General features: G+C 37.9%; 154 protein-coding genes and 1 tRNA gene (1 of these 155 running past the window's edge). 84 read left to right on the top strand and 71 right to left on the bottom strand.

Annotation, left to right across the window (positions count from 1 at the left end; all coding sequences use genetic code 11):
• From ASG01_RS08260 to ASG01_RS08295, 8 genes are all read right to left on the bottom strand, one after another.
• Nucleotides 1-419, bottom strand: the start of a protein-coding gene (locus tag ASG01_RS08260) for a 2Fe-2S iron-sulfur cluster-binding protein (RefSeq protein ID WP_055862596.1). The gene continues 667 nt to the left of window position 1, outside the view; 419 of the gene's 1,086 nt are visible here — the first part of the coding sequence; it begins with the start codon at nt 417-419; its stop codon lies off the left edge, out of view.
• Nucleotides 416-1,735: a phenylacetate--CoA ligase family protein gene (locus ASG01_RS08265; RefSeq protein ID WP_055862598.1), complete on the bottom strand. Its 1,320-nt coding sequence runs from the start codon at nt 1,733-1,735 to the stop codon at nt 416-418. Before ASG01_RS08265 ends, ASG01_RS08260 begins: the two co-directional genes overlap by 4 nt.
• Nucleotides 1,736-1,850: 115 nt before the next feature.
• A complete protein-coding gene (locus tag ASG01_RS08270; protein WP_055862600.1) occupies nt 1,851-2,426 on the bottom strand; it encodes a TetR/AcrR family transcriptional regulator in 576 nt (191 codons plus the stop codon).
• A gap of 72 nt (nt 2,427-2,498) precedes the next feature.
• Complete coding sequence (locus ASG01_RS08275) at nt 2,499-3,650, bottom strand: hypothetical protein (protein ID WP_055862602.1); 1,152 nt, start codon at nt 3,648-3,650, stop codon at nt 2,499-2,501.
• Nucleotides 3,651-4,469, bottom strand: a complete 819-nt coding sequence (locus ASG01_RS08280) for a hypothetical protein (RefSeq protein WP_131725345.1) — start codon at nt 4,467-4,469, stop codon at nt 3,651-3,653.
• 297 nt (nt 4,470-4,766) lie between these two features.
• The gene (locus ASG01_RS08285; RefSeq protein ID WP_055862606.1) at nt 4,767-5,555 is read right to left on the bottom strand and encodes a hypothetical protein; all 789 of its coding nucleotides are present in this window, start codon (nt 5,553-5,555) and stop codon (nt 4,767-4,769) included.
• Between the two features lie 11 nt (nt 5,556-5,566).
• The gene (locus ASG01_RS08290) at nt 5,567-6,355 is read right to left on the bottom strand and encodes a hypothetical protein (RefSeq protein ID WP_131725346.1); all 789 of its coding nucleotides are present in this window, start codon (nt 6,353-6,355) and stop codon (nt 5,567-5,569) included.
• A gap of 12 nt (nt 6,356-6,367) precedes the next feature.
• Nucleotides 6,368-7,084 (bottom strand): hypothetical protein, encoded by a 717-nt coding sequence (locus tag ASG01_RS08295; protein ID WP_131725347.1) that lies wholly within the window; start codon nt 7,082-7,084, stop codon nt 6,368-6,370.
• A gap of 415 nt (nt 7,085-7,499) precedes the next feature.
• Here ASG01_RS08295 and clpB point away from each other — a divergent pair, with 415 nt between their 5' ends.
• Nucleotides 7,500-10,091 carry an ATP-dependent chaperone ClpB gene (gene clpB / locus ASG01_RS08300; RefSeq protein ID WP_055862612.1) on the top strand — a complete coding sequence of 864 codons (2,592 nt, stop codon included), beginning with the start codon at nt 7,500-7,502 and terminating at the stop codon, nt 10,089-10,091.
• A gap of 72 nt (nt 10,092-10,163) precedes the next feature.
• Here clpB and ASG01_RS08305 read toward each other — a convergent pair whose 3' ends face one another.
• A complete protein-coding gene (locus tag ASG01_RS08305) occupies nt 10,164-10,868 on the bottom strand; it encodes an FKBP-type peptidyl-prolyl cis-trans isomerase (RefSeq protein WP_131725348.1) in 705 nt (234 codons plus the stop codon).
• 439 nt (nt 10,869-11,307) lie between these two features.
• Between ASG01_RS08305 and ASG01_RS08310 the strand changes: the two genes are divergently transcribed.
• The gene (locus tag ASG01_RS08310) at nt 11,308-12,303 is read left to right on the top strand and encodes a zinc metalloprotease (protein WP_055862617.1); all 996 of its coding nucleotides are present in this window, start codon (nt 11,308-11,310) and stop codon (nt 12,301-12,303) included.
• Between the two features lie 71 nt (nt 12,304-12,374).
• Here ASG01_RS08310 and ASG01_RS08315 read toward each other — a convergent pair whose 3' ends face one another.
• Both ASG01_RS08315 and ASG01_RS08320 read right to left on the bottom strand, forming a co-directional pair.
• Entirely contained in the window at nt 12,375-12,578 is a 204-nt protein-coding gene (locus ASG01_RS08315) for a hypothetical protein (protein WP_055862619.1), read from the bottom strand.
• A gap of 2 nt (nt 12,579-12,580) precedes the next feature.
• Nucleotides 12,581-13,996: a S8 family peptidase gene (locus ASG01_RS08320; RefSeq protein ID WP_082498327.1), complete on the bottom strand. Its 1,416-nt coding sequence runs from the start codon at nt 13,994-13,996 to the stop codon at nt 12,581-12,583.
• A 268-nt stretch (nt 13,997-14,264) separates the two neighbouring features.
• On the opposite strand from ASG01_RS08320, the gene ASG01_RS08325 reads away from it, so the two are divergent.
• The 4 genes from ASG01_RS08325 (at nt 14,265) to ASG01_RS08340 (ending at nt 16,957) form a co-directional block, all read left to right on the top strand.
• Nucleotides 14,265-14,906, top strand: a complete 642-nt coding sequence (locus tag ASG01_RS08325) for a hypothetical protein (RefSeq protein ID WP_055862620.1) — start codon at nt 14,265-14,267, stop codon at nt 14,904-14,906.
• Between the two features lie 190 nt (nt 14,907-15,096).
• Complete coding sequence (locus tag ASG01_RS08330) at nt 15,097-15,558, top strand: hypothetical protein (RefSeq protein ID WP_238584528.1); 462 nt, start codon at nt 15,097-15,099, stop codon at nt 15,556-15,558.
• Entirely contained in the window at nt 15,537-16,319 is a 783-nt protein-coding gene (locus ASG01_RS08335) for a sensor histidine kinase (protein WP_055862622.1), read from the top strand. Before ASG01_RS08330 ends, ASG01_RS08335 begins: the two co-directional genes overlap by 22 nt.
• A complete protein-coding gene (locus tag ASG01_RS08340; protein WP_055862624.1) occupies nt 16,316-16,957 on the top strand; it encodes a response regulator transcription factor in 642 nt (213 codons plus the stop codon). Before ASG01_RS08335 ends, ASG01_RS08340 begins: the two co-directional genes overlap by 4 nt.
• A 39-nt stretch (nt 16,958-16,996) precedes the next feature.
• On the opposite strand, the gene ASG01_RS08345 is transcribed toward ASG01_RS08340, so the two are convergent.
• Complete coding sequence (locus ASG01_RS08345; RefSeq protein ID WP_055862626.1) at nt 16,997-18,862, bottom strand: M1 family metallopeptidase; 1,866 nt, start codon at nt 18,860-18,862, stop codon at nt 16,997-16,999.
• A gap of 89 nt (nt 18,863-18,951) precedes the next feature.
• Nucleotides 18,952-19,218, bottom strand: a complete 267-nt coding sequence (locus ASG01_RS08350; protein WP_131725349.1) for a hypothetical protein — start codon at nt 19,216-19,218, stop codon at nt 18,952-18,954.
• A gap of 527 nt (nt 19,219-19,745) precedes the next feature.
• On the opposite strand from ASG01_RS08350, the gene ASG01_RS08355 reads away from it, so the two are divergent.
• Genes ASG01_RS08355 through pyk form a run of 5 tightly spaced genes read left to right on the top strand, consistent with a single transcriptional unit; the run spans nt 19,746 to nt 23,928 of the window.
• Nucleotides 19,746-19,985 (top strand): acyl carrier protein, encoded by a 240-nt coding sequence (locus tag ASG01_RS08355; protein WP_002976354.1) that lies wholly within the window; start codon nt 19,746-19,748, stop codon nt 19,983-19,985.
• Between the two features lie 34 nt (nt 19,986-20,019).
• Nucleotides 20,020-21,264 (top strand): beta-ketoacyl-ACP synthase II, encoded by a 1,245-nt coding sequence (gene fabF, locus ASG01_RS08360; protein WP_055862631.1) that lies wholly within the window; start codon nt 20,020-20,022, stop codon nt 21,262-21,264.
• A gap of 10 nt (nt 21,265-21,274) precedes the next feature.
• Nucleotides 21,275-22,039 (top strand): ribonuclease III, encoded by a 765-nt coding sequence (gene rnc, locus ASG01_RS08365; protein ID WP_055862633.1) that lies wholly within the window; start codon nt 21,275-21,277, stop codon nt 22,037-22,039.
• On the top strand, nt 22,017-22,490 hold the full coding sequence (locus ASG01_RS08370) for an IPExxxVDY family protein (RefSeq protein WP_055862634.1): 474 nt from the start codon (nt 22,017-22,019) through the stop codon (nt 22,488-22,490). Before rnc ends, ASG01_RS08370 begins: the two co-directional genes overlap by 23 nt.
• A complete protein-coding gene (gene pyk / locus ASG01_RS08375; RefSeq protein WP_055862636.1) occupies nt 22,483-23,928 on the top strand; it encodes a pyruvate kinase in 1,446 nt (481 codons plus the stop codon). Before ASG01_RS08370 ends, pyk begins: the two co-directional genes overlap by 8 nt.
• 39 nt (nt 23,929-23,967) lie before the next feature.
• On the opposite strand, the gene ASG01_RS08380 is transcribed toward pyk, so the two are convergent.
• The 3 genes from ASG01_RS08380 to hutI form a co-directional block, all read right to left on the bottom strand.
• Nucleotides 23,968-25,260 (bottom strand): aldehyde dehydrogenase family protein, encoded by a 1,293-nt coding sequence (locus tag ASG01_RS08380; RefSeq protein WP_055862638.1) that lies wholly within the window; start codon nt 25,258-25,260, stop codon nt 23,968-23,970.
• A gap of 67 nt (nt 25,261-25,327) precedes the next feature.
• The gene (gene hutG / locus ASG01_RS08385) at nt 25,328-26,248 is read right to left on the bottom strand and encodes a formimidoylglutamase (RefSeq protein WP_055862640.1); all 921 of its coding nucleotides are present in this window, start codon (nt 26,246-26,248) and stop codon (nt 25,328-25,330) included.
• 3 nt (nt 26,249-26,251) lie between these two features.
• Complete coding sequence (gene hutI, locus ASG01_RS08390; protein WP_055862642.1) at nt 26,252-27,475, bottom strand: imidazolonepropionase; 1,224 nt, start codon at nt 27,473-27,475, stop codon at nt 26,252-26,254.
• Between the two features lie 72 nt (nt 27,476-27,547).
• On the opposite strand from hutI, the gene ruvB reads away from it, so the two are divergent.
• Genes ruvB through coaE form a run of 3 tightly spaced genes read left to right on the top strand, consistent with a single transcriptional unit; the run spans nt 27,548 to nt 30,087 of the window.
• Entirely contained in the window at nt 27,548-28,570 is a 1,023-nt protein-coding gene (ruvB, locus tag ASG01_RS08395) for a Holliday junction branch migration DNA helicase RuvB (protein WP_055862644.1), read from the top strand.
• A gap of 19 nt (nt 28,571-28,589) precedes the next feature.
• Nucleotides 28,590-29,456, top strand: a complete 867-nt coding sequence (locus ASG01_RS08400) for an MBL fold metallo-hydrolase (protein WP_055862646.1) — start codon at nt 28,590-28,592, stop codon at nt 29,454-29,456.
• A 1-nt stretch (nt 29,457) separates the two neighbouring features.
• Nucleotides 29,458-30,087: a dephospho-CoA kinase gene (coaE, locus tag ASG01_RS08405; RefSeq protein ID WP_055862902.1), complete on the top strand. Its 630-nt coding sequence runs from the start codon at nt 29,458-29,460 to the stop codon at nt 30,085-30,087.
• Between the two features lie 94 nt (nt 30,088-30,181).
• Here coaE and ASG01_RS08410 read toward each other — a convergent pair whose 3' ends face one another.
• Both ASG01_RS08410 and ASG01_RS08415 read right to left on the bottom strand, forming a co-directional pair.
• Nucleotides 30,182-34,609, bottom strand: a complete 4,428-nt coding sequence (locus ASG01_RS08410; RefSeq protein WP_055862647.1) for a GEVED domain-containing protein — start codon at nt 34,607-34,609, stop codon at nt 30,182-30,184.
• Between the two features lie 305 nt (nt 34,610-34,914).
• The gene (locus ASG01_RS08415) at nt 34,915-37,848 is read right to left on the bottom strand and encodes a reprolysin-like metallopeptidase (protein ID WP_055862650.1); all 2,934 of its coding nucleotides are present in this window, start codon (nt 37,846-37,848) and stop codon (nt 34,915-34,917) included.
• Between the two features lie 255 nt (nt 37,849-38,103).
• Here ASG01_RS08415 and ASG01_RS08420 point away from each other — a divergent pair, with 255 nt between their 5' ends.
• Entirely contained in the window at nt 38,104-38,559 is a 456-nt protein-coding gene (locus ASG01_RS08420; protein ID WP_131725350.1) for a hypothetical protein, read from the top strand.
• Nucleotides 38,560-38,561: 2 nt separating this feature from the next.
• Here ASG01_RS08420 and ASG01_RS08425 read toward each other — a convergent pair whose 3' ends face one another.
• The 11 genes from ASG01_RS08425 to lpxB all read right to left on the bottom strand — a co-directional run bounded on the left by ASG01_RS08425 (nt 38,562) and on the right by lpxB (nt 52,561).
• Complete coding sequence (locus ASG01_RS08425) at nt 38,562-39,227, bottom strand: DUF6048 family protein (RefSeq protein WP_055862654.1); 666 nt, start codon at nt 39,225-39,227, stop codon at nt 38,562-38,564.
• A complete protein-coding gene (locus ASG01_RS08430; protein WP_055862655.1) occupies nt 39,193-39,675 on the bottom strand; it encodes a DUF6452 family protein in 483 nt (160 codons plus the stop codon). The genes ASG01_RS08425 and ASG01_RS08430 overlap by 35 nt, the downstream gene beginning before the upstream one ends.
• Before the next feature lies 1 nt (nt 39,676).
• Nucleotides 39,677-42,145, bottom strand: coding sequence for a zinc-dependent metalloprotease (locus ASG01_RS08435; protein WP_055862657.1), 2,469 nt, complete (start codon nt 42,143-42,145; stop codon nt 39,677-39,679).
• 33 nt (nt 42,146-42,178) lie between these two features.
• On the bottom strand, nt 42,179-43,585 hold the full coding sequence (gene rlmD, locus ASG01_RS08440) for a 23S rRNA (uracil(1939)-C(5))-methyltransferase RlmD (protein WP_055862659.1): 1,407 nt from the start codon (nt 43,583-43,585) through the stop codon (nt 42,179-42,181).
• Between the two features lie 123 nt (nt 43,586-43,708).
• A complete protein-coding gene (locus tag ASG01_RS08445; RefSeq protein ID WP_238584529.1) occupies nt 43,709-45,229 on the bottom strand; it encodes a TlpA family protein disulfide reductase in 1,521 nt (506 codons plus the stop codon).
• A 180-nt stretch (nt 45,230-45,409) separates the two neighbouring features.
• Nucleotides 45,410-46,177: a succinate dehydrogenase/fumarate reductase iron-sulfur subunit gene (locus ASG01_RS08450; protein ID WP_055862661.1), complete on the bottom strand. Its 768-nt coding sequence runs from the start codon at nt 46,175-46,177 to the stop codon at nt 45,410-45,412.
• 24 nt (nt 46,178-46,201) lie between these two features.
• A complete protein-coding gene (locus ASG01_RS08455) occupies nt 46,202-46,777 on the bottom strand; it encodes a hypothetical protein (RefSeq protein ID WP_055862663.1) in 576 nt (191 codons plus the stop codon).
• A gap of 5 nt (nt 46,778-46,782) precedes the next feature.
• Nucleotides 46,783-48,795 carry a fumarate reductase/succinate dehydrogenase flavoprotein subunit gene (locus tag ASG01_RS08460; RefSeq protein ID WP_055862665.1) on the bottom strand — a complete coding sequence of 671 codons (2,013 nt, stop codon included), beginning with the start codon at nt 48,793-48,795 and terminating at the stop codon, nt 46,783-46,785.
• Between the two features lie 11 nt (nt 48,796-48,806).
• Complete coding sequence (locus ASG01_RS08465) at nt 48,807-49,472, bottom strand: succinate dehydrogenase cytochrome b subunit (protein WP_055862668.1); 666 nt, start codon at nt 49,470-49,472, stop codon at nt 48,807-48,809.
• A gap of 128 nt (nt 49,473-49,600) precedes the next feature.
• Nucleotides 49,601-51,286, bottom strand: coding sequence for a ComEC/Rec2 family competence protein (locus ASG01_RS08470; RefSeq protein ID WP_238584530.1), 1,686 nt, complete (start codon nt 51,284-51,286; stop codon nt 49,601-49,603).
• Between the two features lie 168 nt (nt 51,287-51,454).
• On the bottom strand, nt 51,455-52,561 hold the full coding sequence (gene lpxB / locus ASG01_RS08475) for a lipid-A-disaccharide synthase (protein WP_055862672.1): 1,107 nt from the start codon (nt 52,559-52,561) through the stop codon (nt 51,455-51,457).
• A gap of 78 nt (nt 52,562-52,639) precedes the next feature.
• Between lpxB and ASG01_RS08480 the strand changes: the two genes are divergently transcribed.
• Together ASG01_RS08480 and ASG01_RS08485 are read left to right on the top strand one after the other, a co-directional pair.
• Complete coding sequence (locus ASG01_RS08480; protein ID WP_055862674.1) at nt 52,640-53,149, top strand: DUF2480 family protein; 510 nt, start codon at nt 52,640-52,642, stop codon at nt 53,147-53,149.
• Between the two features lie 69 nt (nt 53,150-53,218).
• Nucleotides 53,219-53,869, top strand: a complete 651-nt coding sequence (locus tag ASG01_RS08485) for a DUF937 domain-containing protein (RefSeq protein WP_055862676.1) — start codon at nt 53,219-53,221, stop codon at nt 53,867-53,869.
• Between the two features lie 53 nt (nt 53,870-53,922).
• Here ASG01_RS08485 and ASG01_RS15720 read toward each other — a convergent pair whose 3' ends face one another.
• A complete protein-coding gene (locus ASG01_RS15720) occupies nt 53,923-54,039 on the bottom strand; it encodes a 30S ribosomal protein THX (RefSeq protein WP_082498328.1) in 117 nt (38 codons plus the stop codon).
• 176 nt (nt 54,040-54,215) lie between these two features.
• On the opposite strand from ASG01_RS15720, the gene ASG01_RS08490 reads away from it, so the two are divergent.
• The 10 genes from ASG01_RS08490 (at nt 54,216) to ligD (ending at nt 64,186) form a co-directional block, all read left to right on the top strand.
• A complete protein-coding gene (locus tag ASG01_RS08490) occupies nt 54,216-54,815 on the top strand; it encodes a DUF2975 domain-containing protein (protein WP_055862678.1) in 600 nt (199 codons plus the stop codon).
• 3 nt (nt 54,816-54,818) lie between these two features.
• Complete coding sequence (locus ASG01_RS08495; RefSeq protein ID WP_055862680.1) at nt 54,819-55,025, top strand: helix-turn-helix domain-containing protein; 207 nt, start codon at nt 54,819-54,821, stop codon at nt 55,023-55,025.
• 83 nt (nt 55,026-55,108) lie between these two features.
• A complete protein-coding gene (locus ASG01_RS08500; RefSeq protein WP_055862682.1) occupies nt 55,109-57,301 on the top strand; it encodes a S41 family peptidase in 2,193 nt (730 codons plus the stop codon).
• A gap of 54 nt (nt 57,302-57,355) precedes the next feature.
• On the top strand, nt 57,356-57,787 hold the full coding sequence (locus ASG01_RS08505; protein WP_055862684.1) for an ankyrin repeat domain-containing protein: 432 nt from the start codon (nt 57,356-57,358) through the stop codon (nt 57,785-57,787).
• Nucleotides 57,788-57,926: 139 nt separating this feature from the next.
• On the top strand, nt 57,927-59,681 hold the full coding sequence (aspS, locus tag ASG01_RS08510; protein WP_055862686.1) for an aspartate--tRNA ligase: 1,755 nt from the start codon (nt 57,927-57,929) through the stop codon (nt 59,679-59,681).
• A 123-nt stretch (nt 59,682-59,804) separates the two neighbouring features.
• Nucleotides 59,805-60,239: a hypothetical protein gene (locus ASG01_RS08515; RefSeq protein ID WP_131725351.1), complete on the top strand. Its 435-nt coding sequence runs from the start codon at nt 59,805-59,807 to the stop codon at nt 60,237-60,239.
• Nucleotides 60,240-60,249: 10 nt separating this feature from the next.
• Nucleotides 60,250-60,795, top strand: coding sequence for a hypothetical protein (locus ASG01_RS08520; protein WP_055862690.1), 546 nt, complete (start codon nt 60,250-60,252; stop codon nt 60,793-60,795).
• A 57-nt stretch (nt 60,796-60,852) separates the two neighbouring features.
• Entirely contained in the window at nt 60,853-61,638 is a 786-nt protein-coding gene (locus ASG01_RS08525; RefSeq protein WP_055862692.1) for a Ku protein, read from the top strand.
• A gap of 2 nt (nt 61,639-61,640) precedes the next feature.
• The gene (locus tag ASG01_RS08530) at nt 61,641-62,240 is read left to right on the top strand and encodes a DNA polymerase ligase N-terminal domain-containing protein (protein ID WP_055862694.1); all 600 of its coding nucleotides are present in this window, start codon (nt 61,641-61,643) and stop codon (nt 62,238-62,240) included.
• A gap of 44 nt (nt 62,241-62,284) precedes the next feature.
• On the top strand, nt 62,285-64,186 hold the full coding sequence (gene ligD / locus ASG01_RS08535) for a DNA ligase D (protein ID WP_238584531.1): 1,902 nt from the start codon (nt 62,285-62,287) through the stop codon (nt 64,184-64,186).
• Here the strand turns inward: ligD and ASG01_RS08540 are convergent.
• From ASG01_RS08540 to ASG01_RS08555, 4 genes are all read right to left on the bottom strand, one after another.
• On the bottom strand, nt 64,183-64,908 hold the full coding sequence (locus ASG01_RS08540; protein ID WP_055862696.1) for an SDR family NAD(P)-dependent oxidoreductase: 726 nt from the start codon (nt 64,906-64,908) through the stop codon (nt 64,183-64,185). The two genes, ligD and ASG01_RS08540, sit on opposite strands and share 4 nt — an antisense overlap.
• 133 nt (nt 64,909-65,041) lie before the next feature.
• Nucleotides 65,042-65,407 carry a preprotein translocase subunit YajC gene (yajC, locus tag ASG01_RS08545; protein WP_055862698.1) on the bottom strand — a complete coding sequence of 122 codons (366 nt, stop codon included), beginning with the start codon at nt 65,405-65,407 and terminating at the stop codon, nt 65,042-65,044.
• A 13-nt stretch (nt 65,408-65,420) separates the two neighbouring features.
• The gene (locus ASG01_RS08550; protein ID WP_055862700.1) at nt 65,421-65,969 is read right to left on the bottom strand and encodes a DUF1573 domain-containing protein; all 549 of its coding nucleotides are present in this window, start codon (nt 65,967-65,969) and stop codon (nt 65,421-65,423) included.
• Between the two features lie 10 nt (nt 65,970-65,979).
• Nucleotides 65,980-66,885, bottom strand: coding sequence for a transcription antitermination protein NusB (locus ASG01_RS08555; protein ID WP_055862702.1), 906 nt, complete (start codon nt 66,883-66,885; stop codon nt 65,980-65,982).
• A gap of 88 nt (nt 66,886-66,973) precedes the next feature.
• Here ASG01_RS08555 and ASG01_RS08560 point away from each other — a divergent pair, with 88 nt between their 5' ends.
• Entirely contained in the window at nt 66,974-68,635 is a 1,662-nt protein-coding gene (locus ASG01_RS08560) for an ABC transporter ATP-binding protein (protein WP_055862704.1), read from the top strand.
• A gap of 99 nt (nt 68,636-68,734) precedes the next feature.
• Nucleotides 68,735-69,070 (top strand): DUF3276 family protein, encoded by a 336-nt coding sequence (locus tag ASG01_RS08565; RefSeq protein WP_055862706.1) that lies wholly within the window; start codon nt 68,735-68,737, stop codon nt 69,068-69,070.
• Nucleotides 69,071-69,163: 93 nt separating this feature from the next.
• On the opposite strand, the gene ASG01_RS08570 is transcribed toward ASG01_RS08565, so the two are convergent.
• From ASG01_RS08570 to ASG01_RS08620, 11 genes are all read right to left on the bottom strand, one after another.
• A tRNA-His gene (locus ASG01_RS08570) sits at nt 69,164-69,239 on the bottom strand.
• A 35-nt stretch (nt 69,240-69,274) separates the two neighbouring features.
• A complete protein-coding gene (gene bshB1 / locus ASG01_RS08575; RefSeq protein WP_055862707.1) occupies nt 69,275-69,994 on the bottom strand; it encodes a bacillithiol biosynthesis deacetylase BshB1 in 720 nt (239 codons plus the stop codon).
• A gap of 68 nt (nt 69,995-70,062) precedes the next feature.
• Nucleotides 70,063-71,706: a tetratricopeptide repeat protein gene (locus ASG01_RS08580; RefSeq protein WP_055862709.1), complete on the bottom strand. Its 1,644-nt coding sequence runs from the start codon at nt 71,704-71,706 to the stop codon at nt 70,063-70,065.
• 98 nt (nt 71,707-71,804) lie between these two features.
• The gene (locus ASG01_RS08585) at nt 71,805-72,677 is read right to left on the bottom strand and encodes a PstS family phosphate ABC transporter substrate-binding protein (RefSeq protein WP_055862711.1); all 873 of its coding nucleotides are present in this window, start codon (nt 72,675-72,677) and stop codon (nt 71,805-71,807) included.
• Nucleotides 72,670-72,864: a C4-dicarboxylate ABC transporter gene (locus ASG01_RS08590; protein WP_317038770.1), complete on the bottom strand. Its 195-nt coding sequence runs from the start codon at nt 72,862-72,864 to the stop codon at nt 72,670-72,672. The genes ASG01_RS08585 and ASG01_RS08590 overlap by 8 nt, the downstream gene beginning before the upstream one ends.
• Before the next feature lie 69 nt (nt 72,865-72,933).
• Nucleotides 72,934-73,776, bottom strand: a complete 843-nt coding sequence (locus tag ASG01_RS08595; RefSeq protein ID WP_055862714.1) for an energy transducer TonB — start codon at nt 73,774-73,776, stop codon at nt 72,934-72,936.
• A 24-nt stretch (nt 73,777-73,800) separates the two neighbouring features.
• Complete coding sequence (locus ASG01_RS08600; protein WP_055862716.1) at nt 73,801-74,370, bottom strand: ExbD/TolR family protein; 570 nt, start codon at nt 74,368-74,370, stop codon at nt 73,801-73,803.
• A gap of 18 nt (nt 74,371-74,388) precedes the next feature.
• On the bottom strand, nt 74,389-74,991 hold the full coding sequence (locus ASG01_RS08605; protein ID WP_055862718.1) for an ExbD/TolR family protein: 603 nt from the start codon (nt 74,989-74,991) through the stop codon (nt 74,389-74,391).
• A gap of 65 nt (nt 74,992-75,056) precedes the next feature.
• Nucleotides 75,057-75,938 (bottom strand): MotA/TolQ/ExbB proton channel family protein, encoded by an 882-nt coding sequence (locus ASG01_RS08610; RefSeq protein WP_055862720.1) that lies wholly within the window; start codon nt 75,936-75,938, stop codon nt 75,057-75,059.
• A 237-nt stretch (nt 75,939-76,175) separates the two neighbouring features.
• Nucleotides 76,176-78,989, bottom strand: coding sequence for a leucine--tRNA ligase (gene leuS, locus ASG01_RS08615; RefSeq protein WP_055862721.1), 2,814 nt, complete (start codon nt 78,987-78,989; stop codon nt 76,176-76,178).
• A 166-nt stretch (nt 78,990-79,155) separates the two neighbouring features.
• On the bottom strand, nt 79,156-79,626 hold the full coding sequence (locus ASG01_RS08620) for a lipocalin family protein (protein ID WP_055862723.1): 471 nt from the start codon (nt 79,624-79,626) through the stop codon (nt 79,156-79,158).
• Nucleotides 79,627-79,772: 146 nt separating this feature from the next.
• On the opposite strand from ASG01_RS08620, the gene ASG01_RS08625 reads away from it, so the two are divergent.
• Nucleotides 79,773-80,525, top strand: a complete 753-nt coding sequence (locus ASG01_RS08625) for a glycosyltransferase family 2 protein (protein ID WP_055862726.1) — start codon at nt 79,773-79,775, stop codon at nt 80,523-80,525.
• Nucleotides 80,525-81,151, top strand: a complete 627-nt coding sequence (locus ASG01_RS08630; RefSeq protein ID WP_055862727.1) for a hypothetical protein — start codon at nt 80,525-80,527, stop codon at nt 81,149-81,151. The genes ASG01_RS08625 and ASG01_RS08630 overlap by 1 nt, the downstream gene beginning before the upstream one ends.
• On the opposite strand, the gene ASG01_RS08635 is transcribed toward ASG01_RS08630, so the two are convergent.
• From ASG01_RS08635 to ASG01_RS08660, 6 genes are all read right to left on the bottom strand, one after another.
• Nucleotides 81,143-81,682 (bottom strand): hypothetical protein, encoded by a 540-nt coding sequence (locus ASG01_RS08635; RefSeq protein ID WP_055862729.1) that lies wholly within the window; start codon nt 81,680-81,682, stop codon nt 81,143-81,145. The two genes, ASG01_RS08630 and ASG01_RS08635, sit on opposite strands and share 9 nt — an antisense overlap.
• Nucleotides 81,672-82,916 (bottom strand): 3-deoxy-D-manno-octulosonic acid transferase, encoded by a 1,245-nt coding sequence (locus ASG01_RS08640; RefSeq protein WP_055862731.1) that lies wholly within the window; start codon nt 82,914-82,916, stop codon nt 81,672-81,674. Before ASG01_RS08640 ends, ASG01_RS08635 begins: the two co-directional genes overlap by 11 nt.
• Before the next feature lie 3 nt (nt 82,917-82,919).
• Nucleotides 82,920-83,381, bottom strand: coding sequence for a DUF1648 domain-containing protein (locus ASG01_RS08645; RefSeq protein WP_055862733.1), 462 nt, complete (start codon nt 83,379-83,381; stop codon nt 82,920-82,922).
• Nucleotides 83,378-84,097, bottom strand: coding sequence for a C40 family peptidase (locus ASG01_RS08650; protein ID WP_055862736.1), 720 nt, complete (start codon nt 84,095-84,097; stop codon nt 83,378-83,380). Before ASG01_RS08650 ends, ASG01_RS08645 begins: the two co-directional genes overlap by 4 nt.
• Nucleotides 84,098-84,175: 78 nt before the next feature.
• On the bottom strand, nt 84,176-84,823 hold the full coding sequence (locus tag ASG01_RS08655; RefSeq protein WP_055862738.1) for an O-methyltransferase: 648 nt from the start codon (nt 84,821-84,823) through the stop codon (nt 84,176-84,178).
• 141 nt (nt 84,824-84,964) lie between these two features.
• A complete protein-coding gene (locus ASG01_RS08660; RefSeq protein WP_055862740.1) occupies nt 84,965-85,798 on the bottom strand; it encodes an OmpA family protein in 834 nt (277 codons plus the stop codon).
• A 165-nt stretch (nt 85,799-85,963) separates the two neighbouring features.
• Between ASG01_RS08660 and tilS the strand changes: the two genes are divergently transcribed.
• The 6 genes from tilS (at nt 85,964) to ASG01_RS08690 (ending at nt 92,221) form a co-directional block, all read left to right on the top strand.
• Nucleotides 85,964-87,280, top strand: coding sequence for a tRNA lysidine(34) synthetase TilS (gene tilS / locus ASG01_RS08665; RefSeq protein ID WP_055862741.1), 1,317 nt, complete (start codon nt 85,964-85,966; stop codon nt 87,278-87,280).
• On the top strand, nt 87,258-89,333 hold the full coding sequence (locus ASG01_RS08670) for a protein-disulfide reductase DsbD family protein (RefSeq protein ID WP_055862910.1): 2,076 nt from the start codon (nt 87,258-87,260) through the stop codon (nt 89,331-89,333). The genes tilS and ASG01_RS08670 overlap by 23 nt, the downstream gene beginning before the upstream one ends.
• A 189-nt stretch (nt 89,334-89,522) precedes the next feature.
• On the top strand, nt 89,523-90,050 hold the full coding sequence (locus ASG01_RS08675) for an ExbD/TolR family protein (RefSeq protein ID WP_055862911.1): 528 nt from the start codon (nt 89,523-89,525) through the stop codon (nt 90,048-90,050).
• A gap of 64 nt (nt 90,051-90,114) precedes the next feature.
• Nucleotides 90,115-90,624: a hypothetical protein gene (locus ASG01_RS08680; RefSeq protein WP_055862744.1), complete on the top strand. Its 510-nt coding sequence runs from the start codon at nt 90,115-90,117 to the stop codon at nt 90,622-90,624.
• Between the two features lie 10 nt (nt 90,625-90,634).
• The gene (locus ASG01_RS08685) at nt 90,635-91,417 is read left to right on the top strand and encodes an alpha/beta fold hydrolase (protein WP_055862913.1); all 783 of its coding nucleotides are present in this window, start codon (nt 90,635-90,637) and stop codon (nt 91,415-91,417) included.
• Entirely contained in the window at nt 91,418-92,221 is an 804-nt protein-coding gene (locus tag ASG01_RS08690) for a patatin-like phospholipase family protein (RefSeq protein ID WP_055862745.1), read from the top strand.
• Here ASG01_RS08690 and ASG01_RS08695 read toward each other — a convergent pair.
• Entirely contained in the window at nt 92,218-93,222 is a 1,005-nt protein-coding gene (locus ASG01_RS08695) for a DHH family phosphoesterase (protein ID WP_055862915.1), read from the bottom strand. The two genes, ASG01_RS08690 and ASG01_RS08695, sit on opposite strands and share 4 nt — an antisense overlap.
• Before the next feature lie 249 nt (nt 93,223-93,471).
• Between ASG01_RS08695 and rpmH the strand changes: the two genes are divergently transcribed.
• A complete protein-coding gene (gene rpmH, locus ASG01_RS15725) occupies nt 93,472-93,630 on the top strand; it encodes a 50S ribosomal protein L34 (protein ID WP_082498329.1) in 159 nt (52 codons plus the stop codon).
• Nucleotides 93,631-93,774: 144 nt separating this feature from the next.
• The gene (locus ASG01_RS08700; RefSeq protein ID WP_055862747.1) at nt 93,775-94,485 is read left to right on the top strand and encodes a cell division ATP-binding protein FtsE; all 711 of its coding nucleotides are present in this window, start codon (nt 93,775-93,777) and stop codon (nt 94,483-94,485) included.
• 1 nt (nt 94,486) lies between these two features.
• Here the strand turns inward: ASG01_RS08700 and ASG01_RS08705 are convergent, their stop codons facing one another.
• Genes ASG01_RS08705 through ASG01_RS08715 form a run of 3 tightly spaced genes read right to left on the bottom strand, consistent with a single transcriptional unit; the run spans nt 94,487 to nt 97,222 of the window.
• Nucleotides 94,487-95,182: a tRNA1(Val) (adenine(37)-N6)-methyltransferase gene (locus ASG01_RS08705; protein WP_055862749.1), complete on the bottom strand. Its 696-nt coding sequence runs from the start codon at nt 95,180-95,182 to the stop codon at nt 94,487-94,489.
• A complete protein-coding gene (locus ASG01_RS08710; RefSeq protein WP_055862752.1) occupies nt 95,182-96,636 on the bottom strand; it encodes a sensor histidine kinase in 1,455 nt (484 codons plus the stop codon). Before ASG01_RS08710 ends, ASG01_RS08705 begins: the two co-directional genes overlap by 1 nt.
• The gene (locus tag ASG01_RS08715; RefSeq protein WP_055862755.1) at nt 96,623-97,222 is read right to left on the bottom strand and encodes a riboflavin synthase; all 600 of its coding nucleotides are present in this window, start codon (nt 97,220-97,222) and stop codon (nt 96,623-96,625) included. Before ASG01_RS08715 ends, ASG01_RS08710 begins: the two co-directional genes overlap by 14 nt.
• 50 nt (nt 97,223-97,272) lie before the next feature.
• Here ASG01_RS08715 and pdxA point away from each other — a divergent pair, with 50 nt between their 5' ends.
• The 10 genes from pdxA (at nt 97,273) to ASG01_RS08770 (ending at nt 105,675) form a co-directional block, all read left to right on the top strand.
• Nucleotides 97,273-98,364 (top strand): 4-hydroxythreonine-4-phosphate dehydrogenase PdxA, encoded by a 1,092-nt coding sequence (pdxA, locus tag ASG01_RS08720; protein WP_055862757.1) that lies wholly within the window; start codon nt 97,273-97,275, stop codon nt 98,362-98,364.
• A 71-nt stretch (nt 98,365-98,435) separates the two neighbouring features.
• A complete protein-coding gene (locus ASG01_RS08725) occupies nt 98,436-98,957 on the top strand; it encodes a YceD family protein (RefSeq protein WP_055862759.1) in 522 nt (173 codons plus the stop codon).
• A gap of 66 nt (nt 98,958-99,023) precedes the next feature.
• The gene (gene rpmF / locus ASG01_RS08730) at nt 99,024-99,230 is read left to right on the top strand and encodes a 50S ribosomal protein L32 (protein WP_055862760.1); all 207 of its coding nucleotides are present in this window, start codon (nt 99,024-99,026) and stop codon (nt 99,228-99,230) included.
• A gap of 124 nt (nt 99,231-99,354) precedes the next feature.
• Complete coding sequence (gene accB / locus ASG01_RS08735) at nt 99,355-99,840, top strand: acetyl-CoA carboxylase biotin carboxyl carrier protein (protein ID WP_055862762.1); 486 nt, start codon at nt 99,355-99,357, stop codon at nt 99,838-99,840.
• A gap of 99 nt (nt 99,841-99,939) precedes the next feature.
• Nucleotides 99,940-101,295: an acetyl-CoA carboxylase biotin carboxylase subunit gene (gene accC / locus ASG01_RS08740; protein WP_055862764.1), complete on the top strand. Its 1,356-nt coding sequence runs from the start codon at nt 99,940-99,942 to the stop codon at nt 101,293-101,295.
• 444 nt (nt 101,296-101,739) lie between these two features.
• Nucleotides 101,740-101,982, top strand: coding sequence for a hypothetical protein (locus ASG01_RS08750; protein ID WP_055862769.1), 243 nt, complete (start codon nt 101,740-101,742; stop codon nt 101,980-101,982).
• 133 nt (nt 101,983-102,115) lie between these two features.
• Complete coding sequence (locus ASG01_RS08755; RefSeq protein WP_055862771.1) at nt 102,116-102,469, top strand: hypothetical protein; 354 nt, start codon at nt 102,116-102,118, stop codon at nt 102,467-102,469.
• Between the two features lie 336 nt (nt 102,470-102,805).
• A complete protein-coding gene (rocD, locus tag ASG01_RS08760) occupies nt 102,806-104,056 on the top strand; it encodes an ornithine--oxo-acid transaminase (RefSeq protein WP_055862773.1) in 1,251 nt (416 codons plus the stop codon).
• 114 nt (nt 104,057-104,170) lie between these two features.
• Nucleotides 104,171-104,932 carry a glycosyltransferase family 2 protein gene (locus tag ASG01_RS08765; RefSeq protein WP_055862777.1) on the top strand — a complete coding sequence of 254 codons (762 nt, stop codon included), beginning with the start codon at nt 104,171-104,173 and terminating at the stop codon, nt 104,930-104,932.
• A 59-nt stretch (nt 104,933-104,991) separates the two neighbouring features.
• Nucleotides 104,992-105,675 (top strand): polysaccharide deacetylase family protein, encoded by a 684-nt coding sequence (locus ASG01_RS08770; RefSeq protein ID WP_157844184.1) that lies wholly within the window; start codon nt 104,992-104,994, stop codon nt 105,673-105,675.
• Here the strand turns inward: ASG01_RS08770 and ASG01_RS08775 are convergent.
• Nucleotides 105,672-106,751, bottom strand: a complete 1,080-nt coding sequence (locus ASG01_RS08775) for a glycosyltransferase family 4 protein (protein ID WP_055862781.1) — start codon at nt 106,749-106,751, stop codon at nt 105,672-105,674. The genes ASG01_RS08770 and ASG01_RS08775 overlap by 4 nt on opposite strands.
• A 60-nt stretch (nt 106,752-106,811) precedes the next feature.
• Between ASG01_RS08775 and ASG01_RS08780 the strand changes: the two genes are divergently transcribed.
• From ASG01_RS08780 to ASG01_RS08825, 10 genes are all read left to right on the top strand, one after another.
• Nucleotides 106,812-107,780: a hypothetical protein gene (locus tag ASG01_RS08780; protein WP_055862918.1), complete on the top strand. Its 969-nt coding sequence runs from the start codon at nt 106,812-106,814 to the stop codon at nt 107,778-107,780.
• A 4-nt stretch (nt 107,781-107,784) separates the two neighbouring features.
• Nucleotides 107,785-108,966, top strand: a complete 1,182-nt coding sequence (locus tag ASG01_RS08785) for a glycosyltransferase family 4 protein (RefSeq protein WP_055862784.1) — start codon at nt 107,785-107,787, stop codon at nt 108,964-108,966.
• Nucleotides 108,963-109,382 carry a sugar 3,4-ketoisomerase gene (locus tag ASG01_RS08790; RefSeq protein WP_055862786.1) on the top strand — a complete coding sequence of 140 codons (420 nt, stop codon included), beginning with the start codon at nt 108,963-108,965 and terminating at the stop codon, nt 109,380-109,382. The genes ASG01_RS08785 and ASG01_RS08790 overlap by 4 nt, the downstream gene beginning before the upstream one ends.
• A complete protein-coding gene (locus ASG01_RS08795) occupies nt 109,360-110,574 on the top strand; it encodes a glycosyltransferase family 61 protein (RefSeq protein WP_055862788.1) in 1,215 nt (404 codons plus the stop codon). Before ASG01_RS08790 ends, ASG01_RS08795 begins: the two co-directional genes overlap by 23 nt.
• Nucleotides 110,571-111,023 carry an N-acetyltransferase gene (locus tag ASG01_RS08800; RefSeq protein WP_055862791.1) on the top strand — a complete coding sequence of 151 codons (453 nt, stop codon included), beginning with the start codon at nt 110,571-110,573 and terminating at the stop codon, nt 111,021-111,023. The genes ASG01_RS08795 and ASG01_RS08800 overlap by 4 nt, the downstream gene beginning before the upstream one ends.
• Nucleotides 110,990-112,594 (top strand): hypothetical protein, encoded by a 1,605-nt coding sequence (locus ASG01_RS08805; RefSeq protein WP_131725352.1) that lies wholly within the window; start codon nt 110,990-110,992, stop codon nt 112,592-112,594. Before ASG01_RS08800 ends, ASG01_RS08805 begins: the two co-directional genes overlap by 34 nt.
• 6 nt (nt 112,595-112,600) lie before the next feature.
• On the top strand, nt 112,601-113,707 hold the full coding sequence (locus ASG01_RS08810; protein WP_055862795.1) for a DegT/DnrJ/EryC1/StrS family aminotransferase: 1,107 nt from the start codon (nt 112,601-112,603) through the stop codon (nt 113,705-113,707).
• Between the two features lies 1 nt (nt 113,708).
• Nucleotides 113,709-114,614: a glycosyltransferase family 2 protein gene (locus ASG01_RS08815; protein WP_055862798.1), complete on the top strand. Its 906-nt coding sequence runs from the start codon at nt 113,709-113,711 to the stop codon at nt 114,612-114,614.
• Nucleotides 114,615-114,681: 67 nt separating this feature from the next.
• A complete protein-coding gene (gene gltX / locus ASG01_RS08820) occupies nt 114,682-116,199 on the top strand; it encodes a glutamate--tRNA ligase (RefSeq protein ID WP_055862800.1) in 1,518 nt (505 codons plus the stop codon).
• A gap of 48 nt (nt 116,200-116,247) precedes the next feature.
• Nucleotides 116,248-117,204 (top strand): acetyl-CoA carboxylase carboxyltransferase subunit alpha, encoded by a 957-nt coding sequence (locus ASG01_RS08825; protein WP_055862802.1) that lies wholly within the window; start codon nt 116,248-116,250, stop codon nt 117,202-117,204.
• A gap of 38 nt (nt 117,205-117,242) precedes the next feature.
• Here the strand turns inward: ASG01_RS08825 and ASG01_RS08830 are convergent, their stop codons facing one another.
• A complete protein-coding gene (locus tag ASG01_RS08830) occupies nt 117,243-117,935 on the bottom strand; it encodes a DUF6759 domain-containing protein (RefSeq protein ID WP_055862805.1) in 693 nt (230 codons plus the stop codon).
• 149 nt (nt 117,936-118,084) lie between these two features.
• On the opposite strand from ASG01_RS08830, the gene tsf reads away from it, so the two are divergent.
• From tsf to ASG01_RS08880, 10 genes are all read left to right on the top strand, one after another.
• On the top strand, nt 118,085-118,912 hold the full coding sequence (tsf, locus tag ASG01_RS08835; protein WP_055862807.1) for a translation elongation factor Ts: 828 nt from the start codon (nt 118,085-118,087) through the stop codon (nt 118,910-118,912).
• 169 nt (nt 118,913-119,081) lie between these two features.
• Nucleotides 119,082-123,224, top strand: a complete 4,143-nt coding sequence (locus tag ASG01_RS08840) for a T9SS type B sorting domain-containing protein (protein ID WP_055862809.1) — start codon at nt 119,082-119,084, stop codon at nt 123,222-123,224.
• 77 nt (nt 123,225-123,301) lie between these two features.
• Nucleotides 123,302-126,463 carry a gliding motility-associated C-terminal domain-containing protein gene (locus ASG01_RS08845; protein ID WP_055862811.1) on the top strand — a complete coding sequence of 1,054 codons (3,162 nt, stop codon included), beginning with the start codon at nt 123,302-123,304 and terminating at the stop codon, nt 126,461-126,463.
• A gap of 88 nt (nt 126,464-126,551) precedes the next feature.
• Nucleotides 126,552-129,383 carry a gliding motility-associated C-terminal domain-containing protein gene (locus tag ASG01_RS08850; RefSeq protein WP_055862814.1) on the top strand — a complete coding sequence of 944 codons (2,832 nt, stop codon included), beginning with the start codon at nt 126,552-126,554 and terminating at the stop codon, nt 129,381-129,383.
• Between the two features lie 111 nt (nt 129,384-129,494).
• The gene (locus tag ASG01_RS08855) at nt 129,495-132,911 is read left to right on the top strand and encodes a T9SS type B sorting domain-containing protein (protein WP_055862816.1); all 3,417 of its coding nucleotides are present in this window, start codon (nt 129,495-129,497) and stop codon (nt 132,909-132,911) included.
• 129 nt (nt 132,912-133,040) lie between these two features.
• Complete coding sequence (locus ASG01_RS08860; protein WP_055862817.1) at nt 133,041-133,829, top strand: hypothetical protein; 789 nt, start codon at nt 133,041-133,043, stop codon at nt 133,827-133,829.
• 162 nt (nt 133,830-133,991) lie between these two features.
• Nucleotides 133,992-134,765 (top strand): DUF6759 domain-containing protein, encoded by a 774-nt coding sequence (locus ASG01_RS08865; protein ID WP_055862819.1) that lies wholly within the window; start codon nt 133,992-133,994, stop codon nt 134,763-134,765.
• Between the two features lie 20 nt (nt 134,766-134,785).
• The gene (gene trmB / locus ASG01_RS08870) at nt 134,786-135,463 is read left to right on the top strand and encodes a tRNA (guanosine(46)-N7)-methyltransferase TrmB (protein WP_055862821.1); all 678 of its coding nucleotides are present in this window, start codon (nt 134,786-134,788) and stop codon (nt 135,461-135,463) included.
• 123 nt (nt 135,464-135,586) lie between these two features.
• Nucleotides 135,587-137,221 (top strand): DUF1800 family protein, encoded by a 1,635-nt coding sequence (locus ASG01_RS08875; protein WP_055862823.1) that lies wholly within the window; start codon nt 135,587-135,589, stop codon nt 137,219-137,221.
• Nucleotides 137,222-137,224: 3 nt separating this feature from the next.
• Nucleotides 137,225-138,838, top strand: coding sequence for a T9SS type A sorting domain-containing protein (locus ASG01_RS08880; protein ID WP_055862825.1), 1,614 nt, complete (start codon nt 137,225-137,227; stop codon nt 138,836-138,838).
• 69 nt (nt 138,839-138,907) lie between these two features.
• On the opposite strand, the gene rpsB is transcribed toward ASG01_RS08880, so the two are convergent.
• The 4 genes from rpsB to ASG01_RS08900 all read right to left on the bottom strand — a co-directional run bounded on the left by rpsB (nt 138,908) and on the right by ASG01_RS08900 (nt 141,222).
• Nucleotides 138,908-139,681 (bottom strand): 30S ribosomal protein S2, encoded by a 774-nt coding sequence (gene rpsB / locus ASG01_RS08885; protein WP_055862827.1) that lies wholly within the window; start codon nt 139,679-139,681, stop codon nt 138,908-138,910.
• Between the two features lie 208 nt (nt 139,682-139,889).
• The gene (gene rpsI / locus ASG01_RS08890) at nt 139,890-140,276 is read right to left on the bottom strand and encodes a 30S ribosomal protein S9 (RefSeq protein ID WP_055862828.1); all 387 of its coding nucleotides are present in this window, start codon (nt 140,274-140,276) and stop codon (nt 139,890-139,892) included.
• 6 nt (nt 140,277-140,282) lie between these two features.
• Nucleotides 140,283-140,738, bottom strand: coding sequence for a 50S ribosomal protein L13 (gene rplM / locus ASG01_RS08895; protein WP_055862830.1), 456 nt, complete (start codon nt 140,736-140,738; stop codon nt 140,283-140,285).
• A gap of 151 nt (nt 140,739-140,889) precedes the next feature.
• Nucleotides 140,890-141,222, bottom strand: coding sequence for a hypothetical protein (locus ASG01_RS08900; protein ID WP_055862832.1), 333 nt, complete (start codon nt 141,220-141,222; stop codon nt 140,890-140,892).
• 189 nt (nt 141,223-141,411) lie between these two features.
• On the opposite strand from ASG01_RS08900, the gene ASG01_RS08905 reads away from it, so the two are divergent.
• Both ASG01_RS08905 and ASG01_RS08910 read left to right on the top strand, forming a co-directional pair.
• Nucleotides 141,412-144,759: a methylmalonyl-CoA mutase family protein gene (locus ASG01_RS08905; RefSeq protein ID WP_055862835.1), complete on the top strand. Its 3,348-nt coding sequence runs from the start codon at nt 141,412-141,414 to the stop codon at nt 144,757-144,759.
• Between the two features lie 118 nt (nt 144,760-144,877).
• Entirely contained in the window at nt 144,878-145,918 is a 1,041-nt protein-coding gene (locus ASG01_RS08910) for a hypothetical protein (protein WP_055862837.1), read from the top strand.
• A gap of 94 nt (nt 145,919-146,012) precedes the next feature.
• On the opposite strand, the gene ASG01_RS08915 is transcribed toward ASG01_RS08910, so the two are convergent.
• Both ASG01_RS08915 and ASG01_RS16205 read right to left on the bottom strand, forming a co-directional pair.
• Nucleotides 146,013-147,944, bottom strand: a complete 1,932-nt coding sequence (locus tag ASG01_RS08915; RefSeq protein WP_055862839.1) for a S8 family peptidase — start codon at nt 147,942-147,944, stop codon at nt 146,013-146,015.
• 195 nt (nt 147,945-148,139) lie between these two features.
• Nucleotides 148,140-149,333 (bottom strand): LuxR C-terminal-related transcriptional regulator, encoded by a 1,194-nt coding sequence (locus tag ASG01_RS16205; protein WP_157844185.1) that lies wholly within the window; start codon nt 149,331-149,333, stop codon nt 148,140-148,142.
• Nucleotides 149,334-149,440: 107 nt separating this feature from the next.
• Between ASG01_RS16205 and ASG01_RS08925 the strand changes: the two genes are divergently transcribed.
• From ASG01_RS08925 to ASG01_RS08935, 3 genes are all read left to right on the top strand, one after another.
• Nucleotides 149,441-150,145: a diphthine--ammonia ligase gene (locus ASG01_RS08925; RefSeq protein WP_055862843.1), complete on the top strand. Its 705-nt coding sequence runs from the start codon at nt 149,441-149,443 to the stop codon at nt 150,143-150,145.
• Nucleotides 150,146-150,188: 43 nt separating this feature from the next.
• Entirely contained in the window at nt 150,189-150,743 is a 555-nt protein-coding gene (gene ruvC / locus ASG01_RS08930) for a crossover junction endodeoxyribonuclease RuvC (RefSeq protein WP_082498334.1), read from the top strand.
• Nucleotides 150,744-150,905: 162 nt separating this feature from the next.
• The gene (locus ASG01_RS08935; RefSeq protein ID WP_082498335.1) at nt 150,906-151,907 is read left to right on the top strand and encodes a DUF4407 domain-containing protein; all 1,002 of its coding nucleotides are present in this window, start codon (nt 150,906-150,908) and stop codon (nt 151,905-151,907) included.
• 278 nt (nt 151,908-152,185) lie between these two features.
• Here ASG01_RS08935 and guaB read toward each other — a convergent pair whose 3' ends face one another.
• The 8 genes from guaB to ASG01_RS08975 form a co-directional block, all read right to left on the bottom strand.
• Nucleotides 152,186-153,646: an IMP dehydrogenase gene (guaB, locus tag ASG01_RS08940; protein WP_055862848.1), complete on the bottom strand. Its 1,461-nt coding sequence runs from the start codon at nt 153,644-153,646 to the stop codon at nt 152,186-152,188.
• Between the two features lie 283 nt (nt 153,647-153,929).
• On the bottom strand, nt 153,930-154,430 hold the full coding sequence (locus ASG01_RS08945) for a DUF4252 domain-containing protein (RefSeq protein WP_055862849.1): 501 nt from the start codon (nt 154,428-154,430) through the stop codon (nt 153,930-153,932).
• A gap of 13 nt (nt 154,431-154,443) precedes the next feature.
• The gene (locus tag ASG01_RS08950; RefSeq protein WP_055862851.1) at nt 154,444-155,703 is read right to left on the bottom strand and encodes a DUF4252 domain-containing protein; all 1,260 of its coding nucleotides are present in this window, start codon (nt 155,701-155,703) and stop codon (nt 154,444-154,446) included.
• Between the two features lie 57 nt (nt 155,704-155,760).
• Entirely contained in the window at nt 155,761-156,402 is a 642-nt protein-coding gene (locus ASG01_RS08955) for a hypothetical protein (protein WP_055862853.1), read from the bottom strand.
• Nucleotides 156,371-156,886: an RNA polymerase sigma factor gene (locus ASG01_RS08960; protein WP_055862855.1), complete on the bottom strand. Its 516-nt coding sequence runs from the start codon at nt 156,884-156,886 to the stop codon at nt 156,371-156,373. The genes ASG01_RS08955 and ASG01_RS08960 overlap by 32 nt, the downstream gene beginning before the upstream one ends.
• A 96-nt stretch (nt 156,887-156,982) precedes the next feature.
• A complete protein-coding gene (locus ASG01_RS08965) occupies nt 156,983-158,143 on the bottom strand; it encodes a GlmU family protein (RefSeq protein WP_055862857.1) in 1,161 nt (386 codons plus the stop codon).
• A 45-nt stretch (nt 158,144-158,188) separates the two neighbouring features.
• Nucleotides 158,189-158,602: a hypothetical protein gene (locus ASG01_RS08970; protein WP_055862861.1), complete on the bottom strand. Its 414-nt coding sequence runs from the start codon at nt 158,600-158,602 to the stop codon at nt 158,189-158,191.
• A gap of 91 nt (nt 158,603-158,693) precedes the next feature.
• The gene (locus ASG01_RS08975) at nt 158,694-158,945 is read right to left on the bottom strand and encodes a type B 50S ribosomal protein L31 (RefSeq protein WP_055862920.1); all 252 of its coding nucleotides are present in this window, start codon (nt 158,943-158,945) and stop codon (nt 158,694-158,696) included.
• 177 nt (nt 158,946-159,122) lie between these two features.
• Here ASG01_RS08975 and ASG01_RS08980 point away from each other — a divergent pair, with 177 nt between their 5' ends.
• The 10 genes from ASG01_RS08980 to ASG01_RS09025 all read left to right on the top strand — a co-directional run bounded on the left by ASG01_RS08980 (nt 159,123) and on the right by ASG01_RS09025 (nt 170,306).
• Entirely contained in the window at nt 159,123-160,532 is a 1,410-nt protein-coding gene (locus ASG01_RS08980) for a hypothetical protein (protein ID WP_055862922.1), read from the top strand.
• A gap of 61 nt (nt 160,533-160,593) precedes the next feature.
• Nucleotides 160,594-160,920 (top strand): nucleotide pyrophosphohydrolase, encoded by a 327-nt coding sequence (locus ASG01_RS08985; RefSeq protein WP_055862863.1) that lies wholly within the window; start codon nt 160,594-160,596, stop codon nt 160,918-160,920.
• 13 nt (nt 160,921-160,933) lie between these two features.
• Nucleotides 160,934-162,154: a 3-phosphoshikimate 1-carboxyvinyltransferase gene (locus tag ASG01_RS08990; RefSeq protein WP_055862865.1), complete on the top strand. Its 1,221-nt coding sequence runs from the start codon at nt 160,934-160,936 to the stop codon at nt 162,152-162,154.
• Nucleotides 162,155-162,310: 156 nt separating this feature from the next.
• Nucleotides 162,311-163,105: an SDR family oxidoreductase gene (locus tag ASG01_RS08995; RefSeq protein WP_410492815.1), complete on the top strand. Its 795-nt coding sequence runs from the start codon at nt 162,311-162,313 to the stop codon at nt 163,103-163,105.
• Between the two features lie 18 nt (nt 163,106-163,123).
• Complete coding sequence (locus ASG01_RS09000) at nt 163,124-164,728, top strand: hypothetical protein (protein WP_055862870.1); 1,605 nt, start codon at nt 163,124-163,126, stop codon at nt 164,726-164,728.
• 336 nt (nt 164,729-165,064) lie between these two features.
• Entirely contained in the window at nt 165,065-165,652 is a 588-nt protein-coding gene (locus ASG01_RS09005) for a hypothetical protein (protein ID WP_055862872.1), read from the top strand.
• Between the two features lie 64 nt (nt 165,653-165,716).
• Nucleotides 165,717-166,511 (top strand): WxL protein host-binding domain-containing protein, encoded by a 795-nt coding sequence (locus tag ASG01_RS09010; protein WP_055862874.1) that lies wholly within the window; start codon nt 165,717-165,719, stop codon nt 166,509-166,511.
• Complete coding sequence (locus tag ASG01_RS09015) at nt 166,512-169,226, top strand: hypothetical protein (protein ID WP_055862875.1); 2,715 nt, start codon at nt 166,512-166,514, stop codon at nt 169,224-169,226. It begins immediately after the preceding gene.
• 6 nt (nt 169,227-169,232) lie between these two features.
• The gene (locus ASG01_RS09020) at nt 169,233-169,769 is read left to right on the top strand and encodes a hypothetical protein (RefSeq protein WP_055862877.1); all 537 of its coding nucleotides are present in this window, start codon (nt 169,233-169,235) and stop codon (nt 169,767-169,769) included.
• 9 nt (nt 169,770-169,778) lie between these two features.
• A complete protein-coding gene (locus ASG01_RS09025) occupies nt 169,779-170,306 on the top strand; it encodes a hypothetical protein (RefSeq protein ID WP_055862880.1) in 528 nt (175 codons plus the stop codon).
• Nucleotides 170,307-170,569 lie beyond the last annotated feature (263 nt).

Consider the following 170,569-nt stretch of genomic DNA (forward strand, 5'->3'; position numbering starts at 1 on the left):
TCCTGATAAAGACTTTCTTTAAGATTAGAAAGTATAGGGCTTATTCCGCTTCCTGCAGCCAATCCAACATAGGTCTTTGTGTTGGTCGGATGATAAGAAGTATTGAAACCACCCATTGGGGGCATCACTTCCAAAACCTCATCCATGTGAAGATGCTCATTAAAATATCCGGACACTTTTCCACCTTCCAAAAGCTTTACCAAAACTTCCAGCGTGTTGCTTTTTTCGCTCGGCGCATTGCAGATAGAATAGGAACGGCGCTCTTCGTTACCGTTAACCATCAGTTTAAAATTCAGATACTGCCCCTGTTTGAATCTGAATTTATCTTTCAGCTCCTCAGGAATTTCCAATGCAACGTTTACCGCATCATTGGTATCTTTCTGAACTTTTACAGTTTTTAATTTATAAAATGAATTCATTTTGTCTTTAGTATTCTGTTAATTTTTCCACCTTCACATTTTGGAAGACTGTCCTGAGCATGAATTTTCACTTTCGTAGTAATTCCTACCCGTTTTTTTATTTCGTTTTCGATGCTTTTTCCAAAATTTCCTGCGAAAATAAGATATTCATCTGAATTTATATTTAAATTTTCCGCGGCCACCAATTCATCATTAATTTCCACATCAATATCGAGTGCCACACACATCTGTTCTTTCTCAACCGGCGTTAAATAATAATTGGGAACCACGCCTTCTATATGAGAAAAAGCCTCTTCAATCTGACTTGGATAAACATTTACGCCTCTCACAATCAGCATATCATCTGCTCTGCCAAGAATTGGTTTCATTTTAACCATGGTTCTTTTGGCATTTTCGTCGTAGTAGAGACTTGTAATATCATTTGTCCAGTAACGGAGAAGCGGCATTGCTTTTTTAGTCAGCGTTGTAATCACCAAAACGCCTTCTTCTCCGAAAGCGACGGGTTGTTTTGTAACCGGATGTAAAATTTCAGGATAAAAATGGTCTTCCCAAATGTAAGATCCGCCTTTTTCCTCAAAATCCTCCATCGAAACTCCTGGTCCGATAATTTCACTTAATCCATAAATATTGGTTGCATGAACCCCCAATTTTTCTTCAATATGATGTCTTATCAATTCCGTCCATGGTTCTGAACCTAAAACGGCATATTTTAAACTGATTTCGTCTGCCGAGATTCCTCTTTTTGCAAATTCATCAGCGATCGTTAATGCATAAGACGGTGAACAGCAGATCACTTCAGGTTTAAAATCTATAATTAAATCAACCTGTCTTGTCGTCATTCCTCCCGAAATCGGAAGAACGCTCATTCCTAATTTTTCTGCTCCGTAATGAAGACCGAGTCCGCCTGTGAAAATTCCGTATCCATAGGCATTGTGTAACTGCATTCCCGGTTTTGCACCTGCTGCATTCAACGATCTTGCAACCACTTCACTGAATAAGTCAATATCTTCTTTTGTATATCCTACCACCGTTGGTTTTCCGGTTGTACCGCTTGAACAGTGAATTCTTTGTAATTCATTTTTCGGAACCGTAAATAATCCGAACGGATAATTGTCTCTTAAATCCTGTTTGTAAGTGATGGGGAGTTTGGAAATATCTTCGATCGACATAATATCGCCTTTAGAAATATTTAAATCCTCAAACTTTCTTCTGTAGAAATCTGATTTTTCCAAAAGATAATCAATCAGTACCTGCAATCTTTCTGACTGAAGCTTTCTCAACTGACTAATTTCTAAAAATTCAACATCAAATCTCATCACTAACTAACATTTGTTAGGTAAAATTAAAAAGAAAAAAAAACCTGTGCAAATAATTGGGAAATTTTATATAATTGTGTAGATATGAGTTGCCTGAAATAAAGCTTTCTATAAATTAATTCCGGTTTCCAAGTAAGCCAAAAAGAATTTTATCGCGAATCTCATCCCTGATTTCAATTCCGGATGTATCGTTTCTTTTAAACCAAAAATAAGAATTGTTGAGTGTATGCAAGATAAAGCGCGTTGTAAATGCAGAAGAGCGAAGTTCCCAGCGTTCAGCGGTATAAATTTCAGTAATCAGCTGCTCGACTTCCTGTTGATAATTTTTCCTAAGCTCAATAAACTCAGGCAAACGCACCTCCAGATGTTTCCATTCATTGGAATAAATGTGCGTCACATCGCGGTTTTTTAACACAACCGAAAGATGACTTTCGATAAATAAATCAAGCTTTTCACGCGGCGGAAGACTGATGCTCTTTATACGCTGAAGTTCGGAGAAAAATTCATTTGCAATTCCGAAACAAATCCATTCTAAAATTTCTTCCTTTGAGCGAATGTGAGCGTAAAGGGAAGCCGCTTTTATATTAAGCCGCGTGGCAAGATCGCGCACAGAGCTACCGAGATACCCTTTTTCTTTAAAGAGTTCAACGGCAACATCCAAAATATTCTGCTGTTTTTCTTTGAGCTTCATAGCGCGGTTTCCAAAAATAGAAGTCAGCTTTTCGCTGAGATCTGCAAATATATTGAATTTTAAATCACCAGATTATTCATCTTCTTTTTGAGATTTCGTGAATGCCTTTTTAATTAAATTAAAGCTTATGATATAGAACATCACCGTTGTAACTAACTGTGGTGCAATATACAACTCATTAAATTTTAATAAAACTAAATTTTTCAGCATTTCAAAAATGTAGAGCGGAAAATTAAGAAGATCTTTCCAGTAATAAATTAGTTGTATCGCTACAAAATACACCAGAACCAACGTGTTGAAAATGCCGTACAGCAAAACGAAATAATCCTTTGAAGTATTTGTTTTGATTTTCTGAAGTGGACTGCGAAGCCACGATTTCACCTCATCATTTGAACGCGACTGCAGATTAGGAACTGAAGAAATATCTGATAAAAGCCAATAACCATCTGATCTGATGAACGGAATCAGCTGGACGAAAGTGTACAGCGCGAGCATGTAGGCCATGTACAAAACCATTTGATTTTTGGTAAAATAATATGCTATAAGCGCAGCAAGCATACACCAAAGCTGCATGTAAACTCCGGCAAGATTGGCAATGACGCGCTCATCACGCCTGGCATGCCAGATCGAAGATATATTAGAATAAAAAATCGGAAAGATAAAATATACACCAAAACCGATTTCGCCGTTTTTCTTCACAAAACGTCTGCAAGCGGCAATGTGACCAAGCTCGTGGAGAAAAATTGTCGGTGCGTATAAAAGTGTGATCCAAAGAACAGGAAATTTTTCTGCGGACGGAACTTCGATTAGAATAATCAAAAGCAGACCAGCAAGGGCTAGAATACTGAATGCAATCCAGAAAAAAGTTTTCTGAAATAAAAACAATAAAGGCTCAACAATTTTTCCTGCGAGAGATGCAGAAATTAGTGGTTTTTGAAATTTTATGAAGCTTTTCTGTTTTTCCGTACTTACAACATCACCTTCAAAAACAGGAATTTTAGAAAAAATACTTTTCGCGAAACCTTCAAATTCTTCGGGAGAAATATTTTCTGAAAAAGCGCTGTTAAATTTTCTGGCAGCCGTGGTGTAAGAATCAGATTCGAATAAAATATCCAAAACATCTTTGCTCTGACCGCTGATGATAAAATGAAGATCTGAAATCTCCAGCACAAACTTGTCCTTTTGATAAGGCGAAATAAAAAAATCTCTGCGAATGAGCGACACTTATTTTGACGTTAGTTTACTGATCAGCTGTTGGTTACTTTCCATCATATCAACCGCGTTATCAAGCCACAAGGTAAGATTTTTTAATTGAAACTTCTCTGCTGAATTTTTAGCGGAAAGAAATTTTTCTTTAGCGTAATATGTGAGTTTTTCGCCAATTCCCGAAACATAAAGAACACGCTCGCGAAACTTTTCCAGATTGCTGTTTTCATCGAGATCATTTTCTGTCATGAAATTCTGCACTTCAGAATGTACAAAAGTCCATTGCCCGGAACGTTCGTCAGCATCAAAATCCTCCAGATCGTCATTCATTTGCATGGCTTTGAAAATATTTGCGAACAAATCTTCCAGCATATGCGTTTCGATCTTAGATTCAAAAAGATACTTCATCCCGCGAATCGGAATATAGGCCAACGCATGTTTCGCATCTGCATAATCCTCAAAATCAACATTCGAAATTCTTTCCCGCGTTTTGTTAAACTGCTTTTCTTTAAGCAATATCTGATAATATCTGAAGTTTGTCTGATCGAGATCTTCCCAGAAGGGATGCTCTTTCGGGAAAATATCAAGAAGCAGTTTTATTGATTCCTGATGATTTTTCGTCAGATTATAAAGTACATTATGTTCTTTGCTGTAGAGATTTTCGAACTGATAATCGCCATCAATAAGTTTATCAATTTCAAATATAAAAAAGCAGAATTTCTGCACGGCCTCAGAAAATTTAGAGAAAAGCGCTTTATCATTAATAATAAAACTGTCTTTCAAAAACTCTACCTGGCTGCTGAAAAAAAGAGTTGAAATATTTTTGGAATTGCTCATCAGATTGTATTTAAATTTAATAGGAAAAAATACCTGAGCCAAAAGACTCAGGTAGATTATTCAAAGAATTTGGAAAACTAGTTTCCTCCTCCACCTTGTCCTGGATTACTCGGTGGAGTTGTTGGTCCACATGGTGGTTTTGGATTACATGGATTTGGCATGCAGTAAAAAGTAAACTCTTTACGTTCTTCCAATTTCTCTACTGAGAAGTTTGCCAATTTTTCATTCAATTTGTTCATAATAAAAAAATTTAAAGGGTAAATAAATATGTAAAAAACTATTAAAGTCTGTTTAAGATTAAAGTGGTCGTACAAAAACGTTCAGCTTGTCACCGTTTCCATTACCAAAAGTCACACGAAAATCATCACCGTTTCCACTGATTCCTCCGCCAAGTAATACAATGGTATAAGTGCCGGCTGGCAAAACAGTTTCTGTAGTTGCGCTCAGTTTGAAATTATTCAGAGAACCAAGCGTAGCACCATTAGTAAAAGATGTTGCATCGCTTATATAAGATGTGTTTAATGGAAGACCGCTGGCCGCTGGTGCTGATGTAAACTGTAAAACTGCTCCAATGGATTTTGCTCTACCGTTATTAATAATATTTCCTGCAGTTGTAGAAGCATCAGCAGAAATTGTTGAGCTTATGTACACCATTGACCTTCTATCCAATGTAAAAGTACTTGTCAGTAATGGCGCAGATAGCTGATAATTTAAGTTTCCAGTAATTGTAAAATTTACAGGAGTTGTAATCGCATCAGAGCCTGGGGCTGTGTAGCTGTAAGAAGTTTCTCCTTTTACCACCAATGCTTCACCGTTTGCATTTACATAATACGGATTTAATGTACTCGCAGCTGTGAAAACCGCCGGATTATTGGTAATATTTAAACCGTCAATACGTACTGTAGGTGCAATTAATGCAATTCCTGAAGAACCCACGTTTGCCGTGATGATATTTTTGGTTCCGCTTACATGAAGTTTCTGTTGAGGATTATTGGTGTTAATGCCCACATTGCCAGACTGCGCGGAATAAACGCTGCTTACAAAAAGCGCGGTAGCAACAGGTAAAAAATGTATAAAGTTTTTCATTATTTGTATTTTTATTGTGCGGGATATGCTACGATGCTCATGGTATCACTTCCTAATCCGTTCGCCACTCTAATAGGAGTTGCAGATGTCTGTGTATCGATATATGCACTTACTTCCACAGTATAAGAACCAGCTGGTAAATACAGACTGTCTTCAGAATTAGAATAATAAGGTCCTACAGTTGAGGCGTTATTTACGACATTAGTGTATCCCTGAAGCGATTCACCAAAATAGGCGTTAGCTGCAGTGGAAATTCCAGCAGGCGCTGTTGTAAATCTAAACTTGGTTCCCCAAATTCTGCTTGAATTATCAACAATAGGCAATAAAGTAACAGGAGTTGTAAATTCAAAACTTGTTACAGCACCGAATTTTACAATACTTGGATGCGCAAGAACGAAAGAGAAAGATCGCAATGGATAATTATTAGATCCGACAATCGTTTGTATAGAAATGACAGGAGCCGCATTTGCAATATAATCTGTCTCAGCATTTCCTGGCGAAATAGCATCGATCATTACCAGAGGAATAACAGGTAGAGATGCCAGTACTAAATCACCTGTTGAAGTTGCAGATACTGGGCGTAGTCTTTCGGTAATTGACTGGTTTGTATTATTTAAACCTTCAATCCGGACAGTAGGCGTAACTACATTCACTCCTGTCCCCGGAATATTTGTCGATGTGGAAGCTCCAGAAACATGGAGCGCTTTTTGGGCAGCAGCATTGTTTAAGCCAATCCCCACCTGAGCATCAATCTGTGAAGAGAGCAAAAAAGCTCCGGCAAAAAAATATATTTTTTTCATCATCATTTGTAATTAGTTGTATGAGATTGGCGTAATACTTACACGCATCTGCTGATTGGTTTGATTGATATTGTTTACGCTAATAGGCAATGCTGCACTTCCAGAAAAACCGTATAGAGAAACCGTATAAGAACCTGCAGGCAAGACTAAATCTTTTCTTGGCTCCAGATAGAAAATACCGTCAAGCTGATTGCTTCCAGAAGTTGTACTTACAGAAATAATCTTATCGCCGAATCTGGTATTTGTAGCAACACCCGCCGGTGCAGAAGTGAATTTATAATAACCTCCAAATGATCTTGCCTGTCCGTTATCTAAAACTCCGTTGTTGATATTGGTATTAATTGTAAAACCTTCTCTGGACTCAAAATGTACGAGCGATCTATAAGCAAGAGTAAAAGTAAGACTTGTTACAATTCCTTCATTTCCTCCTGTAATCGCGGTAGCGGGTAGTTGTATATTTAATAAGGTATTCTGTTGAGCATTATTAAGAATCACCAAGTCGCCGTTAGCATTTGCGAAAACCCTTTTTTGAGAATTCGCATTTTCATGCGCAGTATTTTGTGTACTGTTCAATCCGTCTACCCTCATAATATTTTGGCTCACGCCAGATGAAGTACCAGATACATGCAATGTCTGTTGTGGGGAGTTATTATTAATCCCTACTTGTGAATGCGCAATACCACAAGCAGTTAGCCCGAAGATAATAGAGTATATATTTTTTTTCATCATGTGTATAGCTATCATTATTATGGGCAAAGCTAAATCTTTCATTTAAACCAAACAAGAAAAAAAAGTGAAAATTTTTAATCATTTTCTTAAATTTTTATTAAAATACATAAAAACACTTATCAGCAACTGAATTTTTTAAAGTAAATCACTTTTAAAAGACTAACTCATTGCTTTAATAAATTCTTTTCGGTAAAAATGTCACTTCCCTTTTACCTAATTTTTAATACATCGGGAAAATTTGTCACATTTTGCTGCGATTTCGTTAATAGAACATTTCTTGCAATTCACCAAAATGACCATCTGAAATGATCTTAATTAAAACATTTTTGACAGATGGAAATTAAATAGAAAAGATCAGCAGAAATTTGGTCTGAAATCTGATACCACAATTTAAAACCGAGAAAAAAAATACATTATGAATCTGAATCAATATACCGTAAAATCACAGGAAGCCATCCAGGCTGCACAGCAAGTGGCAATGGAATTTGGCAATCAGCAGATAGAACCTCAACATCTTCTGGAAGGAATTTTTCAGACGGATGAAAATATTTCACCTTTCTTACTGAAAAAAGCCGAAGCAGATGCTACCTTGGTAAGAGAGCGTAACAGAGAAAATTTAGAAAGACTCCCAAAAGTACAGGGCGGAAATATTTACCTTTCACAATCAGCAAATAAAGTTTTGCTGGATGCGCCGAACATCGCTAAAAAAATGGGCGATGAATTTGTAACCATCGAACATCTTTGGCTTTCACTTTTAGAAACAAATTCTGAGGTTTCAAAAACTTTGAAAGATATGGGTGTAACCAAAAGTCTTTTGGAAGGCGGAATTAAAGAATTAAGAAAAGGCAGCAACGCAACATCTGCAAGCTCAGAAGAAACGTATCAGTCCTTAAAAAAATATGCTAAAAACTTCAACGAACTCGCTGCAGAAGGAAAACTCGACCCGGTAATCGGTCGTGATGAAGAAATCAGAAGGGTTTTACAAATTCTGTCGAGAAGAACGAAAAATAATCCGATTCTGATTGGTGAACCTGGTGTTGGTAAAACCGCCATCGCAGAAGGAATTGCCCACAGAATTATTTCCGGAGATATTCCTGAAAATCTGCAGGATAAAACTTTGTATTCTTTGGATATGGGTGCTTTGATTGCCGGTGCAAAATACAAAGGCGAGTTTGAAGAGCGTCTGAAATCTGTCGTGAATGAAGTTATTAAGTCAGATGGGCAAATCATTCTTTTCATCGACGAAATCCACACTTTAGTAGGAGCCGGCGGTGGTGAAGGCGCAATGGATGCAGCGAATATTCTGAAACCCGCTTTGGCAAGAGGAGAATTAAGAGCCATCGGCGCAACCACTTTGAATGAATATCAAAAATATTTCGAAAAAGATAAAGCTTTAGAAAGACGTTTCCAGAAAGTGATGGTGGAAGAACCGGATACAGAATCGGCGATTTCTATTCTTCGTGGAATAAAGGATAAATACGAAGCACATCACAAAGTAAGAATCAAAGACGAAGCAATTATTGCTGCGGTAGAAATGTCTCAACGATATATTTCAGACCGATTCTTGCCGGACAAAGCGATTGATTTAATTGACGAAGCTTCGGCTAAACTGAGAATGGAAATCAATTCAAAACCTGAAGAGCTGGATGTTCTTGACAGAAAACTCATGCAGATGGAAATTGAATTGGCAGCCATTTCAAGAGAAGGAAGCCAAACCAAAATCGACCATTTAAAGGAAGACATTTCAAAAATTTCTGAAGAAAGAAATGAAATCAATGCCAAATGGCTTAAAGAAAAACAAAAATCTGAAGATTTAACGTCCATTAAAAAAGATATTGAATCTCTGAAACTTGAAGCTGAAAGAGCATCAAGAGCCGGAGATTATGCGAAAGTTGCTGAAATACAGTATGGGAAAATAAAAGAGAAAGAAGATGCTCTGCAGAAACTCGAACTGGAGATGCAAAACCATCAGAATGAATTGATTAAAGAAGAAGTAACCGCAGATAACATCTCCGAGGTAATCGGAAAATGGACGGGAATTCCTGTTACAAAATTGCTTCAATCCGAAAGAGAAAAATTATTACATCTTGAAACTGAACTTCATCACAGAGTTGTCGGTCAGGAAGAAGCTATTGAAGCGGTTGCAGACGCCATCAGAAGAAACAGAGCGGGTTTAAGCGACGAGAAAAAACCGATTGGTAGTTTCTTATTTTTAGGAACAACCGGAGTTGGTAAAACAGAGCTGGCAAAGGCTTTAGCTGAGTTTTTATTCGATGATGAAAACAATATGACGAGAATCGATATGAGTGAATATCAGGAAAGACATTCGGTTTCTCGTTTGGTTGGTGCGCCTCCGGGATATGTGGGTTATGATGAAGGCGGACAGTTGACGGAAGCGGTGAGAAGGAGACCTTATTCAGTAGTGCTTCTGGACGAAATTGAAAAAGCGCATCCTGATGTTTTCAATACATTATTGCAGGTTTTGGATGATGGTCGTTTGACGGATAACAAAGGCCGTGTTGTGAATTTCAAAAATTCAATTATCATTATGACTTCGAATCTCGGTTCGCACATTATTCAGGAGAATTTTGAAAATATTACCGAGGAAAATCAGGATGAGATTGTGGACAAAACTAAAATTCAGGTTTTTGATTTATTAAAACAAACCCTTCGTCCGGAATTTCTCAACAGGATTGATGAAACGGTGTTGTTCCAGCCTTTAAGAAAAAAAGAAATCGGAAAAATCGTTCAGTATCAGCTGAGAGGTTTCAATGATCTGTTGCTGAAAAGAAACATCATTATGACCGCAACACAGGACGCTCTGAATTATTTGACCAACAAAGGCTATGATCCTGTTTTCGGAGCAAGACCTTTGAAAAGAGTCATTCAGCAGGAAGTTTTAAATAAATTATCAAAAGAAATTCTCGCGGGAACCGTGAACGACGGCGACAGAATCACGTTGGATTATTTTGAGGAAACAGGTTTGGTTTTCAGACCGGCAGAATAAATTTCAGATTATATAAAAACAAATTTCCGCAGACAAACGCTGCGGAAATTTTTATTTTAAAACTGAAAATTTTTACTTAATTCCAACCAATTCCACATCAAAGATGATCGCAGAACCGCCAGGAATTGCTCCGCCAGCTCCTTGGTCGCCATACGCCAAATCTGAAGGAATGTAAAATCTGTATTTCGCACCTTTGCTCATCAGCTGAATACCTTCTGTCCAACCTTTGATTACACTGCTTAAGTTAATATCCATGGGAGCTCCGCCGTTTTTATCGGTAGAATCAAAAACAGTTCCGTCCATTAATTTTCCGGTATATTTTACCTGCACAACGTCGGTTGCTTTAGGCTTAGTTTTACCGTCACCTTCCTGCAAAACCTCGTACTGAAGACCAGACGCAGTGGCTTTGATTTTTGGATTGCTTTTGTTTTTTGCTAAAAACTCAAGGCTTTTTTTCTTGTTTGCCGTTGCCTGTACACCTGCTTCAGCCTGCTTTTTCTCGCCCTGCTTCTGCATAAAACCCTGCATGAAGGTATTCATTTCTTCTTCAGGCATCAGTTTTTTTGTTCCAGCCATTTCTTCTTTGATTGCCTGAGACAAAAGATCAGCATCCACTTTGAAACCCTCTTTTTTCATATTCTGAGCAATGTTCAAACCTATATAATAAGATGCTTTTTGGTCATCTGTATATTTACTAAGGTCTTGTTTGTCATTTTTCTGAGCACAAGAAATGCTGAATGTTGCTATGCAAAATAATGCAATAGTCTGTTTTTTCATTAATAAAAAATATTTGCTGTTAAAATTCAATTATTCCTGCAAATCTATCATTTCTTAAAGAAATTTTAAGCTTAATAATCATTCGGAGCATTTTTTTGTGATGAAATTTTTAAAATTTAACAATATGCTTCATCTGTATTGACTATAAAATTTTCTTTTGAGCGCTGTCTATATTCAATTTTCAGTGTTTTAGTAATCAAAAATATTTATGATAAGTCACAAATGATAATTTAACTTTCTATAAAGGCAACCGCATTTTAACATCATACAGAAGTGATAATTTAAAAAAATAAATATAATACTCAAATTGTGAATTATATCTAATTTAAAACAATTTATATTATTGAATGAATAATACTTTTGGTGAAAATTCTAAAAATCTATTGTTCATTTAAAATATTAGTTCTAATTTCATTTTATAATAAATAAATATATGTCTATGAAAAAAGTTTTTTACGGTGCACTTGCAATAAGTTTCGTAATTGCGTGCAATAGTGATAATGTAAATAATCAACAGGAAGAATCGTATACAACAACCGGTGCAACTGGCGGCTCGGCACTTCATCGAGGTTGTGCATCAGAGGAAATCCGAAAGGAAGCTTTGCAGAAAAGCCCGGAACTCAGACAGAAGCTAAATGAGATTGAAGCAAAAACAGCGCAGTTTGAAGAAAATTTGAAACTGGGAAGAGTACTTTCAGACGGAAGTGTAGAAATTCCTGTGATCGTAAATGTGCTTTACAGAACTTCAGCAGAAAATGTTTCAGATTCGAGAATCGCGGAGCAGATTGCTGTTTTGAACGCCGATTTTACCGGAACCAACAGCGATGCTTCAAAAATTCCGACGGCCTTTCAAAGCTTAAAAGCGGGTGATACAAAAGTACGATTCAGACTGGTAAACACGGTTAGAAAATCAACCACGAAAACCAGCTGGACAACCAATGACGCGATGAAGAAAACCTCTACTGGCGGAATTAATGCGACTACACCAAGCAATTATCTCAATATCTGGCTTGTTGGCGGAATGGGCGGCGTTTTAGGTTATGCGACTTTCCCGGAATCTTCTGGACAGTGGAATGACGGCGTAGTTATCGCTTCACCTTATTTTGGAAAAAGCGGCGCTTCATCGCCTTTCAATCTTGGAAGAACCGCAACACACGAGGTTGGACATTATTTAAATCTAAGACATATTTGGGGTGATGCAAACTGCGGAAACGATTTGGTAGCCGACACCCCGACGCAAACCGGTGCAAATTACGGTCAGCCATCTTATCCTTTATATAATACCTGCAGCGGAACGCAGCGTTCTGTAATGTTTATGAATTACATGGATTATGTAGATGATGCAGCGATGTACATGTTTTCTACAGGGCAAAAAACAAGAATGCAGGCTGTGGTGGCTTCTTCAGGAGCAAGATCAGGCTTGAGAGTTTATTAAATTCAATTTTAAAATTAAAAAAGGCAGTTCAATTTCTTGAGCTGCCTTTTCTTTTTAAATAATTCTTTTTTTCAGATACTCACATTATTTTCCTCTTCCACATTTTCTACTCCAATAATACTTTTGATCTGGTGCCGCGAGAGATTTCCCTGTTCTGCAATGATTACATTAATCATATCTAAAACTTCCAAAACCTGCACATCTTGCTTTCTAAGTTCTTTGGCGACGCTTTCCAGCGAACCTTGCGAAACTGAGATTAACCATTTCTTTTTCATATTTACCGTTCTATAGGCCCAATCGGATCAATCGGGAAATTAGGTTTCACCGGAATATTTGGATCAATCAAAATCGGTTTTGGAAAAGGAAAAGGTACCAGCGATCTTCTTTTGGTTGGCGCCTGTACCAAACCTGCCCCGACGTCTCTTCTTGGTAAAGGTAAAGTTTTCGCCGTAGAAAGAAGTTTGTTCCAGAGATTCATTCCGCGCAAACCGCTTGCCTGAGCCCAAAGCGCAGCAATACCCGCAACGTGTGGCGTTGCCATACTTGTCCCGTTCCAAGAAGCATATTTGGTCGGAAGTTTTGTTGAAGAATAAACACCAACTCCGGGACCGGCAATATCTACCGCGCCGTACGCAAGATATTGTCCACCATTTGAGAACGAAGCAACATTCATATTAACATCCACCGCACCAACTGCCATAATTGACGGACAGTTTGCCGGATGAGAAACCGGTTTGATAACGCCGGGCCGAGTAGAGTCATTTCCTGCTGCAGCAATGATCAAAGTTCCCAAAGAAAGCGCTCTTGCCGCAGCCGTTTCAAAAACAGCAGAAAAACCCGAATTATTGGTTGGCGCACCAAGCGACATACTTACTACGGCACAGCCATTGGCAATCGCCCAATTGATTCCTGCAAGAATTCCACCGTCTGCACCCGACCCTGAATTGGCCAAAACTTTTCCGATATAAATGTGCGAAGCATACGCAATACCGTAGCGTTCCGAAGCATTTGGCGAACTTAAAGGTCCGCAAGCCGTTCCTGTACAGTGCGTTCCATGCCCATGACCGTCCTGAGTTGCCTGACCGGAAATAAAACTCTGCTGAATAATCGGTCTTCCTGCAAAATCAGGATGATTAAAATCAAAACCGGTATCCAGAATCGCTACTTTTATTCCGGCGCCGTTGTAAGGATTTTGCGTAAGAATAGTCGTTGGCGTCACATTGGTAGCTTTCAAGCCCCAAGTCGATCCTACAGATTCTACATCAGCTTCCATCGGCATATAATCCTGTTCGTCAGAATTTTTTCCCACCAGCATTTCGGTAAACTGATTAACCGCATCGCGATAACCTTCCACGTATCGCTGCGAAGTATCATCAAGCATAGAAATCGCATGTACAACGCGTTCTCTTTCCACAATGATCTGATTTTCTGAAAGTGTACTAATTGAATTTGAAAGTTTCGGATTTTCGTTAACGATGGCAATTCCGAGTTTGTCTAAAATAATTCCATCGGTTGCCTCCAAATCCTTCATTGTAAAGTATTCATTTTCAAAATCGAGCGAGCTTTTTAGATTTAAACCGCTCAGTTCGTTTACAGAACTGATAGAATTTGCACTTTGAGAACCTTCCGGAAGCAGTACAAGAAATTTACCTGTGTACTCTGTTTTCTCTTCTTTTTTTACATTTTTTGACATGATATTGAATTTTATTTATTTGATGCCTACTCTTTCAGGATTTTCGGCGAACTCCTTTTTAAATTTTATTGATGTTTAAACACAGGTCAAAATTGCGAAGACACAGAAAGAGAAAAGTCAGTGGTTTAACGAAAAATGAAGAAAGAATAAACGGAAATTACAACCGTAGAATCACGGTAAATACTTCAGGGAAAGCCCTGCTGATTTTCTGATGAAATTTTTCAAATTTTACAGAATAATATCTAATTTTAAATAAAAATCTATAACCATGAGAACTGAAAATCTATCTATTGAACAAATTTTTATTTATGCCTGCGTTTTCGTCGCCGGCGGAATTGTTTTTCTGCTGATTAAAAAACTGACAGAAAATTCCGGCAACTCGCCCTCTCAGCCGGAAAAGCCAAATACGATGCCCGCCAATCTCATCCAAAATATGGTCAATAATTACCGCAACAATCAGCTCGCGGCGATTCAAAATAATCTGAGAATTGAAGATGCGCAGTCGGTAAGTTTTGATATCCGGACGATCAAAAATTTCATTTCAAGCATCGAAAAAGAGAGCAGCAGCAGAAATTCGGCGATCAGCGAGAAAGATTTGGGCATCCGTTTTTATTACGCAGCATATCCGGAAGATCTCAGTGCACCAGATTTTTCACTTTTAAATAAAGATTACGCTCGAAAACATACGATTATTATGATTCCGACATTGAACAGACTCGATGAAAACGGAAATTATTTGGATTTTGATTTTAATCCGCTGGACGAAACTTCTTATAAAGGAAGTGAGAGAAGAGAAACAGTTGGCGAAACGAGAATGATGGCGATGAGCTCAAGATCTGGTGGTGATGTTTTGGCGCAGAATCACGGCGGACTGATTCCACCAAATTCTATCGCTCCTCTGGAATATTAAAATGGAAAATCTGCAGTTTATTCTTGAATATACTATTTACTTTTCAGAAGGAATTGCTGCTTGTGTCGCTATCTATTATTTCAAATTTTTAAAAGAAAACCGCTGGAAATTTTTTGCATATTATCTAGTCAGCATATTTATATTAGACCTGTTCGGACGATTCGGAAATTTATTTTTCGATTTCCCAAAAATGTATTACTACAATTATCTGGTGATTCCGTTTCAGTTTATTTTCCTTTTTTGGCTTTATACACGAAGTTTCAAGCGGAAATCAGGAATGTTTTGGCTCTTTGCTTTTCTGTATCTGATTTCTTTTCTGCCGAGCGAACTGTACTTCAGCAAAAGCACTATTATCAATTCGTTTAATTATACATTTGGCTGTTTTTTGCTTTTAATGCTGGTGATTTCAGAATATGCGAAACAACTGTATTCCGATGATATTTTGAATTTCAGACAAAACAGAATGTTTTACATCAATCTCGGCGTCACTTTATTTTATATCGGCACGCTGCCTTTTTATACATTTTATAAAATTTTATATTATGGCTACAGCGATCTGTGGCAGGTTTACTGCACATACGCGCAGACTTCAGATATTCTGATGTACGCTTTATTTTCAGCATCTTTTATATGGGGAAAACAGAATTATTAGTCACGCTGATTGTCTTCAATCTGTTTTTCGTGATGTTTGTCATCGCGATCGTTTTATATATCAATAAATACCGCGCCCGCAAAAAGGAATATATGAACGAACTGCAGATTAAAAATGAAATTCACGAAAAGGAACTTCTCACGATGCAGATCGAAATTCAAAAAGATACGATGCAGCAAATCGGGCGCGAACTGCACGATAATATCGGGCAGAAACTCACTTTGGTAAGTCTTTACGCGCAGCAGTTTCTATACGAAAATAAAACTGAAGGAAATGAACAGATAGATCAGATTTCACAGATTACGAATGAGTCGCTTCAGGATCTTCGGAATCTCTCCCTAACGCTGACGGACGACAATATTCAGCAGAAAAATGTCGTGAGCCTGATTGAAAATGAAGTGCAGAAAATAAAATCGCTGAAGAAATGCGAAATCTTTTTTGAAAATAATTTTATAAAAGATGATCTGAGCTTTTCAGATAAAAATGTTTTGTTGAGAATTGTGCAGGAATTTATTCAGAACAGCATTAAACACAGCAATTGCAAGGCAATTCACATCAATCTGGAATCATCCGAAAATTTACTTTGGAAACTGAGCATTAAAGACGACGGAAAAGGTTTTTCAGAAGATTTAATAAAATCAAACGGAATCGGGCTTTCAAATATGAGAAAACGCGCAGAGATCATTAAGGCAGATTTCAGCTTAAATTCAAAAGAAAATGAAGGCACAGAAATAATCATTCAGTCAAATAAAAAACCATGAAAACAACTGTCGTGATCGTCGATGATCACATTTTGATTGCCAAAGCGCTGGAAAATATCATCAATAATTTTGCAGATTTTGAAGTGCTTTACGTATGCGAAAACGGCAAAAGACTTCAGAAGAGCATTATTAAAAATGATCAGAAACCAGAAATCATTCTTCTCGACATCAGCATGCCGGAAATGGATGGTTTTGAAACGGCGCTTTGGCTTCAGCAAGATTTTCCGGATATCAAAACGATGGCGCTTAGCATGCAGGGCGACGACAACAGCGTGATAAAAATGGTGAAAAACGGCGCCAAGGGATATTTATTAAAAAATACACATCCAGCAGATCTTGAAAAAGCGTTGAAAAGAATGCAGGAAGATGGTTTTTACTATCCGGAATGGGCATCGAAGATTATTTTTTCGAATTTTAAAAACAAAGAAGAAAATCCGGAGATCAAATTTTCTGAGCGTGAAAAAGAGTTTTTAAAATTTGTGGTGAGCGAAATGAGCTACAAAGAAATCGCCGACAAAATGTGCTGCAGTCCGCGTACTGTCGAAAGTTACAGAGATCAGCTTTGCGAAAAACTTGACCTGAAAAGCCGGGTCGGTCTTGCAGTTTTTGCCTTGAAAAACGGTTTCGCAGAATCATAAAAAAAACCTTTTCAGATGATGAAAAGGTTTTTAATACTTTTAAAATGATTTCTGATTGTCTGCCGGTGTATAATCCATAAAGATACCGCCATCGAGATTGATGGATTTAAGTTTTTTCTTAGCCGGAATTTTCAGATTGGTGATTTTCTGATCTTTTTCCCAAACTGCCGGTGTGAAATGACCTCTCTCAGTTGTACCGTCTGAGTACGTCAAAACCACATCAAACGGGACTGCAAATCCCCCAATGTTCTCAACCGTTAAGACCAATTGCTTATTTTGCTCACTTACAGTTGCAATCTTCAAATCGATGTAATTGTTTGTGTAAAACCAATTATTAAAGAACCAGTTGAGATTTTTCCCAGAGCCAGTATTCATTGAGTAAAAATAATCCCACGGAATCGGATGTTTGCCATTCCAGTTATCCATATAATGATGCAGCGCTTTTTTAAACAGTGGATCGCCGAGATAATCTTTCAGAGCGAGATACGAAAGTGATGATTTCACATAGGAATTATTGCCGTAGCCCGCGCCGCTCACCTGAGTACTCATCGTGATAATTGGCTGATCCTGTTCAGCTGACGGATCTAAAATCCATTTTTTTACCCTGAAGTTTTTATAAAAATTTTCTGCGGCTTCTTTACCGTTTTCGTCGATGCCGATGAGATATTCTAAAGTCGTTGCCCAGCCTTCATCCATAAAAGCGTACCGTGTCTCGTTGATTCCCATATAAAAAGGAAAATATGTATGCGCGATCTCGTGATCGGCCGTCAACCTTGCATCCTGAAGATCATCCGGAATACTGGTATCGTTGATCATCATTGGATATTCCATATCGGCAAAACCCTGAATTGCCGTCATTGCAGGAAAAGGATATTCTACACCTGGCCAGTTTTCTGAAAACCATTTCAGATTATAGCGCATCCATTCGGTATATTTTTCAAAATCTTTCGCGCCGGCTTTGTATGCAGACTGCACACTCGCTCTTTTGGTTTTCAACTGTACACTTGAAGCGTCCCAAACATAATGGTTGCTTAAAGCAAAACAGAAATCGGTGATATGATCTGCCTTAAATCTCCAGATATTCCAAGCTTTATTTTTGGTGACTTTGCCAGATTTCATTTCACTTTCATCGGCTATGTGAATGATCTTATCGCTATTTAAAGAAGTCTTATACCGTTCTAAATATTTCGTTTCTAAAACTTCTTCCGGATTTTGAAAAGTTCCTGTAGACCAGACAACGAAATCTTTAGGTGCGGAAATAGCAAATGAATAATCATTAAAATCATTATAAAACTCCTGCCGGTCGGTATGCGGAATCATATCCCAACCATTATAATCGTCGTACACAGAAATTCTCGGAAAGGAATATGCAACGTAAAAAGTTTCAGGATCAATCTGCCCTTCGCGCCCGCTTTCTACCGACAGCGGATATTCCCACTCGATTTTTACTTCAGACTGCGTTTTAGATTTTAAAGCAGAATTCAGTTTCACACGCTCCACAGTTCCCCAGTTTTCACTGTTGACATTGTACTTTTCGCCGTTTACGGCAAAAGATTTAATTTTTAAACCTGATGAAAGAAAATTTTGTGAGACAGAACCTGAACGTGGTGATTGTGGCTTGTGTAGATTATTTACAAAACGAATCGCCAGAAAATTCAAATCATCAGGACTGTTATTCGAGTAAACAATGGTTTCTTTTCCCGAAACTATTTTCGTCTGGTCATCGACTTTTACATCTACTGTGTAAATGCCTTTGTTTTGCCAGTAATTTTTTCCTGGTGCACCAGAACGGTCACGAGTGCCTTTATCATAAGCTTTCTTAATATTTCGCGGCATGTAAAGATCCTGCGAAAAAGCCTGTTGTGAAAGAATAATGACAGCAAGCGTCAGAAATATTTTTTTCATATTTTAAACTTAAAATTTTAGGTATAGACAAAAATAAAAAAACTTCCCTTGTAAAGAGAAGTTCTAACCCGCAGCAACAATTAAAGTTTCTATAAAACTTTGCTGAAACTAAATACCTCGGCATATCGACTTTCTGAGATTTTTGTCATGAAATGTCCATACTCAGGAAATTTCACCCCTTCTTCGCTTGCAAAAAACAAAAGATTTTCAACAGCATCATATTTAATGATAATCCTGTCGAAACTTCCGTTATCTGCTTCACATAAAAACCGTAAAATCTCATTGATAGAAAAGCCATGAATTTTAATTTCGTCTTGATTTTTTCCCAGCGGCAAGTTGATTTTAATTTTTTCCATCCTTGTGTTTGTATTTCTATATTCTGTTTTTTTATTTTCTAGTTTTACCAAAAAGCAAGCCATCATAAATGATTTTTCACCTTTTGCGGTTAAAAAATTTCTCATAAACCATCAACAGTAAGTGAATTAGACCAGAAAATAAAATATGTGGTATTTATTATTAAAAATAATATATCACATCCCAATTTGTGACTTATTCACTTACAAAAGTCAAATGTAAGTATTTTAATTACTTACCCACAAATAAAAATCACTGCCAAAAGTGTTAAATTTTTTCAAATAAAAAACGGGCGATGAGGTATATTATTATCCTTATATAATAGATTAAGCAGAAATTAATATCTCATAATTTATGATAAGGTCGAAACATAATTCAACTACTCGATTTTAGATAAACAATTGATAACGATATTGATAGAATTTCAAAGCCATAAACAAGATTTTCAAGCGTACAAAAAAGCGCAAAAGAATGTGGAAGTGTTGAGATTTTTATATATTTGCAGCATCTAACAATAAAAAAAAATACTATGTCAGACATTGCATCAAGAGTAAAAGCTATCATCGCTGATAAGCTTGACGTTGAAGAAACAGAAGTAACTCCTGAGGCTAGCTTCACAAATGATTTGGGAGCTGACTCACTAGATACTGTTGAATTAATTATGGAATTTGAAAAAGAATTTAACATTCAAATCCCTGATGATCAAGCAGAAAAGATCACTACTGTAGGTCACGCTATCGCGTATATTGAAGAAGTGGTGAACAAATAATATTCTTCAACGAAAAGAAAATTAAAGTAAGTTTATGGAATTGAAAAGAGTAGTTGTAACCGGATTTGGCGCATTGACACCAATCGGTAATAATGTAGGAGAATACTGGGAAAGCCTTTTGCAAGGCAAGAGCGGAGCCGCTCCGATTACTCTTTTCGATGCCACAAACTTTAAAACAAAATTTGCCTGTGAAGTAAAGAATTTTGATCCTCTTCAGCATTTTGACAAAAAAGATGCTAAGAAAATGGACCGAAATACACAGCTTGGCCTCGTTGCCGCAAGGGAAGCTGTGACGCACTCGCGAATTATTGAAGACAATGTAGACAAAAACAGAGTCGGAGTTATCTGGGGATCAGGAATCGGTGGTTTAGAAACTTTTGAAACTGAGGTTTTAGGGTGGGCAAACACAGAAATTCCTAGGTTTAATCCTTTCTTCATTCCGAAAATGATCGCGGATATTACACCGGGACACATTTCAATTGAGTACGGTTTCCACGGTCCGAATTATACAACTGTTTCAGCTTGCGCATCTTCTGCCAATGCGTTGATTGATTCTAAAATGATCATTCAGCTTGGTAAGGCGGATGTTATCGTATGCGGAGGTTCTGAAGCAGCAGTTACAGCAAGCGGTGTTGGTGGTTTTAATGCCATGATGGCACTTTCAACAAGAAACGAAGATCCTACGACAGCTTCAAGGCCATTTGACAAAGACCGAGATGGTTTTGTTTTGGGTGAAGGTGCAGGATGTATAATTCTTGAAGAATATGAGCATGCTGTAAAACGTGGTGCAACTATTTACGCTGAACTTTTGGGTGGCGGTATGAGTGCAGATGCTCATCACATGACAGCTCCACATCCTGAAGGGCTCGGCGCTTATCTTGTAATGAAAAACTGTCTGGAAGATGCCGGTCTTACAGCAAACGATGTAGACCACATTAATATGCACGGTACTTCTACTCCACTTGGCGATATTGCCGAGTCTAGTGCCATCTCAAGGCTTTTGGGCGAGCACGCTTACAATATTCAGATCAATTCTACCAAATCTATGACCGGTCACCTTTTAGGTGCTGCGGGAGTGATTGAAGCTATTGCAGCCCTTCACGCAATTATTCACGGAATTGTACCTCCAACGATCAATCATTTTACAGATGATGAAAGAATCGACAGCAGACTGAATTTTACCTTTAACCACGCAGCGAAAAAAGAAGTAAATGTAGCGATGAGCAATACATTTGGCTTCGGCGGTCACAATGCCTGCGTACTTTTTAAGAAAATCTAATTGACAATGAATGGAGTTACAGAAATATTTTTCTAAATTCCTTCTCAAGCAAAGAAAAAAAACTCTCACGGAAAGAGATTATTTTTTGAGCATCGAACTCCAGAAAATTCTGGGAATCGAAATTCAAAATATAAGCTTTTACCGGGAAGCTTTTGCTGTTAAAAACTCTTCAAAAAACCACGATTCAAATTATGAGCGGCTGGAGTTTTTGGGAGATTCGGTTTTAGGCACCATCATATCCTGCCATCTTTTTCACACCTATCCGAAGGCGAATGAAGGATATCTTACGCAGATGAAGTCTAAAATCGTCAACAGAAAAAATTTGAATAAACTCGGTGACCAGCTGAAACTGACTGAACTTTTATCTAAAAGCAACGTGATTACCTCTCTTGGAGAAAACATCTCAGGAAATCTTTTTGAAGCGTTAATCGGTGCTATATATCTAGATTTTCAATACGAAACCTGCAAGAGAATCGTTTTGGAAAAACTGCTCACACCTTCAGAAATCAATAAGCTCGAGCACAAAATTGTAAGTTATAAAAGTTTACTACTGGAATGGAGCCAGAAAAAAAAGCTTAACATAAAATATGATACCTGTGAAGAAATTCAGGTAAATAAATCGGTAGTTTTCCGCTGTCATGTCTGGCTGGAAAACGAAAAAATCGCCAATGCGACAGAAACTTCGAAAAAGAAAGCTGAAGAAAAATCTGCGCAACGAGCTTTTTACATCCTAAACAAGAAAGAAAATATACTTGGGAGTCCAAAATCTTTATGACGATGACGAAACCGACACAGAATTTATCAACGTGTCGCTGATCCGTCTGGCAAAAAACATTGCAGATCATGAATTTTTTTTCCATGTAAATCATATAAATCAGCTGAAATTTTCACGAATCAAAGACGTCATATATCACGGTATATATTACGATTATCACTTCATGAGATTTCAGGCTTATCATCAGTTTTCGGAAACCTGCTTCACCTTTGTTTCTAATAAATCGTCAGAAAGTGTACAGAAAAAGGTTAAGAGAGAGCTTTTTACGGGTGAAGAAAATATTAAGTTTTTATTAAATAATAAGACGGATGTCGAATATATTCTTCATAGTTCCGAACATTTTCCTGATTTTTCCGTAATTTTGCTCCCTGAAAATCTTGTCTTTCCACAGCAGGATTATGTATTAAGTTCTGAGGAAGAACTTTATCAAATATTACAGTATTATGAATAAATTTTTAAAAAAGACAAAAATAATTGCTACACTCGGCCCAGCTTCATCTTCTAAAGAAGTAATGCTTGGATTGATGAAAGCCGGAGTGGATGTTTTCAGAATAAATTTCTCGCACGCAGATTACGATCTTGTACGTGCCAATATCAAAAATATCCGTGATCTGAATAGAGAATACGGTTACTCGGTGAGCATTTTGGGAGATCTTCAGGGACCAAAACTTCGTGTTGGGGTTATTAAAGAAGGTTCTTATCTTAATCCTGGTGATGTTTTAACCTTTACCAATGAAAAAATTGAAGGTGATTCTACGATTGCCTATATGACATATCAACAGTTTCCGCAGGATGTAAATGTTGGCGAGAGAATTTTGATTGATGACGGTAAACTGGTTCTGGAAGTTCTGGAAACCAACAAAATCGACACTGTGAAGGCGAAAACCATTCAGGGTGGACCGCTTAGTTCGAAAAAAGGCGTAAACCTTCCGAATACAAACGTTTCTCTGCCGGCACTTACCGAAAAAGATATTCAGGATGCCAATTTTATGATGGATATGGAAGTCGACTGGATTGCGCTTTCCTTCGTACGTCATGCTCAGGATATTATTGATTTGAAAGAATTAATTGCCCTGCATCCAAACGGAAAATTCAAGACACCGATTATTGCTAAAATAGAGAAGCCAGAAGGAGTAAAAAATATTGAAGAAATTTTATTGGAATGTGATGCCATCATGGTTGCACGTGGAGATCTTGGTGTAGAAGTTCCTATGGAAGAAGTTCCGGCAATTCAAAAAAATCTGGTTGAGAAGGCAAGATTTTATTCCAAACCTGTCATTATCGCTACCCAGATGATGGAAACGATGATTAACAGTCTTACACCAACCAGAGCGGAAGTAAATGACGTGGCAAATTCTGTGCTTGATGGCGCCGATGCGGTAATGCTTTCCGGAGAAACTTCTGTAGGAAGATATCCGGTGCAGGTTGTAGAGAATATGACGAAGATTGTTCAGAATATTGAAAAGACCAGTTTTTATCAGCATAAAAATGCGCCGATTGAAAAAGATTTCAACTGCATCGACGAACGTTTTATCACAAACCGTGTATGTTTGGCAGCGGTAAGGATTGCAAAAAGTACAAATGTTGCGGCGATAGTGACGCTTACACATTCAGGTTACACCGCATTCCAGCTTTCTGCGCACAGACCAAACTCGCACATTATTGTTTACAGTGGAAATAAAAGAGTAATTGCGATGCTGAATTTACTTTGGGGCGTTCGTGCGTATTATTACGATATGAACAAACCAACGGACGAGACAATTATTCAGGTGAATATGTTGACGCATAACCACGGGTACATCGAAAGCGGTGATTTTGTCATTAACATCAATGCTACACCTTCATACGAAGGCGGAAAAACAAATACGCTGAGACTGACAACAATTTAAAATAAAGAAGCCTGAAATTACTATTTCAGGCTTCTTTATTTAATTTCCAATGATGGTTTTTGCGGTGACAAATTCACGTAAAGCTAACAAAGAAAGCTCTGTTCCGTAACCTGAGGATTTGGTTCCACCAAACGGAAACCTCGGATCTGAACTCGTCATCCGGTTCACATTTACCGTTCCTGATTCCAATCCTTCGGTGAAAAACTGCTGGCGCTTCTTATCTTTTGTCCAAACTGCATTAGAAAGACCAAAAGGAATATCATTTGCCAGTTTTAGAATTTCTTCATCATTTTCGCCAAACAAAACCATTCCGAGCGGGCCAAATAATTCTTCCTGCAAAATAGGATTTCCTTCTTTTACCGAAATCAAACCAGGTATAAATTCATTATCTGAAATTTTTTCTAAAGGAATAATAACTTCAGCGCCATTTTCAAGCGCTTTTTCGTACTGTTTTAATAGATCATCTGCAAGATCTGCGCGCGCCATGCCGGCAATCTTAGTTTCTTTATTCATCGGATCTGAAGGAACAAACTTTTTATATTCCTTAATAAATTTTGGTAAAAACTTATCTCTGATACTGTTTTGAATGATAAACCTTTTTGCAGCAACACAGGTTTGTCCGCAATTTTGTAGTCTTGCCAAAGCCCCGGTTTTCGCTGCATCATCTAAATCTGCATCGTCTAAAATGATAAATGCATCACTTCCGCCCAGCTCGAGCAAAGATTTTTTAATCTTACTTCCAGCGATAGAAGCGACTTCGGCACCAGCTTTTTCACTTCCTGTAAGACTTACCGCTTTCACCGCGTCGTGTTCAAGAATCGCTTTTACCGCCTTATGATCAACTTCCAGATTCTGGAAAATTCCTTCAGGAAAACCCGCTTCAATAAATACTTTCTCAATCGCATTTCCGCTTTCAAAACAGATTGAAGCATGTTTTAAAACCATTGTGTTTCCGGCGAGAATTGTTGGCGTTGCAAAACGTAAAACCTGCCAGAAGGGGAAGTTCCAAGGCATAACTCCCAGAACTACGCCTTTTGGTACGTAATGGATTTCAGAAATAGTAAATTCAGATTCTATTTTTTCTGGCTTCAAAACATTTTCTGCATCAGCGTAATATTCCATCATCAAAGCACATTTTTCCACCTCAGAAATGGATTGTGAAATCGGTTTATTCATTTCTTTCGTAATGATTTTCCCAAATTCTTCTGCTCTGTCTTTTAAGATGGAAGCTGCTTTTCTGATTAATTTCTGTCTATCGTCAAAGTCTGTATTTTTCCAATGTCTAAATGCAGCGTCAGCTTGCTGCAACTTATTTTTAATTTCTTCGTTCATAATATTTATTAAAAAAAATAAGGAACAAATAATGTTCCTTAAAATTGTTTGTTGTATGTAAAATATTTTAAATCATAAACCATTCGTTTACTAGGCTTGCAGCAAGTCTAGCCGTGCGATCCTGTATATCAAACTCAGGATTAACTTCAGCGACATCTAAAGCGACAAGATTTTCACTCTTCAAAATATGCCGGTAAAAATGCATAAAAGAAGCATCGGCAAAAATACCGTTGTGTGAAGGCGCAGAAACTCCCGGCGCTATCGAGGCATTAAAAACATCCATACAGACCGTCACATACAAAACTTCTACCGAATCTGCAAATTCTGTAATTCGCTGATAAATGGAAGGTAGATTTTCAAAGAAAATTTCATCAGCAAGAATGTATTTCATGTTAAGCTGATGCGCAGTATCAAACAGTTTTAAAGTGTTAGAATTTCTCTGAATTCCTATATGAAGACTTGAAGTATTATCTTCCTGCGAAATCTGCCAAAATCCTGTACCGGAAGAGGCACCGATATTTTCATCAGGTTTACGGTTATCAAAATGCGCATCAATATTTATAATTCCAATTTTTTTATCAGGAAAAGCTTTTCGAATTCCCGAATAATGAGCAAACATTACTTCATGACCGCCGCCAAGTACAACAGATCTTCCGTTTTTCTGTAAAACATCAGAAACCTTTTGAGCCAGTTTTTCCTGACTTTCTTCTAAAGAATTATTTTCGCTATTAATGTTTCCCGCATCAAACAGAGTAAAATCGGGTAAAACAACAGGAAAATTAGACATGTTTTTTCGGATAACATCGGGAGCGGATCTTGCGCCTTCACGACCTTTATTTCGCTTTACACCTTCATCCACTGCAAAGCCATGTAAAACGAAATCTTTCGTTGCAATATTATTAAAATCATTTATTGACTGAATGCGTTGAAAAATCCTATGATATAAAAGATCATCGCCGTCGTTTCTGCCTTGCCAGATATTCTCCATTTTTTAAATTTTATTTCCGTCAACATACACCTTAGCTGCCGACAAACTTCCCTGATGATATAGTATATTCTGAAAATTATCAGTTTTAAAACTCACAAAATCAGCTTTAGCACCTTTTTCAATTCTTCCTCGATCATCAATACCTAGCGCATGAGCCGCTCTGAAAGTGATTGCTGCCAAAACTTCTGCGGTAGTCAGTTTTTCAAAAGTTGCCAGAATGGAAGCCTGTGTGATCAGATTTCCCATAGGCGCCGATCCCGGATTCCAATCACTTGCTATAGCCAAAATTGCGCCAGCATCCAGAAGTTTTCTTGCAGGCGTAAATTTTTCGCCAAGTCCTAAACTTGCTCCGGGAAGTGCAACGGCAACAGTACCTGATTCTGCAAGAAATTTAATATCATCCTCAATGGTTGCCTCCAAATGATCTGCCGACTTGGCTCCAACTTCCACAGCAATTCTCGAACTGCCTGCTGTAAACTGATCTGCGTGAACTGTAATTTCAAAACCGAGTTCTTTCGTTTTTAATAAAAATGCTTTGCTCTCTTGCGGCTGAAAAGCAGATTTTTCGATAAAAATGTCTATCCTTTTGGCTAAGTTTTCGTTCTTTACTTTAGGAAGAATTTCATCAACGATAAAATTAAGATAATCTTCACTACTTCCCTCAAAATCGCGCGGTTTCAAATGTGCCGAAAGACATGTGGGAACCAAAGTAGCCGGTGTAGTTTTCTGCGCTTCTTTTATTACACGGAGCATTTTAATTTCGTTCTCTACATCCAAACCGTAACCGCTTTTGATCTCGATGGTTGTGATGCCTAAATATGTGAGCTTTTTTATTCTTTCATGTAAAGTTTCAAGCAAATATTCAAAAGAGGCTTCACGTGTATGAATTACTGAACTCCAGATTCCGCCGCCGCTTTCAGCTATTTCGAGATAGGTTTTTCCTGCATTGCGCATCGCAAAATCATTGGCGCGGTTTCCGCCAAAGCAAATGTGTGTATGACAATCTGTAAACGCAGGCAAAAGCACGTGATCTTCTTCAACCTTTTCGAAATCAGCGTCGGGAAATTTATTTTTTAAAAAAGAAAAATTTCCTGTTTCTGAAATTTTTCCGTTATCAACCAAAACGCCTCCATCAACAATGATTTCGAGTTGCTCATCATTCAGTTTTCCGCGCAAAGGAAGATTGGCGAGCGTAATAATTTGCTTAAAAGGACCGATCAATTTCATACAGGCTAAAATACAAATACAATTTCAGACTTTGTCTAAAATTCCTATCTTTGAGGTAAACCAAAACAATTAATGCCCGATTTTTTACATCCTGATAAAGAAAATTTTTCTGACGATGAGCTGAACCAGGAAGAAAAAATCCGTCCGCAGAGTTTCAGAGATTTTGCAGGTCAGCAGAAAACATTAGACAATCTGGAGGTATTTGTAGCTGCTGCAAAAAACCGTGGTGGCGCTTTGGATCATGTCCTGCTGCACGGTCCGCCGGGTTTGGGGAAAACTACTTTGTCACATATCATTGCAAATGAGTTGGGTGTGAGCTGCAAAATAACTTCGGGACCGGTTTTGGATAAACCCGGAAGTCTTGCCGGTTTGCTCACCAATCTGGAAGAAAATGACGTTCTATTTATTGATGAAATTCACCGTTTATCGCCGATTGTAGAAGAATATCTTTATTCTGCAATGGAAGATTATAAGATTGACATTATGCTTGAAACCGGGCCCAATGCTCGAAGCGTCCAAATCAATTTAAATCCTTTCACACTTATCGGCGCAACGACCCGAAGCGGAATGCTGACTAAACCTATGTTGGCAAGATTCGGAATTCAAAGCCGTTTAGAATATTATTCAATTGAGTTGCTTTCTACAATTATCATAAGAAGTGCACGCGTTTTAGGTGTGAAAATTTACGAAGATGCTGCGATAGAGATTGCTCGCAGAAGTCGTGGAACACCCAGAATCGCCAATGCGCTCTTACGCCGCGTGCGAGATTTTGCTGAAATTAAAGGAAATGGCGAAATTGAAATTGAGATTACGAAATATGCACTTAATTCTTTAAACGTCGATGAATTTGGTCTTGATGAAATGGATAATAAAATCATGCGTACGATGATTGAGAATTTCCGTGGAAAGCCTGTGGGAATATCTGCTCTGGCAACATCCATCGCCGAAAATCCTGAAACTTTAGAGGAAGTGTACGAACCTTTTCTTATTCAGGAGGGTTTTATTATCAGAACGCCTCGCGGACGTGAAGTTACCGAAAAAGCGTACCGACATCTGAATATTGCCAGACCGAAAAATTTGGGAGAATTATTTTAAACTAAAATTATACATTACGATGAAACTATATCCGATACAGTGCGGGAAATTTAAACTAGACGGCGGCGCTATGTTTGGTGTCGTCCCAAAAACTCTTTGGGAAAAAACCAATCCGGCAGACGAAAAAAATCTCATCGAACTGGGAACACGCTCACTTTTGGTAGAAGACGGTAAAAAACTGATTCTGATCGACTGCGGGCTTGGAGACAAGCAGGACGAGAAATTCTTTGGTCACTACTCGCTTTTCGGCGATGACAATCTTGAAAAAAACTTAAAAAAATATGGCTTCGTAAAAGAAGATATTACCGATGTATTTTTTACGCACCTTCATTTTGATCACTGCGGTGGCGCAATCGAATGCAATGACGGAAAATATGGATACCGACCGGCTTTTAAAAATGCAAATTTCTGGACGAACGAAAATCACTGGGAATGGGCAACGATGCCAAACGCGAGAGAGAAAGCAAGTTTTTTAAAGGAAAATATTCTGCCGATTCAAGAAAGCGGACAACTTAACTTTTTACCATTACCGTCAACCGGAAATTACGGTTTCGTGCCGGATTTGAAAATGGATGTGATTTTTGTGGACGGGCATACCGAAAAGCAAATGCTTCCTGTAATTCAATACCAGGAAAAGACGATTGTTTTTGCAGCCGATTTAATTCCTACAACCGGACATATTCCACAGGTTTATGTGATGGGTTATGACACAAGACCTTTACTTACCGTGGAAGAAAAAGCTAAATTTTTGAAACAATGCATCGATAATGAATATCTTTTGTTTTTCGAGCACGATGCGCATCATGAATTAGCAAGTCTGAAAATGACTGAAAAAGGAGTTCGTCTGGATCAGACTTTTAGTTTTAATGAAGTTTTTGGATATTAAAATGGAAGAACTGCAAAGCGAAGTCGCAAACAGCGATCCCGATTCGAAACCGAAAATCATCGGTCTTACTGGCGGAATTGGTTCAGGGAAAACTACGGTCGCTCATTTCATTGAGGAATGTGGATTTCCGGTTTATTATTCTGATCAGCGAGCGAAAGATATCGTAAACGAAAATGGTTTTCTAAAGCAGAAAATAAAAGTGCTTTTGAGCGATGAAGCGTATGATGAGAACGGGATGTACAACAGAAAATATGTAGGCCAACTTGTTTTTAATAATGAAGCTCTTTTAGCTGAACTCAATTCGATCATTCATCCTGCTGTGCGCGAAGATTTTGAAGCTTGGGTTCGTGATCAAAAGAAATATTTGATTTTTAAAGAAACCGCTCTGCTTTTTGAACTGAATCTGCATCTTGACTGCTATAAATCTCTATTGGTGACGGCCGAAGACAACATCCGAATCAAACGCGTGATGGACCGAGATAATAAGACCTATCGAGAGGTGGAAACTGTAATGCACAATCAAATGCCAGAACGTGAAAAGATCAAGCTTGCAGACTGTATAATTTACAACAATACGAACCTTGATGATCTGAAAGAACAAACTGAAAAGATCATTTTTGATATAGAATAAAAAATAACCGCTGAATTTCTCAGCGGTTATTTTTTGCTTTAAAAACAAATAAGCTCTCATTTCTGAGAGCTTATTTTATCTTGGTGGCAAAGAATTATTCTTTTATGAATTTCTTCTGAGCCGTACCTTTCACATCTTCAATATCAATAACGTACATACCGTTTACCAAACCGCTTACGTCTACTTTGTTGTTCAAGATCAAACCAGATTTTAATAATTGGCCAGATGAACTGTAGATTTTGTAGTTGGCTTTAACACTGATATTTCTTACATTAAGAACTGATTTTACAGGATTTGGATAAATCATAATATCAGTTTGATTCAATGAATTTATTTCAGGAAGTTTAGAGATTCTTACACTGTAATCTTCAACCTCGCCATTGGCAAAATTTGTACAGTTAACAGGCACTCCGCCTTTCTGCAATACCACTCTCATCACAACATATTTGATACTTGACATGCTAATGTATGCATCAGTAGGTACGGTGAATGTTGCAGTAGATGTAGCATTTGAGTTTGGCCCTTCTGCTAAAATTCTTTCGTTGATATCAAAATATCCGTTTCTGTTAAAGTCGATCCAAACTGCGATACCAGAGGCAGCACTTTGAGTACGGTCAATTGTAATCTTATTATTTGATGAACCTTGAACGAGCTCAATCACTTTCAAAGGATTACCAGTATAATTAGTATAGTTTGAAGCAGCTGACGGATTATCCATTACTGGTTTTCCATTTGGTGCAACATTTACTTTGCTGATAAAATCTGCAGCTGAAGCCGCACCAGACATCGCACAATATGTAACTGTAGGTGTCGTGAAGAAGTACAGTGGAGTAAAGGTTCCAGGTGTACCGCTACAGATATTTGCTACACGCATCTCATAATTGGTAAGTTCCAAGAGATTAGTCAGCGTGTAATTATTGATAGGTGTTACAACATCTGTCCAGCTCGGAATTCCTACTTTTCTGTATTGCAATAAATAAGTTGCGCCAGGGAATGCATCCCAAGTAACCTCAGCAGTAGTCGGATTAAGCTGAGTAATCGTCAACCCAGGAGGAGCAATCTGACAAAGTCTTACCGTCGTAAATACCACAGGATTCGACCAAGGATTTGGCGTAATTTCGCCGATACATTGGTTGGCTACCTGTACTTCATAATTCACAAACGAATTTAAACCTGTTATTGTATATGAATTTAAAGGTGGCTGCGGCAATATAGGGGCTGTAACTGTTATCCATCCTGTTGGACCAGAACCAACAACTCTGTATCTTAAAATATAATTTGCATTAGCAGCAATCGGATTCCATGTCACTACAGCAGAATTAGAAGTGACTGCCGAAATTGTTACATTCGGAGGTGTAGGATCACATCTTGTAGTGAATGTTGTAATTGCATTGAACGTACCTGGCGTACCGGCACAGACTGCCGCAATCTGAACCTGATAAGTAGTTGCGGGCGTAAGACCTGATAATGTTAATGGTGGATTTCCTCCAATTGAAGAAGCATTAATACTAACCCAGGTTGTGCTGCCTAGAGGTCTGTACTGTACAATATAATTGAAATTATTTGTTGCAGGAACCCAGTTTACAATCGCTGAATTTTGTGTAATAGCTGTAAAGGTCGCTGGACCTGGAGGCGTAACCGAACATGGTCTTAATTTCACATAATAATCTTCAACCTCACCGATTGCGGGATTCGTACACATTACCGGAGCATTATTACGATTTAAGATGACTCTCATAGTCGTATTAAGTGGTCCTGTATAAACTCCTGTAGTCGGAACAGTAAATGTCGCGGTAACTGGAGTAATTGTACTGGCAGCAGAATTTAATATTCTTTCTGATGTTGCAAAAACACCGTCTCTGTTGTAATCAATATATACATCAACAGCATCACTGAAGTTAGAGCCAGACCAACTTTTGCTTACAGAAATTTGATTTCCAGCAGAACCTACTTCAAGATTGATAACTGGTGTGGTGTACAGAATGTAATTTGTCTGTACACTCGTGTTATTCACAATTGGGAAACCTGTCGGAGTTACCTTTACATTTGATATAAAGTCTGTTGAGGCGCCACCTACCATCGGACAATACGTCAAAGGTGGTGTAGTAAAGTTTATTGAACCGCTAAAATTACCAACAGTACCGTTACAGATCGTTAAAACCTGAGCTTCGTAGTTTGAAGATTCTGTAAGACCAGTAATGGTGTAGAAACTCTGTCCTGCAGTAACAGGTGCATAACCTAGAGGTTGCTGCTGCCAAAGTGTCTGTCCGATTTGTCTCCAACGAACTCTATACGTAGCACCTGATGCCGGTAGCCAAGATACATACGCTGTTGTAGCAGTAAGATTGGTTACCGTAATATTGCTCGGTGGCGCAGTAGTACAAGGCAGAAGATCAATTAATCTTACCGAATAGTCTTCAACTTCACCCCAAGTGAAAGTTCCGCACGCGTTTGGTGTACCACCTTCCTGCATGATTACTCTCATTCTTACATAAAGGTTTCCTGCATAAGCTCCTTGAGCAACAGTTGGTACTGTGAAAGTATTATTCACATTTACCGTCGTATTTGACGGTGAATCCAACACTAATTCTGAAGTTTCAAAGATACCATTTCGATTGTAGTCAATCCAGGCTCTCGTACCGGCAGCATAAGCAAAATTTGGCCATACTTTCGTTGCAGCTATTGTGTTTCCGGCATTTCCTCTTATCAAAGTGATAAGACGTGTTGGATCTGTGGTGTAGTCTGAGTAAAATGGCGGTGGCGTTGTAGAATTACTCACCATAGGTGCGTAACCGTTTGGTGTCACCGTCACATTAGAAAGATATTCATAAACCGTCGTACTTGTAGGATTCGCAGCACAGTATGCTAGCGATGGGGTAGTAAAGTTTACACTCGCAGACCATGCGCTGGTTATACTTCCACATATTGTTGCTACCTGTACTTCATATGTTGTAGATTCTAATAATGCTAAAATTTGATATACGTTTGCTGGTGGACCTGTAACTGTGACAGTTGTCCATGCTCCTGTACCCGTTCTGTATCTGATAATATAAGTAGCTCCAGAAGCTGGTGCCCAAGTGGCAGTGGCAGACACCGAAGTAATATTAGAAATTGATAAACCAGAAGGTGGTGTTGCTGTACATGCAGGCTGATCTTGTAGTTTGACAGCATAATCCTCAACTTCACCATAAGTGAAACCTCCACAAGGTACTGGACTTCCATATTCCTGTGCGATCACTCGCATTCTGAGAGTGTTTGTTCCTGCATATGCACCAGCTGGCACAGAGAAAGTCGCTGTTGCTGTTGCATTAATATTCGAAGGATCATCAAGAACCATTTCTGAAGTTTCAAAAACTCCGTTTCTGTTAAAGTCAATCCAAACTCTTACGCCTGTATCATATGAAAATCCACTTGGCCAGGTTTTATTAACTGTAACACTGTTTCCGGCTGAGTTACGATAAAATGTCACCAATCGTGTAGGATCAGTTGTATAATCAGAATAGAATGGCGGTGGCGTAGTAGAATTACTAACCATCTGCGGGAAGCCCGGAGAAACCACAGTCACTTTTGAAACATATACATCCACAAAAGTACTTGTCGGACTTGCCGTACAGTAAGATATCGCTGTAGTAGTGAATGGAAGAGCTGTGGAATAAGCCCCTTGTGTTCCTCCACAAACTGTGGCAATTTCTACTTCATATTGTGTCAATTCTGTTAATCCTGGTATCGTGTAAGAATTTGAAAGTGGTGCTGTTAAATTCACGGTTGTCCAAGCACCTCCAGGAATTGCACGGTATCTTAAAACGTATGTAGCACCTGTAGTTGGAGTCCAGCTTACAACAGCTGTTGTACTGGTTACAGCACCCAAAGTTATCCCTGCAGGTGGCGCAGTGGAACACGGCTGTAAACTCGCACTGGTAAACTGTACTCGCGGAATATCTGCATATCTTGAACCTGCCGTAGGTGGAGAGGCGGGATCAGGATTAGTAGAATCATTATAATATAAAATACCTCGGTTTGCACCGGCATTATACGTTCCCCAAGATTGAGCTGGAAAATTTGAGTATCCCGGAGAATTCTCATCTACTGAGATTACAACATTACTTGTCCCATCCCAAATAAATGGCGTAGACAACGGAATAGTCACCCATGTACCGCTTGTCATTGTAGGTAAAGTACCTGAATAAACCTGCTGTAAACCTGATAGCGGAACCCAGTTGGTGTTTGACGTAAAAGTACCTTGCGTAGTGTTTCCCATATAGACCTTCCATTCATTAAAGGAAGTCTGTGGGGTTGCAGCAGCATTTACATAAAACTTGATCGCTGTGATAAAGTTTGCCGTACCTACCGCAGTGGTCATCTCTGCAGAGGTATAAATCTGTTGAGAATAATTGTAACCGTAATAACTGTAAATAGGGAGATAATCAGACGTCCCAGTCCCGGTTCCAATCTGACCTGTCTGCCCTGAAAATCTTGGCACAAAAGCCAGGATAAAGGCGAAAACTAGTAAAATTTTCTTCATATTAAAAATCTTTAAAAAATAAATTTTATTGTATCAACTATTTCAAGGTTTGAAATATTGTTTTGTAGAAATGCAATGTAAAGATGCCAAAGCTTTATTTGCCGGCTTTTCTCTCATATTGCTAAATAAAATAGTAGAGTGTTTTCTCATAAGCACATAGATATAATGTTAATTGTACAAATCTAAACAATTTTCATTATTAATCTATCAGGCAATTTATTTTTTTTATAAATATCTGATAACAGTTAAAAAAAATCCTCAAGCTTTTGCCTGAGGATTAATGTATAGATTAGAATATCTAATTTTTACTTTTTGATGAATTTAGACTTGAATACATCCTGTCCTTTTTCGTCAATAGTAATTACATATGCACCTTTAATTAGGTTTGTAATATTAATTTTCCCATCAGTTACGTTTCCACGTCCTACCAACTGACCAGCTGCACTATAAATTTTATAGTTTGCTTTGTCTGAAACTTTGGTAATGTTTAGAACTTCAGTAGCTGGGTTAGGATACATCTGAATGCCGTTTGAGTTGTTTGAAGTCTCTACTGTTGCTAATGGATTAGCAGAAATTACAACATTATAGTCCTCAAATTCTCCTAAATTATTGCCATAATTTCCACATCCATTTACTATAGTTGCACCAGCAGAAGTAGTATATAACATTCCTACTCTTAACCTTAATCCAAGACCTTGAACCGCGTTAGCAGGCACTGTAAATGTCACCGTCAGTGGATTCGGTGTATTAGCTGCTACTTGTGATGTCAAAATTCTTTCAGAATCTTCAAATACTCCATTTCTGTTAAAGTCTATCCATGCAGAAGTCGCAGCAGGATATGGACCTACTCCGCTTAATAAATATGATCTTGTAATAGATAATGTATACGTTGCACCAGTTGTTAAGTTAATTTGTAGTGCCGGGTTTGCTACATAACTTGTGTAAACGCTTGCACCAGATGTATTATTAACATTAGCCAAAGTCACATTAGAAATATGATCATCTGTTGCGTTGCCCGAATTTACTGCGCAATAAGTTGCTATTGGAGAGGTGGTAAAGTTTACCGATGTAGAATATGTGCCTTGAGTACCACTGCAAACACTTGATACCTGTACTTCGTAGGCCGTATTATCTAAAAGATTAGATAATGTAATACTTGTGGAGGCTGTAGTAAGAGTCACCCATGTTGTTTCAGAAACTTTTTTATATCGAATTACATAGGTAGCATTTAATACAGGTGCCCAACTAATTAGTGCTGAACTCGTAGTAACGCTAGTTGCTGTAATAGATGCAGGTGCATTTCCGTTACATGGTGCAAACTGTAGAATTTGTACTGCTTTAACAGCATAAAAAACATTTCCTATTGATGAGATTCTCACTTTGATAGTCTGCCCGTTCATAGAGGTTGGGAAAGTAAAACTTTCAGTTCCGTCATTAGCTGTTGTTGCACTTAACACCGTCCATGTAGCGCCATCGTTTGTTGTATAGTCAATTTTAACATTCGCTACATTGTATGGTGCTGCGGCAGTATTAGCCACATCCCATTCAATAGGCGTTGAGGTACCAACATTTGCAAAAGATGTATTAATTTTGAACGGCCCATCATTACCAACATTAATCGTTTGTTCAGCAAATGAAGTCTGCTGTTGTAAAGGATTTGCATTATTATCTCTTACTGTGACAGAAAACTTACTTGCTCTTGCCACTTTCGAAACGGATTCCCAGCCATTATTACTGTTATCTAAAACGCCCGCCATTACAGATGACAATTTTGGAAAATATCGTGTAGGACTCGTAACAGGTACCAAAGATCTAAATGATGCACCTGTAGTCGTTGATCCAATATTGGTTTTATTAATGACAACAGTGGCATTATCTGTCTGTTCCCACATATAGGTGATAGGATCATTTTCCGGATCCGCTGCTGAAGCCGTTAATACAAATGCAGTTCCTTTAGGTATAGAATACGTCGGCAAAGCTGTAATTACCGGAGGATTATTGGTGATAGTAGTCTCTACATCACATGTCTTTGCAGTAAGATTATTTTGAATCTGAACGATACTTACTTTATGGAAATAAGGATCAGAATTTGGCTGAACATCCGTGTTAGCACCAGTAATTCCTGCATATCCCATAATAGTAGAACCAGAACCAGGTTCCACATTCGTACCAGAATTCTCTAATGCATGGGCGAAAGTGTGGTTACCTCCTAATTGGTGACCCATCTCATGAGCAACAAAATCAATATCAAAAGTATCGCCAATTGGACTTGTACTTTGTGTAAATGCTGATCCCTTACCTAAAGACGTATTGTTTGCAGGTGCTATACAAACACAACCAATACATCCGGCATTACCATTATTTCCTGCAGCATTCAAAACATGCCCAATATCATAATTTGCATCTCCAACGAGAGATGTAAGAGTTTGCTGCAGCTGAAGATTTAGATTAGTTGTATACGGATCATTCGCAGCGTCTGTATAAATAAGCGCAGGGTAATTTTGAATATTCAAGTGTAAAGCAAGATCTTTCTCGAAAACACCATTTACTCTAGTCATCGTATTATTCATAGCCGTCAAAGCAGACGCCACAGTACCACCATGAAAAGTCACATATTCTCCGGTAGCAGATAATGCCAATCGCATAGTTCTGTATTTTTTATCAGAACTTTTTGAAAAATCTCCCGGCTGATGATTAAATGCATCACCACTCTTCTGCATTTCTTTCATTTGCTTAACTGCAACAGGACTTTCTGAAGTATCGCACACAAAAGCTTTTCCATCCTTGCTGGTCTTAAAATGCACTCCGTATACAGTTTTAGCAGCATCTTGAGGATCAATAAACTCGTAAACTCCATTCCTGATAACCATTGAACTGAAATCTTTTGGCGAAATTGAAAATCTTAAGTAACTCGTTGGATCATCTAATCCTACACCTACATAAGAACCAAGTTGATACTGATCTGCAAGTTCTTTTACCATAACCGGAAAACTGTACACTGCAAATTTTTGCATGACACCTTTGATATTCGGTATAGACACAATTACGGGTTTTGCGCTTGGCCCACTTTCCTGTGCATTCTTCAACTGAGATCTAAGCAGATTCAAATCTAATTTAAAATTTTGATGCACCGCATTCGGCTCAATCTGTTTACTTCTTCCAAGAGTAGTTGGCGTCCACTGCGCGATTGCAGAACCACCAATTACACTACAGAATAAAGCAGTAAGTAATTTTTTCATATAAATTAAAATTATTTTTTCATCCCAAATATAGAAATAATTAGCTGCATAATGTTTAAAAACTAATATTTATTTGTGAATTTAAAACCATAATATTGCTTTTATCATCAAATGAAAAATGTTTACCACTTTTTTTGGAGCATTTTTTAATTAAGTTTTTTAGCTATAACAGAAAATTTTGCAATTGGCTCACTATTCAATATCAGTGTTATATATTTCTGCACAGTTTTAGCTTTCACAACTGAAAAATTACAAATGAAGGATATAATTTTGTCAACAGCAGTTTTATTAATGCTGTGTACATCGTGCATAAGCAATAGTAAGAATGCGTTTGCATCAAATGAAATCTCTAAAAATCAAATGACCTCAAAAGTAAAATCTGTAGAAGTGTCTGAGAAAACACGTGGTTTACAGAAAATTTATACCTTTAAAGATAGCGGTCTGCAGAAAAAGATTAATACGGATGTTACTCAAAATAATCTGACTGCAACAACCTGGAATATGCTGAATGAGGAAATTTCAAAGATTAATCTTGAAAAAATCTCCACTTATGAATCTCCTACCACTCAGCGATATTCAGACGGAGCATTAGCAAGTCAGATAAAAATTACAGTTGATAATAAAGAATATATTTCTGCAGAGTTTGATTCAGGCAAACCGCCAAAAGAATTAGCTCCGCTTTATAATTCGCTGATGAATGCTGCTAGATAAGTTTAAAACTTATACGCCAGATTCCAAGAAAAGCCCATGTTGAATTTTGCAGAGCTATTGCCAAAACCGGGAACGATCATTGGCACCACTTCTTCCTGCTTCGTCGTGTACACCAAATAGCTTGGCTGAATATTTACATCGATGTAAAAATTACTTGTAAAAAGCTGTACACGTCCTCCAAGGTTACCTTCCAGCCAGAAAGAGGATTGCGAAGATGACGGCAAAGCGACCGTTGTGCTGCTTCCGCCAAAACCACGCACAGGAATAGCGAAATATTCCTGACGGTAAAATGATCCACCAACTTTTGCGCCGCCGTAAAATCCGTTGAATTCATTTTCAGGATCTTTTACGAGCATATAAAAAGCACCGATTTTTGCAAACGGTCCGCTGACAGTCGCGTCGTAACCATTTTTATTGTAAATATTTTTCTCAAAACCAGCTTCAGCAATTGCATGAATGTTGCCTTTAATTTTAGACGAGATAAATCCCTGAAAAAGCTTTCGGTCTGTAAAAAATCCTAAACTTCCATTCAAAACATCAAAACCTACCGTGAAGTTGGGCTCATATTTCCATTTTACTTTCGCGGTGTCGGCCTCCGGTTTTTCCTGAGCCATAACCATTAAAGAAAGTAAACTAAAAAAGAAGAAATAGATTTGTTTTGTCTTCATTTTCGATAAAATTTTGGCCAATTTCAGTATTTTTTATAATGTTTGAAATAAGAACTTCTGAACTTAAATTCTGATACGATTTCTTAAAACCGCAACCCGGCGATACGTATTTTGACGTCGTAGAATATTTTACGCGGATTTTAGATTCGGTTTGCGTAAGTCGCGTTTTAACATAAAGATCGGTATACGGCGCATCATCCACACGCAGCGGAATCAGGATAGAATCAACATTCACACTTTTTCCGAAACTCACCTTTCCGTTGCCAAGATCAGCTGAAACGTACAGTGTATCGACGGTTCGCAGCGTATTATTCAGAGCGTTTATTGTCTTGAAACGGATTTTAATTCTCGGCGTACCTTCACCGCTTTCACAGATATCATCGTCGCCACCGCAAGAAATAATGCTGAATGCGAAAACCGCGAGAAGTATATAGGATAATATTTTCATATTATTTTGGGTCTAAAGCTTTTTGAATTCTAAATATAAGGTCTTCATAATGATATTTTGTCGCGGTATCTGATGAAGTTCTCGCCTGAAGATCTCTTTTGATTGTATTAAGATTTCCTCTTACAAATGCCGAAATATCAGATTTGTCAGACGTACGGCTTTCCACAAGTTTGATCAGATTATCGATATAGTTTCTCTGAAGATTTCTAGTGTACGTATCTATATTTTCTTTCTTTAAAATAACAGTATTCAGATCTGTAAAATACTCTACAATCGGATACGCATTTTTATCTACAGCCTCCATCTGATACATACTTTCCAAAACCATCGGGCTCAGAATTCTCGCAAAAACACTATTCTGAATTTCCTCCACTGTTTTCACAGGCGTTTTCCCCGTTTTCTCGTAAATTTCTTTTTCCAAAAGCCACTGCGGCGTTGTAAAAATATTTTCATCTAAAAACTGAAGTGCTTCTTTCTGATCTTTTTTCGAAACCGGCTCGTAAACCACTCCGTTCTGCTCCACAGTTTTTGGCGTTTCCATCTGTCCGCCGATGTATTTTGAAACGTGACCAAGATATCTTTTAAACTGACCCGTCACCTGATCGTACATCATGCCCAGATTCTCGTAATCTTCGTTTGGCGTCGCCGTCCATTTATCCAGATTATTTACGATTCTCTGAAGATTTTTTACCCCATACTTTCCGGCGATCATTGGGTTGTCTCCAACCTGCTCGCTCTGAGATCTGGGATCTAAAGGATTTGATTCGGTTCCAAACCAAAGTCTTTCATTTTTAAGATTTTTAATCGCCCATTTATTTAAAAATTCTTTCTCTGCTTCCGGATTTTTAAACTGATTAAATCTTCTGTAACCCCACTCTATCGCCCAGTCGTCGTAGTCGCCGATTCTTGGCATAATCCCCGATTCACCGATATTATCTTCCGGCTGTGCCACATAATTAAATCGCGCATAATCCATAATCGAAGGTGTATGCCCGTTTTTCTCAAGCCATTTTTTATCGCGAAGTTTTTCTACAGGAACTGTCGAACTCGATCCGAAATTATGTCTTAAACCTAATGTGTGACCAACCTCGTGCGAAGAAACAAACCGGATCAGCTCACCCATCAGTTTATCGTCAAACTCCATCGTTCTGGCGCGAGGATCGTTTGGCGCAGCCTGCACAAAATACCAGTTTCTCAAAAGCATCATCACATTGTGATACCAGTTGATGTGGCTTTCCATGATTTCTCCGGTGCGCGGATCTGAGATGGACGGCCCGGAAGCATTGGGAACATCGGAAGGTTTATAGACAATCGCTGAAAATCTGGCGTCATCCAGACTCCATTCAGGGTCAGTTTTCGCGTTAGGAATTTTTGCGATAATGGCATTTTTAAATCCGGCTTTCTCGAAAGCTTTCTGCCAGTCATTTACGCCCTGCATCAGATAAGGAACCCATTTTTTCGGTGTTGCTGGATCGATGTAGAAAACAATCGGCTTTGCGGGTTCTACCAGTTCGCCGCGATTGTATTTTTCAACATCCTGAGGTTTTGGCTCCAATCGCCATCTTTTAATTAAAGAAACGCGTTTTACACCCTGCGGATCAAGATCAAAATCGGTGTAACCGACAGTAAAATAACCCACACGCGGATCGTAATTTCTCGCCTGCATTTTATTATCCGGAAGCAAAACAAACGAAGAATTAATTTCTACCGTGTAATTTCCGCTGATTTTCGGAGGATCTTTAGCCTCAGCAGGAGAAAGTTTTCCTGCAGTTCTCGCAAATGTTTTTGTGGTGTTGATTTCTATGTTGGTTGGGAATGATTTTACAAAATTCACGAAAGACATCTCTTTCTGAAAAGCGCCCACTTTGTATGCATCGCGCGCCCAAACGGAGAAAGACGTAAGATCGGTATCTGCATTCAAAACGTCGGTGACGTCAATTACAGACGTTTTATTATTTAATCCGTATGCTTTTACATCAAAAGATTTAATGATTGACTGTACGTTATTTCTCGTCACCGAGCTGTACATATCCGAAGTTGAGTCTTTTGCATAATCTACATAAGAAATTGAGCGGAGAAAAATTTTGTCTTTCGTTCCTTTTTCGAAAGCGACAACCTGCTGACCAATCTGATCGCCGGCGTAGCCCGAAGTTCCGGAACGCATTCCCGCTGCAGCTTTTGTAAGCCGTGTCACAAGCAGAAATTCTTTTTTCATCATCGCATCCGGAATCTCAAAATAGTATTTGTCATCCACTTTATGTACAGTAAAAACGCCCAAATCTGAAACCGCTTTCGCTGTGATAATCTCTTTATAAGGTTTCACACCGGTTTTTTTCGGTTCTTCTTTTTTTACTTTAGCGCTATCGGTTTTTGCTGCGACAGGCTCTTTTGTCTGTGCAGAGATGGTATTAAAACAAATAAAAAGCAGCGCAATCATCATTGCAGACTGTATTTGAGATATTCTGATCATGAGAAGAAATTCTAATTATATCAAATTTAAACTTTATTTCTTTATCAAAAGAGCTATATTTTCTACGTGATGTGTCTGCGGAAACATATCCACAGGTAGTATTTTCACGACTTTATAATCGTCTTTCATCAAAGCAATATCGCGCGCCTGCGTGGCCGAATTACAGCTGACATACACGATTCGCTCGGGCGCAAGTTTCAAAATCTGTTCAACAACTTTCTGGTGCATTCCGTCGCGTGGCGGGTCGGTAATTAATACGTCAGCTTTTGGATGATTTTCCAGAAACTCATCGTTGAAAACATTTTTCATGTCGCCGCAATAAAACGTCGTATTCGTCAGTCCGTTCAGTTGCGCATGCTCGATGGCTGCATCGATGGCTTCCTGCACAGATTCGATTCCGATTACCTGTTTTGCATTTCGCGCAACATACTGTGCAATCGTTCCTGTACCTGTATATAAATCGTAAACGACTTCATCACCTTTTAAATCAGCAAATTCAAGCGTTTTTCTGTAAAGTTCCAGCGCCTGTTTATAATTGGTCTGAAAAAAAGATTTCGGTCCGATTTTAAACTGCAGACCGTCCATTTCTTCCATTAAAAAACCTTCACCGTGATAAATATTAACGTTGAGATCGTAAATAGAATCATTCTGTTTGGGATTGATCGCGTACACCAACGTTTTGATCTGCGGAAAATTCTTCAATAAAAACTGGAAAAGCTTTTCGCGGTTTTCTTTCTCTTCACGGTACAGCTGGAATAAAACCATCCACTCACCTTTCGAGTTCTGACGCATCATCAGCGTTCTTAGAAAACCTTTCTGATCTTTCACATCAAAAAAATCGAGACCGTTTTCGACCGCGTAATTTCTTACGGCAAGACGCATCGCATTCGAAGGATCTTCCTGCAGCCAACATTCTTTCAGATCTAAAATTTTGCTCCACATCCCGGGAATATGAAAACCGAGCGCATCGCGACTTCCGAAATTTTCTTCTGAACTGATCTCATACTGAGTCAGCCAGCGAGCATTAGAAAAAGAAAATTCCATTTTGTTACGATAGAAATACTGCTCTTCCGCACCAAGAATTTTTACCGTTTCAAAATCTTCAACGCCACCAATTCTTTTAATATTATTATACACTTCTTCCTGCTTGATTTCGAGCTGTTTCTCATAGCTCATATTCTGCCATTTGCAGCCGCCACAGGTTCCGAAATGAATACATTTTGGCTCAACGCGATACAGAGATTTCGTTAAAATTTCAACCGCTTCCGCTTCAAAATATTTTGATTTTGATTTCTTCACACGTGCGTTTACCACATCACCAGGAATTGCGCCCGAAACTAAAACCGTCTTTCCTTCCTCAGTTTTTCCTATTGCTACACCTTTTGCACCTGCGGCAAAAAGCGAAATATTCTCAAGCGTTACACTTTTCTTCTTTTTCATTAAAACAAAAATTGATCGTAAAAATTGGCAGCTAAGTACGACTAAAACTGCATTTTGCAAAAGTACAATAAAAAAAACCTTATCCGCAGACAAGGTTTTTATATATAAAAGCTTTTTTAAAACTTATTTAGCCGAAGGTGCAGGAGCAGCTTCTGGCGTCATCATCTGCTGTTGCATTTGTTGCTGCATCTGAGGATTTACCTGAGGCGCGGCAAGGCCTGTTTGTTTGTCTAAAACCGTGATCAATTCTGGATCACCAAGATTTACATATCCTCTGCTGGCGATTTTTCCGTTTTTATCAACGATGATAAAGTTTGGAAGTTTGAAACCGTAGATTCCGTATTTTTTAGCAATATCTGAGTTTAAACCTTTTTCACCATATACATTCACTCCGGGAATTCCTTTCATCATTGCATTGCTGGTTTTTTTAAACTGGTCGTTGGTATCGTCTAAATTTACATAAACGAAATTCATTTTAGACTTGTAGAAGTTCACAACCTCTTTCAAAACAGGAACTGTTCCTTCACTAATATAAGGATTCCAAGACGCGTAGAATACGAGCATATAAGGTTTTCCTTTGTTTTCAGAAAGCTTGTAAGCAGAACCGTCGGCTTTCACCAAAGAAGCTTCCGGAGCATCGTCACCGATTTTGAAACCATTGATGGCGAACTGCATTTTCTTAAGATCTTCCTGTACCGTTTTGTCTTTAATATCTTCTTCGATGATTTTTTTCACCTTGTCTACATTCTTTGCAGGAGTTTGCGGGAGAATATCAGCCTGAGCAATGACGAATGCCAAAAGATAATCTTTCGTATCCTGAGACATCTCTTTTTTGGTTTTCAGATACTGATTGAAAATTTCAGAAGTGGTAATATCTGTTTTTCCTTTAGCAGCAGTCGTCGCATATTTCTGGAAATCCGGAGTAAGTTTTGTCAACAGATACTGTCTGTAAAACGGACTCATTTTTACCATTTTATCTTTGTCTTCCTGCAGCTTGTTTTCAAAATCCGTAAATGCTTTACTTACTTTAAAAGAAGGATTTCCTGAAGTCTGCATTTTGTTGATCTCATAGTTGGCCATCAAATTCAGGATTGCGGTTTTAGCATCCATCTTTTTCCATTCAACCACATCATTTCCAGGGTTAAATTTCTTCTGATTTTCGTCGATGTTCTTATTTAGATCAGCTTCGATTTTCTGCATTGCTTTCACAAAATTATTTTCGTCGCCTGCCACTAAACTCTGTACATCCAAAGTCTGACCATAAGACATCAAAAATTTCTGGCAGGCCTGAAAAAATTCGTTGTCTTTTTTAGCATCACCGTTTACCACAAACTCATTCGGGAACGTTGCAGCATTACCTGAGATATTGATTTCCTGTCCACCTTTTAAAAAGATAAGACTTTGTTTTCCGGCGTAATTGATAACATACATTCCGTTTTTCGGAGCTTCAAAGCTTCCTTCGAAATTTCCGTTTTTATCTATACCAATGTTGGTAAGCGGCAAAGTAGCTACACCAGAAGCTTCTACAAACTCGATTCTCTCAAGTGGAGACGCTCCTACTATTTTTCCTTTTACCTCAACTTTTTTTGAACAAGACATCACAAAAATCGCGATGACGAATAACAAAAGATATTTTTTAATCATTGGTATTTTACAGTTTTTTTTGAATGATTGAATCTCCGATTTCATTTTAAATTTAATAATTACGCAAAAATAAGTTTTTTGATAAACTTTCAGCAATCCTGCTTTGATTTTTATAAAAGTTTTAACTAAAAAATCGCCCCTGAAGCCAGAGACGATTTGAAAATTTATCATAAAAAAGAATTATCCGCGGTCTGCATAAGCCGTGATGTATTCTCTGTTCATTCTTGCGATGTTTTCAAGAGAAATTCCTTTCGGGCATTCTACTTCACATGCTCCGGTGTTTGAACAGTTTCCGAAACCTTCTTCGTCCATTGCTTTCACCATATTCAAAACTCTGCGTTTTGCTTCTACTCTACCTTGGGGTAAAAGTGCGTACTGAGAAACTTTAGCACCAACGAATAACATTGCAGAACCGTTCTTACATGAAGCTACGCAGGCACCACAAGCGATACAGGCTGCTGCATCCATTGCTTTGTCTGCATCTTCTTTAGGAACTGGAATTGCGTTGGCATCCAAAGTATTTCCTGATGTGTTTACTGAAATAAATCCTCCTGCAGCCATTACACGGTCAAATGCACCACGGTCTACAATTAAATCTTTAATTACAGGGAACGCAGCACTTCTCCAAGGTTCGATAACAATAGTTTCACCGTCTTTGAACATTCTCATGTGCAGCTGACAAGTGGTAATTCCTGTATCCGGACCGTGCGCTCTACCGTTGATGTATAATGAACACATCCCACAGATTCCTTCACGACAGTCGTGGTCGAAAGCGATTGGTTCTTTCCCTTCGTTGATCAGATTTTCGTTCAGCATATCCAGCATTTCAAGAAATGAAGAATCTGTAGAAACGTCTGCTATTTTATAGGTCTCAAACTGACCTTTAGTTTTATTATTTTTTTGTCTCCAAATTTTCAGCGTAAGATGTAAGCCTTTTTTTGCACTCATAATTTTTTATTTATAGGTTGGAGATTATTTACTCGGTTTGTCTGCATTCTCAAATTTCATATCTGAAGATAAGACTGCAATTTTTTTTGACTTGTTGTTTTTAAGCTCCTGATATTTCTGCATTGCACCAGCAATATTTTGAGATTTATCGTCTGCAGATGGCACATACAGCATTTTATCGTCGTTCTTCACAACTTTATAGAAAATTTGCTTATCGCGATATTCTGTAGGCTTCATAGGTTTCAAATTTACACCTGCTACAAAAGCTCCCATTTGCCCTTCCGCGTTGATTACATATACAGAATTTGGTTCAAGATTGGCTTCAATATAATCTCTGTTTTCTGAAGTTGCCCAGAAAAGATGCTCACCCGGTTCGCATTCATATACAAGATATTTTCCGGTCGGTATTGCTCCTAGAAATTTATCTTTATCATAAATCCTGAAGTTCACCATTAATCCGGCACCCGTTTTCATTACGTAAACTAAAGATTTTCCTTCAGACGGTTTGTCGATGGCCTGCGTCGTTACTTTCTGTGCGTATACTGAAGTCATTGTAACTGAAAAAATCAGCAATAACAGTACTTTTTTTAAACTCTCCATATCTGTTATTTATAGCTTCTTGCTTTTACTTCGATATTCTCATAGATCAAATCTTCTTTGTGCAGTACTTCCTGCTTAATATCATTCCCCTGATATTCCCAGGCTCCAACATATTTGAAGTTTTCATCATCTCTTTCTGCCTCACCTTCCGGCGTCGCGTGATCTTCTCTGAAGTGACCTCCACAAGATTCGTTTCTGTGTAATGCATCGATGGCCATCAACTGACCCAATTCGATGAAATCGGCAACACGAAATGCTTTCTCAAGCTCAGTATTCATTCCGACAGCATCTCCGGGAACTTTTACGTTTTTCCAGAAGTCGTTTTTCACCTGTTCGATCTCACTGATCGCTTCTCTTAAACCTTCCGGCGTTCTTCCCATTCCTACTTTGTTCCACATAATGTGACCCAACTGCTTATGGAAATGATCTACCGAATGAGTTCCTTTATTATTTAAGAAGAAATCTACTTTTTCTTTTATTTCTTTTTCAGCTTCATCAAAAGCCGGCGCCGTCACAGGAATCGCACCTGTTCTGATGTCTGCCGAAAGATAATCTGCGATCGTGTATGGCAAAACAAAATATCCGTCTGCCAAGCCCTGCATCAAAGCAGAAGCTCCAAGTCTGTTGGCTCCGTGATCTGAGAAATTTGCTTCTCCCACAACAAAACATCCAGGAATTGTTGACTGCAGATTGTAATCTACCCAAACACCACCCATTGTATAGTGTACCGCAGGATAAATTTTCATCGGAGTTTTGTAAGGATCGTCTGCCGTAATTTTTTCGTACATCACGAACAGGTTACCGTATTTCTCCTCTACCCAACTTTTACCTAAATCGTACAGTTGCTGTTCGGTAGGATTCTGAATATGCTTTTCGATAGCCGATTCTTTACCTTTTTTCATAATTTCTGTAGAGAAATCAAGGTAAACACCTTCCTGAGTATCATTATTTTCGATTCCGAAACCTGCATCACAACGCTCTTTAGCAGCTCTGGAAGCAACGTCTCTAGGCACAAGATTTCCAAAAGCCGGATATCTTCTTTCCAAATAATAATCTCTATCTTCTTCTTTAATACTTTCCGCACGAAGTTTTCCTTCACGAATAGCTACCGCATCTTCAATCTTTTTCGGAACCCAGATTCTTCCTGAGTTTCTTAATGATTCTGACATCAAAGTCAGTTTAGACTGCTGCGTTCCGTGAACAGGAATACAGGTAGGGTGAATCTGTACATAACAAGGATTTGCGAAATACGCTCCTCTCTTATGAATCTTCCACGCCGCAGAAACATTTGATCCCATTGCATTTGTAGAAAGGAAATATACGTTTCCATAACCGCCGGAAGCAATAACCACTGCGTGTGCAGAATGTCTTTCGATTTCTCCGGTAACTAAATTTCTTGCGATAATTCCTCGTGCTTTTCCGTCTACAATCACCAAATCCAACATCTCGTGACGGTTATACATTTTCACACGTCCTTTACCGATTTGTCTGCTTAACGCGGAGTAAGCTCCCAGTAAAAGCTGCTGACCGGTTTGCCCTTTCGCATAGAAAGTTCTTTTTACCTGTACACCACCGAAAGATCTGTTATCAAGCTGCCCGCCGTATTCTCTACCAAACGGAACTCCCTGAGCCACACACTGGTCGATAATATTTGCTGAAACTTCAGCCAATCTGTAAACATTGGCTTCTCTTGCGCGGTAATCTCCACCTTTAATTGTATCATAGAACAATCTGTATGTAGAGTCACCATCACCCTGATAATTTTTAGCAGCATTAATACCACCCTGAGCCGCAATTGAATGCGCTCTACGTGGAGAATCCTGATAACAGAAAGCTTTTACATTGTAACCTTGCTCTGCCAAAGTTGCTGCTGCCGAACCACCGGCCAAACCTGTTCCCACAACAATGATATCAATTTTATCACGGTTGTTTGGCGCAACGAGGTTCATATGGTCTTTATGATTTTTCCATTTGTCTTTTAACGGACCTCCAGGAATTTTTGAATCTAATTTACTCATAGTATTTTATGCTATAATTGAGTTACATAATGATAAACTGCGACGAAGATAAACCCAAGCGGAATCAAAACTGAATACCAGTTTCCGAATGCTCTGATGACAGGAGTATACTTTGGATGTCTCGCCCCAACTGACTGAAATGAAGACTGAAAACCATGCGCCAGGTGAAGACCAAGCAATACAAAAGCAACGACATAAAGCACCACTCTCCAAAGATCTTTAAACTTGTGCTGAAGTTCTGCATAATATCTTGTCTCATCAGCAACCTGCGGATTCAGGTATTTGTAGCTGATTTCAGGGAACCAAAAATCGTAAAAATGCAGTGCAAAAAACGCCAGAATTACCGCACCGGAGATGATCATATTTCTAGACATCCATGTAGAGTTTGCCGAGCCATTGTTCATGTTATACCCGATCGGCCTTGCGCTTCTGTTTCTGATCTCAAGAATGAAACCCATCACAAAATGGAAAACCACTGCAAACATCAAAATCGGCTGCATCACAAACTGTATCAGAGGATTATATCCCATGAAATGCGATGCTGTATTGAAAGCATGTGCACCAAAAACCGAAGTCATATTGGTGGACAAATGCGTTACCAAAAAGATCAGCAAAAACATCGCAGACAATGCCATTGCATATTTTCTACCTATCGTAGAACTTGTTAAACCCGCCATATACGTTCAAATTTGAATTTGTACAAAATTATGAATTGTAAACTGTAGATAAAAATGAGAAATCTCACTATTTTTCAGTTTGTAATACTTCTAAATAAGATTTCGTTGCGAATATTTAAAAGCGAAAATCATCGCAAATCATACGTTTTTCCGTTAAAAACTACCTTGTCAGATTTGCCGGAAGTTTCTTTTATCTGAAAACTTTTTATCCTTCGAGAAGCGACATAAGGATTGATTATATACTGATTTATTTTATCTGAATTTTCAGTTTCCGGAATAAAAAAACATGCTGTATTTCCTATCTTTAAAGATACGATTTTTTCTTTTTTAAACTGATGAACCAGCATTTCATTTTTTAAACTTTCATTTAAATTAAAACCTGTTTTCACCATCACAAAAAGCAAAACTGCACACACAAAATTCGAAATATTTTTAACTGAAAATTTTATCAGAACAAATCTCAGAAAGTAAACAGCAGCGAACGCTGCCGCAACCTCAGTAAGATTCATAGCAACGTTTTCGAAAAACACTTTCTCAAAACCGGCAAACCAGTGAATAATTTTTAAAAGAAATAAAATCAAATAATCATAGATGATAAAAATAAAATTAATATCGATTCCCACCGCGATAAAACCCGTCAGTACGAAAGAAAATACAATCACAATTTCAGAAAGCGGAACGATGAATAAATTGGCAGGAATCGAAATAAACGAAAACTGATGAAAATAATATAAAACCAGCGGAACCGTCGCCAACTGCGCAGCGAGCGAAATCGAAACAGTATTGTAAAATACCTTTTTTATCCGGTTATCCTGTCGTGGAAGCAGTTTTAAAATAGGCTGATTGAGCCAGAAAATCCCTAAAACAGCCAAAAAACTCAGCTGAAAACCCACATCAAAAAGCTGCTGTGTGTCCGCAAATAAAATGATCAGTGCCGAAAGTGATAGTGCATGCAAAAAATCAGGTTTTCGCTGCAAAAGAACATAAGAAAAATAGACCGTAAGCATCATGCTGGATCGTACTACCGAACTCCCAAAACCGATAAATGCCGTGAAAAACCAGATGAAAAGAAGACTGGAAATGATTGCGTATTTTCTGAATCTCAATGGAGAAAAACGAGTCATCAGATAATAAAAGATACCGAAAACTATGACTATATGCGTCCCCGAAATGGCGAGGAAATGCACCAAACCCGATCTGTTGAAGTCGCGTACCGTCTCAGAATCCATTTCGGTGCGGTCGGCTAGAATAATGCCTTTCAGAAACTCACGGCTTTGTGCGGACATCGGCGTACTGTTTATTTTCTGTAAAACATCGAGCCGGTTCTGCCTTATTTTTTCTTCAAAAGTCAAATCTTTTCGCTCGGCAATTTCAATGTTTTCAGAAATATAACATTGTACGGCAATATTTTTCCGCTGGAGATATTTTGAATAATCAAACTGAAAATCGTGCTGTGGTTTTTGTGGGGAAGTAACGAAAGCTTTTGCTTTGTAAAAATGCCGGAAATCGAGTTCTTCATTTTCCTTGGGAATAAAAACAACGGCATTTAAAGTTTGATTTCCTGAAATAATTTCGGCTTCGTATTTTTTATTTTTCTCGCTGGAATTGAGCTTTTTAGTGATTTTAAATACAATTTCATGATTGCTGTTTTCTGTAGAATTTTTAATCTGATTGAAATTAAAATAATGCATTACAGTGCCCAAACCGAAGAAAAGCAAACCGAGAAAATACGGCCGCAAAGTCTGAAAGATGAAATGTCTAAGTAAAAGTGTAACTGAGGAAAAGAAGATAAAGATCACAGAAAAAATAATCATCTGTAAACCTTTCAGGAAAAAATAATCCTGAAAAAAAATGCCGAGAATAAAACATATGGCAAGAATGAGAAGCGGCTGGCGGTTCAATTTATTTCATCATTTGTGTTTCAAATGTAAAAAATTTTCCGTTTGCCTGAACTTTATTTTTTTTAGACGAAAATATCTGACTTACAAACCGCTCACGATAATATCTGCGGCTTTTTCGCTAGCGCCGCTTCCACCAAGCTTCTCTCTAAGCGCTGCAAAGTCATCCAGCATAACTTCTCTTTTTTCGCCGGAAATAATTTTCTGCAGTTCGGAAACCAGATTTTCAGTCGTCAGTTCTTCCTGAATTAATTCCTTCACCACTTCGCGATCCATAATGAGATTGACAAGCGAAATATATTTGATGTGCTTCACCAGTCTTTTGGCAATCGCGTACGAAATTTTGCTGCCGCGATAGCAAACCACTTCCGGAATTTTCAACAGAGCGGTTTCCAATGTTGCGGTGCCAGACGTGACAAGTGCGGCTTTCGAACAACGCAATAAATCATAGGTTTTATTGGAAACAAAATGCACGTTTTTATCAGTAAATTTCTGATAGAATTCTTTTTCTAAACTTGGGGCGCCGGCGATCACAAATTGATATTCCGGAAAATGTGACCGAACAGAAAGCATAATTTCCAGCATTTTTTCAACTTCCTGCTTTCGTGATCCGGGCAAAAGGGCAATAATCTCTTTATCACTAAGCTGATGTTCTTTTTTAAAATTTTCAGGAGAAATATCTTTTAAACCGGATATCGCATCCAGCAAAGGATGGCCAACAAAATGAGCGTCAACCCGATGTTTTTTGTAAAAATCCTGCTCAAATGGCAAAATGACAAGCATTTCATCGACATATTTTCTGATCGTCTCAACGCGACCTTCTTTCCACGCCCAAAGCTGCGGCGAAATATAATACACAACTTTTATCCCAAGTTCTCTCGCAAATTTCGCAATGCGCAGATTGAATCCCGGATAATCAATGAGAATCAAAACATCCGGTCTGTTTTTCGTGATATCTTCTTTGCAGAATTTAATGTTTCGGAGAATTGTTTTTAGATTTAAAGCCACTTCCAGAAAACCCATAAAAGCAAGATCGCGGTAATGTTTTACCGGTTTGCCACCGACTTTTTCCATCAGATCACCGCCCCAAAAACGAAATTCTGCATCGGGATCTTTCGCCAAAATAGATTTCATCAGATTGCTGCCGTGGAGATCGCCGGAAGCCTCGCCGGCAATGAGATAATATTTCATTTCGATAACAATGATAGAGACAAATAAGCCCCGAGAACGGATCTTAATTTGTAAGTTTGTGTAAAGATAATGATAAAAATGTCAGAAGAATTTGAAATAAAAAATAAAGTCGCAGACAGCGGTCTTGTCAATTTTGATCTTGCAGATCTCTGGCCAAAAGGCGCACGAATCGGGATTGATCTTAAAGATTTTCTATTCATGGAAATGGTTTTAAAGGAAAAAGATTTCCGTGAGAAAGTGGCCGCCATTGATGTCGAAATTTACAGAAATACGTTTGTTTATATCTATAATTCGGCAGATGCGATTGTTCCGCTCTGGGCCTATTTTCTGCTGACGGCAAAACTAAGCGGAAGTGCGAGAAAAGTAGTTTACGGAAATCAAAATGATTTGGAAATGATCCTGATGCACGATACGGTTTCTGCTTATAATTTTGAACAGTTGCGCGGGAAAAGAGTTTTGGTAAAAGGCTGCACCGACAAAAATATTCCAGAAAATGCGTACGTAGAGCTTGTAGAAAAACTGCAGCCCGTCGTAAAATCGCTGATGTTTGGAGAAGCCTGCTCTAATGTTCCTATTTTAAAAAATTAAATAAGAATTTTCGTTTATCGAGTTTGGCAGTTTATTTTCTTTAAAACTTTTAAATCAAAACAAAAAAATATGAATTTATCAGACTTACTTACCGGAAACACGGGAAACGACGTTGCTCAAAAGGCCGAACAGAAATTCGGAATCAGCAAAAATCAAGTTATCGCGCTGATGGCAGTCGCAGCGCCGCTCATTATTTCATATCTGAAAAATAAATCTCAGGATGCAAATGAAGCTGAAGCTTTGAATAAAACGCTCGACAAACATCATAACGGAAATATTCTGGATGACACATCTGAGCTTGAAAACCGGCAGGAAGAAGGAAATTCTATTCTATCGCACATTTTCGGGAATCAGAAAAATACGGTAGAAAATAAACTGGCAGATACCACAGGGATTTCAATGGATAAAATCGGGCCTATTTTGGCAATGTTGGCGCCTGTAATCATGGGTTTCATCGGCAAACAGAAACAGCAGAATAATGTTCAGGCTGGTGGTATGGGCGATTTGCTTGGCGGAATTTTAGGAAATTTTGGTGGAGCTTCCGGTGGATCAAATCCTTTAAGTGATATTTTAGGAGGCGTTTTAGGCGGAAACAAAGGCGAATCGGGAAATTCTATAGGAGATATTCTCGGAAATATTCTAGGTGGCGACAGCAAAGATCCGAACAAAAAAGAAGGTGGCGGAATTGGCGACGTTCTTGGAGGAATTTTCGGCAAATAATTTGTTCGGCATATCAATAAAAAAATCCCGCAGAATTTCTCTGCGGGATTTTTTTAGCTCTTCTCCTTTTCAGAAGACTGCGTTTCTTTGGAAGCTTTTCTCAGCCTTCTCTTGCCGTAGCTTCCGTTGTTGATTTTTCCTCTTTTTGATTTTTTATCTCCTTTTCCCATAATAAATTATTTTGTTGAGTGTAATTTACGCAAAATAATTTAAAGCTACCGTTCTAAGCTGTAAATGATGAGTAAAGAAAAACTATTTTTATAATTAAATATCGTAATATGATAATTAATTATATATTTGCAATAAATCAAAGTAAAATTTATAAAACACTTTTATACCAGTTATCATGAAAATTATCGGACGAAATTCGGCTTCTACCTACATCAGTTACGCTTTGCTTACTCTAAGTATCATTTTTTCTATCATCTACATTTACGAAATATTCGGTTTGTCTGTCCTGTATTACAACTTCAGAACCGGAAGTCACATTCTGAACAGTTTTTTTCTTCTGAATGAAGATGTGGGCTGGTCACACAATAAATGGACAAACACGATGGATGGTCTCCTTAAATTTAAAATTTACCTACCGTTTACCTCTCAAAATCTGCTCACAGGAGTATTTGAACCAAATTTTATTTATACGAAAATCGTTTCCGGTCTGTATATCACTCTGTTTGCCTTTTTCAGTTCGAAGATTTTTAAGGAAATTTCATCACAAAAAGTTTTTAACAGAAATGCTATTGTCTGGCTTAAGAGATTCGCTTGGCTTAATATCTTTTTTACATTAATTTTAAACTCAATCGCTGGGTTTATTAGTGCCGGTCATATTTTCGCTACAACATTCAATGGATTTTCATATCTGTTTTTCGGAATTTTAATTTTGTTCGTCACTGAGTTTTTCAAAAAAGGCTATGAACTTCAGTCTGAAAATGATTTAACCATATAAACTATGCCGATTATCATCAACGTAGACGTCATGCTGGCGAAAAGGAAAATGCAGTCGCAGGAACTTGCCGAGAAAATCGGGATCACGCAGGCCAACCTTTCAATCCTGAAAACCGGAAAAGCAAAAGCCGTAAAACTTTCTACGCTGGAAGCCATTTGCGAAGTTTTGGATTGTCAGCCCGGTGACCTTCTGGAATTTAAAAAAGACTGAAAATGATCGAATTATTACTTTTCATTTTGAAATTTGTCGCAGGAATTTTAGCTTAAAAAATTAATTTTTAATAAAAAAAAACAATGAAAAAACTATTTTTCATTTTAACCGTAATGATCTTTTCTAATATCTTTTCACAAAAAAAGACCGAAAATCTAAATTTTGAAAAGACCGAAAATAATCTTCCGAAAGGCTGGGAAATTATCGGTGAAGGCAAGGCGCAGGTTTCTATTGATTCTGTTATAAAAAAAGAAGGTTCTGCAGCTTTGAAAATCGAATCCGGCGACAGTAATGGTTTTAAAGGGATTTCACTCGCACTTCCGGAAAACTATGAAGGGAAAGAAATCAAACTTTCCGGCTACATAAAGACTGAGAATGTTACCGACGGTTTTGCCAGTTTGTGGATGAGAATCGATCCTAAAATCGCGTTTGATAACATGCAAAATACAGATTTGAAAGGCACAACCGACTGGAAAAAATATGAAATCACCTTAAAAATGTCGCCGGAAGAAACGACTAAAATTGTTTTTGGAGCTTTGCTTGCCGGCTCGGGAACAATTTGGGTTGACGATATGAAAATTACGGTTGACGGAAAAGATATTGAAAACGCAAAAATTTTTGAAAAGAAACTGGTGAAAGCCGATCTGGATAAAGAATTTGACGGCGGTTCTAAAATCAGCAACATTGATCTGGATAAAAACAATACAGAAAACCTTAAAAATCTGGGGTTAATCTGGGGATATCTGAAATATTATCATCCAAATATCGCTAAAGGAAATTACAACTGGGATTATGAACTTTTCAGAATTCTGCCAAAAATTAATAAAAAAACCAAAGCTGAAAATGACAGAATTTTTATCAGCTGGATTAAAAGTCTGGGAAATTATCCGATTTCTAAAAATAAAGATGCAGATGAAAAAAACATTAAAATAAAACCGGATTTAGAGTGGATTTCCAATTCGGGGTTTTCTGATGAACTGCGCGGTTTACTGCTCAATTTAAAAAACGCAGAACGGCCGAAAACCAATTATTATGTTGGTTTTTTTGAAGGCGTAAATAATCCTGATTTTAAAAATGAAAAAACGTACGAAAACATGCCGTATCCAGACGAAGGTTTTCGTTTGCTTTCGCTGTATCGCTACTGGAATATTATTCAGTATTATTTTCCGTACAAAAATCTGATTGAAGAAGACTGGAAAAAGGTGCTTCCGGAGTTTATTCCTAAATTTTTAAAAGCAGAAAACACGTCTGAATACACTTTGGCGACATTGGAAATCATCGCAAGAATTCATGATACTCATGCAAATGTTTGGGGAAATAATAAATACGTCAATCAGTTTTTTGGCGAACGTTATCCACCGGTGAAAATTACTTTTGCCGAAAGTAAAGCAGTTGTGAAAGAGTATTTTAAAGAAGATCTAGGCAAAGAAAGCGGACTGCAGAAAGGCGATATTATTCTGGAAGTAAACGGTTTGACAGTTGACGAGATTATTAAAAAGCAGCTAAAGTATACGGCCGCATCGAATTATCCTACGCAATTGAGAGAAGTCGCCCGAAATCTTTTGTGCAGCAATGATGAAAACATTAAAGTCAAATTTCTGAGAGACGGAACTGTGAAAAATACCACTGTAAAAACATATAAGTATTCTGAAATTGATGATGGGGAAGAAGAGAAAAAAAGAGAATTTTTCAGAATGCTTGATAAAAACATTGCCTATTTCTACATGGGAAGTGTTGATTCAAAAGAACTTCCTGCGGTTTTTGATAAGATGATAAACACTAAAGGTCTTGTGATCGATTTCAGAAGTTATCCCTCAGATTTTGTGGTGTACAAATTGGGAAAACTGTTGAAACCTGACGCTTCAGATTTTGTCAAATTCACATTTACCGCTAACAGTCAGCCTGGATTATTTATTTACACCCCGATCATTAAAGTCGAAGGTTCCGGAAAAGATGCGTACAAAGGAAAGATCGCGATTTTAATAAATGAAACTACGCAAAGCAGCGCTGAATTTCACACAATGGCTTTCCGCACCGCGCCAAATGCAAAAGTTTTTGGTTCTACTACCGCTGGAGCAGATGGAAATGTTTCACGCATCACGCTTCCCGGCAATATTTCGACAATGATAAGTGGTATCGGCGTTTACTATCCTGACGGTAAAGAAACACAGAGAATCGGTATTATTCCGGATGTTGAGGTGAAACCTACCATCGAAGGCATTAAGAATGAAAGAGATGAAGTTTTGGAAAAAGCAGTGAATTGGATAAATAATTAAGTTTATATTTATAAAAATCATTAGATTTGTAATGATATATCTAAAATAAATTTCATGAAAAAAATATTTACCACTACACTTATCGGTGTTGTTGCTTTCGCAGGAACACTTTCTGCACAGCAGGTTTCAAAGGAGCAGAGAATCGCTATACAGTCAGATAATGTAGAAACTTTTAAAAAAGCGTTTCCGAAATCTGATTATGATAAATGCCTCAGCGTAAAAGAATCTTCTACGACGATGCTTTCTTACAGCTTAAAATTTCAGAAAAATAAAATCGCTAACTTTTTGATTGCCAACAATGCTGACGTCAATAAAGCCTGTGACGGAACGACGCCTCTTATGAACGCTGCGATGTACGGCAACACAGATATGCTTAAAGCCCTGATAAGCAAAGGTGCCGATAAAAACAAAAAAAATAGCGAAGGCAAAACTGCGAAACAGCTGGCAACAGAAATGAAGCAGACCTCCTCAGCCGCAGCTCTGTAATTCTTTTCAAAAATATTTTAAAGCTTCCACATCGGAAGCTTTTTTCATGCCCATGCTTTTCTTAAAAATCTTATCTTTGCACACGAAAAATCTGGCACGTAGAGGTTTGATTTCATTTTAATTTAAACATAAAAAACCAATGTTTCGATCGCACACCAACGGAGAATTATCTCTGAAAAACCTGAATGAACAAGTAACACTTTCCGGCTGGGTACAAACCATCCGCGACAAAGGTTTTATGATTTGGATAGATTTGCGCGACCGTTACGGAATCACACAATTGTTATTGGACGAGGACAGAACTTCCAAAGAACTTCTGGAAACTGCTAAGAAACTCGGCCGTGAATTTGTCATCAAAGTTGAAGGAACCGTTATCGAACGTACTTCCAAAAATCCAAAGATTGCAACGGGCGACGTAGAAATCTTAGTTGAAAACCTTATTATTTTAAATGAGTCTCAGCTTCCACCATTCACCATAGAAGACGAAACTGACGGTGGCGAAGAACTGAGAATGAAATACAGATACCTCGACATCAGAAGAAATCCGGTAAAAGACAAATTGGTTTTCCGTCACAAAATGGCACAGAAAGTTAGAAATTATCTTTCCGAAGAAGGTTTCATCGAAGTTGAAACTCCTGTCTTAATCAAATCGACTCCGGAAGGCGCGAGAGATTTTGTTGTACCGAGCAGAATGAATCCAGGACAGTTTTACGCACTTCCACAATCGCCACAAACTTTCAAACAGTTGTTGATGGTTGGTGGAATGGATAAATATTTTCAAATCGTGAAATGTTTCCGTGACGAAGATTTGCGTGCCGACAGACAGCCGGAATTCACTCAAATCGATTGCGAAATGGCATTCGTAGAGCAGGAAGATATTATGAATGTTTTTGAAGGAATGACAAAAGTTCTCTTGAAAGACATCACCGGAAACGAATTCGGAGATTTTCCAAGAATGACTTTCGCGGATGCGATGCAGAAATACGGAAACGACAAACCGGACATCCGTTTCGGAATGGAATTCCACGAATTAAATGATTTAACAAAAGGAAAAGATTTCAAAATATTCGACGATGCAGAATTGGTAGTCGGAATCAATGTAGAAGGCATTGCAGAGTATACCAGAAAACAAATCGACGAATTGGTAAATTGGGTAAAACGCCCTCAAATCGGCGCCACAGGATTGGTTTGGATCAAATTCCAAAATGATGGCGTTGTAACTTCGTCTGTCAATAAATTCTATTCGGAAGAAGATTTAAAGAAAATTACAGAAGAATTCGGCGCAAAAGCAGGAGATTTAATTTTCGTAATGTCTGGAAATGCTGACAAAGTGAGAACACAACTTTCTGCCTTGAGAATGGAATTAGGAAACCGTCTTGGTTTAAGAAAAGGAAACGAATTTGCACCTCTTTGGGTTGTCGATTTCCCGTTGTTGGAATTTGACGAAGAAAGCGGTCGATACCACGCAATGCACCACCCTTTCACCTCTCCAAAAACCGAAGATTTTCATTTATTAGAAACTGACCCGGGAAAAGCGAGAGCCAACGCCTACGATTTGGTTTTGAACGGAAACGAAATCGGTGGTGGTTCTATCAGAATTTTTGACAGAGATTTGCAGTCGAAAATGTTTGATCTTTTAGGTTTCTCAAAAGAAGAAGCAGAAGCGCAATTCGGATTTTTGATGAATGCCTTCAAATACGGCGCCCCGCCTCACGGTGGTTTGGCTTTCGGATTTGACAGATTGGTAGCAATTCTTGACGGAAATGAAGTGATCAGAGATTACATCGCTTTTCCTAAGAACAATTCCGGGCGGGATGTAATGATCGATGCGCCTGCCGCAATTGCCGACGAACAGCTCGATGAACTCGAACTGAAATTAAATTTAAAAGCATAAATTAGAAGCGGAGATTTTTTCTCCGCTTTTTTTATGAAAATATTTATTTCAACACTTACGACTTTTGGAGCTATTTTTATATTCATAGCTATTGTATTTTTGATAATGTCATTGATAAAGAAGATGACGTATTATCCTTCAAACAGGCAAGATGAAATTTCTGATAAAATTTCTGATTGTATGTATAAGTCAGGGTTTTTCTTTTTTTGTGGTTTTGTTTGTTTTGCTCTGGCAAAAGAAATTATAAAAAAAGACTTCAAAACATCCATAAATGAAAATAAAATTATTTCTGCCCAAGTCAATGATGTTTTTTTAAGCAATGAAGATATGGAAGGTGTTTTCACTAAATTTCAGTCAACTGAAGGACGGTATATGTGCGAAAGTTATATGGGGTTTCTTGATCTTGAAAATGGTGAAACCCTACCAATTAAAATAATTAAACATTGTTATGAAAAAAACAGATTTATAATTGTTTCTAAAAAGTATAGTATTGATGCTACAATTGGTGATGTTGTCACCGATAAATTTAATTTTGCAATAACTGATTCTATAAAATAAAACTTCCTGAATGACCAACGAAATACTCATATTCAATACTCCCAACTCAGGAGAAATTTTACAAAAGATTAATCACTATGAATTCGAACGACAATGGAAAAATAATCTCAAAAAAAACAATAAAAATCTTTATTGGGGAGTAACATTTATTGCATTTGGAATTATTACTGTGCTTTTGAAAAATTATACTTTTTCAGGTTTCTTTTTCGGATTTTCTTTAGCCTCGGTTTCATCATATTTCAACTATCTGTCTCAATACAAAAAAATTAAAAAAACTTTTTACGATAAATTAGATCAAGAAATTTCCGATCTCAAGACAAATTCCAATGATGTAATCTGGGAATTTACTCCGACACATTTTGGTTTCAAAAATTATAAATCAGAATATAAATTTATCTGGGAGGAAATCACTTACTGTATTTTAGATGACCAATATCTTTATATCACAGCTTCTTCTTTTATGAATTTCATTTTAGACAAAGTCAATATTGATGAAGAAAATCTCAAAAAAACGATATATTATTTAGAAAGTAAGTCGCTATTAAAAGAAATCTAATCTTAAAACATAATTTCCCACGGCACAATCATTGTATTTTCTCTAAAAAATAAAACAATGAAAGCAATTTGGAACGGTGCCATTGGTTTTGGATTAGTGAATATTCCTGTAAAGATTTATTCTGCTACAGAAACCAGCAAACTGGATCTTGATATGCTGGATAAATCTGATTTTTCGAATATTAAATTTAAAAGAGTCAACGAAAAAACAGGCAAGGAAGTAAAGTGGGCAAACATTGTAAAAGGTTTTTTGATTGATGACAAATACGTTGTTCTTGAAGATGAAGATTACGAAGCCGCAAGTCCGGAAAAGACTAAAATTCTTTCCATTGAACATTTTGTGAAAGAAGTCGAAGTTGATTCTGTATATTTCGAAACTCCCTATTTTCTTGAGCCACAAAAGAACGGTGAAAATGCATACCGGCTTTTAATAAAAGCCTTGCAGCAAACTAAGATGGTGGGCATTGGTACATTTGTTCTCCGCGACACCGAAGCGATCGGCATGATTCGTCCTTATAATGACGATGTTCTGGTGTTAAACCGGTTGAGGTTTGATCAGGAAATAAGAGACTACAAACAGCTGAAAATACCTGCCAAAAAATCACCGAAACCTGCAGAACTGAAGATGGCAAAAAACCTGATTGAGCAGCTGTCAGAATCTTTTGATCCTACATTTTATAAAAACACTTATTCAGAAGAGCTTCTTAAAATAATTAAGAAAAAGGCAAAAGGAAAATCTGTTAAAGTGAAGAAATCTGAACCTGCAAAACAGGGAAAAGTAATTGACCTTATGGCGCAGCTAAAAGCAAGTTTACAAAGTCCTAAATCTAAAAATGCTTCCTGATCATGGCTCTTAAAGATTACAATGACAAAAGAAAGTTCGATGAAACTACCGAACCCAAAGGAAAAACTAAAAAAAGTGATGATAAGCTCGTTTTTGTAATTCAGAGGCATGCTGCATCGCGGCTGCATTACGATTTCCGCCTGGAAATGGAAGGTGTTCTAAAAAGCTGGGCAGTTCCCAAAGGCCCATCACTTAATCCGGATGACAAACGTCTGGCGATGATGGTGGAAGATCATCCATACGATTATAAAGATTTTGAAGGAAATATACCCGAAGGAAATTATGGTGCCGGACAGGTGGAAATCTGGGACAGTGGAACCTATGAACCATTAGACGAGACAAGTAAGCTTTCTGATGAAAAAGAATTATTGAAAGAACTGAAAGATGGTTCTCTGAAATTTATTCTTCACGGCAAAAAACTGAAAGGAGAATTTGCTTTGGTAAAAATGAAAAATGCCGATAACAATGCATGGCTCCTCATCAAACATAAGGACAAGTTTGCAGAAGATGAATATGATGCAGAAGAAAACGTATCACCGAAATCATTAGTTTCAAAATTTATCCAGGAAAAAAAAAGCCCAAAAAACAGCAAAAAGAAGTAATTGCTTCTGAAACAAAACCGAAATTTCAGCGTTTCAATTCTTTGGTGGATGAGAAAAAATTAGAGAAATTCATTAAACCAATGCTGGCAAAATCTTCTGACGATGCGTTTGACGATGAAGAATGGATTTTTGAAATTAAATGGGACGGTTATCGTGCAGTTGCCGATCTCAGTAAAAAGCAACCACTTTTTTATTCCCGGAACGGAATTTCTTTTTTATCTAAATTTGATAAGATTGCTCAGGATTTCATTCAGCAAAAACACCGCATGATTCTCGATGGCGAAATCGTAGCTTTCGACGAAAACGGAAAACCAAGCTTCCAACTTTTACAGCAAATTGGCGACAATCCGGATTTGGCATTAACCTATCAGGTTTTTGATCTTCTGTGGCTCAATGGCCATTCTACAGAAGAACTTCCTTTAATTCAGCGTAAAGAACTTTTAAAGGACGCTTTAGTTGAAACAGATCTCATTAAATTCTGTGATCATGTTCCCGAAAAAGGAATTGAGTTTTTTAATCAGATGAAAAATATGCAGCTTGAAGGAATGATTGCTAAAAAGGCTGACAGCATTTACACCGAAAACAGCCGAAGTACCGACTGGCTGAAAATAAAATTCACCAATACAGAAGAAGCAGTAATCTGCGGTTACACCGAACCAAAAGGCTCTCGAATAGCTTTTGGAGCACTGATTTTAGGCAAATTTTTTAAAGGAAATCTTATTTATGCAGGTCATACAGGAACCGGATTTAATGCGCTTTCACTGAAAGAAATTTTAGAAAGACTTCAGAAAATTGAAATTGATAAATCACCCTTTGAGAATACACCTAAAACGAATATGCCTGTAACCTGGGTAAAACCTGAGATTGTCTGCGAGGTTAAATTTTCTGAAATTACCAAAGATGGCATGTTTAGACATCCGGTTTTTGTGGCGATACGTGAAGATAAAAGTATTGAAGATTTAAGCACTATTTTACCTGAAAAGCAACATTATATGGAACCAAAGAAAACTAAAACTAAAAAAGCAGTTTCTGAAAATGAAAAAGAGTTGACGCTGAATAAACATAAAATAAAGCTGACGAATCAGGATAAAATATATTTTCCGAAAGATGAAATCAGCAAAGGTGAAGTGATAGAATATTATCAGTCTGTCGCTGAGTTTATTCTCCCGCACCTTAAAAACCGGCCGCTTTCGTTAAACCGTTTTCCGAATGGGATTGAAGAATCTGGATTTTATCAAAAAGATGCCGGCGACTCGATTCCAGACTGGATAAAAACGACGCAGGTTTATTCTGAATCAACCGATAAAAACATCGATTATGCAATCTGTAATGATAAAGCAACACTTGCTTACCTGAATAATTTGGGATGCATCGATTTTAATCCATGGAATGCTTCTGTACCCAATCTGGATAAGCCGGATTTTTTGGTGTTGGATCTTGATCCTTCAAAGAAAAACAGTTTTGATGATGTTATTGAAACGGCTCTTGTAGTAAACGAAGTTTTACAGTCAGTGGAAATTGAAGGTTACTGCAAGACTTCAGGCAGTACAGGAATTCACATTTATCTTCCTGTAAAAGCAAAATATACGTTTGATCAGGTGAAAGATTTTGCCCATATTCTGATGAAACAGGTTCATGATAAACTTCCGGAAATCACTACTTTGGAGCGCAGCTTACAGAAGAGAGACGAAAAAAAAATTTACCTTGATTATCTTCAAAACCGACAGGGACAAACTTTAGCCAGCGTTTACAGCCTAAGGCCGAAAGAAGGTGCGGCCGTCTCAATGCCGATTGAGTGGGATGAACTGAAAAAAGGTTTGAAACCAACGGATTTCAATATTGAAAATGCTTTGGAAAGAATTAAGGCAAAAGGTGATTTGTTTAAACCGGTTTTAGGAAAGAGTTTTGATATGATGAAGGCGCTTGAACTTTTGCAGAGTGTTTAAGGCAACTTTGCCACCACACTCTCTGGCAAAATTTTTAAAATTAAATAAATCAGTTTCCACTTGAAATTTGGAACAATGGTGAAAGAATTTCCGGCGTTGACGATATGTTCTGCAACATATTCCGGTTTCATAAGCAAACTTTTATTTAAATCTAAACCTGCATTAATCTTCGTGTTAATATAGCCGCTGACCAAAACATTCACTGTGATGTTTCGCAAAGCGAGTTCCTGTCTTAAACCAGCCAGATAAGTGGTAAATGCAGCTTTTGTGCTTCCGTATACAAAATTACTTTTTCGGCCACGAACTCCTGAGAGTGACGAAAGACCAATAATTCTTTCGAGTTTTTTATTATTTTGATCTGAAGCAATAATGTTTAAAACAGAAACTGCGCCCATATAATTGACTAACATCATTTGCTTGGCCGATTCAAAGTTTTGCATCGCCTTTTTATTTTCCACTAAAAAGCCTGCTGCATAGATGACTATGTGAGCTTTTGCCGGTAAATTGTCATAAAACTTTTGATGCGAATCAAAATCTGCAGCATCAAAAAAAACAATATAAACTTTTGAAATGAGATTATTTTCCCCGACAAACTTTTCCAGTTCATCAGTATTTCGGGAGGCGGCAATTATGTTAAATCCTTTAGTTTTATATTGTAGAATCGCCTGTTTCGCTACATCCGAGTTAGCACCAAGAATAAGAACTGTTTTATTTAAAACCATTGCACAAAGATATTTTAAATCTTAAATGTGTCTGAATATCTTCCAATAAATCGTTTTAAATTTTCTTCAGAAAAATTCCGGCGCGGTGAGCAAAGCTCACCGCGCCGGAATTAATATCAATAATCTTAAAAAATTATTTCTTATCTAAATCGATAGCCGATTCTTTTTTATCAGCAGTTGCAGCAGCTATGGCTTTATCACCAAATCTTGCGGCCGTAAATTCTCTTGATATTGCCGCTTTTTCAAACTTAAGTTTACCGGAAAGCGTTTCAATTACAATACCGTCTTCCTGAATCTGAGCAATTCTGCCGTGCAGACCAGAAGTCAGCACTACTCTGCTTCCCACTTTCAGTTCTTCCTGAAACTTTTTTTCCTGCTTCTGTTTCTTCATTTGAGGTCTGATCATCAGGAAATAAAACCCGACAAACATCACACCCATCATTATCAGCATCATTGGCGAAGAACCGCCTGGCGCTGCCTGTAAAAAAATAGTCATCATAAATCAGGAAATATTAAGGTTGTACGTTCGCTACGAAGGTCAGTTTGATCGGCGCTTTTTCTACGTTTGCGAAAACATCAGCATATTTAGAAACTGCTCCGTCGAAGTTTGAAGAATCGAAGCTAAGTGTGATTTTCCCTTTCTTCCCCGGCATGATCGGCTCTTTTGTAAATTCAGGCGCAGTACATCCGCATCCTGGCTTTACTTCAGAGATAATCAAAGGATTTTTTCCGGTATTGGTAATTTCGTAAACGTGGCTTGCTTTGCTTCCTTTTTTGATGTTTCCAAAATCGTAACTGCTCTGTGCCAAAGCAATAGTCGTTAATGGCTGACCGCTTTTTGCTGCAGAAGTAGCAGTTGTTTCAGCTCCAACCGTTTGAGTTGCAGTTGTTGTTTCAGTCGTTGTGGTTGTAGTCGTTGAGTCCGGTATTGCTGCAGGCGCCGCGGTTGAATCTGCCACTACAGTTTCATTCGTTGTTTCTTCGGTTTTTGTTTCTTTTTTGCAAGAAGTCAGTCCGAAAGCTATTACGCTTAAAGCGATGATTGATAAGGTTTTTTTCATTTTAATATATTTAAATTCTGTTTAAATCTTTACAGTATTTATCTAAAATTCCGTTGATAAAAATGTTTGACCGGTCTGTGGCAAAAACTTTTGAAATCTCGATATATTCGTTGATAATTACTCTAGAAGGCGTTAGTTTAAAAGCCTGAAGTTCCGAAAGCGCAGTCATCAGGATTACTTTATCCATTACAGCAACCCGCTCAAGATCCCAGTTTTCCAGTCTTTCAGAGAGAATTTTTTCAGTCGGTTCCCAGTTATTCAGCGTATCTCTTAGAAGTTTCCCAGCAAAATCTTTATCTTCTTCATCCTTCAGCATTTTGATGAGCGTGCGGCTGTCTTCATTTTCTTTAATGAAACCAATCGTTTTCTGCACCATCGAGTTTGCGATATGAATATCATCCGACCAGGTAAGTTCTCTGTCGCCAACGTAGTCATGAAAATCTTCATTTTCGGCAACATATCGTAGAAAAAGTTTACCTATGAATTTCTGATCTTCTTCAAAAGAAAAACCTTCTTCTTTCATAAAATCCTGGTAACGCTTTCCTGCCGTCATTCTCTGGAATGTTCTCACCAAAAAATCATCATGCAGATCCCATTTCAGTTCTTTGTGCTGACCCGTAAAGTATAATCTCTCCGGATTTTCCTCCAGTTTAATTAAAACCTGATTATTAATAAATTTCTGATTTGGATTGAGGTCGGAATCCGTTCTTAAATATTTTGTCTTCCCGATTTCCATTTGGTTTTCGGCAAGATTTTTCAGAGCTACCAGAAAATTGAGTTCACAGATGTAGAGATTGTAAATTTTCTCGATACTGCTGAACATATTTTTCTCTAAAACATCGATTTTTATAGGGTTTTGGTAGTATGCATACACGCTCTCTACCACTTTCTCACGGATTTGTCTTCTGCCTAACATTCAAAGAACTTTTAATGGCTGCAAAGATACTAATTAAAATGAGATGTGGTCTCAGTCTGGCTCTATTTTCGTAAATTTGCCAAAGTTTATGAAAGCTTTAAAAACCCTGAACCCTTACTTCTGGAAGCACAAAATACTGTTATTTTGGGGGTTCTTATTTATCATCGCCAGCAACTTTTTCAATACCTACAAAGTACAGTTTGTAGGAAAGTCAGTAGACGAACTCACCCACGGCGGAAAACTTGGTTTCAATCAACAGGTTTTGATTTATGTGGCCATCATTGTTGGCTGCTCGCTGCTTACCGGTTTTTTCACGTTCATGATGCGCCAGACGATCATTGTTGCTTCGCGCCGCATCGAATACGAATTAAAAAATAAAATTTACCGCCATTATCAGGAACTTTCGCTTACCGATTATAAAAAAACGACTACAGGAGACCTGATGAATCGTCTTAGTGAAGATGTTGTTGCCGTGAGAATGTATCTCGGTCCGGGCGTAATGTATGTGGTGAATCTCATCGTTTTGGTGACGATTACCAGCATTTATATGTTGACAACAGATGTTTCGATGACCTTGTGGACCTTGCTTCCGCTTCCGATTTTATCTTTTGTGATCTATAAAGTGAGTTCGATTATCAACAGAAAGTCGAAGATTATGCAGAAAAGTCAGTCGGCGATTTCCACATTTGTACAGGACAGCTTTTCCGGAATTCGCGTGGTGAAGTTTTTTGCCCGCGAAAATTATATTAAGAAAAATTACAGCGACAAGGTCACAGAATATCAGAACAAAGCACTCGATTTAGCTAAAACCGAAGCGTACTTTTTCACAATAATTCTTTTTGTAGTCGGTTTGCTTAATGTGGCGATCATCGTTGTTGGCGGACAAAAATATATCGATGGAACGCTCAGCATCGGGAAAATCGCCGATTTCTTTATGTACATCAACACGCTAATTTTCCCTTTTTCTATGGTCGGTTGGGTGACATCTATTAATCAGCGGGCGGAAGCTTCAATGCAGAGAATTAATGAATTTTTAGATAAAAAATCTGAAGTTCAGAATGCCAGCACCGATCAGTTTTTTATTAAAGGTAAAATTGAGTTTAAAAACGTTTCATACGTTTATCCAAATACCGGAATAAAAGCACTCGACAATTTAAGCTTCAGCGTAGAAGCCGGCGAATCAATTGCCATTATGGGAAAAACCGGCAGCGGAAAATCTACCATCGCGCTTCTTCTTTGCCGTCTGATCGATCCTTCCGAAGGCGAAATTTTGGTTGACGAAAAAAATCTGAAAGAACACAATCTCGAAAATTACCGAAAGTTTATCGGTTACATCCCGCAGGAAAGTTATCTATTTTCAGACAGTATCGAAAACAATATCGGTTTTGCGGTAGATAACCCAAGCCATGAAAAAGTGGTTGAATATGCGAAAATTGCAGACGTTCACAAAAATATTATTCATTTTAAAAATGAGTATAAAACAATGGTAGGCGAACGTGGAGTGATGCTTTCCGGGGGACAGAAACAGAGAATCTGTATCGCAAGAGCATTAATAAAAGATCCTAAAATAATCATTTTTGATGACTCTCTCTCTGCATTAGACACAGAGACCGAACAGAATATCCTGGAAAATATCGAGAAGAAGATTGCGGGCGCAACGTCCATTATCATTACGCACCGGGAGTCGAGCGCCCAGAGAGCCGACAAAATCATTAATCTCAGCGAAACTGACAAAACGATAACAGCTTAACAAAAAATGACCGAATTGTTAAATAAATCATAAAAAAAATTTCCCCTTTGGAAGAAAACTTATATATTTGTGTACACAGATTAAAAAAAACATCTAATAATGAGTGATTACAAAGAACGACATGAAAATGAGATTTTCACGAAGGTATTAAAAGCAGGCAGAAGAACTTACTTCTTTGATGTGCGTGAGACGAAGGCTGGAGACTATTATCTTACAATCACAGAAAGCAAGAAGAATTTTGGAGAGAATGGCGAAGCGTCTTTTGAAAAACACAAAATTTATCTTTACAAAGAAGATTTTAAAAGCTTCCAGGAAATGTTTAATGAATCTACAGACTTCATTTTAAATGAAAAAGGTGAAGATGTAATCTCCGAAAAACACGACAAGGACTTCAAAACGAAATCATACACGATTGAATCTGACGAAGAAATGTAATAATTTTACGCTTTAAAATATAAAAATCCGGAAAACTATTCCGGATTTTTTGCGTAAAAAAACACATTCTCAAAATGAAAATGTGTTCTGCTAGGGTGAATGAGGGGTCTCGAACCCCCGACCTTCGGAACCACAATCCGACGCTCTAACCAACTGAGCTACAATCACCGTTTCGTGGGTGCAAATATAGATAAATTTCTTTATTTACAAAACAATTCCGTCGAAATTTTTCATCGCAATTAATTTTTCACTTGTAAAACCTTCCGCATAATTCACTCCAGAAAGCCTGCCAAGATCCTGAGCGCGATAGGTAAGGCTTTCAAAAAAATCTTTTGTTGCAATTGGTGTCACAGGTTCTTTGGAGTTTGGATCGTAAAACTGAGTTTTATATGCCATACATGCTTCCAGCTTTTGATCAAGAAAATCTGAGATGTCAATGACAAATTCAGGTACAACATTTTTCCACTGGATATAATGAAAAATCTGCTTCGGTCTCCAGACTTCCTGTGTTTGCCCATTCAATGTTGTTTCAATCTTCTTTAAACCCGATAAAAAGCACGCATCAGAGGCTAATTTTGCAGCCTTCGCATGATCCGGATGTCTGTCATCAATTGCATTTGCCAAAACAATTTCCGGTCGGTATTTACGGATCATCTGTACAATTCTCATCTGATATTCTTCAGTATTATTAATGAAGCCATCTTTCATCTGCAGATTTTCTCTCGCACTTAAACCTAAAAGCTTCGCAGCATCCTCTGCTTCCTGCTTTCTTGTCTGGTCTGTACCGCGCGTACCAAGTTCGCCTCTCGTAAGATCAATTACTGCGCATTTTTTGCCTTCCGAAACCATTTTTATAATCGTTCCTCCACATCCCAATTCTACATCATCCGGATGCGCTCCGATCGCCAATATATCTACTTTCATAATTTTAATTAAAACAAAAAAACTTCCCAAACATTAAGAATGGGAAGTTAAGGTTTATTTAAGAAATATTATTTACTTAATTCTGTATTCAGATTAATCGCATCCTGATAAGAAGGATCTAACTGCAATGATTTTGCAACGTAATCTTTCGCTTTTGCCTTATCGGTATCTTTTACCATAAACGCTACTGCGAAATATGCATAAGCCATCGTTTGCTTGTTTGCAGCCATATCCGCAGGTTTTACCGTGCTTAGGAATTTCTCATACGACAATCTCGCTGCTTCATTGTTTCCTGACTGTTGGTAAGAATACCCTTCGCTATAGTACGCTGGTGCCCAATCTGGCAAAAGAGTACTCATTTTCTGCCATGTCATAATAGCACCATTCCAGTTTTTTGCATCCTGATAAGCCGTTGCAAGTTTAAACAAAGCATCAGTATCCTGAGGATTAGCTGCAACCTGCTTTTTGAAACCTTCAATTGTCGGATTCGTTGGTCCTGCATCAACAGCAGCCTGAGAATTTCCACCGCCACCTGCGATTTTAGCCAACTCCATGTCCCACTTCAAAGTTTCATCTTTTGCACCTTTTGCAATGGCAATTTTCTGCTGTGCTTCATTCATCAGAGCGGTCTTCTTTGCAGCATCGGTTTCAGTTTTAGCCAAACCTGCAGCAATAAGACCCATTAAACCCTGATCTGCAGGCTGAATTCTTGATTTTTCTGCCTGAGAAGCAAAAGTGTCAATATTTTGTTTTGCCATGGCATACTCACCATCTGCATAATTTACATATGCTCTCAGTTTATATTTAATCGGATCGTTAATTTTATCGAAAATCTTATCTAAAATCACTTTAGAATTAGCATAATCTTCATTTGTAAAATAAAGTTTTGCAATCTCCAATTGAGTATATGGATCTTCATCAGCATATTTTGTATAGTTAATCAAATCCTGAGTTGCTTTGGCATTTTGCTGATATCTGATATCATACGCGGCCATTGCTTTGTAAGCCGGAGCATAAGTAGGATCAGTGGCTATCGCTTTATCAATACTGGTTTTAGCCTGTTGCCATTGCTGTGCTGCCATCCATAAGGTTCCTATTCTGGTGTAGACAGACGCTTTGTTTTTTGCTAACGGAAGTGCTTTGTCATAGGCACTCATTGCATCTCCAGGCATTCTTTTCAATCTATAAGCGTCACCTAAAGTGTAGTAATAATAAGCAGGAACTTCTTTTCTCTGCGCTCTTTCGATTGCTTTATTCAGATATTCGATTGCTAAATCCGGCGCGTTATTTTTTTCATAAATAGTTAATGCTTCAGCAGCTCTGAAAAGCACTTCTGCATCTTTCTCTTTAGAATCTTTTACAATTTTCTGTATTTCAGCAACTGCTGATTTATCACCTTTTCCCAATCTTACGGACGCAAGACCCAATTTATTCAGGTTGCTTTTACTATCTGCTGCGAGACCTTTATTAAAATTATCAGTTGCAGAAGTAAAATCCGGATCTGACTGTTTTAGGAATGTGTTTCCTAAGTAAAAATAATTTTCTGCCTTTGGCTCCTTCGCAATCATTGATGCAAAATTTGTTTTAGCCTGAGCATACTTGTCACTGTCTATACTGTTGATGCCATCTTGCAGCGTCTGAGCTACCGCAAAGTTGGTAAAAAACACAGCGGCTGCACCTATGGCGAACTTCTTTACATTCAAAATCATCATATTTTATATTATTTTTTTTAAAATTAGATTCAAATTTACACAAATTTGGTACCAATAGTATGATGTGCGATTTACAGAAAGGTTAAATTTAATACTATTTAACGCATCTGCACCTCTCTTCTGTAGATGTTATAAGGCTGAAGTCCTTCTTTTTCAACGATCATCTGGCCGAGCTGCGTGCACGAATATCGGATAAAACCGTTGGCAATGTTAAAATTTCCCTCATTCGTTAAGAAATACAAAACGCGGGTGAAAGGATATTTCATTTCCCGTAAGCCATCAAGATTCGGAGAATATGCTGTCCCTTTCGTTTCGATCGGTAAAATTTTAATCATGCTGCGAAGTTTTTCTGCGTTTTTATCAAAAGGCCGGCTGATGGAATTTAATCCAATGACTCCGATTTTCCCCGGATATTTATTCAGTTCTTCAATGACATTTTCATTGCCTGGAATGATGGAAAATTTTAAATCTTTTGGCTCCTTTTTAAAACGTTGAGCAACAAAATTAAGATTACTGGAATTGGTTCCGTCAAAAACAAAATTCTTAGCATCAGACTGAAGACCTTCTTCAATTTCTTTTAAGCTAATCATGTCCTTCGGATAATCTTTTGGAACAACAAAGATTACTGCATCTGCAGCAAATTTTGCAGGATTATATTTAAGCTCTACCTGTTTTTCGTATTCTTTAATCTCTTCTGCTGAAAGCTCACGCGACATTACCACAAGACGTGCCCTGTCATTTAGCAGATCAAGGAAACCCAAATCCTCTTTTTTTGTCTCCACTTTGATTTTTGTATCGGGATAAGTAATCATATATCCCTCTGCCAAAGCTTCTGTGACACTTTTAAATGATTCATCGGTAAGAACCGTCATTTCACCACGGTGATACGATGGCGACAGGTCTTCCTTTTTTTTACAGCCAGATAATATTAAGATACAAACTGCGCCAAATACTGTGAATAATCTATTCATCACCTTTATTATTAATTTTTGATACTGCACGATAAATTCTGAAGACACCATACAGCATCACCAAAATTCCTAAAGGATAAGCAACAGTCGGTTCCAGAATGGTGAAAAAAAATTTGTAAACAATAATGACAATTCCGAGAACGATATAGAAAAGCCCGGTAACGAGAGATAACCAATTAAACATCATATAACAAAAATATAAAAAAAAGAGAAGCAAGTGCTTCTCTTTGTATAGATAGTAAATCTTTAAAAATTATTAACCTTCAAAATTCATTGTCAGTGGTAATCTGAAACGATATCGTACGGACTGTCCGTTGATTTTTGCAGGTGCCCACTTGTTTTTAATAGACTTAATGGTTCTGATAGCTTCAGAATTAAAATCTGAATTTTTACCATTTGCTTTCACATCAGTAATAGAACCGTCACGCTCGACAACGAAAGTAATTTCAGTTTTTACAGTACCTTCATCACCATTCATAGCAGAACCGTCGAAGTTTGACTGAACTTTATTTCTAAAAGCATTAATACCACCAGGATATTCTGCAACCTGCTCTACCTCACTATAAACTTGTGTATCACTCACTTGTGGCTTAACCTCAGCAGTGGAAGTTTTTGTACCTGTACTTGGTGGTGGTGGTGGTGGTGTGTAAGCCGGAGCTCTAATACCTTCCTGATTGACTAAACCTGTAGTTGTTTCAATCTGCTTCGAGATTGGTGGCGGTGGTGTTTCCACTTTTGGTGCTTTTACCGGCTCTGGAACTACGTTTTGAATAATTTCAATCTTTTCCTCCTCCTTTGGTGGCGGTGGTGGTGGCGGTTCTTCTTCTTTCGGCTCCTCAATAATAGGATCATCTTCCAAGATATCAACCAAATCAGCTTTAACCTCCGTTGGTGGCGGTTCATTCATACGCTGAATTGTAAGATATATAAAAGGTGATAAGGCCGCTAATAGGAAAAGAGATGTACCGATAATAAAAGACCTTGTCAGTAATCTTGGATACTGAGATCTGATATCATATGCACCATAGCTTTTATTTCTATTTTCAAATACAATCTCATCTAAAGTTAGATTCTGATTATATACATTTTCATCTGCCATTATATCGCAAATTTTATTATTAAATTACTTTGTTGCAGGAGCTCCACCAGCGGGATTTCCTACTTTTTTATCGTAAATGGTTTTCTCAAACGACTTGACATCGGTTACACCGTATCGTTCACTTTTGGTAATTGCCATTTCATCTAAAACATCCACAAAGTTCTTATATACTGCATCATCCGTAGGCTTGATAATCACTGTAAACAGATCCTTTTTCTTTGCTCTGGCTTTTGCTTGCTCTATTATCTTTCTAAGACCTTCACGGTCAAAGGAAGTTTCATTCAAATTTTGGTCATTAAGCGAAGAAGGATCTTGCTGATGCCAAAATATTTTATTGTCTTTACCCAATAATAATGTAATTGAGTTGGTAAGATCAATTTCTGTCGGTGGTGGTTTTGGAGCATTAGGATCCGGTTTTGCCGGAAGCCCAAGATCCATCACATTTGGTTTACTGAAAGTCGTGGTAAACATAAAGAATGTGATCAATAGAAAACCCAAATCCACCATAGGAGTCATATCGACTCTGGTACTTTGTTTTTTGGAGCGTACTTTGCCGCCTTTGGCGCCTTTCTCCTGTACTTGTACTTCTGCCATTTCTAAATGATATATTCTTTAGTTTTTGCCTTCTTGTGACGTTATCAACCAAAAGTTCAGAAACTTAATGTCTCTCAAACCCTCAAACAGACTTTTCATCTTAGGATATTCAGTTTTCACATCGCCCTTAATCGCCAATTTATAATTAGGATTAACGCTTAAGCTTTCCTGTACCCAATCTACTAACTGTCTGTTTACACTATCCATAGGAATCCCGGTAGGACTCTTATAACTCTTTTGCTCATCTTCAGGCAGAGACAAATAGCTTTTCAGCTGATTCATCGGAACACCGATCGCCTGAACTCTCTGAAATGCTGCTTTCTGATTGTTATCGAATGAAACTTTATATTTTTCACCCATTTTTTCCAAAAGCTGTACTCTTTCTCCTGCATTATCTACCGGCTGGAAATAAAATTTACCGTCCGGCGTTGTGTTGATGGTCATCAAACTAGCATCAGGAAGAAGTTTTTCTGAGATTGAAGATGGCGGTTTAATCTGCTCCACATCAGGTTTTTTAAACTGAGTGGTCAAGATAAAGAATGTAAGAAGTAAGAATGCAACGTCGCACATCGCCGTCATATCCGTTACTACTCCATGTCTTTTTGGTTTGACTCTCGCCATTATTTTAAATGTATTTTAAATTAAACTTTACGTAAAAGTCTGAAGAATCTGTTCTAAGAAAAATCTTAGTTAAATTCTGCAAAAGACTGCTGGATGCTCATTGCGATCTCGTCGATCTTGTAAGTCAATCCGTCGATTTTTGAAGTAAAGAAGTTGTAAAGCATGATCGCGATCGCAGAAGTACCAATACCTAACGCTGTATTAATCAAAGCTTCAGAGATACCTGTAGATAGAGCTGCCGCATCCGGAGTTCCACCACCTGATCCTAAGGCAAAGAACGCCTTGATCATCCCGATTACCGTACCCAAAAGTGCAATAAGCGTTGCTACTGTACCAAGTGTTGAAAGAATCATCATGTTTTTCTCCAACATTGGCATTTCAAGAGTTGTTGCTTCTTCAATTGCCTTGTTTAAAGCAACCATTTTCTGCTCTTTGTTTAATGTAGTATCGTGAGATAATGCTTTGTAAGTCGTAAGACCTTCTTTCACTACATTTCCTACAGAACCTTCCTGTCTGTCGCACTCTTCAAGAGCTTCGTCTACTCTGTTTTGGTTTAATAAACTTCTTACTTTCAATACGAAGTTATCAAGATTACCTTTACCTGACGCTTTTTTCAGAACGAAATATCTTTCGAAAGAAAAAACGATTACCGTAATCATGAAAGTAATAAGAATCGGTACAATAACTCCTCCCTTGTAAATAATCCCGATAAATGAATCATCGCTTGGATGAATGTCTTTCCCATCTACATCAGAAAAAGCTACAGATAAAGCACCACCTTTTTTCGCGATCTCTTCTGAATCTTTAAAATTCCCCGGATTTCCCAGAACAAATAAATAAATACAAATCCCTATAACTAATAGAATAGGAATAATAACAGCCGGGTTTAAACCTCCTGTTTTTTTAGCAATTACTTGCTCATCATTTTTTGAAACATTCATTTCCATATTTAACTAAATTATATTGTTTTAAATTTTAAAGTTGTAAAATAAAGCCATTTTAAATTAAAATGCAAGTGTATGAATTAAGATTTAACCTTTTTTTCGTAATCCAAAATCACGCCTTTTTGCCGTATTTAAAATATTTATTTTTATTTAAAGATAATCTCCTGTTTTGGTAAAATTAAACAAATATTTAATAAAAATTACTTAATTATTTTTCTAATTTGCCAATGTTAATATTTCTTAAATTACCATATTCACGATCTTGTGATGCACGATTATGATTTTTTTAGGAGCTTTTCCTTCCAAAACAGCAATCGTCTTTTCATCAGAAAGCACAGCTGCTTCAATTTCCTCTTTGCTTAATGACGCAGAAAGAGACAATTTGAATTTCATCTTCCCATTGAAACTTACCGGATACAGAATCTCGTCTTCCACAAGATATTCTTCATTCAAAACCGGAAATTTTTCAAACTCGATGGTTTGTGTATTTCCCAGCAGACTCCAGAGCTCTTCGCAGATATGGGGCGCATAAGGAGAAATGATAACGGCAAGCGGCTCAAGAATATTGCGCTTATTGCATTTTAATTTCTGCAATTCGTTTACAGCGATCATAAATGATGATACCGAAGTGTTGAAAGAGAAGTTTTCGATATCGTAAACTACTTTCTTTATTAATGTATGTAATACTTTGTATTCTGCTTTTGTTGGCTCTTCATCTGAAACTTCAAAATTATCACCATTGAAATAAAGGTTCCAGAATTTTTTCAGAAAACCATAAACACCGCTTAGACCTTGCGTATTCCAGGGCTTGGACTGTTCTAATGGACCCAGGAACATTTCGTACAATCTTAAACCGTCTGCTCCGTATTCATTACAGATATCGTCAGGATTTACAACATTGTAAGTTCTTTTAGACATTTTATCGACTTCCCTTTCGGTAATCAACTTTCCATCTTCAAGAATAAATTCAGCATCATTAAATTCTGGTCGCCAAACTCTAAGTTTTTCAACATCAATTTCATCTGTTGTTCCAATCAACATTGAAATATCAACAGGAATTCTTTGAGTTTGATATTCGCTTGCTAATTTTTTAGAAACTATTTTATTGGTTCCATCAATTCTATGAATCAACGCACTCATCCCCAAAATCATTCCCTGATTAATCAATTTTTGGAAAGGCTCGTCCTGATTAATATATCCTCTGTCTTTTAAAAACATATTCCAGAAACGGGAATATAATAAGTGACCGGTTGCGTGCTCGCTGCCTCCGATGTATAAATCTACCTGTCCCCAATAATCTGAAAGTTCTTTATTTGCAAAAACCTCATCATTATTAGGATCCATGTATCTCAGGAAATACCATGAGCTTCCTGCCCAACCAGGCATTGTAGATAATTCTAATGGAAATACCGTTTTATCATCAATTAAATCTGTTGCAACCACTTTTTGGTTCGCCTCATCCCAGGCAAACGTTTTTGCATTTCCTAATGGCGGATCTCCGTCTTCAGTCGGTAAATATTTTTCCACTTTTGGAAGTTCCAAAGGCAATGCAGAAGTTGGCAATGTGTAAGGCATTCCTTCCTTATAAAAAATTGGAACCGGCTCGCCCCAGTAACGCTGTCTTGAGAAAATCGCATCACGCTGTCTGTAGTTCGTCGTTCCGTGACCAATTCCTTTATTTTCTATCTCAGCAATTATTTTTGATTTGGCATCACTGTAATTTAAACCATTTAAGAAATCAGAGTTTACACATACCGAATCTTTAGAATCAAAAGATTTTACCTGAATATCTTCTTCAGTTTCTACAACTTTTATAATTTCTAAATTAAATTTCTTTGCAAATCTGTGATCACGCTCATCGTGTGCAGGAACAGCCATTACAGCTCCAGTTCCGTAACCCATCAATACGTAATCTGAAATATAAACCGGCATTTTTTTTCCGCTAAACGGATTCACTGCATAAGTTCCTGTGAAAGCACCGCTCACGTTTTTCACGTCAGCCATTCTATCCCGTTCGGTTTTCTTGGAAGTCTCTTCTATATAAGTTTCTATCTCAGCTTTATGTTCGGCTGTAGTAATATTTTCTACCAAAGGATTTTCAGGGGCCAACACCATAAAGGTTGCGCCGAAGATCGTGTCGGGACGGGTTGTGAATACTTCGATAGTTTCTACATGATTTTCCACCTGAAATTTCACCTGTGCTCCCTGCGATTTCCCGATCCAGTATTCCTGAGCATCTTTCAACGGTTGAGGCCAGTCAAGAGTTTTCAATCCTTGTAACAATCTTTCAGAGTAAGCAGAAATTCTCATGCTCCACTGCATCATTTTCTTTTGAAAAACAGGATAACCTCCTCTTTCAGATTTCCCGTCTTTAACCTCATCGTTGGCTAAAACGGTTCCTAAAGCCGGACACCAGTTTACTGTAGTTTCTGCCCTGTAAGCTAACCGGTAATTTAAAAGAATATCTTCTTTATCAATTTCAGAAGCTTCTTTCCATTCTTCTGCGGTGAAATTCAATTCTTCGTTTTGATTGGCATTTAAGGCTTCGGTTCCATTTTCTTCAAAATGTTTGATCAAAGTTTCAACAGATTCTGCCTTATCTGTATCTTTATTATACCATGAATGAAATAGCTGAATAAAAATCCACTGCGTCCATTTATAATAAGAAGCATCGGAAGTTCTCACTTCTCTGCTCCAGTCGAATGAGAAACCAATTTTCCTTAACTGTTCTTCATATCTTGTAATATTTTGCTCTGTCGTAATGGCCGGATGAGTTCCGGTCTGGATAGCATACTGCTCCGCAGGAAGTCCAAAACTGTCGTAACCCACAGGATGCAATACATTAAAACCCTGATGTCTTTTGTATCTTGCATAAATATCTGATGCAATATATCCCAGCGGATGACCTACATGAAGCCCTGCTCCCGATGGATACGGAAACATATCAAGTACATAAAATTTAGGTTTTTCGGTTGTATCGGAAGTTTTGTAGATTTTATTGTCTTCCCAATATTTTTGCCACTTTTTTTCTATCTGCTGGTGATCGTAAAACACGTTTTTAAAGATATTTGATGTTAGATGTAGATATCAGATTGTGTAAATCTTTATCCTAATTTTCACAAAAATAATGATTTTGGTGCAACTGCTGTTTAAAGGTTTCATGAAAACATAAAATCCCGCCTTCAGAAGACGGGATTTTACTTTTTTAAAGAAAATAAATTTACTGTACGCGCTTCAAAGTATACGTTGTAGACTTCGCAACAGTTGGGTTTGTATTGTCATCGATTCTCAGATTCATGGTTGTCTGATCAAGATAAACCACTTTCCCAATATCTGAAACAATCGTTCCCGCATATTTTATTTCGATAGAAGTGTCTTCTTTATTATAATTGTAGGTAAGATTACGGTCTGATGTAGTGCTGCATGCAAGCGGATTTCCCACTTCACCTTTATCTGTACGTTTTCCGGTTTTATTTTCGTTAAACAACCATCTGCCATCCTGCTGGCAGGTTGTGTAGGTTATATCATCGGTCACGCCGCCACCGCCTGTAGGCACAGACGTACGCACCTCACGGATTGGTTTCCAGGTTCCTACCATTGAATATTCCGGTTGCTCATTATCGTCACTGTTATTACATCCCGATATCGCCATTAATGATAATCCCGCAAATATTAAAGCTAATTTCTTCATAGATCAAATTTTTCAAGGCTTAAAATTATGATTTTTTTTAAAAAGTAAAACATTTAATTTGAAATTTGAAATCATAATTTCATTTTCGGTGCGATTTGCATTCTGAAAATCGCATTTCAAAACATTATATTTGTGAAAAATTGCACATGCCCGAAGTTTCGATCATTACGCCCTGCTACAATTCTTCGCGTTTTTTGGCTGAAACCATACGCTCAGTGGAAAGCCAGACTTTCACCGACTGGGAATGGCTTGTGACCGACGACTGCAGCAAAGACAATTCGGTAGAAATTTTTCAAAGCCTCAACAATCCAAAAATAAAGATTTTTAAAACCGAAAAAAACGGCGGCGCAGGTTATGCGCGCAACATTTCTCTGAAACACGCTTCCGGCAGATTTATTACCTTTCTTGATGCTGATGACTTTTGGGAAGCCACTTTCCTGGAAGAAATGATTTCTTTTATGAAGAAAGAAAACGCAGAAATAGCCTATTCAAACTATGCGCGCTGTGATGAAAATTTGCTTTCGAAAATTGAAGATTTTAAAGCAGATACCGTTGTGACATTTAAAAATCTGCTGAAAACCTGCAGGCTTTCACTGCTTTCTTCGATGTACGATTCCAGCCGTGTTGGCAAAGAATATTTCCCTGAAGGCAGCAAACGCGAAGATCATGTGATGTGGCTTAATCTGCTGAAAAAAATTCCTTTGGCAAAACCTTTGCCTAAAACTTTAGCCAAATACCGTATGCACAGCGCCAGTATTTCGCGGAAAAAACAGTACATCGTGAAAGATCAGTATCTGGTATATAAAGATTACATGAAATTTTCTACCGCAAAATCGCTGTACTATACCGCAAACTGGGCACTGAACGGGTTTTTGAAATATTCTAAATTTTTTAATTAATGGAATACTCCAAAGAATTTAAAGCCGCACTCAGCAATTTTTCTCCGGTCGAGAAAGACCGTCTTATTTTCCGTCTGTTGAAAAAAGATAAGCTGCTATCGCGGAAACTGTATTTCGAGCTCATCGACCCGGAAACAGCTGACGAAAAGCGCGACGAGATAGAGAAAATCATTACCGAAAAAGCAGAATTTGCCTCGCGGCACATCATCAGCCACAAATATTTTCTTCTGCTCATCCGTAAAATAAGCGCGCTGATTACTGAGCATGTAAAAATTACTACCGACAAATTTGGTGATATTTACCTGCAGCTTTTTCTGGTCGATCAGATTTTAAATTATAACGAAAAACTTCAGAAACAGAGTTTTGACAATCTCAACCGGCTTTATTTATATCTCATAAATAAAATTTTGAAGGCTTTAATTTTAATAAAAAAAATTGACGAAGATTACTGGATGGAACTGAGCGAAGTACTTCAAAATCTGCAAACAAAAATCCCGGAAAATAAATATCTGAGCAAACTTTGTGTCGCCCACGGTTTCGAGTTTGAATGGCTCAGCATCGATACGCTTCCCGATCATCTGGATCTGATGGTGAAAGATCTGAAAAATCAGGGATTTTTAAAATAAATCTAGTTCTTTAAGATTCATATTAGATTTGAAATCTTTTGAAAATTTAAATTTTTTTGATTTTAAATACTTTAAAAATTCAAGATCCCCCTGGAAGTTGAAAACCTCTTCAATCTCACCTCTATTATTATAAGAAAATGCCCAAGTGTAAGGATTATAATTAAAAAACAACTTTGGCGTTTCAAATTTTTTCGATGGCATTTCAATAAAAATATTTTTAACGATTTCGCAGGATTCATTATTGTAAACCACCATCCGAAAACCTTTCACATCATAGTTGACATCGCATAAATCTTTACTGTCAAGAAGGTACGATGCGGTAAAAAATATATTTAGGATATTTGTGCCGTAAACTGAATCACCTTTAGTTACACCAAAAAATAAAATATCTTCTTTTTTATCATGAGTTTTGAAATTTGAAGTTCTGTATTCTACAAAACTTTCTACAAATTTTTTAACTACTTTTTTGTCTTGTGAAAAATAGATGCTGATGATCGAAATAAAAATCAAAAGGAATAATCTACTTCTCATATCGTAAAATTTTCTCTACAATTAATTCACTGGAGTTTGGCTGAGAAGTCACAAAATCCTCAGCATTTTCAGACATTTCCTGCAACAATTCTTCGTGATCAAATAACGAACAGATAAAATTGGCGGCATATTCTTCGTCTTCAAAAGATTTTCCGCCACGCGCCTCGATGAGCGCATCTGCTTCAGGATTTTTGCGGTACTGATTTCCAAAAAAAACAGGTGCGCCAAAAGTTGCCGCTTCCAGAATATTATGCAGACCCGAAGCGTGAAAACCGCCACCAACAATCGCTATATCCGCGTAAGAGTATAGTCTTGAAAGCAAACCAATGCTGTCGATAATCAGAATTTGCGAAGTTGAAATTTTAGAACTATCAAGACTTTTCAATTCGCTGTAAAGAAGTGCTTCCGGAAAAATATGTTTCAAATTCTCCACTCTTTTCAGATCGTGCGGCGCAATTATAATCTTGACGTTCTTATTTTTTTTAGCTAAAATTTCTGCGATATTTTCTTCGGCGTGCCAAGAACTTCCAAAGACGGCAACTTTTTTTCCGGCTGCAAAATCGTTTATAAATTCGATGTCGTGATTTTGATTTCGTAAAAATTTCACACGGTCAAATCTCGTGTCACCGGTTACCGAACCGTTTCGCAGACCCACACTTTTAGCCAAACGGAATGACCGCTCGGTCTGATGAAAAAACCAGTCGATATTCTCTCTGAGCATTTTCACAGGCCATTTCCCCAACGAAGTAAAATAGTTTTGATTCTCATAAAACAGCGCAGAGATCACAAAAACCTTCGCGTTGCTCTGTTTTAAAGCTGACAGAAGATTATACCAGAAATCATATTTTACCGTGAAAAATATTTTGACATTTATGCCAGATAAAAACTGTTCAACATCATTTTTTGTATCAAAAGGAAGATAGCAAACCGCGTCGGCGATATGTTTTTTCTTGATCACATTTTCGTAACCTGAAGGCGAAAAAAGGGTAATCAGAATTTTGTGTGAAGGAAATTTCTCTTTCAATTTTTCTATAACCGGTAAACCCTGTTCGTACTCACCAAGACTTGAAGCGTGCATCCAGATAATTTCATCCGAAGGTTTGAACGAAGATTTAACAGTAGATTCAGATTCTTTTCTTCCGAGAATTCCGCGCTTTGCTTTATCATTAAATAAAGCCAAAATTTTCATTCCAAAAATGAAAAGCCCGATGAATATGTTATAAAGAAACTGCATGAATTATTTTAAAACTGCAGCAACAATGATTACGGCAGCAACACTGAGAAAAACTACCGCCAATATCGAGAAAAGTGAAAACCTCGCTTTCGCAGAAGGGTTTGACACAAAGCGAAGCAAAAATTCCTGGCTGTTTATGAAGATTAAGGTAAGGATAAAAGCAAGCCATTTCACAAAAACTTTGGCGATCATTTCCTGTCTTTCGGCGTTTCCTTCATTTATTTTAACCGGGAAATTAAATGATTCCGGGAATTGCGAAACCCAAAGTACAAATGCAAAAAAAACCGTGCAGAAAACAGGCCCGAAAAACATCATTCTTTTGTTTCCGTGACGGTCGGCATTGCCGTCGAGATCAAAATGCACAGGAATAATTGTCGGAAGCGTTTTGTAATTCTTCAGAGTAATGGTCCACAGAAAAGTCAGTGCAAGAATGCAGAAGGCGTTTAGAATATATTCCAAAATCATTTGATGATGCTTTTTATGAGGCGCAGTTTGTGCGTGTGTTTGTTCATTTCTTTATTAAAAATTCCGGTAGAATCTAGGCTGTCGATGCGCACTTTGCCGGAAGCATGAATGATTTTCTGATTTTCGAGCATGATACCCACATGAATAATTTTGCCTTCAGAATTTTCAAAAAAAGCAAGATCTCCGGGACGGCTTTCTTCCACGAAGCTCAGCGTCTCGCCCACTTCCGCCTGCTGATACGTATCGCGGGGAATTTTAATACCGTGAACTTTATATACCAACTGACTGAAACCGCTGCAGTCTACCGCGAAAAAACTTCGTCCGCCCCAGAGATATGGCACATTCAGAAATTCTTTTGCCGTTAGCGCAATACTGTTTCGTACATCATGGCTTCTTCTCGAGGCAACTGCTGGATAATCGACTTCGCTGCCTATTGAAAGCAAAGTGCGACCGTCTTTCATCATCACCGAAGAAAAATTTTCTGTAATTACCGTGGTTTTTCTCTTTTCCAAAAAATCGTCGGTTACAGGTTTGATCTGCTTGGTATCCATCCAGCCTTCATAGCCGTCGTAGTGCATTTTTATCTTCGTCCAGTTTTTATTAACCTCTACGATGTCGGCACTTTCACCAAAAAGAATTTCGGTGACAATTTCTGCTCGGTCTGAGTTTTCGGCACGCACCGGCGCCACGGTTACGGTACAGATTCCTTTATTCATCTTGTATTATTAAAGATTCAAGAATTAAAATTAAAAATTTCTGAGACGAAATTGTTTAATGTTTTTTAAAAGATACAGCTATTTTCTGCGCAAAAAATTCACGCCGTCGCGCAAAGGTAAAATAAGATTTTCAAAATCGTTATCGCGGGCGATCTGTTCGTTTAAATCTTTAATCATCTGCGTAGATTTCAGCTTCGGATTTTCTTCCAAAACTTTCCCGTACCAAAGCACGTTATCAAACAAAATCACACTTCCGCTTTTGGTTTTATCTTTTAAAAGCCGGAAATATTCTGTGTAACTTTCTTTATCGGCATCAATAAAAATCAGATCAAAAACCTCATCCGTTTCCGCTAAAAAATCTTTCGCATTCTGAATTTTAAAATCAATTTTTGAAGAAAACTCGCTTTCTGAAAAATATTTCCGGGGAAGATAAGCCAGATCTTCGTTTATATCAAGCGTCGTTATTTTTCCGTTGTCGGTTAAACCTTCCGCCATACAGAGCGTGGCATAACCTGTAAAAGTTCCGATTTCAAGAATTTTTTCAGGCTTCAGCATTTTAGAAACAATTGAAAGCAGTCTACCCTGCTGATAACCCGAAATCATGTGTGGCTGCGTTGTTTTCTGATATGTTTCGCGGCGAAGTTTTCTAAGAATTTCGGGCTCTTCTGAAGCATGATTTTCCAAATAGCGGTCCATCTCCGGATGAAGCTCTTCAAAATAGCTCATGGATTATTAATTTGCTCAAAAATACTTATTTTAAAATAATTTTCTGTGCCCAGATTCAGTGTTAAAGGCTAAAATCATCGCATTCAAAACAAAAAAACCCGGAAAAATCTTCCGGGTTCTGAATCAATCTTAAAAAACTGATTATTTTTTCATCTGAATATCCATCAACTTCATAAACTCGTCAAGTTTCGGCATGATAATGATTTCTGTTCTTCTGTTTTCAGCTCTTCCGGAAACACTCATATTGGTCGCTTTCGGATTGTACTCGCTGCGTCCCCCAGCTGTTATTCTCGCAGGATCTACACCAAACTGCGTCTGCAAAACTTTCGCAACTGAAGTTCCTCGCAATGCAGAAAGATCCCAGTTGTCTCTCGGTACGTTTGGAGAATTCAAAGCTGCATTATCTGTGTTACCTTCGATCAATACAGAATATTTGTCGTAATCGTTGATCACTTTGGCTACTTTACCCAAAACTTCCTGGGCGGCAGGCAAAACATTGTAATCTCCTGTTTTGTACAGCATTTTATCTGAAAGCGAGATCATTACCACGCCTTTCAAAACTTTCACCTGAACATCCTGATCGGTTACATTATCCAGAGATCTTTTCAGTTTGTTTGAAAGTGCCAGATTCAGACTGTCATTTTTCGCGTTCGAAGAGATAAGCTGCTTGATGTATGAGTTTGAAGAATTGATCTCTCCCACGAGTTTATCAATGTTTGCAGAACTCTTTCCTGAGTTTGACAAACAGGCATCAAGAGACGATTTCAGGGCCTCATGCTGACTTTTCAATAAGTTATTCTCGCCGGTCAGTGCCGAGTTTTGAGATTTCAAATCCTGTATTTCGCGTTGTCTTTCGCCGATGTTTTCAATACACTGCTTGTAATTGCTGCTCAGCGAGTCGTATTGCTTTTTGCTTACACAAGATGTCATCCCCAACACCATGGCAGAAACTGCTACAATTTTAATAATTTTCATATGTAAATATTTATTGTTTTTTATTTGTCAAATGTTATCGCCACATCTTCATTATTTGCACGTTTTAAAATAGCGATTTCATAAACGATCTTTTTTAAACGACCCAAATTTAGGAAAATCTATTTTAATGAGAAGCCATATCTTTGTTTCTAAATTCTAAAACCGATGCTCCTACTGCCGGATTTTACCGATAATTTATCTGAAATCTGCCCAGACTTCAAAACCCGGAAACACCTTCTGGCATTGAGCGGCGGCGTAGATTCTATGGTTTTGGCGCATCTCTTTTTGCATCTGGGTTTGTCTTTTCAGGCAGCGCACATTAATTATAAACTTCGTAGCAGCGATTCAGATGCAGATCAGAAAATTGTAGAAAATTTTTGCTTTAAAAATAAAATTCCGCTGCAAATTTATGAAGTTTCGGAGAAGGATTTGATACCGCAACATTCGGTGCAACTTTGGGCGCGCGAGCTCCGTTATAATTTTTTCCGGGAAATCTGCGAAAAAGAAAATCTCGATTTTACAGTCACGGCGCATCATCTCAATGATCAGCTGGAAACTTTCATCATTAATCTGTCAAAAGCATCCGGCATAAAAGGTTTAAGCGGAATTCCGAGAAATGAAAATCAGATCTTGCGGCCACTTCTGCATTTCTCAAAACAGGAAATTTACGATTTCGCAGGAGAAAATAAGATTGCCTTCCGCGAAGATCTTTCGAATAAAAAAAATGATTATCTGCGCAATAAAATCCGCAACGAAATCACGCCAAAACTTTTAGAAACCAACGGGAATTTCCTGAAAAACTTTGATCAGTCATTAGAATTTTTACATCAGGCTAAAAGTTTTATTGCAGAAAAAATACACGAAACTGAAACGAGAATTTCATTCAAAAAAGATGGAAATTCAATTTTCGATAAAAGGCTTTTTTCGGCCGAGAGCGATTTTGTACAGTTTGAAATTTTAAAAAAATACGGTTTTATTAAAACTTCAGAAATCGATAAAATATTTTCTTCTGCGACCGGAAGTTTTTTTTATTCTGAAAATTATCAGATTCTCGTCAACCGGAACGAACTTATTTTAAGCAGAAAAAATCCCGTTGAAAACAATGCAGAAATTATTCTCTCAGAAGAATTTTCAAATGAAAACGAAAGCGGAGAAATCAGTTTAAATAATATTGAAATGTCTTTTGACAAAAGTTTTCGGTGGAAATTTGATTCAGATAAAATAAAACATCCAATAAAACTTCGCCGGAAAGCTGAAGGCGACATTTTTTACCCGACAGGTTTTGACGGAAAAAAGAAAGTTTCGAAGTATTTTAAGGACGAAAAATTGTCTATTTTAGCAAAGCAAAAAATCTGGCTGCTGTCCGATGCTGAAGACCGTATTTTAGGTATTTTACCGTACCGGCAAGACCGAAGATTTGCAGAAAATGAGAACACAAAACGCATTCTCACTCTATTTTATGAAAAGGATTACGACATTTAAAAGCAGTTTTTTACTGATTCTTCTTTTTTTATTCACAGGATTTAATGCTCAGATAAAAGATCCCGCTAAGTTTAAACTTGAGGTAAACGATCTTGGAAACAATCAATACGAAGCCGTTCTTACCGGCAAAATCGACGACGGCTGGCACGTTTATTCAAGCGTTTTACCGCCCGATACAGCAATCCCTACTGAGTTTAAAGTCAGCGGAAAAAACATCGAACTTTCCGGAAAATTTCAGGAATTAGGAAAAAAAGAAACCGAGTTTTCGGAAGCTTTTGGCGATAAACTGAGTTATTATTCGAAATCGATTGTTTTTAAGCAGAAATTTAAACTTAAAGAAAATGTAACAGCGCAGGTTGACGTCAACGCGGAAATCACGTATCAGATTTGCGATGATCATACGTGTCTCGCACCAAATACAATCGAATTTACAAAGAAAATTACTCCAAAAGGCGTTGCCGAAACTGCAGTTGTTAAAGAAGATTCTTTGGTAAAAAATGAAATTTCAACTGTTGAGACAACAGCGGCTTCAGGAGAAATTACAAAAACTTCGGCTGCTGTAAAACTTGATCCGAAGCAGCTTAAAATTGCGTCAATCGATATTGCAAAACCGCTTACCGATTGCGGAACAAGCGTAAAACCAGAAACCAAGTACTGGAAAGTTCTGATTCTCGGTTTTATCGGCGGATTGATTGCACTGCTCACGCCGTGCGTATTTCCAATGATTCCGCTTACGGTCTCCTTTTTTACGAAAGGAAATAAAAACCCCTCAAAAGGAAAAAGAGACGCGTTTGTTTACGGTTTTTTTATCTTTTTGATTTTCGTATCGCTGAGTATTCCTTTTCATTTGATCGACGGAATTGCAGGAAATATTTTTAACGAAATCTCAACCAACGTATGGCTGAATATCGTTTTCTTTATTGTTTTCGTGTACTTTGCCGGAAGTTTCTTTGGATATTATGACATCAGTTTGCCAAGTTCGATTGCCAACAAATCTTCGAAAGCAGAAGAAGTCGGTGGCATGGTCGGAATTTTCTTCATGGCATTAACGCTGGTCATCGTTTCCTTCTCTTGTACAGGTCCGATTTTGGGTGGAATTTTAGGAAGTATTCTGAGCGACAGTTCGGTGAATATTCCAATGGTTCTCACATTTGCACTCGCTGGTTTTGGTATTGCGTGGGCGATTGTTTTCGGACTTCTTGCACTGTTTCCACAAGCTTTGCAAAGTTTACCAAAATCTGGCGGATGGATGAATACTGTGAAAGTTTTCCTCGGATTTGTAGAACTGGCATTAGCTTTAAAATTCTTATCCAAAGCCGATCTTGTTTCCAAAACATTCCTTATTAAAAGAGAACTTTTTATTGTCATCTGGATCATCATTGCGATCGGATTGGTCATTTATTTACTTGGATTAATACGCTTTCCGCACGATGATAAAAAGCCGAAAATCGGTATTGCGAGAAAAATAATCGGTGTTCTTGGGATTGGATTTGTCATTTATCTTATACAGGGTTTGATGCATTCGGAAAGACCAAAACTCCAGCTTCTGAGCGGGATTTTACCTCCATTAAATGTCAGTTATTTTCACGATGAAAAAGACGGAATATTGGGGATGAAACCTGAGCATGATTTCTTTAACGCGATACAGCTTGCTCAGAAAGAAAACAAACCTGTGCTCATCGATTTCACCGGTTACGGTTGCGAAAACTGCCGGAAAATGGAAGAATTTGTCTGGAGCGAACCCGATATTTTGCCGCTACTGCAAAACGATGTTGTACTCGCATCGCTTTATGTAGACGACAAAGAAGAGCTTCCTGAAGGTCAGAAAACAAAAATCGAACTGGCAGAAGGTCAGATCAAAAAAGTGAATACGATCGGCGACCGCTGGAGTCTTTTTCAGTCAGCGAATTTTAATAATAATTCGCAGCCACATTACGCTTTGCTGATGCCGGACGGAAGATTAATCAACACGCCGGTTTCAGGTTATATGGCAAAAGAAGACTTTAAAAAATTTCTCGAATGTGGACTCAATTATTTTAAAAGCAATAAATAATTAGACGATTATAATTTTTCTAAAACTCATCTTTCGGGATGAGTTTTTTGCATTTAAATATAGATCTGTTATACAAACCATCTATTAAAATAAGTTAAATGCTGATTATTTAAAAATAAGGAATGTTTTTTGCTGCCGATTTTATATGTAAAACACAAAATTCATTACAATAACTTAAATCCAGAAATCATGGCAGAAATCATCTCAAACGAAAAAAGCAAAGGCAAAGGCAAAGGTACTTTAAGCAGAAAAACTGTTCGGATCGATATGACGCCGATGGTAGATCTCGGTTTTCTACTGATCACATTTTTTATGTTCACCACCAATTTTACCAAACCTAATGTGATGGATCTTGGTTTGCCCGCAAAAAGTGAAGTTCCTCCGAACGCAGTAATAAAAGATAAAAATCAGATCACGTTTATTTTAGGCAAAGACAATACGGTTTTTCACCATCAGAGTAATGCAAATGATCTCACTGCAGAAAATCTGAAACAGACCGATTTCAGCGGTTTGAACATCGCCAAAACAATTGCAGCTGCACACAAAAACGCACCAAACCCTGATATTTTCACCGTGATTATTAAGCCGACAGATGATGCAACTTATAAGAATTTTGTAGACATGCTAGACGATATTTCATTATCTAAAAAAGAGCGCTACGGCGTCGCAGATCTCAAACCATGGGAAAAGAAGATTTATGAAAACATGAGTAAATAAACCTTGAGAGCATTTTTAAAATGCTCTTTTTTTTATCTATATTTGAGCAAAACTATAGCCTTTAATGAAAAATATTTTTGCCCTTTGCTTTGCTTTTGCACTTGTCATTTCATGTAATAAAAAGGAAACTTCCGCAGTTGAAAATAAAACCGACAGCACAAAAATTGTAGATTCAATCAACGCTGCGCGCACAAAGATTAATGACAGCATAAAATCTGAAAACCGCTTTAAAAGCCTCAGCGGAAATCACCGTTTTTCGTTCCAGTCACAAAATTCAAAAGCGATTTCAGGAATGGTAAAATTTGAGAAAATCGGTGGTGAGCGCGACAATTACAACATTGAAGGAAGCATTAACAGCGGCAGTAATTCTGTTAAAATAAAAGGTTTTGCGCAGGCAGTTTCAGACCGACATATTAATTTTACCGGGGAAATCATACAGAAAATTTCCGGGGACAAGCCGTACACGAGGAAAGGTACCAAAACTTTTCTTTCTAAAGACGGTGGCAAAACGTACCGACTTCAGGATATGGTAAACGGTGCAGGTTTTGTAGATTATATTGACATACATTTTTAAAAAAATCATCATGCTCTATTACGAGAAAAAAGGCAGCGGGCCAGAAACTTTGGTTTTGCTGCACGGTTTTATGGAAAACAGCAGCATTTGGGATGACATGGAATCTCATCTTTCTGATGATTTTAAACTGATAAAAATTGATCTTCCAGGCCACGGAAAATCAGAGAAGATTGCTGATGTACAAACCATGGAAATAATGGCGGAAAAAGTTTTGGAAGTTTTGGAAAAGGAAAACATCGGTCATTTTCATCTTTTGGGTCACTCAATGGGCGGTTATGTATCGCTCGCTTTTGCCGAAAGATGGCCTGAAAAACTAAAAAGTCTGACTTTATTTTTCTCCACTTTTTTAGCGGACGACGAAGAGAAAAAAGAACAGCGCAGGAAAAGTTACCGCATCATTAAGGATTCTTTCGCGCACTATGCAAGAGCAGGCGTTCCGAATTTATTTAATCAAAACGAACGTGATATTCTGGAAGGAAAAATAGAAAAAGCGATGAAAATTGCCTTATCTACCGATAATTTGGGAGCTTTGGCGAGTGTAAAAGGCATGGTTGAACGAAGTGATAGAAAAGATGTCATGGAAAAGCTGGAATCGAAAATTTTGATCTTGGCAGGCAAACACGATAATGCTGTGAAAACCGATCAGATGATGAGCAATCTTCCCGACCGAACCAACATCAAGTCTTACATTCTAGACTGCGGACACAACGGTCACTGGGAAAAACCAAGCATTTGCGCAGAAATCATCAATACCGAACTTCTTCATCACCTTCCAAAAAAGTTTGTGCTATAAATGGGATTTTTTTCGACGAAAAAAAAGAAACCAATTATCGGTCTTACCCTATCCGGCGGCGGGATGCGCGGTGTGGCTCATATTGCTGTCTTAAAAGCGTTGGAAGAATACGGTCTGAAACCTGATATTATTTCAGGTACCAGCGCAGGTTCGATCGTTGCAGCTTTTTATGCCTTCGGTGTCAGCCCAGATAAGATGATGGAAATTGTAAGGAAAACCACTTTCTTTTCGCGTACTCTTCTTAAATTTTCCGGAAACGGGATTTTCAGTTCAAAGTTTGTAATGAAACTGCTTACCGATTATTTCCCGGAAGATGATTTTAAAATTTTGAAAATCCCGGTTTATGTCGCGGCTACCGAAATGACTCATGGAATCGTTGATTTTTTTTCAGAAGGTGAACTTTTTGCGCCGCTGCTCGCTTCAGCAAGTGTTCCGTTTATTTTTCCGCCGGTGAGAATTGACGACCGCGTTTATGTTGACGGAGGGGTCTTAGATAATCTTCCTATCGAACCAATTATCGATAAATGTGATTTCCTGATCGGTTCTCACGTCAATTCTATAAGCTATGATCCGCTGGAAAACATGACTCTAATGAAAGAATTTGACCGTATACTCCACCTTGCGATTGCAAAATCTGTTTATTCTAAAGCGAAATCTTGCGACATTTTTCTTGATCCGCCGAAAATGACGAAATTCAGTCTCTTCAATAAAAAATTTCTTGATAAAATGTTTGCTGAGGTGTACGATTATACCTGTAGAGAACTGGAAGAAAAAGGGTACAGAAAAACTTCAGATTCAGTTTAAAAATCTTCTCCGGAAACAATTTCTTTAAATCTTGTCACCGTATCATCAAGTGACAGATCAGATCTTCCGCCGGCTGCGTTAATATGACCTCCACCACCAAAATATTTTCTGGAAAACTGGTTGACATCAACATCATCTTTACTTCGGAACGAAATTTTAACAAAATCATCATAAAGATCTTCCATAAAAAACGCCGACATTCTCACGCCCATCAGACTCATTCCGTAGTTTACAAAACCTTCGGTATCGCCTTTCTGGAAGCCAAATTCCTGCAGTTCCTTCCTTGTCAGCGTAAGCACAGCAACTTTACAATCCTTTACCACTTCAATACGGCCTAAAACCAGAGATAGCAAATGTAATCTTGACACGGTATTTGTATCTAAAGTATTCGCTGTGATCATCGCGGGATCTGCACCTTTTTCAATCAAATTAGCAACAATTCTATGTGTCGTTGCGCTGGTCGAACGGAAACGGAAACCTCCGGTATCCGTCATAATTCCCGTATAGAGACATTCTGCAACATCCTGATTCACGAGATTTTCTTCTTCCATCGCTTCGATGAAATGATAAACCATCTGGCAAGTCGCCGGGATGACCGTATCTGAATACACATAATCGAAATCTTCAGGCTGCTGGTGATGATCAATCAGGATTTTTTTACCGCGCGCTCTCGTGAGCCAGTCGCCGACAAGACCGATACGCGCAGGAGAATTGAAATCTAAACAGAAAATAACATCTGCTTCCCAGATCATATCTGAAGCAAGTTTTCTCTTATATTCTGCGATAACTGTTTTTTTTGCCTCAGGCATCCATTTCAGAAACTTCGGAAAGTCATTTGGCGTGATAACCGTGGCATCAATTCCTTTGGTTTTCAGATAATGTTTTAAGCCGAGTGTAGAGCCAATCGCGTCGCCGTCTGGGTTGTAGTGCGTGAGAATCACGATTTTATTTTCCGGAACGAGGAGCTGATTGATTTCTAAAATTTCGGCTGGTGTAAACATTTTCATTAATTTTGAAAGCCAAAGATAGAATTTTTCCAGGGAAAGAAACCGCACGTAGGGTTTAAAACTTACACGAAATATTCAGCTTTAAGCAAAGCAATTTTTAAGCTTAAGCAATAAGTCAGGCTGAAAAATCAAACATTGCATTTTTTGAAAGTTTTATTAATGATAATTTTTGCACATAATAAAATATTACATATATTTGCAACCTGAAAATTAATAGATAATTACGACTAAAATATATTAGTAATGAGTAAAAGAACGTTCCAACCATCAGAAAGAAAGAGAAGAAACAAACACGGTTTCAGAGAAAGAATGTCTACGCCAAACGGAAGAAGAGTTTTGGCAGCCAGAAGAGCGAAAGGTAGAAAAAGCCTTACCATCAGCTCTGCTCGTGCTAAGAGATAATTAATCGTACACGATATACATAGAATGCCTGAAGTTTTTCGGGCATTTTTTGTTGTTAAAGTTTATTAAATTCTTAGAATTTCCCGCGAATTTTTCTATTTTTAAACCTGAAAAAGAATTTTCATTCTTTCATAATCTTACACTATGCCACACACTCATATTACGGGAGACAGTATCATCAATCTGCAGAATGCAAAGATTGCCCAGAAAAACTTTACCGTACTTTCTGATGTTAATTTAAACATTAAAAAAGGCCGTTTCTGTTATCTTATTGGGAAAACTGGCTCTGGGAAAAGTTCTCTTCTGAAGACCATTTACGGTCATATTCCGTTGGTTGGCGGCAAAGGCGAGGTGGTGGGTTTTGATCTTGCAAAACTCCGTTCTTCTGAAGTGCCGAGTTTGAGAAGAAAACTGGGAATCGTTTTTCAGGATTTTCAATTGCTTTCTGACCGTACAGTTGAGAAAAACCTAAGATTTGTACTGGAAGCGACCGGCTGGAGCGACCGGCAGAAAATTGACGAACGCATCAACGAAGTTTTGAGCAGCGTAAATATGAAAAGCAAAAAGCATAAAATGCCGCACGAACTTTCCGGAGGTGAGCAGCAACGTGTGGCGATCGCACGCGCGCTACTCAATCATCCTGATTTAATTCTTGCGGATGAGCCAACAGGAAATCTCGACCCTGAAACTTCAAACGAAATTATGACTTTGCTGAAGCAGGTTGCAATGGACAATCATGCTGCGGTAGTAATGGCGACGCATGATTATCATATGATTCAGAATTTTCCCGGTGAAGCGATCCGATGTGAAGACGGCAAAGTTTCGGTGCTGAATACGGCAGAACTTTTCGAATAAATTATCCTTTAAATACATGAAACTCTCTGGTGAGTTCGAGATATTGGTCTGAGTATTTTCTTGGACTTTTTTCTATCACAAAATCAGTTTCAGAATATTCTTTTCGCTCAGGAGAAAATTCCAGGATCAGCCGTTTTAATAAGCCGTTTTTGATCCCGTAAATGTTCACTTTTGCATTTAAAAATAATCTGTTTTCCAAAGACATTCTTGTAAAATACTCTCCGGCTTCAGCAGGAATTATTACAGAGAATACTCCCTTTTTATTTAAAAGCAACGATGATTTTTTAATCAAATCATTAAAGCTAAGCTCAATTTTCTGACGCGCCAGTTTATCCTTTGTGGAATCTGACGCTTCAAAATATGGCGGATTTGAAACAATCAAATCAAATTTTTCATCAGATTCAAAAGTTTTAAAATCACTAAGCAAAGCGTTTAATCTCTCCGAAAACTGTGAATTTTGAAAATTTCTTGCAGCCAATGTTTTCGCTTTCTGATTGATATCCAAACCCAAAAATTCTGCTTCTGAGTTTCTCTGCGCCAACATCATTGAAATCAAACCCGTTCCTGTCCCAACTTCGAGAACATTCATAGCATTTTCAACATTTGCCATTGCACCAAGCAATACACCGTCTGTCCCTACGCGGAAAACTTCGGGCGACTGCTCTATTTCAAAATGTTTAAATTTAAACGGTTTCACTACGTATTGACAGGAAAAGTAATGGTAAATGTTGAGCCTTTGCCGATCTCAGACTGCAGAGAAATCTGTCCGCGGTAATCTTCTACCATCTTCCGTACCATCGAAAGGCCAAGTCCCATCCCACTGTTTTTCGAGGTAAAATTAGGTTCAAAAATACGCTCAAACATTTCAGGGGAAATACCGATTCCGTTATCCTGAACAGAGATAATTACTCTTCGCTGATGCTGTTCAATATCAATATTGATCATTAGATCTCGGTCATCACATTTTGCCTGCTTGGCATTAGTTACGAGATTTGTGATGATTCGCGAAAGATAAATTTTATCCATATTCAGCTGAATATCATTTCGGTTGGTATGAACAAGAATTTGATCATCATTGAAAACGCGGAGAATATCCGCAACTTCGCTATTGATATTTAAAAGCTCATTATGTTTCTCCGGAAGTTTGGCAAACTCGGAAAAAGCAGACGCCACGGTTGCAATCACATCTATCTGATCAACCATGGTTTTACTCATTTTTTTTACTTTGTCATGTATTTGAGGATCTTGCGAATCAAATTTCCTTTCAAAATTCTGAATTGTGAGCTTCATCGGCGTAAGCGGATTTTTCACTTCGTGAGCCACCTGTTTCGCCATTTCTCGCCATGCCTCTTCCGAAGCTTTAAATCTCAGACGTTCTTTTTGATCCTGAATCTGCAGAATCATTCGGTTGTAAGCTCTCGCTAATGCATTGAGCTCATCATTTTTATAATATTTAATGGGGCGCATCTCGTTCTCAAAAAGCGTGATACGTGTAATCATGTCAGAAAATTTCGTGATATTTTTCGCCAGATTGTTTGATGTTACCCAACTCAGCCAAATACTAAACAGAATCAGAAAAATGTCTACAATAAGAATATAGATTGCATATTCGTGCAGAACATCCATATATTCAGATTCGTTGTGGTAAAGTGGTATATAAATAATGCCAACTGGCTCGAGCATATTATTCTTAAGCAAAAGATAAGATGAAGTATATACTGCATCTTTTTTTTCGTCGTATCCACGCACATCAAAACGCGCTTTCTTGCTCAGGATTTTATTTACTATAGAAAGCGGAATTTTTTGTTGGGAAATAAATTGAGAATCTTTGTTGGAAAATAAATAATTGCCTTTTAAATCATAAATGATAATATCATGATGATTAATATCTGCAATTTCAAAAATTTTATTTGATAAGGCTTCCTTTAAATCTTTAGTCGAAATACTTTTCCTGCTCAGAGCATAATCAAAGTAAGCCATCACCGCATTGGTTTTTTCCTGCATGTCGATGCGGCTTTGCTTGAGAGAATTGTTCCGGAGAACGAAATACGGAACGAGAGAAGATGCCGCAACACTTAAAAGGCACATAAATAAAAACCCGAAAAATACCCGGTTTCTTAAACTGTAGCCTTTATATTTATTGAATGACATTTTCCTTCCCGATTAGTTTTGAAATATACTTTCCAATGATATCAAATTCTAAATTCACTTGATCGCCAATGTTCAGACTTTTCATGTTGGTAAACTCCCATGTATAAGGAATTATCGCCACAGAAAACTCAAAATCTCCGCTTTTCGCTACTGTTAAGCTAATGCCATTCAGCGTAATCGAACCCTGCGGTACGGTGATAAAATTTCCGTATGTATTGTATTTTACAGTAACAAAATAGCTGCCATCTTTGTTCTCAATATCAGTTATTTCTCCGGTTGTATCTACATGACCTTGTACGATATGACCGTCCAGCCTGCCATTCATGATCATACAGCGCTCGAGATTTACCACGCTTCCCACCTTCCATTCGCCTAAACTTGTTTTATCTAAAGTCTCCTGAATTGCGGTAACGACGTAGCGGTCACCTTCAGTTTTCACCACCGTAAGACAGCAACCATTGTGCGCGAGACTCTGATCGATTTTTAATTCTTTGGTGAAAGGACAGCTTAAAGTAAAATTAATATTGCTCCCGTCACGCTCGATATTTTCGATAACTCCCACTGCCTCAATAATTCCTGTGAACATATTATTTTTTGCTAAATTTGTAGATTATAATCTTCAAAGATAATCAAAAAATGAGCCCAAAAGACCATAAAGTACGAGTAGGAATTTCAATAGGTGACTTCAACGGCATCGGCCCGGAGATCATCATGAAATCTTTGAAAGACAAAACGGTAACCGACCTTTTTACCCCAATTATTTTTGGCTCAGGAAAACTTTTTACCTATCAGAAAAATATTTTTAAGCTGAATATCAATTTTAATTATATCACTGAAGCATCACAGGCGCAAAGCGGTAAATTAAACATGGTAAATCTGGCCAAAGACAATGTGACTGTTGACCTCGGAACACCAAGCGAAGAATCGACGAAAATGGCGATAGAATCTCTTGAAGCTGCGACCGAAGCTTTAATGAAAGGAGAAATTGACGTTCTGGTAACCGCACCAATCAACAAAGACGAAATGGTGAAAATGGGTTTCAGACACGCCGGTCACACAGGTTATTTTGAGGAAAAGTTTAATAAAAAAGGATTAATGTTTTTGGTAACTGACGATTTGAAAGTTGCGGTTTCCACACATCATATTCCATTGGTGCAGGTTGCTGAAAATATTTCTAAAGACAAGATCAAAAAGCAGATCAGAATGCTTTGCCAATCGATGGCACAGGATTTTGCGGTGAGTAAACCGAAGATTGCCGTTTTAGGATTAAATCCGCATTCTGGCGACGGTGGCGTTATCGGAAATGAAGAAATTGAGATTATTTCTCCTGCGATAAAAGAACTTTCGGACCAGGGATTTTTGACTTTTGGTCCTTTTCCGGCAGACAGCTACTTTCAGCCTAATAAATACAAAAACTTTGATGCGGTTTTGGCAATGTATCATGATCAGGGATTGGCCCCGTTTAAAACTTTAGCATACGAAGAAGGTGTAAATTACACAGCAGGTTTACCATTCATCAGAACATCGCCGGACCACGGAACGGCTTACGATATTGCCGGTAAAAATATTGCCGATGAGCAGAGTTTTTCGGAAGCAATACACATGGCTATTAAAATTTTCAGAAACCGTGCAGAATATAAAGATTTGATGGATCACCGTTTGCAGCCGAAAAGAATGATGAATGACAACGGTGTAGATGAAGATTTGCCAAGTATCGGCGATGCATAATCTGCAGGTTTAATTTATTTTAAAATTATTTGTAATATTAAAAAAAATGCATATTTTTGCACACTCATTTTATGGACAAGTTAAAAAACTATGATGTGATTTTTTCCGGACTGAAAAACGGAATGCACACGTTCAATTTTGAGATAGACCAAGCGTTCTTTAAGTTATTTGATACCGAACAGGAATTTACAAATCCTAAAATCAGTGTACATATCTCGATGGATAAGCACACGACTTTTTTGGAGCTTGTGATAAAAATCGATGGCACAGTAGATTTGGTCTGCGACATTACGGCTGAAGATTTTGAATATTCTGTAGAAAATCAGATTGATATTCTTGTGAAATTCGGGGAAGAATATGATGACAGCGAGGAAGATGTGATCACAATTCCAGCGAAAGACCACGCTTTCAATGCAGCACAGCTGATCTATGAATGCGTAAGTCTGGCAATCCCGATGAAGAAAGTCTCACCAAACGTGAGCGATGAAGATTTGGAAATTCTGGAGAAATTCAGCCCGAAAGAACCGGAAGTTGAAGACCACGAAAGCGACCCGAGATGGGAAGCTTTAAAGAAATTAAAAGATAAAAATTAAGACATTAATAATATGATGAGATGGTGAAAATCTCATCGCTCATCAAATTAAAAAAGTTATTACAAAATGGCACATCCAAAGAGAAGACAGTCGTCTACAAGAAGAGATAAGAGAAGAACTCATTACAAGGCAGTAGTTCCTCAGTTGGCAAAAGATGCAACATCAGGAGAGATGCACCTTTACCACAGAGCACACTGGCATGAGGGAAAACTTTATTACAGAGGAAAAATCGTAATGGAGAAAAATGTAGAAACAGCTGAAGAAGAAAATTAATCTTCTCACAGGAAAAAACATTCGTTTTTAGACTAAAACCACTCATTTTTTATAAAATCGAGTGGTTTTTTGTTGCATTTTATGTTTTTTTGGTATCTTTGGCGACAAATAAAATTTAATATTTATGGACATTAAAGATATACAGAATCTTATTAAGTTTGTATCGAAAGCTGAAGTATCTGAGGTAAAATACAAAACCAAAGACTTCGAAATTACTATAAAAACTCCACTTGGCGGGAACGAAGTAAGCTACGTTACTCAGCCTCAAATGTACGCTCAGGCACCACAGCAGTCTGCTCCTGCACAAAATATGGCTGCAGGTTCTTCTGCTCCGGTTCAGTCTTCTGAAGAAACTTCAGATGACAGCAAATATGTTACGATCAAATCTCCGATGATCGGTACTTTCTACAGAAAACCTTCACCGGATAAAGAGGTTTTTGTAAATGTTGGCGACGATGTTTCTGTAGGTAAAGTAGTTTGCGTAATTGAAGCGATGAAACTTTTCAACCAGATTGATTCTGAAGTTAGCGGAAAAATCGTTAAGATTTTGGTAGATGATGCTACTCCTGTAGAATATGATCAGCCATTATTTTTGGTAGATCCATCTTAATAGAAATTAGATGTTAGACATTAGATGTTAGACTACAATTCTACATTTAAATAACATTTATCTAATTTTAAAATTATCTAATTTCCAAATATTATTAAGATGTTCAAAAAAATATTAATAGCCAACCGAGGCGAGATTGCCATGCGTATTTTGCGTACTTGTAAAGAAATGGGAATCAAAACGGTAGCCGTTTATTCAACCGCCGATAAAGACAGTCTTCATGTGCGTTTTGCTGATGAAGCAGTGTGTATCGGGCCGGCAATGAGTAAAGATTCTTATCTTAAAATTTCAAATATTATCGCGGCTGCAGAGATTACCAATGCTGATGCGATACATCCTGGCTACGGATTTTTATCCGAAAACGCAAACTTCTCCAGAATCTGCCAGAAAAACAACATCAAGTTTATCGGTGCCTCACCTGAGCAAATCGAGAGAATGGGAGACAAAGCCAACGCCAAAGCAACCATGAAAGCGGCTAATGTACCTTGCGTACCGGGTTCTGAAGGTTTAATTGAATCTTACGAGCACGCCGTAAAAACAGCTGAAGAAACAGGATATCCGGTGATGATTAAAGCCACTGCCGGCGGCGGTGGAAAAGGAATGAGAGCCGTTTGGAAAGCCGAAGATCTTAAAGAACACTGGGAATCTGCTATTCAGGAAGCTGTTGCAGCCTTCGGAAACGGAGGAATGTACATGGAAAAACTGATTGAAGAGCCAAGACATATCGAAATTCAGGTTGCAGGTGACCAATTTGGTAAAGCCTGTCACCTTTCTGAAAGAGACTGTTCTGTACAGAGAAGAAACCAAAAACTAACTGAAGAAACTCCATCCCCATTCATGACAGACGAACTTCGTGAGAAAATGGGTGAAGCGGCTGTAAAAGCTGCCGAGTTTATTGGCTATGAAGGGGTTGGAACAATTGAATTCTTGGTAGATAAGCACAGAAATTTTTATTTCATGGAAATGAATACGAGAATTCAGGTGGAGCATCCGATTACAGAACAAGTTATTGATTATGATTTGATCAGAGAACAGATTCTTTTGGCTGCAGGAACTCCTATTTCAGGAATCAACCATTATCCGAAATTGCATTCGATCGAGTGCAGAATCAATGCTGAAGATCCTTATGCTGATTTCAGACCGTCACCAGGGAAAATCACTGGATTAAATATTCCCGGCGGACATGGAATCAGAGTAGATACGCACGTTTATTCGGGATATACCATTCCTTCCAACTACGATTCAATGATTGCAAAACTGATCACTACGGCACAAACCCGTGAAGAAGCGATTGCAAAAATGAAACGTGCTTTGGAAGAATTTTATGTAGAAGGTGTAAAAACCACGATTCCTTTCCACAGACAGTTGATGGAAGATGAAGCTTATCTTTCCGGAAACTACACCACAAAATTTATGGAAGATTTTGTGATGGACAGAAAATACGATAATCATTAAGATTGTTTGATATAAATTTAAACCGTCTCAGCATTGAGGCGGTTTTTTGTATCATAAGTACTACTCCGAATTCTCTTGAGGTATTGATTCATCCCATACTTGTATCTGAAGTATTACTGAAAAAAGTTTACGATTGTCCGCAATCTGTTATAATTAAAAATGCTTTGTGTGTTTTTGTTAAGTTAACGCCTTTGTATAGCTTGAAAACGGGCAATATTTAAAAATTCCTTGTTTGACCTTGCGTTAAATTAAGAACTATGATAAATAACGGATATGCATTAAAAAGTTTGTTCAAATTGTTAATTTTGAGTCGTTGTTCTCCTCTTTTTGTACTTTGGAAAAACAGGATTGTTTTTTTGAAGAAGGCCACACGAACGGATTCGTGCGGTAGCGGTGAAAAAATGGAAGTCTATTTTAAAGAATTTGAAATTAAATAATTAAGTTATGAAAAGTAAAGAGTATTATCAACAGATTAAAAAAAATGGTGAAAATGTATTTGAAGTTTATTTAAAGCATAAAAAAACTTTATCTCCTTTAGAGTCAATGAAAGAAATGAGAAAAGACTTTCCGCAAATTACTTTTGAAGAAGCAAAAGAAATAATGATAATTTGTGACACAAACTTTAATTCCATAGAAGAATATCAAGGAAGTATTTTAGACGATATAAAAAGAATTATAGAAAACTAATTCTTAAAAGATGATAAAGATTAGTTATTGATGTTTTCTAATATAGTTTGACTAAAAGAATAGATGTAGAATATAACCAAGTAATCAAGATTCAGATAGAACTTATATAAATTTTCAAATTAGAGATTAAAAAATGGATAAAGTAAAATTTATTAGTAAGGGATTAAATAATGAAGATATTAAAGCTGTGAAATCTACAGAGGATAAATATATATTATTAAGTCTTTTCGTTGGACAATTTCGTTTTCTGGACAATATACAAGAAGTAATAGATGATTTAGAAAATGTGAAAAATGGTATAAAAACATGGGAAGAGATAATTGCACCATTAGGAAACAATTGGGATATTGGTTATGGTAATGGAAGTTTAGATGTAGAAAATGATATTGCTTATTTTTTAGCTAACGATGAAACTAACCAAAGCTTCAAAATGCCTTTGCAGGAACTGATTGACTTAATGAAAGATTGGAAAATATTTATGAGCTAAAAAATAATACGAATCCTCCCGCTGCCGCACGAATCCCTTCGTGTGGCTTTTTCTTTTAAAAAACCAATTTTCTAAAATTGTATTATTTTTTATCTTTATAAAAACATAAAATGATGAGTAGAAATTACAAATTCCATAATCTCTGACGTAATATTTTACAAGTTTTAAATTATCTGAAAAAAGATATAAAAACCAAAACTCAATTATACTTCACCAAATATCTTCCGAATTATTTATCAATTCTTTACAACAGTTCTGAATCTTCATTTTAAACAGAAATTAATTATTTATGCAAGTTATTTATAATACTTAAATTTGTGCAAAAGCAAAAAGAATATGTCAACAGCAGAACAAACAAAAAATTCACAATACTTCATTGAGCTCGAAGAAAAACATGGCGCCCACAATTATCATCCGCTTCCTGTGGTTTTGGATAAGGGTGAAGGTGTTTTTGTCTGGGATGTAGAAGGCAAGAAATATTATGATTTCCTTTCAGCTTATTCTGCTGTAAATCAAGGGCATTCACACCCTAAAATTGTAGAAGCTTTGGTTAATCAGGCTAAAAAATTAGCATTGACTTCAAGAGCTTTTTACAATTCAAGTTTAGGAGAATACGAGAAAAAAATCACTAGCCTTTTCGGTTTTGATAAAGTTCTACCGATGAATTCCGGTGCTGAAGCGGTGGAAACTGCTGTGAAATTGGCCAGAAAATGGAGCTATGAAGTAAAAGGAATTTCAGAAAATGCCGCAAAAATTATCGTTTGCGAAAATAACTTCCACGGAAGAACGACAACAATTGTTTCTTTCTCAAATGATCCTGATGCCAATAAGAATTATGGTCCATTCACACCGGGATTTGTGAAAATACCGTACAACGACCTTTCAGCTTTAGAAGAAGTTTTAAAAAATGATGCACAGAATATCGCTGCATTTCTTGTGGAACCGATTCAGGGGGAAGCAGGTGTTTACGTTCCGGATGATCAGTATTTAAAGAAATCAGCAGAACTCTGCAAAAAATATAATGTTCTTTTTATAGCCGACGAAGTACAGACGGGAATCGCCCGTACAGGAAGATTAATCGCATGTCATCATGAAAATGTACAGCCGGATATTTTGATTTTAGGAAAAGCGCTTTCCGGAGGAATGTATCCTGTTTCTGCCGTTTTGGCGAATGATGAGATCATGAATGTGATCAAACCAGGCCAGCACGGCTCTACTTTTGGTGGAAATCCGATCGCCTGCAGCGTCGCCATTGCTGCTCTAAATGTGGTTGAAGACGAACAATTATCTGAAAGAGCTGAAGAATTAGGTAAACTTTTCCGAAGTGAAATTGATAAAGTAATCGAAAAAAGCGATCTGATCACAAAGGTTCGCGGTAAGGGTTTACTGAATGCGATTTTAATCAATGACACACCCGAAAGTTCTACCGCCTGGAATCTCTGTCTCCAGTTAAAAGAAAACGGATTGCTGGCGAAACCAACGCATGGAAACATCATCAGGCTCGCGCCACCATTGGTAATTACCGAAGAGCAACTGCTCGATTGTGTGAGAATCATCGAAAAAACAGTTTTAGAATATCAAAAATAAATAACTAAGACGCTTTTATAGAGCGTCTTTTTTTTGACCTAAAAATCTACTAATCTCACCCGATTTTTTGAGGCGGAAAATTATACTTATTTTTGTTTCTGTAAGAATAAATTCATGAAACTTTCTGTGGCCATTATTACCTTCAACGAGGAGCGCATTATCGGAAAAACGCTTTCTGCCATTCACAGTCTGGCCGACGAAATCGTGATTGTCGACAGTAATTCGACCGACAGAACGGAAGAAATTTGCCGTAGCTTTTCAAAAGTAAAATTTATTTCACAGAAATTTCCGGGTTTCGGTCAGCAGAAAAATTCTGCATTAAATCATTGTCAGGGAGAATGGATTTTATTTCTGGATTCCGACGAAATTCCGGATGAAACGGCTAAAAATGATATTCAAAAAATCATATATTCAGAAAAGCCATATTTTAATGTATACGATATTGAGTTTAAAAATATTTTTTTAGGGCAAGCGCTGAAATACGGCGGTTGGGGAAATGTAAAACGTGAAAGATTTTTCAAAAATGGTTTCGGAAAATATTCAGAAGACATCGTTCATGAAGCTTTTATCACAGATTCGCCGGTCGGAAAACTTGCCGGATTTATCAATCATTACACGTACAAAGATATTTTTCACCATATCGAAAAGTCAAACAAATACACGTCGATGATGGCTGAAAAAATGTATCAAAAGGGTAAAAAATCCGGCGCTTTGCAGGTTGTTTTCAAACCTTTCTATCAGTTTCTGAAATCCTATTTTGCCATGCGCGGCTTTCTCGATGGCTTTGCAGGATTTTACATGGCGATCACTTCATCTTTTTACACGTTTTTGAAATATCAGAAACTGCACGAAATATATCTTTCGAAAAGAAAATGACCGGCCGTATTTTCAAATATTTATTAAACCTTGCGGACAAAAAAAGTGTGCGCATCCTTATGTATCATATGATTTTGCCGGAAAGTGAGAGCTTTAAAAATGATCTGATCGTAACAAAAGAAAATCTTGAAAAGCAGTTTCAGTACATTCACGAAAAAAACTTTAAGTGTCTCTTCTTTAAAGATTTAAGTGACTCAGAAAAGATTGATAACAAAATCATTCTGACATTTGATGACGGTTATCTGAATAATAAAATTCATCTTTTACCGCTTCTCGAAAAGTATGGTTTGAAAGCTACGGTTTTTATTCCGACACAACTTATTGAAGAAAATCAGAAGAAAGCTGACCGGAATCTTATGACCTTTGAAGAAATCAGAAATTTGCCTTCAAATCTTATAGAAATCGCGCTTCACAGCCATCAGCACAAAAATTATTCTGAAATGACTTTATTGGAAGCGGATCGTGATATTAAAGTAAATATTGAATCGTTAAGACGCGAAAATATCGCTTTTACTAAAGTTTTGGCGTATCCTTACGGTAAATTTCCCAAAGAAAAATCAATGAAAAAAGAGTTTTTTGAAATGCTTAAATCTCACGGGATTTTTGCCGCACTTCGCATTGGAAATAATGTCGAAAGTTATCCTTTTAAAAATGCTTTCGAAGTAAAACGGATTGACATTAAATACGGTGACACAATTCAAAAGTTCAAATGGAAACTTCTTTTTGGCAAAACAAAACTTTAAGAAAGCAGGTCGCGGTAAAGTTTTTCGTATGATTCTGCCATTTTCTGATAGCTGAAATGTGATGCACGTTCCTTTAGTTTTTCCCGATAATCGTCTTTGTTTTCATTGAAAATCTGGATTCCATTTTGATAAACTTCGTTCATTTTTTTACCTGAAAAATCACCAAAATAAAATGCGACATCATTACCAATTTCGGGAAGGCTTGTCATTTTGCTGAGAAAAACGGGCTTTCCAAAAAACATAGCTTCAACCGGAGGAATTCCGAAACCCTCTGCCAGCGAGGGATGTGCATAGGATTCGCAATTTTGAAGGAGAAAAAACTTCTCTTCATCCGAAATATTTTCCAGAATGTGCACACGCTTTTCCAGACCTTTATCTTTAATTTCTTTTAGAATATTTTCTTTGTATTCTGATTTTGCGGAAGATGTCATCAAGACCAAATCGCGGTCGTTTTCAGCAATTAAATCAAGCAAAACATGCTGATTTTTCTTTGGAAAAAGCACGCCGATATTCAGAATAAATGGTTTTTTGAGAAAGCTGTAATTTTTATCTGATTTAAAATTCTGCGCTTCCGGAAAAACCAGACCATTGTAGATAACTTCGATTTTTACATTTTCTTTAAGTTTGAAAAGCGATTTGTTTTTTAGAAAATCCTGCTTTACAAACTCAGAAATACACACAATCGCATCTGCATCTGCCAGATTTTTCTGCACAAGATTCTTACTTTTTTCCACTTTCCTGTCGCTGCTGTTATCATGCAAAAAATTGAGGTCGTGAAGCGTTACGACCTTTTTCTGCACCGGTTTTGCCTTCTGAAAATAATCTGAAAGCTGGTGAGTAACGTGAATGAGCGAATACGTGGTGGTAGAAATAGGGAATTTTTTTTGCCAGAATTTCCAGTGAATGGTTTGGCATTCTGTAAGCTGCTCGGGCAAAAACTTTTTTGGGCCGTAGAATGTGTAAAAGAGACTGCTTTTGCGTTCATTTAAACCTTTAATAAGTGAATGGCATACGTTGGCAAGTCCGGATTTTGGATATTTTAATCGTTCGGCATCGATAAGAATTCTTTTAATCATAAGAAAATGGTCTCTCCTTTCAAAATTAAAAAATTAATTTTAAAATCATATTTTTGTGTGATGAAAATTTGTGTAATCAGCTTCGATTTTTGGCACTACGACGAATATATTGTCGAAAAACTCAAGGAAAAAGGAGTTGATGCTTATCATATCAACATTGGCGCTTTTACACACAAAAATTTTGCTGAACGGCTGAAAAATACCGCTAGCAAAGTTCTTACAGGAAGAAATCTTAAACATGAAAAACGCCAGAATTTCATTTTAGAATCGCTTGAAAAAATAGGAATACAAGATCAGATTTTAGTGATTAATCCGGAAGCGATTGAGAAGCGCGTACACGATAAAATACGGCAGTTTGCCCGGCGAAACATCGCGTATCTGTACGACAGCATGGCGAGAAATCCGGCGGAACATATTCTGCATTATTTTGATGACGTTTTTTCTTTTGATGATGATGACGTGAAAAAATTCGGCTTTCAGAAAATTACAAATTACAATTATCTTCCGTATCAGCCGTCGGAAAAAATTCCGGAAAGAGATCTTTTTTACATCACGTCTTACGATAAAACGCGAATTGCGAGACTGCAACAATTGATACATAAGACGCGCAAAATCAATGCGAAATTTCGTGTGATTGTTGCAGGAAAAAAAAGCTGGAAAAACCAATTGGCTCAGATTTTCAAAAAGGAGAATGCAGATATTCTGACTTTCAGAAGAAAAAATATTTCCCAGAAAAACCTTCCCGATTTATATAAAAATACGAAAGCGATTCTCGATCTGCAGCGCGAAAATCAAACCGGGCTCAGTTTCAGGATTTTTGAAGCAATGGCCTTGGAAAAGAAATTTGTGACCGATAATGAGAAAATCGAATCCTATGATTTTTACAATCCGCAAAACATTCTGATTCTCAATAAAGACTTCAGCAATGTAGAAAAGTCTTTTTTCGGAACGGAATATCAAAAACTTCCGCAGGATATTTATGAAAAATACACGCTCGATCACTGGATAAAAACGGTTTTTAAACTTTGATTTTATGGTGCAGAATATTTTGATTGTTACCAAAGAATATCATTGCAGTCTCAACGAAAACGTTGGAGGCACCGGAATTTTTTATAAAAATCTTTGCGAAGAACTGGCGAAGCGTGGCTTCAAACCGTATGTTTTTTTAATAAGCCGAAAAAATTTTGAACTGACAGAAAATGGAGTTAGTATTTACTCGGTTAAAGACATTTTCAAATCGAAATTTTTGATGGAAACAATGCGCTCACTCACCGGTAAAATTTCTTTAATAAAAGACTTTTCTTTTAAAATCTATCTTTTAGAAAAGAAAATTATTCAGAAAAAAATCAGACGCTGGATGACTGAAAACGCGTTGCATTTCGATGTCGCCGAAACGCACGACTGGGATGGCTTAGCTTTAGCGATTCCACAAAATATTAAATCGGTGATCAGATGTCACGGATCATGGACGGTCTTGAAAAAATACTTCGGCTATGGTAAAGTAAAGGAGGGCCGGATTTTCTGTGAAAAAATAGCGATCGAAAACTGTAAAAACATCATCACAATTTCTAAATTTAACGAGAAAATTAACCGCGAATTATTTGATCTTGGGAAAACAAAGCTCATTTATAACGGAATCGATGAAACTGTATTTAATCCTGATTTGAAAACTGAGAAAATTTCAAAATCTGTTTTTTATTTGGGTAATGTTTCGCGCGAAAAAGGCGCCGATACGCTGCTTGAAAACTTTATAAAAATTAAAGACAAATTTAATGATGCGACACTTCATTTTATCGGCAACAGTAATGATTTTCCGGCAAAAGTGTCAGAAATAAATACTAATCCCAAGTTTCGCAGCTCGGTTATTTTTCATGGGAAGAAATCACGGAGTGAAATCGCAAGTCTTTTAAGTCAGGCCGAAGTGATCTGTTTTCCTTCTAAAGGCGAAAATTTTAGTTTATCTTTGCTTGAATCGATGGCAATGCGGAAGCCAATTGTATGTTCAGACATTCCTTCATTTACGGAGATTATTAAGGATTATGAAAACGGACTGATTGCTTTCGGAAATGATTTTGCTGAAAAAGTTTCAGTGATTTTTAACGATATTGAACTTGCAGAAAAAATTTCAAACAGTGCCAGAAAAACGGTGGAAGATCATTTTACACTTCATAGAATGATTGACGAAACTGTGAACTTTTACAATACAATAAAATGAGAGATTACGATAAACCTTTTTTGATTGAATTTCCCAAAATTGGAGGTCCGGCGTTAGGATATATTTCAGTTGCCGAAAAAGAAAATCTGCCTTTTGAGCCAAAGCGCATTTACTGGACGTATTTTACGCCTGAAGAAGTAGAACGTGGTGGCCATTCTCATTATGATTTGCAGCAAATTCTTTTGGCTGTTGCCGGAAAAATCGAGGTAACTACCGAACTTTTATCTGGTGAAAAAGAAACATTCATTTTAGACAAACCCAATCTTGGGCTATATATTCCTAAAATGTGCTGGCGAAATATGCGCTATACGCACAATGCCGTTCAAATCTGTATCGCAAGCATAGAATATGACGAAAAAGATTATATCAGAGAGTATTCTGAATTTTTAGATCATGGACGCAAGAGAACAAATTGAAAACCTTGAGCGCCAGCTCGTTGCCCTAAGAAAGAAATATTATCTCAAATCTTTTATCCGGAAAGCTAAAAGGCTCGTGACCGATTTTTTGCCTTTGCAGAATGCAGACCAAAGTATTATTGTAACCGAAAAAACGATTTTACCGGCTGCAGAAACAGACAATTATCTACCAAAAAAGCAGGGAGAAAATCAAGTGAAAATTTCAACGCCAATTAATGCTGTCAAAATATATGAGCTCGAAAATGTTTACTGTATCTCAAATTCTACTTTCTTTTTAACTCTAAAAAAAGATAAAATTTTTTACGAAAAGTGGCATGATGACAAGCGCATTCACTATGTATATCATACCACAAATCTTCTTCAGAATGCCGTTACGTTAGCCAAAGTTCAAAATCGGAAAAGTATACGACTAAAGGAAGAAGCCATTTTTCTTGGCGGAATTTTCACCTTTAATTACTATCATTTTGTTTTTGAAATCCTTTCCAAGACCGAATTTTTCAACGAAATTCCGGAATATCATGAGAAGATGGTGATTGTGGATGAAGTGGTTTCGCAAAATGAAAACATGAAAACACTTTTAAGCTTTTTTGTAAAAGAAAATAACATCCGTTTTGTTGATCATCAGACGTATTTTAATTTTGAAAAGCTTTGGCATATCACGAGTCCGAATTATACGATACCTAACATTGTTACAGGAGAGAAGTACGAAGCTGGATTTTCTAAGTTCACGCCTTCGTCGGTACAATATTTAAGAAAAATATGTCTTGAAAATCTTGATTTAACGAAAGTGAAAACGGAAAAGGTTGAAAAAGTTTTCATTGCCAGAAAATCGCAGTTCAGAAAATATAATGAAGCTGAAATTATTAAAGTCGCGAAGGATTTTGGCTTTCAGGAAGTTTTTTTTGAAGATCTTAATATTCACGAGCAGATTTTCATGGTTCAGAATGCAAAATACATCACCGGGCCAAGTGGCGCAGCATGGACAAATCTGCTTTTCGCAGACAGCAATGCAAAAGGTTTAACTTGGCTGAGCAGCGTTTGGGGTGACTTTTCGGTCTACTCGACGATGGCAAAGATCATAGGTTTTGATCTGAATTATTATATTTATCCTCAAGTGACAGAAGATTTTCATGAAGATTATATTCTGAATCCGAAAATTTTCGCACAACATTTAAAGACACTTTTAGCATGATAAAGATACATCCGACAGCCGAAGTTCAGACTGAAAATATTGGTGAAAATACAATGATTTGGCAGCACTGCGTGATTTTGAAAGGTGCCGAAATCGGTGCTAACTGCAACATTAACTTTAATGTTTTTATCGAAAATAAAGTCAGGATCGGAAATGATGTAACCATTAAACCTGGCGTACAGATTTGGGACGGAATCATGATTGAAGACGGCGTTTTTATTGGTCCAAACGTCACTTTCACAAATGACAGAAATCCTGTTTCAAAGAACACAGATTTTATTCTGGAAGAAACTTTGGTGAAAAAAGGCGCATCAATTGGTGCGAATGCGACAATACTTCCGGGAATAACAATTGGTAAAAATGCAGTAATAGGTGCAGGAAGCGTGGTGACGAAAAATGTTCCCGAAGGTGAAACATGGTTTGGAAATCCGGCGAAAAGACACCGATGAAAATCTGGGGTTTTTATAGCGTTTTTTATCTGATTTTTGCAGTATTTTGCCTGCTTACCATTTTTGTAGGCTTCGATTATTACGACAGCGGTTTCATTCTGGCGCTTTCTTCAAAACTTAATGACGGACAAATAATCTATCGTGATTTTGATTATGTACGGCCTTTTGGCACACCGGTTTTCTGGGCAATTCTGCTGAAACCTTTCTTTTTCGTTAAAGATTATTTATACCTCATTTGCAGAATGCTTGTTCTCATGCAGTTTGCGGTAATATCATATCAGGTTTCCCGAGTTATTTTCAATAATGACCGCTGGGATAAAAGAATGCTTATCAGTATTCCATTTCTGATGATTTCAAACATCAACATTTTTCCAGCGATGCCTTGGCACACGATCGATGGATTATTTTTTCTTAGTCTGTCGCTGTTTTATCTTCACAAAAAAAATATTCTTCTAGCAATTCTGTTTTCAATAATTGCAGCAACAACAAAACAGTCATTTTTCCTGATTCCTTTTCTGTTAACTGTTATTTCAGTTTTTTTCCATAGAAGATTTAATTTTAAATTAAATCTTAAATTCTTCCTGATTTTAGCTTCGTGCATCATAATCCTTCTAATATTTAAAATTCCGGACGCGCTTTATTTTTACCGATCTGTATCATTAGATTCAAATAAAAAAATTATTTACGACGTTGGTTTTGAGATTTACCTAGATTCTTTTAAATATATTTTTCCTTTTTTAGGCAGCGCAATTATCGCCATATTAATTTGGATAAAAATAAAAAACTCATCTTCGTTCGTTCCCAATTTCATTGGAATTTTTCTCGGCTTTTGCTTTCTAATTCCATTCTATCACTATGTTACAGATTACTATTCAGCAACACCGAAATATACAGACTATACGATTTTATCATCGGCAAACGCTCTTTTACCGATTACCGTTTTTTTACTTATTTATTCCATTTTTAAAGACCGAAAAAAAACTCTGAATACGACTCTGACAGAAGTTTGCGCTGCAACGATCATCTGGAGTTCGGCAATTTCATGGGGTGCAGGAAATATTTTCCTGGCTTTCCCATTTGTTTTTTTGACATTAAAATCTGACAGTTTTTTTTCAAATAAAATAATGATGATTCTTTTGCCGCTCTCCATTTTGAACCTCCGCATAATCAATCCTTATCTTGAAAAAAATATATTTGAAGAAAGGTACATTAAGCTCGAAAATCTTCCTGTGTATTCCGGAATTTACACATCAAAATCAAACGCAGAATATCTTGCTCAAAGCAAGGTGATTTTTGAAAAATATAAAAATATACTATTTCTTCCTGGATTTCCGGCCGCGTCTGTGATGTTTGAAAAAACCAAAAACCGCATGCCTTGGGAAATGAATGTGGAATACCCGAATTACAAAAAAGATTTATCTTTGCTGCACTGCAAAAATCTCTATTTTGTAGTGGATAAAAAGTCTTTTTCGTATGACAAAAACAGCTTTTACGGAAGCAGTTTTACTGACGAAGTGAAGAAGAAGAAAACAAAAATAGATTCTACCGGCCTGTTTTACATTTATAAATAAAAAACAATGGAAATAAAATTTTTAGACCTAAAAAAAATTAACCTGCAGCATCAGTCGGAAATTGAAGCGCAACTTGTAGAAACTTTCCGTAGCGGCTGGTATCTTTTGGGTGAAAAAGTAAAAAGTTTTGAGCAGAATCTGGCAAATTATCTCGGTGCGAAACACGTAATCGGCGTTGCCAACGGTTTGGATGCGCTTCGCCTGATTTTCCGTTCGTACATCGAAATGGGAATTATGGCAGAAGGTGACGAAATCATCGTGCCTGCCAATACGTATATCGCTTCTGTTCTTGCAATTACAGACAATAATCTGGTACCGGTTTTCGTAGAACCTGATATTGAAACATACAATCTTTCCACTGCTGAAGTTGAAAAGAATATCACCGAGAAAACAAAAGGTATTATGGTTGTGCATCTGTACGGCCGTGTTTGCTTTGACGAAAATCTTCAAAATATTGCTGAAAAACATAATTTAAAAGTCATTGAAGATAACGCGCAGGCAATCGGCGCAGCATTTTCGGGTAAAAAAACCGGAAATCTTGGCGATGCTTCAGGATTTAGTTTTTATCCCGGTAAAAATCTTGGTGCTTTGGGCGACGGCGGCGCAGTTTCTACAAATAATGATGAACTGGCAGAAACGCTTCGGGCCATTGCAAATTACGGTTCCAGTAAAAAATATGTGAATGAATATAAAGGTTTGAATTCACGTTTAGATGAAATTCAGGCTGCGGTTTTGGATGTTAAATTAAGATCGATTGACAGAGAAAATGATGTTCGCAGAAATATCGCCAGAAAATACTGCGATCAGATAAAAAATACTTCCATCGTACTTCCTGAGTTTCCGAAAAATGAAATAGAACACGTCTGGCATTTGTTTACGGTCCGCTGCGAAAACCGTGAGCGTCTGCAGACTTATTTACATGAAAAAGGAATTCAGACGCTGATTCACTACCCTATTCCGCCGCACAAACAGGAATGTTATAAAGAATATGCAGATTTGTCGCTTCCGGTTACAGAAAAAATTCATGACGGAATTCTCAGTCTGCCGATCAGTCAGGTAATGGAAGGTGGCGAAGTAGATTATGTAATCGAAATGATAAACCAATTTTCGTAAGATGACCAAATCGCCCTTTGTAAGCATTATTATCATCACAATGAATCACGAAAAATTCATTGCAGAAGCTTGTGAATCGGCGGCTCAGCAGGATTATGATCATTTTGAAATAATTGTGTTAGACAACAATTCTTCAGACAAAACTTTTGAAATTGCGACTGCAACACTTTCTAAGTTTCCTGTAAAGCATAAACTCATCAAAAATTCTGAAAGTTTTGGTGTTGCAAAAAATCTGAATATTTTGGTTTCGCATACGTCAGGAGAATACATTTCGATACTTTCCGGTGACGATTGGTACACGAAAAATCATCTGAGGGAGAAAGTGAGTTTTTTTCAGGCTAATACTTTCGATTTTATTTTAACAGATGGTTTTAAATACTATCAGGAAACCGGTGAAATAACAGATGCGTACAGCGAAAAAGGCAAAAAAAATCTTCTTGCCAACATCGGAAATTTCTTTCATTACAACGTTTCTGGCAACAAAACAGTGAATGTGGGAACATTTGTTTCAAAAAAAATTCTGACGGATCATCCTTTTGATGAAGAAATCCAGACGGAAGACTGGGATATGAATCTGCGTTTATCCTCGCTCGGTTACCGCTTTGGTTTTTTAGATAAGAAACTCTTTTATTACCGGATATTACCAACGAGTCTGTCGCGAAACTGGGCGGTAATGAAAAATTCTTATGAAAAAGTAACCTCAAAATATCTCAATTATATCAGGAAAGATAAAGATCTAAATGAAAAATATCTGCTGAATTTACTTCACTTTAAGTATGAAATAAAACTCAGTAAAACTGATCATTCTCTAGAAAGAAAAAGGCTGAAAAAAGAATGGAAAAGAGAGAAATATCGGATCAAATATAAAAATCCGCTATTATTTTTTAAACTCCTGTTTTTAAAATAACTGATCATTCACATTCAACATCTGCAAAACTTTAATTTAAGTAAATTTGCACCATAAATTTTGATACATGAAGAAAGTGAGAGTTCGTTTTGCGCCAAGTCCGACAGGGCCTTTGCATTTGGGCGGCGTGAGAACCGCGTTGTATGATTATCTTTTTGCGAAGAAAAACGGCGGCGATTTTGTCCTTAGAATTGAAGATACCGACACCGCAAGATATGTGGAAGGTGCTGAAGAATATATCGAAGAAGCGCTTGCCTGGTGCGGAATTATCCCTGACGAAAGCCCAGCGAAAGGTGGAAAATACGCTCCTTACCGACAGTCTGAACGAAGAGATATTTATGATAAATACACTGAGCAGATTTTAAAAACCGACTATGCATACATCGCTTTTGATACGGCTGAAGAGCTTGATGCGATCCGTGCTGAATATGAAGCGAAAGGTGAAGTTTTTTCTTATGACAACCGCACACGAAATCAGCTCAAAAACAGCCTTACACTTCCTGAAGAAGAAACGCAGCGACTGATCGCTGAGAAAACGCCGTATGTAGTCCGTTTCAAAATGCCTGTAGACCGAATTTTAAATCTTGTGGACATCATCCGCGGGAATTCTTCGGTAAATACAAATACACTGGATGATAAAGTTTTGGTGAAAAACGACGGAATGCCGACGTATCATTTTGCCAATATTATCGATGATCACGAGATGGAAATTTCGCACGTGATTCGTGGCGAAGAATGGTTACCATCTCTTGGTTTGCACACTTTATTATATGAAGCAATGGGCTGGGAAGCTCCGGAATTTGCGCATCTTTCTTTGATTCTTAAGCCTGAAGGCAAAGGAAAACTGAGCAAAAGAGACGGAGATAAATTCGGATTTCCTGTTTTCCCTCTAAATTTTACTGATCCCGTAACTGGAATTACTTCTAAAGGTTATCGTGAAAGCGGTTATCTGCCGGAAGCTTTTATCAATATGGTGGCGCTTTTGGGCTGGTCGCCTGCAGATGATAAAGAAATTTTGTCTGTCGAGGAGATGGCTCAAGAATTTGATCTGAATAAAGTACATAAAGCAGGTGCAAGATTCAGCAAAGAAAAAGCAGAATGGTTTAATCATCAGTATATTCAGAAAAAGACGGATGAAGAGCTTTTGCAAATTTTAAAAAAATCTGATTTAAACATAAATCTTGTAGACGAAAAACTTCTGAAAATCATTCATCTAATGAAAGAACGTCTGACATTTGTCAGCGATCTTACACTTGATAACGAAAAAGGGAAATTTTTCTTTGAAGCACCAACGTCTTACGACGAGAAAGCTTCCAAAAAAGCTTTTAATGATCAAACTTCAGAAATATTAACCGAACTTTCACTTAAATTAAATGAGATGGAAACTTTCACGGCAGAAAATATCAAACAAACCATGCAAGATTTTGCAGAATCTAAAAGTTTGGGTATGGGAAAAGTGATGATGCCGCTTCGCCTCGTACTTGTCGGCGAACTGAAAGGTCCGGATGTGCCGGATATTGTAGAACTTATTGGAAGAGAGGAAACTACCGCGCGCATTGAGAACGCAATCAATTATTTTAAATAGAATCATATAATTTTTCATAAATTTGAAAGATTAAATTTACTTCATAGAATGGAATATTTAAGTTTCGAATTGCCTATAAAAGACCTGATGGATCAATACCAGACTTGCTCTTTGGTAGGCGAAGAAAGTGGTGTCGACGTGAAGTTGGCGTGCAGCCAGATCGAGGATAAAATCCTTGAAAAGAAAAAAGAAATCTACGGAAATCTTACGCCTTGGCAGCGTGTGCAGCTTTCCCGCCATCCAGACCGTCCTTACACGATCGATTACATCAGCAGGATGGTAGATAAAGGTAGTTTTCTTGAACTGCATGGCGACAGAAATTTTGCAGACGATCCCGCGATGATTGGCGGTCTTGCAACGCTCGACGGACAAAAAATCATGATCATCGGAACACAAAAAGGCCGTACAACGAAGGAAAGGCAGCACAGAAGATTCGGGATGCCCAATCCTGAAGGCTACAGAAAAGCTTTAAGACTGATGAAGCTGGCTGAGAAATTTAAAATTCCGGTAATAACCTTGGTTGATACGCCGGGAGCATATCCTGGTCTTGAAGCTGAAGAGCGCGGACAAGGCGAAGCGATTGCCAGAAATATTTTTGAAATGGTGCAGCTGAAAACGCCTATTTTCACGTACATTATTGGCGAAGGTGCCAGCGGTGGTGCTTTGGGAATCGGTGTTGGAAACAAAGTGTACATGCTGGAAAACACCTGGTACACGGTAATTGCACCGGAAAGCTGTTCTTCAATTCTCTGGAGAAACTGGGATCATAAAGAAGATGCAGCCAACGCATTGAATCTGACGCCGAAAGATGCTTTAAGAGAAAAATTCATCGACGGAATTATCTCAGAACCGCTTGGTGGCGCACATTACGATCCGGAAACAACTTATCAGAATCTCAAAACTTCAATTTTGCAGAACATCAAAGCCTTCTCAAAATTCTCAGGCGAAGAGCTTGAAAGACAAAGACAGGATAAATTTATTGCCATGGGGCAATTTAAAGGATAAAAAAAGTGGTTAAGATTTTTCTTAACCACTTTTCATTTTTAGTCGGCTACGTTCAACTCGATTTCGATATCCTTCGTAATTTTCTTTAGCGAAGAATATTTTGCATCGCAAACGGCGGTCGTTACTACATATTCGCCCTTATCAATTAAAACAAAGTTTTGCCCGCGCGCCGGAACATCAAGGTTGTAATATTTTTTTCCGCTGATTTTTACGATCAGATTACATTTCGACTTATTGCGGATATTCACATACGCTTCACTTTTGCTTGAATCGTTACTGAAAAGATGTGTGAGCATACTTGCCGTGCGTTTTCCTTCTTCACTCGCTCCCGATTTTTTACTTCCTGTACTTGCAAAATTGGTGTTTTTATCGGTTTTCACATTTTTGGCTAAAGTTGCGAGATCTTTTCCGCTGTTAAGTTCGTTATTAGAAACAATTTTCGCGATTTTATCTTTACTGATGGGTTTGATGGTTGGTTTGGCTTCCGGCGAATTGTCTGCCATTATAATATCCATCAATTTTCTTTTGAAACGGTCAGATTTTGCATGGCCCGGATTTTGTTTGAGGAAACCCGCAATAATTCTCGGTTCTGAGGATTTCTCTGCATCTTCTTCAGTGTAAATAATCACTGTCTCCTTTTCTGCTACTGTTTTTGCTTTGACAGCTTTCTTCTTTTGGGAAAAACCTAAACAAAATATACTTAAAAATAGGAGGAAAAATATTTTTCTCATGTACTGTTTTTCTTTTTAGAATTTAATTTAAATAAATACTATAACGTGAAAAGTCATTTTTTAGTTTATGATTAAAATTATTATCTTTGCGCATCTTAAAACAAACAGTGTAAGATAAACTTAATTTTAATATAAAAATAATAAATATTATGTCTTATTCACCAGCTGCTGCAGATGTGGCAAAACTAAGAAACCAAACAGGTGCAGGTATGATGGACTGCAAAAAAGCACTAACTGAAGCTGAAGGAGACTTCGATAAAGCAGTAGATATCCTTAGAAAGAAAGGACAGAAAGTTGCTGCTAACAGAGCAGACAGAGAATCTACCGAAGGTGCTGTAATCGCAAGAGTAAACGAAGACAACACCATGGGTGTGGTAATTTCTCTAAACTGCGAAACTGACTTTGTAGGTAAAAACGAAGCTTTCGTAGAACTTGCTTTCGAATTGGCTGAGCAGGCAATCGTATATTCAAACAAAGAAGAATTTTTGGCATCTGACTTCCACGGGATGACTGTTGCTGAGAAATTAATCGAGCAGACAGGTGTAATCGGAGAAAAAATCGAGATCGGTGCTTTCGAAAGACTGGAAGGGCCTTTCGTAGGTGCTTACATTCATGCTGGTAACAAAATCGCTGCTCTTACTGCACTTTCTGCAAAAGTAGAAGGAGCTGACGAAGCTGCTAAATCTGTTTCTATGCAGGCTGCTGCAATGAATCCGATTGCTCTTGATGAGACTAAAGTTTCTCAGGAAACAATCGATAAAGAGCTGGAAATCGAACGACACAAACTTACTGAAGAAGGTAAGCCTGCAAATATTATCGAGAACATCTTGAAAGGTAAAATGCAGAGATTCTACAAAGACAACACTTTGGTACACCAGGATTTCATCAAAGACAGCTCTATGTCTGTTGCTGATTATGTAAAATCTATCAACGGTGATCTTAAAGTTACAGGTTTTGTAAGAGTAAGCCTTTCTTAGGAATAACAATCTAAATAACAAAAAATCCCGACATATTCTTCTGTCGGGATTTTTTTGTTATACATCACATATTAAAATTATGAAATATTTAAAGGAAAGCTCTATATATTGAAAATGTTGTGAATTTTTATTGAAAATTAATTTAAATTTGAAATCTTATTTCGCACAAATGAAGAAACTCTTATTTTTTATACTTTTTCTTTCGACTTTAAGTCTAAAGGCTCAGCTTGATACGGAACATTGGTTTGCACCTGTTGCTGCAAAGACCAATACCGGTGCGACGCAGAGCTTTCTGTATCTTTCTACAAACGAGACAACACCTTTTGCGGTACAGGTTTTTAATAATAACATCGTTTTTGCAACGGTACAGCTGAGCAAGGGAAATCCGCAGCAAGTTGCAGTGCCATCAAATATGATGCTTGCGGTGGGACAGACCAACCTTTTTACACCAAATTCTATGGGACTGTATGTAAAAGGCTTGAAAAAGTTTTTTGCCAATTACCGTGTTTCCATGACTTCTCATGCTGAAATTATCACCTCGAAAGGCGCCGCCGGACTTGGAAAAAATTTCTACGCTGCAATGGCACCATTAACGGGAACAGGAGCAGCAATCAACTCAACTATCGGCGTAATTGCTACAGAAGACAATACATCTGTAGTCATTTCAAATTATAATCCCGGAGTTATTTTCTCAAATAATACTTCACCTGCAAATTTTACAGTAACGCTGAATAAAGGACAATCTTATATCATAGACGCTGTAAGCAGTACAAATCCTGCGAATACAAGTGGACTTATAGGAACTAAAATTGAGGCTAATAAGGCTATTTCAGTTACAAACGGTAATTTCAACGGAATCTATACCAATCAAAACTTTCAAAATAATGATATTCTTTTGGATCAGTCGGTGCCGCTGGAGAGATTAGGAAAAGATTTTGTGGTGGTGAAAGGCAACGGAACGGTGTTTTCTGAGATGGAAACTGCCATGATTTTGGCCACAGAAGATAATACGACATTTTCTATCAATGGTGTAAATGCGGGAATTACTTTAAATACAGGACAGTACTATCTGGTGCCGAGCTCAGATTATATCCTTCATGGTATTGATCATTACAATCTAAGTATTGCTACTAATAAAAAAGTATACGTTTACCAATTTCTTGCAGGAACTTCTGTAGGTAATGAATATGCTACTGGAGGAATGAATTTTATACCGCCGCTTAGCTGTTTTATGCCTAATAAGATTGATGAAATTGGATTTATTAATACAATAGGAACAGGAATTTATGATACCAAACTAAATATTATAACCCAAAGTGGCGCCGCTGTTACGGTTAACAACAATCCTCTTCCCAATACATCAGGTCCGTATCCTGTTACCGGAAATCCGAACTGGGTAAGTTACAGTGTGCAAAACGTTACAGGAAATATTACGGTAAATTCTACAAAATCTGTTACGGCAGGTATTGCTGCGGGAAGTGGTGCTGTTGGTTTTGGCGGATATTTCTCCGGATTTTCTTCAGTACCAGTAATTACCAAAACGGGCGACTGTTATTTTGGACTGCTTCTTCAGGTTGATAATTCGTACGATTCTTACCAATGGTTTTTGAATAGTGTGGCGATTCCCGGAGCGACTTCTTTTTCTATAAACCCTGAATTGTATGGGCCTGGAGTTTACACGTGTCTGATTACAAAAAATAACTGCGAATCTAAACTTACCGATCCTTACACCTACACATCTTGTCCGCCAATCGTTAATACAACGTATAATCTCGGACTTTGCAACACAAAAGTCGTTACTCCAGCGTTTACGAATTCTACCCAAACAATCGTAAATTCCAATACCAGTATCATTGTTCCACCACAGTTCGGAACAGCGGTTATAAACCCATCTACAGGACAAATTACGTACACTCCAAATGCGACTTTGACGGCCGATACAACAGACACTTTTGTTTATTACATCCAAGGCAACGGAAATCCTTTTGACTATGAATATTTCCGTGTAACGATTAATATCGATGTGATTATCGTTACTAATGCAACTCTTACCGTTTGTGCTAATGCGAATGGCAACGGTATATTTAATCTTCCAAACGCTTCAGTAACCACAGAGTCAGGTGCGACGGTAACTTATTTTACTGATGCTGGTCTAACCAATCAGATCACAGTGCCGACAAATTTTTCTTCTGGTACCGCGATAGTTTATGCCAAAGTAACTTCACAGTACGGTTGTTCGAAAACCGCTCAGATTGCTCTCACCGTAAATCCGGCACCGAATATTAATACTGCAAATTTTAATGGAAATATATGCGATGATAATTTAGATGGGACTATTAATGTAGATTTCAGTACCGTCACTCCTCAGATTGTTACCAATTCTGTAAACTTTATTGTTAAGTATTATCTTACGGCCGCTGATGCCGCGTCAGGAACTGCAACACCTTTGCCACAGAACTGGTCTTATACTGCTAATACCACCGTTTATGTTCGTGTTGAAAGTACAAATGGATGTCCTCCAGCTTTAGGGCAGATCAATTTTACTGTGGGGCCGAAAATTCCGTTGCTTACATTAGATTACAATACGCTCGTATGTGATACCAATTGGGATGGAACAGAATCTGTAAATTTAAATATCTACAAAAATAATTTCACGGCAGATCCGTCAGTTACGCTCACATTTTACACTACATTGGCAAATGCTCAGAACGCAGTTGGAGCAATCAATGCGACACAGACAATCACACCTTCGCAAATTTTCTATGTGAGATTTCAAAGTGCAAACGGCTGTCCTTCTGTAGCAAAACTGACATTAAATTTAGATCAGCTTTCATCCTCGAACGCTACACTGACAAGCTGCTCCAATGCGAACGGATCAGCAACTTTTAATCTAACAAGTGTTATTGTAACAACTACGGCAGGAGCAACAGTCGCTTATTTCTCGGATGCGGCACTCACGTTACCGATTTCTGCACCAAACACCTATTCTTCATCGGGAGGAAATGTTTACGCTCAGGTGACTTCAGCTTTTGGATGTACAAAGACGGCGCAGATTACTTTAGTCGTTAATCCTCTTCCAAATATCAATACAACAAATTTTAACGGAGCGATTTGTGATGATAATTTTGACGGAATTATTAATGTGAATTTTAATAATGTAACATCTCAGATTGTTACTAATTCTGCAAATTTTACAGTAAAATATTATCTTACCGCCGCAGCCGCAGCCGCGGGAGGAACGAATAATCTTCCAAGTAACTGGACGTATACTACAAATACTACCGTTTTTGTACGCGTAGAAAGCGCAAACGGCTGTCCACCTGCATTTGGGCAAATCAACTTTACCGTGGGAACAAAAATCCCGCTACTAATATCTGAATTAAATACCGACGTCTGCGATCTTGATTTAAATGGAAGTGAAGCGGTAAATCTTAATAATTATAAAAACCAGTTTACACTAGATACTTCAGTCACTTTGACTTTTTACACCACACTTGCAAATGCCCAAAATGCAACCGGTGCTGTCGCCGCAAACCAGGTCATCAATAATACCGGAACATTTTTCATCCGTTTTGAAAGTCCGACTTCTTGTCCGAATACCGGAAAAATTACCGTTACATTAAAACGCGGAAAAAAATCTGATGTATTGAAAGACCAGCGGGTTTGTGATGGACAAAAAGCAATTTTAGATGCCGGCTCAGGATTTTCAGCCTACCTGTGGAATACTGGCGCAACAACGCCAAGCATCACTGCAGAACCTGGAAATTATTACGTGGATTTGACATTTAACGGTTGCGTTTACAGACAAAATGTTACGGTAACTGTTTCGCCGACTCCTGTAATTAGCAGCATACAGATTTCAGGGTCTAATGCTACTATAAATGTTTCAGGAGGTACGCCGCCTTATCAGTATTCATTAAACGGAATCGATTATCAGACCTCAAATATATTTACCGGACTTATCCGCGGACCAAAAACTGTATATGTAATCAGTGCGGATGGCTGCGCACCGGTAAAAAAAGATTTCCTGATGATCAATCTACTCAATGCCATTACGCCAAATGGCGACGGCTACAATGACAAACTTGATTACACCGATTTAAATATTAAAAATAATGTTTCAATAGAAATTGTCGACCGCTATGGCGCGATGATTTATAAGTCATCAGAAAAAAATTACGTTTGGGACGGAAAACTGGGAGGAAGAAACCTTTCTACGGGGACCTATTGGTACCTAATCAAGTGGATTGAGCCTGACACGAAATTGCCTGTTTCCTATTCTGGGTGGCTTTTAATAAAGAATAGAGAATAAAATTGTTTTATTGTTATGATTTATTAACAGTTATTGAATTTTTATTTTATTTTTGTAGAAACCGTAATTCTCATATTATGAAAAAATTTCTACTCAGTTTTGTCATGCTCCTGCTGACTGCAACATCAATGTTTGCGCAAAGAGACCGTGAACACTGGATTGCGCCTTTTTTTGACAGCTCTTCAACCGTCTACAATAAAGCACTGTATTTTTCAACGGACTCAACAACACCATTTGAGGTAAAAATTTACAGCAACAATATACAGATAGGAGCAGTAACTATTGCTTTAAACAACCCTCAAGTGTTTTTTCTACCGCAGAATACAACTACTGATCCCGATGTAGATCCTGTTGAGATGAGCAACAACAACCAAGCATATACAGCAATTAATAAAGGCATTTATACATCCGGTCCAAAAGAATATTTTCTTACGCTACGCATCTACAACGGTTCTCATGGTGAAATTCTGACATCCAAAGGTAAAGCAGGATTGGGAACTACTTTTTATGCAGCTCCTGCACCAACCACAACTACCACGGGAGGTTACAATTTTACTGCAGCAGTATTGGCTACTGAAGATAATACAAGTGTAACGGTTACAGGGTTTAATGCAGGGGTAGTTTTCATCAATCAGCCTGCTACTACGAATACGATAACTTTTACCTTAAACAAAGGACAATCATATATACTTGCCGGAACCTCAACATCAAGTGGAAATTCAACAGGATTTATCGGAGCGAAGATCGTTTCCACAAAACCCATTACGCTGACAAACGGAAATTCCAACGGATTTTATGCCACTTCCGGCGGTGTTGACGGCTCAGATTTAATTCTGGATCAGTCTGTACCTGCAGACCGTTTAGGTAAAGAGTTTGCGATGATCAGAACTTTAGGTGCCCTCAATACTGGTTACAACATGGAAGGTGGAATGATTGTGGCAACCGAAAACAATACAGAGATTTTTCTGAATAACGGAGGAAGTCCGGTAGCGACAATTAATGAAGGAGAATTTTACAGAATTCTTGATGCTGATTATGTGCAGCAAGGTACATCTACACACTACAATATTTTCGTAAGAGCAAGCAAAAATGTGTATCTCTACCAATTTGTTTCCGGTAATTCAAATGCCAGAAACAACGGTGGTTACAATTACATTCCACCTTTGAACTGTTTTCTTCCCAAGAAGATTGAGCAGATTGGTAAAGTGAATGAAATGCCAATCAGCGTTCCTGCACCTCCAAATCCTAATAATCCTCCAGTTTCAGGCCAGCCTACAAGCACATTCCTTTTAAAACTGAATATAATTACCGAGGCCGGAGCAACGGTTCTTGTAAATAATGTTGCGCCGACGGCAGCTGAAGGACCATATCCACTTTCAGGTAACTCTCAATGGGTAACTTATGCTATAAGCGGTGTTCAGGGCAACCTGACGATTACCTCAACAAAAGCGGTGACCGCTGGTGTAAATGGCGGATACAGCACTGCGGGATACGGCGGTTATTTTGCCGGATTCTCATCAGTTCCTTTAATTTCAAAAGTTACTGGCGTATGTATTCCTGGGATAATTTTAGAAGTTCCGGATAATTTTGATACTTATCAATGGTATTTAAATGGAGTTGCAATACCGGGCGCCACATCCAATACATACACACCTACAGTTGCCGGGAATTATACCGTAAATGTGACAGTTGGCACCTGCCCGGGAGTAACAACGCCTGTTTTTAAAGTATTTAAATGCTTGCAGGAAACCAATACAACATTAGTTATCTGCGGAATAAAAACAATTACTCCTGCATTCACCAGCTCCACTCAAACCATTGTGCCTGGCACAGTTCAGATTTTGACGCCGCCATCATCAGGTACAGCTGTGGTAAACCCTACTACCGGAGTCATAACCTATACGCCACAGGCTGGCTTTCTCGGCACCGTTACCATGGTTTATCAGTTCTGCGGTAATGCAACAGAATTTATAGACTGTGAAAAAGTGACACTTACACTACAGGTTGTGCCTTTTATCGTGACAGACCGTACAATTTTCGCGTGCCAGTATGATGGTAAAGCATATTTTGATCTTACCAGCGCCAATGTTACTGATACCACAGTGCCTTTTGTAAGAAAATATTATCCTACACTCGCAGATTTGAACGCAGGCACAAATGAAATTACCAATCCAACCGTATATTTTTCGGGAGAGGGTTTTATCTATGTGAAAGTAACAACATCGGAAGGTTGTGAGGCAACTGCTAAGATCACTTTGAAATTCTATCCTTCACCAATTGTAAATGATGCGACAATCAGCCAGTGTTTCCTTGAAATAAATGAAACGCAGGCAAAATTTGATCTGAATACAGCGGTTGTTACTTCACAGTCCCCAATTACGAAAAGGTTTTATCCAACATTTACAGATGCGAACAACGGTACCAACGAAATTTTAGCCAATCTTGCTGCGAACTATTTCTCTACGGATGCAACTGTCTACGTAAGAGTTTACAGTGCACAGGGCTGCTACAGCATCGCAAAAATTACTTTAAAAGTAATTCCGCCAAAAAGATCGGCACAGCTTGTTGACAAATTTATATGTATCGATGACCGTACAACATTGGATGCAGGGCCAGGTTACCAATCTTATACATGGAGTACCGGTGCTACGACGCAGTCTATTCAAGGTGTGCCTGTCGGAGAATATTGGGTTCTTTTAAAGGACAACGGATGTTCTGTAAAACAGTTTGTGAAAGTGAAAAAAATTCAGGATCCTGTTATCACTTCTGTTGAAATTTCAAATAATACCGCAACTGTAATTGCAACAGGCGGCACAGCACCATATCAATATTCGATTGATGGACTGAATAACTGGCAAACTTCAAATGTATTTACCAATTTAACAAGAGGTCAGCATACATTCTTTGTAAAAGATTCTTACAACTGTGCTCCTGTTTCTACAGAAATCACGGTTCCGAATCTCATCAATGCCATTACGCCAAACGGTGACAATAAAAATGATTACATCGATTACCGTGAATTGGCTTACAAAGAAAATCTCACGTTTACGATCTATGACAGATATGGAAACAAAATTTTCATGGGCGATAAGTTTAATAACTTCAGATGGGACGGTAAGCATTTCGACAAGAAAATTCTCACAGGAACCTATTGGTATCATATCTCCTGGAATGAGCCGAATGCACAGAAAACTCCGGTAAAATACACGGGCTGGATTCTGGTAAAAAACAGAGAATAACATTAATTTAAGAAAAAAGCCACAGTCTAAAAGCTGTGGTTTTTTTACCTTAATTCATTTTATTTAGAAAAACATAAACAGATTATATATGAAGAAAATTCTACTTATTTTCATTTTACTGCTTTCAGGTTTAAACCTGACAAAAGCACAGCGGGATACCGAGCACTGGATTGCTCCTTATTTCGCGTCAACATCGTACACGCAGGCGCTGTATCTTTCAACAGATTCTCTCACGCCATTTACGGTAACTATTTTTAGTAACAATGTTTCGCTGGGAACTGTTTCAATCAGTAAAGGAAGTCCGCAGATATTTACTGTACAGCCGGGTTTCATTTCTACAGCAAATACAGCCGAGGCGTTCGCTGTTATTAATAAAGGTCTTTACCTGAACGCTCCGAAACCTTTCTACTGTACGATGAGAATGGTGAGCAGTACGACGCACGCCGAGATTGTTACCAGTAAAGGAAAAGCCGGTATCGGAACCGAGTTTTTTGTAGCGGCAACGCCGTCTCCATTCAGCACCAGCGGAAATAATTTTTCGGCTGGCGTTTTGGCAACAGAAAACAATACCACCGTTACTGCAACATGGAGCGCTACGGCACCTATTACTTTTGTAGGAGCCACTCCAACGACTAACACGCATACATTTGTTTTAAATAAAGGTCAGTCTTTCATTTTTGCAGGTTTGGGAACCAATGCTGCGAATATGGATAAATTTATAGGTGCCAAAATCGTTTCTGACAAACCCATTACGCTTACCAATGGCAATGTAAACGGAAATTTCGGAACAGGATCTTCAAGCGGATCAGATGCCGTTCTCGATCAGTCGGTGCCTGTTAACCGTCTTGGAAATACTTTTGCCATGGTGCGCACACGCTCTACTGCAGCAGATCTTGAAGGTGGGATTATCATCGCAACCGAAGATAACACGCAGGTTTTCCTTAACGGTAATGCGGCACCAGCTGCAACTTTAAATCAAGGGCAATGGTACAGAATTTCGGGAGCGAGCTACATTACGCAAGGTCCGAATCATGCGAATATGTTTATTTCTACCAGTAAAAACGTATACTTATATCAGTTTGTGGCAATCACAAACAGTAATGCAACGTGTGGTTTTAATTACATTCCGCCTCTCAACTGTTTCTTACCAAGAAAAATTGATGAAATTGCAAAAATTAATGAAATGCCTACCGGTGCCGGAGGCGCGAGTGCCACGCCGAGTGGAACCATCGTCAAATTAAATATTTTAACGGAAGCTGGTGCCGTCGTAACAGTAAATGGTGTTGCTCCTACTGCTGCGCAAGGACCTTTTACGGTAACAGGAAATACAAATTGGGTAACTTACGGCATCGAAGGTTTATCAGGAAATGTTACAGTACTTTCCAATAAAGCAGTAACTGCAGGAATTAACGGTGGATACAGCACGTCAGGCTACGGCGGATATTTTGCAGGATTCTCGTCAATTCCTCTAATTGCCAAGCAAACCGGCGACTGTATTCCGGGGCTTGTTTTGGAAGTGGATGATGGCTACGACACCTACCAGTGGTTTAGAAACGGAAATCCTATCGTGGGAGCAACAACGTATTCTTATACGCCGACACAATCAGGAAATTATACGGTAAGAATTACCGTCGGTTCTTGTCCGCCAGCGATAACTCCGGTTTACAAAGTTTTCACGTGTTTACAGCAAACTACTGCAACAAGAATTCTCTGTGAAGGTTACATTAATATTGCTCCGCAATTCACTTCATCTACGCAGACTGTGGTGCCGGGAACGGTACAGATCGTTACGCCGCCTGCAAACGGCACAGCAATCGTAAACCCGACAACTGGCGTTATCGGATACACACCAAATTTTGGTTTTGTAGGAACTGATACTATCAAATATAAATTCTGCGGAAATGATCCTGAATTTGTCGACTGCGAACAGATTACACTTACGCTTACCGTTTCCGAAAGTCCGGCAGTAAATAATGCAACTTTAAGAACTTGCTATTTGGAAGCCAATATTTCAACAGGATTATTTAATCTGACAAACGCTTCGGTAACTCTTGTCACAGGAACTACTAAAAAATATTATCCTTCGCCTACAGATGCAAACAATCAAACCAACGAGATTTTAAATCCCACCAATTACATCGCGCCAAATGGCGTTGTCTATGTAAGGGTTTCAAATGCTAACGGCTGTTACAGAGTTGCAGAAATAACTTTAGTGGTCATTCCGCCGACAAAATCCGACGTTTTAAAAGATAAAATCATCTGTATCGAAGACACGACGTCGCTTGATGCCGGACCGGGATTTAATTCTTATCTGTGGAGCACCGGTGCAACAACGCAGGTTATCACTAATGTGATGGTCGGTAATTATTATGTTGACCTCAAAACCGGCGACTGTATCACCAGACAGAAAGTAACCGTTTACCCTTCAGAACAACCTGTGATTGCCAATATTGATATTAGTACAAATACGGCTACGGTGACTGTTGTTGGTGGCACAGCGCCATATCAGTATTCGCTTGATAACTCAAAATGGCAGGCATCAAATGTTTTTCCGGATCTTCCGCGCGGAGAAGTTACCATTTATGTAAAAGATTCTTATGACTGCGAACCGATCATGGTAACTGTAACTATACCAAATCTGATAAACGTAATCACGCCAAACGGCGACGGCGTTAATGATATTTTAGACTACTCTGCTTTGGCCAAAAAGAAAAATCTTTCGGTTCAGATTTACGACCGTTACGGCGTTCAGATATATCAGGGAACTAAAGAAAACGGGTATAAGTGGAACGGAACCATCAACGGTGGCAAAAAAGTAAATACCGGAAATTACTGGTACAGCGTGAGCTGGACAGAAAACACCAAAAAAGCTTCTGAAGTGAAATTCTCCGGTTGGATTCTGGTGAAAAACCGAGAATAATTATTATTTAAAATAATTTGCAATACCACGGCTGCACGGTCGTGGTTTTTTATTGAGTTTTAAACAAAACCTCAATTATTATTATTAAATTTGTTGGAAAATCGAGGTCAGATGAAGAAAATTCTATCCTTTTTTCTTGTTTTTTATGTATTCTCTATTTCTTTTGCTCAATTGGATAGAGAGCATTGGTTTGCGCCTATGATTGATCGGGTAAACAACCCGAATCCTTACCAGAAACTCTATCTTTCGACCAACCGTACTACGCCTTTTCCAGTGACGATTTACAATAATAATGTGGTGATCGGCACGGTAACAATCAGTAAGAACAATCCGCAAAAATTTGACATTCTCAGAGATTTCATCATAACAACCAGCCAAACCGATCTTTTCACACCCACTACGAAAGGTTTATATCTGAAGGCAGAGTTTCCTTTTTACGCCAATCTTAGATTTTCAGTTCTGAATCATGCTGAAATTATTACTTCAAAAGGCATCGCTTCCACCGGACTTACTTTTCATGCAGCGAGTGCGCCGATTACTGTCGTAAACGGAATTTTAAATTTTATGACCAGCGTTTTAGCGACGGAAGACAATACAACGGTGACTGTTTCGGGCTATAAACCGACCGTTCAGTTTTCGAACGGAACCAACGGAACGACGACAACTACATTTTCATTTACTTTAAATAAAGGACAATCTTACATCATCGACGGCATTGGCGACCTTACCGGAAACGCTGACGGTTTTATTGGTGCTAAAATTCAGTCGAATAAACCTATTAACGTTACCAACGGTAATTTTAACGGGCAATATGCCGGAAATATTCCTACGAGTTCGGATATTCTGATGGATCAGTCGATTCCGGTTGAACAGCTCGGAACCGAGTTTGCGCTCGTCAAAGGAAACGGAACGATTGGAAGCAATATGGAAGGCGCTCTGATTGTTTCCACAGAAATCAACACACAGGTTTATGTTAATAATGAACTGACGCCTTACGCGGTTTTAAATGTTGGCGAATACGTTGTAATTCCGGACACGAAATATCAACTTCAGGGGACTACTGGACATTATAATCTTTATTTAAGAACAACAAAAAAAGCTTACGTATATCAGCTGCTTGCCGGCGATTCTGTTTCCGGATCTCAGGTGGCGACCGGTGGATTTAATTTTATACCGGCGCTCAACTGCTATTTACCGAAACAGATTAACGAGCTCGGTTTAATCAATGAAAATTTTGTACACTCAAATGCCAATCCGAACGGTATTTTAAATATTCCAACCAAACTAAATCTCATCACAGAACGTGGCGCCGTCGTAACGGTAAATGGTGTCACTCCGCCAGCAACGACCGGACCTTTTGACATGACAGGAACGACAAGTTGGGTCACGTACGGAATTCCAAATACGGTTGGTACGATTACGATTTTGTCAAATAAAGCAATCACCGCAGGAATTACTGCGGGAAGTGACGCCGTGGGTTATGGTGGTTTTTTTGCCGGATTTCCCACGCAACCTGTTATTTTAAAAACAGGCGACTGCGTTCCCGGAATTGTGCTGACCGTAGATCCAATTATTTATGAAAGTTACCAGTGGTACGTCAACGGAAATTTAATTCCGGGAGCGACATCTAGTTCGTATACACCGACTCAATCCGGATTTTTTACGTGTGCAGTAACTCAGGGAAGTTGTGCGCCGCTCATCACAGTTCCGTTTAAAGTTTTAAACTGCACGAAATTAACTGCTGAGGTTTTCAACATCTGTACATCAAAAATATTTACTCCGACATTTACGACAAGCACGCAAACGCCAGTGCCTTCAACTGTCGCGATCACAACGCCACCGACTTTGGGAACTGCAGTCATTAATACAGCAACCGGCGTCATTACGTACACCGTGACAAATCCTAATGTTGCCGGAACAGATACTTTTACGTATACCTTCTGTGGAAATAATGCCACGTTCCCAGATTGTGAAACGGTGACGGTAACGCTCAACATTCAGCCTGTAACTGTAAATAACGCGACACTCACCGTATGTAATATCAATGGCACCGGAACTTTTAATCTTTCTAATGCAGTTGTCACAAGCAGTTCTCCGATAACTTTTGCGTATTACACAAGTTTACTGGCAGCGCAGAATGAAGACGCGGCAGGTCAGATTAATAATTTTACAAGCTATACCGCACCAAACGGAACCGTCGTTTACGCGGTTGTAAAAAATGCAACCGGCTGTAAAAATATTGCGCATATTACTTTGAATCTTTTTCCTTTAGCGGTTGTAAATGCAGCAAACATCGGAAATGTATGCGATGAAAACTTTGACGGTATTTACACCTTAAATCTTACGACGCTTACGCAGTCAATTCTAAACAATCCAGCTTACTTTACCAACGTGCGGTATTACGCAGATCTCGCCAATGCCAATCTCGGAAACAACAATACGCTTCCAAACAACTATACTTATACAGTCAGTACAACGATCTATATTCGCGTAGAATCACCCGATGGCTGCGCGCCAGTTATTCAGCCGATAAATCTTACAGTCGGAACAAAAATTCAGTTGCTGACCAACGCGGTGACCACGACTTTTTGCGATGATGATTTTGACGGAATAAAAGACGTGAACATCGGGCAGTTTATTTCGCAGTTTACGACAGATTCTCAGGTAACTTATGCAGTTTACGGCACGCTGTCAAATGCGCAGAATGAGGTAAATCCTTTAAGCAGTCCGGTTAATTTTACAGGAACGCAAACGGTTTTTATTAGATTCAAAAAGCCTGGATTTTGTTCAGCAATCGGAACGCTGACGATCACCGTTAAAATTCCAAAAAAATCTGATATTCTATTCGATAAGAAAATCTGTCCAAAAACAAAAACAACATTAGATGCAGGCCCAGGATTCGACACATACGTCTGGAGCACCGGCGCTACTACTCCATCGATTATCAATGTTGGCGCAGGAAATTACTGGGTAGATCTTACGGTGAACGGATGTACGTACCGCCAGTTTGTAAATGTTTCTGAATCTGTTTTACCGGTCATCACGCAGATTGACATCAACGGAAATACCGTAACAATTACTGCGACCGGAGGAACGCCACCTTATGAATATTCGATCGACGGTATCAACTGGCAGACTTCAAATGTCTTCAATGATGTTTCGCGAGGAACTTATACTGCTTACGTTCGTGATTCTTTGAAATGCGATGTGGTGAAAGAGCCTTTTGTAATTATCAACCTCATCAATACGATTACACCAAATGGCGACGGAACCAATGACGTGATTGATTATTCTGCGCTGATGACAAAGAGTAATCTTGAATTCAGAATTTTTGACCGATACGGCGCTGAGGTTTTCCGCGGGACGCCAACCAATAAATTTACTTGGGACGGAAATATGAAAGGCCGTCCGGTTTCTACCGCGACCTACTGGTATTTTATCAGCTGGACGGAAAGAAATACAATAACAGTAAAATACAGCAGCTGGCTTTTGGTGAAGCACCGAAACAACAGTCTTTGGGATCGGTAAACAATGTTTTTTTTTGTTTAAATAACATTCATTAACAAAATCAGATTAAAGTTTAATAAAATTTTAACCCTATAAATTCAGCCGAAATCTAATACTGACACGATTCTTGCGTACTTTTGCGGTATCAATATGAAGTACTTATACACGCTGATTTTATCACTTTTTCTGTCGCAGCTGAATGCACAGAAAATCTCCGGAGAAGTTTTTTTGCGTGATAATTCTGTGCTTTACCTAAACGCGGTTTATGTAACCAACGTAAACACATTACGTACAGTTCTTACCAATTACAACGGCGATTTTTCCATAGATGCCAGTCCTGGCGATGTCATCAGATTTACCTCGATCGTTACAGAAAGGCGGGATGTAAAAATAACTCCCGAGATGTTTTCCACTAAAAATGTGGTTGAACTGAAAATTGCCTATCACGATATTCAGGAAGTTGTTATCAGCCGATTCCGGCCGACTGGAAATCTCCGCTATGATTTGAATTCGTTACGGAAAGAAGATAAAGTTTACGCTTTAAAAAAGATTATCGGACTTCCGGAACCCAAAGGAGACGGCAAATCACCGGATCTTCCGCTGGCAGGTTTCCGTGATGGCGGTTTAACGTTCAGCATTGAGAGTATATTTGATGTTCTGAGCGGCGAACGGAAAAAGAAACAGCGATTCTTAGCTTACGAGCGAATGAATAACTCGGTAACCCAAGTGAAAAATTATTTGGGTAAAGATTATTTTACAAGATTAAAAATTCCTGAAAACCTGATTGACAATTTCCTTCAGTTTGTGTATTCATCAGAGAATATTGAAAGCTATGTGCAGGGCGGAAATCTTGATGCAGTGAAAATTCCTATCGAGAAATATCTTCCGGTATATCAGCGCAGACTGCGCAATTCGAATCTTCAGGATGTGCTGAAATAAGAGATCTTAAATAGTAGAGTTAATTTTTATTTGCAACTCACTTTCAGATATTTATTTTTATCATTACTTTTGCGCCATAAAACAAAAACGCAAATAAAAACAAAAATTTCCGTTACTCTTTGTAAGGAAATATCTAAAAAAAGTCTAATCAAACAAGTTGATATGAAAAAATTATTTCTTCTTCTGGCGACCGTGTTGTGTACGGTGATAAGCGCTCAGAAGAAAAACAAGGATTATGCCGATATTTTAAAAAGTAAAAATATTTACGAAATCAACGCTTTCCTGCGTGACGCTCATCCTGATGATCCGAGGCGTTCGATCATGAAGCCAAAGGTGATGGATATGATGCGCGAATATATTCAGTATGCAAAACCAGGCGACCCGAAAGTGCGACAGATGCAGGATTGGCTTGCGCTTCTTAAAAGGCGTTCTTCTACAAAAATCACTTTTGAAGAGATGAACGAGAACATCAAGAAAAAGCAGATTGCCAAATATCAAAAACAACTTCAGGTGGGCCAGGCAGCGATTGTCTACAAACCAAGTTCGCCGCAAAACGTATATGCCGTAACGCCGACCGCTACAAATGTAACGCCGATTCCCGATACTGAAGCGTCTGAATTTAACTCATTGATGTCTGAAAATCCGTCTGAGCACAAAAATAAAACAGTGAAAATTCTGAACTCCCTTTTTGATAATGATCCAAACTCGAAAGAATGTATCATTATGATCGAAAACAAGTCTGACTGTAATATTATTGTAAGAATTGAAGGTATCGGAAATACGAAATACAGACTTCCGGTTCCGGCGCACGGCGACAACTCGATCGTAGTTGCCAAAGGCGATTACCTGATGACAAGTTTGGTTTGCGGAGCACAGTTTGCATCTCAGAAATCGATTCAGAAGCCTTTGATGGTTGCTTTAGGAAGTTCAAAATAATAAAATTTGGTGAGGATTTAATGGGCAAAAATAAACTGGCAAGATTTGCCGAAAATAAAACTTTACCAAACGTATTGCAGCCCACGCGTGAGGAAGCGATCAACGGTTTTCCGCTCAAAGGAAACTGGCATAAAGATTTTTTTAAAAATGATCTGCCTATTGTTCTTGAGTTGGGCTGTGGCAAAGGCGAATACTCAGTTGGATTGGCCAAAACTTTTACGGACAAAAACTTTATTGGTGTTGATATAAAAGGCGCGAGATTTTGGTTCGGTGCTAAAGAAGCGGTCGAAAACGACATGAATAATGTTGCATTTTTGCGATCACAGATTGAGCTTATCGACCATTTTTTTGGTGAAAATGAAGTGGATGAAATCTGGATTACTTTCCCAGATCCTCAGATTAAATACCGGAGAACGAAGCACAGATTAACACATCCAGATTTTCTGGAACGTTATAAAAAGTTCTTAAAGCCCGGCGGAATAATTCATCTTAAAACAGACTCAGAGTTTTTGCACGGCTACACTTTGGGATATCTTCAGGGTGCCGGTTATGAAATTGTAAGCGCTCATCACGATATCTATGGCGCACCCGAATATGATCCAGGAACGCCTCATTTGCGTGACATCCGGACCTATTACGAAGAATTGTTTTCGAAAAAAGGAAAGACGATTACGTATATCAAGTTTAAAATATCATAAATCCGTTTTTACACATTATAGTGAGACAATGGCGTTTTTGCATTAACACATTGATAAATAAAATGGAAGATCTCTAAATGATCTTCTATTTATATTTACATTTGATTCAAAATATTCAAAACCATGCCCAGTCTTTCTCCGAAAACCAATATTTTAGGTTTCGACAATGCGTATCATCTTCTGCGACGCACAACCTACAATATTACCAAAGCCAGAATTCTTGAATATTCTGTCAAGACACCGCAGGATGCGATCACGGCCCTTTTCACTTTTACTGCACCTTCGCCGCCTTCGCCGCTCAACAATTTGGGAGAAACGATCGTTCCGACAGCCGCAAATCCTACGGTTACAGATTCTCAAAATACAGTCAATTCAGTACGGAATGATCTTTTCTGGTGGCTTTACAGCGCATTGAAAGATAATTCTGCGCAACATCGCATCGCATTTTTTCTTCATCTGATGTTTGTGGCTGATGACAATGCTTCATTTTGGACAAATTATGATTATAAAGAACTTCTAAGATTTCACACCAATGGAAGCCTGAAGGATCTTGCGGTACGGATGACGATGAATCCACGGATGCTGACTTTTCTCAATAATAATCTGAACCAGAATACAAGTCCGAATCAAAATTACGCACGGGAATTTCTGGAATTATTTACCATTTTAAAAGGTCCGCAGATTGCAACCGGCAATTACACCAATTACACCGAAGTTGATGTACAGCAGGCGGCAAAAGTTTTGACAGGTCTTACGCTCACAAACACGATTCAGCTTGATAAAACGGCGAGACTGACATCACTAGATCCTTTGACGAATCTTCCGACGGGCGAAATAAAAATCAACAAGCACGACACAGGAAGCAAGACTTTTTCTTCAGCGTTTTCAGGACAAACCATCGCTGGCGGGAATACCGAAGCAGCGATTAAAAGTGAGCTTCAGAATTTCGTGAATATGGTTTTTAATCAGGAAGAAACGGCCAAAGCCTATTGCCGGAGAATATACCGCTACTTTGTCGGACGCGAGATTACAACAGACATTGAAAATGGAATTATTGTTCCGATGGCAACAGCTTTAAAAGCCGACAATTACAATATTCTTCCTGTACTGGGAACACTTCTGAAAAGCAAACATTTTTATGATGAAGAAGATGCGATCAGTGGTGATCAGACTTACGGCAGTTTGGCAAGAAGTCCAATCGATTTGTATCTTCACATGTTTTCAATTCTTCAACTTCAAATGCCTCCTTACGCAACAAATCCGTCTGCGATTCACAGTCTGATGAATGTAGTGAACACGTATTCTACGAATATGGGACTGCCGATTTTCCGGCCGCAGTCGGTGAACGGCTACAGCGGTTACAGCAGCAGTCCGAATTATGATAAAAACTGGATCACGACGTCGTCACTGAGAATTCGCTATAACAATACAATCGATTATCTGATCAATGGGTTGACGTATAACGGATTCTTATTTAAACTGAATACTCCTGCATTTGTTCGCGACAGCGGATATTTTTCTGCGCCGGGAAATGCAGACACTCTACTCAACGAATTTCTGGAAATGATGTTTGCTTTTGTACCAACCGGAAGCCGGTATGATGAACTTAAAACCGCTTTCCTGAATAACCTCAGCGTCACTAACTGGAATAATGAGTGGAACGCATATCTGAATACCAATAACGCTACAAGCGTAAAAATCGCGCTCGACCGCCTTGTAAAAGCCGTGATTAAATCTCCCGAATTTCAAATAATGTAGATCATGAACAGAAAAGAATTTATAAAACTCCTCTCTCTGGCTGGCGTCGGTTCACCGTTTTATCTGAATGGAATGCCTTCGCGATTCATGAATCAGTTTTTGGACTTTCAGCTAAACTGCGATGTGGTGAACGACCGCGCATTGGTTATCTTAAGACTTGCCGGAGCCAATGACGGTCTCAATACCGTAATTCCGGTGAGCCAGTACAGCACGTACGCAGCTTTAAGACCGAATATAAAAATCGCCAGCAGCGGAACGGGAAGTTATATTCCGCTTGATACAACGGTTTCTTCAGGGAAATTGGTAGGATTAAATCCTGCGATGACCGGCTTTAAAAGTTTATATGACAACGACAAACTTCTTTTAATGAACGGAGTTGGTTATCCGAACCCGAATTATTCGCATTTCAGATCAGAAAACCTCATGTTTTCAGGAAAAGATGGCGGAACGAGCGCAGATCTGCTTGACGGAATTTTCGGAAGATATCTGGCAGCTTTATATCCGGGATTAGCTGGAAATCCGACAACTTTGAGTCCGGATCCTTTGGCGATTCAGATGGGAAATTTAAATCCCTGTCTTTTCTATGAACATACGACCGAGAAAAATATTGAATACAATATTACCGGATTTCAGAGCTCGCTTTTCACCAAGGTTAATGTTCCGAATTCTGAATATAATGATCTTTTGACTTACATTAAAGGCGTTGCTGTGAGCATGGATTCTTATTACAACCGTGTGATGCAGGTTTTCAACTCAGGAAATAATTCGACCGTTACCTATCCAAATTCCAGCCTTGGAAAGCAGCTTAAAACAGTCGCTAAAATGATTAAAGGCGGCAGCAAAACGAAAATTTTCCAGGTCAATCTAACGGGTTTTGACACACACGTGAATCAGGTTCAGGCAGGAAGTACCCATTTGGGCGCGCATGCGAATCTTTTGGCAGATATTTCGAACAGTATCGCCGCTTTTCAGGACGATATTCAGCAGCTTGGAATTGCGAATAAAATAATGACCGTAACATTCAGCGAATTTGGACGCCAGGTGCGCGAAAATGCAAGTGTAGGAACAGATCATGGCGATCTTGCACCTTTCTTTGTCATCGGAAACGCTGCAGCTTCCGGAATTTTGGGTGATCATCCGGTTTTTACGAATAACACTAATTTTTTATATAATCAAAACCAGAGAAAATACGATTACCGCCAAATCTTCGCATCGCTTTTACAGGATTGGCTGGGCGCAAGTACGAGTCTGATGATTACTTCCGAACTTGACTATTACGTAACGGGCGGACAGAAGGTTGATGTCATCAAATCTGGGCAAAAAGCAACTGCAGTTTGCGCAACTTTGGGAACAGAAAATAGTATTGCTGACAGCGGCTTTAAAATTTATCCAAATCCTGCGAGCAACTTCGTTTACGTTGAATTTGCAAAACGTCCGCGCGGAAATGTGGCTTTTCAGATTTTTGATATGAGCGGACGAATGATTTTGCAGCGATCTGATCATTCGGCAAATGACCGTCTGGAAATTAATGTTTCTTCTTTCTCACCCGGAACTTATATGCTTCATGTAGAAACCGATGAAAACGAAATCACGAAGAAACTCATTATTTCAAAATAATTTCATTAAAAATAAAACTCCGCTCAAAACCATGAGCGGAGTTTTTTATGAAAGATAAAAAAATCTTAATTATTCTGCAGCTGCATCAGTTTCGAAATCTGCGTCTTTATCAGCAGAAACCACTTCACCTTCTTCTTTAGATTTTTCTTTATCAGCTTTTCTCTGAGTCTGACCTTCTTTGATAGAATCTGAAACTACGTTTAAGATCATATCGATAGATTTTGAAGCATCATCGTTTCCTGGGATTACGAAGTCTACTTTTCTTGGGTCAGAGTTTGTATCAACAATACCGAAAACAGGAATACCTAATTTCTTAGCTTCCGTTACAGCGATGTGTTCTCTCATGATATCTACAACGAAGATTGCAGAAGGAAGACGCACCATATCTGAGATAGAACCTAAGTTTTTCTCAAGATTAGCTCTCTGTCTGTCTACCTGTAATCTTTCTTTTTTAGATAAAGTTTCGAACGTACCGTCTTTCTTCATTTTGTCGATAGAGTTCATCTTCTTTACAGCCTTTCTGATCGTAACGAAATTCGTCAACATACCTCCCGGCCATCTTTCTGTGATATAAGGCATATTAAGTTCAGCAGCATGCTTAGCAACCACTTCTTTCGCCTGCTTTTTAGTTGCTACGAAAAGAACTTTTTTACCTGCAGAAGTTAATTTCTCCAAAGCTACACAAGCTTCATCCAATTTAACAGCTGTTTTATGTAAGTCTACAATGTGAATACCGTTTTTCTCCATAAAAATGTACGGAGCCATATTTGGATTCCACTTTCTGGTCATGTGACCGAAGTGTACGCCAGCCTCTAGGAGGTCTTTTACATTTGCTTTTGCCATGTTTTCTGTTTTTGTTAGTTTACTTTCCGTCTTTTAAACAATCAACAACTTCTTTAGATGGGAGAAGTGTTTGGATGCTAAACGTAACGGGCAAAGTTGCTGTTTGGCTGATTGCTTTTGGCAACTGGCTTCCCAGCTTGGGTTAAAAAATAATTTTTTAAAAATTTTTCTAAAGCTATCCGCCATAAGCCAATAGCCATACGCTTTTTTAACGTTTTGAGAACTGGAATCTCTTTCTTGCTTTTTTCTGACCTGGTTTCTTTCTTTCTACCATTCTTGCATCTCTTGTAAGCAAACCTTCCGGCTTCAGCAATAATCTGTACTCTGCATTGATCTCGCAAAGCGCTCTGGAGATACCCAATCTCACCGCTTCTGCCTGACCTGTATTTCCACCACCGAAAACATTCACGGTAACGTCGTACTGACCAACAGTCTCAGTAAGGATAAATGGCTGATTTACTTTGTAAACCATTACATCTGTAGAAAAATATACCTTAGCATCTTTACGGTTTACGGTAATGTTTCCAGTACCCGGCTTCACATAAACTCTTGCTACAGCAGTTTTTCTTCTTCCGATTTTGTGAACTATAGACATAATTAATTATTTAAATTCGTTAACATTAATTGTTTTCGGCTGCTGCGCTTCGTGCTTATGCTCAGTTCCTTCATATAGATAAAGGTTTTTGAACAATGCAGATCCCAATCTTGTTTTTGGAAGCATACCTTTTACAGATTTCTCCAATACTTTCATAGGGTCTTTCGCCAAAAGCTCAGTAGCTGTCATAGACTTCTGACCACCAGGATAACCTGTATGCCAGATATAAGTCTTGTCTGCCCACTTGTTTCCGGAAAGTGTAATTTTCCCAGCATTCAAAACAATTACATTATCACCACAATCTACATGGGGTGTAAAGTTTGCTTTGTGCTTACCTCTCAAAATCTTTGCAACCGTAGAAGCTAGTCTTCCTAACGGCTGTCCTTCAGCGTCTACCACAACCCATTCTTTATTTGCAGTAGCTTTGTTCGCTGAAACAGTTTTGTAACTTAATGTATTCACACGTTTTAGTTAAAGATTAAACATAATTTTCCCCGTAAGGGTGTGCAAAGGTACATATAAATTTTCTATTGTGAAAACTTATCTTCCTATTGACGCTTTTTATTATCCAAATAATTAAGATTCAGAAATTTGACTTAGAATTTTCAGCTTTTTATTTTCTCAATGATTTTGTTGATCTCACGCTTGCCACGACATAATATGCAACAAAAACTGTAGAGAATTTCAGGATCGCAGGTATCGCCAACTCAAGATTAAAAATTAAAGTTCCCACGATGACAAGCAGAGCCATCGCCGAAAAAGAAATCAAAAGTTTTTGCCCGATTGAAAATTCAGGAGTATCTAAATAATAGGATAAGCCCCAGGAAAGACCGAGCGCCACAGCATAAAACAAATCGAGCGTGATATTTTCGCTGTCTAAGAAAAAATAGTTAAACGCAAAACTGATTGCCGTTCCCAGCAAAAAAAATAAAACTGCTTTTTTCATTTCGAAATAATAAGCTGCAAAAATAGAGATTTAAAAATCGTCTTTAAAACCTCACTGCCTTTTCGATGAAACTTATTATCCGAAAACGCTTACAGTACATCTGAAAATTAAAACAGAAGCAGTAGGGGCTGAAATCAGTTCCTATATTATTATTATATTTGAACTTTAAGAAAATTTCTAGATTTCAATATGGAAACCCAAAAATATACTCCAACAAACAAAGTAAGAATTGTAACAGCAGCGTCGTTATTCGACGGGCACGATGCGGCCATCAATATTATGCGTCGTGTGATTCAGGGAACAGGATGCGAAGTCATTCACCTTGGTCACGACAAATCTGCTGAAGAGGTTGTAAACACAGCTATTCAGGAAGATGCCAACGCTATTGCATTAACTTCATATCAAGGTGGTCACAACGAATATTTTAAATACATCTACGACCTTTTAAGAGAAAAAAACTCGCCGCAAATCAAAATTTTCGGTGGCGGCGGCGGCGTAATTCTGCCAGAAGAAATCGAAGATATTATGTCTTACGGAATCGACAGAATTTATTCTCCGGACGATGGCCGTGAACTTGGTTTACAGGGAATGATCGATGATTTGGTGAAAAGATCAGATTTTCCAACTGGAAAAGACGTTAAAGCTGAAGATTTAGATTCAATTAGTTTTGAAAACTCTACCAGCATTGCAAAAATCATTTCAGCCGTTGAAAACTTCTCAGAAGAAAAACCGGAATTGGTAAAAGCCATTGACGAAAAATCAAAAGATTTAAATATCCCAATCATCGGTATTACAGGTACTGGTGGAGCCGGAAAATCTTCGTTGACAGACGAATTGGTAAGACGTTTCATCCGTTCAAATCCAGATAAAAAGATTGCTATTATCTCCATTGACCCTTCAAAAAAGAAAACCGGAGGTGCATTATTGGGAGACAGAATCCGTATGAATGCGATCAACGATCCGAGAGTTTATATGCGTTCGATGGCGACGAGAGAAAACAACGTTTCTGTTTCTCCATTCATTCATTCAGCACTGAATGTGTTAAAATTAGCTCATCCAGATGTTATCATTCTGGAAACTTCGGGTATTGGACAGTCCGGTTCGGAAGTTTCGGACTTTGCGGATGTTTCAATGTACGTTATGACGCCTGAATATGGAGCTTCTACTCAGCTGGAAAAAATTGATATGTTGGATTATGCAGACTTAGTTGCATTAAATAAATCCGACAAACGTGGTGCTCTTGATGCACTTCAAGCGGTAAGAAAACAGTTTCAGAGAAATCATTTGTTGTGGGAAAGTCCGTTGGATGATATGCCGGTCTATGCGACAAAAGCATCTCAATTTAACGACCACGGAACAACTGATTTATACAATAGATTAATTGAAAAAGTTAACGACAAATATTCTGATTTAAACTTGCAAGGTTTTGTTGAACAGGAAGTTTCTGAAGACATCACAATAATTCCTCCAAAAAGAGTCCGTTATTTATCCGAAATTGTTGAAAATAACAGAATTTACGACGCTAATGTTGAAAAACAGGCAGAATTAGCAAGAAAAATGTATCACATTGAAGGCGTGAAAAAATTCCTTTCTAATGAAGCTTTGGATGCTGAATATCAAAAAGCTGAAAAAGATCTTCAACAGGAAAATATCGACTTCCTGAATAATTGGGATGATACAAAACAGGCTTTCAAAGCTGAGTTTTATTCTTATTTCGTTCGTGGAAAAGAAATTAAAGTAGAAACCTCAACAGAATCCTTATCACATTTAAGAATTCCAAAAATTTCTTTACCAAAATATACCGATTGGGGAGATTTGATCAAATGGAAAGGCCAGGAAAATCTTCCTGGAGGATTCCCATATACAGCGGGAATATATCCTTTCAAAAGAACCGGAGAAGATCCGACGAGAATGTTTGCAGGAGAAGGCGGACCGGAGAGGACGAACAGAAGATTCCACTACGTTTCTGCGGAAATGGATGCAAAACGTCTGTCAACAGCTTTTGATTCTGTGACTCTGTACGGACAAGATCCTGCTCTACCACCGGATATTTACGGTAAAATAGGAAATGCAGGAGTTTCCATCGCCACTTTGGATGATGCAAAAAAACTCTATTCCGGATTTGATTTGGTGAATGCAATGACTTCCGTTTCAATGACCATCAACGGACCTGCGCCGATGTTGCTGGCTTTCTTTATGAATGCTGCGATCGATCAGAATGTTGAAAAATATATTGCTGAACATAAGCTTGAAGCAAATGTTGAAAAAGCTTTAAAAGCAAAATTCGACGATAAAGGCTTAGAAAGACCAAAATATAACGGAGAACTTCCACCATCTAACAATGGTTTAGGTTTAAAATTATTAGGTTTAACAGGAGATGAAGTGATTCCTGCTGAAGCTTATGCTGAAATTAAAGCTAAAACAATCGCAACCGTTCGTGGAACTGTTCAGGCTGATATTTTAAAAGAAGACCAGGCTCAGAATACCTGTATTTTCTCTACTGAATTCGCTCTGAGACTGATGGGTGACGTTCAGGAATATTTTATCACAGAAAAAGTGAGAAACTTCTACTCGGTTTCTATCTCAGGTTATCATATTGCAGAAGCGGGCGCAAATCCGGTTTCTCAGTTGGCATTTACTTTGGCAAATGGCTTCACGTATGTGGAATATTATCTGTCAAGAGGAATGGACATCAATGATTTCGCGCCCAATCTATCTTTCTTCTTCTCCAACGGAATCGACCCTGAATATTCAGTGATCGGACGTGTAGCAAGAAGAATTTGGGCAAAAGCCATGAAACTGAAATACGGCGCAGACGAAAGAAGCCAGATGTTGAAATATCACATTCAGACGTCGGGACGTTCACTTCACGCGCAGGAAATTGATTTTAATGACATTAGAACAACTTTACAAGCACTTTACGCAATCTATGACAACTGTAATTCATTGCACACGAATGCTTATGACGAAGCGATTACAACTCCGACTGAGCAATCTGTAAGAAGAGCGATGGCGATTCAGTTGATTATCAATAAAGAATTAGGATTGGCGAAAAACGAAAATCCGCTTCAAGGTTCATTTATTATCGAAGAATTGACAGATTTGGTTGAAGAAGCTGTTTACGCAGAATTCGACAGAATTACAGAAAGAGGCGGCGTTTTGGGTGCAATGGAAACGATGTATCAACGTTCGAAAATTCAGGAAGAATCGATGCATTACGAATGGCTGAAACACACCGGAGAATATCCTATCATTGGGGTCAATACTTTCCTTGGAAAAGATGGTTCACCAACGGTTCGTCCGGGAGAAGTGATCCGTTCGACTGAGGAAGAAAAGCAGGTGCAGATTGAAACGCTTCATAATTTCCAAAAATCTAATGAAGACAGATCAGAAGCCGCTCTGAAAACTTTACAACATGCTGCGATCAATCAGCAGAATTTATTTAATGTGATGATGGATGCTGTGAAATACTGTTCGCTTGGACAGATTACCAACGCTTTGTTTGAAGTGGGCGGCAAGTACAGAAGAAATATGTAGGCCCGTAGTCGGGCAGACAATTATTGACTACTAAATGTTAAAATTATAAATCAAACCTCAAGGATTTTCTTTGAGGTTTTTTTGTATTTTCACGAGAGTAAACAATTTAAAATAATTAATGATAAAAAAGTACATGAAATCGCTGCTGCTGATCTTTACAGCTTACAGCGCTATTTTGTCTGCTCAGAAAAAGACAGAAGATTTTCTGATCAGCATTCCGGAAAGAAAGGATATCAAAAGCGAGTTTTCAAAAATCAAACTCATTGATGCGAGACCAGACACAACCAACGTGGGAATTGTGCAGAAAGGCGCTTTCAACTCAAAAGCTAAAGTGATTCCTGTTAAACCCCTGCAGGCTCAGTTTCAGGAATTACTTTCCAGCATTTCAAAAAATCCTTCTGCCGACGGCGAATTGCTATTGTATCTTAAACAGTTTTATTTTGCCGAAGTTACCGGTGCTTTCAGTGAAAAAGGATATTGCTACGTTCAGGGCTATTTATTTTCGAAAGATAAAGACGGAACGTATCAGCTGCGTGACGAACTGGACTCTGTGATTGTGCACTCCTCGATGGATGTTACCAAAGCGACGATGAAAAAAGGCAGTGAAATGTTTTCAAATTTTATTATCAAAAATCTTTATCCGAAAGAAAACAGTGGTGAAAAATATAGCTACGAGCAGATAAAAAATTATGATAAAATTGCAAAACAAAAGTTTCCGCTTTACAATCAGGAAGTATTAACAGACGGTTTGTATAAAACTTTTAAAGATTTCAGAAGTCTTACACCTGCTGCAGTTACCTTTTCAAGTATAAAAACGACACCTGACGGGAATCGCGTTTTAAGAGTTTCTTCAAATGAAAGCGGAAAAGAAAAAGACATTCGAAACACCAATGAATATTTCGCCATGGTGTATCAGGGAATTCCTTACGTCTACTCGCCGATTGAGAAATCATTCAATAAAATGACTAAAGATCAGAACAATGATTTTTTATTTACCGCCAAATCCAAAACTACTGCAAAAAACGGAGATGTAATGATGGCATCACTTTTCTTTGGCGTTGTTGGAGCAATTATAGCGTCTGATGCAAGCGCGTCATTCGAAATGAAACTTGATTATTTGAATGGCGGATTTATTCCCATTAAAGAAGTGAAGAAATAATTTTTAATATAAATAAACAAAAAAATCCGCCTCAGTGATGAAGCGGATTTCCTTTTTTAAAAAGAGTTGAAACAAATCTTTTTTCAGAAATGTGTTATAATTTAAATCTAAATGTTTCAGATCCGTTTTTTGTCTGGTAAACCAAAATGTAAACACCGTTTGTTTTTACATTAAATGAAATCTCGTTTGATTTTTCTTTCGCCGACTGAATCATCTTTCCAGACATATCGTAAATTTTGTATTCACCAAAAGATGCTGAAACATCATTTGAAATCATCTTAATTTTTAAATCGTCTTTGCTGAAGAAAACAACATTTTTTGATGCTTTCACATCAGCTGTAGATAATGTTGCGCTGGTAATCTTCAAACCTGTTAAAATCACACTGAAGTTTCTAACGGCAGCAGGTGAAGTGGACGCTTTTCTGATATAAATAATCAAATTACTGTTTGCCGTAGTGCTGCTGATATTTGCCTGTTTGTAATTGTCTACACTGTTTCCAAACCAAGCGGTTGAGACTGTAGCCAAGGCATTGGGATTAGATACGCTGAGCGGAGCAAAAGGTCTTGTATCAATAAACGGATTCGGTTGTCTGAAAAGAATATCAAAATTGTAAACAAGTCTGCCTCCAGCCGGGTTTAAACCGTTTGCAGAAGTTTGTTCTGTGCCGTCATCATCCGTCCAGCAGATCGATGCACGGGCAGCTCCTCCGCCAGCAATTCCGGTGGTATTAATTTCTGCGCCAGAGTCATTTGCAGGGTTTGTTGTAAATTCTACCAGTTTTGCGCTCCCACCACTTTGCATTTGTTTGATGGTTTGAGCGGCTCTTTCAACATTTAAAATTCCCCATCCAAATTTTGCATCCGGACCCACATTTCCGGCTTCATCAGCGGTATGCAGCATCAAAGCTTTCAATGAAGAAGCTTTCATATAATTTCCAAAAATGGATTTGTAATATTGCTGAAGTAAAAGGCCAGCGGCAGCAGCTGCCGGCGCGGCGTATGAGGTACCGGATGAACTAGCAACAACACCAGTATACGTATTGTTACCTGCATACAGTGGTGCATTAATTTCACTGCCTAAAGTAACTAAATCAGGCTTCACTCTACCGTCATCGGTCGGTCCCCAATTGCTGTAGTCAGACATAGAGTTGTCTAAATCGATTGCGCCAACAGTTACAACATTCTTTGCAGCAGACGATCCTGTCATTATATCAAATCCTGCAGCAGACATATTACCATTTGACATTTGCTCATTTCCACCTGCCACAAACGGAAGATAGTTGGGCGTATTTTTTAGCAACATATCCCAGCTTTTCGCAGAGAAATCGTATGCACCAAACTGCCAAACAGGAATTGTATTGTCATTTGCTGCTCCGTAAGAATGGTTTGATATTAAAAATCCATCAGCTGCGAAAGTTGTCATTTCAGCCAAATCATTATCCCAATCGTAAGTTTTTGCGGTAGCGTTTGGTGCAAGACCACGTGCTGTAGAAGCTAATGGATTTGAACTGTTGGTAACAATTTTACCAACCATGATACCTGCGACAGCCTGCATGTGGTTGTTTCCACCTGTTGAGTTCAACGGTTGATTTGCCTGCATTGTTACCTGGCCGGCAAGAAGTTCGTGAGACGCATTTACTTGTCCGCCATCCCAAACTCCGGCAACCATATTCGTCCCCGTGATGTTTACTCCGATGCTTCCACCTTGGTACAAAGAATTTACTTTAGCATTAGCAACCTGATTGGCATCTTTTGTATTGATGTAAATCGGGTTTCCATCTGCATCGATTCTCTGCAAACTGTAGAAATTTTTACCGATAGTAAATTCCTTCTTTGCAGTTGGATTTGCTAACAGATACGCCTGAATTTTTATTTGCTGGTCCTGATACTCTTTGTCGAATTTCATTTTCAGATTTGCAAGCTCAGTGCTGTTAATGTTTCTTTTTATCACTGCGCGCTCTTCTGCAGTCTGGGCAAAAGTTCCGATGCTGATCAGAAATCCTGCAAGTAGTAGATTTTTTTTCATTGCTTATACAACATTATTTATGCTGCAAAATTCTGCAATTGTTTGGCACCTACGTACTCACCGAAAGGATAGTATTCTTGTAAAAATTAAACTTAGCCAAATTCAAATAATTAATAACTTACTCATTTTAAGTACTATTACTTTGTAAAACAAAATTTAACTCGAATTTTAACAGTAATAGTAAAAGATAAACATCTAGCGGGTTGAGAATTTTTTGAGCATATCTTTCCTGTTTTTAATATCTAAAGCAGCATACAGATTTCGGATATGATATTTTATAGTAGCTTCAGTTACAGAAAGTTTATCAGCAATCTCTTTATTGGTAAAACCTCCGGCGATTAAATCGAGAATCTCTTTCTGTCGGCGGTTGAGATTGGCCGTATTGAGAATTTCTTCCTTTTCCGGGTTTTTTGAAATCTGCGCCTGAGAAAATATTTTCAGCTCTTCTTTTAAAGCTTCCAGTTCGTCCTGAATTTTTAATTTCTCCGCTCGGTCTCTAACCGATTTCCTTAAAAAATAAAGTCCGGTGCAAATTAGAATTATTACAACGATCGAAGAAATGATCATCGTTACAGTGCTTATTTCTTCCTGTTTTTCGGTTTTACTTTCCAGATATTCTTCATTCTGAATATGCATATCCGAAAGATTTTTTTCTCTGTTAAAAAGAAGATTCAGAGAATCCAGCATTTTGGTGTGCTGAAAAACTTTGTCCTTATCACCGTTACGCTGATAAATTTCCCGGATTTCTTCTGTAGCGTATACTTTATATTTTAAAATTTTACAGGAATCTGCAATCCTGATGCATCTCGAATAAATGTCATCAACAGAAACAAAATTTTTCTTTGCACTCTGCAGTTCCATCATTTTCACCAAAACTGCAGGCTGGTTGCATACCGATACCTTCTTTAAAATAGATAATGCGACGTCGTAATTCTTCTCTGCTGACTCATATTTTTTAGCCAGGAAATCAATATAACCCTGCTGCATAATAATATATGCTTTGCTGTTTTCATCGAGATTCTTATACCTTTTACCGGAAATTTCTTTGATAATTTTCTCAGACTCCGCATATTTATTATCATCGAAGTAGGCAAATGCCATTTCTGCCTGAATGTTAATCTTCAAAGAATCGTGATGATCGGCATCACCGGCAATTGCCATAGCGCGTTTTAAATATTTTATCGCAGAGCCGTAGTCATCTATGCTGCGGAAGGTTGCGGCCATCAGATAATTAAGTTTTACCTCATCATCTGTCGATAGATTTTTATCTTCCAAAAGATTCAGAAGTTTTGCCTGCGACTTTTGATGTTTACCAGACCTGTTATTTTGATAAATTTCATTTTCAAGAACAGAAATATTAATTTCCTGTCCAAAAAACCAGCAACTCATGAAAACAAAAATAAATATAGCTTTTTTCATACCACAGTGAAGCACAAAAGTAAATCATTATCTGCCAAAAATGCAAGAACATTTCGCTAATTTCACATGAAGAAATTATGAAGAAACCAGCAATTTTCAACTGGAGCACTGGCAAAGATTCAGCTCTGGCATTATACAAAATCTTGAGTGAGGATAGATACGAAGTCAAAGCGCTGCTTACCAGCATCAATAAAGATGTCGGGCGCGTTTCTATGCATGGCGTTTCGGTAAAACTTTTAGAAAAACAGGCAGAAAATCTCAATATTCCGCTCATAAAACTTGAACTTCCGACTGATATTTCGATGGAAGATTACAATTCTTACATGGAAGAAAAACTTTCAGAAATAAAAAAGTCAGGAATTAAACATTCTGTGTTTGGCGACATTTTTCTGGAAGATCTGAAAATATACCGTGAAAATCAGCTTTCAAAACTGGGCATTTCCGCCGTTTTCCCGCTGTGGAAGAGAGATACGAGAGATTTAATTCATGAATTTCTTAATCTCGGTTTTAAAACGATTATCACCTGCGTGAACGAAATGTATCTGGATAAAAGTTTTGCCGGAAGAATTATTGATGAAAATTTTTTGAAGGATTTACCAGAAGACTTCGATCCTTGCGGAGAAAACGGAGAATTTCACACCTTTACTTTTGACGGACCAATTTTCAGTGAACCTATTAAGTTCGAAATTGGCGAAGTGGTGAAGAAAACCTATCCAAAGCCGAAAACGGGAGTTAATGAAGAAGAAGGCGATTATGTTTTTTGGTTTTGCGATCTTTATTAATTGAGATAATTTTCACCCGCATATTTCTATCTTTGCACCGATGATTACAGCAGAGAAAATAATTTTAGGAATCGATCCCGGAACCGCAATCATGGGTTTTGGGCTTATTTCGGTAAAGAAAGGGAAAATGGAGATGATTTCGATTCACGAATTAATTCTGAAAAAATATCCGAATCACGAGACCAAACTGAAGTATATTTTCGATAAAACTTTAGCTTTAATTGATGAGTTTCATCCGGATGAGGTAGCTTTGGAAGCACCGTTTTTTGGAAAAAATGTACAGTCGATGCTAAAACTTGGCCGCGCACAAGGTGTGGCAATGGCAGCGAGTCTTCACCGAAATATTCCCATCACAGAATATTCCCCGAAAAAAATAAAAATGGCCATCACTGGAAACGGAAACGCAAGCAAAGAACAGGTCGCCGGAATGCTTCAAAATCTGCTGAATCTGAAAAAGTTTCCGACCAAATATCTTGATGCTTCAGATGGTTTGGCGGTTGCTGTTTGTCACCATTTCAATTCCGGAACTGTAGCAGAAAGCAAATCTTTCAGCGGCTGGGAAAGTTTTTTAAAGCAAAATCCGGATCGTCTGAAATAGATTTTTGACGTTAAAAATATTACTTGGCAAAACATATTACTGTTTGTAACAAACGTATGAGTTTTTAGACTAATTTTGTACAAATTATTTTTACAAGTGCAAAGCAATCAACACATCATACGTCAGAATCCCAGAAAAATCAACTGGTTTCAAAAATTTCTGATGGTCTGCTCCGGCGGAAATATCCATATTCTTCAAAAGACGCCAAGCGAGTGGAATAAATTTTCCGGAATCGGTGGCATCGTTTTATTTACGGCAGTTTTTGCAACCTTATCTGCAGCGTACGCAATGTTTACGGTGTTCGATAATGTCTGGATTTCTGCAGCCTTCGGAATTCTTTGGGGTTTAATGATTTTTAATCTGGACCGATACATTGTTTCTTCCATAAAAAAAACGGGGACTTGGTGGAATCAGATCTTGATGGCAGTTCCACGTTTAATTCTGGCTACTTTTTTAGGAATTATTATATCGAAACCTTTAGAGCTGAAAATTTTTGAAAAAGAAGTGAACAAGCAGCTAAATACGATTATTCAGCGGAATAAAAAACAGCTTCAGGGCGAGATGAACGGCAGAATCTTGCAGCAAAGCGGCCCTTTTGAAACCGAAAAAAAACAGATTGCAGAAAAAACTACAGCGTACCAAAAGTCTTATGACTCGGCGGCAACTGAACTTGAGAAAGAAATTCTAGGAAAACAGTCGAATCTTACCAGTGGAAAAGAAGGTTTCGGACCAAATGCCAAGCGTAAGCAGGAACTGAAAGAACAGCGCCGTGCAGATCTTGAAAATTACCAGAAACAGACTTCAACCCGACTGGAATATCTTGATAAGGAAATCTCGAAAGTGTATACCAATCTGGAAACCGAGAGAAAATCTACCGAAACTTTTGAAGATAAATACAACGGTTTTGCAGCCCGACTTCAGGCTCTGGATGAATTGGGAAAAAACTCCGCGATAATTGCTGCAGCCGCAGCTTTCATTATGGGACTTTTCATTTGTCTGGAAATTTCGCCAGTTTTGGTGAAACTTATTTCGCAAGTGGGACCGTATGATTATTTACTGGAAAAAACGGAAAATGATTTCCGGCTGTATTCAAAAGAAAAAATTGAAAAAGGAAATGCGCATACGGATTTTAATATTGATAAGTTTAAAAAAGAGCTGGAGTAGTTCTTAATTGCTAATGATGAATGGTTAATGATGAATGGTTAATGATGAATGGTTAATGATGAATGGTTAATTATGAATGGTTAATTATGAATATAATTTTTTTACTTGGTGTACATCAAAATCTTGATCGAGACTTTGTCAATATAAAAATGAACATATAAGAAACACTTCACACAAGACAACTTCTTAAGTCGAAATTAGCAGATATGGATCTTTCTGTAAGAGNCGGCGGTCGCTTTGCGACCGCCGAAACTTTATCTAAATTAAAATCTTAAAATTTAAAGCGAATAATTAGGCGCTTCAGAAGTTATAATCACATCATGCGGATGCGATTCTTTCAGACCACTTCCGGTTATCATCACCATTTTGGCTTCTTTCTGTAATGTGTCGATATCTTTCGAGCCACAATATCCCATGCCGGCGCGCAAACCACCAGTCAGCTGGAAAATCACATCTTCCAGTTTTCCTTTGTGCGGAACACGCCCTTCAATTCCTTCCGGAACAAATTTCTTTGCTTCACTTTGAAAATAACGCTCTTTTCCACCTCTTTTCATAGCAGAAAGACTTCCCATTCCCTGATAGGCTTTAAATTTTCGTCCCTGATAAATAATTTCTTCACCTGGCGCTTCATCAGTTCCTGCTAAAAGAGAACCTAACATCACCGCGCCGGCTCCGCTTGCAATGGCTTTCACAATATCTCCTGAAAGTTTGATTCCGCCGTCAGCAATTACGGTTACATTTTTAGATTTAGCATATTCGTAAACATTGTAAATGGCAGACAGCTGAGGAACGCCAACTCCTGCAACAACTCTCGTCGTACAGATGGAGCCTGGTCCGACACCTACTTTCAGAACATTGGCTCCGGCTTTAATTAAATCTTCGGCAGCTTCAGCGGTTACAATGTTTCCGCCGACAATATCAAGATCCGGGAATGCTTTTCTGATTTCTGAAATTTTATCTAAAACGCCTTTAGAATGACCATGAGCAGAATCGATCGCGATAATATCAACGCCGGCATTCACCAAAGCAGCAATTCTTTCCATCGTATCTTCACCAACACCAACGCCGGCACCCACGATCAGTCGGCCATTATCGTCTTTATTGGCGTTCGGATATTCAAGCTGATTGTCGATATCTTTAATGGTAATCAATCCGACCAGTTTATTGTTTTTATCAACAATCGGAAGTTTCTCTACTCTGTTTTTAAGCAAAATTTCTTTTGCTTTCTCGAGGTTCGTATCTTTATCTGAAGTAATCAGTGGCTGTTTCGTCATGATTTCTTCCACCTTCATCTCGAGATTTTCCTGATATTTTACATCACGGTTGGTAATGATTCCGATCAAAATATCATCAGCATCCACAACCGGCAATCCGGAAATTTTATATTTCGCCATCGTATCTTTTGCCTGAGCCAAAGTATGGTCTTTAGAAAGCGTCACAGGATCGGAAATCATTCCGTTTTCTGACCGTTTCACGCGGTTTACCTGCGCTGCCTGCTCAGCAATCGTCATGTTTTTATGAATAAATCCGAGACCGCCCACGCGCGCAATGGCAATGGCAAGATCACCTTCAGTCACAGTATCCATCGCAGCAGATACGATCGGCACATTCAGCGTGATTTTGTCGGTAAGTCGGGATTTTAGAGAAACTTGGTTGGGTAAAACTTCTGAGTAAGAAGGAACGAGAAGAACGTCATCGAAAGTGATGGCTGTCTCTACAATTTTGCTATGAATAGACATCTTTACTTTCTTGCAAAATTAAGGCATTTTATTGAGATTTGAAAATCTGCTTTCAATTTCTCATTTTGCATCTTATTAATACAGTTCAAAACTACATCTGGCAGCTTTCAAACGCATATTTTGGCCGATATAAATATCAAATGTATTTTTTTCAAAGTCCTTATAAAACAAAAATGTAAACAGAAAAACTCCCAAAATCTGATATGAAGTATATAAAATTTGATAAAATAAAAAAACCACAGACAAATCTGCGGCTTGGTAAAAAAAAGTTAAATATGTGAAATTATTTGTCTGAAGCTGAATTGATAAAATCTGAAATATCTTTTGGCGTAAACTTTCCTTTGATATCGATAAACACCAGTTCTTTCCCGGAATCTACTGTCAGCATTAAGTTTTTAATATTCTCTCCAGTTTGCTTTACCTGAAGATTTATTTTGTCGCCATTGTGCTTAATCGTCGCCCAGTCTTCAAATTTTTCATCCGTAAGATACGATGCATATTCGTCGATCATTGCCTTACTTCCGTTTTCGACAGTCATGATTTTAATCTTGGATATTTTTCTGATCATTGCTATTACCTCTTCACTTTCTCCGTCCTGTCGCAATGCTTTTTTGATGAAAGGTTTCGCCATAAAAAGCGGCACATTGATGCTGGTAAATTTTGCCCCGTTCAGGTTCTGCTCGGTTTTAGCGAAAAATGCCATATTGGGTTTCTCAGAAACGATACAGCTTTGCAGTAAGAAAATGAGACAAAAGCTGATTGTAAGTATTTTTAAAGTTTTCATGGTGATTGGTTTTTTAGTTAATCTGTTTTAAAATTCCACCAGAAGATTTGCTGATATCTGATGTCACATCAGGGTTACCTCTGTATTTCACAGAACCTCCGGAAGAAGCAGCCACATCGAGCTTTTCTCGTACATTCACCGTAATTGATGAGCCTGAGGTTGACTGTACATTTGCCTTATTTACTTTAAAGTTTTCTGCACGGCACATCGCACCACTGCTTATATCTAAAACTCCTATGTTGGTATTACCGTCAAAGCTTGCATTGGAACCGCTTGTTCCTTTAAAGGTAAACTTCTCTGTACTGATCGCGCCTTTCATGTTTGACCCAGAGTCTACAAGAACATTTATTGCATCTGAGGCATTAAATTTCCCGACGATTCCCGATCCTGATGATGCCTGAATATTTATATTTTTCCCTGTCAGCGTATTAATGACTGTAAAATGCGAACCTGAATTGGCCTCGATATTATCAAGCTTCGGGGAAGATACATTCACCGTAAGATTTTTAAATTTGAGATTCTTTTCGCCTTTACTGTCAACATAAATTTTTAAAACGCCGTTTTCAACTTTCGTTATGATGTATTTTAATTTATCCGCATCAGCAATCACCTGAACCGAATTTGTATCTTCCTGCTTGTAAACTACATTTACACCTGATTTGATATTGATTCCTGTAAAATTTCCTACGTTTCTCGCTTCACTGTTTACATAAGAATTTCCGCCAGACGTCAAATTGTTTTTCAATGAAACATTAAAGCTGCCTTTCTCCCCGGAATTTATGATTTTATTCACATCATCCATCGAAAGTTTGCCATCAAGCATGACTAGAATATTTTCGCCTTCGTCACCTTTTATGCTTAATAAAAGATCATCCAGCATTCCGTCTTTTGCTGCAGAAGAAAGAAATTTCACCTTATTTCCTCCACTTTTCACAGACATCAGTTCAGAATAATTCATTTTGCTAATAACTGCCGAAATCTCTTTATTAATGGTTGAAAGTTTTTTTCCAAGCTGCAAAGTATCTTCGCCGCCTTCTGAAATCAGAATTTTCAGCCCGTCTATTTTGCTGAGCAAAGGTTTGATCTGATCAAGCTGAGAATCTGCAATATTTAAACTGTTTAACATCCCAAACATGGGTTTTGCAATTTTTATTGAAGTAATGCCTTCCTGATCCTGATATTTATCAAAAAGTAAGTTCAGATCATTTTTCTGTGCCTGCACATTGAAAAAGTGCGCGAAAATGAGTGCTGTTAATAAAAATATTTTTTTCATGATTTTCTTTAATTTAAATTATTGATTTACAATTTTTAATAATTACAAATCGGGTTATCAGTCTTCCACATTATCCATCACTTTTGGCTGATTGAGGCTGCTGTTGGCATTTGCAACCACCTGAAACGAATATTTGGTCACATTAATTGCTTCTTCCAGATTATCAATCCGCTTCCCGTTTACGATCACATATGAATTTTTGTACGACGAAGAATCCATAGGTTTGTGTGTGTTGCTCACGTACCTTGGTTTTCTCTCTTTCTTGATGCGGCTTCTTTTTGAGAGCAGATTTTCCAGGGCGTCGACCTCGGCATAACTTTCGTCCTGAAACAGAGAATCTTTTTTGGCACCCACTACAGAATCTGTATAATTTACTGCCACCTGAGTTTCATGCGCATGATTTTCGGTGATAAAATCAGATTTCTGTTTCTTGATTTCGTTTTCTACTAGTTTTGCCTGATCGTCTGCTGAACTGTTTTGATTTAAACTGAAAACCAATCCCAATCCGAAAATCAATCCCAAACTCGCAGCCATCAGAAGCCATTTTGGAAACGAAGGTTTATTCTTCACCGGAATCACTTTTTCGTCTTTCTTCGACTCGGTTTTCTGAAGAAAATCCTCAAAATCCCAGTTCATCTTTTCTTCCTTTAAGTCTTTTACAACTTTTTTATACTGATCCTGATATGGTTCTCTGCTCATAGCTCATCAATTGTGAGATTTGTTCTTTTACTTTCTGTCTCGCGCGCATCAGATTGGCTCTTACTGCGTTTTCTTCCATTTCCATAATCTCAGAAATTTCAGACACATCATACTCTTCTACATCTTTCAGGTGAATCACCATTTTCTGTTTTTCGGGAAGCTGATTGATGAATCCCAAAATATGCTCCTTCATATTATTCACATCCATACTGTAAAGTTCCGACCGGTGAAGCTGCAGATCTGCAAAGCTTAGCTTCACGTCGTGGTGTTTCAGGCGGTTGAGGCATTCGTTTTTTACCGATTTTAATGCGTAGGATTTTAAATTTCCAAATTTTTCAAGTTCTTCTTTTTTCTGCCAGAACTTGATCATTAAATCCTGCACCACATCTTCTGCCTCATCGCTGCTCATGACAAATCTTTTCGCAAAACGATACATCTCATCTTTGAGAATGAAAACCGTATTCTTGAAAGTCTCCTGGGTCATAAGTTTGTTTCTATAAGTAAGACAGCCGGAAAAGAAAGTTTATTACATCAAAACAAAAAAAACTTCAAAAATTTTTTGAAGTTTAGTTTTTAGCTTTTAATAAGTATCGAAAATATGTTTAAAAATCGCCTTGTCTGCATCTGTAAGCGGCATTTTTCTTCTGGCCATCACTTTTTCGGCAACTTCGTAGGCTTTGTCTAATTTAAACTTTTCATCATCTTTAAATCCGCCCCAAGAAAAGCTTTCAATAAGATTCGGCGGAAAACCTTCCCGGAAAATATTCGAAGCGACGCCGATTACTGTTCCCGTGTTCAGTTGTGTGTTGATTGCCGTTTTCGAGTGATCGCCCATGATTAAACCGGCAAACTGCAAACCTGTATCCTGAAAATCTTTCGTACGGTAATTCCAGAGTTTTACTGTTCCGTAATTATTTTTTAAGTTGGACGAATTTGTATCTGCGCCGAGATTACACCATTCGCCAATCACCGAATTTCCTACAAAACCGTCGTGGCCTTTATTTGAAAAACCAAAAATCACGATATTGCTAACTTCGCCTCCAACCTTTGAATGCGGACCAACCGTTGTCGCGCCGTAAATTTTTGCTCCCAAATTAAATTTAGAACCTTCGCAAAGCGCAATCGGACCGCGGAGATTACAGCCTTCCATTACTTCAGCATTTTTTCCGATATAGATTTTTCCGGTTTTGGTATTGACCGTTGAAAACTCTACTTCTGCACCTTCTTCGATAAATAAATCTTTTTTGTTTCCTAAAAATCCGTTGGTAGAAGATAATTCTTTTGAAACTTTTCCTTTCGTTAATAAATCAAAATCGAAATCGATCGCTTCTTTATTATATGAAAAAAGATCGGTTGGCTTTTTGAAAAAGATAATTTCTTCTTTAATATCTGTCATTTTTTCGATCTGACTTAAAGAAAAACCATCCATATTAATTTTTGCAGCAACCAGCTCATCTTCATAAACCAAAGCTTCGCCGAGTTTCAGATCTTTTATCTGCTGAATAATATTTTCTGTCGGCAGAAAATTAGACACCAAAAAGAGGCTTTCTTTCTTCTCAGGCTCTCTGAATTTATGCTGAAGATACATTTCGGTAAACCAGGAAACTTCAGTGTTGTCTAAGATTTTCTGCCAGCGTTCGGAAAAAGTAAGAATTCCGCAGCGCATTTCGGCAACCGGTCGGGTAAAAGTGAGCGGAAGAAAATCTTCCCAGTATTGTGCATCGGAGAATACGAGTTGCATAGCTAAGATTCTATTTAAATTTGATTTTTAATTGTGAATTACTAATTATTTTGGAATATAATGATAGCGTACGAGATTTCCGTATTGATTGCTGTCATTCGAAACTGGTGTCAATATCATATTATTGTCTTCTACACTTACAATCTTCGCGTAGGTTACGTTTTTCGCATCTTTTAAATCTATGGTTTCATCTTCATTTACTTTCCATTTACCGGTAGCGGAAAATTCTGCTTTATTACTCGGCAAATAAATTAGATAAGTTTTGTCATTTCTAAAATCGTATATGAATTCTTCATCACCAAAATGTAAATGTTTAACCTTTTTTCCATTTAAATCAATATAATCGACTTTCCATTCTTTTATAAGTTTTGTTGAGTCTATTTTATTCCAACCTGAACAGGAAGCGCAAAATAGACCTAAAAGAAATAAAGTTTTTATTAAAAAAAATAAAAATTTCATAAGTATAACGGATATATGCTCTGAGCAAAAATACAAATAAAAAAGTCTCCCAAAAATTTGGAAGACTTCTATATTCTGACGTGACAAAAAATTACTTAGCGAATTTCTTGTACTTATTCATAAACTTATCTACTCTACCTGCAGTATCTACCAGTTTGGTTTTCCCTGTGTAGAAAGGGTGAGAGCTTGAAGAGATTTCCATTTTGATCAATGGATACTCCTGACCTTCGTGCTCGATCGTATCTTTTGTCTCAGCAGTAGATTTTCCTACAAATACCTCGTCGTTACTCATATCTTTGAAAACAACAAGTCTATAATTTTCTGGGTGAAGTCCTTTTTTCATGTCTAAATTTCTTTTTATTGTTTTGCTTCCGAAATAGTAATGGTATTTCTCTGCTAATTTTAGGTTGCAAAAATACAATTAATTTTAAAATACACAAGCCTTAAATGAATCTTTTTTCTCAGATAAGAAAGTTAAACATTTTTCGTTAAATTTGAAGACCTTATAGATAAGATGCAAATGAAAATCAAACTTTTACTTTTCTGTTCGTTTTGGGCATTATTACTGGCAGTTTCATGCAACAGAGACGAAATTTCTTTTGAGGAGCCGTCAGCCGAGCTCAGATTTTCCCGTGACACCGTGTTTTGCGATACCGTTTATCATCAAATTCGCTCAGAAACGTATGTTGTAAAAGTTTTCAATACCGAAGATAAAGATGTGCTGATCCCTAGAATTAATCTTGAAAAAGGCGCATCTTCTTTATATAAAATCAATGTTGACGGGAAAGCCGGTTACGATTTCCAGAATGTTCCGCTGAGGAAAAAAGATAGTCTTTATATTTTTGTAGAAATTGCAGCGCAGGCAAACGGCCCGGAAGCGATTGCAGAAGACCGCGTTTTATTTTCGACGCCAGCCGGAAAACAGCATGTGACTTTATTTTCTGTGGTTCAGGATGCAGAATTTTTTATTCAGACGCCTTCAAATCCAAACGTGATCACTTCAAATACTGTCTGGAACAGTAATAAAGCAAAAATTATCTACGGAAATCTTACCGTAAACCCAAATGTGACGCTCGATGTAGATGCGGGAACGAAAATTTATTTTCACAAAAACAGCGGAATGAAAGTTTCTGGTGGAGGGAAACTAAATTTAAACGGCACGCAGACCAATCAGGTGATTGTACGGGGCGACCGAAACGACACGTATTACGACACCATTCCTAGAAACTGGAATTCCATTAAAATGGAAGCTGCTTCTGTTTTAAATATGAATCACACCAGACTTTTTGGCGGAACGCGAGGTCTCGACATGAGACAAACTACGGCAAACATCAGCAATTCTTTCATTCACACTTTTCAGGAATACGGAATTTATGCAGTCGGATCTACCGTAAATGCGAGAAATCTTGTGATGAATAACAGCGGCGAATCTTGCATCGGAATTTTTCTTGGCGGAAATCACTCGTACACACACTGTACGATTGCAAATTATTCTGCGACGATGGGATCGCTTCCCCGCATGGGAATTTTTGCGGCCAACGAATGGAAAAATGACAGCGGACAAATCGTTCAGGGTGCGCTGCAAAATCTGAGTATCAGAAACAGTATTGTATATTCAGACAAAGATAATTCGGTAAATCTTTCGCCTACGAACGGACAGCAGTTTCAGTTTTCGTTGGTCAATTCTCTGATAAAATACTCAAATGCAGCGGCGGCACAGTTTGATTTTGATAATACGATGTACGTTATTCAAAGCATTAAAAACCAAGATCCGAAGTTTGTTAATTATTTTGCCGCACAAATGAATCTTCGTGTAAAGACAGATTCTCCGGCAAAAAACAAAGGTTCAGCAGCCATTGCAGCAACGGTTCCGACAGATATTGTTGGGGTGAGCCGCACAACCTCTCCTACTTTGGGCGCGTATCAGTAATTGGCTCTTCACTTATTTAAATACGACTTTTATTTTAAACTTTTTACTTGGCACTTTAAAAATGGAAATCACCAAACTTCAGCAGGAAGTCGATGAATGGATAAAAAATATCGGTGTCCGTTATTTTAATGAACTGACCAATATGGCAATGCTTACCGAAGAAGTGGGCGAAGTCGCTAGAATTATTGCGCGACGCTACGGGGAGCAAAGCGAAAAGGAAAGTGATAAAACCAAAGATTTAGGCGAAGAATTAGCGGATGTTCTTTTTGTAACGTTATGCCTGGCCAATCAAACCGGTGTCAATTTACAAGAAGCTTTTGATAAGAAGATGAAAGTAAAAACTGATCGCGATAAAGACAGGCATCAGAATAATGACAAGTTGAAATAAGTTTGAAGAAACAATGAAGCTGGAAAAATCAATTTTAAAGCAAAACCAAACCATACAAATCAGCGGTTCGAAAAGTATTTCGAATCGTTTGTTGATTTTAGAAAAGCTTTTTAAAAATATAAAAATCACCAATCTTTCAAATTCTCAGGATACACAATTATTAAAAAAAGCATTGTCTTCGGAATCTGAAACCGTTGACATTCATCATGCAGGAACGGCAATGCGTTTTTTAACATCTTATTACGCAATTCAGGATAGAAAAACAACGATTCTTACCGGTTCGGAAAGGATGAAAGAACGGCCGATAAAAAATCTGGTTACGGCTCTGCAAAATTTAGGCGTTGAAATTGAATATTTAGAAAAAGAAGGTTTTCCGCCTTTAAAAATTACCGGAAGAAAGATTTTGACAAGTGAAGTTGATATTCCGGCGAATATTTCCAGTCAGTTTATTACTTCTTTACTTCTGATAGCCGGAAAACTTGAAAACGGTTTAAAAATAAATTTGACTGGCGAAATTACTTCAAGATCATACATCGAAATGACTCTGGATATTTTGAGCAAATTCGGAATTATAAACAGTTTTGAAGGAAACACTATTAAAGTTGAAAACTTTAATGTGAATGGTCAATCGTCAATTGTTAATTATGAAGTAGAAAGCGACTGGAGTTCGGCGTCGTACTTCTACTCTACTGCCGCAATTGGCAGAAAAAATATTCATCTCAAAAGTTTTTATAAAAATTCTACGCAGGGCGATTCTGCGGCTGTTGATATTTATGAAAAGTTCTTTGGAATTAAAACCATTTTCTCAGAAAGCGATCATCAATTAACGATTGAGCCTCATGAAAATTTCATATTCCCTGAGAAGATTATTTTGAATATGAATAATTGCCCAGATATTGCACAAACGGTTTGCGTTACAGCTGCTGCTTTAAAAATTCCGTTTGAAATTTCTGGATTGGGAACTTTAAAAGTAAAAGAAACGGATAGACTTCTAGCTCTTCACAACGAATTACAAAAGCTGGGAACAGAAACAGAAATTACAGATGTTTCGATAAAATCAATTAATTTTAAAAAATCTGAAGAAAATATTTCAGTTAAAACGTATCAGGATCACAGGATGGCAATGAGTTTTGCGCCGTTTTGTTTACTCAAAGAAATTAATATCGAAGATGAAAATGTGGTTGAAAAATCTTATCCGGAGTTTTGGGAGGATTTATCTAAACTCCTAATCTGAAAATCGTTAAATTTGTTTTAGTAAGAAATCATCGTAAAATTATTCTTATTGAAATCAGTTAATGGCTGATAAAATGGGAGCAATTTTAAGCAAAAAAAATAATAACGGCTTTGCTAATGTTTAGCAAAGTTTTGTTTTAAATAATTAAACTGAATTTTGAAAAAAACAATTATCATCACCGGAACTTCATCAGGAATCGGTTTCGCTCTGGCAGAATATTTTGGAAAAAAAGGTCACAAAGTATACGGTTTAAGCCGGAAACACACAGAAAGTCAGTATTTTAATTCGATTCCAACAGATATTACAGATAATGACGCGGTGGAAAATGCGATTGCCGAAGTTTTAAAAACTGAAAACAAAATCGATGTCTTGATCAACAATGCCGGAATGGGAATGGTGGGTGCTGTGGAAGATTCTTCAAAAGATGATATTTTAAAATTATTTAATCTGAATCTTGTCGGAGCCGTGCAGATGATGACTGCTGTGATGCCTAAAATGCGGGAAAATAAATTTGGGCAGATCATCAATGTTTCGAGTATTGGAAGTGAAATGGGATTGCCTTTCCGCGGGTTTTACTCGGCTTCAAAATCAGCTTTAGACAAAGTAACAGAAGCGATGCGATATGAAGTTGATCAATGGAATATTCATGTTTGTTCGCTGCATTTGGGTGATATTAAAACCAATATTGCCGAAAACCGGGTAAAAACAAATGTTTCTGAGCCATATAGAAATGTCTTTGATAAAGTGTATGCATTAATGAATTCTCACGTAGGCGACGGCACAGAACCTCTGGAAGTTGCAGAATATATTGATAAACTCTTGGCTAAAAATAATTGGAAAGCCCATTATTATTTCGGGAAATTTGGTCAGAAGATTGGTGTTCCCCTGAAATGGATTCTTCCGCAAAATACTTATGAAAAATTAATGAAGAAATATAATAAACTCGATTAATCGGAGTTTTAAAGGAGGTTGAAATCACTTTTACACATTATTTTTATTTTACTCTGCGTTTCATTACAGGCGCAGAAAAAGCAGTATTTTCTGATTGACACCGAGACTAAAGTGAGAAAAAAAGTAAAAGATTCGGTTACTGCAGCCAAGTTTCTTGATTCGCTTTCTCAAAGCAATTACTTCTTCACAGAACTGAAAGACGTTAAAATAAAAGGCGACAGCACCGAGATTTTTTACGACAAAGGAAAGAACTTCAACGAAACTTTTGTTCAGCTGTCAGATTCTGTAAAGATTCAGACTAAGCTTAAAAACGAATTTTTCACAAAAAATTTAGATTCGGTAAAGAAGCAGATCAACAGAAGATACATAGACGACGGTTTTGCATTCAGCAGAATAAAATCTAAGTACAAAGGTCAGAAAGACGGGTTTCCAATTGTAGAATTGGACATTAACAAAAACAACCGGCGTACGATCGACGGTTTTGTAGTGAAAGGTTATACGCGCGTTCCCAAAAGGTTTATAAAAAACCTTGAAAAAGATTTTAAAGGGAAAAATTACGACGATAAAAACCTTGTCGCGATCAATAAAAACTTTCAGAGTCATCCTTTTGTAACGCTGGAGCGGCCGCCACAAACGCTTTTTACCAAAGATTCTACACAGATTTATCTTTTTATGGAGAAGAAAAAAACCAACACTTTTGACGGTGTGATTGGTTTTGGAAATGATAAAACTGAAAAATTTACGCTGAACGGAACGCTGAATGTCAACTTTAAAAATATGTTTAACGGTTTTGAGTCTTTAAATCTCTACTGGCAGCGAAACCCGGATAAAGGACAGACTTTTGATCTGCAGGCTGACATACCGTACCTTTTTAAATCGAATATCGGTTTGAATGCTAAGATCAATATTTACCGCCAGGATTCTACTTTTGCCAACGTGAGAATGCAGCCGGCGCTCTACTATCATATCAATAACCGGCAAAAAATAGGTTTCCGGGGAACTTTTGAAACTTCTACGATTATCGATTCTCTTTACATACAGGGAAAAGATTACAACAAAAAAGGAATCGGAATCTGGTATGATCTTACAACGCCGACCGAGGTTGATCTGTTTCTCTACCGCACCAGAATTCGTGTAGAATTTGATTATCTGACAACCGCGTATACACTCGAAAACGTGAATGCGCTGCAAACGCAGATGTATGTTTTTGCCGAACACAATTTTCATATCAATGGCAATCATTATTTCAATCTGAAAGGCGAAGGTGCGATGATGAGCTCGAAAAACGAGTTTTCGGCTAATGAACTGTACCGTTTTGGTGGCTGGAATTCTTTGCGTGGTTTTAATGAAAATTCTCTCGCTGCCGACTTCTATTATTACGCCAGCGCAGAATACAGGTATCTTGTCGGAAACCAGGCATTTTTTGATGTTTTTGGACAATACAGTCAGCTTAATAATAAAACGCTGAATGTGAAACCCAAACTTTACAGTGTAGGGCTTGGATTCAATTTCTTCATTCCGATAGGTTTGATGAGTTTTCAGCTGTCAAACGGAAACGAATTTGGAAACCCGTTCAAGTTCAACGATATTAAAATTCACTGGGGCATTTTGAGTCGATTTTAGTGACTTATCTCATATTTACCGTTTTTAATCCTTCAAAGAATTTAACATAATAACAACGATATGGAAAGCATAGTATCTGTACTTTCCATTAGTTATAATTCGTACATTTATTTGGTTAACAGCTATTTAAATAAAAATCTAAAATAATTATTTAACATAAAAATAAATCACCAATTATTATATGGTTTTCCATAAATCTATTCAAATAACTGTTTTTCAATACTTTATAAAATATAAAAAAAAATAACTCTAATAGAGCAAATAAATTAATAAACTCTTGCATGCTATTTATCGATTTTGTTAGATTTGCAAAAAAAATATTAAAAATCAATCAAAATGAAAAATTTACAATTATCTGTTTTAGCCCTTATGCTTGTTTCTTTAACTTCTAAAATGAATGCACAATCTGCAGACACCAAAACAGATAATCACACAGTAACTATCGATATTCCTGAAGTTGCTATCCTAGACATCGAACCTTCTGCAAACAAAAACATCAGTTTAAAATTTATTGCTCCTACAGAAGCTGGTGAAAAACTGGTTGCACCGGCTGCAGATAAATCTCTATGGTTAAATTACTCTTCTATTAAGACTTCAACCGGACCAGACAACGTAAGAACTGTTTCTGTAAAACTTAATACACCCGTACCAGGAATCGACATAAAAGTGACTGCTGGTGCATATTCAGGAAATGGTGCCGGAACATTCGGCGTACCTGCATCAACTTTGACTTTAACTTCTGCTGACCAGACAATTCTTACAGGAATCGGCAGTGCATATACAGGGAACGGTGTAAACAACGGACACAATCTTCAGTATGATGTTGCTGTTGGCGGAACCGGAACTGGTGCGACAGGATACTCAAGCATCGTAGCAAATACTACAGCTGCTGCTATCGTGACGTATACAATCTCTGATAACTAAGATCAGAAGTTTTAAAAATAATTCTTAATTTAACCCAACAAACTGAACCTGTAAAATCTTTGTCATGCTGAAAAAATTACTGTTTTTTGCGCTTTTCGTGTTATATTTTCAAAATGTAACTGCCGGAATTGTGATATTAAACGGTCTCAGCCACACATACAAAGTAGAAAACGGAAAAGTTTATCAGGGAAGTTTAGAAATAGAAAATACAGGTACAGCGCCACAAAATGTGAAAATCTTTTTACAGGATTTAAATTACACCAGTGACGGTACTATTCAGTATTCAGCTCCACTTTCTAGCAGCAAGTCTAATGCAAAGTGGATTAAAATCAATACAAATCTCCTTACGCTAAAAGGCAAAGAAAAAACCGTGGTACGGTATGAAATCACTGTACCACAGTCAGTTGCCGGAAGCGGAAGTTTCTGGAGTGTAATCATGGTAGAGCCTGTAGATGACATTAAGCCATCTGACAAACAGGCTGGTATCAACATCACTTCTATTGTGCGCTATGCTGTACAGATTATTACTGATTATAAATCTGAAGACGCAAAACCTGAATTTAAATTTGAAAAAGTACGCGTAGATTCTCAGGACAAAAAGAAGATTCTGAAAATCGCGATCGCTAATACAGGAAACCTTTTCACCAAAGCCATTGCGAGTGTAGAAATCTACAACAGCAAAAATGGTGAGAAACTAGGGACATTCTCCAGCCAGGCATTAGGTCTACTGCCGGGCACTTCCAAAACTTTTGACATCGACATCAGCAAAATGGCAGCTAGCAAATACGCCGCAGTCGTTCTTGCCACAGACGAAGACGATAATGCGTTTGCTCTCAACGTCGAATTAGATGTAAAATAAATGTTTAGAAACTGGCTGATTTTTTGTCTGCTGCTGTTTCCAATCTTTTTACTTCGTGCTCAGGACAAAAATGAGTATGCATTTAAAGGAGAGGTACTGCAGCCTGGGACTGCTACATCTATATCTTTTAAGATAGAAAACGCAACAAACCAGGATAAGATCTATGATCTTTCGGTAGATACCAACCAAAAAGGTATCACACCGCTACTGTCATCCAAAACGGTATCGCTTTCTGCGGGAAGCAGTATGATCTACATCGTGCCGGTAAGAATCTCTAATGATACACCGAAAGGAAACTATTTAATTTCTTTAAAAACTAAAGACGAGCAGGGAAATACGCTGACCAAAACTTCACCAATGGTGATTGCTATGGCGAGAAAACTCAGTCTATCGTTAGCAGACAGCCCGGAATTTGCGAAAGCCGGCGACAGTATCACGGTTACATTTATCGCTAAAAATAACGGGAATATGGCTGAAAAGCTCTTCCTAAAAACAGAAAACGCAAAAGTAGATCTTGGTTCTGAAGTAAATCTTCTGCCGGGACAGTCAAGAGTTATCCGACTTAAAAGCAAAACCGATCCTAATATCGGCATCGTTTCTTATCAAAGTTTTCACCTTAACGCACTCACAGAAAATCATCCTAAAGAAAACCTGGATGCTTTCAGCAATGTGAAAATTATACCGGTCAATCCGATCGAGCAGGATATTTACCGAAGATTTCCTATCGCCGCTTCTATTAATTACATTGGCCGAAACGAAAGAGGACAATATCAAAACGGTATTCAGGCTGAAGTTTTTGGCAGAGGTTCTTTATCAAAAGACAATACCGACAATTTTGAATTTCGTGCCGTGACTAAAAATCCGGTAGATTTCAATGTCTTCACGCCTTATGAAGAGTATTACGCTTCCTATAAAAATGAAAAACTCTATGCGCATATTGGTGACAAATCGTATTCGGCATCTTTTCTTACGGAATTTGCGAGATACGGCCGCGGTGCTGAACTTCAGTACAAATTCAACAAAGTAACGGTAGGCGCATTTTACAATCACCCAAGATTTTATCAGGAGATAAAAGATGAATTTAACGTGTCTGCGAAATATCAGGTCAACAGAGATACCGAAGTTAGCGCAGGATATTTATATAAAATTCCGCGTGCGGAGCGTGAAGGTTTGAATACGCATCTTCCTTATATTTTAGCAAAAACGAAGGTTTTAAAAAGTGTTGATCTGCAGACTGAAATTTCGTACAGCAAAAATAATTATTCTCAAGGTCTCGCATACCTTGCGCAGGCGCAGGGAAATTTTAACCGACTAAGCGCCGGTCTTCTTTATATGAATGCTTCCCCAGATTTTGCCGGATATTTTAATAATACGAGTTCGGTTTCAGGAAATTTTCAGTACAGACTCAGCGAGAAAATCGACATCAACGGAAATTACCGTCAGGATGCCAGAAACTTTAAGCGCGATACTCTTTTTGGAATTGCACCATACCAGAAATATGCACAGCTTGGATTGCAGTACAGATATTCGCCGAAAACGAGTTTAAATATCTTCAGCGGTTATCAGAACTATGACGACCATATGCAGAATAAGCAGTTCAGCTATGATGAGCTTTTTGTACGAGCAGGAATTACGCAGGAAATAGGTGTTTTCAGACTAGGCGCGGAAGCTCAGTATGGAAGAACAAATAACTTTTTAACTGATCAGGAAGGAAATTCAAAAATCATCTCCTTAAATGCCGGCTTTGAAAAGTTCCGTACTTCGTTTAATTTTTTCGGAAGTTATTCTAAGACCACACGATATATTGGCGGCACAGAAGGTCAGCTCTATTACGGCGCACGCATCATCAGCAGGCTTTCATTAAAAAGTTCGTTGAGTATATTTTATCAGAATAATTATATGCCAGAGCAGGTTTTCAGCGACCGAAATCTTTTTGAAGTGCTTTACCACCAGGATATTTTTAAAAATCATTCTATAGATTTAACGGGAAGATATACGTTGCAGCGCGAGCAGCTCAGCAATAAAGATTTTATTGTATCACTACGATACACGATGAGAATTAATACTCCGGTTAAAAAGATTGCAGATTACGTTACACTCAGCGGAAACGTTTCAAATCTTGGCGTGAAGAAAGTTGACGGTGTAAAATTGATTATGGGAAATCATATTTCGATTACCGACAAAGAAGGAAATTATACTTTTAAAAATGTTATTCCGGGAGATTATTATATTGAGATCGATCGTTCGACGACTGATTTTGACGTCATTTCGGATGTCACTATGCCTGCGCCTGTGCATATTGTGAATAAAGAAAATTTCTTTAATTTTGGACTTACCAATGCGGCAAAGATCGAAGGTTTTGTGAAACTCAGTGATGACGGCAAAACGGATGAATTTGCAATTTCAGCTAACGACCGTAAGAAATCTGAAAGCATCATTATTGAAGCTACCAAAGATGATTTGGTCGTAAGAAAAATTTGCCAGCTGAATGAAAGTTTTGATTTTACCTATCTGCAGCCGGGAAGTTGGAAAGTAAAAATCTACAGAAACGGTCTCGACAAGCGTTTTAAAATCGCTGCTGACAGTTTTGAATTTGACCTGAAAGGTAACGAGACGAAGGCAATTTCGGTAAATATCAGCAAACAGCAGCGGGAAATTAAGTTTCAGCAGAATGATATTAAAGTCACGTATAATGAAGTTTCAAAAAAGAATTGATCGGATATGAGGATTGGCGGTATAATATTATTTGCTTCGATATTTTTTTGTGGAAAAATCGCTGCACAAAGTACCGGCAGCAGATCTGTACGTCTTACGCTTCCTGTCGTTGCTTTACTTAGTGTGGTTCCTTCAGATCCCATTATTTTAAATTTTACCGCACCTGGCGAAGCAGGAAACCGGCTTGTTAATCCTTCAAGCAATGATGCGAAATGGATTAATTACAGTTCGGCTATAGCGCAGAACAGTCCAAACAGAGTCATTACTGCAGCAATCAGCCAAAATATTACCGGTATTACGATCCGTTTAAATACATCAAATGCTTCAGGAGGTGGCGGTGGAGTTTTGGGGTCACCGGTAAACCAAGTCACTTTGAGTACAGTTCCCATCACTATTATCTCTGGAATTGGCGGTGCATTTACAGGTATCGGAGTAAATTACGGTCACAAAATTACCTTCTCTGCCGATGTGAATGACTATAAAAGTTTAACAGCCGCTTCGAATAATGTGATCAATGTGATCTACACGATTAGCGACTTTTAACATTTGTTAATGAAAAAACAACTTTATATATTATCAATATTAGCTTTATCTGTACATGGAAATGCGCAGCGTCAGATTTTCGTGAACGGACCTGACGTTACGGTGAGTACTCAGGCTGGTACTTTACAGCCAATTTCTGTTGCTGGAAGTAACTATACTAACGATTATCTTTCGCCAACAAATCTCATCAATATCAGTGTAACCATTCCGGGAAGTATCCTTTTTTCTCAGGGATCACGAGTATATGTAAGTCAGTCTCCAATTAACTGGCCTCAGAGTTTACAGCTCTTTGTGAGACGAACAGGTGATGGAAATCCTTGCGGTGGGTGTACAATTGCAGAAAATTCAACAAATGATTTCTATCTAGTGACTAATAATGCGAGCAGCTTTATGCTTCCAAGAACTAATGTATTTATTCTGGGAGGTGGTGGTACTTACAGCAATATTCCGGTACAGATAAAAATCTCTGGCGTATCCGTAACACTGCCCGCAGCTACGTATTCTACAAATATTACCTTCACAGTTACTGCTCCTTAAGATATTGCAGATCAAAATATACTTTTTCCAATTTTAGCATTAAACTTTATTTATCAGATTGAAAAAGATTGGTGAATAATCATTTGTGTGCATAATATTTAAGTGCAGATTGATATCGCGATAATCTATATTAATTATCAGTACTTTCAGTTAGAAATTGGTCACAAAAAACTCCTTCATTTTTTGATGAAGGAGTTTTTGGAATAAAAAAAGACTGGCGGCGACCTACTCTCCCGCTTTCGCAGTACCATTGGCGCTGGTGG

The sequence above is a fragment of the Chryseobacterium sp. Leaf180 genome (assembly GCF_001424585.1).
In the GTDB taxonomy this organism is placed as follows: Bacteria; Bacteroidota; Bacteroidia; order Flavobacteriales; family Weeksellaceae; genus Chryseobacterium.

What these genes read in the sequence shown, in the direction of transcription:
- ASG01_RS08265 (WP_055862598.1), bottom strand. Translation starts at nt 1,735, where the DNA reads ATGAGATTTGATGTTGAATTTTTAGAAATTAGTCAGTTGAGAAAGCTT.
- ASG01_RS08270 (WP_055862600.1), bottom strand. Translation starts at nt 2,426, where the DNA reads ATGAAGCTCAAAGAAAAACAGCAGAATATTTTGGATGTTGCCGTTGAA.
- ASG01_RS08280 (WP_131725345.1), bottom strand. Translation starts at nt 4,469, where the DNA reads ATGAGCAATTCCAAAAATATTTCAACTCTTTTTTTCAGCAGCCAGGTA.
- ASG01_RS08285 (WP_055862606.1), bottom strand. Translation starts at nt 5,555, where the DNA reads ATGAAAAACTTTATACATTTTTTACCTGTTGCTACCGCGCTTTTTGTA.
- ASG01_RS08290 (WP_131725346.1), bottom strand. Translation starts at nt 6,355, where the DNA reads ATGAAAAAAATATATTTTTTTGCCGGAGCTTTTTTGCTCTCTTCACAG.
- ASG01_RS08295 (WP_131725347.1), bottom strand. Translation starts at nt 7,084, where the DNA reads ATGATGAAAAAAAATATATACTCTATTATCTTCGGGCTAACTGCTTGT.
- clpB (WP_055862612.1), top strand. Translation starts at nt 7,500, where the DNA reads ATGAATCTGAATCAATATACCGTAAAATCACAGGAAGCCATCCAGGCT.
- ASG01_RS08305 (WP_131725348.1), bottom strand. Translation starts at nt 10,868, where the DNA reads ATGAAAAAACAGACTATTGCATTATTTTGCATAGCAACATTCAGCATT.
- ASG01_RS08310 (WP_055862617.1), top strand. Translation starts at nt 11,308, where the DNA reads ATGAAAAAAGTTTTTTACGGTGCACTTGCAATAAGTTTCGTAATTGCG.
- ASG01_RS08315 (WP_055862619.1), bottom strand. Translation starts at nt 12,578, where the DNA reads ATGAAAAAGAAATGGTTAATCTCAGTTTCGCAAGGTTCGCTGGAAAGC.
- ASG01_RS08320 (WP_082498327.1), bottom strand. Translation starts at nt 13,996, where the DNA reads ATGTCAAAAAATGTAAAAAAAGAAGAGAAAACAGAGTACACAGGTAAA.
- ASG01_RS08325 (WP_055862620.1), top strand. Translation starts at nt 14,265, where the DNA reads ATGAGAACTGAAAATCTATCTATTGAACAAATTTTTATTTATGCCTGC.
- ASG01_RS08330 (WP_238584528.1), top strand. Translation starts at nt 15,097, where the DNA reads ATGTATTACTACAATTATCTGGTGATTCCGTTTCAGTTTATTTTCCTT.
- ASG01_RS08335 (WP_055862622.1), top strand. Translation starts at nt 15,537, where the DNA reads ATGGGGAAAACAGAATTATTAGTCACGCTGATTGTCTTCAATCTGTTT.
- ASG01_RS08340 (WP_055862624.1), top strand. Translation starts at nt 16,316, where the DNA reads ATGAAAACAACTGTCGTGATCGTCGATGATCACATTTTGATTGCCAAA.
- ASG01_RS08345 (WP_055862626.1), bottom strand. Translation starts at nt 18,862, where the DNA reads ATGAAAAAAATATTTCTGACGCTTGCTGTCATTATTCTTTCACAACAG.
- ASG01_RS08350 (WP_131725349.1), bottom strand. Translation starts at nt 19,218, where the DNA reads ATGGAAAAAATTAAAATCAACTTGCCGCTGGGAAAAAATCAAGACGAA.
- ASG01_RS08355 (WP_002976354.1), top strand. Translation starts at nt 19,746, where the DNA reads ATGTCAGACATTGCATCAAGAGTAAAAGCTATCATCGCTGATAAGCTT.
- fabF (WP_055862631.1), top strand. Translation starts at nt 20,020, where the DNA reads ATGGAATTGAAAAGAGTAGTTGTAACCGGATTTGGCGCATTGACACCA.
- rnc (WP_055862633.1), top strand. Translation starts at nt 21,275, where the DNA reads ATGGAGTTACAGAAATATTTTTCTAAATTCCTTCTCAAGCAAAGAAAA.
- pyk (WP_055862636.1), top strand. Translation starts at nt 22,483, where the DNA reads ATGAATAAATTTTTAAAAAAGACAAAAATAATTGCTACACTCGGCCCA.
- ASG01_RS08380 (WP_055862638.1), bottom strand. Translation starts at nt 25,260, where the DNA reads ATGAACGAAGAAATTAAAAATAAGTTGCAGCAAGCTGACGCTGCATTT.
- hutG (WP_055862640.1), bottom strand. Translation starts at nt 26,248, where the DNA reads ATGGAGAATATCTGGCAAGGCAGAAACGACGGCGATGATCTTTTATAT.
- hutI (WP_055862642.1), bottom strand. Translation starts at nt 27,475, where the DNA reads ATGAAATTGATCGGTCCTTTTAAGCAAATTATTACGCTCGCCAATCTT.
- ruvB (WP_055862644.1), top strand. Translation starts at nt 27,548, where the DNA reads ATGCCCGATTTTTTACATCCTGATAAAGAAAATTTTTCTGACGATGAG.
- ASG01_RS08400 (WP_055862646.1), top strand. Translation starts at nt 28,590, where the DNA reads ATGAAACTATATCCGATACAGTGCGGGAAATTTAAACTAGACGGCGGC.
- coaE (WP_055862902.1), top strand. Translation starts at nt 29,458, where the DNA reads ATGGAAGAACTGCAAAGCGAAGTCGCAAACAGCGATCCCGATTCGAAA.
- ASG01_RS08410 (WP_055862647.1), bottom strand. Translation starts at nt 34,609, where the DNA reads ATGAAGAAAATTTTACTAGTTTTCGCCTTTATCCTGGCTTTTGTGCCA.
- ASG01_RS08415 (WP_055862650.1), bottom strand. Translation starts at nt 37,848, where the DNA reads ATGAAAAAATTACTTACTGCTTTATTCTGTAGTGTAATTGGTGGTTCT.
- ASG01_RS08420 (WP_131725350.1), top strand. Translation starts at nt 38,104, where the DNA reads ATGAAGGATATAATTTTGTCAACAGCAGTTTTATTAATGCTGTGTACA.
- ASG01_RS08425 (WP_055862654.1), bottom strand. Translation starts at nt 39,227, where the DNA reads ATGAAGACAAAACAAATCTATTTCTTCTTTTTTAGTTTACTTTCTTTA.
- ASG01_RS08430 (WP_055862655.1), bottom strand. Translation starts at nt 39,675, where the DNA reads ATGAAAATATTATCCTATATACTTCTCGCGGTTTTCGCATTCAGCATT.
- ASG01_RS08435 (WP_055862657.1), bottom strand. Translation starts at nt 42,145, where the DNA reads ATGATCAGAATATCTCAAATACAGTCTGCAATGATGATTGCGCTGCTT.
- rlmD (WP_055862659.1), bottom strand. Translation starts at nt 43,585, where the DNA reads ATGAAAAAGAAGAAAAGTGTAACGCTTGAGAATATTTCGCTTTTTGCC.
- ASG01_RS08445 (WP_238584529.1), bottom strand. Translation starts at nt 45,229, where the DNA reads ATGATTAAAAAATATCTTTTGTTATTCGTCATCGCGATTTTTGTGATG.
- ASG01_RS08450 (WP_055862661.1), bottom strand. Translation starts at nt 46,177, where the DNA reads ATGAGTGCAAAAAAAGGCTTACATCTTACGCTGAAAATTTGGAGACAA.
- ASG01_RS08455 (WP_055862663.1), bottom strand. Translation starts at nt 46,777, where the DNA reads ATGGAGAGTTTAAAAAAAGTACTGTTATTGCTGATTTTTTCAGTTACA.
- ASG01_RS08460 (WP_055862665.1), bottom strand. Translation starts at nt 48,795, where the DNA reads ATGAGTAAATTAGATTCAAAAATTCCTGGAGGTCCGTTAAAAGACAAA.
- ASG01_RS08465 (WP_055862668.1), bottom strand. Translation starts at nt 49,472, where the DNA reads ATGGCGGGTTTAACAAGTTCTACGATAGGTAGAAAATATGCAATGGCA.
- ASG01_RS08470 (WP_238584530.1), bottom strand. Translation starts at nt 51,286, where the DNA reads ATGATTATTTTTTCTGTGATCTTTATCTTCTTTTCCTCAGTTACACTT.
- lpxB (WP_055862672.1), bottom strand. Translation starts at nt 52,561, where the DNA reads ATGAAATATTATCTCATTGCCGGCGAGGCTTCCGGCGATCTCCACGGC.
- ASG01_RS08480 (WP_055862674.1), top strand. Translation starts at nt 52,640, where the DNA reads ATGTCAGAAGAATTTGAAATAAAAAATAAAGTCGCAGACAGCGGTCTT.
- ASG01_RS08485 (WP_055862676.1), top strand. Translation starts at nt 53,219, where the DNA reads ATGAATTTATCAGACTTACTTACCGGAAACACGGGAAACGACGTTGCT.
- ASG01_RS15720 (WP_082498328.1), bottom strand. Translation starts at nt 54,039, where the DNA reads ATGGGAAAAGGAGATAAAAAATCAAAAAGAGGAAAAATCAACAACGGA.
- ASG01_RS08490 (WP_055862678.1), top strand. Translation starts at nt 54,216, where the DNA reads ATGAAAATTATCGGACGAAATTCGGCTTCTACCTACATCAGTTACGCT.
- ASG01_RS08495 (WP_055862680.1), top strand. Translation starts at nt 54,819, where the DNA reads ATGCCGATTATCATCAACGTAGACGTCATGCTGGCGAAAAGGAAAATG.
- ASG01_RS08500 (WP_055862682.1), top strand. Translation starts at nt 55,109, where the DNA reads ATGAAAAAACTATTTTTCATTTTAACCGTAATGATCTTTTCTAATATC.
- ASG01_RS08505 (WP_055862684.1), top strand. Translation starts at nt 57,356, where the DNA reads ATGAAAAAAATATTTACCACTACACTTATCGGTGTTGTTGCTTTCGCA.
- aspS (WP_055862686.1), top strand. Translation starts at nt 57,927, where the DNA reads ATGTTTCGATCGCACACCAACGGAGAATTATCTCTGAAAAACCTGAAT.
- ASG01_RS08515 (WP_131725351.1), top strand. Translation starts at nt 59,805, where the DNA reads ATGACGTATTATCCTTCAAACAGGCAAGATGAAATTTCTGATAAAATT.
- ASG01_RS08520 (WP_055862690.1), top strand. Translation starts at nt 60,250, where the DNA reads ATGACCAACGAAATACTCATATTCAATACTCCCAACTCAGGAGAAATT.
- ASG01_RS08525 (WP_055862692.1), top strand. Translation starts at nt 60,853, where the DNA reads ATGAAAGCAATTTGGAACGGTGCCATTGGTTTTGGATTAGTGAATATT.
- ASG01_RS08530 (WP_055862694.1), top strand. Translation starts at nt 61,641, where the DNA reads ATGGCTCTTAAAGATTACAATGACAAAAGAAAGTTCGATGAAACTACC.
- ASG01_RS08540 (WP_055862696.1), bottom strand. Translation starts at nt 64,908, where the DNA reads ATGGTTTTAAATAAAACAGTTCTTATTCTTGGTGCTAACTCGGATGTA.
- yajC (WP_055862698.1), bottom strand. Translation starts at nt 65,407, where the DNA reads ATGATGACTATTTTTTTACAGGCAGCGCCAGGCGGTTCTTCGCCAATG.
- ASG01_RS08550 (WP_055862700.1), bottom strand. Translation starts at nt 65,969, where the DNA reads ATGAAAAAAACCTTATCAATCATCGCTTTAAGCGTAATAGCTTTCGGA.
- ASG01_RS08555 (WP_055862702.1), bottom strand. Translation starts at nt 66,885, where the DNA reads ATGTTAGGCAGAAGACAAATCCGTGAGAAAGTGGTAGAGAGCGTGTAT.
- ASG01_RS08560 (WP_055862704.1), top strand. Translation starts at nt 66,974, where the DNA reads ATGAAAGCTTTAAAAACCCTGAACCCTTACTTCTGGAAGCACAAAATA.
- ASG01_RS08565 (WP_055862706.1), top strand. Translation starts at nt 68,735, where the DNA reads ATGAGTGATTACAAAGAACGACATGAAAATGAGATTTTCACGAAGGTA.
- bshB1 (WP_055862707.1), bottom strand. Translation starts at nt 69,994, where the DNA reads ATGAAAGTAGATATATTGGCGATCGGAGCGCATCCGGATGATGTAGAA.
- ASG01_RS08580 (WP_055862709.1), bottom strand. Translation starts at nt 71,706, where the DNA reads ATGATGATTTTGAATGTAAAGAAGTTCGCCATAGGTGCAGCCGCTGTG.
- ASG01_RS08585 (WP_055862711.1), bottom strand. Translation starts at nt 72,677, where the DNA reads ATGAATAGATTATTCACAGTATTTGGCGCAGTTTGTATCTTAATATTA.
- ASG01_RS08590 (WP_317038770.1), bottom strand. Translation starts at nt 72,864, where the DNA reads ATGATGTTTAATTGGTTATCTCTCGTTACCGGGCTTTTCTATATCGTT.
- ASG01_RS08595 (WP_055862714.1), bottom strand. Translation starts at nt 73,776, where the DNA reads ATGGCAGATGAAAATGTATATAATCAGAATCTAACTTTAGATGAGATT.
- ASG01_RS08600 (WP_055862716.1), bottom strand. Translation starts at nt 74,370, where the DNA reads ATGGCAGAAGTACAAGTACAGGAGAAAGGCGCCAAAGGCGGCAAAGTA.
- ASG01_RS08605 (WP_055862718.1), bottom strand. Translation starts at nt 74,991, where the DNA reads ATGGCGAGAGTCAAACCAAAAAGACATGGAGTAGTAACGGATATGACG.
- ASG01_RS08610 (WP_055862720.1), bottom strand. Translation starts at nt 75,938, where the DNA reads ATGGAAATGAATGTTTCAAAAAATGATGAGCAAGTAATTGCTAAAAAA.
- ASG01_RS08620 (WP_055862723.1), bottom strand. Translation starts at nt 79,626, where the DNA reads ATGAAGAAATTAGCTTTAATATTTGCGGGATTATCATTAATGGCGATA.
- ASG01_RS08625 (WP_055862726.1), top strand. Translation starts at nt 79,773, where the DNA reads ATGCCCGAAGTTTCGATCATTACGCCCTGCTACAATTCTTCGCGTTTT.
- ASG01_RS08630 (WP_055862727.1), top strand. Translation starts at nt 80,525, where the DNA reads ATGGAATACTCCAAAGAATTTAAAGCCGCACTCAGCAATTTTTCTCCG.
- ASG01_RS08635 (WP_055862729.1), bottom strand. Translation starts at nt 81,682, where the DNA reads ATGAGAAGTAGATTATTCCTTTTGATTTTTATTTCGATCATCAGCATC.
- ASG01_RS08640 (WP_055862731.1), bottom strand. Translation starts at nt 82,916, where the DNA reads ATGCAGTTTCTTTATAACATATTCATCGGGCTTTTCATTTTTGGAATG.
- ASG01_RS08645 (WP_055862733.1), bottom strand. Translation starts at nt 83,381, where the DNA reads ATGATTTTGGAATATATTCTAAACGCCTTCTGCATTCTTGCACTGACT.
- ASG01_RS08650 (WP_055862736.1), bottom strand. Translation starts at nt 84,097, where the DNA reads ATGAATAAAGGAATCTGTACCGTAACCGTGGCGCCGGTGCGTGCCGAA.
- ASG01_RS08655 (WP_055862738.1), bottom strand. Translation starts at nt 84,823, where the DNA reads ATGAGCTATTTTGAAGAGCTTCATCCGGAGATGGACCGCTATTTGGAA.
- ASG01_RS08660 (WP_055862740.1), bottom strand. Translation starts at nt 85,798, where the DNA reads ATGAAAATTATTAAAATTGTAGCAGTTTCTGCCATGGTGTTGGGGATG.
- tilS (WP_055862741.1), top strand. Translation starts at nt 85,964, where the DNA reads ATGCTCCTACTGCCGGATTTTACCGATAATTTATCTGAAATCTGCCCA.
- ASG01_RS08670 (WP_055862910.1), top strand. Translation starts at nt 87,258, where the DNA reads ATGAAAAGGATTACGACATTTAAAAGCAGTTTTTTACTGATTCTTCTT.
- ASG01_RS08675 (WP_055862911.1), top strand. Translation starts at nt 89,523, where the DNA reads ATGGCAGAAATCATCTCAAACGAAAAAAGCAAAGGCAAAGGCAAAGGT.
- ASG01_RS08680 (WP_055862744.1), top strand. Translation starts at nt 90,115, where the DNA reads ATGAAAAATATTTTTGCCCTTTGCTTTGCTTTTGCACTTGTCATTTCA.
- ASG01_RS08685 (WP_055862913.1), top strand. Translation starts at nt 90,635, where the DNA reads ATGCTCTATTACGAGAAAAAAGGCAGCGGGCCAGAAACTTTGGTTTTG.
- ASG01_RS08690 (WP_055862745.1), top strand. Translation starts at nt 91,418, where the DNA reads ATGGGATTTTTTTCGACGAAAAAAAAGAAACCAATTATCGGTCTTACC.
- ASG01_RS08695 (WP_055862915.1), bottom strand. Translation starts at nt 93,222, where the DNA reads ATGTTTACACCAGCCGAAATTTTAGAAATCAATCAGCTCCTCGTTCCG.
- rpmH (WP_082498329.1), top strand. Translation starts at nt 93,472, where the DNA reads ATGAGTAAAAGAACGTTCCAACCATCAGAAAGAAAGAGAAGAAACAAA.
- ASG01_RS08700 (WP_055862747.1), top strand. Translation starts at nt 93,775, where the DNA reads ATGCCACACACTCATATTACGGGAGACAGTATCATCAATCTGCAGAAT.
- ASG01_RS08710 (WP_055862752.1), bottom strand. Translation starts at nt 96,636, where the DNA reads ATGTCATTCAATAAATATAAAGGCTACAGTTTAAGAAACCGGGTATTT.
- ASG01_RS08715 (WP_055862755.1), bottom strand. Translation starts at nt 97,222, where the DNA reads ATGTTCACAGGAATTATTGAGGCAGTGGGAGTTATCGAAAATATCGAG.
- pdxA (WP_055862757.1), top strand. Translation starts at nt 97,273, where the DNA reads ATGAGCCCAAAAGACCATAAAGTACGAGTAGGAATTTCAATAGGTGAC.
- ASG01_RS08725 (WP_055862759.1), top strand. Translation starts at nt 98,436, where the DNA reads ATGGACAAGTTAAAAAACTATGATGTGATTTTTTCCGGACTGAAAAAC.
- rpmF (WP_055862760.1), top strand. Translation starts at nt 99,024, where the DNA reads ATGGCACATCCAAAGAGAAGACAGTCGTCTACAAGAAGAGATAAGAGA.
- accB (WP_055862762.1), top strand. Translation starts at nt 99,355, where the DNA reads ATGGACATTAAAGATATACAGAATCTTATTAAGTTTGTATCGAAAGCT.
- accC (WP_055862764.1), top strand. Translation starts at nt 99,940, where the DNA reads ATGTTCAAAAAAATATTAATAGCCAACCGAGGCGAGATTGCCATGCGT.
- ASG01_RS08750 (WP_055862769.1), top strand. Translation starts at nt 101,740, where the DNA reads ATGAAAAGTAAAGAGTATTATCAACAGATTAAAAAAAATGGTGAAAAT.
- ASG01_RS08755 (WP_055862771.1), top strand. Translation starts at nt 102,116, where the DNA reads ATGGATAAAGTAAAATTTATTAGTAAGGGATTAAATAATGAAGATATT.
- rocD (WP_055862773.1), top strand. Translation starts at nt 102,806, where the DNA reads ATGTCAACAGCAGAACAAACAAAAAATTCACAATACTTCATTGAGCTC.
- ASG01_RS08765 (WP_055862777.1), top strand. Translation starts at nt 104,171, where the DNA reads ATGAAACTTTCTGTGGCCATTATTACCTTCAACGAGGAGCGCATTATC.
- ASG01_RS08770 (WP_157844184.1), top strand. Translation starts at nt 104,992, where the DNA reads ATGTATCATATGATTTTGCCGGAAAGTGAGAGCTTTAAAAATGATCTG.
- ASG01_RS08775 (WP_055862781.1), bottom strand. Translation starts at nt 106,751, where the DNA reads ATGATTAAAAGAATTCTTATCGATGCCGAACGATTAAAATATCCAAAA.
- ASG01_RS08780 (WP_055862918.1), top strand. Translation starts at nt 106,812, where the DNA reads ATGAAAATTTGTGTAATCAGCTTCGATTTTTGGCACTACGACGAATAT.
- ASG01_RS08785 (WP_055862784.1), top strand. Translation starts at nt 107,785, where the DNA reads ATGGTGCAGAATATTTTGATTGTTACCAAAGAATATCATTGCAGTCTC.
- ASG01_RS08790 (WP_055862786.1), top strand. Translation starts at nt 108,963, where the DNA reads ATGAGAGATTACGATAAACCTTTTTTGATTGAATTTCCCAAAATTGGA.
- ASG01_RS08795 (WP_055862788.1), top strand. Translation starts at nt 109,360, where the DNA reads ATGGACGCAAGAGAACAAATTGAAAACCTTGAGCGCCAGCTCGTTGCC.
- ASG01_RS08800 (WP_055862791.1), top strand. Translation starts at nt 110,571, where the DNA reads ATGATAAAGATACATCCGACAGCCGAAGTTCAGACTGAAAATATTGGT.
- ASG01_RS08805 (WP_131725352.1), top strand. Translation starts at nt 110,990, where the DNA reads ATGGTTTGGAAATCCGGCGAAAAGACACCGATGAAAATCTGGGGTTTT.
- ASG01_RS08810 (WP_055862795.1), top strand. Translation starts at nt 112,601, where the DNA reads ATGGAAATAAAATTTTTAGACCTAAAAAAAATTAACCTGCAGCATCAG.
- ASG01_RS08815 (WP_055862798.1), top strand. Translation starts at nt 113,709, where the DNA reads ATGACCAAATCGCCCTTTGTAAGCATTATTATCATCACAATGAATCAC.
- gltX (WP_055862800.1), top strand. Translation starts at nt 114,682, where the DNA reads ATGAAGAAAGTGAGAGTTCGTTTTGCGCCAAGTCCGACAGGGCCTTTG.
- ASG01_RS08825 (WP_055862802.1), top strand. Translation starts at nt 116,248, where the DNA reads ATGGAATATTTAAGTTTCGAATTGCCTATAAAAGACCTGATGGATCAA.
- ASG01_RS08830 (WP_055862805.1), bottom strand. Translation starts at nt 117,935, where the DNA reads ATGAGAAAAATATTTTTCCTCCTATTTTTAAGTATATTTTGTTTAGGT.
- tsf (WP_055862807.1), top strand. Translation starts at nt 118,085, where the DNA reads ATGTCTTATTCACCAGCTGCTGCAGATGTGGCAAAACTAAGAAACCAA.
- ASG01_RS08840 (WP_055862809.1), top strand. Translation starts at nt 119,082, where the DNA reads ATGAAGAAACTCTTATTTTTTATACTTTTTCTTTCGACTTTAAGTCTA.
- ASG01_RS08845 (WP_055862811.1), top strand. Translation starts at nt 123,302, where the DNA reads ATGAAAAAATTTCTACTCAGTTTTGTCATGCTCCTGCTGACTGCAACA.
- ASG01_RS08850 (WP_055862814.1), top strand. Translation starts at nt 126,552, where the DNA reads ATGAAGAAAATTCTACTTATTTTCATTTTACTGCTTTCAGGTTTAAAC.
- ASG01_RS08855 (WP_055862816.1), top strand. Translation starts at nt 129,495, where the DNA reads ATGAAGAAAATTCTATCCTTTTTTCTTGTTTTTTATGTATTCTCTATT.
- ASG01_RS08860 (WP_055862817.1), top strand. Translation starts at nt 133,041, where the DNA reads ATGAAGTACTTATACACGCTGATTTTATCACTTTTTCTGTCGCAGCTG.
- ASG01_RS08865 (WP_055862819.1), top strand. Translation starts at nt 133,992, where the DNA reads ATGAAAAAATTATTTCTTCTTCTGGCGACCGTGTTGTGTACGGTGATA.
- trmB (WP_055862821.1), top strand. Translation starts at nt 134,786, where the DNA reads ATGGGCAAAAATAAACTGGCAAGATTTGCCGAAAATAAAACTTTACCA.
- ASG01_RS08875 (WP_055862823.1), top strand. Translation starts at nt 135,587, where the DNA reads ATGCCCAGTCTTTCTCCGAAAACCAATATTTTAGGTTTCGACAATGCG.
- ASG01_RS08880 (WP_055862825.1), top strand. Translation starts at nt 137,225, where the DNA reads ATGAACAGAAAAGAATTTATAAAACTCCTCTCTCTGGCTGGCGTCGGT.
- rpsB (WP_055862827.1), bottom strand. Translation starts at nt 139,681, where the DNA reads ATGGCAAAAGCAAATGTAAAAGACCTCCTAGAGGCTGGCGTACACTTC.
- rpsI (WP_055862828.1), bottom strand. Translation starts at nt 140,276, where the DNA reads ATGTCTATAGTTCACAAAATCGGAAGAAGAAAAACTGCTGTAGCAAGA.
- ASG01_RS08900 (WP_055862832.1), bottom strand. Translation starts at nt 141,222, where the DNA reads ATGAAAAAAGCAGTTTTATTTTTTTTGCTGGGAACGGCAATCAGTTTT.
- ASG01_RS08905 (WP_055862835.1), top strand. Translation starts at nt 141,412, where the DNA reads ATGGAAACCCAAAAATATACTCCAACAAACAAAGTAAGAATTGTAACA.
- ASG01_RS08910 (WP_055862837.1), top strand. Translation starts at nt 144,878, where the DNA reads ATGATAAAAAAGTACATGAAATCGCTGCTGCTGATCTTTACAGCTTAC.
- ASG01_RS08915 (WP_055862839.1), bottom strand. Translation starts at nt 147,944, where the DNA reads ATGAAAAAAAATCTACTACTTGCAGGATTTCTGATCAGCATCGGAACT.
- ASG01_RS16205 (WP_157844185.1), bottom strand. Translation starts at nt 149,333, where the DNA reads ATGAGTTGCTGGTTTTTTGGACAGGAAATTAATATTTCTGTTCTTGAA.
- ASG01_RS08925 (WP_055862843.1), top strand. Translation starts at nt 149,441, where the DNA reads ATGAAGAAACCAGCAATTTTCAACTGGAGCACTGGCAAAGATTCAGCT.
- ASG01_RS08935 (WP_082498335.1), top strand. Translation starts at nt 150,906, where the DNA reads ATGGTCTGCTCCGGCGGAAATATCCATATTCTTCAAAAGACGCCAAGC.
- guaB (WP_055862848.1), bottom strand. Translation starts at nt 153,646, where the DNA reads ATGTCTATTCATAGCAAAATTGTAGAGACAGCCATCACTTTCGATGAC.
- ASG01_RS08945 (WP_055862849.1), bottom strand. Translation starts at nt 154,430, where the DNA reads ATGAAAACTTTAAAAATACTTACAATCAGCTTTTGTCTCATTTTCTTA.
- ASG01_RS08950 (WP_055862851.1), bottom strand. Translation starts at nt 155,703, where the DNA reads ATGAAAAAAATATTTTTATTAACAGCACTCATTTTCGCGCACTTTTTC.
- ASG01_RS08955 (WP_055862853.1), bottom strand. Translation starts at nt 156,402, where the DNA reads ATGAGCAGAGAACCATATCAGGATCAGTATAAAAAAGTTGTAAAAGAC.
- ASG01_RS08960 (WP_055862855.1), bottom strand. Translation starts at nt 156,886, where the DNA reads ATGACCCAGGAGACTTTCAAGAATACGGTTTTCATTCTCAAAGATGAG.
- ASG01_RS08965 (WP_055862857.1), bottom strand. Translation starts at nt 158,143, where the DNA reads ATGCAACTCGTATTCTCCGATGCACAATACTGGGAAGATTTTCTTCCG.
- ASG01_RS08970 (WP_055862861.1), bottom strand. Translation starts at nt 158,602, where the DNA reads ATGAAATTTTTATTTTTTTTAATAAAAACTTTATTTCTTTTAGGTCTA.
- ASG01_RS08975 (WP_055862920.1), bottom strand. Translation starts at nt 158,945, where the DNA reads ATGAAAAAAGGACTTCACCCAGAAAATTATAGACTTGTTGTTTTCAAA.
- ASG01_RS08980 (WP_055862922.1), top strand. Translation starts at nt 159,123, where the DNA reads ATGAAAATCAAACTTTTACTTTTCTGTTCGTTTTGGGCATTATTACTG.
- ASG01_RS08985 (WP_055862863.1), top strand. Translation starts at nt 160,594, where the DNA reads ATGGAAATCACCAAACTTCAGCAGGAAGTCGATGAATGGATAAAAAAT.
- ASG01_RS08990 (WP_055862865.1), top strand. Translation starts at nt 160,934, where the DNA reads ATGAAGCTGGAAAAATCAATTTTAAAGCAAAACCAAACCATACAAATC.
- ASG01_RS09005 (WP_055862872.1), top strand. Translation starts at nt 165,065, where the DNA reads ATGAAAAATTTACAATTATCTGTTTTAGCCCTTATGCTTGTTTCTTTA.
- ASG01_RS09010 (WP_055862874.1), top strand. Translation starts at nt 165,717, where the DNA reads ATGCTGAAAAAATTACTGTTTTTTGCGCTTTTCGTGTTATATTTTCAA.
- ASG01_RS09015 (WP_055862875.1), top strand. Translation starts at nt 166,512, where the DNA reads ATGTTTAGAAACTGGCTGATTTTTTGTCTGCTGCTGTTTCCAATCTTT.
- ASG01_RS09020 (WP_055862877.1), top strand. Translation starts at nt 169,233, where the DNA reads ATGAGGATTGGCGGTATAATATTATTTGCTTCGATATTTTTTTGTGGA.
- ASG01_RS09025 (WP_055862880.1), top strand. Translation starts at nt 169,779, where the DNA reads ATGAAAAAACAACTTTATATATTATCAATATTAGCTTTATCTGTACAT.